General features: G+C 63.3%; 162 protein-coding genes, 20 tRNA genes, 1 rRNA gene and 2 pseudogenes. 35 read left to right on the forward strand and 150 right to left on the reverse strand.

Going from position 1 to position 179790, the window contains the following annotated elements:
• Positions 1–230: pseudogene (locus BMZ79_RS29835) on the reverse strand (IS110 family transposase); the annotation flags it as partial.
• A gap of 319 nt (positions 231–549) precedes the next feature.
• On the opposite strand from BMZ79_RS29835, the gene BMZ79_RS29840 reads away from it, so the two are divergent.
• Positions 550–1917, forward strand: coding sequence for an MFS transporter (locus tag BMZ79_RS29840; RefSeq protein WP_090647867.1), 1368 nt, complete (start codon positions 550–552; stop codon positions 1915–1917).
• Between the two features lie 140 nt (positions 1918–2057).
• On the opposite strand, the gene BMZ79_RS29845 is transcribed toward BMZ79_RS29840, so the two are convergent.
• The 6 genes from BMZ79_RS29845 to BMZ79_RS29870 all read right to left on the reverse strand — a co-directional run bounded on the left by BMZ79_RS29845 (position 2058) and on the right by BMZ79_RS29870 (position 11826).
• A complete protein-coding gene (locus BMZ79_RS29845; protein ID WP_090647869.1) occupies positions 2058–2588 on the reverse strand; it encodes a hypothetical protein in 531 nt (176 codons plus the stop codon).
• Positions 2589–2784: 196 nt separating this feature from the next.
• Entirely contained in the window at positions 2785–4194 is a 1410-nt protein-coding gene (locus tag BMZ79_RS29850; RefSeq protein WP_177222421.1) for an AraC family transcriptional regulator, read from the reverse strand.
• A 110-nt stretch (positions 4195–4304) separates the two neighbouring features.
• Positions 4305–6107 (reverse strand): cache domain-containing sensor histidine kinase, encoded by a 1803-nt coding sequence (locus BMZ79_RS29855; RefSeq protein WP_090647875.1) that lies wholly within the window; start codon positions 6105–6107, stop codon positions 4305–4307.
• A complete protein-coding gene (locus BMZ79_RS29860; protein WP_256253237.1) occupies positions 6100–7761 on the reverse strand; it encodes a response regulator in 1662 nt (553 codons plus the stop codon). The genes BMZ79_RS29855 and BMZ79_RS29860 overlap by 8 nt, the downstream gene beginning before the upstream one ends.
• Before the next feature lie 396 nt (positions 7762–8157).
• Positions 8158–8850, reverse strand: coding sequence for an ankyrin repeat domain-containing protein (locus BMZ79_RS29865; RefSeq protein ID WP_090647877.1), 693 nt, complete (start codon positions 8848–8850; stop codon positions 8158–8160).
• 234 nt (positions 8851–9084) lie between these two features.
• A complete protein-coding gene (locus BMZ79_RS29870) occupies positions 9085–11826 on the reverse strand; it encodes a glycoside hydrolase family 2 protein (protein ID WP_090647880.1) in 2742 nt (913 codons plus the stop codon).
• Positions 11827–11983: 157 nt separating this feature from the next.
• Here BMZ79_RS29870 and BMZ79_RS29875 point away from each other — a divergent pair, with 157 nt between their 5' ends.
• A complete protein-coding gene (locus BMZ79_RS29875; RefSeq protein ID WP_090647884.1) occupies positions 11984–12916 on the forward strand; it encodes an ArsR/SmtB family transcription factor in 933 nt (310 codons plus the stop codon).
• A gap of 408 nt (positions 12917–13324) precedes the next feature.
• Here the strand turns inward: BMZ79_RS29875 and BMZ79_RS29880 are convergent, their stop codons facing one another.
• Together BMZ79_RS29880 and BMZ79_RS29885 are read right to left on the reverse strand one after the other, a co-directional pair.
• Entirely contained in the window at positions 13325–15064 is a 1740-nt protein-coding gene (locus BMZ79_RS29880; protein WP_090647886.1) for a SulP family inorganic anion transporter, read from the reverse strand.
• A 163-nt stretch (positions 15065–15227) separates the two neighbouring features.
• Entirely contained in the window at positions 15228–15554 is a 327-nt protein-coding gene (locus BMZ79_RS29885) for an ArsR/SmtB family transcription factor (protein ID WP_090647888.1), read from the reverse strand.
• 289 nt (positions 15555–15843) lie between these two features.
• Here BMZ79_RS29885 and BMZ79_RS29890 point away from each other — a divergent pair, with 289 nt between their 5' ends.
• From BMZ79_RS29890 to BMZ79_RS29900, 3 genes are read left to right on the forward strand one after another with little or no spacing between them, the layout of a single operon-like run.
• Positions 15844–16173 carry a PadR family transcriptional regulator gene (locus BMZ79_RS29890; protein ID WP_090647891.1) on the forward strand — a complete coding sequence of 110 codons (330 nt, stop codon included), beginning with the start codon at positions 15844–15846 and terminating at the stop codon, positions 16171–16173.
• Entirely contained in the window at positions 16170–16445 is a 276-nt protein-coding gene (locus BMZ79_RS29895) for a permease prefix domain 1-containing protein (RefSeq protein WP_090647894.1), read from the forward strand. The genes BMZ79_RS29890 and BMZ79_RS29895 overlap by 4 nt, the downstream gene beginning before the upstream one ends.
• A 41-nt stretch (positions 16446–16486) precedes the next feature.
• Positions 16487–16879 carry a VanZ family protein gene (locus BMZ79_RS29900; protein ID WP_256253238.1) on the forward strand — a complete coding sequence of 131 codons (393 nt, stop codon included), beginning with the start codon at positions 16487–16489 and terminating at the stop codon, positions 16877–16879.
• Positions 16880–16988: 109 nt separating this feature from the next.
• Here BMZ79_RS29900 and BMZ79_RS29905 read toward each other — a convergent pair whose 3' ends face one another.
• From BMZ79_RS29905 to BMZ79_RS29915, 3 genes are all read right to left on the reverse strand, one after another.
• Entirely contained in the window at positions 16989–17204 is a 216-nt protein-coding gene (locus tag BMZ79_RS29905) for a hypothetical protein (RefSeq protein WP_090647899.1), read from the reverse strand.
• Between the two features lie 102 nt (positions 17205–17306).
• Positions 17307–18080 (reverse strand): phytanoyl-CoA dioxygenase family protein, encoded by a 774-nt coding sequence (locus tag BMZ79_RS29910; protein WP_090647902.1) that lies wholly within the window; start codon positions 18078–18080, stop codon positions 17307–17309.
• Between the two features lie 271 nt (positions 18081–18351).
• Positions 18352–19119, reverse strand: coding sequence for a DODA-type extradiol aromatic ring-opening family dioxygenase (locus BMZ79_RS29915; protein ID WP_090648248.1), 768 nt, complete (start codon positions 19117–19119; stop codon positions 18352–18354).
• A gap of 213 nt (positions 19120–19332) precedes the next feature.
• Here BMZ79_RS29915 and BMZ79_RS29920 point away from each other — a divergent pair, with 213 nt between their 5' ends.
• Positions 19333–19689: a winged helix-turn-helix transcriptional regulator gene (locus BMZ79_RS29920; protein ID WP_090647904.1), complete on the forward strand. Its 357-nt coding sequence runs from the start codon at positions 19333–19335 to the stop codon at positions 19687–19689.
• A gap of 154 nt (positions 19690–19843) precedes the next feature.
• Here BMZ79_RS29920 and BMZ79_RS29925 read toward each other — a convergent pair whose 3' ends face one another.
• The 3 genes from BMZ79_RS29925 to BMZ79_RS33990 form a co-directional block, all read right to left on the reverse strand.
• On the reverse strand, positions 19844–20953 hold the full coding sequence (locus BMZ79_RS29925; protein WP_090647907.1) for an acyltransferase domain-containing protein: 1110 nt from the start codon (positions 20951–20953) through the stop codon (positions 19844–19846).
• 185 nt (positions 20954–21138) lie between these two features.
• Positions 21139–21852, reverse strand: a complete 714-nt coding sequence (gene yidC / locus BMZ79_RS29930) for a membrane protein insertase YidC (protein WP_090647910.1) — start codon at positions 21850–21852, stop codon at positions 21139–21141.
• Positions 21786–22145, reverse strand: coding sequence for a hypothetical protein (locus BMZ79_RS33990; protein ID WP_143089170.1), 360 nt, complete (start codon positions 22143–22145; stop codon positions 21786–21788). The genes yidC and BMZ79_RS33990 overlap by 67 nt, the downstream gene beginning before the upstream one ends.
• A 211-nt stretch (positions 22146–22356) precedes the next feature.
• Between BMZ79_RS33990 and BMZ79_RS29935 the strand changes: the two genes are divergently transcribed.
• Positions 22357–23514: a copper amine oxidase N-terminal domain-containing protein gene (locus BMZ79_RS29935; RefSeq protein ID WP_177222423.1), complete on the forward strand. Its 1158-nt coding sequence runs from the start codon at positions 22357–22359 to the stop codon at positions 23512–23514.
• On the opposite strand, the gene BMZ79_RS29940 is transcribed toward BMZ79_RS29935, so the two are convergent.
• The 7 genes from BMZ79_RS29940 to BMZ79_RS29970 form a co-directional block, all read right to left on the reverse strand.
• Positions 23469–24194 (reverse strand): hypothetical protein, encoded by a 726-nt coding sequence (locus tag BMZ79_RS29940; protein ID WP_090647915.1) that lies wholly within the window; start codon positions 24192–24194, stop codon positions 23469–23471. The genes BMZ79_RS29935 and BMZ79_RS29940 overlap by 46 nt on opposite strands.
• A 269-nt stretch (positions 24195–24463) precedes the next feature.
• Positions 24464–25210: a class I SAM-dependent methyltransferase gene (locus tag BMZ79_RS29945; RefSeq protein ID WP_090648250.1), complete on the reverse strand. Its 747-nt coding sequence runs from the start codon at positions 25208–25210 to the stop codon at positions 24464–24466.
• A 283-nt stretch (positions 25211–25493) separates the two neighbouring features.
• Positions 25494–25940, reverse strand: coding sequence for a GNAT family N-acetyltransferase (locus BMZ79_RS29950; protein WP_090647918.1), 447 nt, complete (start codon positions 25938–25940; stop codon positions 25494–25496).
• Between the two features lie 62 nt (positions 25941–26002).
• A complete protein-coding gene (locus BMZ79_RS29955) occupies positions 26003–27469 on the reverse strand; it encodes a hypothetical protein (RefSeq protein ID WP_218154838.1) in 1467 nt (488 codons plus the stop codon).
• A gap of 248 nt (positions 27470–27717) precedes the next feature.
• The gene (locus BMZ79_RS29960) at positions 27718–29034 is read right to left on the reverse strand and encodes a glycoside hydrolase family 140 protein (protein ID WP_177222424.1); all 1317 of its coding nucleotides are present in this window, start codon (positions 29032–29034) and stop codon (positions 27718–27720) included.
• A gap of 326 nt (positions 29035–29360) precedes the next feature.
• Entirely contained in the window at positions 29361–30383 is a 1023-nt protein-coding gene (locus tag BMZ79_RS29965; RefSeq protein ID WP_090647922.1) for a Gfo/Idh/MocA family protein, read from the reverse strand.
• A 1-nt stretch (position 30384) separates the two neighbouring features.
• Positions 30385–31230: a sugar phosphate isomerase/epimerase family protein gene (locus BMZ79_RS29970; RefSeq protein ID WP_090648255.1), complete on the reverse strand. Its 846-nt coding sequence runs from the start codon at positions 31228–31230 to the stop codon at positions 30385–30387.
• Positions 31231–31392: 162 nt separating this feature from the next.
• On the opposite strand from BMZ79_RS29970, the gene BMZ79_RS29975 reads away from it, so the two are divergent.
• Positions 31393–32292 carry a helix-turn-helix domain-containing protein gene (locus BMZ79_RS29975; RefSeq protein WP_090647924.1) on the forward strand — a complete coding sequence of 300 codons (900 nt, stop codon included), beginning with the start codon at positions 31393–31395 and terminating at the stop codon, positions 32290–32292.
• 281 nt (positions 32293–32573) lie between these two features.
• Here the strand turns inward: BMZ79_RS29975 and BMZ79_RS29980 are convergent, their stop codons facing one another.
• Positions 32574–34463: a heparinase II/III domain-containing protein gene (locus tag BMZ79_RS29980; RefSeq protein ID WP_090647927.1), complete on the reverse strand. Its 1890-nt coding sequence runs from the start codon at positions 34461–34463 to the stop codon at positions 32574–32576.
• Positions 34464–34481: 18 nt separating this feature from the next.
• The gene (locus tag BMZ79_RS29985; RefSeq protein ID WP_090647930.1) at positions 34482–34994 is read right to left on the reverse strand and encodes a GNAT family N-acetyltransferase; all 513 of its coding nucleotides are present in this window, start codon (positions 34992–34994) and stop codon (positions 34482–34484) included.
• Between the two features lie 426 nt (positions 34995–35420).
• Between BMZ79_RS29985 and BMZ79_RS29990 the strand changes: the two genes are divergently transcribed.
• A complete protein-coding gene (locus BMZ79_RS29990; protein WP_090647933.1) occupies positions 35421–36518 on the forward strand; it encodes a hypothetical protein in 1098 nt (365 codons plus the stop codon).
• A gap of 220 nt (positions 36519–36738) precedes the next feature.
• Here the strand turns inward: BMZ79_RS29990 and BMZ79_RS29995 are convergent, their stop codons facing one another.
• On the reverse strand, positions 36739–37530 hold the full coding sequence (locus BMZ79_RS29995; protein ID WP_090647936.1) for an AraC family transcriptional regulator: 792 nt from the start codon (positions 37528–37530) through the stop codon (positions 36739–36741).
• Positions 37531–37827: 297 nt separating this feature from the next.
• On the opposite strand from BMZ79_RS29995, the gene BMZ79_RS30000 reads away from it, so the two are divergent.
• Positions 37828–39597, forward strand: coding sequence for a glycoside hydrolase family 36 protein (locus tag BMZ79_RS30000; protein ID WP_090647938.1), 1770 nt, complete (start codon positions 37828–37830; stop codon positions 39595–39597).
• Positions 39598–40017: 420 nt separating this feature from the next.
• A complete protein-coding gene (locus BMZ79_RS30005) occupies positions 40018–41070 on the forward strand; it encodes a hypothetical protein (protein WP_090647941.1) in 1053 nt (350 codons plus the stop codon).
• Positions 41071–41222: 152 nt separating this feature from the next.
• Here BMZ79_RS30005 and BMZ79_RS30010 read toward each other — a convergent pair whose 3' ends face one another.
• From BMZ79_RS30010 to BMZ79_RS30040, 7 genes are all read right to left on the reverse strand, one after another.
• Positions 41223–42821: a response regulator transcription factor gene (locus BMZ79_RS30010; RefSeq protein WP_090647943.1), complete on the reverse strand. Its 1599-nt coding sequence runs from the start codon at positions 42819–42821 to the stop codon at positions 41223–41225.
• The gene (locus tag BMZ79_RS30015) at positions 42822–44717 is read right to left on the reverse strand and encodes a cache domain-containing sensor histidine kinase (protein ID WP_256253239.1); all 1896 of its coding nucleotides are present in this window, start codon (positions 44715–44717) and stop codon (positions 42822–42824) included.
• A 203-nt stretch (positions 44718–44920) separates the two neighbouring features.
• Complete coding sequence (locus BMZ79_RS30020) at positions 44921–46630, reverse strand: type 2 periplasmic-binding domain-containing protein (protein ID WP_256253240.1); 1710 nt, start codon at positions 46628–46630, stop codon at positions 44921–44923.
• 153 nt (positions 46631–46783) lie between these two features.
• Positions 46784–47680, reverse strand: coding sequence for a carbohydrate ABC transporter permease (locus BMZ79_RS30025; protein ID WP_090647947.1), 897 nt, complete (start codon positions 47678–47680; stop codon positions 46784–46786).
• Positions 47681–47683: 3 nt separating this feature from the next.
• On the reverse strand, positions 47684–48577 hold the full coding sequence (locus BMZ79_RS30030) for an ABC transporter permease (protein WP_090647950.1): 894 nt from the start codon (positions 48575–48577) through the stop codon (positions 47684–47686).
• A gap of 381 nt (positions 48578–48958) precedes the next feature.
• A complete protein-coding gene (locus BMZ79_RS30035; protein WP_090647952.1) occupies positions 48959–49210 on the reverse strand; it encodes a hypothetical protein in 252 nt (83 codons plus the stop codon).
• A gap of 67 nt (positions 49211–49277) precedes the next feature.
• Positions 49278–49934 (reverse strand): M48 family metallopeptidase, encoded by a 657-nt coding sequence (locus BMZ79_RS30040; RefSeq protein ID WP_090648260.1) that lies wholly within the window; start codon positions 49932–49934, stop codon positions 49278–49280.
• 206 nt (positions 49935–50140) lie between these two features.
• Between BMZ79_RS30040 and BMZ79_RS30045 the strand changes: the two genes are divergently transcribed.
• Positions 50141–50536, forward strand: coding sequence for a VOC family protein (locus BMZ79_RS30045; RefSeq protein ID WP_090647955.1), 396 nt, complete (start codon positions 50141–50143; stop codon positions 50534–50536).
• A 94-nt stretch (positions 50537–50630) separates the two neighbouring features.
• Here the strand turns inward: BMZ79_RS30045 and BMZ79_RS30050 are convergent, their stop codons facing one another.
• Positions 50631–51398 carry a pirin family protein gene (locus tag BMZ79_RS30050; protein ID WP_090647957.1) on the reverse strand — a complete coding sequence of 256 codons (768 nt, stop codon included), beginning with the start codon at positions 51396–51398 and terminating at the stop codon, positions 50631–50633.
• A 281-nt stretch (positions 51399–51679) separates the two neighbouring features.
• On the opposite strand from BMZ79_RS30050, the gene BMZ79_RS30055 reads away from it, so the two are divergent.
• Positions 51680–51886 (forward strand): hypothetical protein, encoded by a 207-nt coding sequence (locus BMZ79_RS30055; RefSeq protein WP_090647959.1) that lies wholly within the window; start codon positions 51680–51682, stop codon positions 51884–51886.
• Between the two features lie 129 nt (positions 51887–52015).
• On the opposite strand, the gene BMZ79_RS30060 is transcribed toward BMZ79_RS30055, so the two are convergent.
• From BMZ79_RS30060 to BMZ79_RS30080, 5 genes are all read right to left on the reverse strand, one after another.
• On the reverse strand, positions 52016–53077 hold the full coding sequence (locus BMZ79_RS30060; RefSeq protein WP_090647960.1) for a BtaManbiosPhlase: 1062 nt from the start codon (positions 53075–53077) through the stop codon (positions 52016–52018).
• A 126-nt stretch (positions 53078–53203) separates the two neighbouring features.
• The gene (locus BMZ79_RS30065; protein WP_090647963.1) at positions 53204–54145 is read right to left on the reverse strand and encodes an MTP-1 family protein; all 942 of its coding nucleotides are present in this window, start codon (positions 54143–54145) and stop codon (positions 53204–53206) included.
• Between the two features lie 28 nt (positions 54146–54173).
• Complete coding sequence (locus BMZ79_RS30070; protein ID WP_090647965.1) at positions 54174–55013, reverse strand: carbohydrate ABC transporter permease; 840 nt, start codon at positions 55011–55013, stop codon at positions 54174–54176.
• Positions 55000–55875 (reverse strand): carbohydrate ABC transporter permease, encoded by an 876-nt coding sequence (locus BMZ79_RS30075; RefSeq protein WP_090647968.1) that lies wholly within the window; start codon positions 55873–55875, stop codon positions 55000–55002. Before BMZ79_RS30075 ends, BMZ79_RS30070 begins: the two co-directional genes overlap by 14 nt.
• Positions 55876–55888: 13 nt before the next feature.
• Positions 55889–57244, reverse strand: coding sequence for an ABC transporter substrate-binding protein (locus BMZ79_RS30080; protein ID WP_090647970.1), 1356 nt, complete (start codon positions 57242–57244; stop codon positions 55889–55891).
• A 323-nt stretch (positions 57245–57567) separates the two neighbouring features.
• Here BMZ79_RS30080 and BMZ79_RS30085 point away from each other — a divergent pair, with 323 nt between their 5' ends.
• The gene (locus tag BMZ79_RS30085; RefSeq protein ID WP_090647972.1) at positions 57568–58599 is read left to right on the forward strand and encodes a LacI family DNA-binding transcriptional regulator; all 1032 of its coding nucleotides are present in this window, start codon (positions 57568–57570) and stop codon (positions 58597–58599) included.
• Between the two features lie 183 nt (positions 58600–58782).
• Here the strand turns inward: BMZ79_RS30085 and BMZ79_RS30090 are convergent, their stop codons facing one another.
• The 12 genes from BMZ79_RS30090 to BMZ79_RS30145 form a co-directional block, all read right to left on the reverse strand.
• Positions 58783–59652, reverse strand: coding sequence for a sugar phosphate isomerase/epimerase family protein (locus BMZ79_RS30090; protein WP_090647975.1), 870 nt, complete (start codon positions 59650–59652; stop codon positions 58783–58785).
• Between the two features lie 181 nt (positions 59653–59833).
• Positions 59834–60727 carry a hypothetical protein gene (locus tag BMZ79_RS30095; RefSeq protein WP_090647978.1) on the reverse strand — a complete coding sequence of 298 codons (894 nt, stop codon included), beginning with the start codon at positions 60725–60727 and terminating at the stop codon, positions 59834–59836.
• Between the two features lie 72 nt (positions 60728–60799).
• On the reverse strand, positions 60800–61108 hold the full coding sequence (locus BMZ79_RS30100) for a nucleoside-triphosphatase (protein ID WP_090647980.1): 309 nt from the start codon (positions 61106–61108) through the stop codon (positions 60800–60802).
• A 165-nt stretch (positions 61109–61273) separates the two neighbouring features.
• Positions 61274–62260: an ABC transporter permease gene (locus tag BMZ79_RS30105; protein ID WP_090647983.1), complete on the reverse strand. Its 987-nt coding sequence runs from the start codon at positions 62258–62260 to the stop codon at positions 61274–61276.
• Positions 62257–63789, reverse strand: a complete 1533-nt coding sequence (locus tag BMZ79_RS30110) for a sugar ABC transporter ATP-binding protein (RefSeq protein ID WP_256253241.1) — start codon at positions 63787–63789, stop codon at positions 62257–62259. Before BMZ79_RS30110 ends, BMZ79_RS30105 begins: the two co-directional genes overlap by 4 nt.
• Positions 63790–64064: 275 nt before the next feature.
• Entirely contained in the window at positions 64065–65192 is a 1128-nt protein-coding gene (locus BMZ79_RS30115) for a sugar ABC transporter substrate-binding protein (RefSeq protein WP_090647989.1), read from the reverse strand.
• Positions 65193–65361: 169 nt separating this feature from the next.
• Positions 65362–65991, reverse strand: a complete 630-nt coding sequence (locus tag BMZ79_RS30120; RefSeq protein ID WP_256253242.1) for a M15 family metallopeptidase — start codon at positions 65989–65991, stop codon at positions 65362–65364.
• A 140-nt stretch (positions 65992–66131) separates the two neighbouring features.
• A complete protein-coding gene (locus BMZ79_RS30125; protein ID WP_090647994.1) occupies positions 66132–67028 on the reverse strand; it encodes a putative RNA methyltransferase in 897 nt (298 codons plus the stop codon).
• Positions 67029–67409: 381 nt separating this feature from the next.
• Positions 67410–68741, reverse strand: a complete 1332-nt coding sequence (locus BMZ79_RS30130) for an MFS transporter (protein ID WP_090647996.1) — start codon at positions 68739–68741, stop codon at positions 67410–67412.
• A gap of 307 nt (positions 68742–69048) precedes the next feature.
• Positions 69049–70536: a hypothetical protein gene (locus tag BMZ79_RS30135; RefSeq protein ID WP_090647999.1), complete on the reverse strand. Its 1488-nt coding sequence runs from the start codon at positions 70534–70536 to the stop codon at positions 69049–69051.
• Positions 70537–70691: 155 nt separating this feature from the next.
• Positions 70692–71849 (reverse strand): glycoside hydrolase family 172 protein, encoded by a 1158-nt coding sequence (locus BMZ79_RS30140; RefSeq protein ID WP_090648001.1) that lies wholly within the window; start codon positions 71847–71849, stop codon positions 70692–70694.
• 412 nt (positions 71850–72261) lie between these two features.
• Positions 72262–72999, reverse strand: a complete 738-nt coding sequence (locus BMZ79_RS30145; RefSeq protein ID WP_090648004.1) for a ThuA domain-containing protein — start codon at positions 72997–72999, stop codon at positions 72262–72264.
• Positions 73000–73177: 178 nt separating this feature from the next.
• Between BMZ79_RS30145 and BMZ79_RS30150 the strand changes: the two genes are divergently transcribed.
• Positions 73178–74101: an AraC family transcriptional regulator gene (locus tag BMZ79_RS30150; protein WP_090648006.1), complete on the forward strand. Its 924-nt coding sequence runs from the start codon at positions 73178–73180 to the stop codon at positions 74099–74101.
• A gap of 6 nt (positions 74102–74107) precedes the next feature.
• Here BMZ79_RS30150 and BMZ79_RS30155 read toward each other — a convergent pair whose 3' ends face one another.
• Both BMZ79_RS30155 and BMZ79_RS30160 read right to left on the reverse strand, forming a co-directional pair.
• Complete coding sequence (locus BMZ79_RS30155; protein ID WP_090648009.1) at positions 74108–74974, reverse strand: hypothetical protein; 867 nt, start codon at positions 74972–74974, stop codon at positions 74108–74110.
• 230 nt (positions 74975–75204) lie between these two features.
• A complete protein-coding gene (locus BMZ79_RS30160) occupies positions 75205–76158 on the reverse strand; it encodes a glycoside hydrolase family protein (protein WP_090648012.1) in 954 nt (317 codons plus the stop codon).
• Positions 76159–76404: 246 nt separating this feature from the next.
• Here BMZ79_RS30160 and BMZ79_RS30165 point away from each other — a divergent pair, with 246 nt between their 5' ends.
• Positions 76405–77301, forward strand: coding sequence for a helix-turn-helix transcriptional regulator (locus tag BMZ79_RS30165; protein WP_090648014.1), 897 nt, complete (start codon positions 76405–76407; stop codon positions 77299–77301).
• Between the two features lie 84 nt (positions 77302–77385).
• Positions 77386–77745 carry a hypothetical protein gene (locus BMZ79_RS30170; RefSeq protein ID WP_090648016.1) on the forward strand — a complete coding sequence of 120 codons (360 nt, stop codon included), beginning with the start codon at positions 77386–77388 and terminating at the stop codon, positions 77743–77745.
• A gap of 113 nt (positions 77746–77858) precedes the next feature.
• Here the strand turns inward: BMZ79_RS30170 and BMZ79_RS30175 are convergent, their stop codons facing one another.
• A complete protein-coding gene (locus BMZ79_RS30175) occupies positions 77859–78299 on the reverse strand; it encodes a GNAT family N-acetyltransferase (RefSeq protein WP_177222425.1) in 441 nt (146 codons plus the stop codon).
• A gap of 166 nt (positions 78300–78465) precedes the next feature.
• On the opposite strand from BMZ79_RS30175, the gene BMZ79_RS30180 reads away from it, so the two are divergent.
• Positions 78466–78945: a DinB family protein gene (locus tag BMZ79_RS30180; protein ID WP_090648020.1), complete on the forward strand. Its 480-nt coding sequence runs from the start codon at positions 78466–78468 to the stop codon at positions 78943–78945.
• A 144-nt stretch (positions 78946–79089) separates the two neighbouring features.
• On the opposite strand, the gene BMZ79_RS30185 is transcribed toward BMZ79_RS30180, so the two are convergent.
• The 14 genes from BMZ79_RS30185 to BMZ79_RS30250 form a co-directional block, all read right to left on the reverse strand.
• The gene (locus tag BMZ79_RS30185; protein ID WP_090648023.1) at positions 79090–79629 is read right to left on the reverse strand and encodes a hypothetical protein; all 540 of its coding nucleotides are present in this window, start codon (positions 79627–79629) and stop codon (positions 79090–79092) included.
• Between the two features lie 132 nt (positions 79630–79761).
• On the reverse strand, positions 79762–80199 hold the full coding sequence (locus tag BMZ79_RS30190; protein WP_090648026.1) for an NUDIX domain-containing protein: 438 nt from the start codon (positions 80197–80199) through the stop codon (positions 79762–79764).
• A gap of 144 nt (positions 80200–80343) precedes the next feature.
• Positions 80344–80775 (reverse strand): NUDIX hydrolase, encoded by a 432-nt coding sequence (locus BMZ79_RS30195; RefSeq protein ID WP_090648028.1) that lies wholly within the window; start codon positions 80773–80775, stop codon positions 80344–80346.
• Positions 80772–81188 carry a hypothetical protein gene (locus tag BMZ79_RS30200; protein ID WP_090648031.1) on the reverse strand — a complete coding sequence of 139 codons (417 nt, stop codon included), beginning with the start codon at positions 81186–81188 and terminating at the stop codon, positions 80772–80774. Before BMZ79_RS30200 ends, BMZ79_RS30195 begins: the two co-directional genes overlap by 4 nt.
• Positions 81189–81247: 59 nt before the next feature.
• Positions 81248–81835, reverse strand: a complete 588-nt coding sequence (locus BMZ79_RS30205; protein WP_090648034.1) for a metallophosphoesterase family protein — start codon at positions 81833–81835, stop codon at positions 81248–81250.
• Positions 81836–81903: 68 nt separating this feature from the next.
• Positions 81904–82149 (reverse strand): hypothetical protein, encoded by a 246-nt coding sequence (locus tag BMZ79_RS30210; RefSeq protein ID WP_090648037.1) that lies wholly within the window; start codon positions 82147–82149, stop codon positions 81904–81906.
• 39 nt (positions 82150–82188) lie between these two features.
• A complete protein-coding gene (locus tag BMZ79_RS30215; RefSeq protein WP_090648039.1) occupies positions 82189–82554 on the reverse strand; it encodes a cupin domain-containing protein in 366 nt (121 codons plus the stop codon).
• A gap of 197 nt (positions 82555–82751) precedes the next feature.
• Entirely contained in the window at positions 82752–83096 is a 345-nt protein-coding gene (locus tag BMZ79_RS30220; protein ID WP_371263821.1) for a hypothetical protein, read from the reverse strand.
• 438 nt (positions 83097–83534) lie between these two features.
• The gene (locus tag BMZ79_RS30225; RefSeq protein ID WP_090648044.1) at positions 83535–85385 is read right to left on the reverse strand and encodes a glycoside hydrolase family 127 protein; all 1851 of its coding nucleotides are present in this window, start codon (positions 85383–85385) and stop codon (positions 83535–83537) included.
• Between the two features lie 68 nt (positions 85386–85453).
• The gene (locus tag BMZ79_RS30230; RefSeq protein WP_090648046.1) at positions 85454–86284 is read right to left on the reverse strand and encodes a carbohydrate ABC transporter permease; all 831 of its coding nucleotides are present in this window, start codon (positions 86282–86284) and stop codon (positions 85454–85456) included.
• Positions 86281–87231 (reverse strand): carbohydrate ABC transporter permease, encoded by a 951-nt coding sequence (locus BMZ79_RS30235; RefSeq protein WP_090648047.1) that lies wholly within the window; start codon positions 87229–87231, stop codon positions 86281–86283. Before BMZ79_RS30235 ends, BMZ79_RS30230 begins: the two co-directional genes overlap by 4 nt.
• Positions 87232–87433: 202 nt before the next feature.
• Positions 87434–88897, reverse strand: coding sequence for an ABC transporter substrate-binding protein (locus BMZ79_RS30240; protein WP_090648050.1), 1464 nt, complete (start codon positions 88895–88897; stop codon positions 87434–87436).
• Between the two features lie 114 nt (positions 88898–89011).
• Entirely contained in the window at positions 89012–90790 is a 1779-nt protein-coding gene (locus BMZ79_RS30245) for a sensor histidine kinase (RefSeq protein WP_090648052.1), read from the reverse strand.
• On the reverse strand, positions 90787–92442 hold the full coding sequence (locus BMZ79_RS30250; RefSeq protein ID WP_090648055.1) for a response regulator: 1656 nt from the start codon (positions 92440–92442) through the stop codon (positions 90787–90789). The genes BMZ79_RS30245 and BMZ79_RS30250 overlap by 4 nt, the downstream gene beginning before the upstream one ends.
• 342 nt (positions 92443–92784) lie before the next feature.
• Here BMZ79_RS30250 and BMZ79_RS30255 point away from each other — a divergent pair, with 342 nt between their 5' ends.
• A complete protein-coding gene (locus tag BMZ79_RS30255; RefSeq protein WP_371263823.1) occupies positions 92785–93918 on the forward strand; it encodes a serine hydrolase domain-containing protein in 1134 nt (377 codons plus the stop codon).
• A gap of 124 nt (positions 93919–94042) precedes the next feature.
• Here BMZ79_RS30255 and BMZ79_RS30260 read toward each other — a convergent pair whose 3' ends face one another.
• The 8 genes from BMZ79_RS30260 to BMZ79_RS30295 all read right to left on the reverse strand — a co-directional run bounded on the left by BMZ79_RS30260 (position 94043) and on the right by BMZ79_RS30295 (position 104733).
• Positions 94043–95863, reverse strand: a complete 1821-nt coding sequence (locus BMZ79_RS30260; RefSeq protein ID WP_177222426.1) for a stalk domain-containing protein — start codon at positions 95861–95863, stop codon at positions 94043–94045.
• A 209-nt stretch (positions 95864–96072) separates the two neighbouring features.
• Positions 96073–97650, reverse strand: a complete 1578-nt coding sequence (locus BMZ79_RS30265; RefSeq protein WP_090648063.1) for an MGH1-like glycoside hydrolase domain-containing protein — start codon at positions 97648–97650, stop codon at positions 96073–96075.
• Positions 97637–99391, reverse strand: coding sequence for an MGH1-like glycoside hydrolase domain-containing protein (locus BMZ79_RS30270; RefSeq protein ID WP_177222427.1), 1755 nt, complete (start codon positions 99389–99391; stop codon positions 97637–97639). The genes BMZ79_RS30265 and BMZ79_RS30270 overlap by 14 nt, the downstream gene beginning before the upstream one ends.
• Before the next feature lie 25 nt (positions 99392–99416).
• The gene (locus BMZ79_RS30275; RefSeq protein WP_177222428.1) at positions 99417–100235 is read right to left on the reverse strand and encodes an MBL fold metallo-hydrolase; all 819 of its coding nucleotides are present in this window, start codon (positions 100233–100235) and stop codon (positions 99417–99419) included.
• Between the two features lie 21 nt (positions 100236–100256).
• Positions 100257–101036: an MBL fold metallo-hydrolase gene (locus tag BMZ79_RS30280; RefSeq protein WP_090648071.1), complete on the reverse strand. Its 780-nt coding sequence runs from the start codon at positions 101034–101036 to the stop codon at positions 100257–100259.
• A 23-nt stretch (positions 101037–101059) separates the two neighbouring features.
• Positions 101060–101944 carry a carbohydrate ABC transporter permease gene (locus BMZ79_RS30285; protein WP_090648074.1) on the reverse strand — a complete coding sequence of 295 codons (885 nt, stop codon included), beginning with the start codon at positions 101942–101944 and terminating at the stop codon, positions 101060–101062.
• 20 nt (positions 101945–101964) lie between these two features.
• Positions 101965–102864, reverse strand: a complete 900-nt coding sequence (locus tag BMZ79_RS30290) for an ABC transporter permease (RefSeq protein ID WP_256253243.1) — start codon at positions 102862–102864, stop codon at positions 101965–101967.
• Positions 102865–102951: 87 nt separating this feature from the next.
• A complete protein-coding gene (locus tag BMZ79_RS30295; RefSeq protein ID WP_090648077.1) occupies positions 102952–104733 on the reverse strand; it encodes an extracellular solute-binding protein in 1782 nt (593 codons plus the stop codon).
• A gap of 365 nt (positions 104734–105098) precedes the next feature.
• Here BMZ79_RS30295 and BMZ79_RS30300 point away from each other — a divergent pair, with 365 nt between their 5' ends.
• Positions 105099–105872 (forward strand): DeoR/GlpR family DNA-binding transcription regulator, encoded by a 774-nt coding sequence (locus BMZ79_RS30300; protein ID WP_090648080.1) that lies wholly within the window; start codon positions 105099–105101, stop codon positions 105870–105872.
• A 175-nt stretch (positions 105873–106047) separates the two neighbouring features.
• Here the strand turns inward: BMZ79_RS30300 and BMZ79_RS30305 are convergent, their stop codons facing one another.
• Entirely contained in the window at positions 106048–106395 is a 348-nt protein-coding gene (locus BMZ79_RS30305; RefSeq protein ID WP_090648082.1) for an S-layer homology domain-containing protein, read from the reverse strand.
• A gap of 483 nt (positions 106396–106878) precedes the next feature.
• On the opposite strand from BMZ79_RS30305, the gene BMZ79_RS34590 reads away from it, so the two are divergent.
• From BMZ79_RS34590 to sdaAA, 3 genes and pseudogenes are all read left to right on the forward strand, one after another.
• Entirely contained in the window at positions 106879–107052 is a 174-nt protein-coding gene (locus BMZ79_RS34590) for a hypothetical protein (protein WP_177222429.1), read from the forward strand.
• A 173-nt stretch (positions 107053–107225) separates the two neighbouring features.
• The gene (sdaAB, locus tag BMZ79_RS30315) at positions 107226–107903 is read left to right on the forward strand and encodes an L-serine ammonia-lyase, iron-sulfur-dependent subunit beta (protein ID WP_090648085.1); all 678 of its coding nucleotides are present in this window, start codon (positions 107226–107228) and stop codon (positions 107901–107903) included.
• 732 nt (positions 107904–108635) lie between these two features.
• Positions 108636–109256, forward strand: a pseudogene (gene sdaAA / locus BMZ79_RS35735) (L-serine ammonia-lyase, iron-sulfur-dependent, subunit alpha); the annotation flags it as partial.
• A 267-nt stretch (positions 109257–109523) separates the two neighbouring features.
• On the opposite strand, the gene BMZ79_RS30325 reads toward sdaAA, so the two are convergent.
• Complete coding sequence (locus tag BMZ79_RS30325; RefSeq protein WP_090648091.1) at positions 109524–110543, reverse strand: glycoside hydrolase family protein; 1020 nt, start codon at positions 110541–110543, stop codon at positions 109524–109526.
• Between the two features lie 194 nt (positions 110544–110737).
• On the opposite strand from BMZ79_RS30325, the gene BMZ79_RS30330 reads away from it, so the two are divergent.
• Entirely contained in the window at positions 110738–111523 is a 786-nt protein-coding gene (locus BMZ79_RS30330; protein ID WP_090648093.1) for an SDR family oxidoreductase, read from the forward strand.
• Positions 111524–111850: 327 nt separating this feature from the next.
• Here BMZ79_RS30330 and BMZ79_RS35740 read toward each other — a convergent pair whose 3' ends face one another.
• The gene (locus BMZ79_RS35740) at positions 111851–112666 is read right to left on the reverse strand and encodes a helix-turn-helix transcriptional regulator (RefSeq protein ID WP_090648097.1); all 816 of its coding nucleotides are present in this window, start codon (positions 112664–112666) and stop codon (positions 111851–111853) included.
• 401 nt (positions 112667–113067) lie between these two features.
• Between BMZ79_RS35740 and BMZ79_RS35745 the strand changes: the two genes are divergently transcribed.
• Positions 113068–113364 carry a hypothetical protein gene (locus BMZ79_RS35745; RefSeq protein ID WP_371263822.1) on the forward strand — a complete coding sequence of 99 codons (297 nt, stop codon included), beginning with the start codon at positions 113068–113070 and terminating at the stop codon, positions 113362–113364.
• 352 nt (positions 113365–113716) lie between these two features.
• Here the strand turns inward: BMZ79_RS35745 and BMZ79_RS30350 are convergent, their stop codons facing one another.
• On the reverse strand, positions 113717–114337 hold the full coding sequence (locus tag BMZ79_RS30350; RefSeq protein ID WP_090648105.1) for a hypothetical protein: 621 nt from the start codon (positions 114335–114337) through the stop codon (positions 113717–113719).
• 219 nt (positions 114338–114556) lie between these two features.
• On the opposite strand from BMZ79_RS30350, the gene BMZ79_RS30355 reads away from it, so the two are divergent.
• Positions 114557–115882, forward strand: coding sequence for a nucleotide sugar dehydrogenase (locus BMZ79_RS30355; RefSeq protein ID WP_090648107.1), 1326 nt, complete (start codon positions 114557–114559; stop codon positions 115880–115882).
• Between the two features lie 101 nt (positions 115883–115983).
• On the opposite strand, the gene BMZ79_RS30360 is transcribed toward BMZ79_RS30355, so the two are convergent.
• On the reverse strand, positions 115984–116748 hold the full coding sequence (locus BMZ79_RS30360; protein ID WP_177222430.1) for a GT-D fold domain-containing glycosyltransferase: 765 nt from the start codon (positions 116746–116748) through the stop codon (positions 115984–115986).
• Between the two features lie 442 nt (positions 116749–117190).
• Between BMZ79_RS30360 and BMZ79_RS30365 the strand changes: the two genes are divergently transcribed.
• Positions 117191–118057, forward strand: coding sequence for an AraC family transcriptional regulator (locus BMZ79_RS30365; RefSeq protein WP_177222431.1), 867 nt, complete (start codon positions 117191–117193; stop codon positions 118055–118057).
• Positions 118058–118222: 165 nt separating this feature from the next.
• On the opposite strand, the gene BMZ79_RS30370 is transcribed toward BMZ79_RS30365, so the two are convergent.
• The 5 genes from BMZ79_RS30370 to hxlA all read right to left on the reverse strand — a co-directional run bounded on the left by BMZ79_RS30370 (position 118223) and on the right by hxlA (position 121128).
• On the reverse strand, positions 118223–118756 hold the full coding sequence (locus tag BMZ79_RS30370) for a hypothetical protein (RefSeq protein WP_090648113.1): 534 nt from the start codon (positions 118754–118756) through the stop codon (positions 118223–118225).
• A 66-nt stretch (positions 118757–118822) separates the two neighbouring features.
• Positions 118823–119053, reverse strand: a complete 231-nt coding sequence (locus BMZ79_RS30375; protein ID WP_090648115.1) for a hypothetical protein — start codon at positions 119051–119053, stop codon at positions 118823–118825.
• Positions 119054–119083: 30 nt separating this feature from the next.
• Positions 119084–119674 (reverse strand): glutathione peroxidase, encoded by a 591-nt coding sequence (locus tag BMZ79_RS30380; RefSeq protein ID WP_090648118.1) that lies wholly within the window; start codon positions 119672–119674, stop codon positions 119084–119086.
• Positions 119675–119938: 264 nt separating this feature from the next.
• Positions 119939–120490, reverse strand: coding sequence for a 6-phospho-3-hexuloisomerase (hxlB, locus tag BMZ79_RS30385; RefSeq protein WP_090648120.1), 552 nt, complete (start codon positions 120488–120490; stop codon positions 119939–119941).
• Between the two features lie 5 nt (positions 120491–120495).
• The gene (hxlA, locus tag BMZ79_RS30390) at positions 120496–121128 is read right to left on the reverse strand and encodes a 3-hexulose-6-phosphate synthase (RefSeq protein WP_090648123.1); all 633 of its coding nucleotides are present in this window, start codon (positions 121126–121128) and stop codon (positions 120496–120498) included.
• A 160-nt stretch (positions 121129–121288) separates the two neighbouring features.
• On the opposite strand from hxlA, the gene BMZ79_RS30395 reads away from it, so the two are divergent.
• On the forward strand, positions 121289–121657 hold the full coding sequence (locus tag BMZ79_RS30395) for a transcriptional activator HxlR (RefSeq protein ID WP_090648126.1): 369 nt from the start codon (positions 121289–121291) through the stop codon (positions 121655–121657).
• A 373-nt stretch (positions 121658–122030) separates the two neighbouring features.
• Here BMZ79_RS30395 and BMZ79_RS30405 read toward each other — a convergent pair whose 3' ends face one another.
• The 3 genes from BMZ79_RS30405 to BMZ79_RS30415 all read right to left on the reverse strand — a co-directional run bounded on the left by BMZ79_RS30405 (position 122031) and on the right by BMZ79_RS30415 (position 125304).
• Complete coding sequence (locus BMZ79_RS30405; RefSeq protein ID WP_090648131.1) at positions 122031–122987, reverse strand: phosphotransferase family protein; 957 nt, start codon at positions 122985–122987, stop codon at positions 122031–122033.
• Between the two features lie 47 nt (positions 122988–123034).
• Entirely contained in the window at positions 123035–124285 is a 1251-nt protein-coding gene (locus BMZ79_RS30410) for an MFS transporter (RefSeq protein WP_090648134.1), read from the reverse strand.
• 197 nt (positions 124286–124482) lie between these two features.
• Complete coding sequence (locus BMZ79_RS30415; RefSeq protein ID WP_090648136.1) at positions 124483–125304, reverse strand: ChbG/HpnK family deacetylase; 822 nt, start codon at positions 125302–125304, stop codon at positions 124483–124485.
• A 293-nt stretch (positions 125305–125597) separates the two neighbouring features.
• Here BMZ79_RS30415 and BMZ79_RS30420 point away from each other — a divergent pair, with 293 nt between their 5' ends.
• Positions 125598–125780, forward strand: a complete 183-nt coding sequence (locus BMZ79_RS30420) for a hypothetical protein (protein WP_090648139.1) — start codon at positions 125598–125600, stop codon at positions 125778–125780.
• A 286-nt stretch (positions 125781–126066) separates the two neighbouring features.
• On the opposite strand, the gene BMZ79_RS30425 is transcribed toward BMZ79_RS30420, so the two are convergent.
• From BMZ79_RS30425 to BMZ79_RS30450, 6 genes are all read right to left on the reverse strand, one after another.
• The gene (locus BMZ79_RS30425; protein WP_090648142.1) at positions 126067–127071 is read right to left on the reverse strand and encodes a type I glyceraldehyde-3-phosphate dehydrogenase; all 1005 of its coding nucleotides are present in this window, start codon (positions 127069–127071) and stop codon (positions 126067–126069) included.
• 97 nt (positions 127072–127168) lie between these two features.
• Complete coding sequence (locus BMZ79_RS30430; RefSeq protein WP_090648144.1) at positions 127169–128017, reverse strand: sugar phosphate isomerase/epimerase family protein; 849 nt, start codon at positions 128015–128017, stop codon at positions 127169–127171.
• Positions 128014–129867 (reverse strand): glycoside hydrolase family protein, encoded by a 1854-nt coding sequence (locus BMZ79_RS30435; protein WP_090648147.1) that lies wholly within the window; start codon positions 129865–129867, stop codon positions 128014–128016. Before BMZ79_RS30435 ends, BMZ79_RS30430 begins: the two co-directional genes overlap by 4 nt.
• A gap of 413 nt (positions 129868–130280) precedes the next feature.
• Positions 130281–131222 (reverse strand): methylenetetrahydrofolate reductase, encoded by a 942-nt coding sequence (locus BMZ79_RS30440; protein WP_090648150.1) that lies wholly within the window; start codon positions 131220–131222, stop codon positions 130281–130283.
• Positions 131223–131455: 233 nt separating this feature from the next.
• On the reverse strand, positions 131456–132208 hold the full coding sequence (gene tatC / locus BMZ79_RS30445) for a twin-arginine translocase subunit TatC (RefSeq protein WP_090648152.1): 753 nt from the start codon (positions 132206–132208) through the stop codon (positions 131456–131458).
• Positions 132205–132435, reverse strand: a complete 231-nt coding sequence (locus tag BMZ79_RS30450; protein ID WP_177222432.1) for a MerR family transcriptional regulator — start codon at positions 132433–132435, stop codon at positions 132205–132207. Before BMZ79_RS30450 ends, tatC begins: the two co-directional genes overlap by 4 nt.
• 389 nt (positions 132436–132824) lie before the next feature.
• On the opposite strand from BMZ79_RS30450, the gene BMZ79_RS30455 reads away from it, so the two are divergent.
• From BMZ79_RS30455 to BMZ79_RS30465, 3 genes are all read left to right on the forward strand, one after another.
• Positions 132825–134432, forward strand: coding sequence for a flavin monoamine oxidase family protein (locus BMZ79_RS30455; RefSeq protein WP_090648157.1), 1608 nt, complete (start codon positions 132825–132827; stop codon positions 134430–134432).
• 13 nt (positions 134433–134445) lie between these two features.
• Positions 134446–135003 carry a RidA family protein gene (locus BMZ79_RS30460; RefSeq protein WP_090648159.1) on the forward strand — a complete coding sequence of 186 codons (558 nt, stop codon included), beginning with the start codon at positions 134446–134448 and terminating at the stop codon, positions 135001–135003.
• Positions 135004–135084: 81 nt separating this feature from the next.
• On the forward strand, positions 135085–135282 hold the full coding sequence (locus BMZ79_RS30465) for a twin-arginine translocase TatA/TatE family subunit (RefSeq protein ID WP_090648162.1): 198 nt from the start codon (positions 135085–135087) through the stop codon (positions 135280–135282).
• Positions 135283–135601: 319 nt separating this feature from the next.
• Here BMZ79_RS30465 and BMZ79_RS30470 read toward each other — a convergent pair whose 3' ends face one another.
• The 5 genes from BMZ79_RS30470 to BMZ79_RS30490 form a co-directional block, all read right to left on the reverse strand.
• Complete coding sequence (locus tag BMZ79_RS30470; protein WP_090648164.1) at positions 135602–136663, reverse strand: Gfo/Idh/MocA family protein; 1062 nt, start codon at positions 136661–136663, stop codon at positions 135602–135604.
• Positions 136660–137421 (reverse strand): ThuA domain-containing protein, encoded by a 762-nt coding sequence (locus BMZ79_RS30475; protein WP_090648166.1) that lies wholly within the window; start codon positions 137419–137421, stop codon positions 136660–136662. The genes BMZ79_RS30470 and BMZ79_RS30475 overlap by 4 nt, the downstream gene beginning before the upstream one ends.
• A gap of 169 nt (positions 137422–137590) precedes the next feature.
• Positions 137591–139240: an extracellular solute-binding protein gene (locus BMZ79_RS30480; protein ID WP_090648168.1), complete on the reverse strand. Its 1650-nt coding sequence runs from the start codon at positions 139238–139240 to the stop codon at positions 137591–137593.
• An 84-nt stretch (positions 139241–139324) separates the two neighbouring features.
• Complete coding sequence (locus tag BMZ79_RS30485) at positions 139325–140239, reverse strand: carbohydrate ABC transporter permease (RefSeq protein WP_090648171.1); 915 nt, start codon at positions 140237–140239, stop codon at positions 139325–139327.
• 22 nt (positions 140240–140261) lie between these two features.
• Positions 140262–141194, reverse strand: a complete 933-nt coding sequence (locus BMZ79_RS30490; RefSeq protein ID WP_090648173.1) for an ABC transporter permease — start codon at positions 141192–141194, stop codon at positions 140262–140264.
• A gap of 324 nt (positions 141195–141518) precedes the next feature.
• Here BMZ79_RS30490 and BMZ79_RS30495 point away from each other — a divergent pair, with 324 nt between their 5' ends.
• Together BMZ79_RS30495 and BMZ79_RS30500 are read left to right on the forward strand one after the other, a co-directional pair.
• On the forward strand, positions 141519–143357 hold the full coding sequence (locus tag BMZ79_RS30495; protein ID WP_090648175.1) for a sensor histidine kinase: 1839 nt from the start codon (positions 141519–141521) through the stop codon (positions 143355–143357).
• A gap of 4 nt (positions 143358–143361) precedes the next feature.
• Positions 143362–144969, forward strand: a complete 1608-nt coding sequence (locus BMZ79_RS30500; protein WP_090648177.1) for a response regulator — start codon at positions 143362–143364, stop codon at positions 144967–144969.
• A gap of 59 nt (positions 144970–145028) precedes the next feature.
• Here BMZ79_RS30500 and BMZ79_RS30505 read toward each other — a convergent pair whose 3' ends face one another.
• Together BMZ79_RS30505 and BMZ79_RS30510 are read right to left on the reverse strand one after the other, a co-directional pair.
• Positions 145029–145967 (reverse strand): phosphotransferase family protein, encoded by a 939-nt coding sequence (locus BMZ79_RS30505; RefSeq protein WP_090648178.1) that lies wholly within the window; start codon positions 145965–145967, stop codon positions 145029–145031.
• Positions 145968–146101: 134 nt separating this feature from the next.
• Entirely contained in the window at positions 146102–147028 is a 927-nt protein-coding gene (locus BMZ79_RS30510; RefSeq protein WP_371263824.1) for a phosphotransferase enzyme family protein, read from the reverse strand.
• Positions 147029–147377: 349 nt separating this feature from the next.
• Here BMZ79_RS30510 and BMZ79_RS30515 point away from each other — a divergent pair, with 349 nt between their 5' ends.
• Positions 147378–148373 (forward strand): ribose-phosphate diphosphokinase, encoded by a 996-nt coding sequence (locus BMZ79_RS30515; protein ID WP_090648183.1) that lies wholly within the window; start codon positions 147378–147380, stop codon positions 148371–148373.
• Between the two features lie 209 nt (positions 148374–148582).
• On the opposite strand, the gene iolB is transcribed toward BMZ79_RS30515, so the two are convergent.
• The 49 genes from iolB to BMZ79_RS30745 form a co-directional block, all read right to left on the reverse strand.
• Positions 148583–149401, reverse strand: coding sequence for a 5-deoxy-glucuronate isomerase (gene iolB / locus BMZ79_RS30520; protein WP_090648186.1), 819 nt, complete (start codon positions 149399–149401; stop codon positions 148583–148585).
• 106 nt (positions 149402–149507) lie between these two features.
• Positions 149508–150968 carry a CoA-acylating methylmalonate-semialdehyde dehydrogenase gene (locus BMZ79_RS30525; protein WP_090648190.1) on the reverse strand — a complete coding sequence of 487 codons (1461 nt, stop codon included), beginning with the start codon at positions 150966–150968 and terminating at the stop codon, positions 149508–149510.
• Positions 150969–150989: 21 nt separating this feature from the next.
• Positions 150990–151988, reverse strand: coding sequence for a 5-dehydro-2-deoxygluconokinase (gene iolC, locus BMZ79_RS30530; RefSeq protein ID WP_090648192.1), 999 nt, complete (start codon positions 151986–151988; stop codon positions 150990–150992).
• Positions 151989–152030: 42 nt separating this feature from the next.
• Positions 152031–153896 (reverse strand): 3D-(3,5/4)-trihydroxycyclohexane-1,2-dione acylhydrolase (decyclizing), encoded by a 1866-nt coding sequence (iolD, locus tag BMZ79_RS30535; protein ID WP_090648195.1) that lies wholly within the window; start codon positions 153894–153896, stop codon positions 152031–152033.
• A complete protein-coding gene (locus BMZ79_RS30540) occupies positions 153893–157123 on the reverse strand; it encodes an alpha-mannosidase (protein ID WP_090648197.1) in 3231 nt (1076 codons plus the stop codon). The genes iolD and BMZ79_RS30540 overlap by 4 nt, the downstream gene beginning before the upstream one ends.
• Positions 157124–157168: 45 nt before the next feature.
• A complete protein-coding gene (locus tag BMZ79_RS30545) occupies positions 157169–157921 on the reverse strand; it encodes a sugar phosphate isomerase/epimerase family protein (RefSeq protein ID WP_256253249.1) in 753 nt (250 codons plus the stop codon).
• On the reverse strand, positions 157918–158859 hold the full coding sequence (locus BMZ79_RS30550; protein WP_090648200.1) for an aldo/keto reductase: 942 nt from the start codon (positions 158857–158859) through the stop codon (positions 157918–157920). Before BMZ79_RS30550 ends, BMZ79_RS30545 begins: the two co-directional genes overlap by 4 nt.
• A gap of 208 nt (positions 158860–159067) precedes the next feature.
• A complete protein-coding gene (locus BMZ79_RS30555; protein WP_090648202.1) occupies positions 159068–160027 on the reverse strand; it encodes a carbohydrate kinase family protein in 960 nt (319 codons plus the stop codon).
• A 43-nt stretch (positions 160028–160070) separates the two neighbouring features.
• Positions 160071–161081 carry a LacI family DNA-binding transcriptional regulator gene (locus BMZ79_RS30560; RefSeq protein WP_090648204.1) on the reverse strand — a complete coding sequence of 337 codons (1011 nt, stop codon included), beginning with the start codon at positions 161079–161081 and terminating at the stop codon, positions 160071–160073.
• Positions 161082–161129: 48 nt separating this feature from the next.
• Positions 161130–161957, reverse strand: coding sequence for a carbohydrate ABC transporter permease (locus BMZ79_RS30565; protein ID WP_090648206.1), 828 nt, complete (start codon positions 161955–161957; stop codon positions 161130–161132).
• Positions 161958–161975: 18 nt separating this feature from the next.
• On the reverse strand, positions 161976–162752 hold the full coding sequence (locus BMZ79_RS30570; RefSeq protein ID WP_256253250.1) for a carbohydrate ABC transporter permease: 777 nt from the start codon (positions 162750–162752) through the stop codon (positions 161976–161978).
• 213 nt (positions 162753–162965) lie between these two features.
• Positions 162966–164264 carry an ABC transporter substrate-binding protein gene (locus BMZ79_RS30575; RefSeq protein ID WP_090648211.1) on the reverse strand — a complete coding sequence of 433 codons (1299 nt, stop codon included), beginning with the start codon at positions 164262–164264 and terminating at the stop codon, positions 162966–162968.
• 513 nt (positions 164265–164777) lie between these two features.
• Entirely contained in the window at positions 164778–165347 is a 570-nt protein-coding gene (locus BMZ79_RS30580; protein WP_090648214.1) for a GNAT family N-acetyltransferase, read from the reverse strand.
• A gap of 52 nt (positions 165348–165399) precedes the next feature.
• The gene (locus BMZ79_RS30585; RefSeq protein ID WP_090648216.1) at positions 165400–165984 is read right to left on the reverse strand and encodes a TetR/AcrR family transcriptional regulator; all 585 of its coding nucleotides are present in this window, start codon (positions 165982–165984) and stop codon (positions 165400–165402) included.
• Between the two features lies 1 nt (position 165985).
• Positions 165986–166855, reverse strand: coding sequence for an alpha/beta fold hydrolase (locus BMZ79_RS30590; RefSeq protein ID WP_090648219.1), 870 nt, complete (start codon positions 166853–166855; stop codon positions 165986–165988).
• Between the two features lie 178 nt (positions 166856–167033).
• The gene (locus tag BMZ79_RS35425; protein ID WP_256253251.1) at positions 167034–167471 is read right to left on the reverse strand and encodes a glycoside hydrolase family 88 protein; all 438 of its coding nucleotides are present in this window, start codon (positions 167469–167471) and stop codon (positions 167034–167036) included.
• Positions 167446–167709, reverse strand: a complete 264-nt coding sequence (locus BMZ79_RS35430; RefSeq protein ID WP_256253252.1) for a glycoside hydrolase family 88 protein — start codon at positions 167707–167709, stop codon at positions 167446–167448. The genes BMZ79_RS35425 and BMZ79_RS35430 overlap by 26 nt, the downstream gene beginning before the upstream one ends.
• A gap of 48 nt (positions 167710–167757) precedes the next feature.
• The gene (locus BMZ79_RS35435) at positions 167758–168105 is read right to left on the reverse strand and encodes a hypothetical protein (protein WP_256253253.1); all 348 of its coding nucleotides are present in this window, start codon (positions 168103–168105) and stop codon (positions 167758–167760) included.
• A 21-nt stretch (positions 168106–168126) separates the two neighbouring features.
• Complete coding sequence (locus BMZ79_RS33995; RefSeq protein ID WP_177222433.1) at positions 168127–168417, reverse strand: helix-turn-helix domain-containing protein; 291 nt, start codon at positions 168415–168417, stop codon at positions 168127–168129.
• Between the two features lie 35 nt (positions 168418–168452).
• Positions 168453–168791: a hypothetical protein gene (locus BMZ79_RS34595; RefSeq protein WP_177222434.1), complete on the reverse strand. Its 339-nt coding sequence runs from the start codon at positions 168789–168791 to the stop codon at positions 168453–168455.
• 584 nt (positions 168792–169375) lie between these two features.
• Entirely contained in the window at positions 169376–169849 is a 474-nt protein-coding gene (locus BMZ79_RS30605; protein ID WP_143089173.1) for a hypothetical protein, read from the reverse strand.
• Positions 169850–169863: 14 nt separating this feature from the next.
• Positions 169864–170835, reverse strand: coding sequence for an ABC transporter ATP-binding protein (locus BMZ79_RS30610; RefSeq protein WP_090648228.1), 972 nt, complete (start codon positions 170833–170835; stop codon positions 169864–169866).
• On the reverse strand, positions 170828–171814 hold the full coding sequence (locus tag BMZ79_RS30615; protein ID WP_090648230.1) for an ABC transporter ATP-binding protein: 987 nt from the start codon (positions 171812–171814) through the stop codon (positions 170828–170830). Before BMZ79_RS30615 ends, BMZ79_RS30610 begins: the two co-directional genes overlap by 8 nt.
• A gap of 12 nt (positions 171815–171826) precedes the next feature.
• Positions 171827–172759 carry an oligopeptide ABC transporter permease gene (gene opp4C, locus BMZ79_RS30620; RefSeq protein ID WP_090648233.1) on the reverse strand — a complete coding sequence of 311 codons (933 nt, stop codon included), beginning with the start codon at positions 172757–172759 and terminating at the stop codon, positions 171827–171829.
• A gap of 12 nt (positions 172760–172771) precedes the next feature.
• Positions 172772–173725: an ABC transporter permease gene (locus BMZ79_RS30625; RefSeq protein ID WP_090648235.1), complete on the reverse strand. Its 954-nt coding sequence runs from the start codon at positions 173723–173725 to the stop codon at positions 172772–172774.
• A gap of 73 nt (positions 173726–173798) precedes the next feature.
• Positions 173799–175562, reverse strand: coding sequence for an ABC transporter substrate-binding protein (locus BMZ79_RS30630; protein ID WP_090648238.1), 1764 nt, complete (start codon positions 175560–175562; stop codon positions 173799–173801).
• A gap of 340 nt (positions 175563–175902) precedes the next feature.
• Positions 175903–176811, reverse strand: coding sequence for an ArsR/SmtB family transcription factor (locus BMZ79_RS30635; protein ID WP_090648240.1), 909 nt, complete (start codon positions 176809–176811; stop codon positions 175903–175905).
• Positions 176812–176978: 167 nt separating this feature from the next.
• Positions 176979–177260, reverse strand: a complete 282-nt coding sequence (locus BMZ79_RS30640; protein ID WP_177222435.1) for a LexA family protein — start codon at positions 177258–177260, stop codon at positions 176979–176981.
• Between the two features lie 201 nt (positions 177261–177461).
• Positions 177462–177532: transfer RNA gene (locus BMZ79_RS30645), tRNA-Gly, on the reverse strand.
• 15 nt (positions 177533–177547) lie between these two features.
• Positions 177548–177624: transfer RNA gene (locus BMZ79_RS30650), tRNA-Pro, on the reverse strand.
• Positions 177625–177628: 4 nt separating this feature from the next.
• Positions 177629–177705 (reverse strand) — tRNA-Arg (locus BMZ79_RS30655).
• Between the two features lie 12 nt (positions 177706–177717).
• A tRNA-Cys gene (locus tag BMZ79_RS30660) sits at positions 177718–177791 on the reverse strand.
• A 10-nt stretch (positions 177792–177801) separates the two neighbouring features.
• Positions 177802–177876, reverse strand: a tRNA-Gly gene (locus BMZ79_RS30665).
• A gap of 3 nt (positions 177877–177879) precedes the next feature.
• A tRNA-Leu gene (locus BMZ79_RS30670) sits at positions 177880–177966 on the reverse strand.
• Positions 177967–177978: 12 nt separating this feature from the next.
• A tRNA-Leu gene (locus BMZ79_RS30675) sits at positions 177979–178064 on the reverse strand.
• Positions 178065–178077: 13 nt separating this feature from the next.
• Positions 178078–178150: transfer RNA gene (locus BMZ79_RS30680), tRNA-Lys, on the reverse strand.
• Positions 178151–178157: 7 nt separating this feature from the next.
• Positions 178158–178232 (reverse strand) — tRNA-Gln (locus BMZ79_RS30685).
• 6 nt (positions 178233–178238) lie between these two features.
• Positions 178239–178323 (reverse strand) — tRNA-Tyr (locus tag BMZ79_RS30690).
• 7 nt (positions 178324–178330) lie between these two features.
• Positions 178331–178406: transfer RNA gene (locus tag BMZ79_RS30695), tRNA-Thr, on the reverse strand.
• 19 nt (positions 178407–178425) lie between these two features.
• Positions 178426–178501 (reverse strand) — tRNA-Phe (locus BMZ79_RS30700).
• Positions 178502–178569: 68 nt separating this feature from the next.
• A tRNA-Asp gene (locus tag BMZ79_RS30705) sits at positions 178570–178646 on the reverse strand.
• Between the two features lie 38 nt (positions 178647–178684).
• Positions 178685–178761: transfer RNA gene (locus BMZ79_RS30710), tRNA-Met, on the reverse strand.
• A gap of 27 nt (positions 178762–178788) precedes the next feature.
• Positions 178789–178864, reverse strand: a tRNA-Val gene (locus BMZ79_RS30715).
• 6 nt (positions 178865–178870) lie between these two features.
• Positions 178871–178945: transfer RNA gene (locus BMZ79_RS30720), tRNA-Glu, on the reverse strand.
• 61 nt (positions 178946–179006) lie between these two features.
• A tRNA-Ser gene (locus tag BMZ79_RS30725) sits at positions 179007–179097 on the reverse strand.
• 5 nt (positions 179098–179102) lie between these two features.
• A tRNA-Asn gene (locus BMZ79_RS30730) sits at positions 179103–179178 on the reverse strand.
• A gap of 13 nt (positions 179179–179191) precedes the next feature.
• A tRNA-Ala gene (locus BMZ79_RS30735) sits at positions 179192–179267 on the reverse strand.
• A 10-nt stretch (positions 179268–179277) separates the two neighbouring features.
• Positions 179278–179354: transfer RNA gene (locus tag BMZ79_RS30740), tRNA-Ile, on the reverse strand.
• Positions 179355–179468: 114 nt separating this feature from the next.
• A 23S ribosomal RNA gene (locus BMZ79_RS30745) occupies positions 179469–179790 on the reverse strand; the annotation flags it as partial.

The raw sequence follows: 179790 nt of genomic DNA on the forward strand, positions 1-179790 counted from the left end.
TCCATGCCAACCATAACGTCTTGGAAACCTTGTTCCGCTATGATTTTTCGATACCAGCTTACAAACAACTCGAATCCTGCCTGGGTATTTTCAAACGCAATTGGCTTCCCGAACTCGACTCCGCGGTTGTCTTGTGCGCGAGCCACATGTTTGAATTTTGCGATGTATACACCGACGATTAAGGTAGAAGATGTGATTTGATTAATACGTTCATGTTGAGTAGAATTCATGATGTAGTCTCCTTGGTTTGTTTTTGGGATCCGTTCAGCCGGCCAGCGTCGTGGACCCCTTAACATCATACCAAGGAGTCTTTTTATTTCTCAAACCTCGTATTTCTTCATAATAGGAATGCTGCCCGTTACTTTAATAAGAACGGCAGCTGATCATCGTCGGCTGCCGTCATGTGATGATTCAGTTCATCAGAAGAATGATCCGTGATCCCTTTCCTCATTATAGTCATAAACTATCAACGAAATAATTTTTATATATTAGAACTATAAAAATTTGTGCTTTAGAATAAATTAACGATATTCAATTGGGGGTAGATGCATGAAGGTTTCTGCTGATAAAAGATTGGTACACAATGAATCTTATCTCTCCATCGTAATTGTAGCCGGAATTGGTATGTTTCTTACGACCTTAGACTCAGGAATACTTAACGTTGCTATCTCTTCCCTTGTTCAAGAGTTTCATTCTACTGTCACGACGGTAGCCTGGACCATTTCCCTTTATACGATTGTCATATGCAGTTGTATTGTTGTTTTTGGTAGGCTAAGTGACCGTTATGGACGTTTAAAAATCTACTCAATGGGATTAGCGTTATTTGCGCTTGCTTCGATGTTTTGTGCTTCTTCACAAACCGTAATGCAGCTAATTTTATTTCGAATTTTACAAGGGATAGGGGCTGCCATGCTTCAGGCAACTTCAGTTGCCCTCATAACAACCTTAGTATCCCCTAATAAAAAGGGTGAGGCATTAGGATCTCTAGCCGCATTCTTTGGTTTAGGGCATGTCCTCGGACCTGTGGCGGGTGGAATTATCTTATCGACTGTAGATTGGAAATGGCTTTTTTTAATTAATATCCCTATTTGTCTCTTTTGTTTATTGGCATGCCGATCTATCTTAAAAGGAAAAGGAGCACCAATAAGTAATCATCATCAGCCCTTAAATTTGTTTGGAGGTCTTTTGCTGTCAGCCTCCATTTTTTTTCTTGTGTATGGGTGCTCTCAACTAGGATCACTACATCCCGGTACATATATTTACATTCTGATTTTTGCCGTCCTAATGTTCATTTTTATTCAAAGAGAAAAAAAGGCAGTAAATCCCATAGTTCCCTTATCGTTATTTCGTAACAGGTTTTTCACAATTTCTCTCTATGCGATTTTTTCTTATGGAGGTGTTACACGCCTTTGTATGGTTGTCGTGCCCTACTATTTGGAAAAAGAACGTGGTTATGTCCCTTGGCAATCCGGCTTCGTGAATTTGTTGTTACCCTTAGGAATTGTTCTGACTTCTAATATAGCCGGCCGGCTGATGAGGAGTTGGGGTACGTTTCGATTAATGATAGTTGGACTTTGCTGTATGTTAATTCCGCTACTGATTTTTGCTTTACGACTGAACTGGCACCTATCAATAGTTTGCTTCATGCTTTTTGTTTATGGTTTAGGCGCAGGGCTTTTCCAACCGTCAAACATAGCGGCTATAATGGAAGCCGTTGGATCAGCGCATCAAGCCACAATTGGCTCTGTCCAAAGATTGGTGCAGAACGTTGGAATTTCATTGTTCACGGCGGTAACAGCCGGATTCCTCCAATCCTCCACTCATAATGTATGGATAGGCTCACGTAATTCTATCTACTTGGCAGCTGCGGCAACTATCTTAGGTATTTTGGGTTTTATCGGGGTAAAACGAAAGTAAATAAAGCTCATGCTCGGCATATGTAAGCCCAGAATTTTGTAGACAACAGCAGCCGATGACCACCGGTTGCTATTGTCTTTTTTGAACTAAAGCGTCCCGTTAGTTCAATAAATGACACATTTTGCGGAAGTAGTCTCCAGTTAAAACTTATTGGTGTCCTTCAGGGTTATTTCAAGTGTGTCCCCATCAAGTTCTAATTTCACATGGTTGTCCCAATTCACAAATTCATCACATGTTATTGCTAATTTATTGTTAGACCAACCATGAAATTTAATTGTATCCATTTTTATCGGACTATTTACTGATATCTTATCTTCTAATGTTGATTTAATGATTTCGATATTATAGTAATCAGCTAAAATGAAATCACCTAAAGCGGTTACTGTTAGATTTTGATATTGTGGCTGGGATTCATATTCAACTAACTTTTTACTAACACTGTCAAGTCTATATAAATAATCCGAAGTTAGAACAAGTACGGAATTATACTTTTTTGATATAGAAACATCTCGTGGAAACCCTCTAAAGTTTCCACACCATTCGGTTAAATCATCGTTTATGAATTTAATCCAAGTCCAGTTTTGGGAATTCCAGTGGCTCGAAATATCATAAATCCTCTCCTTGCATTCTCCTGATTGTGGCTGATTTATTACCTCCGCTTTGATTATCATTATTTGTCCTCCATATTTATTCTACATCTACTTATAGATATTCAAATATCGTATTCAACTTTCCTGCCCAACGCTGGCCACGACGCTAACCAGCCCGTTAGCTTAATGCCCGCCTGCAGTCTACAACTTTATTTTAAATTTTCCAGTCTAATACTTTATTTTCACCGAACACTTGCGGCGGGTTGCGGCGCGCCCGCTAGTCCGCGGGCGCGCCGCTCCGGTACTCGCCGGGACTCGCGCCGACGACGGCCTTGAACAAGCGGCTGAAGTAGGCCTGATCGGCATAACCGACCTGCTTGCCGACTTGATACACCTTCATGTTCGTCTCGCGCAGCAGCGCCTTCGCCCGGTCGATGCGATACCGCGACAGATGCCACGTAAACGGGCGGCCCGTCTCCGCCGTGAACAGCGCGCTCAAGTAATTCGGCGTCAGCTCCAGCCGCTTGGCCAGCAGGTTCAGCGTCAAGCCGGGATCGGCATGGTCCGCTTCGATCATCAGCAGCGCGAGCCGGACGATCCGGCCGACGAAGCCGGCGTCGCGCCCCGGCGCCGGGAACAGCTCCGCCGCGTCCAGGCCGCTCAGGCTCTGCTTGTACAGGCCGCGAAGCTCTCCGGCTCCCCGGGCGATGCCCCCGATGCCGAGGCGGATGGCGACGCCGAGGTTCTTCTCGAGCAGCGATTTGCTGCGCGCCGCGTGCTCCTCGATCGGCGGCACGGCCAGCCGATCGGACAACAGCACCGCGGTCATCAGCTGCTCGCCGACGATGACGACGGCATTCCCGTGCGGGGCTAGCGCGTCCTCCAGCAGCACCTTCGCCCAGAACCGCTCCGGCTTCGTCCAGAAGCCGCGGTCCGGAATCATGACCGAGAACACGCCCGCCCAGCGAAACGGCGGCAGCGCGCGGCCGCCCGGTCCGCCGTCCCCCTCCGGCGCGCGGAGCAGCTCCTGCACGCGCTTCTCGAGCGCGTTGCGCTCGCGCAGCCGCTGCACGGCAGGCGCTTCCCCGCCGGAACGCTCGCCGGCCGGCCGCGCCGGATTCGCGTGCTCCGCTTGCCCATCGGCACCGCGGCCGTCGTGCCGGGCTTCCCCGGCATACTCGGCGAGCGCCAGCAGCATCTGCAGCGCCGCCGCGCGCTGGGCGAAGCCGTCGTCCGCCCCGCCTTCCCGCGCCTCGTCCGCGCGCGCCGCCAGAGCGTCGAAGTACGGGCGCAGCCTGCGCGCCGCGTCCGAGTCCGCGGCGAAGAGACGATTCCCAAGCCCCGCGAGGCGGCCGTGACAGACGGCGTCGTCGACGTCGAGATGCAGGCAGAAATACGTCATGGAAGGCGACGGACCGATCCGGCTCCGATGCGCGACGCCGGGCTGGATCAGCAGCAGATCGCCTTCGCGCTGCTCGTAATCGACCCCGTCCAGCGTCATGGTCTGCCGCCCCTCCAGCACGAGGTTCAGCTCGAACAGCGGGTGGTCGTGATCGGGATACGTCCAGCCCTCGCCGACCGTCCGCCCGTGCGTGCCGTACAGCTGCGCCGAGAACCGAAAGTCCGGCAGCGCGTGCTGCCGCAGATTGTAGCGCCTTCCGGCGCCGGCGTCGGATATCCAGGACATGCGCGTTTCGCCTCCTTTTGCTTTCCGAGTTGCGTCGTTCTTTCCTTTAAGGTGCTCTACATACGGTGCGCCAAGCCGAGCTCGCGGATCGGCGCCTCCTCCGTGCCGCCTCATTTCGCCGGCCGCAGCTCCCCTTCCTTCAGGATCGGGTGCCGCAGCAGGATGCGCGTTCCTTCCGGAGACGTCTCGATGCGCAGCTTGCTGCCGTCGCCGAAGTACAGCTTCAGCCGATCGTTCACGTTGCGCAAGCCGACGCCCCGGGCGCCCTCGGCCGACCTGCCGTTCGGATCGGCGTTCTGCCCCAGCTTCTCGATGACGTCGGCGGGGATGCCGCCGCCGTTGTCGACGAGATCGACGACGAGCTCCTCGCCTTCGCGGCGGGCGCTAAGCAAAATTTTGCCCTGCTCGAAATTGTCCCGGATACTGTGCTGGATCGCGTTCTCGACGAGCGGCTGCAGCAGCAGGCGAAGGAACGGCACGTCCTTCAGTTCGGCGTCGACCGAGTACAGGATGCGGATCGTCCGGCCCATGCGCGCCTGCTCGATCTGCACGTACGCTTTCACCTGCTCGATCTCGCGCCCCAGCGTCGTGATCTCCTTGCCCTGGTTCAGGCTGAGCCGCAGCAGGTTGCCGAGGGCGGAGACCATCTCGCTGATCTCGCTCCGGCCGTGGTTTTCCGCCTTCCAGCGAATCGACTCCAGCGTGTTGTACAAGAAGTGCGGGTTGATCTGATGGCTCAGCACCTGGAACTCCAGCTCTTTCTTCTGCCGCTCCGCCCGCGACGCTTCCTCGATGAGCCCTTCGATCCGGCGGATCAAGCTGCCGTAGCCCCGGTACAGCCAGCCGACCTCGTCCTGCCGCGCCGACGCCGGGATGAGCTGATGCAGGTTGCCCGCCTCCAGCCGCCGCATGTACCGGACGAGCCGGGCGATCGGCTGGGTGAAGTACGCGGTGATGTACAGCACGACGCCGATGCAGCAGAGCAGGTAGATGACGAGGAAAATGACGAGCAGCCGGTTGATCTCCGCGATCGTGCCCGTCAGCTCCTTCAGCGGCGTCAGGCTGGCGATCGCCCACGGATAGCTGTCCATCCGCACGTACGTCGCGAAGTACTGGATGCCGTCGATCATGACGGTCTCCGAGCCCTGCGCGCCGCCCCCGTCGCCCTGCCCGATGAACCGCTGCGCCGGAAACGGGCTGCCCGTCCATTCGTTCGCACGGGAATCGTACAGCACCGTTCCCTTCTCGTCGAGCAGCAGCACCTTTTGGCCGGACATGCTCCCGGACGGCGAGAAGAACCGCTTCAGCTGGTCCTCGGACAGGTCGGTGGCGATGATGCCGCGCGGCACTTGGTCGTACAGTCCGGAAAACCGCTTGATATACGTCAGCAGCGGCCGCTCGAAATTGCCCTTCTCCGGCATCGACAGCCGCCACGTCGGGCTGACCGTATTGAGCGAGCGGCGAAACCACGGCTCGTCCTGCACCCGGTCCGGCTCTCCGATCGTGCTCATGTAATCCTTGTATTTCGCCGGGTCGATCGGGTAGACGTGGATGCGGAACGCGTCGATGGACGACGTCTTCTGGTAGATGAGGCTGACCAGATTGAGCGTGAACGCGTCCTCGGTCGCGGCGTTCGCCGGCGCCGGGGCGCTCAGCAGCGCCTGCAGCTGCTTGTTGCCGATCAGGCCGTTCACCTGGTCGTTGAGGTTTTCCAGGTAGCTCTCGAAATTGCCCCGCGACTGCTGCAGGTAGTTGATCGAGGCGTTCATGTTGGCGTCCGATATGCCTTCGATCGCCTTGATGTGCGCGTAGTACGCGAACAATAAAAAAGGGACGATAATGATCATGAAGAAGATCAATATCATCCGGTTGCGAAACGACGACGCGAGGCGCAGGGACACCGGGCTAGTCATGGCCCGCGATCCCCTGCAGCCTGCGGTATTCCTTCGGCGTGTGGCCCGTCTGCTTCTTGAATAGCTTCGCGAAATGAACCGGATCCTTGTAGCCCACCTGCGAGGACACCTCGTATACCTTGAACTGCACCGATTCCAGCATCCGCTTCGCCCTCTCCATTCGCAGGTCCGTCAAGTATTCGAGAAACGTCTTGCCCGTTTCTTTTTTGAACAGCTTGCTCATCCACACCGGCGTCACGTGCACCTCTTCCGCCACGTGCTGCAGCGTCAGGCCTTCGGCGTACCGGTCGCGGATGAACCGCTCCGCCGCCTGGATGATCTGGCCCGGGGACACGCTCTGGGTCCGGAAGCCCGCGGCGATCGTCAGCAGCGCCTGCTCCACCTGGTCCTTCAGCGATTCCAGCGTATCGAACTGCTCCAACCGCTCCCAGACGGCCATCGGATTGCGCTCCCACGTCCGGTCCGCCCAGCCGTGCTGCCATGCTTTCTTGAACAGATCGAGCAGCCACTCGAAGATCCGCTGCTGGATGTCCCGGATCTGCGTGAACGACCAGCCCTGCACCATGTCCACGAACAGCTCCATCGCCGTCCGGATCTCCTCGTCCGTGCCGTAGCGGATCAAGTCGAGCACCTCCGCCGGCTGCCGGAGGGACAGGTTGTCCTGCTCCGCCTCGCTCTCCCAGCCGAGCCCGGTAAGCAGGCGGTTGCCGCCGTAGACGGCTTTCTGCTCCAGGATTTCCTCCGTCTCCGTGTACATCGCGTTCAGGTCGCTGGCGTGGCCGATCGTGCAGCCGAGCGCCGCGCTGACGTTCGCCTTCACGTACTTGTTGATGCGCCGGATGCACAGCTGGCCCAGCTCCTTATACTGCTCGAGCCGCTGCGCCTCCGGGCAGTCGAGCAGCAGCACCCAGCGGTGTTTGCCGTCCTCGTAGAGCACCGAACGGTAGGCGCAGTCCTCCTCCAGCGTCTGGCGCACGACGTTGCCCATGCCGAAGAGGATCAGGTTCCGCTCCTCCCGGCGCTCCACCGCCTTCAGGTCGTCCGCTTCGAGCAGCAGCAGCGCGAGGCGCTCGTCCATGAGCCAATCCAGCTCGAGCGTCCGCAGCCGGTGCGCGATGCGCGTCTCCCTGTAGGCGTTGTATTTGGTTTCGACCAGCTCGCGCAGCACCTCCTCGCGCATCTTCGGCAGCGCGCTCTGCACGTGCGACTGCAGCAGCATCTCGTTGTCGCGGTCGCGCTTCTCCTTCTGCAGCTGGTCGATCATCCGCGACAGAATCGCGCCCAGATCCGCCGTGTTGATCGGCTTCAGCAAATAATCCATCGCGCCCAGCTTCATCGCGCTGCGGACCATCTCGAAATCGTCGTAGCCGCTGATCACGATCGCCTTCCAGCCGCCCGCCCGCTCGGCGCCGTAGCGCTCGATCAGCTCCAGCCCGGACATGCGCTTCATCCGGATGTCGGTCAGGATCAAGTCGGGCTGCCGGGTCCGGGCCAGCTCCAGCGCGGAGTCGCCGTCCTCGGCCGTAATCGCTTCCGTAATCCCGTACGCGTCCCACGGAAAATTGCGGCGCAGCCCCTCGCGGATCTCCCATTCGTCGTCAACGATCAGCACCAGCATCGCGCTCCCGCCTTCCCCGTTCTTTTCCCCGATCATATAACGGGCGCGGCCCGCGGTACAAGGAGGGAATCTTGGCTTTCACTGGGGGAATCCCAGCCGATTTCAGCCCGGTACTCCCTAGTATAGGAGAGATCGGCAGGACCGCCAAGCGCCTAAGGCGAGAATGGTTGGAGCCAAATGATGCCAGTCTGGGCGGCGAGGAATAGGCGCGGATCCGGTGCGTTACAATCGGCGAAGTTACGCCGGCGGCGCGCATGTACGGGACGTGGTACGGTACATGTGGCGAAATCGCGGCCGCGGCGCGCATGTACGGGACGTGGTACGGTACATGCCTCCCGCCGCGAACCGCCGCCCCGGCCAAAAGCCGCCGCCATGCCGGTCCGCTTCCGCGAGCCGGCCCGACGCCAATGGCAGCCCGGACGCAGCCGGGCGCTACGTCGCCGTGAACAGGGTCAGCGCCTTCTTCCGGTTGTTCGCTTCGGCCAGCGCTTTCGGCGTGACGCCCGCCTTGTTGGCTTGCTCGGCATCGGCCCCGTGCCGGAGCAGCAGCTGAAGCAGCTCCGCCGGGTCCTTGCGCTTGACGGCGTGATGCAGCGCCGTGTTCCCCTCTTCGTCGGCCTCCTCGACGTCGGCGCCGTGCTTCAGCAGCCACTCGGCGATGGCGAACCGCTTCCACTTGTACGCGGCGAGAAAAACGCCGCCGTCGATCTCGGCGCCGTACCGGCGGAACAGCTCGGCCGCCTCGACGTCGTCGTTCCAGGCGATGGCGAACTGGCAGTTGCCGGGGTTCGCGCCCTCGGCCAGCAGGTAGCTTACCAGCGCGTTGTTGCGGCCGCGCGTGTAGGCATACCAAAGCGGCGTCGCGGGGAAGAAGCCGCATGGCGCGGACCCGGACGCGATGCGGTGCACGGCGTTGATGTCCATGCCGCTCCCGAGCAGCAGCTTCAGCAGGGGCAGGCCGTTCGCCGCCTTCCGCGGATCGCCCGACGCGTCGAGCCCGCATAAGTGATGCAGCGCGTTCTTGCCGTCCTCTTCCGACCAGGCGAGCCATTTCGGCTCTGCCCGCAGCAAATCGCGGACGGCGTCAAGGTCCGCGTTCCGCACCGCGCGAATGAATCGGTTCATCGGTCATCTCTCCCTCCGTGCGTGCCAAGCGGTACGCTAGCGTACCGCTTAACTTCCCCGCGGCCGGCCGAAATTCCTGCCGCCGGTCCGGCCCCTTCGCAGAACTCGCTCCTGCCGACTGTCGCGCGCGCGTACCGCCCCCATCCCCCAGCCGCCTACCCGAGCCGCGACGCGCGAACGCCAAAAAAACGGGGCAGCCGCAGCCGCCCCGTCCCGAATTTCCTTGATGCGCGATTAGTTCACGTTGACCAAAATATCGATCGGATACCGGCCGGCATTGCGCCCGTACAGCGCCAATCCGCCCTCGTCCGCTTCCACCGTCAGCTTGAACGCGCGGCTGCGGTCGAGCTTCGCGACGATGCCGCTCGGCAGCACGACCTTGCACAGGTAGCCGTAGGAGCCGGCTTCGTCCAGCTTGTTGTGGACTTCCTGGTACTGGTACGACAGCGCGCCCTGGCTGTCCGCCGGATTGTCCGGCAGCAGGAACGAAGCGACTTCTTCGCCGTCCACGAGCACGCGAATCCGCGATTCGTGGCGCTCGTCGTCCGTCATGTAGTACGTGTTGGCGTTGTACTCCACCGCCGCGTCCGCGCCGTGCATGAAGTCGATGCCGTGCGCCTTCTCCCGCGCGCCCTCGATGTTGCGCGCCAGCAGCCGCTTCGCGCTCGCCTCGAAGTAGAGGTCCGCGTGCCGCAGCAGCGGAAGCTCGCCCGCGTCCGGCAATCGCACGTCGTAGACGAAAGCGCCCGCCCGGCCGCCGTTCGTCTTGCCTTCCTGGATCGCGTTCCATTGGTACGCGAACGTCTGCTCCGCGAAACCCGTCACCGGCACGGCGACGAACCGGCCGTCCGCGTCGTACGACGGCGTTTGGCCGCCGCCGCGCACGTCGAACGTCACGAAGTTGCGCGTCACGACCGTGCCGTCCGCCGCGCGCAGCGTGAGCGCCAGCACCGCGAGCGCATCCTGCTTCGGCAGGTCGAACGCGATCGGCGCATGGATCGCCTTCACGCCGAAGCCGTTCCAATCCAGCTCGATGACGCCGCGGTCTCCCGTCACGCGGGTGCCCAGATTGTCGTGCCAGAGCTCCCAGCCGAGCAGCAGCTTCTGCCCGTGGTAGCGGTCCGAATAGCTGGATTTCAGCAGCGGCACCGACAGGCGCGTTCCGGCCTGCGCCGTCTGGCAAGGCGGCGCGTCGATGACGATGAAGTCCGGCGCGTGCAGGTCCGCCAGCGTCATGCCCGGCACGAAGCCCTCGTAGCCGAAGAATTTCTCGCCTCCATCCAGGCGGTAATACCCGTTGAACTCGTTGGTCACGTCGCGCAGCTCGGTGAAGACGAACCCGCACATTTTGTCGTGGCGGCGGAACTCGTTCATCATGTAGCGGTAGTGCCAGGCGAGGTCGCTGTCGCCGGCGCCGCTGACGAAGCCCCAGACGTTGCCGCATTCGCTGTTCAGCAGCGGCGCGTCGGACTGGACGTTGCCCCCGGCATAGTTGAACGCAGAGCCCGGATACGTCTTCTCGACGACCTCCGTCACGTGCGCCCGCACCTGCTCGTAGCCGTTAATGTAGAAATGCCACGTGTTGATGTCCGATTCCACTTTGTCGTAGTTGCACGGCGAATTGTCTTCGACGAGGCGCGTCGGATCGACGCTCTTCGCCCAGCGGTACATCGCGCGCACCCATTCCTGCGTCTCCGGCAGGTACGTCGCGACGGCTTGGTCGCCCGCCTGGCCCGTCAGCGCGAGCGTCTCGGCGTCCGTGCGCAAGCCCCACGTCTCGTTGAACATGATCCACGAGAAAATCGACGGGTGATTGAAGTCGCGGTCGATGATCTCCTTCGCCTCGCGCTCGTACGCCGCGCGGGTCGGCTCGTCGGGATTGCCCCAGAAGCACGGCATATCCTCCATGATCAGCATGCCGAGCTTATCCGCCCAGTACAGCTTGCGCGGCTCCTCCGGCTTGATGTGAATCCGCACGAAGTTCAGGCCGAGGCGCTTCGCCAAATAAATCTCGTCGCGCATCTCGTCGTCCGTCGGGTACGTGAAGAAGCCCGTCTCGTGGAACGATTGGTCCAGCGTGCCGTTCAAGTACACCGGCTTGCCGTTCAGCGTCACCCAGCGGTAATTGCGGTCGCCGAACAGCGCCGTGCCGACCTCGCGAATGCCGAAATACGTCGCCACGGCATCCGTGCCCCCGTCGCCGGCCGCGAGCTTGATCTCGCCCTCGTAGAGGTACGGGGTCTCCGGGCTCCACAGCTGCGGGTCCTCCACTTGGAACGACACGCCGACCAAATTGCCGCCCGGCGCGAGCGACACGTTCTCCGCGTGGCAGACCGCGCCGTCGCCGAAGTTGAACTGCAGCGAAGCCTCGCCGGCTTTGCTCGCCGCGATAACCAGGTTCGCTTGCACGGTGCCGTCGATCTTCGTGACGAACTTCGCCTGCTGCACGTAAGCCTGCGGGCGCGCCTCCAGCCAGACCGGCTGCCAGATGCCGCGAATCTCCCCGTAGCCCTGCTTGCCGCGCGTCTGCGACTTCCGGTCGTAATCCTCCGCGCGCACCATGATCGTGTTCGGCGCGTCCGTTTGCCAAGCCGCCGTCACGTCGAATTCGAATTCGCCGTAGCCGCCGGAGTGGGAGCCGGCGTGCGTGCCGTTCACCCAGACGTCGCAGCGGTAGTCGACCGCGCCGAAGCGCAGGAACACCAGCGAGCCGGCCGCTTCCGGCGTCCAGCTGACTTCGCGCTTGTACCAGCCGATGCCGCGCTCGTCGCGGCCGATGCCGGACAGCGGGCTGGCCCACGAGAAGGGCACGACGATCTCGGCGTCGAACTCCGCGGAACCGCTCTCATTTTCGGTCTCGAGACGGAACGACCAGACGCCGTTCAGGTTCAGCCAATCCCGGCGCTGCCAGTCCGGACGCGGGTATTCGGGGCGGGGCACGGAGGCCGCCGACGTTTGCACTGCTTGAGCTGCCATGAGGGGAGCACAACCTTTCGGATCAAAGTAGGTTACTTCTAGCACCGATTCTAGCACTGGTATATAATTTAATCAATATGTATTATGCTTTTACAATATAACAGTTTTCGAGTACACTGATCGTATCCGAATCGACCGATGAAAGGCTGGCGTCACCATGAGTTTTGAATCCAGGCAAGACCTGCTGCGTTTCCCCTCCTCCCGGATCGTCGACGTGGCCAAAGCGCTGTCCGGCGACGTGCGCGTGCGCATCTTGGAAGCGCTCGGCGAGAAGCCGATGAGCATCAGCCAGCTGGCCGAGGCGCTCGGCGTCGCGCAGCCGACGATCTCCATCAACGTGCAAATTCTCGAGAGCGTGGAACTCGTCTCTTCGGCGCTCGGCGCGAACCGGGAAAAGATCTGCTCCGCCACCTGCCGGTCCATCCAGCTCGATCTTCCGGTGAAGCTCGGCGAAGGGCTGCACCGCACGGAGGAGCTGCACATGCCGATCGGCATGTTCTCGCACTGCTCCGTCCAGCCGACCTGCGGCATCGTGACGAAGGAATGCGTGCACGTCGGCTCCGTGGACGATCCGCGCTCCTTCTACATGCCGGAACGTTTCGAAGCGTCGCTGCTCTGGTTCTCCGGCGCCGGCTACGTGGAATATTATTTCGCCAACCCGATGCCGCCGGGCGTGACGATCGACGAGCTCGGCTTCAGCGCGGAGCTTTGCGCCGAGGCGTCCTCCTTCCAGATGGACTGGCCCTCCGACATCTCGCTTTACATCAACGATATCCTTGTCGGCACCTATACCAGTCCCGGCGATCTCGGCGACCGCAAAGGCAAGCTGACCCCGGACAAGTGGCGCAGCGGCACGGAGTACGGCCAGCTGACGGAATGGCGCGTGACCGGGGAAGGCAGCCGCGTGAACGGCGCCGCCTCGTCGCCGGCGACCGTCGACGCGCTCGGGCTGCAATACAACAAGCCCATCCGCGTGCGGCTCGAGGTCGTCGAAGACGCCGTCAATTGCCGCGGCTTGAACCTGTTCGGCTCGGACTTCGGCGACCACCGGCAGGACTTGGTGCTGTCGTTCATCCGCTACGCGGAGTAAAGACGGAGCGAGGCGGGGGAAGCCGAGGGACAAGCCGTACGAACCTCACGAGCCGTGCAAACGTACGAGCCGCATGAATCTATGCGCAATACGCACGGCACGCGCGATTCAAACCCGAATAAGCGCGAGACCGCCATGCAGCGGTCTCGCGCTTATTCGTCGTGAGCGGGGCATGGCCTTACGGCAGGGGGCGCCGCCGCAGGAAAATCCCGGTTCGCCCATGGCGATCCGCCTTTGGTCCGGCGCGGCGGAAGGCGGCGAAGGACCAATGTCCCGTTGTGGACAACTTTCGCTGTGGATATGTGCATCGCATTCCGATCTACGTGGAATTCCTCCGCTTCCGCTTGTGCGCAATGGGGATAACCCTGTGCATAAATCGGGGGCTGGGAGGCTGGGAAAGCAGGCAGCTTAGCCTTCGATCTCGCCCGCGGCGCCAGCTCCGGCCGCTGCAGCCGAATCAGGCCGCGCGGCCGGCCGTTCTCCGGACCGGCCGCGCAGGCTATCCGCCCGAAGCGGCCGCGAGCGCGCGTACGCGTATGCCTCGTCCGCGCGCGCGAACCGGTGGCCGGGAGCCACGAGCCGCTCCCACTCGGGCTTGGCAAGCGCCCGAAACGGCTGCGGCCGGAGCCCGGCGATCAGCACGGTGCCGCCGCGCCGCGCGAACGGTTCCAGCGCGGCGGCCAAGCAAGCCTCTCCCGTCGCGTCGATGTACGGGACCCGTTCCGCGTCCAAGATCAGCACGTCCCTCCCGGCGTCGGCCTCGTCCCGGAGCATCCGCTCCAGCCGGTGCGCCGTGGCGAAGAACAGCGCGCCTTCCACCGCGAACGCGCCGATGCGCCCGCCATGCGTATCCGGGCTTGCCGCCGCCGTCGTTCCTTCCCTTCCTTGCGGCTCCGGAAGCAGCCGCACGACCGTCAGCGCGCCGCCCATCCGCAGGATGAAAATCAAGCCGGACAACAGCAGGCCCGCTTCGACCGCGGTCGTCAGGTCCGTCAAGACCGTCAGCAGGAACGTCGCGGCCGGCACCAGCGCCTCGAGCCCTCCCGTCTTCAGCAGGCGGGCGAACGCGCGGCGCTCGCTCATGTTCCAGGCGACGACCATCAGAATCGGCGCCATGGCGGCCAGCGGAATGGCGGAGGCGTACGGGGCGAGCAGGAACAGCACGAGCAGCACCACGATGCCGTGAATCACGCCGGATAACCGCGAAACCGCGCCGCTCTTGATGTTCGTGGCCGTCCTCGCGATCGCGCCCGTCGCGGGGATGCCCCCGAACAGCGGCGCGGCCATGTTCGCGATGCCCTGGCCGATCAGCTCGCGGTTGCTGTCATGGCGGGTGCCCGCCATGCCGTCGGCGACCACGGCCGACAGCAGCGACTCGATGCCCCCGAGCAGCGCGATGACCAGCGCTGGGCGAATCAATTCGACGATGCGCTCGAGCGACAACGCCGGCCAATGGATCGCGGGCAGGCTGTTCGGTACGGCGCCGTACGCGGAGCCGATCGTGGCGACATGGCCCGGGTAGAACAGCGAAGCGGCGGCCGTGGCGGCAAGCAGGCCCGCCAGCGAGCCGGGCATGCCGGGCAGCAGCTTCGGCGCGAGCAGGATGAACGCCAGGGAGATCCCCGCCGTCAGCAGGCCGTAGCCGCTCGCGTCCCCGAGGTGCAGCGCCAGCTCCTTCATGTTGGGGAGGAACGCTTCGTGCTTCTTCAGGTCCTGCAGGCCGAGGAAATTGCCGATTTGCCCGGCGAAGATCGTCACGGCGATGCCGGCCGTGAAGCCGACCGTGACCGGCCGCGGGATGAACGCGATCCACTTGCCCAGCCTGAGCAGGCCCATGAGGAGCAGCAGCACGCCTGCCAGGAAGCCCGCCACCAGCAGATTCTCGTAGCCGTACTGCAGCACGATCGCGAACAGCACCGGCACGAACGCGCCCGTCGGGCCGCCGATTTGAAACCTCGAGCCCCCGAACAGCGACACGCAAATCCCGGCGACGATGACGGTGAACAAGCCGTATTCCGGCTTGACGCCCGAGGCGATGGCGAACGCCATGCCGAGCGGAATCGCGACGATGCCGACGATCAAGCCGGCCGTCGCGTCCTGCCGCAGCGAACGCATGCCGTAGTTTCGGAATCCGTCGCCAAGCTTCATGGACAACATCTCTTTTCTTTTGAATATTTGATTATTTGAATATATAGAAAATGATACGCCCGTTTTTCGCCCGCTGTCAACCGCGCTTATGTCCGCCGTCCTTTCCCCGGAACAACAAAAAAAGGCTCGACGGTACGGCGGCCGTTTTGCCCTTTTGCGATGGCTATTGGTTTTTGATGTTCTCGAGCAGCGATATCGCGTTGATTAAGTGGTTGTCGAAGATTTGCCGCGCGACCTTCAGCAGGTCCTTGATCAACGGATCCCGCAGCGCGTAGATGACGGACGTGCCGTCCTTCGTCCCGACGACGACGTTCTTGCTCCGGAGCACCGCGAGCTGCTGCGAGACCGCCGAGCCTTCGCTTCCGAGCAGCGCCTGAAGCTCGTTGACGGTCCGGTCGCCCTCCGACAGCACCTCGAGAATCCGGATCCGCAGCGGATGCGCGAGCGCCTTGAAAAAATCGGCCTTGAACTGCTGGACTTCCTGAATCATGGCGCCTCCCCTGCACGTTGACATTAAGATTAGCCCCTATCATATCATATTTGCCGCCCAAACGCGCATCCGAGTGTGGATAACCTCGCCTGTGGATATGTTTACGGGCGTGCCGATCGCATGGCAATCAGGCGCTTGGATGTTGTGCATGTTGGGGATAACGTTGTGCATAAGTCCGAAAACGGGACATTCGGCGGCAGCCATGCCCCGTTATGCGCCAGGGACTTCCTTCCAAATATATCTTGTATAGCGACATACATCGGTATACAATATCGCTGAGGTGAACGCCGTGGACAAGGAGCTCTTGAAAGGCAGCATCGACATCCTCCTGCTGTCCGTCATCGGGAGGCAGGATACGTACGGCTACGACATCGTCCAGCAGCTGCGGGCGCTTAGCCGGGATTCGTACCGAATGAGCCAAGGCACGCTGTATCCCGCGCTCAAACGACTGGAGCAAAAAGGGCTGCTCCGCTCGTACTGGTCCGACAACGCGGAAGGCGGCCGCCGGAAGTTCTACGCGCTGACGGACGCGGGCCGCGCCGAGCTGGCGGAGAAGCTGCAAGCCTGGGATCAGGTGCATGCCTTGATTCAATCGTGCAGAAAGGCGGGTTTCGCATGAATCCATTTCACGAGTATTTGGACCGGATGCTGAAGGGCGTCCGCGCTTCGGAAGAAGCGAAACGGGAGCTGTACGACGAATTGCTGGACCATCTGCAGCAGCTGCGGGCGGAATACGCGGCGCAGGGCTTGGCCGACGAGCATGCGGTGCGGCTGGCCGTCGCCGATTTCGGCGATTCCGGCCGGCTAGGCGGGCTGTTGAACACGGCGATGTCCCCGTATCGCAAATGGTTCCGGGCAAGCGCGTGGGTCGCCTTGAGGTTTATGCGCTGAAGGTAATCCAAATCTTATTCCTCAATTGGTCCAGGTTCAGCATGCGGAGAACGTCGTTCGAGATGCCCGGCTATTACCCGCATGCCAACTTGACCCCATTCGTCAGCATTCGCAATTACGCCACGAATTACAGCCATTACAACTTCGATATTTGGTTCTTCAATCTCTTCGGGAACGTGCTGCTGTTCGTGCCGCTCGGCTTCCTGCTGCCGATTCTGTTCCGGAGAGTACGGCGTTTGTCCGCCATGCTTACCCTATCGCTCATATGCAGTCTCGCGATCGAGCTTGCCCAGCTGGCGACCCGACTGGGCCAGTTCGACGTCGACGACCTTCTGCTGAACGCGCTCGGCGGCTTGATCGGTTTCGCCGCCTGGTTCGCGGCGTCGAGGTCCGCGCGATGGATCGCCAATAAATATCGTCCGGCCTCGGCCTGAGCCGGTCAACCGCGGCAGCAAAAGGCTCCGACCGTTACGGCCCGGAGCCTTCAATGGCCGCGAAGCAGCATCGGCTTCCAAGCTTTCCCTTCACCTTAGCAGCGTCAAGCTATAACGTCCATCGCAAGCCCGCATCTTTGATGAAGACTCCCGTCCCCGCCTCGCTCGCCTGCCGTAGAGACTCAACCTTCTCGTCCGTCTGGTCGTCACCCTGATTCCGGCTGACGCCAAGCCCGTACTTCATGCCGATCAGCGTCCACGCGATCGCAACTGCCACAAGAACCGCCACGATTATCCCCATGATCTTCAGCTCCCGGTTCACCATTGTCAACCGCCCCCTTTAATCCCTCAGACGGTAGAAACTGGATAAGGGTTGCACCGGATTCACCGACGAAGGCCTGGATCGTTCGCGCGCCGGCGGGCGGGATTACGCGCGGGTCCCCGTGCTTTGCTCGACTTCCTCCTGCGTCACGAAGCCCGCGTACGCGCCGCGGCCGTCCCTGGCAATGATCGGCCCGTTCAGAAATTCGCTGCCGGTCTCCGGATTGTACGATCCGACGACGGAATACTGAATGACGTAGCCTTTGCGCGTCGTCTGGCTTCGGTTCGGCGTGCTGCGGTGGAAGAGCAGGGAATGGAACGCGACCATGCTGCCCTTCTTCAGCTCGACCGGAATGCCCGGGTCGTCGCCCTGGTAGCAGACATAGCCGATGTCCGAGTGCACGTGCTCGACGAAGCCCTGCTTGTGCGATCCCGGCTGGACGTAAATGCAGCCGTTCTCGATCGTCGCGTCCTCGAGCGCGAGCCAGCACGTCACGTAATGCACCGGCTCGGTCGGCACGTAGCCGTTGTCCTGATGCCACGGGAAATCCCGCTTCGCTTCCGGCCGCTTGTACACGGACTGGTCCCAATACAAGCGCGTGTCCGGCCCGAGCAGCGTCGTCGTGATCGCCGCGAACCGCTCGTCCGCGATGAACCGCTGAATGTCGGGATGGCGGTAGTTCAGATGGCTCGTAAAATTGATCTCGTTGGCGGCGCTGATGAAATCCCGCCCCTTCTGCAAGCGGCGCGCGGATTCCTCGTCCAGCCGGTCGATATGCCCGCGAATCGCGTCGATCTCGTCCTCGCCGAACAGATGCTCGAACACGATGTACCCTTGTTCCTCGTACTGCTTCAGTTGCGCTTGGGTCAGCTTCGGCATGCGTCATCGCTCCCCATGGCTTGGTGAACCGGCCGGGCGGCGCAGCCCGCAACGAAGGGCGGCCGCCGGCCGGTTGTAATCGCTTGCTTTCATTGTCCGCGATGCGCGCGTCCCGCTCAATGGCTTATCTCCGCCGGTTCGTTGTACGTTTTCCACTTTTTCCGGCGGTCGCGGCGCCGCCGCCGCGGGAAATGACCAAAAAGCCGGCCCCTCCCCTCGGCAGGGAAGAGGCCGGCTTTCGGCCGAGCGCTTATCGCATGCGGCGCGAGCGTCACATCTCGAGGCACAGCAGCGAGAAGGTGCCCATCTGAAAGCCCTCGAACAGGACGCGCGGCGCCGTCTTGCCCGAAGCGCTGCCGTACGCGAGCAGCAGCGGGACGAAATGCTCCGGCCGCGGCACGGCGCGAAGCGCGTGCGGCGCCAAGCGCTCGTAGTCCGCGAGCGCCTCGGCATCCCGATTCGTCACCTTGTCGGCGATCCACGCGTCGAACTCGACGGCCCACGGCTCCGCGTGCTCCTGCTTCCATTTGATCTCGCCGAAATTATGCACCGTCGTTCCGCTGCCGATGACGAGGATGTCTTCCTCGCCGAGGCCGCGCAGCGCCTCGCCGATCGCGAGCTGCCGCGCCGCCGGCAGAAACGGCTGAACGGATATCGTCACGACCGGGATGTCCGCGTCCGGATACATGTGGCGCAGGAACACCCACGCGCCGTGGTCCAGGCCGCGGCTCGCGTCCCGCCGCGTCTCGATCCCGTGCCGGGCGAAGCGCGCCTCCACCTCCGCCGCGACGTCCGGCGAACCCGGCGCGGGATACGTCAGGCGGTACAGCTCATCCGGGAAGCCGCCGAAATCGTAGATCGTCGGCAGCGGCCCCGCGGCGAACGACACCGTCGCGACCCGCGTCTCCCAATGCGCGCTGAAGAGCACGATCGCCCGGGGCTTCCAGCGTTTGCCCGTCTGTTTGAGAAAAGCGGTGTACGCGGATTGCTCCACGGCCATCATCGGCGAACCGTGGCATATGAACAGGGAAGGCAGCAAGGCGTTCATCTCCTTTACGCCCGTTCCGCGGGGCTTCGGCATTCCCGACACCGGCCGCGAGCGCGCCCGTCATGGGGCGAGCCGCCTCCCGCGGCGGTCCCTTGTGCGCAGATGGGCTTTAGGGTTATAATACGACAATAGACTTACTTTTAGTAAATAGACACGTTCGCGTGCCCTAGTATCCTTCGGGAAACCGGCAAGGAGGATTTCGACTTGGACGAATGCAAAGCAAACACGGCGCTCGACATTCTGATCGGCAAATGGAAGCCAATCATCCTCTATCATCTCGGCAGGGGCGGCACGATGCGGTTCAGCGAGCTGCAGAAGAGCATTCCGGAAATCACGAAAAAAATGCTGACCTCGCAGCTCCGCGAGCTCGAATACCATGACATCGTACACCGCGAGATCTACATGCAAATCCCCCCGAAGGTCGAATACTCCATCACCGAGTACGGCCAGACGCTGTTTCCGATCATCAGTCTCATGCACGATTGGGGCGAGAAGCATGTCGTCCATCTGGAAGAAAAGTACAGCGATAACGGCGACGCGCTGCAGGAAAACGCGAACTAAAACGGCGAAAGGCCGCGGTCCGGACGAAAACGGACGGCGGCTTTTTTTTGCGCGCGGGGGCGAGCCCGCCGCATCGACGGCGCGCGGCACGTAGCCCGCGAAATCTCCATCTTCGACCAGTGTTCCCCGATCGCCGCCGCGTTACGCGCGAGCGCTATGCCAATCGAAACCCGCCCGCATTATGGATCCGTCCGCCCGCGGCGAGATGATCGCGCACGATGCGCTGCAGGGACGTCTCGGCCTTCGCGCTCGGCAGGTCGGCAAGCGTCGTGCCGTAGCCGAACACCCGCTCCAGCGCCTGCGATTCGTTCGACAGCACCGGCAGCAGATGATAGTCGCGCTGGAACCGGACAATGTTGGACGACTCCGGCAGCAGCGTCCGGAACGCCGGCGCGAGCAGCCACGAATCGCAGACGAACGCGCGGTACGGGTTGCCCGGGAAATGCGCCGCCGCGAAGGCGGCCGCGCGCGCGTACGAGTCTCGGCACGCTTCGGGGGAGAGCCGCTCGCCTTCGGGAACGTGCACGTTCAGCACGGGATCGCCCTTCTGCAGCGCAAGCTCCCATTCGTCGGCGCCGAGCCGGACCGTCTTGCGGTCCGCCGAGCCGAGCGCGGAGACCGGATGTCCCTCATAATGCGCGCCGTCGAACGCATACGCGGATTCCCAGCCGCCCGCGGCGTCGAAGAGGCCGCACGTGCCGTCGAGCTGTCCGTCGCTCCGGTAGCGCACGCCGCCTTCGGACAGCACGGCGACGTCGCCCGTTGTCCGGTGGCGGAACGCGTTGACGGGGAACGGACTGGCCACGAAATGGAACTGCAGCCGCCCCAGCCGGAACAGTTCCCCGCGCAGATGCTGATGCAGCCAGCCGAGCTCGCTCAGCCCCCGGCGCCCGTGACGGCGCAGATGCGCGCGCATCCAAATGACGAGGTCGTGCACCGTGTCGACGAGCACCTCTTGCGGCAGCCCGCGCGCCGCATAGCGTTCCGCGAGCAGCGGAATCGCGCCCGCGTAGACGACCGCCGCCAGCAGCGCGCCGTCCGCGCCGTAAGCGAGCAGTTCCCGGTTCACGTCGTCCGGCGGCCGATTCGCATCCTCGAACAGCTCCCGTCGGAAACGCACCGCCGCTTCCGCCAGCTCGCCGTCCCCGCGGACCGCCTCCGCCGCTTCGCTCAGCGCGTCCGCGATATCCGCCGGAAACCGCGCCGCCTCGCAAATCGCCGCCAGCTCCCCCGGCGCCAAAAAATCCCTGCTTGCGCTTGCCATTTCTGCCTCTCCCCTTATCGGCTCGGGAACCATTCCTTCGGCCCGCGGCCCGAATCCTCATCTCTTGTCCCACTATAGCAAGCGCGGCGAAGCGCCGGCAAGCCGTACCGGCAATAACGAAAAAAGCCTTCGCCCCGAAAGGGGCGAAGGCTTCGATGCCGCGGAGCGAGGGCGCCGGCGGCTCCTTACGCCGTGCCGACCGCGGCGCCGGCGGCCTCCTGCGGGTACAGCCGCCTGGAGATCAGCGTCTGCGCGATCATGACCAGGCCGCCGACGCTCCAATAGAGCGGCAGCGCGGCAGGCGCCGTGAACGAGAACACCCCCATCATGACCGGGGACAGGTACAGGAGCAGGCCCATGCCCTTCGCGCCGTTCATCGGCGGCTGAGCGGCCTGCTGCAAGCGCGCCTGCAGCAGATAGACGCCCGCGGCCACGAACGGCAGAATCGGATCCGGGCTTCCGAGCTGGAACCACAGGAACGTATGATGCGCCAGCTCGGGATTCGAGCGGATCGCGAAGTAGAGGCCGGACAGGATCGGAATTTGCAGCAGCATCGGCAGGCAGCCGGCGTTCAGCGGGTTGTAGCCGTGCTTGGCGTAGACCGCCATCGTTTCTTCGGTTTGCTTGCGCTGCTTGTCGGGAGCGGCGCTTTTGGCGTATTTGCGCTTGACGGCCTCGAGCTCCGGCTGCATGGCGGCCAGCTTCCGCCGCATGCCCTGCTGCCGCTTGTACTGGTTGATCATGAACGGCATGAGCGCCAGCCGGACCAGGATGGTGATCGCGACGAGCGCGAGGCCGAAGCTGCCGTCGAACCAGCCCGCGAAATGGTCGATCAGCCAAGTGAAGGGCGAGACGAAATAATCATGGAATACCGCGATTTGCGCGTACGTGTTAGACATCTAGAAAATCCTCCCTGTTGATGGTTTGCGTCGGTCGTCATCAACAGGGTCGTGCACGGGGATGAATCATCGTCGGGCGCTTCCTTGCGTTTCGTCAGCCGGATATGCCGCAGGCTCTGAACCGGCGCATCGACGTCCGTCAGCTTGAACAGCGCCGGACCGCCCGCCGTCTCGCGGAACGCCGTCCAGCCCTTCGCCGCCGAGGCCGGCACCGCGAACAGGCACAGATACGCCAGCGATACGAGCGTGCAGATGGAGATCGCGTACAGCAGCGCGTCATGAAGCTCGAACAATGAGGATCACCCCCTTCGGTGCAATGCGTGTTCGTCCATTGTAGTCCCATTCGCTCCGAGCGGCATCGGTCGCGAGACGGACGTCGCCGCGTCGCCGGGACGCAAGATTTGGAAGCCGGCGCAACTTCTGGCGGCCAAGCTTCGTCCTTCTTCATAACAATCTCCTCTACCCCCTGTCTTTTCCCCAAATTTCTGAAAGGCGATGATTCGATTGAAACGAAAATGGCTCGCGTCGGCGGCGCTCGCCGCGTCGCTGCTGGCGCCCGCGGCCGCCGTTCAAGCCGGAACGCCCGCGTACGCAAGGCTCTCCTGGGACGGCGGCGGCGATTCGCTCGGCACCGCGATCATGAAGAACGGCACGGTATACGTGCCCGCGAATACGCTCGAATCGGCCGGCATGACCGTGCAGTGGGACAAGTCGCGCCAGCGCGCCGATTATGCCGGCTACGGCAGAAGCCTCGCCGTGCGGATCGGCGGCACCTCCGCCGTGCTGGACGGCGATCCGGTCCGGGACATGCCGGCGCCGTTTCTGTACCAGGGCCAGCTGTACTTGAGCGGACGGTTCGTCGTCGAGGCGCTCGAAGGCGATTCCGTCGCCTGGGACGCGAAGACCCGCGTGTTCAGCGCCAAGCACCTGCATACGTACGCGGGCTTCGGCCAGACGTACGGCGGCCGCACGTACAGCGTCGTCAAGCGCACGGGCGAATTGTTCGCAAGCACCGGCAAGAACGGCGCGCAGGTGAAGCTGGCCGACCTCGGCTCCCGGCTGTACGACGGGGTGTCGATGGAGTTTCAGCCGACCGAAGGCGGCCTGCTGCTGCTGACGATCACCGACAACTACGGCGAACCGCATCTTAACGATCACCGGTTCGCGCTCCTTCTGAAGAACGGCGCCGTCATCCGCCAAGCGGACGTCCATTATTGGCAGCGATTCGAGACGAACGCCGCCGCTTACGGCGATCATCTGCTGCTCACGGACGGGCAGACGCTCCGGGTGATCCGGGACGGCACCGGCGCAGTCGAGCAGACGATCGATCTCGTCAAGCTCGGCGGCGAGGAAGGGCCTTACTTCGTCGAAGGCGCCGCGGACGATTACCTGCTGATCCGTCCGAACGCTTCCGGTCTCCTGACGCTCGTCGACCGCACCACCGGCGCGAGCGTCAAGCTGTACAAGCAGCTGCTCGACGCCGAAGGTCAGGCCTACGCGACGGAGAACGACGTGCCTTATCATGGCGACGAGCTTCATTTCGTGAAACGCGAAGGCGATACGCTCTACTTCGAGGACGACAGTCCCATCGCGAAGGACAGCGGCCGCCTGCTGCCTTACAAGCTCCCGGTTCCGGCCGAAGGCGGCACGGCCGGCCCTTGACCGGCATCCGCCGCGCCCCCGTTCTCCGGAACGGGGGCGTTTTTTCCCTCGCCCGCCCTTTCCGCCGCGTCCGCCGTTTCCTTCTTCCGCCACACGTTGCGGTAGAGGCCGGTCACCGTCAGCGTGACGGTGCCGGTCTCCTGCAGCGACACGCCGCCGGCCTCGTACGCGTCTGCCGGGAACACGTAGAACGCGAATTCGTCGCCGTCCTTCTCGTTAAGCCCGCCGATGGCGAAGACGGAGCTCTCGTAGTTCTGCCCGTTATAGGCCGCCGTCATGGAAGCCGTCATGTCCGACGAGAAGGCATGCCCGCCCATGGTGCGGTGCCGCGACCCGGAGACGAGATCGGCGCCGTCCGGCGAATACGTGCCGTGCGAGCGAAGGCCGATCCGGTACCCGCCGGTCATGGCGCTGCCGCTATTGTCGACCCAGCCGACGTCGATGAGGTACGAACCGTCGTCGTACAGGACTTTGCCGATATTGCCGCCCAAGTCGGCCAAATCGATATCGACGGAGTAGCTGCCGGGAACCGGGTAGCCGCCCGTATCCGTGAACGAATCCGTGTCGTTGACGATGCGGGCCATGCCTCCCTGCCACGCGCCGATCCTCGGCTGCGCATAGCGGTAACCGGCCAGGATGGCGACGCACAGGACGGCCGCGGCAATCGCTCTGGTTTTCATGCTTGTCCCCCCGATCAAGTTCTTGTTCGCACCTAGTTCCGGTTCGCGCCGGACCGATGCCGGCCGTTCAGGCAACCCGCGGAGCCGATGATAACCCGTTAATCCGTCTTACGATGAAAACGGCGATCGGTTCCCCCAGCCGGGCTGGAAAAAGGGAATTTCGGCCGCGGCGTTCGGCGCAAAGCAAAAGGAGCCGCGGTAAGCGGCTCCTTTTGCTTCGTATTCGGCGCCCAGGTCGGGCAGCCCGGTTGACGCGCTCCGGGCGCGCGTTACGTCCGCGCGACGATCAGCATGCGCTCCGCGTTCGTCCGGATGCCCTTCCCGGTCCGATGCTCCTCGGCGAAGCGCGCCAGCACTTCAAAGTCCTCGTCCCGCTCGCCGAAGTCCGGAATGATCGGCGCGTGCTTCAGCAGGAACATCAAATCCTCCGCCGACCGATAGTATTCCGCCGCGTCATACCGGAACGACCGCACGTCGGCGAAGCCGGCGGCGCGCAGCTCACGGACGCAGCGCCGCAGCAGCGTGCCGGGCGGCGCCTCCTGCCAGCCGCGGCCGAACGCCGCAACGAGGTTGCGTTTGTTCCCTTCGCCGACCTGCTGCGTGACGAAGACGCCGCCCGGCTTCAGCACCCTGGCGACCTCGCCCGCGTGAAACGGCGCATGCCGGCAGCAGACGACGTCGAAGCCGCCGTCCGGAAAAGCCAGCCGCTCCGCGTCCATCCGCAGGAAGCGGACGTTCCGCCGCCCGCTGAGTTCCGCGTTCCGCTTCGCCGTCTCGATCATGCCGGCCGCCCGGTCGATGCCGACCAGCTCCCGCGCGTCATCCGCGAGCGCGAGCAGCGCTTCGCCGCCGCCCGTGCCGATGTCGAGCAGCGCGTCCTCCGGCCCGCATCGGGCGCGCACCTCCTCCGCGTACTGCCATGCTTCGCCTTCCGCGACCGCCCGCACGGCGCTGAAATTCCAGCCGTTCCGCGCGCCTGTCCGTTCATAAAAGGACCGGTCGTCCTTGTTCGTCATCGTGTCATTCCTCCCGTATTCGGCGAGAAGCGCCATCCCGCCCCGCCTCGTTCGTCATCGCATGCCGCCCGGCGGGCAGAGTCCCCCCCTTGGCAGCCGGTACGCGTCTCAGCCCGGCCCGGCTAGCAGCTGCTTCGAACAATGCGGTGCGCCAACCCCTTCGCCTCCATCCGGTGGAATCTACCTGTTATTGTAAATGGCCGCAAGCAGCCCCGGCAATCCCCGAACGCGCCGCGCCGGCGCTGCTGCGGCATGCAAAAAGGCGCCGCATCGGCGCGGCGCCTTAATCCTCTTCGTCTTCGTCTTCCGTCTCGCCGGCTTCGTACGTGCACCGGAACCGTTCCGTACCGGGGTATTTCTCGCCGAGACTCACTACCGTGAAGCGGCTGCTTCGGTAGAAGTCGGCGGCGTCCTCGTCGGTCTCCGCCACGAGCGCCGTCGGCTTTTCCAATTCCAGCAGCTCCAGGATCATCCCTCTGCCGTAGCCCTTGTACCGCTCTTCGGGCGTCACCGCGATATGATCGATCTCGACCGCGCCGCCGTCGATCCGGTGGTAGCCGATGAGGCCGATGACGTCGCCCTCCGATTCGTAACCGAGCAGCGCGTGCCCGGAGCCGTCCTTATAGAGCTCGACCGCCCGCCGGAGATGCTCCGGATCGGGAAACACCGACCATTCCAGCAGCTCCCGGATGGCCGCTTCGTTCAGCCGCGATGCGATGTTCACTAACATGCGTAAGACCGCCTTTGCTTGGTTTCTCTGGGCCATTATAGCATAATCGCCCGTCCCTTCGCTTACTTGGCGGCCGGCCGCTTGATCCCGTCGATGACCCACGCGCCGTCCGAGCGCGCGAGATGGAATTCGAGCCGGTACGTACGCCCGTCGTCCTTGGCATAAGCCACGTTCGCGATCGCGTCCGTCTTGCCGTCGCCCTGCATCTGAACGTCGAACAGGTCCTCCGCGAGCCCGGCCGAGCCGCTGAACGCCTCCAGCCAAACACCGCCGACGAGCTCCGTCTGCGCCCTCGAGCAGGCCGGGCACAACGCCTTCAGCCGCCGGTCCGCCTCGGGGGCATCTTCGAAAGCGGCCAGCGCCCGCAAGGACAAATACTGCGTCACGGCGCTCTCGGCATCCGCCGGGTAGTCCGGGAGCGCCACGATCGTGCCCGTGCGCACGAAAGCGCCCCGCTGAAGGGAGTACGTGCGCGTTACGTCGTAGAACAGCACGTCGTAGCTGGTCCGGTGCTGCACGTAGCCGTCGTAATCGCCGTTCTGGTCCGCGTCGATCAGCGCGTCCTCGCCGACGCCGGTCGGGGAGGCGCTGCTCACGAGCCGGATCGGCTTTTTGCCCGGAAGGGCGATCAATTCGAAGCCTTCCAGCGAGACGCCGTTCGTCAGCTTGGTCTCCACGACGGGCGATTTCCGGTCCGACAGCCGCACGAGCTCGATCTCGTAGACGCCGTAGCCGGTGCCTTCCGCCAGATTGCTTCCGAGCTGCGCGACGCCGCGTTCCCCCCGCTTGAGCACGTAGATATCGCTATACAACCCGTCTCCGTCCCGGGTATTCTTCACCCCCAGCACCGCTTCCGATTCGCCGTCCCCGTTCAGGTCCGTCTCCACGAAGAAGCCGATCTCGCTCCCGTCCGGCAGCGGATGGCGGTCCGCCATGAAGTCGAGGTACGCCCGCGGCACCTTCGGCCCGGCCTGCGGCGCGTCCGCCAACGCTTCGGGGTAGTCGACGCCGTTGACCTTCACCCCGGTCACCGTCTTCGCGGCCGCGTCGCAGACGACCTCGACCGTCACGCCGTCCTGCCCGTTCACGAGCTTGAAGTCCCCATACCCGTTCGCATGGGCAAGCTCCCGCAGCAGGCGCCATAGCGAAGCATGGTCCGCCAGGTCCTTCTCGCCGGGATAGCTGACGTAAAAGGCCGGGTAGATCGCGTCCCGCGTCAGCTCGACCTTGGTGACGAAGAACGGCGCGTCCTGCAGGATCGCCTTGGCCGGATGATTCCAGCCGGCGATGTCGGTAATCGTCCGCGTCCCGTCGGCCGAGGCGGCGCCGGCCGTGCCGATCCCTTCGGCCGGGTCGGACGCCGGGCCGTCCGCGCCGGCGAGCGGAGTCGAGCGGGCATCGGCATCCCCGGAGCCCGCATCTCCCGTTCCGGTCGCCGTATCGATCGGCGGCTTCGCGCCGGCGCTCGGCGTCCCGGCGCCGGGCTCGTTCGCGCCGCTGCAAGCGGCGAGCATCAGGTGGGCAGCCATCAGACCTAGCAGCGGTACAAGCCGCCATCGCAATGTTCGCATAGATTCCCCCGGCGCCTTTTTGCCTAATTATACCACGTGCCGGCGAAGCCCCGCGGCCTTTCGGGCCTGCGCGCGCAAAAAAATTCCGAGGCGCCGGCCTCGGAACGTTCTTCATGATAGCCCGGCAAGGCGGGAAATTAGCGGGATGCTTCCTTGCCGCGCCGCGACTGACTGCGGCACCGGTCCGCGCTAGACGGAATTCCGCGCTAGACGGCGTCCAGCACGAGCACCCAATCGCGGCCCCTTCCCGCCTGCGGCGGCAGAAACGTCGTTTCGCCCGCGTTCGGGAACCGGCCGATCGCCGTCGTTTCGCCCGTGCGCGGATCGAACCAGGAGGCGTCGACCTCCTCGCCGGCGATCCGGCCCATTGCCGCGCGCAGCGCGAGACCGTTCGGAGAATACAGGAACGCGTGCCGCTCGCCCCTCGCCGCGACCGCATAATTGGCGCCTTCTTCGTTGGCGGCGAGCAAGCTTTGGTCCGGCACCCGTTCCAGCATCGGGCGGGACTCCGCAAGCGTGCGCACATGCCGCATCTGCGCCGCGCCGGGACGCAGGATCGCCTGCTTCCACGTCATGATGAACGTGCTCGTCGGCTCCGTATTCAGCGACCAGACGCAATGGTGCCCGTACGTGATGCCGAGGCCGCCGGCCAGCACGCCGTAATACGCGGCCTTGCGCACGTCCGCCTCGTCGAAATAGCCGTTAACGGGATTGAAGCCCCGGGGATGGTCTTCGTAGCAGGGCTCCGCCTCGAGCGTCGGCTTGACCGGCGTCCGCGCGTAGTCGGCCGCCACGAGCATGTGGTTGGATTGCTCGCCGAGGCCATGGCTGGATTGAATCATGTTGAAGTCGAGCCACGGCTCGTCATGCACGTGGCGGGAGGAAGAGCGTCCGCCCATCGGATGGAACGTCCGGAGATGGCGGCCGCCGTCGCCTTCCGCGAGCCCTTCGGCCATGGCGTTCACGATCTCGAAATGGCGCCGCTGCGTCAGCGCCCGATCCCCGCCGAGCACCCAGATCACGTTCGACCGGTCGCGGCAGCGCTCGCCGAGCCACCGTCCGTACGTCCGTGCGTTGTCCGGCGCGAAGATGTCCGGTCCCTCGCCCCAGGCGATATGGTACTTATCCCCCCAGGTCGGCAGCAGCGCGATATACAGGCCGAGCTCCGCCGCCTTGTCCACGACGTAATCGACATGATCCCAATACGAATAGCCGCCCGGTTCCGCGGCCGTATCGGGCGCCGACGGATCGAATGCGCCGTCCGCCGAGCGCAGCAGCGGCACCCTGCCGTACGCGTTGGGCTTCGTCAAGCCCCCGAACTCCGCGAGGCCGACGGCCTGAATGACCGTATAGCCCCGTTCCGCGCGATTGCGCAAATAATGGTCCGCCTCCTCGCGCGTGGACCGGTGGAACAGCTCCCACGCCGTATCGCCGAGCCAGAAGAACGGCTCGCCGTCCTCCGTCACGAGATAACGCCGGTTCTCGCTCACCTTCAAGCCTGGCATAGCCGCGTTCGTCGACATTCGCTTCACCTCCGCGCATTCAAAATGGTTCAGCCCCGCATAAGCCCGTTTCACTTCGCAATATAGCACGGCGGGTAAGCGCCGTCTATTCTAAATATACGCGTTGTATACAATCAATTCGCGATTTGTTGGCTGGCGCAAAAAAAGCCCCAGCGTCTGGAACGCTCGGGCTTCGATCGGTATGTCTTCACCCACGGCGGCACCGCCGTCAGCATGGCTTCGCAGGCGTACGCCCGCTTCCATCGCTTTCCGTCCAGCCGCTTCGCAAGCCGCTTTCCGCGCCGGCGCCCGATCAGCCCTTGCCGGCCCTGCAGCTCGGATCCGCGTCAGTTCGCCGCGTTGACGGTCCGCGTCCGCGGCGCCACGAGCTCGCCGCCGAGCTCCGCCGAGCGCTGCTCCGCTTCGATGATCGCCATCGTGTCCAGCGTCGCTTCAGGCGGACAGACGGAGACCGGCTGCCCGGACGCCACGGCGTCCAGGAAGTAGCGGATCTCGCGATAGTAGCCCGCGTCCTCCGGCAGCTCCGCCTTGAAGCCGGGCTCGCCGACGGGATGCACGGACACTTCGTCGTTCGCGAACACGATGCTCGCGCCCTCCAGGTTCACCCGGTACGTCATCGCGAACTTGATGTCGCCTTCCAGCGTCCAGTCCGCCTGCGCGTTCAGCACCATGCCCTCCGGATAATAGTAGTTCGTCGAGACGACGTCGTACCCGCCCTTCGGCGCGACGACCCGGCCCGACGTCGATACCTTCGCCGGCAGGCCGAACAGCCAATTGACGATGTCCGTGTCGTGGACGTGCATGTCGAGCAGGCAGCCGCCGCTGTTCTCGCCGTTCAAGTACCACGGCAGCGGATAACCCGACCCGCGGAAGAAGTAGCCGGCTCTCACGTTGCCGTAGCGTCCGTCCGCGACGCAGGCTTTCAAATATTCATAGGCCGGCCAGAAGCGCAGGCACTGCCCGATCATCAGCGTCCGGCCGGAAGCGGCGGCCGCCTCCGCCATCCGGAGCGCCTGTTCCGACGTGCGGGCCATCGGCTTCTCGCAGAGCACGTGATAGCCCTGTTCCAGCAGCGAGCAGGCCAGCTCCGCGTGGAACGGCGTCGGCACCGTGATGTCGACGACGTCCAGCGTCTCGCCGCGCAGCATCGCCTCGACCGAATCGTACAGCGCGTACGCGGCCAGCCGGTCGTTCTTCAGCTCCGCGATCTTCAGGTCGCAGATCGCCGCCAGCTCGACGGGATAGCCCTCCCGCGCCAGCCGTTCGTACACGTCCAGATGGACGCCGCCCATCGAACCGATGCCGATCAGGCCGACCCTCAGCGTCCGGTTGTCGTTCGCGTTCGTCATCTTAGCCCCGTCTCCCTTCCAAAATGCGGTCCATCGCCAGCGACGTGTTGTAGACCATTTGATACGGATCGTGCTTGTACGTCCCCATCTCGGCGATGAGGTAGCCGTCGTAGCCGACGGCCTCGAGGGCGTTCATGACGGCCGGGAAATCGACGTCCCCCGCCAGCAGGTCGACGAAGCCGTGCAGCCCGCCCGCCTCCAGCCGGTAATCCTTCACGTGCACCTTCTTGATGCGCTTGCCGAGGATGCGGACCCACTGCTCCGGGTACCCCGTCGCCAGCACGTTCCCGACGTCGAAATACGCCCCGACGTACGGCGAATTGACCGCGTCGATGAAGCCCCGCAGCTCGAGCGGCGAGAGCAGGAACTTGTTCCAGACGTTCTCGAGGCCGATGTTGACGCCGGCGGCGCGCGCGTCGTCCGCCAGCCGCGAAATCGCGTCCAGCGCGCGGTCGTACGCGTATTCGTAATCGACGACCTCGAAGTCCGGGATGAACGCCACGCCGACGGCGCCCGGCACGACGAGTATCGTGTCCACGCCGAACGCGGCGGCCAGCTCCAGCTGCTTGCGGCAAATGTCCATCGCCCGGGCGCGGACGGCTGCCGATTCGCTTGTCATGCCGTTGCTCCAATACAGTCCCGTGGCCAGGCCGCAAATTTCCACGCCGGCCGCCTCCGCCTGCGCCGCGATGGCGCGCGCGTCCTTCTCCGTCGCCTGCAGCCCGAGCTCGCCCGACTCGTCGAGCGTCAGCTCGATGCCGTCGTAGCCCGCCCGCTTGGCGATGCCGAGACAATCCGCGATCGGCGTCCCGCCCGGGAACGACCATTTGTTGATCCCTTTTTTCACCGTGGCTCCTCCTTCGGCTTGCTTGCCGTTTTGCATCATTCCGTCATGCGTATTTTCATTATAGCGGGCGGAACGTATAATGAATTTGGACGATAGAGGCATTAGTTGGACGATTCCGGTTCGTTTCTTTCAAGGCTTTTCAAGAAAGGGGCCAGGCCCGCGATGACGGAAGAACCGCTCTACCCGCTGCGCCGGACGGCCGCGTTCCGCGAGTGGAGCCCGAGCATTCATTACGCGAAATACCAGGTGCTCCAGCCGGCCGCGCTGGAGTGGCGGCGCCTGTACGACTATGAGCTGCTGTACGTGTACGAGGGCGAAGCCGCGACCGAGATGAACGGCCGGCGCCACGCCGTCCGGACGGGCCAGCTGGTGTTCCTGCCCGCGGGCGTCCGGCACCGGAACGCGGTCGTCGCGCCGAACACGCGGCTGCTCGGCATTCACTTCGATTTCTTCGACGAGCTGGCGGTCCTCTCCGACGCGGACTTGGTGGTGAACGAGGAGACGGCGGACGCGGCGAAATTTTGCCGGGAGGCGCACGCGGAGCCGTTCGCGCCGCTGTCGGCGTTCGCGGTCTTGACGCCGCCGCCGGCCTGCGTCGGGCTTATGGAGGCGATCGTCGAGGAGTTCTCGGCCCGGCCGCTCGGCTACGAGCTGGCCTGCAAGTCGCTCATGCTCGGCGTGCTGTCGCGGCTGCTCCGGCTGCAGTACGCCGAGCCCCTGTCCGGCGCGACGATCCACGTCGCGCGCATCCGGGAGCTGATAGCCGAGATCGAACGACGGCCGGCCGAGCGGTGGAGCAATCCGCAGCTCGCGGAACGGCTCGCGATGAACGAGGACCATATGGCCAAGCTGTTCAAGGGCGTCGCCGGCCAGGCGCCGGGCGAGTTCGTGCGCGCCGCCCGCCACCGCGAAGCGCGCCGGCTGCTGCGGGAATCCGACCTGACGGCCGAGCGGATCGGGGAGCTCGTCGGCTACGCGGACCTGCATTATTTCAGCCGCGTCTTCCGCAAGCTCGAAGGCGTGTCGCCGCGGGCGTACCGGAAGCTGTCGCGGGTGCTATAAGGCACGGCGAACGACGTCGTACGACGACGGCGTACGACGGCAATGCATGACAATGGCGAACGACGGACAGGGACGCGCCGACGGCGATTGACGACGGCGAACGACGGCAGCGCTCGTCGACGGCGAACGTCGGCAGCGCTCGTCGACGAACGGAGACCACGACGGCGCAAGACGAAGCGACCCTCCTCGGCGGGGAAGGTCTCGTTTGCGCGACACGTTCTGGCGGCATGTTTCGGCTTTACGATAAGACACCCCCGGCTCAGGCGAGCCGGGGGTTTCGTTTACGGCAGCGACTTCTGGCAGCGGCTGATACGGATGACGCTTTCGCCGGTTTCGGCGGGCGCCCGCAGCGTCAACCGAATCCGGTACAGCTGCTCGCCCCACGCCTCCCGCATCGCGGCGTCCTCCAGCGGCACGCGCTCCGCTTCGCCGGCGTACCGTTCGCCGTCATACGCGATCCGGATCCGGTTCCCGCGCTCGTCCTCCAGCACGAAGCTTCCGCCGCCCTCGCGCCGGGGAAGGCGAGGCGTCATCAGATGAAGCGCGATGCCGGCCGACGGCTGCCGCAGACGATACGCGTCCCGGATTTCCACGTACGGCGACCCGCCGCGGACAAGCGCGCACGTCCGCCTCCAGCCGACGATGCCGGCCGCGTCCGGGTAGGCGCCCGCAAGCTCCATCGCGATCGAAGCCGCCTCGTCATCCCGCTCGCAACGGACGTCGCCGGCCCGATACGCTCTTCCGTTCATCTGCTGAACGCCGTTCGCCAGCGGCACGTTGTGGTAGGCGGACTGCACGGCCCATTGGTCATAACGCTCGGCGAAAAACGATTTGGACGTATACGTCAAGACGCCGGGATCCACAAGCATCGGCGAGCCGTCGCAATAGACGATGAAGTGCCCGATATCGTTGTGGTTGTGGCTTTCGTCGTTATGTCCGCCCTTGGCGGCCAGATAGAGCCCTTCGGAGGATCCTTCCCGTTCCCGCGCCGCCATCCATTGAATGCCGTCCAGCCAAGCGTCCCGGACGCAAGGCGATTCGCCCGCGTACCGCTCGACCTCCGCGTAATGCAGAATCGCCGGCAGGAGGCGGAATAGGTTCGCGAACTCCGGCCGGGTCGCCTCCGCCCCCCGCATCCGCTGCGCTCGCGCGCCCAATTCGGCAAGCCGGGCGTCGCCGGTCCGACGCCCGTAGCGGTAGACCAGCTCCGCGGGAATCGCCACCCGGGGCGGACTGTCCGCGGCGTTGACGTAATACGCCTCGTCGATGAAGACCTTGTACAGGAAGGCGCCCATGCGCCTGATCAGCGGCTCCTCGCAGCCGTCGATCGCCCCCTCCGAGGCGCCGTGCAGCAATTCCAGGCAATCGAACAACGCCCCCGCGGCGTACAGCCAATATTTCGGCCCTTCCTCGCAGCCGCCGTCGGGATGCAGCCGTTCGAGGTAGCGGTCCAAGCTCCGCAGCGCCTTGGCGACCGCCGTTTCCCGCCGCGCGGGGTCCGCTTCCAGCAGCAGGACGGCCGCCAAGCAGTTGGAATGGCACCACGGGTTCCAATTGTTCAGCATCCGCTCATCGTGAAAGCCCATCCACCAAAAATCGTCCCGCTCCAAGTACGGGTCCAGGATCCGCTTCTTGACCTCCAGCTCGATGCGCTCGCCGATCATCCGGCTCGTTTCGTCCAAGACGGGCCTCAGCAGGTACAGCGTCCAGGCGAGCAGCGCCGCCGTCTCGGCCGCGAAGAGCTCGATCACGGGATCCGATACGTCCGGGAGCAGCTCCTGCCGTTTCATCATGTAGCCGTGCGCGGGAATCCCCCAGAACGTCTCTTCGCAGATGGACCAGATGCCATTGACGATCTCGTCGGCGAAGCGGCCCCGGTGTTCGATGCATTCCGCGATGACGAGCTCGGCCAGCGCATGCCTGCGCTCCCAGGATGCCCGGTCGTAGCGTTCGCGGTCCCCCGTCCGGCCGTAGGCCATGTACGCCGCGGCCGGCAGCGGCGCCCACCCTTCATGGAGCCGGCGCTCCCCTTTGCGCAGCCAAAAGGACTTCAGCGTCTCCGGGAGCGCCTCCCACGACTCCCGGTCCCCGATCGCGGGAAACGGCTTGTACCGGTCCTTCGGCAGCAGCAGCTTCCCAAGGTCTTCATTCGCATAGTGCTTCGCAAGCATCGCACGTCCTCCTTGTTCTCAGCCGCCGAAAGCATACGCCATCAGCACTTCGTGCGCGTACGTCCCGTCGTCCAGCTTCAGCGCGTTCCGCTCCAGCCCGTACGCGGCGAAGCCGAGCGACTCGTACAGCCGCTTCGCGGGCGCGTTCGCATCCACCACCGCCAGCTGCGCCAGCTCCAGTCCGGGCAATTCGCCGGCGCGGCGCAGCAGCTCCGCCATCAGCCCGCGGCCGATGCCGCGTCCCTGTGCCGCCGGATCGACGTACATCCCCCAGATCATGCCTTTATGGCGCATCTTCCGCGAAGTTTCCCGGCGAAAGCCGACGATCCCCGCGAGCTCGCCCGCTTCCGTGAACGCGCCCAGGATGAATTGGCCCGGATCCTCTTTGAACCGCGCCCGCACGTCCGCGAACGGCGTATCCTTCGCTTCCTCGTAGGCCGAGCCGAACGCCAGCGGATACCGCCGCAGCGCTTCGAGCCGCAAGCGCCAAAAGCTCGCCGCGTCCTCGACCGTCAGTCTTCTAATGTCCATCTCCCGATTCTCCTTCCTTTCCGAACCCGGACCGGCCGCGCGCTTGGGCGCGAAACCGGCGGGCCGGCGCGGCCGGACGGCGCCGGCGCGGCGCGATCGCCGCCGCGACGTCCCGTTCGGCGTTTCTTACCCTTTCGCCGGCCGCCGCCGATTCCCTCCCGCGCGGTTCGCCGCCGGCCGCCCAGCCATGCGCCTCGAGGCGGACAAAACGGCAATCGGCGTGCTCCGCGCCCGATCTTGTGGTAGAATCTTATGGTAAACCATAGGGAATTCCCGCGAGCCTTGGCGGCGACCGGCAGGATTTTTTCCACAACTGTCGAATACTGTCGTGATACCCAATCAATTCATAGGGGACAGAACCAGCAAGTTACTGCATAATGAGAAGGGTGCCAGACTATTTTTGACATGAAAAAGGGAGCACGTACCATGATCGTACATTACACAAAAGATATCGCCAGCGCCCTCGGCATTTTGAGCTCCGGCGAGCTTCAAATGACGCGACTCGGCGGCTTGGACGAATCGAACGACGCTTTGCGCCACTTGAACGACTTCAACCGCCTGCACTATACGCAGGATCTGATCGCCACCTTCAAGCAAGCGCTGAAACTGATGAACCAGACGCCGAACCTCGACCAGAAGCAATTCTTCACGCATACGTTCATGGCGGCGCAGCTCCGGAAGCTCGCGTACCAGAACGGCGTCTCGCTCGGCGGCTCCCTCGGCCGGCTCCTGAGCCAGAACAGCTTCATGGCCCGTTTCAGCGACGAGGAAGCGAGCGCTTTCGCCGATCCGTCGCGCGGGGAGATCGCCTTCGAATTCGAGGGCAATCCGCTGACGGCGCCGCGCGGCTTCCAGCTGCTGTTCAATAAAGTGCACTACACCGACTCCGAGAAACTGAAGAAGCTCGAGGCGGACAGCGGCGACGACATGGCGCAGTTCATGGACGGCGTCGCGCAGGAGAACGACTCCACGTTCGCGGACATCCTGGCCGCGTACATCGAGAAGCTGGAGAAGCAGCAGCTTAGCTACACCGGCATCATTCACGATCTGCTCGCCGCCCTGATGGAAGAGAACCGCGAGGGCGAGGGCGACTATACGCCGCTCGACCTGTACACGCTCGACGAGACGGTGCAGACGGTCAAATTCATCCACGACTTCATCGTCGAGGACTATACGACCAAGTTCCGCACGGAGACCGGCCAGAAGCCGCCGACCAAGCTCGAGATCAAGCAAATTCTGAAGCAGAACCCGGACATGATCCAGACGACCTGGATCGACATCCGCAGCGCCCTGATCGCGGACGACGCGTCCGAAGGAGAGCGCGAGGTGCGCGCGATCCTGCTGCCGCAGAACAAGAAGCAGTTCAACCAGCAGAAGAAATTCATTCCGGCCGGCTTCGAAGCGGACAAGCTCCGCCGGATCGTCATTTCCGCGAACGCCGCGCACAAAGACGAATGGAAATCGAAGCTCGAAGACGCGCTGTTCACGAACAAAATCGCGAACGTCGAGGTCGTCGCCCTGTAGGACGCGGCGCCGCCGAACGCGCGAAGAAGCGGCTTTCCCGTTGCGGGAATAGCCGCTTTTTGGCATAAACGCGGCCGCGATCGCGCATGCTACGCGTGATCCGGCTTTCCGCGCCCCGGGCGGGACCGGCCGTCAGGGCGGCGCCATCCTGGCCGGTCGGCCCGGGATTCCCGGTCCGGGCCGACCGCCGCTTCGTCCGCGCTTGCCGCGCCCCGAGCGCTTAAGGCCGGTTGCGGTACGCGGTCGGCGACATGCCCTGCAGCCGCGCGAACACCTTGCCGAAGTACGCCGCGTCCCCGAACCCGGCGCTGCTCGCGATGATCCGCACGGGCAGGCTCGTCCGGCTGAGCAGCAGCCGCGCCTTCTCCATCCGGTACCGCAGCAGGAATTCGTACGGCGCCGCGCCGGTCCGCGCATGGAACAGCTTCGTGAAATACGCGCGGTCCAGGCCGACGTGCCGGGCGATGAGCGAGATCGTCAGCTTGCTCTGGTAATGCTGCTCGATGAACTTCACCGCGCGGGCGACGTACGCCTCGCTTCCTTCCTGCCGGCGCGCCGGCGCCCGCGCTTCCCGGCGCTCCGCCAGGAAGGTGCCGAACAGCTGCAGCAGCAGCCCGGCCGCCGCCTCGGGCGCCGGCTGCGCGGCGGTCGGCGACTGCGGGCTGAATCCCGCCGCCCGCAGCAGCTCCGGAGCGAGCTTCCCGCCGATGCCGACCCAATAATACGTCCACGGCTCCGTCTCGCTCGCCCGGTACGACGCCGGCCGGTTCGGGAACATGCAGAAGCAGTCGCCCGCCTGCAGCGCGTACTCGCAGCCGTCGGTCTTGAACGTCCCCTTCCCCGATACGACGAAATGGATCAAGTAATGGTCGCGCATCGTCGGACCGTATTGATGGCCCGGCTGGCAGCGCTCGCGCCCGCAATAATAGAGCCGTGCGTCCAGCTCCAGCCGCCCCGTCATGAAATGCTCCTCAAACCGCTTGTCCGGCGGCGCCTCTTCGCTGCGCGGCATCAGGCCCCTCCCCTCTCATCGCGCCGATCGTCTCCCGTCGAGCAACCATAGCCGTCACATCGAACACCGCCTTGCGCGTTGCATCGAACGACAATTGCACGTTGCATAGAGCCACTCCCTGCGCGTCGCTCCAATCTTGGCAGCACACAAATCAACCCGTTTGCAACCCCGGCATTCGGCCGATAACTCCATTTAAGACACAAACGAACGAATTTGCAACACATTTCGCACCTGTATGCCGCCCCCTCTCCGGCGCTATAGTTAAAGCAATGAAAGGACGAGGAGAGGATACCCCCTATGCATACCTTAACGGCAGGCTTGTACGAATACCGGCTGGACAGCGAGGCTTCCCCGTTCCGCGCCAGCCTGCGGATCGAACGCGAAGATGATGGCATCGACATCGTCCGTCTGCTGATCGAAGCCGACGAACCGCAGGTCCCGCCCCCCTTTGCGCTCTCGTGGCATGTCCCGATCATCGACGCGCAGGGCATGTGGCATCCCACGGCCAATTTCAACAAAGGCCTGCGGGCCGACTGGGCGCAGCCCTTCGATTCGAAATCGACGTATTCCGCGCCCGTCGTCAGCCTCTACGCCGCTTCGGGCCGCAACCGGATGACGTTCGCGTTCTCCGACGCGCTGAACGCGATCAAATTCGACGCGGGCGTCAACGAGGAAACGGCCCGGTTCCGCTGCCTCGTCGCCTTGTTCGACACGCCGACGACGCCGCTGTCCCGCTACGAGGCCGAGCTGCGCGTCGACGCCCGGGACGTTCCGTATTACGAGGCGCTCGCCGGCGTCAGCCGCTGGTGGGAGACATATCCGGCCTATGCGCCCGCGCCGGTGCCGGCGGCGGCGCTCGAGCCGATGTATTCGACTTGGTACAGCTTCCATCAGCAGCTGACGCCGGAGGGGATCGAACGCCAGTGCGAGCTGTCCCGCGCGATCGGCTGCGATTCCGTCATCGTCGACGACGGCTGGCAAACGGCGGACAACGCCCGCGGCTACGCGTACTGCGGCGACTGGAACGCCTGCGCGGAGAAGATCCCCGACATGAAGGCGCACGTCGCCCGCGTCCACGCGCTCGGCATGCGTTACCTGCTCTGGTACTCCGTGCCGTTCGTCGGCATTCGCAGCGGGGTATGGAACCGCTTCGCGCACAAGCTGCTGGATTACATCGAACGCCTGAATACGGGCGTGCTCGATCCGCGCTACCCGGAGGTGCGGGAATATTTGATCGGCACGTACGAGCGCGCGCTGCTCGAATGGGACCTCGACGGGTTCAAGCTCGATTTCGTCGACGTGTTCCGCCAGCCGGCCGCCGAGCGCGGGGACGCCGACCCGGGCCGCGACATGGACTCCGTGGCGCAAGCCGTCGACGTCCTGCTAAGCGGCGTCATCGACCGGCTGCGCGCGATCAAGCCGGACGTCATGATCGAGTTCCGCCAAGCTTACATCAGCCCGCTCATGCGCAAATACGGCAACATGTTCCGCGCCGGGGACGTGCCGAACGACGCGCTGCAAAACCGCGCGCACACGATCGACGTCCGGCTGCTCTGCGGCCATACGGCCGCGCACTCGGACATGATCATGTGGCATCCGGACGAGCCGGCGGAATCCGCGGCGCTGCAGCTGCTCAACATCCTGTTCGCCGTGCCGCAAATCTCGGTCCGGCTGGACGCGCTGCCGCGGCGGCACCGGGACATGGTCGCCTTCTGGCTCCGGTTCTGGCGCGAGCACCGGGACACGCTCATGGGCGGAGATCTGGCGCCGCATCATCCCGAGCTCAACTATCCGCTCGTGACGGCGCGCGGCGCGCGCGAGTTCATCGCCGCCGCCTACCACGACACGGTCGTCGGGCTGCCCGGCGGACGGGCTGAAACGATTATCCTCGTCAACGGCACGCGCGGCGGACGCTTGGTCGCGGAAGCGGCGGAGGAGATCGGCCCGCGTTCCGTCCGCGTCCTGGATTGCTGCGGCGTGGAAATCGATACGTACGCGCTGGACGGGCTGAAGGGGCTCCGGGCGTTCGACGTGCCCGCTTCGGGCCTCGTCATCCTGCAAGCGTAAGGCGCCGAAGCCGCGGCGGGACGCCGATTGCGAGCGCAATGATTGACCGCATGAACGATTCGCAGCCCTAACCGTTAACCGCGCAAAGGCTGCCCGGCGCGAGCGCCGCATGTATGCGCCTGAACGGCTCCTGCTCCGACGACCTTAGCCCGAATAGCCCGAAGTCGCCGGCGATCCGCCGCCTTGCGCGAATGCTCGGCCGGCCGTGCGGTCCCCATGCGCAAGAATCCCGAAGCCGGATCGTACGAACCGGTCAAGTCCCTTACAGCGGACAGCGAAATACGCCTTATGCAAAATGCTGTTTCCGGCAGCCTGCCGGGGGCAGCTTTTTCGATTTCGGGCGCAGCCGGCTCGCGATGGCAAGACAATAATCTGCTATACTAAAAATATACATTTTTAATTATAAAAGGGAGGCTGCCCATGGAACACCATAAAGAGGCGAATCATTTATCCGATATTCGTATGTTATTGGAGGGAATGAAAGGACATAATTTTGGATTGCCGGATTGCATAACGTTTATTTTGGAACGCCTAGGGGCGCATGAAGAGCTTGATTTTTGGACGATTGCCGCGATTACCGGCGATACCGTCGCGCAGGTTTACAATCATCATTCGACTACCGGCTGTGATTATTGCGTGTCGGGGTATTTGGCGGGGCCCGAACATATCGCGCATGTATTCGACGCGCTCGGTTATCGCCATGAATACGTTAAAGCCGGGCAGATCATCGCCGATCGGAGTGTTTATCTGCGGAGAATAGTAGCATCCATCAACAAGGGCGTCCCGATTCTCGTCAAATCCAATCTTAACGATATCCCGGCATGGGAATCCGACGCGGGGACGTACATGCTGATTGTCGGATACGAAAACGGCGGAAAAACGTTGAAATTGCTATTACATGACACCGTTACCATCGACTATGAAATGAATGATGGGAATACGTTGGATTTGATTTTCGTCGGCGACAAACAACGCGAGGTTTCGCTTCAGGAAATCTATCTGAAGGTCATGAAGAACATGCCGCATTGGCTAACCCTGCCGGAACGAGACGGGATGTTTTTTGGCGCTGCGGCGTACCGTGAATGGGCCGACGACATTGAAGCCGGTCGATTCGAGGATGAAAGCCTTGGATTATGGGAGAACTACGGCGTTTATGTCTGTAACCTTGCCACGAGCGGAGGCGAGCCTACCTACATCTTCGGAAAGCTCGCGGAGATCGATCCCGCCTATTCGGAGTGGGGGCTTTTAGGCCAAAAAATACAAGAGCTGCTGCCCGCCGAAACGCCGTCGGGCGGAAAAAGCCGATTGTGGATTAAATTGGAAGAGTTGGGCGGCGGGATGAATATGAACGATGTTAAAGCTACGATGCGCGATAAAGAAAAACGTTCCAAAGTCGCCGCCGCTCTCCGCGATTACGCGAAACGGCTCGATCAAGCGCTTGAATTATTGGAAGAAGCCTTGCGTCGATTATAAGTAACGGTGCGCGTTGTTTGCATGTGGCTGGAAAGCGGCGGTAGTTGCGGCAAGAGAAGCGCGCCGCCACCGCTTGCTGCATTGCCGCTCCTGAACGTACGCCGTTTGAGGTAAAGGCTACGCTCGGCCGTCATTCGCTCGCGGCCGGCCGGTCAATGATAATCCCGGTACTCCTGCGGCGTGCAGCCGACCAGCTTCTTGAACAAGTACGTGAAATACGCGGACGTCTGGATGCCGACCCGGTCCGCCACCTCGTACACCTTGATGCCGGGGTCCTTCAGCAGCTCGCGCGCCCGCTGGATGCGGGTTTCCTGGACGAACTCGGAAATCGTCTTGCCCATCTCGCGCTTGAACAGGACGCTGAGGTAGCTCGCGTTCAGGCTGAACGCCTCCGCCAGCTGCTTGACCGTCCAGTTCTCCTGCAGCCGCTCCTCGATGAAGTCCGCGACCCGCCGGACGAGGTTATGCTGCTGGTTCTGGCGCTCCTTCTTCTCGACCGTCATGTACCGGTCCACGTAATCGACCAGCAGCAGAATGATCTGCCCCGTGCTGCCGCAGTCGAGCATCCGCCGCCACATGAGGATGTTCATCTCGCCGTCCGCGTCGTCCTTCCACTTCAGGTTCCGGATCAGCTCGCTTAGGAAGCTCATGCCGAACGCCTGAACGTACGAGAAGGACGCCGGCTCCTGGGCCAGCAGCGCGTCGAGGATCCGGTTCATATACGCCCCGACCTTGCCGGAGTCTCCCGATTCCATCAGCTTCAGGATCGTCGGCATGAATTCCTCGCGGAGCCGGAAATCCCGGAATTCGCTGCGGTCCGCGTAATCGTGCCGGACGATCTGCCCGTCCGCGACGAGCCGCGCCTTCGCCATCATGAACTTGATCTCCTTGTAATGCAGCGGCACGTCCTCCCACCGGCTGCCCGCCCGGCCGCAGCCGACGGTCGCCGTGGCGCCGTACTGCTCGAGCAGCATGCCCTGGACGAACGGCAGCCGCTTCTCGGTCCGCGCCCGTGCCTCCGGCGTCTGCCCGAAGAGCAGGACGGCGATCTCGTCCGGCGTGAGCTGCGCGAGGAACATCGGCTCGGCGCCGTCGCCCGACAAGCCGACCTCGACCGTCTGCTTGAAGCCGCTCGCGAGCAGGATCCGGTCCTTCGCGTCCTTGCCCGACGACAGAAAGTGATCCAGCCCGAACACGACGAGCTGGAAGCCGCGCGCGACGTCCGGCAGCGCCATGAGGCCGTTCCAGGAGGCGAGCATCTCGTCCGTCTGCGGAATTTCCGCGATCAGGTCGTTCACGAACCGCTCCTTCACGAGCTTCAGGCTCTCGGACACCTTCTTCTCCAGCTCGCTCGTCTGGTCGACGAGGCTGCGCATCTTCTCGAGCGTCTCGCGGAAGCCCGCGAGCCGGCCCGACACCTCGTCCATCTTCAGCGGCTTGAGCACGTACGCCTGCGCGCCGACGTGGATCGCGTCCTGGACGAACTCGAATTCGTTGTAGCCGCTGATCATCAGCACCTGCAGATGCGGATGCAGCCGCTTCGCCTCCGCCACCAGCTCGATGCCGTTCATGCCGGGCATCGAGACGTCGGAGATGAGCACGTCGAAGGCCGACGCGCGCATCGCGTCCAGCGCCTCCTCGGCCGATTCCATCGTCGCCGGCTTGTCGTACCCGAGCCCCCGCCAATCGACGTAGCGGACCAAGCCTTGGATGTTGGACGGCTCGTCGTCCACGATAAGCACCTTGAGCATCTATGCTTCCCTCCTGATCGCCGGCTCTTCGGCGCTGGCCGGGAACGAGACGGACGCGTGCGTCCACGCGCCCGCCTCGCTCTCGATCGTCAGCGCCGCTCCGCTGCCGAAGTACAGCGCGAGCCGTTCTTTGATGTTGGGCGTGCCGAACCCGCCGCCCTTGCCGACATGGGCGCCCCGCTCGATTTCCCGGAGCACGGACGCGGGAATGCCTTGGCCGTTGTCGAAGACGGACATCCGGATCGTCTCCCCGTCCCGGACGACCGCGATGCGGATGACGGCGTCCGGCCGCCGCGTGATCGCGCCGTGCAGGTAGCAGTTCTCCACGATCGGCTGCAGGACGGTCTTGATCGTGTAGCAGTCCAGCGCCTCGTCGTCGATGTCCCATTCGACGCGCACCTTGTCCGGATACCGGAACTGGCAGATGTCCAGATACGCCCGCACGTGCTCGAGCTCGTCCCGGATGCGGATGACGCCGATCCGGTTATTCAGCGTAATCCGATAGAACGTCGTCAGCGCGTCGATGATCCGGATCTGCTCCTGATCGTCCGCGTCCATCGCGCGCCAGCGCAGCAGGCCGAGGGAATTGTAGATGAAGTGCGGATTGATCTGCGCCTGCAGCGCCTTGAACGCCTGCTCCTTCTCCGCGAGGCTCGATTTCGTGATGTCCTCGACCAGCTTGCCGAGCCGCTCGGACATGAAGTTGAAGCGGTTCTCGAGCTCGCCGAGCTCGTCGTTCTCGCTATAGCGGACCGCCGCTTCGAATTCCCCGCGCGACAGGTCGCCCATGCGCGTCCCGAGCTTGCGGATCCGCCGGACGATGTTGCGGACGATCGTCGTCATCAAGGATAGCGACAGCAGCAGGAAGAACGTGATGATGCCGACGATCAGAATGAGGATCATCCGGTTCTGGTTGTCGAGATGCTTCGTGCGCATGAGCGCCACGAGCGTCCAATGCGAGGACAGCGGCTGAGTCATGAGCATGTCCTTCGTGCCGGTCAAGTCGAGCGTGCCGGCGTCCGGCCCCGTGTTGGACGAAGACGAGGCCGCACCCGGCGCTTCGAGCGCATCGGACCCGGCGGCCGCGCCAAGCCCTTCGAGCGCATCGGAGCCTGCGGCCGATCCGGCCGCCCCGGCCGCCGGCCAATCCTTCATGTGCAAGCGCTTGCCGATTTCCGCGCGGTTCGTCGCCGCCAGGATGCGCCGGTTGTCGTCCACGATATAGAGGCTGCCGTCGTTGAACGGATGGTCCAGGAGCTCGCCGAAGACGGCGTCGTAATTGAGCAAAACGTACACCATCCCGAGGAGCTCGCCCGAGTTGTCGATGATCTTGCGCGTCAGGACGCTCTGGTTCGGCTTGCCCGGCACGCTGCTCCAGAACAGCGGATTCGGCGAGCGCTTCGCCCGCTCGTACCAGGCCCGCTCGTCCATGCCGGCCAGCTGCCGCCCCGCTTCCGGCCGCCAGAGCAGCTGACCGTCCTCCACCAGCGTCCCGTTCGTATGATAGATGCGGAAATCCGCGATCCCGGGCAAATATTTGCTCGTGATCAGGAACGTCCGGTCCACGTAATTGACCGTGTCCACGTTCTCGGACATGTCCGCGTAGTCGCGCCCGAGCCGGGCGATGAGCTCGCCGTCGGTCGCCGTCCGGACCGCCAGCAGGTCATAGCTCTTCTTGCTGAAATCGACGATTTGCGCCGTCTGCTGCACCGCTTCCTCCGCCGTGCTCACGTAGCTGTGGTGAAAGCTGCGGATGACCAGATAGACGGCCCCGCTGCTCAGCACGAGCGTCGGCAGCAGCAGAATCAGCACGTAGAGCACGACGATCTTGCCGCGGAGGCTCAGGCTGCGGGTGAAGCCCAGTATCCATTTGTCGAGTCCCAATCGCAGTCGCAAGGCTCCCTCCCCTTTCTCCACGGAGTATAGCACACGTTCGCGCCGCGGTTAACCGGTGGCCTCCCCCTGCCGCGCGTCCCCGCCGCAATCGTGCCGAAAGGGAAGCCGTCTTCGCGACGGCTCCCCTTTCATGAAGCAAAATCCATGCTTATGCGGTTGTTGCCCCGCCGGCACCTTCAAGCCGGCGCCATGCGGCGCGGGCGTCAGCCCTTGGCCCCGGCCGTCTGCTCCTGCAGCGTCGCGTTCCACTCCTGCTTGAGCTCGCTCCAGTGGGCGCGCTTCTCGAGCGCGGACTGGAAATCGGACCACGCCGCTTCGAACGCCTTGTCGTCCTTGGCCATGAGCAGCTTCGCCTTGTACTCCTTGCGGACGTTCTCGAGCTCGGGCAAATATTTCTCCCACAGGCCGCCCGGCTTCGCCTTCACCATGTCGTACGGCTCCGCGACGCGGACGCCGCCCATCTTGCCGATCGCCTGCGTGAAGTCGATCGTCTTCTGCCGGCCCTTCGGCTCGGTCAGGGCGTAGTTCCACCACGGGTACCATTCGTTGCTGTAGGACGAGATGGCGTACAGAGCCGGGTTCGTGCTCGCGATCTTCGCCGCGTCGCCCGAATCGTGCAGCTTCTGGTAGTTCACGTCCGTGAATTTCCACAGACCGAGCGGCTTATCCACCCAATCCCAGAATACGCCGGCCGGCCCTTCGTTCGCGACTTGCTGCTGCTCCGGCTTCGGCGTCAGCATGTAGTCGACGAACTTCAGAATCGCGCCCAAGTTTTTCGTATTCTTGCTGATGTACAGGTCATTGCCCGGGTACGGGTTGACGATCTGGTTCGAGCCGATCTTGCCGACGCCCGGTACCTGAGGATACGGGATCGTGTCGATGTACCACGCCGGCTCCGTCGGTCCGTCCAGGATCTCCCAAATGTGCGCGTCCATGTTGAAGAATCCGCCGACGTTCATCGCGATGCGGCCGGACTTCGTTTTCTCCTTGTAGCGCTCCGCCTTGTCCGTGATCGCCTCGGCGTCGATCAGGCCTTCGCGGTACATCTTGTTCATCCATTGGTAGGCGGCCTTGTACTGCGGATTGTCATAGATGAATTCGTAGCTGCCGTCGTCCTTCTTCTCCACCGGGATGACGCCGCCGGCGGTCGCGGTCGACACGCCGAACGTGCTCAGGATGACGTTCTCGTCGTTCGCGTCCGAGAGGAAGCTGAGCGGGATGAGCGCCTTGCCCGACGCGTCCTTCTGCTTGGCCGCGGCGCGCAGGAAATTCTCGATGCCGTCGATCGTCTTCAGGTCGTCCATCGTCATGCCGGTCTTGTCGAGCACGTCCTTCCGCACGAACCAGCCCGCCGATGCCCAGCCCGGCCATGGATCGGACGGATTCTGGTCGAACCAGGTCGGGATCGACCAGATATGGCCGTCCTTGTCCTTCATCGCGTCCAGGTACAGCTTCGGAATGGATGCAAGGCCCGGGTACTTATCCGGCATGTCGAAGTACGGCTCGACCGGCATGATGCTGCCCGAGCGGATCATCGAGGAATTGACGATGTCGCTTCGGCCGAACAGAGCCGCGTCGTCGAAGCCGCCGGTGTTCAGCTTCAGGTTGAGCGCCGTCATGGCGTCGCCCTGCGTCGACTCCAGCTGGACGTCGATGCCCGGCTCGTGCTCCCGCCAATACTTCTGGACCATGCTGTCGTTGTTGATCGTCGCGGTCCAGCCGAGCCATAATTTGAACGCTTTGGAATCGCCCGCGTCCGGAGCCGCGCCCGCCGTCTGGTTCGCGTTCGCGCCGCCGTTCCGGCCGGCCGGCGCGTTGTCCGCCGCGTTGCCGCCGGCGTTGCCGCCGCTCGAGCACGCCGTCAGGCCGAGCACGAGCGCCGTCAGGGCGGCCGCCATACTCTTTCTTCCCATAAGCCTTGTCATGCGCTGCTTTCCCCTTTCTGTCTCTCCATTATATATGGTGTTTCCGTACACCCGCTCGAAATATGGATCGAATTACCAGCCTATACCGTTGATTCGAGCCGTCATGCTCGAGCCGCTATGCTCGAGCCGCTCCGCGGCCGCTTACCCTTTGACGGAACCGATCAGCACGCCCTTGACGAAATAACGCTGCAGGAACGGATAGACGCACAGGATCGGAATCGCGCTGACCATGACCGTCGCCATCTTGACGGACATGAGCGTCACGTTGGCGAGGCTCGAGCCCCGGGCGATCGCTTCCACGTTGTTGTTGGAGCCGAGCACCGCCGAGATGTCCTGCGCGGAGAGCAGCTGCTGCAGGAACGTCTGTACGGGGATCAAGCTCTGGTTCGAGACGAAGAACGCGCCGGCGAACCAGTCGTTCCAGTGCATGACGCCCGTGAACAGGCCGAGCGCCGCGAGCATCGGCTTCGAGAGCGGCAGCACGATCGACCAGAGCACCCGGAACGGATGCGCGCCGTCCATTTCGGCCGATTCGATCAGCGCCTCCGGGATCCCCTGGATGAACTTCAGCATGACGAACATGTTCCAGGCCGAGAACGCGCTCGGCACGATGTACACCCAGAACGAATTCAGGAGCGAGAGGTCGTGCAGCTGAATGTAGAACGGAATGAGGCCGCCGCTGAACAGCATCGTCACGAGCACGTAGCCGAGCAGCGTGCCCCGCAGCGGCAGGCTCCGGTAGGACAGGCCGAACGCCGCGAGCAGCGTGACGAGCAGGCCGACGACCGTGCCGGCGATCGTCCGGGCGATCGTGATCCAGTAGGCGTGCCGGATGATCTGGTTGCCGAGCACGATCCGGAAGTTGTCGAGCGTGAATTGGCGCGGCCACAGGTAGACGCCGCCCTTGGCCGCGTCGCTCCCCACGTTCAGGGAGATGGCCAGCATATACAGGAACGGATAGATGACCGAGAAGCACAGGAGTGACAGGAGCACCGCGATGACGAGCTGCCCCGCTTTGTCGCTTGCCGAACGTTTCATGCGTTACCAGAGCCCCTCCCCGTTGAATTTGCGCGACAGCTGATTCGTGACGAGCACGAGGATCAGGCTGATGACCGAGGAGAGCAGGCCGACGGCCGTGGCCATGCCGAAGTAGCCCTGCTGCAGCCCGCTTCGCAAAATGTACGTGTCGAGCACGTCCGCGACCGGCTGGTTGGCCGGGTTCATGAGCGGGTAAATCTGGTCCATGCCGACCGCGATCAGGCTCGGCATGCTGAGGATGAGCACGATGGCGATCGTGGGCATGATGCCGGGAAGCGTAATATGCCGGATCTGCGCAAGCCTGCCCGCGCCTTCGACCTTCGCCGCCTCGTACAGCTGCGGGTCGATCGTCGTGATCGCCGCGAGGTACAGGATCGTGTTCCAGCCGACTTCCTTCCAGAGACCGCTCGCCACGATGATCGGACGGAACCATTCCGTCGAGCCGAGGAAGAAGATCGGATCGGATCCGGTCTTGGCGACGAATTGGTTGACGAGGCCGCCGTCCAGCGTCAGCAGCGACTGCAGGATGTACGCGACGACGATCCAGGAGAAGAAGTGCGGGAGATAGCTGACGGACTGCACGAACCGCTTGAACCCGCTGTGCCGCACCTCGTTGATGAGCAGCGCGAGAATAATCGGCGCCGGGAAGCCGAAAATGAACTTCAGCAGCGCGATGATGATCGTGTTCTTGACGACGATCCAGAATTGGTCGTCCTTCAGGAACGAGAAATTTTCCAGCCCCACCCACGGGGCGTTCCAGATCGTGTAGCCGATGTGGAAATTTTTGAACGCGACTTGGATCCCGGCCATCGGGATGTAGCTGAACAGGAACAACAGCACGACGGCCGGCGCGATCATGACGTACTGGGCGCGGTATTTTGCCAGTCTTTCGAGCATGGGATCACCTCTGTACGCTCATTATACGGACAGGGCGAAGGCCGAGGTAGAACACAACGGTTGGATTTCTATCGCAATGATTAGCGATTTGGGCGGAGAACGAGGGGCGTTTTTGAAAACGTTTTTTCATGGAGGCTGGCAGCGGCGCGCAAACGAGGCGGCAACGGAAAAAGAGCCTCCGGAACGCGGGGTTCGCGGAAGGCTCTCGGGGGCTCGTCTTATTGAGGGATGGCGATGGGCTCGTCGAGCCGAAGGAAGGTCGACACCGTAAGCGCGAGCAGCAGGGCATGGACGACGAACCGCGGCATGTACAACAGCGGCCGCTTCTTCCGCACCCGTTTTCGAGGACGAAGCAGACGCCGAGCCTGCTCCCCCGTGCGTTTATTTCATTTTCAGATGAATGCCGTGCAGCAGCCGAATGATTTCGGCCATCCCCCGAAGAAACGCGCCCGCCGCCGCAAACGCGCAGAGCGACACGAAGGATCCGGTCGCCGCGTCTTTCCACCACGGCAAGACGAACAACAGCAACCCGATGCCGAACGCCGTCCATGCTGCGAAAATCAATAATGAAGCCACTCTATTTTCCTTCTTATCGCTGTAATCCATCTCGTACTGCTTGAGATCCGACTTCAAACCCGACACTCCTTATCGCTTCGTTCGTCATTAACCGGCCATGCACGGGCGCCGCTTGCCGCCAATATCAAAGCTCCATCGCATGCCCGTACCGGTCCAGGAACGCTTCCTTCTCCTTGTAATCCGGCATGATGCTCCCGACCCGCCTCCAGAACGACCGGTCGTGATTCATATGCAGCAGATGGCAGAGCTCGTGGATAATGACGTAATCGATCACCTCGACCGGCGCCATGGCCAGGCGGTAATTGAAGGTCAGCTGCTTATTCGAGCTGCAGCTTCCCCACTTGGTGATGGACTCCACGATCTCGATGGACTTCGGCGTTACCCGCAGCTGCTTCTGATACCCTTGAATCCGTTCCAGCACGACCTTCTTGCAACTGGCCATATAAAACTTCTTCAACCGCAGCCGGAGCTCTTCCTCGCTCAGACCCTCCGTATCGATCAGCTCGTTCAGCTTATAGTAGCGGCCGAGATGCAGAAATTTCCCTTGTTCGCCCTCGTATTCCCGCACCCGCGGCGCCGAACGCGCCCGTTCGATGGCGTCCAGCCGCGCCGCGAGCTGCGCGCCATGCTGCCTCACCGCCCGCGCGATCTCGTCTTCGCTTGCCCCGTTCGGGGCCTTCACCGTAACGAGGCCGTTCGGATCGACTCGGACGGCAAGCTTATTTCGCGCCCCGTAGGCCACGTGAACGTCAATGACGCGGTGCTCCAGTTCGATTTTCATGCTCGTCATCATTTCTTTCCGGGATAATGTCGCGCCGCGCGCGTGCTTCAATTTTAACGCGCGCCGCAGGGGGCGTCCAGCCGGGCAAGCCCGGATAAGCCGCGGAGAATCCGGCGACTTCGGGAATAGACCCGATCGGGCTTGCCCAAACTGGAGGCATTGGGGTATATAGAAGAAGAAGGAAGTCAAAAACGAGGAGGCTATTCATGGGAAAAGTCGTTCATTTCGAGGTGCATGTCGATGACATGGAGCGTGCCAAGAAGTTTTATGGCGATGTGTTTGGCTGGACGTTCGAAGATTGGAGCAGTTACGCCGGCATGCCCTACTTCGGAGCGGTGACGGGCGACGCCGAAGCGATGGGCATCAACGGCGCGTTGATGCAGCGCATGGGACCGCCGCCGGCGCCGGGACAGGCCGTGAACGGCTTCGCGTGCACGATGGGCGTCGGCGACTACGACGCGACGGAAGCGAAGATTCTGGCGCTCGGCGGCACGGTCGCGCTGCCGAAGTACGCCCTGCCCGGCATGGCGTGGCAAGGCTACTACATCGACACCGAGGGCAACATCATCGGCATTCACCAGCCGGACGAGAACGCGAAATAACTGTGCGGATGCAAAAGCCAAAAAGCTCGACCTATACGGGTCGGGCTTTTTGCTTCTCCGGGTTATTCCGGACATCGGTAAACAGTTCCCGCGATTATTTCCGGTACAGCGGATAGTCGACGCGCATCGGCAGTTCGATGACGACGAGCCGCAGCGGCGCGCCGCCCGTCGGCCGGACGACCGCGCGGCCGCCTTCGGGCGCGTCGATCACGCTGAAGTCCCTGCCGCGGAACGGCACCGTGCCGCCCTCCGTCTCCCAGGCGCCGTCGCCGCGGACCGCGAGCGCCGCCCACGAATAGCCGGCGGGAATGTCCTGCGCGAACGCCGCGCCCGGCTCGACCGCGACGTCCCACATCTTCGCGTCGGTCACGAGCCGGATCGGAGAGCCTTCTCCGAGCACGGTCTTCGCGCTGACGCCCGGCGCCGGCGACGCGGCGGGGAAATCCTCGTGCCGGTAATCGGCGTACGTCGGCTCCCGCAGCACCGCGGCGTTCAAATCCGGCTCGAGCCAGATCTGGAACGCTTCGGCGTCCGGTCCGATCGACCGTTCCCGGTGCGAGACGCCGGAGCCGGTCTGCATGACCTGCGCGCCCCCAGCGCCGACGATGCTCTCCGTGCCCAGCGTGTCGCCGTGGATCAATCTGCCGTGCAGAACGTACGACATGATCTCGAAGCCTTGATGCGGATGCAGCCCGACGCCGCCCTCCGTCTTCGTATATCCCCAGCCCCAATAGAACAGCGGCCCGACGCGGCGGACGACGGAATCCTGATGCGGGAAGCCGATCGGCTTCTGCACGACGATGCTGCCGCCGTCGAACAGCTCCTTGACCTGCTGCTCCGGCGGATAAATGCCGATTTTCATGCGTTCCTCATTCCTTTCCGTTCACGATTCGGAGGCTATCTCCGCTTCACTTAGCTCCTATTCATAGAAATCCTATACGTAGGATATATTTATCCTAACACTAGGATATCAGCCTGTCAATGAACGGATCGGAGCTTGCTAGCTTGCTTGATGGCTCGCTTGCCTGCTTGACCCGCAAGCGCCGCGCGCCAAAAAAAACGACAACATGCGAAACCGTCGCCGGCTTCCCCGTCGTTGATTAGAGTAGATCGCCCTCATGAACGGAAGGAGTTGAAGCATCCATGAAAATCCGCGCCGCGATTACGGCCGCGTTCGGTCTCGGCTTCGTGCTGTCGGCCTGCATGGCCGTCCATTGGCTCCGCGTCGACAAGGATCATCCCGCGATCAGCGGGCTGATGTGCCTCGCGATCATCTTCTTCGGGCTCGCGCTCGTGAACGGGCTGGCTTACCTCTCGATCCGGCTGCGCGGCCGGACGCATCGCACGTAGCGTCCGGCGTATCGCCCGGCGCCGCTTCGCGCAAAGAAAAACAGCCTTCCGGGAACGCGGCGCGTTTCCGAAAGGCTGTTTGAACTTCCGCCCGATGATTCGATGCGGGCGACGGGAACGCCGTGCCGCTTAGACCTCTTCCAAGCCGTCCAAAATCTCTTGCAGGCTCAGCTCGGCGCACGCCATCGACGTGTCCGCCGCGCCGTAGTACATCCGGACCCGGTCGCCGTCCACGAGGGCGCCGCAGGAGAAGACGACTCCGCCGAAGAAGCCGTTCGCTTCGTAGTCCGCATCCGGCTCCATGATCGGCTTCACCGAACGGGCGAGCACCTTCGACGGATCGTTGATGTCCAGCAGCACCGCGCCCATGCAGTAGCGATGGTCCTTCGTCGCGCCGTGGTACAGCTCCAGCCAGCCGCGCTCCGTGCGGAACGGCACCGCGCCGCCGCCGATGCGGCCGCTGTCCCACATGCCTTCGCGCAGGCCGATGAGATGCTTGTGGTTGCCCCAGTAGAGCAGGTTGTCCGACTCGGCGATCCACATCTCCGGACGGCCGCAGCTCTTCGTCGTCGGCCGGTGCAGCGCGTAATACTTGCCGTTGATCCGTTCCGGGAAGATCAGCACGTCCTTGTTGTCGGGGCCGAAAATCATCCCGTGATGCGTCGTCGTCACGAAATCCTTCGTCGAGACGAGCGACTCGCCGATGCCGACCGGCGACACCGCGGAGAAGTAGATGTAGTACGTATCCCCGATCTGCGTGATGCGCGGATCCTCGATGCCGAACGTCTCGAGCGACTGCGACGGATACACGAACGGCTTCTCGTCGATCGTGAAGGCATGGCCGTCCTTGCTGCGCGCGATGCGCAGGTACGACAGCGACGTCAAGTATTGGAAGGCCGGGGCGTTCTCCTTCAAGATAATGACGCGCGGGTCCGACAGGTCGTAGCGCTCGTCGTCCTTGCGGATCGGAACGAGATCGAGGCCCCCGGTCTCCACATTGTAGACCGGCGCCAGCACGACCTCGGGGTCGGGGCTGATCGGACGCTCGGCAATGCGAAGCAGCATGATGACTTCGCCGTTATACTCCGCGATGCCGGCGTTGAACGCGCCGATGACTTCGAAATCGTCCCGGTGCGGCTTCACGTCCGCCGGCGTGACCAGCGGATTTTGTTCATAGCGGTAAATATTCATGGCGTATAACTCCTCTGTATGGCTCTATTTATCGTAGACAGTACGGTTCTCTCGCTTAAAGAGCTTAAAGAAAGGTTAAGAGGGCCGAACGCGCGGCTCGGCCCGGCGCGGGCGCGCGGCCGCCCGTTAGCGGCCCCGGAACGGATCGTCGATGACGATCCGCTGCGCGTCCGCGTCGCTGATGCCCGCGTACAGCACGGCGCTGCCGTCCCCGCGGCGGACGAGCCCGCCGCTGAACACGACGTCCTGCAGATCCGGCCGCTTGGCCGGCCCCGGCAGGAACCGGCTGCGCTCGGCGATCAGCTTCATCGGCGCGAACGTCCGGTCGGCCGGGTCGAATTCGAATGCCATCGGATAATAATGGCGATCGCCCGCGTCGTCGAAGCAGGCCACGTGGCCCAGCACGCCGACGCGTCCGTCCTTCAGCAGATGCGCCTCGTTGGCGCCGCCCCATTCGCCCTCGGCGAACTGGCCTTCGAGCAGGGGCGCGTCGTCGATGACCGCGATCGACAAGTCGCTCAGGGCATTCACGCGCGTAAAGCCGATCTTGCCGCGTCCGCCCTTCTCGCCCTGCGGCCGGGTGAACACGCCGATCGCGCCGTCCGCGAGCTCGACGAGCCGCAGGTCCTTCATGCCGTCCGGCCCTCGGAAGAACGGCTTCAGGCTGCGGATGTCCGCGCCCCGGTAGAACACGGTGCGCCACATGAGCGCGCCTTCGTTCGCCGGATGCGGATAAATCTCCACGCCGCCGACGATAAGCTCCCCGCCGATCCGCGCATGGAACGGATCCTGCAGCGTCAATACCGGCGCGTCCGCGACCGGCAGCCACTCGCCGCCGCGCTCCGCGAAGAACACGACCTCGGAATGTTCGCTGTCGCGCGATTCCACGCGGCCCGGAATGACCGATACGCCCTGATCCTCGAACGGCGCCGCGATATTGTATACGTCCTTGCCGGCGAAGCCGCCGAAGCGGATCCGCTCCGCGCCTTCGGCCCGGGCGCCGGACGCCCGGTACGCCCCGACCAGTTCCCCGCACGCTTGCGGCTCTCCTCGAAATCCTGTTGTCATCGTTCTCTCTCCCCACTCCGCCTGGCGTTTATTTCAGGTTGAACTGCATGCCTTCTTTGAATTTCTTGCTGAAAATGATGAACATGATGATAATCGGCAGCGTCAGCACCGTCGACGCGGCGTACAGCGGACCCGGATAGGAGCCGTACGGGCCGAACATTTGCGACAGCAGGACGTTCAGCGTCAGCATGGAGTCGCTCTTGACCGCGATCATGTCCCACAGCAGCTCCGTCCACCGCTCCATGAGCAGGAACAGGAAGATGACGGTCGTGATCGACCTCGACATCGGCAGCATGATGCGGTACATGATTTTCAGATCGCTCGCGCCGTCCAGCCGGGCCGCTTCGATGAACACCTGCGGCACCGCCTTGAAGAAGTTCGTGTACATGAAGATCGCCCACAGGCTGACCGCCTTCGGCAGGATCAAGCCCAGGTACGTGTCGTACAAGCCGACGCGCTGGATGATCAGGAACGTCGGAATCAGCAGGATGATCGCCGGGAAAAACATATGGAACAGCACGAAATTGTCGATCGCCTTGCGGCCGAAGAAATTCAGCTTCGCCAGCGCGTAGGCGACCATGACGCCGAACAGCATCATAAGCACCGTCGAGCAGAGCGACACGATCACGCTGTTCATGAACGCGTGGAACCACGGGCGCGTGACGCCGGTTTCGCCGCCGTGCAGCAGCCAGTCGTACGACCGGGTCGTGAATTTCGTCGGAATGAGCGTCTTGTCGATTTGCGTCCAATCCGCGAACGAATTGAGCACCATGTACAGGTACGGATAAACCATGATGAGCAGAAGCACGATGGCGAGCGCGTAACGGACGGCCCGCCTTGCGCCGCTGTGCCGTTTAGACCCAACCATTGCGTTTCCCCCAAACTTCCAGTAATTTGCGGATCACGTAGATGGAAATGAACGTCGCGATCGAAGCCAGCAGCGCGACCGCCGAAGCGTAGCCGCTTTGCAGGTTCGAGAACGCCTGCTTGAAAATCTCCATCTGCCACGTGTTCGTGGCGTTGCCCGGTCCGCCGCCGGTCAACTGGTACACCTCGGTGAAGATCCCGAACGTCACGCCGAACGCCAGTATGAGCGTCGTGTAGAGCGACGGGTAGAGCAGCGGCAGCGTAATGCGCCAGAACCGCTGGCTGTCCTTGACGCCGTCGATGGCGGCCGCCTCGTACACTTCCTTGTCGATGCTCTCGAGGCCGGACGTGATGATGAGCGCGTAATAGCCCGTGAACTTCCACGCCAGGATGAGGCCGACGATCATAAGCGCCGTGAATGGCGTGCCGAGCCAGTCGATGTCGAGGCCGAGGCCCCGCAGCGCGGTATTGACCGGGCTCGTGTACGACAGCAGGCCCTTGACGATCAGCGCCGAGACGACGCCCGAGCTCAGGTACGGCAGGAAGAAGCCGATCAGGAACAAGCCCTTGAACCGCGACAAGCCGTGGACGAGCACGGCGACGCCGACGGCGAGCGCCGTCACGATCGGCACGAAGATGAGCATGAACCGGTACGTATTCCAGAACGCCGCGTGAACGCTAGGCGACCGGAGCGCATCCGTGAAGTTGCTGATGCCTTTGAAGTTGAATACCGGCTTGATCAGGTTCCAGTCCGTGAAGGAGAGGAAGAACGTCCAGATCAGCGGGATGAAGAAAAAGACGATGGAATAGATCAGATAAGGGCTGGTGAAGAGCCAGCCCAATCTGTTGTTTCGTTGGTCCATGATGGGATCCCCCTTATTTCAGGGCTTTCTCGAGCGCAGCCTTCATCGCTGCCCATCCTTCCGCAGGGGCGATTTCGCCTTTGACGACCTTGTTGAACGCTTCGGATCCGATGATCGTCTGCAGGTCGTTGTACTTGGCGTTGTCCATCGGCGGGATGGCGTTCGGCACGTTCTCCGCATAAGGCTTCAGCTGCGGGCTCGCGTCGAGAATCGGCTTGAAAGCTTCGTTCGTGGACAGGTCGTCGCGCGCCGGCGGGAGGTTCGTGTCCTTGAACCATTTCGCGTCGTTCGCGGCATCGCTATACACCCATTTCATGAAGCCGACCGCGGCTTCCTGCTGCGCTTTCGTCGCGGACGCGTAGACGACGAGGCCTTTCGTGTCGGCGAACGTTTTGCTTTGGGCCGGGTCGACGCCGTCCGGAACCGGCGGCATGCTCAGCGTGTACGTGTCGTTGTACTTCAGGTTCGGATACTTCTGCGCCCATGTCGTGAACGTCCAAGGGCCTACGTCCGTGAAGATGCCGACGCCGTTCTCGAACGGATCCGTCACCTGGCGAGCCAGGAGGCCCTTCTCCTTGCGGAGGTTATCGACGAAGGTCAGCACTTGCTCGCCGGCTTTCTGATCGCCCGTGAAGGAGCTGCCTTCAATGAACTTGTTGCCGTTCGACGCCGCGTCGTACAGCATGTAGAAGTCGAACCAGCGCTTCCAGGCCGTCGGATCCGCGAGGTCCGGTTTCGCCCACAGGTATTTCTTGTCGCCGTATTTGGCTTTCAGCTTCTTCGTCACTTCGAGCACTTCGCCGTACGTCTTCGGAGGCGCGTCATAGCCGAGCTCCTTCAGCGTATCGAGGCGCCAACCGAACAGCATCGCGTTGGAGTAGATCGGCAGCACGTATTGATGGCCGTCCGCGAACTTCCACGGCTCGATCGTCTTCGACATGTCGCGGCTCGCGATGACGTCGGAGAAGCCGGCGATCGTATCGAGCGGCACGAGCGCTTGGCTGTCCGCCAGCTGCGCCGCGAAGCCGCGGTTGATGTTCTCGGACATCGTCGGCGCGCTCTTCGCCGCGATCGCCGCTTGAATGCCCGCTTCGGACGTCGGCGATTCCTTCATCGCGCTGACGTTGATTTTTACTTTATCGTTGACCGCTTGGTAGGCTTTCGCCATCTCGGTCCAATAAGCTTGCTGCGTCGGGTTCGGCGCCGCCCAAAACTCGATCGTCGTGACCCCGCCCGCATTGGCGTTGTTGCCGGCTGTGTTGCCTGCCGTGTTGCCGCTGTTGTTCGTCGTACCTTGGCCCGTCGAGCAAGCCGACAGCAGTACGGCTGAAAGCGCAACCACCGATAGTGCCGAAGTTTTCTTTTTCATTTTACGTGCCCCTCCATGCTGTGATTGTAATGAAGATTAAACAAAATCATGCGATTTGTAACCTGACAAGCAACGTGAGAACGCTTTTATTATGCTCTTAGTCATCAACTTAGTCAAGTGACAAATTTTAATGTAACCGGTTAATAGATTTTGTGGTAATGTTAATAATGTAGATTGTAACGTTACAAAACATCGGCGGACGGCCCGTCCCCTACGTTTCGATCGCCGCTCCCCTTGACAATCCCTCGCGAAACTGGGAACAATGAAGATGAAACGGTCCATTCCGCGCCTTCGGAAACGGACCGGCAACGGAGGTTATTCGATTGAGAACGAAAGTGACGATGCAGGACGTGGCCGACAAGCTTAATCTGTCCAAAAATTCCGTTTCCCAAGCATTGACCGGCAAATCCGGCGTCAGCGAGGATACGCGGCGCCTGATCGTGCGGACGGCGGCCGAAATGGGCTATACGTACGCCAAGCGGCAGGCGGCCGAAGACGCTCCTTCGCGGACGGGTTCCAAACGTACCGTTGCCCTCATCGCCTCGGATTATGCCTTTTCCATGAAAAGTTTTTTCGGCGACATTTATTTGAGCATCGATAAAGAATTGAACCGCAGGGGCTACGGTCTCGTCATCCAATCCATCAGCCCGGAGCAGGCGGCTTCGCTCGCGCTCCCTTCCTTCCTGCAGGATCGTTCCGTCGACGGCGTGCTGATCCTCTCGCACATTACGACGCCGTACATTCAGGCCGTCCTGAACACCGGCATTCCCGCGGTGCTGATCGACCATCACCATCCCGCGCTGCAGGCGGATAGCATCCTGACCAACAACCGCTTCAGCGGGTATGAAGCGATTCGCCATCTGGCCGAGCTCGGCCACCGCGATATCGGCTTCATGGGCAACATCCGGCTGTCGCCGAGCTATTACGAGCGGCTCGAGGGCATGCGGCTCGCGGCGTTCGAACTCGGGCTCGAGCTGCGGGAGCCGTGGCTGATCACGGACGCCGCCGAGGACAGCGAGAGCGTGCGCGACCGGATCAAGGCGCTGCCCGCGCTGCCGACGGCCTGGTTCTGCATCAACGACGGCTTCGGCTTCATGGTCACCTCGGCGCTGCAGCAGCTGGGCATTCGGGTGCCGGAGGACGTCTCCATCGTCAGCTTCGACAATGGTTACTTGTCCCGGCTGGCGACGCCGCCGACGACGACGATGGACGTCAATCTCCCGCTCTACGCGGAATGCGCCGTCGAACGGCTGTTCAGCCGGATGGACGACCCGGAGCAGCCGATGACGGAGACGCTGCTGCCGACGTCGCTGCTCGTGCGGGCTTCGACCGGGCCGGCTCCGGCGAGCCGCTGAGCGGCTGCCGCTGGCGGATGCGGGGGTTGCCGCGACGGATGCGAAGGCTGCCGCGACGGATGCGGCGGCGGCCGGTTCTATCGTGCATGCCGACGGAACCAATGCGCTTGGCACGACAAAAAGGAGCGGTCCGCGATCATCCGAAGATGACCGCGGACCGCTCCTTTGTTTGCGAGCCGCCGTTTATTTGAAATACGTCGCGAGATGCGCCGCCGCTTTCACGATGCCTTCGCGCTCCTTCTCGATCGAGCCCCAGAAGCGGTGGTCTTCCAGCTCGATGCTGACCGCGCCGGAGTAGCCGAGCCGGTCCAGACGAACGGCGACCTTGCGCCATTCGACGTCGCCATGGCCCGGAATCGTGTAGCGCCACGAGCCTTCGGAGAAGCCGTACTTCTCGCCGAACGTCGATTGCAGCACGCCGCACTCGTACAGCTCGTCATGCAGGATTTCCGTGTCCTTGCCATGCACGTGGTTGACGCGCTCGCCGAACTCCTGCAGCGCCCGGATGTAGTCGATGCCGAGGCGCACGAGGTGCGACGGGTCGTAGTTCAGGCCGAAATGCTTCGACGGAATCGCTTCGAACATCGCCCGCCACATCTCCGGCGTGCAGCCGAGCGTCGCGTAATGCGGCGCCGGTCCCGGCCAACCCTCGATGGCGATGTAGATGCCCTGCTGCTCCGCGTGGCGCACGATCTCGGGGAACGTCTCCTTCCAGATCGCGAAGCCTTCCTTGCGCGGCAGCGTATGGTCTTCCGGCACGAGGCACATGAACAGGACGCGTCCGCCCAGCGCGGCGATATCCGACATTTCCTTCTTCGCCGCTTCCACCGCGTCCGCGCGGGTCGCTTCGTTGCGGCTCAGCAGCTTGGCCGTATGCTTGGCGTCGACGGAGCCGATGCCGAGTCCGTTCGCTTCCAGCGCCGACTTCCACTCCGGCGTCAGCCGCGGGAGGTCCAGCACCTCCAACCCGGCGCCGGCCGCCCATTTCGCCGTATTTTCAATTCCTTCCGCGCCGATTTTCGGCGGAATTCGCATCCCAAGTTTGACATTCATGCCGTAACTTCCTCCTCGAAAATAATGAAGTGTCGTAGCGTGCGATTCGATGCGTGCTTGCATACCTTCGATGACACCTCGATTATAAAATATTTTCGGGTCGAAATTGGGCTTTGGCGGAATCTTGCAGGTTGCGAAAAAACGACAAAGTGCTTAGAAGCGCGATGCCGCCTGGGACGGGCTAGGCAAGCGCGTCCCACATCTTTTTGAAAGCGTTGTCGCCGATTTGGAAGAAAACCCGCGCATTGCCGTATTTGACATACCCGTCACGGAACAGGCGAAGGCGGACGACGGTATGGTCCTCCAGCGCGAGGAGCAGGAACCGCTGGTCCGGACTCTCGTAGATGCCCTGCTTATAGAGCTTGTCGTGGTCGACGGGCTTCGCTTCGTTCAAGGCTGCGACGAACGCGTCCAGCGGACCGTCGTCGTTCAGCGGCTGGAACTCGTCTTTTCCGTAGTCCCAGCTGTCGCGTCTCTCCCACCGGGCGGACGCCACGCTTCCCTCGAGCTTGAGCGAGCCGAACAGATCGCTGCCGCGCGTCACGGTAAACCCGTTCAGGCATTCGTACAGCTCCGCCCATACCTCCCCATCCCGCTCTTCGAAGGCCATCAGTCTGAAGCCGGGATCGTAACCGTGCACGGCATAAATATCCGCCGCCCCGATCGAGGACGCGAATTCCGCGGAAAATTCGTCCTGGCTGCTCCATTCGTCGATGGTGCCGATCGTCCTCCCGATCTTCTCGCCGAGCAGCGCCTTCGCGCTCTGCGGATCGATCGACGTATCCGTCTGCGTATAGATTCTGCCTTGGTACACGAACAGGCCGATCATGTCCGCCGCGGCGTTCGAGGATTCGGGCAGCTCGAGCTTCGGCAGAAGCACGCCGCCCTCGGCCGGCTGGCGGACGTTCCGGCCTTCCGGCCTCGCTGCGGTTGGCGCGCCCGCCGCGCCGGAGCTCGCCGGCGCGCCCGCCGCGCCGGAGCTCGCCGGCGCGCCCGCCTCAGGCTCTGTCCCGCAGCCGGCCGTCATTAGAATCGCCGACGCCAAAATCGCAACGGTCGCGAACCGCGCTTTCATCGTATCGCCCCCTTATCCGCTAGACGAGGTATACCAGCCGCAGAGTTGCACGCATTAAACCGATCTTGTCAATCACGGTGATGCGTTTCGCGCGGAAGGAGTCCCTGACGGCTGAGAGCGCCAGCGACTCGAACGCCGCGCGTCGATGCCGTACCGTCCGATCCGCAGCGGACCGTCGATGTTCGCGCTGGCGACGTTCCGCGCTTCTCCGTCCATCGTGACGCCTCGGAAGCCGGTGCGGTCGCGTTCGTCGCGGACTTCCTCGGTATAGAATCCGCCGCAACGCTTAGGCCCAAGACGCCGTGCGATCGCTTGGACCGCGGTGCTTTTGCCCGAGCGCGGCTTGCCCGTCGATAGGATCATCATCGGCTGTGCCGTCATGACGTGCCTCCTCTCGGATGATTGAGTCTCGCGGCGGCCGCGTCGTCTCCGCGTTGGGTCCGCGACCTTTTTGTCTCCTATCCAGCATGCCGCAATTTTATAACGGAAGACAGCACGAAAAAACAGCTCGGACCGTCAGGTCCCGGGCTGTTTGTCGCGGAAGCATCAATTCTTCTTGCGGGTCAGGTGGATGAACGTCACCGCGAGCGCCAGCACGAGCACCGCGCCTTTGATGATGTCGGTCGTGTAGTATTCCACGTTCAGCATCGTCATGCCGTTGACCAGCACGCCGATCAGGACCGCGCCGAAGAACGTGCCGATGATGTTCGGACGCCCCGCGCCGAAGACGGAGTAGCCGACGAACACCGCCGCGACGGCTTCCATGAGCATCGGCGAGCCGGCGTCGACCTGGCCGTTGCCGACGCGGGCCGCGAACAGGATGCCGCCGATGGCCGCGAGCACGCCGGACGCGACGTACGCGTACGTGCGGACGCGCTTCACCCGCAGGCCGGACAGGCGCGCCGCTTCTTCGTTGCCGCCCATCATGATCATTTGCCGGCCGAGCCGCGTGTATTTGAAGAACAGATGCGCCGCGACGACCGCGATGATCATCAGCACGACGGGGAATGGCACGCCGAGCAGCTTGCCTTGGCCGATCCACAGAAATTCCTTCGTCATGACGCCCGGCGCCTTCGTGCCGTCCTGCATCTGCATGTTGCTGTAGATGGAGTAGCCCTTGGTGTATGTCTTGTGCACGCCGCTGACGATGTACATGACGGCCAGCGTGGCGAGCAGGTCCGGGATCCGGATTTTGACGATCAGGAACGCGTTGATGAGGCCGACGATCGCGCCGAAGAGGAGCGGAATGACGATGACGAGCACCAGCGGCAGCTGGAACCAGACCATCAGCGTCGCCGACAGCACGGTCGCGAGCGAGACCGTCGAACCGACGGACAGGTCGAAGCCGTCGACCGTGAGCGAGATCGTCACGCCGATCGCGACGAACGTCACGATGGAGATGGAACGCAAAATATCCGCCAGGTTGTTGTACGTGAAGAAGTATTCATTATAAAGCGAAAAGAACAGCAGGACGACGCCGATGAAAATGATCGCCCCGTACTTGAACGAAAACTGCAGCAGCCGATTGTTCACGCCAAATCCTCCTTACCCGCACTCGCATAATAGAGCAAATCTTCCTGCGTCGCTTCGCCGCGCCCGAACTCGCGCACGATCTCGCCGTCGCACAGGACGAGAATCCGGTCCGCCAGCCCCAGCGCTTCGGCGAATTCGCAGGTCAAATACAAGATGCCTTTGCCTTGCTGCGCCAGCTCCCCGATGATCCGGAAAATGTCGCGCTTCGCGCCGACGTCGACGCCCTTGGTCGGTTCGTCGAACACGAACACGCTCGCGTCCGTGCTCGTCCACTTGCCGATCGCGACTTTCTGCTGGTTGCCGCCGCTCAGGAACGCCGTCGCGATGTCGGGGCTGGACGCCTTGATGCCGAGCCGCGCGATGGCGCCGTCGGCGTGGCGCTTCTCCTTCGCGCCGGAGATAAAGCCGAGCCGGCTGAGCGAGCGCAGGATCGGAAGGCTGAGGTTGTGCAGCACGGATTCCCGGACGAGAATGCCCTCCTTGCGCCGTTCCTCCGGCACGAGCACGATCCCCGCCGCCACGCCGTCCGCCGGCGAGCGGGGCGCGACGCGCTTGCCGCCGACCGCGATGGTGCCCTTCTCCGCGACGTCCGCGCCGAAGAGCAGGCGGGACAGCTCCGTCTTGCCGGCGCCGACGAGCCCGACGACGGCGACGATCTCGCCGCTGCGCACGGTCAGGTCGACGCCGCGCACGCGCCGGCCCGCCGCGAGCCCGCGGGTCTCGAGCAGCGGCGCGCCGATCGTCGCCTCGAGCTTCGGATACTCCTCCTCGAAGCTCTTGCCGAGCATCGCGCGGATGACGTAGCCGGCGTTCGTCGCGTCCGCGGACTCGTTCATGACGACGGCGCCGTCGCGCATGACCGTGATCCGGTCGCTGACCCGGAACACCTCCGGCAGCCGGTGGGAGATGAAGACGATGCCGATGCCCGCCGCCTTCAGCCCGTCCATGAGGCCGAACAGCCGCTCCGCCTCCTCCATGCTGAGCGGGGCCGTCGGCTCGTCGAGAATGACGAATTTGGCTTCCTGGGCGAACAGCCGCGCGATCAGCACGAGCTGCTTCTCGGCCAGCGTCAGCTCGGACACGCTGCGATGCACGTCGATCCGCAGGCCGAGCTTCGCGAGCACCTGCGCCGCCTCGTCGTTGAGCTTGCCCCACGAGATCCACTTGCTGCCCCCGGAGGCGGCCAACCGGTCAAGCATAATGTTCTCCGCGACGCTCAGATGCTGCACGAGCGACGTGTCGACCTCCTGGTAGACGCAGTGGATGCCGCTCTTCTTCGCGTCCGCCGGCGACCGCACGGCCAGCGTCTCGCCGTCGATTCCGATCGTGCCTTCGTCGCCCTCGTAGGCGCCGGATAAGATTTTCATCAGCGTGCTCTTGCCCGCGCCGTTCGCGCCGAGGAGCGCGTGCACCTCGCCGCCGCGCAGCTCGAAATCGACGTTCTTCAGCGCCGCCACGCCCGCGAACGATTTGCCGATCCCGCTCATTCGCAGCACCCGCGCCGTCCGTACTGGCTGTCCAGAAACCATCCTCATTCTCCTTTCGCGCTTCGCTGGAATCATAGCTTATGTGAAAGTCCGTCCCTGCGGTCGGCATGGGTCCAGGCGATTGGTTTGCGTTCACTGTCGGAGACAGGCATGCAGCATTCGCCGGCATCGGAAGCATAAGCTACGTTGCTGCGACTCCATGCCGGCCTCCGGTCACTCTTTCACTACATTAACTCATAACCCGCTAACGCTTTTAGACTCGTAAACGCAGGAAACGGCGCGGATTCCCCGCGCCGTGCCTGCTTGCAATTTCGTGCTTACTTGCCGACGGCTTGCTCCAGCTCTTTGAGGTAGTCCGTGTTGCCTTGGTCGCTTTTGCCCCAGCCTTGCACGTATTCGCCGAGATCGGCGGTCGTGACTTTCTTGTCCGTCGGCAGCGCGTCGCGGCTGACGAACACCGGCTCGATTTGAACCGTCGCGTCCGTTTTGTCGCCGTGCAGCTTCTGGTACAGGTAGCGCACTTGCACTTGGCCGATCGAGGACGGGTCGGCGCCGGCTGCCGCTACCCACGGGCTGGCCGGATCTTGGATCAGCGCCAAGTCTTCGTCGCTCATATCGATGCCGTATACTTTGATTTCCGTGCGGCCCGCTTGCTTGATCGCGTTCGTGACGCCTTTCGCGAATTCGTCCCAAGCCGCCCATACCGCCGTGATGCTGCCCTTTTCCGGGTACTGCTTCAGGATCGCTTCCATGCGCGTTTGCGCGTCGAGCTGCGGTTGGTTCGCGTCGCCGAATTGCGCGACTTCTTTAATGTCCGGGTACTTCTTCAGGAAGCTCGCGTACGTGATTTGACGGCTTTCCATCGGCGGGAAGCCCGCGACCCATACTTTGACGATGTTGCCCTTGCCGCCGGCGTCCTTCGCCAGCGCTTCGAGCGACTTGTCCGCGAGCATCTGGTCGTTTTGCGCCAGGCTCGTGACGCCGTCCACCGATAGGCCCGAGTCGAACGCGACGACCGGAATGCCGGCCGCGACCGCTTTGTTGACGCCGTTGGTCAGCGCGTCCGCGTTGCCGTGGTCGAGCAGGATGCCGTCGTACTTCTGGTTGATGGCCGTGTCGAGGTTCGATACCATTTTATTGAGGTCGTTGTCGGAAGCCAGTACCGTCACCTTGCCGCCGTACTTCTCGACCTGCTTCGTCACGCCGTCGACGTATTGCGCCGAGAACGTGCCTTGGTTGAATTGCATGATGAGTGCGATTTTCTTGCCTTTCAGCGAATCGGCGCCGGTGCCCCCGGATGCCGCGTTCCCCGAATTCGCCGGAGCGTTGCCGCCGGCGTTGGCCGCGTCGTTCGCGTTGTTCGACTTGCTGCCGCAAGCGGACAGCACGAGGACGAACGCGAGCAGAAGTGCGAGCGCGAGGCCCGCGCGTTTCTTGACGATCATGATAGAACTGCCTCCCTATTCTTCATCTCTCTAAAGCTATGAAACTTACTATAAACGGTAATATCCTAGCATGTCAATCGGAAATAAGAAAGACATATTTTGGTATTTCCAATGATGCCCGTTCCGCACGAAAACCGCCCCGTCACGGGCGGCTTCCTCCGATGTCCCCTTATGGTTTCGCATCGTCCGGCGGGTACTTGCCCCGCTTCAGTTCGTCGATCGAATAGCCGAAATCCATCTGCAAATGAGGGTAATCCTTGAAGCTCTCCCAGTCGCCGCCCCAGGCGAAGCCGAGCGACTTCGCGACGGCGACGACCTCCAGCCAGTCGGCCTTGCCGTTCTTGTTGCCGTCGTAGTCCATATCCCACACGACGTTCCCTTGCGGGGTGCGCAGCGCGAAATCGATCGCGAGGCCGTAATTATGGTAAGACGTGCCGCCCTTGGCGTTCGTGACGATCCGCCCCTTCGCGGTCCGCCCCTGCTCGTAAAGGACGTCCTGCTCCAGCTTGCTGCGGAAACCGTCGGTAATCAATATCGTGATGCCCGCCTGCGACGTCCGCTTGATCAGGTCCATCATCTTGGCGGCGACGACGGGATGCAGCGACGCGCCCGGCGGCAGCGGCTCGCCCGGCACGGCGTCCGTCCGCGGCAAAAGCCGGTCCTTGAGCGGGGAATTGAGAATGAACAAGCCCGCCAGCGAAACCAGCATGAGCGGCAACAGCCACGACCGTTTCTTCTCTCTCCTCAGCCCCGGCCTCGCCGGAACCGGGACGTTCCAACCCGGCATGCGAATGCTCACTTCCTTCGAAGCTTCCTGCGTGACTGTGCTAGATGGCTATTTTACTAGTCTACCCTATTCTATCGAAATTTTACGTGTCGAAAAAGAGAAAAAGCATCAAATTATGTCGTTTTTCCAACAATGTGCCGCGTTAAATTTTGCTAGGAACGCCCTGGCTCCCAAGGAGCGCCGCCTCGGCCGATCAACAGGTCGACGTCGACGGTGATCTCGGCCGCGTCCCTCGCCCCGAACGCCTCGGCCCGCCCCCGGTTCGCGGACCAGGCGAGCGGCGTCATCCGCGACAAGTCGCGGAGTTCCGCTTGCCGCAGGAGCATCGTGTGCCGGACGCGCACGACGTCAAGGAGCCGAACCCGCCGATCGAACCGCGCGATCGTCGCGTCGCTCGCGTACGGTTCCCGCTCCCGGCCGCCGAAGAGGGCTTCGCGGAGCTCCCGCAGATACCCGGCGCGGGGAACGGCTTTCAACAATAGCCCGCCGGGAGCCAGCAGCCTTCCGAACTCGCGGTAATTGGCCGGCGACAGGATGTTAAGGAGGACGCCGAACGTCCCGTCCCGAAACGGCAGGTTCGCCAAGTCGCCCACGAGCCAGATCGGTCCCTCGTACGCGGCGGCGGCCAGCTGGACCGCGTCCTTCGCGAGATCGACGCCGACCGCGGCGGCGGCCGCATCGCCGCGCCGCCGCAAGAGCATCGCGAGATGCGAGCCCTCCCCGCAGCCGATGTCCGCGATCGCCGCCGGACCGCCGGCGCCAGTCCCGTAGGCCGCGATGGCCTCCGCCAGCTGCTCGTGCAGGGGCGCATAAAGCCCGCTCTCCGTTATGATGCGGCGCCGCGCCTCGAACAGTTCCTTCGTATAGCCGCCCGCTTGGGCGTGCGGCGCGAGATTGAGGTACCCTTGTTTGGCGAAATCGAACGTATGCCGGTTCTCGCAAACCAGGCTGCTCGCGTCAAGCACCGCCATGCGCCCGCCGCACAGCGGGCACCGGAAATCCGCCTCGCGCGCTTGAACGCGGCGGACGCTTTGCATTTTTTTGGTCATCGTCACTCTTCCTTTCGCGAACGCAAAAAAAACCGCAGGCCATATGCCTGCGGTTCAGCGGAAAAGGGAAGCGGACTTCCCGTTGCTCGCGCAACGGAGAAGCCTTGGCCGACGCCCGATCAATCTCCTGGATTACCGGAAATGGGCAGACGGATCCCGTTACCTCCGTTCAGACAAACAGAGCCTTTGAATGGCTGGCATTACGCCTTCAAAGTCGGGATACGCAGTCTGACGTAGTGCTGCATCTCCGGCAATCCTCCTTCCTTGTGTCACGTATACGTTCGACTATACTTCCGATCGTCCGGCCTGTCAAAGCCAAGATAGGCCGGAACGGCCGGAGCCGTCCCTTCGGACCGCCGTCCGGCGGCGCGTCCTGCCCGCTTACGCCGGCTTCTTGACCGCCTCGCCGGCTTGGCCGCGCTGCGCGAACGGCGGGATGAAAGCGATCAAGCTCAAGATGAGGCCGAACAGGAACAGCCGGTGGATGCCGTCGTAGAACTGGTCCGTCTTCGTCACGAACGCCCCCATGACCGTCACGCCGACGGCCGTGCCGATGTTGCGCGCGAACATTTGGAGCGAGGTCGAGATGCCCTTCTGATGCGCCTCCACCAGCTGCTGCGAGCCGATGATGGAGACCGTGGACAGCAGGCCGTAGGCCAAGCCGTACACCGTCATGGCCAGGAAGACGTAGCCCAGCGTCGTGCCCGCCTTGAACGCGAGCAGCAGCAGCGCCGAGACGACGAGCAGCGCGTTGCCCGCGATCAGCAGCCGCTTGTAGCCGAAGCGCAGCACCCATTTGCCCGCCGGCACCGACACGGCCATCCAGCCGAACGCCACGAACAGCAGCGCGATGCCGCTGGTCAGCAGCGAATGGCCTTGGTTCTGCACGAACAGCGGCACGAAGCTCGAGGCGCCGAACAGCGCCATGTACGAGAGCAGCGAGCCTGCCAGCATCCACGACACGGGCTTGTTGCGCAGCAGCGACAACGGCACGATCGGCGACGCGTGCCGGCGCTCGTAGACGAAGAACGCCGCGAGCAGCACGGCGCCGCCGGCCGCGTACCACGCGAGGCCGCGCTCGACGATCGTCGTCGCGAGCAGCAGCGAGACGCCGCCCGAGAAGAGCAGCGCGCCCAGCACGTCGATCTGCGCCTTCTTCGGCACGTACACTTCCTTGTACGGCAGCAGGGTCAGGAACGATACGAGGCAGATCGGCAGGTTGACGTAGAAGATCCAGTGCCAGCTCAAATATTCCGTGAACACCGAACCGAGCAGCGGCGCGAGCACCGCCGACAGCCCCCACATCGCGGTGAAGAACGCCTGGATCTTGCCGCGCTGCTCGACCGGGAACAGATCCCCGGCGAGGATGGCCGGGAACGGCAGCATGAAGCCGGCGCCGATGCCCTGCACGGCGCGGAAGACGACGAGCTGGACCATCGTCTGCGAGAAGCCGCACAAGAGCGAGCCGCCGAGGAACAGCAGGATGCCCGCGGCGAAAATCCGTTTGCGCCCGTACAGGTCGGACAGCCGGCCCGCGAGCGGGGACAGCACGGTGGAGGCGATCATGTAGGCGGTGAATACCCACGCGTACAGCTTCGTCCCGCCCAAGTCCTTGACGATGACGGGAATGGTCGTATTGATGATCGTCGAATCCATGGATGCCACGAGCATGGCCAGGACGATGCTGACCATGACGACGATGCGGTTGTTCATAAGCGCGATTTCCTCCGATCCCTCTTGGCGTGCGTGAACAGCTATGTCTGTAATTGTATAGGAGTACGACTTGGTTGACCAGCGAAAGCGGCGCAGGACGGAAGGCTGTACGGGGGTAGAACATTAGCCGGGCTAGGTGCCGCCTACGAATCAAGCGCAGCAAAAAAGACGACCGGCGGATGCCGGCCGTCTCGTCAGGTTGCCGAAGGGGCTTCCGGAATTACGCCGGCCTGCTCCAAACTGCGAATGCCGAAGTACGGGGTTCCTTTGTACGTCATCATCATGATTCCCGTGCCGTTCTCCGGGCTCATCGCGAGAAGGAGGACTGGCTTCTCCAGCCTTCCGGAAACACCGCATGCAGCAGCATCCGGGAAGGGGCTGCATCCAGCATGAGGTAGTAATCGTTCGGCAGCGCGGGAACGCTGCCGTCCTTGCCGGCCACGAGCGATATGCCGTGAATCCGCTTCAGCAGGTCCTCCGACAGCCAGCCGTCGCTTAAGAGCGGCGGCGGCATTTCGCCTTGTTTTACGGCGTTAACGTAGCTCGGATCGTCCTCGTTCTTATAGCCTCTGTAGCTTTTGTCCGATCCCGCCGGAGGCGCAGCGTTCGGCTTGGTCTCGACCATGATTTGCGCGTACGCCGTCATTTCGGCCCCGGAAGGCGCGAGCTTCGAGCTCTCCACTTTAACCAGGTAAAATCCGGGGCCGCCCTCGAGCGGAATTTCGCTTTCGAACGCCCGGTCCCGAATCGCGATCTGCTTACCGGGCAAATAGCCGTAGGTCAAGGTCCCGGCCGCCCGGTCCACGTATTGAAAGAACCGGATGTCGATTCTAAGCCTATTCTCGGCATCATCCGCTGCAGTTCCCGCAATTCGTAGCTTCACGCCGTCGAGCGCGGTCAAATAGCCGTGCAGCGGCGCCTCGAGTTTCAAATACCGCTGCCCCGCTTCCGTCAGCGGAACCGGCGTCGTGCCGGAAGGCACGGTACGGATCGCCGCGAACTCGACCGTCTCCCCGGAAGCCGCGGACAATCGGACCCGGTTGAGCCCCGGGCTCAGCTTCACGGTAAACCCCACCCGATCGTATAGCTCGCCGGCCTGCGCGAACCCTAAAGGCATTACGGCCCCGGCCACGCTTGACCAACTGCCTTCGGCCGAAGCAATCTGCAGATTCGGCAATCCCATGTTCCGCCCATTGAGAATGCTCAGCGACACGTACTCCTGATCGGTCGCTTGACCAAGCGTCAGCAGTCGAATCGTATTCGCATTCCATTGCCAGGTCATCGTTCCTTTCCCCAGCACTGCCGAAATACCAAGCCACGCGAGCGGCTTAACCGGTATGTACGTTAAGCCGTCTTTGACGAACGGAGCCGGAATCTTTTCGGCCGAGAACGGCGTGCCATCAGCGGTGAATAGCTGCTCCTTCCCCGGACGAAAGACAAGCTCCTCGCGAACGGACGTGACCTGCGGCTTCATGACGATGTGCGCTTCCCGCTTCTCCGCATCCCACTTAATGGAAGAAGCGGTTCCGCTTGTTCCCAGCAGCCGCAGCGGAATGAAGACCCTGCCGTCCTTGACGACCGACTTGCTCGGCGCGACCGCTTGTCCATCCAACGTCGCCTTGGCCCCCTGCACGTCGAATACCATCTGGTGCCCGATCCGATGCGTCTGCGCGACATCCTGAAACGAAGTTACGTCTCCGGCGCCGGAGGCCGCAGCGCCGATTCCGGCAAACGCGCCAAGCCCGAGGCTTACTGCCGCAATCGCCGAAACGATCCTGCTTGCGATTCTTCTCACTGTTAATCTCCTTCCTTGCCCATGAGCGGTTGAATGCGAGACCTTCCACTTAGACGCTGGACAGGAAGAAAGGTTTCTTAATACATCCATTTTATCCAAATTTTATAGTTATTTTGAAAACGCCGAACCCGTCTTGCCCTGCGCCCCGCTCGCGCTCAGAACGTCCGGTAAAACCGCCTCGCGCTTTCCTTCTCGGCGAGCGGCAGGCGCAGCGCGACCGGCAGCATCTCCGGGAACGCCTTGTGCGGCTCGCGCTGGTACCAGTACGCGACGGACGAATAGTCGTTGGACTGGGCATTGCCGTGACCGTGCTCGATGCTGAAGCGAAGCGAGCTGCGGAAGATGATCGGATCGACGATATGGAAGCGGTACTGCGTCATTTTGCCGGAATATTCGAGGAACGGGATCGTGTTGCTTTCCCGCCAGGCGTCGCCGTTCTCGCGAATCGGCGCGTACAGCGACAGTCCATGGTAAGGCGCGTAGTACTGCCCCGACGGATACCCCCACGCCGCGCAAAAGTAATCCTCCGTCCCCGTGCCGTGCAGCCGCGGCGGCCACGGCTCCCCGTCGATGAAGAACATGTCGTCCCCTTCGCCGGGCCAACTGAATCCCGGCACGGGATTGATATGGTCGATGCTGAGGTTGCAGCCGACGTAATGGCCTTCGCCCTCGGCGTCCAGCAGCACGTAGTTGTCGTCGCCCGTCAGGTTCTTGATCTCGCACACCTTGACGTCGGCATACGTGGCCTGGTCCTGGGCGTCCTGCCCGGCTTTGAGCCGCTCGAGGTCCGACGTTCCCTTGGTGGGGTTCTCCCGCCGCCACGACGCATGGAAGTAGAAGCCGTCCTCCGGCACCGGCTGCTTCACGTAGTCCACGTAATAGTACAGCACGAGGTCGTGCTCGCATTCGTTCACCAGCTCGATCCGCGCGTTCCGGCGGAACGGCATCTCGAAGAAGCAGTTCATCGCGGCCTTGTTCTCCACGACGCCTTGGGTCGTGATCATGTTCAGCGGCATGGACACGTAATGGCTGGCCACGCCGTGCCCGACGCCGAAGAAATCGCCGACGGGCGCGTCCACGCTCGGCTCGCGTTCGTCGTCCCAATACATGCGCAGCAGCGCTTTGCGGAACGCGTACTTGTCCCGGGCTCCGATGGTCATCCAGATATGCTTGACGATGCCGGGGCCTTCAAGGTCCGCGATGACCGCCGCCGCGCCCGCCGTAATCTCAAGGCAATCCCGGTTGCCGCCGGTCCGGTCCCAGCTGGACGCGCGGTGGGAGGTGCCTTCTTTGCGCAGATAGAGTTGCTGCATATCGTCGATCGCTCCGTTTCGTCTCTAGCCTGTGATTCCCCCGAGGGTGTAGTTCCGACTTTCGCTTTCGACTTTCGCTTTCTCCTTTCGGTTTCTACTCCGACTTCCGACTTTCGCTTTCGACTACGGACTTCCAGCCTTCAGCTCGCATACGCAAGCATGGAAACGCTGACATCTCTCGATCGTTGTTATTATTTCAAATGGTTGGCGGAGGGTCAATCCCTCTTCCGGCCTGTCCCTCTCGAGCCGGTTGCGGCCGGGTCGCTTCGCTCCGCCGATTCCGACCGATGCTCGACCATTCCGCCGCATGCGCGCCGGAACGCGAACAAGCTTCAAGCGGGTTCGCTTGAAGCTTGTCGTTGATTCGCTGACCTCGAGAGGCCCGGAGCTCCGGGCACGGCGTCCCCGCCGCTTACCGCGCGCCCTTGATCGGCTCGAGCGGCGTCTTGGCGTGGCCGTACTTCGGATAGTCGCGGCCCGCCGGCGCGGCCCATTGGACGGCGTTGTCGATGACCTTGCGCACTTGCGGGTTATGGTACGTCGGGTACGTCTCGTGGCCCGGGCGGAAATAGAAGACCTTGCCGGAACCGCGCGTGTAGCAGCAGCCGCTGCGGAATACTTCGCCGCCCTCGAACCAGCTCACCATGACCAGCTCGTCCGGCTGCGGGATATCGAAGTGCTCGCCGTACATTTCCTCGGCCGGCAGCTCGATGTACTCGCCGATGCCCGCCGCGATCGGATGCGCCGGATTGACGACCCAGATGCGCTCCTTCTCGTCCGCTTCGCGCCATTTCAGGTCGCAGGACGTGCCCATCAGCTTGCGGAAGATTTTCGAGAAATGGCCGGAGTGCAGCACGATCAGCCCCATGCCGTGCAGCACGCGCTTGTACACGCGCTCGACGATCTCGTCGCTCACTTCGTGATGCGCCAGATGGCCCCACCAGATCAGCACGTCGGTGCCGTTCAGCACTTCTTCCGTCAGGCCGTGCTCCGGCTCGTCCAGCGTCGCGAAGCGCACTTCGCCCTGCACGTTCAGCCCTTCGGCAATCGCGGCGTGCATGCCTTGCGGATAGATTTCGGCGGCTTTCGCGTTCGTCTTCTCGTGGCGGAATTCATTCCAAATCGTGACATTGATCGCTTGGTTCGTCATCGTCGTTTCGTTCCTCCTGTAAGGGGATTCAAGTTTGCTTTTATTATAAGGAACGAGGCGCTTCGGATCGATTGCAGATCGGGCGAAGTTTTTACGGTATCCTGTCTTTCCGCCCGCAAGCCGGCCGATTCGTGCTACACTGGCGTTACGCCATGATGTCCGGAAAAGGAGCGCCGCCATGACCGCCGAAATCCATCACGAGCACGTCGCCTACCAGAACCCCTTCCTCGCCATCAAGATTTGGCGGATCGACTCGGACCCGGAGCGCGACCGGGCCTACCGCCGGGACAAGGACGGCCAGCGGAAGGTGCCGTTCCCCGCGTGGAACTACCACGACGAAATCGAATTCCTGCTGATTCTCCGCGGGGAGATGACCGCCTACTACGGCGAGGAGCAGCTGCCGCTGCGCCGGGGCGACGTCGCCCTGTTCGGCTCGGCCGAGCCCCATACGACGCTGCAGGCGAACGACGCGCCGCTCAGCTATCTCGTGTTCCAGCTGAACCTGCGCAAGTACTGGGATCAGAGCACGATGAACAACATGATGCATTTCGCGGAGATCATCCGGCCGCTCAGCGCGCTCAACTATATCTTCCGGGAGAACCGCGCCGCCCGCGCGCAGGTCGCCTCCCTCATCCGCGGCATTTACAAGGAGATGAACGACCCGCAGATCGGCTGCGAGCTCGCGGTCTCGGCCATGATCAAGACGATTCTCCTCATGCTGCTGCGAAGCGACGGCCGCAAGCGGCTCCACTACCACGACCACCTGCTGTACGAACGGCTTCGCCCGGCGCTGCACCACGTCGAGGAGCATCTGCACGAGAAGCTGTCCGTGGAGACGGTCAGCGGGCTGCTCAGCATGAGCGGCACCCATTTCATGAAATCGTTCAAAAAGGCGCTCGGCATGACGTTCACCGAATTCGTCGTCTTCAAGCGCATCAAGCGCGCGGAGCAGCTGCTCCTGACGCGCGACATCAGCATCGCGGACGCGGCGGCGGCCGTCGGCATGTCCAACCTCGGGCATTTCTACCGGCAATTCAACCGGCTGAACGACTGCTCGCCGAAGCAGTTCCGGGACCGGCTGCGGATGGAGCAGCGCGAGTGACTTTGCTTACCGTTCTTGTTGCCGTTTCCCATATAATGCGTCTAAGCACCATACGGAGAAATGCATCCAAACGATCATTAAGATTCCGATCGGCACGACATAACCTTCCCGGAAGACTAAAAGATGACCTCTGTAACCCAAATATATCAAGGTACCTAACAAAGTTACGGTTACGATTCTCCAAACCCAATGTTTTCTAAAGTATCCCCAGAGGACAAGGATATAGCTGGCCATCGTAAAGATTTGGTATAGCCCATAACGGCTTATTCTCGGGTGGTTCGGGAACAGCGATGTCGTAAACCGCATATACCCGAACAAATCGAGCACGCCCCAAATGAGTAGTATCGTACAGATCGGGAACATGCCCAGTATAAGGTAGCCCTTAAAGTATAACGAACGGACACCCCGAACCAGATGCGCATGCATCCATTTCGAAATGGCGAAAAAAAGCAACAGCGCTAGGAATGTCATCCACGTTTTCCACCAATGATGACGATAAATATCCAAATGCACGAATAGCACTTCTACCATCGCGTAAATAAAGGCGACAACCACGTGCCAGTAATATCGTTTTCGGCGAATAATCAATAGCAGCGCAGACGATGCCACTCCAAATTGCGAGAACAGATTCCCCGCTAACGAATCATTGAAGGGATCGAGTTTTGGATTTTGGATAATTCGGGGGCAATACACATACGCGTTCAAAAAAATCATGATAAAGGTTTCAAAATACAACGGAAGCCCCACAAGCGATAAATAGAAAGCAAAGGTACGGAAGCGATTCTCCGACCGATACAGCGCGTATACGACTTGAATTAAGGTTGCCAGGCCCAACAATACGTACCAAAAGGTATGCGACCAGAATGCGTTCATAACATTTTCCTTTTAAAATAATAATAGGAGCAATCCTATCTTTGCCCGTTCGGGCAGCGTTATTCATTTTTTGGCGCCAACCGTGACGCGGATGTTCAATATGCTGACACCGCCTCCATGTTTCATGCCATGACCAAGAGATTCGATCCGCGGCCAACCCGCCGCACCCGCGCAAGCCAAAAAGCGACTCCCGTACGGGGGTCGCTTTTGTTTGCGGCTATCGCGCCGCGCTACGCCTTCGCAATCGTCGCCATGCAGATCTGCGACGAAATGTCCCAGCTGTACTTGCCGCGGCTGCCTTCGTACAGGATGGCGAAGAAGGCCTCCGTCTCGATTAGCGCCGGGAACCAGATCGCGCCTCCGTCCTCCTGCCCCATCGCGCCGCAGCCGAAGATCGGATTGCCGGGATGCCGCTCCCAGCGCAGCAGGTCCGTCGAGCGCGCAAGGCCGAAGAAATCCGGCTCGTCCACCAGGTACGAGCTGCCGCCGTACATCAGGTAATACGCGTCGCCGTCCTGCGTCAGCTGCGCCGTCACGATCGACAAGGCGTCCCAGCTCCCCGGCTCGCCCGCGAAGATCGGGCGGTCGGACACCGGCTCGAACCGGATTCCGTCCTGCGAACGCGACAGGTACAGCTGGTACCCGTTCTCTTCCAGCAGCTGGTAGATCATGTAGACATAGCCGTCCTTGACGATGACCGCCGGCGCACGGCCCTCCATGATATTGCCGGCCTTCTCGAAGCGCACGCCGTCCTCGCTGACGGCCAGTCCGACGCAGTCCGGTCCCGAACCGATCGCGGAGTAGTAGACGAACACTTTGCCGCCGAACACGGCCGCCGACGGATCGAGCACGTCTTTATCGTCGAATTCGCCCGGGGCGCCGACGTCCACGATCGGCTCGCCGCCGTTCAGGTCGCGCAGCCCGATGTTGTCGCGGGTCACGCTCGCGATCTCGGCGACGCCGAGCCGGTCGTGCCGCTTGCCGTCGGTAGCCGGCTGGATGCCGTTGCCGCGGTAGTACAGCAGCTGCCGGCCGCCGAATTCGATGACGTCGGGGTTCGCGACCCAGACGCTCCGCCACGTCTCGCCGCTCGCCGGAATGACGGGGTTGTGAGGGGAATGGTGCCAGGACAGGCAGTTTTGCCGGTAATCGCCGCTGAATAATTGCCACAGCTTCTTGCTCATCGCATGTAACGCCTCCTCTTGTAACCTTCACTATAGGCCGGGGCGGCGAGCGGAACAAGGACGAATCGGAACGAAAGCTTGGATATTCGAAACCGAAGCGTGCCGCTTGCGCGTTCCTTTTCGATGCCGATCCATCCGCCTTTGACAAGGATCGCAGGCAGCATTAAGATGAAAGCCGAATGACGGGTTTCGCGAACCGATTTGCACTTTCGAAACCCGAGACGACGAAGAACCGGAGGATGCTTCATGCCGTTAAACGAGCTGTTCGCGCATATCCCGCCGCTCCCGCATTTCCTGACCGCCGGCCGGGACGTCTTCCAGCCCGGCGACCGGCACGTGGAGCGTCAGGCGATCGGCGTGTTCGACCTGATCGTCGTGTCGCGCGGCGCGCTGCATCTGGGCGAGGCGGGCGCCGACGTGCGGGTCGGAGCCGGACAGGCGGTCATCCTGCGGCCGGATCGGCATCACTATCCGACGGGGCCGTGCGAGGAGGAAACGCATTTCTATTGGCTGCATTTTCAAATTCTCGCGCCATGGACGGAATGGAGCGGCGACGCCGGCGCCGTCCCGCCCGCCCCGCAGCGAAGCGCGGAGCTCGGCTACCCCGGCGACTTCGGGCACCAGTACGAGCTGCGGCTGCCGCGTTACCTGACGCTGCCCGAGCCGCCGGACGTCTACGCCGACATCGAAGGCTTGCTCGCGCTGAGCGCCCGGTCGGATCTGGCCGGAGGCTGGCAGCAGCAGACGCTCTTCCACGGCTTGCTGCAGCGCCTCTGCGGCGACGCCCGGCAGCGGCGCGCGGATTCCGCCGCGGTCCGGCTGGCCGAGCGCGCGGCCGCCTGGCTGAAGGCGAACTATCGCGAGCCCGTCACGAACGCGCGGCTGCGGGAGGCGCTTCACTACCATCCGATCTACGTCGCGCGCTGCATGCGCGCCGTCTTCGGCCGCACGCCGAACGAGTACGTAAACGACGTCCGGCAGGAGCAAGCGAAGCTGTTCCTGCTGACGACGGACAAGGCCGTCGCCGACATCGCGGCGGCCGTCGGCTTCGACGATCCGGCGTACTTCGCCCGCCGGTTCGCCGCGGCCGCCGGCGTCAGCCCGTCGGGCTACCGCAAGCGGTTCGAGGCGCGGGAGAGATGAGCGGCGGACCGAAGGCCGTCACGCGGGCGTCGCCAAGACGCGCAGCGCCCAGAACGGCAAACGGATGGCCGTTTCCGGTTAAAGATGACGACGAACCGGCCGTCGCCGCGGCTGACCGCGCTCGCGCTGCGCGCGGACGGCGCGGCAGGCCCGGTCGCGTACCCGGCCGCCGAGCCGGTCGCGTTCACCGGCCGCTGGGCCGTCATCGCGCAGGACGACCGCGCCGTCTCCGACTCCGGCGAGGCGGCCTGCGTCCCGTTCGCCGCCGGCGAGCTGCGGCTGGACCGTCCGTTCGCCCGCGTGCGCGTCTTTGCCGCGGCGGGCGGCCGGCTGAAGCCGGTACGCGCCATCGCCGCGGGCGACCCGCCCGAAGGCAAGCTCGTCGTGACGGAGGCCGACCTGGCGACGGTGGCCGGGTTCGTGATCGAAACGGACGCCGGGTGACGCGCTTCGCCACGCATAGCAAAAGGCTGGCACCCCGCGGTTCCAGCCTTCTTTCGTTCGCCCCCCGTCCGAATGCGCGCCGTGCGCGCCTGCCCGCCCTCGGCATGTTCGCCTCAACGGTACATCTGCACGAACCACATCCGGAATCCGTGCTTCTCGTAGAACCCGACCATCCGCTGCCACTGCTTGCTCGCGGAATACACGACGGCGCGGCGGACTCCGTTCTCCTCCGACGCTTGCAGCAGGCGATCGACGAGCCCGTGGCCGGCGTTCATGCTCCGGTGCTCCGGAAGCACGTACACTTCGTCGACTTCCAGATACGCTTCGCCCTGTTCGATCACCGCCAAGCCTTCGCTCTCGCGCACGCTGCCGATGATATACCCTACGATGGCCGAATCGAGCGCCGCCACCCAGAAATAGTCCCCCAAGTAACCGCGCAGCACGGCTTCCGTCGTCACCGCCAGGCCATGCGTAAGGCCCTCCGAAACCCAACGCTCGGATAGCCCCTCCACGCTCTTCAGATCCTGCTCGGTCGCTCTTCTGATCGTCGCCATTCGCATCCCCCCGTCCTGCTTCGCAATCGTTCGCGTCCTAAATGGTGCGGCACCTTTATCAATTGCCGCTTGGAAGCGGAGGCGCAATCTTGCCCGTTACCGACCGGCCGCCCCGTTCCTATGCTACAATAAATGGAAACCGGCCCGTTGACAAGGAGGAGACCCCATGCAAACGCAAACGCTGATCGATGAATACGCCCGCGGCTACGACCTGCTGCGGGAGGCCGTGAACGGCTTGACCGAAGAGGAGCTGCGTTTCAAACCGGCGCCCGACCGGTGGAGCATTCACGAGATTCTGATTCACGTGACGGATTCGGAGGTCTCGTCGACGTCGCGGATGCGCAAAGTGCTGGCGGAGGACGAGCCGATGCTGGCGTCCTTCGACCAAGAAGCATGGACGGCGCGATTAAGGTACGGCCTGATGGACCGCGAGGAGCAGCTGGAGCTGTTCCGCTTGCTGCGCAGCGGCATGAAGACGCTGATGGAGCAGCTGACGCCCGAAGAATGGCGGCGGGTCGGCGTCTACCCCGATCAGGCGCGGTTCACGTTCGAGGAGCTGCTCGGCTACCGCGTGCGGCATGTTCGCGGCCACCTCGACCAGATCGAACGGGTGCGGGACGCTTACCGGCAGACCCGCGGCACGTAAGCCGGTCATCCGGCCGCGGCGCGGTGCCGGGTGCCGGCATTCTCTTCTCCGTCGCTCCACGCCAAAACGGCTTCTCGCGCTAAGGCGATAAGCCGTTTTTTGCTTCGCCGCCGGCGCGTTCGTCCGTTCCATGCGCTGCGCGCTTCAGCTCGAAACCTCTTCTGATCCCTCGTCCGTCCGTTCAATGTTCCCAAGCATCGCAAACCCGTGCCCTTCCGGCCCGACCGCCTGCCGGGCCTCGAGCGCGACGTTGCCCGTATACAGCGCCGCGCCATCCACGCGCTCCGCATGTAGGAACCGCGCCGACCCGGGCGCGGCGGCGCTGTTCCGGACGACCGCGCCGCGGCCGTCGCGCAGCACGATCGCCGCGCCTTCGTCCGGCCGCGGCTGCCGTCCGCGGAAGCCCTCGATCGTCACGTCCGCGAACCATTCGATCCCGAGGCCGCTCCGGCAGTAGGCCGGCATGACGCCCGCCCATTCGAGCTCGAAGCCGCGGATGCGGAGCCCCTTCACGTGCTTCGCGTACAAAGCGGGGCACGTACGTTCGGCGGCAATTTCGACTGCCGGCCGGCGCTGGACCAGGAGCTGAACGTCTTCGCGCACGGCGTTCGTATCGAGCGTCTTGCCGTCCCCCGCCGCGCCGTATTCCCCTACGTCGTACATCGCCTGGTTCGTTGCCGTCATGTCGCGTCCCCTCTCCTCATCCATGCCTGGTCAAGCCTATTGTAAGCACGGCCGCCCGAAAAGTATTTGGCATGGAACGGTGAAGCGGTGTCCAAAATCAGGGTTAACCGGACGTTTCATTGACTGCCGGAACTAGGACTCATCCAGCCACTTTCGTGGGCCGATAACGTGAAACAACTCCTCCCGGCTTGCCGCCAGCGCGTCTTGAATGCGCCGGTACGTAAAGTCGCTCATCGGCCGGGGCAGCGCGTCCGGCGCGAAATACCCGCATGCCAGGATTTCCGGCGAAGCGGGCTCCGGCGCCCGATCGGTCCGATTCGACGCGAGGAACGCGAAATGGTGCATATCGTACCGAGGATCGTAATACACGCCGGTCAGCGCGCCGACCGCGGCGTCGAGCCCCGTTTCCTCCAACGTTTCCCGGCTTGCCGTCTCCCGCGCCGATTCGCCGGTCTCCGATTTGCCGCCCGGCAGATCCCAATTCAACATGCCGTAGCTGTGCTTGACGAGCAAGACGCGGCCGGCCGTATCCGCGATGATCGCCGCCGCCCCCATGTTTTTGTTTCCCATGCGCTACTCCCCCTCCGTTCCAAGATATCCCTATAACGCAAAAAAGCCGCCGATGGTTTCCGTCAGGGCGGCTTCGTGCGGGGCCGGATTAGCGGCCCTTTGCTATGTACGCTATTGCTTGCCTTCGTTCCGGCGTACGCGACTTTACCAGCCCAAGCTCTCGAACCACATCGCCCCGTGGTCCTTCTCGACCGCCGTGCGGATGTAGCCGATCATGTCGCCCGGCAGCTCGCGCAGGGAGAACCACGCCAGCTCCTCGCATTTGTGCGGCTCCATGTTCGCGATCTCGCCGCTCCATGCGCGGACCCGCAAGTAAAAATCGATCCATTCCGAGCTGACGTTCTTGCGGTGAATGACGCCGACGACGTCCAGATCCTCGGGCCGGATCGTCACGCCGGCCTCTTCCTTCGCCTCGCGGATCGCCGCGGCCTTCACTTCCTCGTTGCCGTCGATGCGCCCCGCGACGACGCTCCACTTGCCGTCCTCGAAGCCGGTGTTGATCCGTTTCAGCAGCAGGACGCGGTCGCCGCGATAGAACAGCAGATGGACCGCGCCGTAAAAAATCGGTTGTCTCACGCTTGCCCTCCAAGCCGGTCGATGTCCGCGATGATCGCGTCGATGTCCGCGGCGATGCCGCCCTCGAACGCCTGCGGCACGTTGATCACGAGCAGGCCGCCGAAGACCTGCTCCCAATTGCCGCCCGCTTCCGCGATGCGCGCCTTCGCGGCGCTCAGCTCCGCCGAGCGGCTGACCCGCCGGCTCAGCAGCCAAGAGCGCCGGACAAGCTCCGACTTCCGGAGCGTTTCGATGTAATAATACACGTCGCCGATCCGACGGACCCGGATTCGGTCGCCGAACGAAACGCGCTCGCTGAAGATCGGATTCTCTTCGATCGTCAACGTATCCGGGTCGATCATGGACACGTCGAGCACTTCGATCTCGCGGCCGTCCTCGTCGAAGCATAGCTGCAGTTGACGGATTTGTTTCATCGGGTTCACCCGCTTTGCCAATGGTTTTTCAATTCGGTCCCTACATTGTAACGGATTCGTCACAGCGTCACAATGCTATGGCCGAACGCGTTCACGATTCGGGTGTCCCGGTACTGGCGGACTCTCGGATGGCGCCCGTAATTCAAATGCTGGTGGCCGTGCAGGAATAGCCGGGGCCGATGCCGGTCCATGAGGTCGACGAAGCATTGGAATCCTCGGTGACACGGGTCCTCGCCATCGCCCAGCTGGTAAGCCGGCGCATGCGCGACGACGATGTCGACGCCTTTGCCGCGCCATAGTCCCGGACGGAGCTTCGCGATGCGCCACCTCATCTGCCGCTCGGTGTACTGGTGGTCGCCCGGACTGTAGCGATGGCTGCCGCCAAGCCCCAAGATCCGCAGCCCGCGGTAGCGGACGAGCCGGCCGTCGATGCATTCGCAGCCCTCGGGCGGGTGCGTTTTGTACGTCGCGTCGTGGTTGCCGTGCACATAGAAGAGCGGAACCGGCAGCATGCTTACCAGGAACGACAAGTATGCCGCCTTCAAGTCGCCGCAGGAGATGATAAGGTCGATATCCTTGAACCGCTCCGGATCGAAATGATCCCAAATATACGCCGACTCTTCGTCGGAGACGATAAACAGCTTCATGCGCGCACCCTCCGGGAACGATCTTCGCGGGGATAAAGGCGCTGCCGCAGGCCGATAAGGCCGCGGCTCTACCCTTTCTTCGCCACGCTGGTCGTTATGTAAACCACCAAGCTAATCACCATGGCCACGAACCCGAGGCCGCCCAGCAGCATGCAGGCCAATACCGGCAGCATGCCGTTGTGCGTAGGGTAAAAGGCCATCATTTCTTCCTCGGCCTGCTTCATATGGATGACAAAGCCCGCGATGCCGCTGACGACCCAGAGGATTCCGCCCAGAATGGCACCGGCCAACGCGCGCTTTTGAAGCTTGTTCATCGGGAGCGCTCCTCTCGCCGGATATGGACTAACCGCGAATCAATCGTTTAACCACGGAATCTCGGTCATCAGCGGCTCCACTTGCTCGCTCTCGATGACGACGGCCGTCATCCCGTGCTCCGTGCCCGATTCATGCGCTTCGCCGGCCTCCCAGTAAGCGGCCTGACCGGCCTTGATTTGGTACGAGATGCCTTCTTTGCCCGTCACCCAGCCCTGCCCGTTCAGCACCACGAACAACTGGTTGGTCGTCGCCTCGTGCCGGCCGACGTTCCCGCCGGGCTCGAGATGGATGCAGCCGATATGCGTCGGCTTGTCGTGCTTGATAATCCGGGAGATGGACGCCCCTTTGCTGTCGAATGGCGTGATGCTTTTGCCGCCGGCTTTGCCGAATGCGTAAATTTTCAAGCGAACATCTCCTTAGGTAGGGTTGAGGTTAACCCAGGATGTTTCTTGAGCCTGTTTAAGCTGTTTAGTTCGCGTTCATCCGCTAGAAACAATAGCTTCCACTGGCAAATAAAAAAATCGAGCCATGCTCGCTGAAAAGAAACAACGATATGGGCCATCCCACAAAGCCTATAGTGCGTATATCGTCTTTCATAACGCTAATCTTTCACCGGGTTAAAAGGGGCAGTATCGCGTTCTTTTCCGACACCGAAGAACGATTCTCCAAAGTCGCCTGGTTCCAAATCGGTAAAAGTCGCCATCGGTTTTATCGGCCCTTCCGTAATGTTGTAGCGAACCTTCTCCAGAACCGATATATTTAATGCCAAATAGGAACCGATTATATCCCCCTCGACCTCCAAGATATAGCAGATGATTCGATTGTATCCGAATTTCGACTCGCTCAGCACATAGCCGGTTTCGATAATTTCCCGATCGAAATACGACGATAGATCGACCCGCCCTTTTTCCGTAATCCGAGAAAGCGCTTCCTGATGCGCCGGCAACGTATTTTTGCCATATCGCGTCTCGGAGCTAAATCTATCAATCGTCCAACCAAACCGGCTAATGTAGCGGACATGGGGGGGTTATCATGTTCCGCAAACGTTTCGTTTGACTTGCAGCCGGAAACCGTCAGCAAAATCGCCAATCCTAGCCATATCGCGATAAACCCATTCCGAATATCGGCTTCCCCCTTGCAGCGGTCCGATAAACCGGGACCGTCAACGAATGGTCGCATGCTGATGCCTCTTATATGAATGTCATGATTCCCATTTTACGGAAGCGCCCTCTTATTGTCGATTAAGTTTTCCTTAACGTTATCGAGCTTACCGCTCGTAGAACAGCGCAAAGAGGCCAACCATCGAATGGTTGGCCTCGTTAATCCTTATCTTTATTCTTCCCTATCGCCTAGCGAGCCAGAACGCCCCGCGGTTTCGCCTAACTCAAAACCGGTACAGCCGCCCGTCCTCCGCCTCGCGGACCCACACCTGCATGAACCCCGCCTCGCGGTTGTCCCACGCGTAGTACGGGACGAGCTCGCACGGCTCGCCATCGGCCGTGCGGCCCTGCAGCACGGTCACGCCGCCGAGCAGCTCCGCGCGGTGCTGCACCGCGAACGGCGCGTGCGCGCCGAGCGCGAAGCCGTCGTAGCGCAGCCCGGCGTTGCCGGCTTGCTCGACGCAGTACACGACCGGGCCGCGCTGCAGCGCGATGCGGCCCCGGTCCGCCTCCGCTTCCGGCCGGGCGCGGACGACCTCGACGGGCATGTCGAGCGTCAGCTCGATCGTGTCGCCCGGCGCCCAGCGGCGCTTCAGGACCAGGTAGCCCTTCGCCGTCAGCGCCTCCGCGCCGTCGACCCGCGCGCCCTGCGCCGACGCCCGGTAGCCCCGGCACCAGCCCGGCACGCGCAGCCGGATCGCGAACTCGCCCGACGCCTCTTGCTCCGGCGTCACCGTGAGCACGACGCGCCCGTCCCACGGATACGCCGTGGACTGCGCGATCCGCACCGTGCCGGCGCCGCCGCCGAGCTCGACGGCCGATTCGCCGTTGGCGTACTGGTTGACGGCGAGGCCGTCCTCCGTCGCCGCGTACAGGTACTGCCCGATCGCCGGCAGGAACCGGGCGAGATTCGTCGGGCAGCACGACGTGTGGAACCATGCCACCCGGTGGTGCTCGCCCTTCGAGGCCAGCGGATTGACGTAGAAGAACCGGTCGCCGGACAGCGAGATGCCGGAGAGCGCCCCGTTGAACAGCTCGCGCTCGACGAGGTCCGCGTATTTCCCGTCGCCGTGGAGCAGGTTCATGCGGTGGTTCCAGAACGCCATCGCGATGGCGGCGCAGGTCTCGCAGTACGCCGACTCGTTCGGCAGATCGTAGTCGTGGGTGAACCCTTCGTTGTGCACGGACGGTCCGATGCCGCCGGTCACGTACAGATTGCGCTCCACCGTATGCGCCCATACCCGGTCGAGCGCCGCCAGATAGGCGGGATCGCCCGACGCGAGCACGACGTCGGCCATCGCCGTGTACAGGTACATCGCGCGGACCGCGTGCCCCTTGACCTCGCGGATGTCCCGGACCGGCACGTCGTCCTGGCAGTACGCCGGACCCCATTCCGGCTTATCCCAGATCGCGCCGACGCCGTGCCCGTGGCCGCGCTCCTCGAGCAGCCAGAGCGCCAGCTTCCAGTACCGCTCCTCGCCGGTCGCGCCGAACAGCTTCACGAGCGCCAGCTCGATCTCCTCGTGCCCCTCGGCCCAATGGCGCTTGCCGGGACCGAACACGGCGTCGTAATGGTCCGCCATCCGGCACGCGACGTCCAGCAGCCGGCGCTTGCCCGTTGCCTGGAAGTACGCGACCGCGGCTTCGATCAGATGGCCGCCGTTGTACATTTCGTGCTTCTCCATGTCGGTCCACTTCCGATCCGGCGCTTCCAGCGTATAATACGTGGACAGGTAGCCGTCCGGCTCCTGCGCGGCCTCGATCAGCCCGGCGATGCGGTCGATCTCCGCTTCCAGCGCCGGATCCCGCTCCGTCATGAGCGCGTACGCGGCGCCTTCCAGCACCTTGTACACGTCGGAATCGTTGTAGTACATCCCTTCGAACTTGCCCTCCGCCAAGCCACCGGCCAGCGCGAAATTGCGGATGCGGTTCGTCTCCTCGCACTTGCGCAGGCAGACGTCGATCGTCACGTTCTTCAGCACCTCGAGGCGCGGACGCCAGAATGCATCGTCGATGCGCACGCTGGAGAACGGCACGCCCCGCCAGCCCCGGACCGGTTGTTGCACCGTTGTCATGCTTGCAGCCTCCTTTATCGTCGTCGTTCCGTGTTCGTTTAACCTCGTTTATCCTCGTTTAACCCCGTTTATCCTTTCAACCCGGTAAGCGTAATTCCTTCCAGGAAATACCGCTGCCCGACCAAAAACACGACGACGCACGGCAGCACGACGGCCGCCGAGGCCGCCATCAGCAAATCCCACTGCGCGGTATAGCTGCCCTGGAACATTTGCAGGCCGAGCGCGAGCGTGAACCGGCTGTCGCTCTTCAGATAGATGAGCGGGCCCATGAAGTCGTTCCACGAGCCGAGGAACGTGAACAGCGCGACGACGATGACCGCCGAACGGCTGAGCGGCAGCAGAATGCGCCAGTAGATCTGAAAATAGCTCGCCCCGTCCACGAACGCCGCCTCGTCGAAATCCTGCGGTATCGTCAGATAGAACTGCCGCAGCAGGAAGATGTTGAAGATGCCCCCGCCGAAGTACGCCGGCACGATGAGCGGGTAGAACGTATCGTAGAAGCCGATCTCCTTCCAGCCGATGAAGCTCGGAATGAGCGTTACCGCGCCCGGCAGCATCATCGCGGACATGAGCACCGCGAATACCGCGTCCCGCCCCTTCCAGCGGATGCGCGAGAAGCCGAACGCGGCGACGGTGCTCGAGACGACCGTGCCCAGCAGGACGCCGGCCACGATGACCAAGGTGTTGACGAAGAACGTGCCGAACGGAACGACCGTCAGCGCTTCCTTGAAGTTCTCGAAGTGGAACGGCTTCGGAATCCACTGGGGCGGCATGACGAAGATTTGGGACAGATCCATCACGGAGCTGCGCAGCAGCCAGACGAACGGCACGATGAACAGTATGGAGACGATGAGCAGGGCGGCGTAGCCTGCGGCGAGCTTCAGCCTGGACTCTCTCATGCGCGGTCCCCCTCGTAGTGCACCCAGGATTTGGACGTCTTGAAGACGATGAACGTGAAGATCAGAATGATGACGAACAGCACCCACGCGAGCGCCGACGCGTAGCCCATCTCCGTGTCGCGGAACGCCGTCCGCCACAGGTAGAAGACGAAGAACAGGCTCTTGTTGTTCGGTCCGCCCTGGGTCAGGATGTACGCCTCGCTGAACACCTGGAAGGAGCCGATGATCGTCATGATCGTGTTGAAGAAGATCGTCGGCGTCACCATCGGAATCGTGATATGGCGCAGCTTGTGGTACCAGCCGCCGCCGTCGACGTCGATCGCTTCGTAATATTGCTTCGGAATGCCGGACAAGCCCGACAGGAAAATAATGACGGTGCCGCCGATGCCCCACAGCGTCGTCAGCACGATGGACGGAATGACGCTGCGCTCCCCGAAGAGCCAGCTGCTCGTCGGCAGATGCAGCCATTCCAGCGCCGTGTTGATCAGGCCGAGGTCCGGGTTCAGCAGCCACAGCCAAATCATCGAGGAGGCGACCGCCGGCACGATGCTCGGCAGGTAGATGATCGTCCGGAACACGGACCGCCCCTTGACGTTCATATTCAGCAGAAGCGCCAGGGCGAACGAGAGGAGGATGACCGCCGGCACGCGCAGCACCACGAAATAAAACGTCGTGCCGAGCGACTGGTAGAACAGGTCGTCCCCGCCCGAGAACAGCTTCGCGTAATTGTCGAATCCAATGAAGGACGTATGGTCCTTGAAGACGTTGTAGTCCGTCAAGCTGAGATAGAAGCTTGCGACCATCGGACCGAGGGTGAAAATCAGAAAACCGAGTATGGCCGGCGCCGTGAACAAGAGCCCGTAAAACAGCGCCTTGCGCTCTCTCGCGGTGCTCCGCTTCCGCGTCGCGGCCCGGGCCTGCTGCCCGCCTTGCGCCGAAATCTCCATGCGTTATGCCTCCTGTCTAGGGAAAGGGACAGCCCTCCGGTCCGGAACGGCTGTCCCCCGCTCGCCGCGATCCGCCTCCGCGGACGGGCTGCTTCACGTACTTCGGCTAGCTTGCTTTACTTGCTCCAGCTAACCCGCTTCGCTTGCTTCATCCAACCTGCTTCGCGTACTTCAACCAACTGCTTCACAAACCTCATTCAACCTACTTCACGTCCCGGCGGCCCTGCACCTGCTCCTGCGCCTTCGCGGCGACCGCGTCCAGCGCGTCCTTGGCCGACTGCTTGCCCAGCCATACCTTGTCGAGCGCGGGATTGATGACGTCCATGATTTTGTTGAAGTTCTTGACGTACGCCGTCGGCGTCGCGTGGCTGTGGCTCAGCAGCATGTCGATGACCGCGCCCTTGTAGCCGGACGGGCGGGACGGCAGGTTCTGCGTCCACTTGTTCAGCTTGCCCGCGTCCGTGTACCAATCCTTATGCGACGGCATCCACGTGCCGGCCGTCAGCATGTCGAGCGACGCGTCCGGATCGATCAGCGCCTTCAGCAGCTCCCACGATTCCTCCGGATGCTTGGTCGACTTGAAGATGGAGAACATGCCCGCGACGACCGTCGTGACCGGCTCCTTCATGACCGGCAGCGCGCCGACGTTGTAGTTGAACTTGGACTGCGCGAGTCCCGTCGTCGCCCATTGCCCGTCGAACGCCATGGCGACCTTCTTGGTCTGGAGCGCCACGTTCGTGCCCGGAATGTTCTTCGCCTGCAGCGGCGACGGGGCGACGTGGTACACGTTGATCAGGTCGGCCAGCTTCTGGAGCGCTTCCACGGCTTCCGGCTGGTTCAGGCCGAGCGTCTTGCCGTCGGCCGAGAGGAAATCCCCGCCGTTGGAATAGATGAAGTTGCTGTAGAGGCCCCACCAGGTCGGCAGGTTGATGCCGAACTGCTTGATGTTCTTCGGATCGAAGCCCGTCTCGGTCGCATTGCGGCCCTTGTTGTCGATCGTCAGCCGCTTGGCGACGTCCACGAATTGGTCCCACGTCCACGCTTCCGACGGATCGGCCGGCGGCGGCTCGATGCCGGCGTCCTTGAACACGTCCTCGTTGTAGTACAGCACGAACGTTTCCGGACCCGGGCCGATGCCGATCACGTTGCCGGGCTCCGCCGAATACGTGATGTTCGGCACGAGCGCGTCCATGTTGAGCTCCGTGTCTTTATCCATATAATCCTGCAAGTTCAGGAACTTGCCTTGTTCCGCGAGCGGGAACGCGATCGTGGCGGATTCCATCATGGCCACGTCCGGCTCGTCGTTGCCGGCGACCATCGTCGTCAGCTTCGTGTCGTAGTCCGCGCTGATCGCTTGGAAGTCGACCTTGATGTTCGGCTTGGCTTTCTCGATCCGGGCGATGGCGACCTTGTAGGCCGCGATCTCGTCCGGGGAACCCCAAGCGGTGAGGCGAAGCGTGATTGGTTCGCCGCTGCCGGCGTTCGCCGAGCCCGCGCCGGCGTCTTCGCCCGCGCCGCCTCCGCTATTGCCGCCGTTGCCGCTATTGGATTGGGCGGCGCCGTTGTTCGAGCCGGCGTCCGACTTGGTGCAGCCGGTCAGTACGGCCGTAACCGCGAGAATCAGTACCAGAAGCAGGGAAACGAGCTTCCCTCGATTGCTTGACATAGTGCGAGCCCCTCTCTGATTGCGTCCTCATTGGCTCATAGCTGCAGTCTATGATAGTTCCATTGTAAGAGACGGACAGCGCTTTCAAAACCCGAGCATTCCTAGAATGGTGGACTAATATTGGGTGTTGCGCGGCAGCTGGATGCGTACGCGCGTTCCTTCGCCCGGCGCGGATTCGATGCGGATGCCGTAGTCGTCCCCGTAAGCCATCTTGATGCGCGAGATCGTGTTCTTGATGCCGACGGACGCCGATTCCTCGTACAGGATCGCGTCGATGCCCGCCTTGGAGATGCCCCGCCCGTTGTCGCGGATCTCGAAATACCGGCTCCCGCCTTCGGCCCAGCCGCGGATCCCGATCCGGCCGCCCGCCTCCAAGCCGCTGAAGCCGTGGAGGATGGCGTTCTCCACGAACGGCTGGAACAGCAGCCGCGGCAGCTCCTCCTCGTAGAGCGCCGGCTCGATGTCGTACGTCACGCCGAACTTCCCCTCGAACCGGACCGACATGATGTAGAAGTAGTTCCGCATCCACTCCAGCTCTTCCGCCAGCCGAACGGCGCCCCACTCCTTCCGGGACGTGTAGTGCAGCATGTTGGACAGGCAGACGAGCATCTTGCTCAACTCCTTCTGGCCGTGCTCGATGGCCGTCCAGTTCATGATGTTGAGCGTGTTGTACAGAAAATGCGGGTTCATCTGCATGTTGAGCGCCTGGATCTCCGCTTCCTTCTCCTTCAGCTTGATTTCGTAGTTCTCCTTGACGAGCATCGCGATGCGGTCGTTCATCCAGTTGAACCGCTGCGACAGCAGCCCGAACTCGTCGTTGCGCTTCACCTCGACGCGGGTCTGGAAATCCCCTTCCCCCACGGAACGCATCGCGCTCATCAGCCGCTTGATCGGCCCCGTGATCCGGCCCAGGATGAAGTACGCGAAGAAGAGCGCCACGGCGGTCAGCGCCAGCGCGCCGACGATCGTCGAGGTGCGGATGACCGGCACGAGGCTGCTCACGAGCGCGGACTGCGGCGTCACGACGATGGACATCCAGCCCGTTACCTCCGAGCGGGCGAAGCAGACGATCTGATGCTTCCCGTTCAGCTTGATCCGCTCGGTGCCGCTCCCCTTCGCCCGGAACGCCTCGATCCACGCCGGCGCGTACTTCTTGGTCACCTGCGACCCGTCGCTCGACGCCACGACGACGTCGTTCGGGTCGAGCACCATGTAGCTGGAGCCGGCGGGAATGCTCTGCTCGAACAGCTCGTCCATTACGGTCGACTTGTAGCTGATCGTCAGCACCGGCCGCTCGACGCCCGGCTTCAGCTTGACGAGGGTGCTGTCCTCGAGGTGGGAGAAATTCAGCAGCCGGGTCGCCGAGAACAGGTAGCGGAAGTCGATGGAGCCGTCCTTCAGCCACGGCTGATTGAACATGCGGGTGAAATCGTACGTCGGGTACCAGACCATTTTCCCGCCCGCGCGCAGGGCTTCCTTGTAGATCCGCGACTGCGTCGGATCGCCCTGCGGCAGCGAGAGGGACAGGCCGAAGCTGTAGTACGAGGTCCACAGCTGCACGGCGTACACGTCCTCGTTCTGGGAGAAATATTTGCTCAAGATCGCGGAGATCTGCCGGTCGGCCGCCACGAGCTCCTCCTCCTTCGAAGGATGGAGCGTGTTGAAAATCTCGTACAAGTCCTTGTCCACGAACAGCGACCGGCTGTTCTGGTCGGCCATGCCGAGCTTCGTGTCGATGACGTCGTTGTTCTTCTTGACGACGGCGTACACGTTCTTCTGCGCCTGCTCCGTGACGACGTTCAGGCTCGTCCGGTAGAAAAGCGTGCTCAGCACGAGCAGCGGCAGGGCGATGAGCGTCAGGTAGCTGAGGACGAGCCGCGTCCGGAACGTCATGGCGTCTCCCCGCCTTCGTTCGCCCGCGGCGCCGCGTGCTTATAGGCTTCCGGCGACAGCCCGACCTGCCGCTTGAACATCCGCGTGAAATATTTCGTATCGCGGTAGCCGCATTGCTCCGCGATCTCGTAGATGCGCAGCTGCCCCGCCAGCAGCAGCTCCTTGGCGCGGCGAATGCGCGCGTCCGTTACGTGCTCCGAGAACGAGCGCCCCGTGCGGGCCTTCAGGAGCGTACTGAAATACGACGCGTTGAAATGAAACCGCTCCGCCGCGGCCTCCAGCGTCAGATCCTCGGCGAAGCGCTCCTGGATCCAGCCGAGGCATTGGTCGACGATCAGCTCGCTGCGGCCCTGCTTCCGCTCGTGCAGCGACTTGTGCACCTCGCGGAGGCTGCCCAGCAGCAGCGCGATCAGCGCCTCGGCGCTGCGGCAGGCCGGCACGTCCGACACGGCCGTCTCGGTGACAACGCTTCCAACGCGCGTATCGATAATGTCGCGGGTCCGGCTCTTGAGCTTCATCAAGGTCAAGGCCGCGTAATCCTTCATGAGCCTCGGCTCGCACCGGCCGCCGGCCGCGAGCTCGCGGAACGCTTCCGCGCACAGCGCCTCGGCCGCCGCCGGCTCCGGCTCCTGGAGCGCCTCGAAGAGCTGCTCCCCGTCGAGCCGGAAGACCGGCTTCGCCGGCGGCAGCACGTCGTCGGCGTCGACGGCGCCCCGCCATTCGGCGTGGAACGCGTACGCAAGCGCCTGCTGCGCCCGGCGGTAGAGCCCCGGCGCGGCGGCCGCGGCGTCCCCGCGCGGCGGCCCGGCGTCCGGCGGCTCCGGCGGCAGCGCCGCGATCCCGTGCGCGAGCGCGCCGCGCGGGCGCCACGCCTCGGCGACGGCGAGCAGCGCGCCGCGCAGCGCCCGCCGCGCCTCGGGCGCCGGCCGCGCGAGGCGCAGCGCCGTGACGAGCCGCGCGCCCGGCGCCGGCTCCGTCTGCAGCGCGAACGCGCATGCGTCGCCGAACGCCGACGCGGCGAGCGCCAGCCGCTCGGCCAACTCCTCGAGCGGCGGCGGCTCCGGCGCGGCGGCCCCGTCCGCCTCCGCGCCGTCCCCGCGGACGGCCTCCGTCAGCACGAGGACGTTCGCCGCTTGCAGCGCCGGCCACTCCGCGAGCCCCGCGCCTTCGTCCGGCGGCAGCTCGCCGGCCAGCCAGCGGTGCAGCTGCCGGCTGCGATAGGCGGGCGACGCCTCGCGCAGCCGCTGCCGCAGCGCGTCCGACGACGCCTGTGCCTCCCGCTCCGCCGCGAGCTGCGCTTCCAGCCGCTCCAGCAGCGCCTCGACCTTCTCCGCGTCCACCGGCTTCAGCAGGTAATCGTACGCGCCGTGGCGCAGCGCGGTCTGGGCGTACGCGAACAGGTCGTACGCCGACACCATGACGACCTTCGTCGCAATGTCCTCCTCCTCCAGCCGCCGCAGGAAGGCAAGCCCGTCCATGTTCGGCATCTGGATGTCGCTCAGCACCACGTCGGGGCGCGCGTCCCGCACGGCGGCGAGCGCCGCCTCCCCGTCCTTGGCCGTCGCGACGTCCGCGTCCGGCCGCATCGCCCGCAGCATGGCGGCCATTCCTCTCAGATGCCGCGGTTCATCGTCCACGATGAGAATGTTCATCCCGTTCTTCCTTCCCTTCTTCGGCCAATCGATTTCTTTCTACAGTACTACGTTGCGGAGGCCTTGGGTAGAGGAACGCGGGCATTCCTTTAACTGGGTTAATCATCCTGCGCCTCGCGATCCCGCGTGTCCGCGCTCCGCGTCTTTGCCGGGAGGCGCGCCGGACGCGCCGGCCGCCGACCGCTCATTTTCCTTAGGCAAGAAGGCGGTTTCAGGAGGAGATTACCAGCTGCTCCTCGAATCCTTATAACGTTGACCTGGGGAGTTGCGAAGCGGCGATGTAGATGGAAATTCAGGATTCCGTATTCAAACTCGTTATGGAGGTGTTTGCAAGTGAGCCACATGCAACGATTGACTCCGCTGATCAAGAGCTTCATGGAGAAAGGCGGACCGGCCGGGTGCGCCTGCACCGTCGTGCGGCGCGGAGAAGTGCTATACCGGGAGAGCTTCGGATATGCGGATGCGGAGCAAGGCATAAGCATTCGGCCGGATACCATTTACCGGATTTATTCGATGACCAAAGTGGTGACCTGCGCGGCCGCGCTCATGCTGTACGAGAAGGGACTTTACCTGCTGAACGACCCGCTGGACGAATACTTGCCGGAATTCAAAAATCCGCAGGTGTACCGGCAAGACGGATCCGTCTCTCCCGCGGCGGCTCCGATCCGGGTCAAGGACTTGTTCACGATGTCGTCCGGGCTTACGTACGGCGGCGACGGCACGGAAACCGAAAGGCAAACCCGCAAAATCTTCGAGCAGGACGTCACCGGTCTGGAACCGCGGGCCATCTCCAAAGCGTTGGCGGGCATTCCGCTCGCTTTCGATCCCGGCACGCGCTGGCAATACGGGACGAGCCACGATGTCTTGGCCGCCTTGGTCGAAGTATTGTCCGGCCAACGGTTCGGAGCGTTTCTGCAGAACGAGATCTTCGAACCGCTAGGAATGACGGATACCTCGTTCCGGATCGAGGACGAGAAGCGGCACCGCCTGTGCGTGATGTACGATCGCTCCGAAGACGGGACGCTGACGCCCAATACGCGCATGGACGCCGCTTATCAGCCGGGCAGCCGCCATGAAAGCGGGGGCGGCGGGCTTCTGTCGACGATCGGCGATTACGGCCGGTTCGCGCAGGCGCTGGCGAGAGGGGGCGAACTGGACGGGGTTCGGCTTCTCAGCCCCCGGACCCTTCAATTGATGGCGACCAACCATTTAAATCCGCGGCAGCTCGAAGACTTCGATTGGTCGCAGATGAGCGGGTACGGCTACGGGTTAGGGGTGCGCGTCATGATCAATCGGGCGGCCGGCGGCAGCAACGGTCCGATCGGCGAATACGGCTGGGCCGGATTGGCCGGTTCGTGGGTCTTGATCGATCCCGCGGAGGAGCTGTCCGTCGTGTACATGCAGCAGATGCTCCCGAGCCTCGAGCCTTATATCGTCAACCGGCTGCGGGCGGTCGTTTACGGGGCGCTCGCGTAGCGCGCACGGACTTGCCCGTATGGAATGCAAAAAAGCCTCCGTTTCCGCGTTTCGCGGAAACGGAGGCTTCTTGCCGTACGGCGCATGCGGCGCGCGCCGCGTCAATGGGATACGCTTCCGGGGTTCACGCCCCGTCTCCTGCCAGCTCGGCCAACTCCGCCAGCAACGCTTGATACGGCTTGGATGCCGCGAGCGTCTTCGTATACTGCCCCCAGTCCTCCATCGAAAGTTCCCCCAGGATGACCTTGATCTGCGTTTCCTTCAGCTCGGCGTTCAATTCCGCGTACTTGCCCGTGCTCCACAGCCCGGAGAAGGCGGGAACGACGGCATCCGCGTAAGAGGTCTTTTGCCATTCCTTGACCGCCGTCTCGTAGGCGCCCCGCGTTCGTTCGGGCACGGACTTCAGCGCGTCGCTGTTCAAGAGGTCCGGCTCGCCGAACAGACTGCGAAGCGCCGCGCGGTCGGTTTGACCGAATCCCTCGATGCCGTCCCACGCTCCCGACTCGTTCATCGCCAGCCCGCCGTCCAGCCATCGCAAAATCGTCTTCGGCGCCACGCGCGACATGCGCGTGACGATGTAGGTGTCCGTTACTTCCGTATTCCACGGCGCGATAGGGACGCCGAGCGAATCGGCCTTAAGGCCCGACAAGGGAATCCATTGCGCCTTGTCGCCCGTCAGCGCCGCCGCGTCGCGCAAGCTTAAAGCCGCGAGGCCGGATCGGCTGCCGCGGATGCGGTCGGCGGCTTGTTCCGGCGTCTGGGCGGCGAATTCCTTGTCGATCAGCCCTTCCCGATAAGCGCGCGCAAGCCAGTTCAGCGCCTCGGTCTCCCCGGCGCCGAGCGCATGATCGACGACGCGGCCATTCTGAACGGCGAAGCGCTCGGGGCTGCCCGTGAACGCCTGCTCGACCCAGGCGAACGATCCGAGACCGGCCGCGGTCGTATAACCGGTCATCCCGTACGTATCGTTCTTGCCGTTGCCGTCGGGATCCTTGTGGGCGAACTGCCGCAGGGCGGCATACACCTCCTCCATCGTCTTCGGCCGGGCTAAGCCGAGCCGGTCCAGCCAATCCTGCCTGATCGCCGGAAACGGCGCGTCGTGAGGATCGCGCGGCCGCGCGATGCCATAGATCCGACCGTCGATCGTTCGGCCTCCCGCCGCTTCGGCGGCCAGCGCCTTCAAGCGCGGGAACGCGTTCAGATCCTCCGTGAGATCCATCGCGAAGCTCCGGAGCAGCTCGTCGGAATACTGGTAGTTATTTTGCAGCAGCATGATCGAGCCCGTATCGCCGGCGGCGACCATAATGTTGGTCCTCTCCCGGTAATAGTCGGGTTGAACCAAATTCAGATTCACGTCGATTCCCATGCGCGACTTGAAATAGCCGATCAGATTCGCCGGCTGTTCGGTTACGCGGTTATCCGCCCGGGTCGTCAGACTGATCTTCGGGAGCGCCGCCGGGTCTTTGACATAGGCATAGCGGTTCGCGGCGTCCCACGCGACCGTCAGGCCGGCCGCCTCGGCCGTGAATCGAAGCGGCACCCACAGGATTCCTTCGCCGATATAAGGGGCTGCCGGCAGCTGCACGGTCTTGTCCCCGAGCTTCGCTTCCCGCCGGCCGGCCTGAAGGAGAAGCGCCGGCTTGCCCGGACGCTCGGCCGTCAGCGAACCGCCGGCCGCGTCCCAGGCGATGCGGTAACCGATCGCCTCCAGCAGCCTGCGGCCCGAAACCATGATCGTCCCGTTCGCGTCCCGGGACTGCAGCGTGGAGGAATAATCCAGGAAGAGCACGTTCGCGGCCATGGCCGATTGGCTCGCTTCGCTCGTCTCCTGCTTGATCAAGGCCGCATTCGGCGCGGCGGACTCCGCGGCGGCGGGGCAGGCGGCGGTCAGCCCGCCGAGCGAGGCGGAAGCGAGGGTGGCGACGATCGCTTTTCGATAATTCACAACAGCCATCCTTCCATAATAGGGAATGTTATGTAGACGCTTGCAGGACTTGAAAAGTTTCGCTCCCCCCTTGCAGCGGTACGCCGAAGAGGCCGCCGGGACGAGCCCGGCGGCCTGCTTGCTTTTGTTACATCGCACGAAAGGTTAACCGCCTAAAAGGCGGATGGCGTTAACTTCCGAAGGGGCGAACGGAACCGGCAGGACGGCGCTTAAGGCGCGATGCGGATCGTCTCCTCGCCGCCCGCCCACCGGAGCGCGAGCGTAACCGGCACGCTGGCGCGCACGGTAATCGCCGGCTTCTCCTCGGCCGACCGCCGCGCTTGGCACGACAGCTCGAGCACGCCCTCGGGCCCGAACGGGTACCGGTCGACGCCGTGCGCCTCGAGCAGGCGCACGTCCCAGACGAGCCGTCCCTCGGCGGCGCCGGCGCGCAGGCCGAACACGTACTCGAGCAGCACCGCGATCGGCGCGAGCCCGCTCCAGCCGACGAAGTCCGGCTTCGCCGGCACGCCCTGCGCGATCGACTCCGGCGCGTAGTTTTCCCAGATCGTGCCCGTCCGCCGGAGCACGTCCGCGACATGGCCGACGTGGCCGCGCGCGATCTCGTGCGCCAGCGCGTCGCGGCCGTGGCCGCTCAAGCCGCGCAGCACCATGTAGTTCGTCGGCATCCAGACGCCGCCGCGCCAATAATCCCCTTGCGGCTGGTAGTTCGGATCGTCGGCGGACAGCGACGGAATCCGGTGCGGCCGGTTGAACTCGGCCGGATTCTCCAGATGCGCCACGAAGCGGGCGAGCCGCGCGTTCGGCACGGCGCCGGCGATGAGCGCCCAGTAGGCGCCGATCGACTTCATGCCGAGCCGCCCGCCGTCCGGCTTCAGATCGTGATAGAACGCGGTCTCCTCGTCCCACAGCTTCTCGTCGGCGAAGCGGGCGAGCCGCTCCGACTCCGCCGCGAAATCGCGCGCGTCCTCCACGCGGCCGAGCAGGCCGGCCATGAGCAGCACGAGCCGCGCCGACAGCAGCTGCTGCAGGCACGCGTCCACCCAGACGAGGTGGCCGTGGTAGAACTCGTCGGCCTGGTACGGCAGCTCCGCCGGCATCCGCGGCTGGTTGTCCATGCCGGCGCCCCAGCCGGAGGACCAATACCCGCCGTCCGGCCACGTCCGGTACGCCCGCAGCCAGCGGTGGTACGCCGCGAGCACGGGGAAGACGCGCGCGAGCCGGTCCAGATCGCCGGAGGCCTGGTAATATTCCCATTCCGCCCAGGCCAGCACGTTCGGCCCGGTGCTCGCGGGATCGTGCCGGTGAAACCGGTCGGCACCGTCGCCCGTGCCGATCTGGCGGCAGATGAAGCCGTCGGGATGCTGCTTGGCGTACAGGTTGTCGAGCGTGCGCTGGAAGGCGAACGCGCGGCGGCCGTACTTCGCGAACATCATGATGAAGCAGGAATCCCACATGAACAGGCAGTCGTTGAACGCCGTATCGATATAATTGGCGGGAAAGCCGCTGCCTTCGGCGGGCGCGCGGAGGTTGCCGAACGCCAGCTCCCACGCCTTCCAGTAGCTCGCGATCTCCGCCTCGTGGCCGTCCCACCTCGGCGACGGCAGCCGGTCCCGCGCGCCGCCGAACGCCGGAAGCGCGGCGGCGTCGGCCGCCATGCCCCGGAATGCGTTCTCCCGCACGAGCGGATTCGGCACGTACGTGCTGTAGTAGCGGTCCTTCCGCACGGTCTGGAACTCCCGTTCCTCGACCTTCGGGCGAATGCCCGGCGCGTTATTCGCCGTCATGGCCGCCTCCCGTCTCCGCGCTTGCCGCCGACTCGGACTCCGCGGCCGGTCCGGCATCCGACTCGCGCGCAGCTCTCGCAGCCGCCCCGGCCTCTGCCGAAGCTTCGGTCCCGACAGCCGATCCGGCTTCCGCCGCCGCGTTCCCGCCGGCGCCGCCCTCCGGCGCGAGCGCGATCGTCTCCTCGCCGCCGTCCCAGCGCACGATCAGCGTCAGCGCGACGTTCGACCGCGCCTCGATCCGCGGCCGCTCCGTCCGCGAGCCGCGGGCGGCGCACGCCAGGTCGAGCACGCCTTCGGCGCCGAACGGATACCGCGCCACGCCGTGCGCCTCCAGCAGCCGCACGTCCCACGCGAGCCGCGAAGCCGGCGCGTCCGGCCGCAGCCCGAAGCGGTACTCGAACAGCACGGCGATCGGCGCGAGGCCGCCCCAGCCGACGAAGTCCGGCTTCGCCGGCTTGCCGGGCGCGGCCTGCTCGGGCGCGTAATTTTCCCAGATCGTGCCCGTCGCGGCGTACACGTCCGTCACCTGATCCAGGTGATTGGCCGCGATCTCTTCCGCGAGCGCTTCGAAGCCGGCCGCGCGCAGCCCGCCCAGCACCATGTAATTCGTCGGCATCCAGACGGCGCCGACCCAATAGTCCCCCTCCGGCCGGTACGCGGGATGATCCGCCGACAAGGACGGCACCCGGTGCGGCCGGTTGAACGCGCCCGGATCGGACAGATGCGAGACGAACCGCTCCATCCGGCGCGCCGGCACGATATCGGCCAGCAGCGCCCAGTACGCCCCGATGTTCTTGACGCCGGTCAGCGTCCCGTCCGGGAGCATGTCGTAATAGAACGCCGTCTCCTCGTCCCACAGCCGGTCGTTGATAAGCGCCGTCAGCTTCTCGGCTTCTTCGGCCACGTCCGCGACCTCCGCCTCCCGGCCGAGCACGCCGGCCATGGCGACCAGCAGCTTCGCGGCATAGACCTGGAAGATGCAGCTGTCGCACCAGACCAGATGGCCGTGGAAGAAATAATCCTTGTCTTTGTCCGCGTTGTCCGGAATGCGCGGCAAATTGTCCGCGGCGCCCGACCAGCCGTTGGCCCAATACGTGCCGTCCGGCCACGTCCGGTACGCCTTCAGCCAGCGGTGGTACGCGACGAGCGCCGGGAATACGTTCGCCAGGCGCTCCGTATCCGACGACATCCGGAAGTATTCCCATTCGGTCCACGGCATCAGGTTCGGCCCCGTGCTCGACGGATCGAAGCGGTGGAACACGTCGGTGCCGTCCGTTTGGCGGATCTGCCGGCAGATGAAGCCGTCCGGATGCTGCTTGGCGTAGAAATTGTCCAGCGTCCGCTGGAAATCGAACGCCCGGCGCCCGTACATCCCGTACAGCAGGATGAAGCTGCTGTCGTACATGAACAGATCGTTGTTGAACGCCGTGTCGATGTAGTTCGCGGGGAAGCCGTTGCGCGCGTTCGCCTTGCGCAGATGGCCGAAAGCCAGCTCCCACGCCTTCCAGTAGAGGCCGAGCTCGGTCTCTCGCCCTTCCCAATGCGGGCGGGGCAGCAGCTCCGCCGCTTCCGCGTAGGACGGCAGCGCCCGCTCCTCCGGCGGCATCCCTAGGAAGCCGTTCTCCCGGACGAGTCCGCTCTTCACGTACATGTCGTAATAGCTCATCGGCGCGCGGCGGAAAGAGTCCTTCCGCGCGGGCAGCGCTTGGTCCGCGGCTGCCGGTTCGTGCCCGTTCGTCATGCGCTCGCTCTCCTTCCTTCGTGCCCTAGAGCACGTACGTTTGTCCGTCCGCGGGCCATTCGACCTCGCCCCGGAAGACGACCTTCGCGGCCGCGACGCAGGATTCCGCCCGGCTCGACAGGGCATGCACGAGCAGCAGCTTCGGGACGCCGGCCGCCTCCGCGATCCGCCCCGCGTCGATCGCGCCCGCATGCATGTACGCGTTGTTCGCCGGGTCCGCGGCGACCGGTCCGAGCGCCGATTCGTGCACGAGCAGGGCGCTGCCCCGCGCATGCTCGGCGATCGGCGGGTGGTAGGCCGTATCGCCCGTGAACGTGAACGTTTTGCCCGAACGCCGGTCCATGAACCGGTAGCACAGCCCCTGCACGGGATGGACCGTGGCGCATGTCTCGAGCCGGAACGCCGCTTCCTCGTAGCCGTCTCCCGGCAGGAGCGGAATGAGCGTCGGCACGTCGTCCTTCCCGTAGTACCGTTCCGGGTGCAGGAAGCTGACGGCCCGCTTGACGATCAGCTCCAGATCCTCCGCCGGCCCGACGATCTTGAGCTCCCGCAGCGGCTTGCCGCGCATCAGCCAGTAATAGAGCAGCGACGGCAGCGCCATGTAATGGTCATGGTGAAAATGCGTAAAAAACACGTACTCCAGCTCCAACGGCTCGATGCCGCGGTTCCGCAAATTCGCGACCGCCGTCCAGCCGGTATCGACCAGATAGCGGCCGTTGATCAGGAACGTCGGCGATTCGCCGCCGGCCTCCGGAATGGCGCCCGACGTGCCCAGAAACGTAATCGTCGTGCGGTGCTCCCCCGGCTGCTCCTGCGCCGCCTGATCCTTCGCGCGTTGTTCCATCGTCATGCTCCTCCTCCGTTCTTAGATCGCGAGCCGCATCAGATCGTGCGCGACCTGAACGTCGCCCGCGTGCCCGGCCGAGACGATCCGCTTCAGTTCGTCCGCCCGCAGGTCCCACTCGTGGTGAATGTGCGTGATCAGCAGGTTCGCGATGCCCTGCTCCTTCACGAAAGCGTTCAGCTTCTCCGGATGGATGTGGCCGAACTCGTGGATGACGAGGTCCGCGTCCGGCAGCGCGCGGACGATGTCGCCGGACGACAGCACGTCGCCGCTCACGACGATTTTTTTGCCGTCGAGATGCAGCACCATGCCGTAGGCGATCGGCGCGATCTCATGGCCGTGGCGCTCGTCGATCTTGCGCCAGTTCTCGTTATTCAAGTGCATCGTCTGGAAGAATTCGATCCGCAGGCCGTCCCGCTCGAACACGAACGACTCGTCGTATTCGTGCGACTCCAGCTGGAACGGGTAGATGTCCTGCGGGATGATGAACATCCGCTGCAGCTGGCCGACCTTGCGGACCGTGCCCGCCGGGCCGTAGATCGGGAGCGTCTCCGGCTTGTAGGTCAACTGCAAATCCTGGATCAGCATCGGCAGGCCGCTCGCGTGGTCGGGATGCCAGTGGGTCAGGAAGACGGCGTCGATCGTTTTGGGGTCCTCCCCCATTTTCTTCAGCAGCATGCTCGCGGGGCAGCCGCAATCGATCAAGTACAGGCGGCCGTTGCGCTTGATGGCCATGCTGCAGTGGTGGCGGTTCGCCGTCGATACGCCGGCGCTCGTGCCGAGAAACAAGAGTTCGGTCATGTGTACACCTCATCGGAATGTCGTTATTCTTTCACGCTGCCGAGCACGATGCCGTGCACGAAATACTTCTGGAGAAACGGGTAGACGATCAGAATCGGGAACGTGGCGACGAAGATCTGCGCCGCGGCGTTCGTCCGGTCGGACACGAGCTTCAGCATGTCGATGTCCTGCGGCGTCAGGAACCGCATGTCGCGCTGGATGACGACGGTCTGCAGGAAGCTCTGCAGCGGATAATGGGACGGGTCGTTCATGTAGATCAGGCCGTCGAACCAGCTGTTCCAATGCGACACCACGCAGAAGAGCGTCAGCGTCGCGAGCGCGGGCACCGACAGCGGCAGGTAGATCCGGCGCAGGATCACGAACGGGTTGGCCCCGTCGATCATCGCGGATTCCTCCAGCTCCTTCGGCAGCCCGCGGAAGAAGTTGAGCAGCAGCACCACGTTGTAGACGGGCACCGCCGCCGGGATGACGAGCGACCAGATGGAATCCATCATGCCGGTCGTCTTCACCGTCATATAGAGCGGAATAAGGCCGCCGCTGAACAGCATCGTCAGGACGAAGAACCAGACGTAGGCCGTGCGCAATCGGAATTGCCCGGCTTCCTTCGAGAGCGGATACGCCGCGAGCACCGTGAGAAGCATGTTGAAGGACGTGCCGAGCAGCACCCGCTTGACCGAGACGACGAAGGAGGAGAGAAACTCCTGCTTGCCGAGCACGTTCTCGTAGGACGCGAGCGTGAAATCGACCGGCCATAGGCTCACCGCCCCCGCCGCGGCCGCCGAGGACGAGCTGAACGAGAGGGCGAGGATATGGACGAACGGGAAGATGCACAGCAAGGACAACGCCGCGAGAAACGCGTAATTGAAGACGATGAACGTCTTGCGGCTCCAAGACAGTCGGTAGACCACGGGCCTGCCTCCCTTTGCGATTAAAAGATCCGATAGTTGGCATACCGGTAAGCCAGCGCGTACGAGAGCGAGATGAAGAGGAACGACACGACGGACTTGAACAGGCCGATGGCCGTCGCCACGCCGTACTGGTACTGCTCGAGGCCGAGCCGGTACACCAGCGTGTCGATGATATCCCCGCTTTCGTACACTTGCGAATTATAGAGATTGAACACCTGGTCGAAGCCGGCGTTCAGAATTTGCCCGAGACTGAGCGTGGAGAGCAGAACGATGATCGGGACGATGCCCGGCAGCGTCACGTTCAGCGTCTGCTTCCACCGGCCCGCCCCGTCGATCTCCGCCGCCTCGTACAGCGCCGGATTGATGCCGGTCAGCGCCGCCAGGTAGACGATCGTGCCGAAGCCGAATTCCTTCCAGACGTCGGTGGCGACGAGGACGAACGGGAACCAGCGGTTGTCGCCCAGGAAGAAGACCGGCTCGATGCCGAACGACTTCAGCACCTGGTTGACGAGGCCGGAAGACGGCGACAGGATGTCGAGCAGGATGCCGCCGAGAATGATCCAGGATAAGAAATGAGGCAGGTAAATCAGCGTTTGGAACACGCGCTTGAACGCGATTTTGCGGAGCTCGTTCAGGAGCAGCGCCGTGGTAAGCGGCGCGATCAACCCGCAGACCATCTTCATGAACGCGATGAACACGGTATTGTACAGCACCCGGTACGTATCGGGCAGCGACAGGACGAAGTCGAAATTAGCCAGGCCGACCCATTTGGAATCGATTATGCCCTTCGCCGGCACGTATTTCTCGAACGCGATCGCCATGCCGGCCATCGGGCCGTAGCAGTAGATCAGCACGAGCGCGACGGCGGGCAGCAGCATCGCGTGGAAGTACCATTCGCGGGCCCATCTTTTGCCGAACACAGACGCACCTCCAAGAATGAAACGAAGGGAAAACGAGACGGTTTCCCTTCGCTCCTCGTTATTCGGTTTGGCAAGCCGGCAAGCCGCTTACTTGGCCTGCTTCGCGTACCAGTCGTTGACTTCCTGCGTCATCTGCTCGCCCCCGAGCGAGCTCCACTCGCCGACGAACTTGTCGAAGTCGCCGATCGGCGCTTTGCCGGTGATGATCTTCGTGTACAGCTCCTGCTCCTTCTGGTCGAGGACGGACTTCTTCGACGCCATCGTCGGCGTCGGCGCCCCGGCGAAGGAATCGAACCAGAAGCGGTTGCTCGTCAGGTACTGGTTCATGATGTCGAGCGAGCCGTGCGGTTTGGCCACCATCCAGCTGCTCCAGTTGCCGGCGTTGCCGCCCCAGTACGCTTCGACGTCCTTGTAGTACGCCGAGCCGACGACGCTGTCCGCCACCATCGACGGATCCTTCGCCTCGACCGCCTTCGGCAGCTGGCCGCCCGCCCTGGCCTGGGCGTCCTGCGACATGACGATGATCGGGTTCAGCTTCCAGTACGCGTCGCTCGTCTTGCCTTTGTGGAACCGCTCCGTCTCCGGCGTCGGGAACACGGTGTCGACGTCGATGAACTTGTTCAGCAGCTTGATGGCCGCTTCGGGGTGCTTGCTTTCCTTCGAGACGACGTAGTAGCCGTTGACGCCCGTGCCGACGATGATATTGCCCGAGTTCATGCCGATCTGCGTCATGGCCGGCTGGTCGTCCACGGACGGGATCGGGTACACTTCCCATTCCTGCGTGACCTTGTTGTCCTTCACGACGGCGCTCGGCAGCGGCCAGCTCGTCGTCCAGAATTGGCCGAACGCGAGGCCCGCCTGGTCGTTCGCGACCAATTCGTTCTCCTTCGTATGGTCCTTCGTGAAGAACTCCGGATCGATCTCGCCCGCCTTGTACATCTCCTGCAGCGCCTGCAGCGCCGTCTTCATCTCCGGCTGGATGCTGCCGTAGACGAGCTTGCCGGAGGCGTCCTTCACCCATGCGCCCGGATAAGCGTGGTAGCCGTTGAACAGGCCCGCGAAGCTGAACGCCTGGTTGTAGATTTCCTTCTGCGCGATGATGCCGTACGAGTCGTTCTTGCCGTTGCCGTCCGGATCGTTCTTCGTGAATCCTTCGATGACCTGAAGCAGATTGTCCATCGTGGTCGGCTCCGGCAGGTTCAGCTTCGTCAGCCAGTCTTTCCGGACGAACAGGAATTGCGCGGAGTTGTACGGGCTGTCCGTGACCGGAATGGCCATCAGCTTGCCGTCGAACTTGGCGGCGTTCAGCTCGGCGCCGCCGTCCGCCGTCATGAACTTCTTCGTGTTCTCGGACGCGTACCGGTCGTAGACGTCCGTCAGGTCGTACACCAGGTCGTTCTCGACGAGCTGCTGCAGCTGCGTCGCGTTGACTTTCATGAGGTCCGGCAGATCGCCGGAAGCGACCGTCAGGTTCACCTTGTCGTCGTACTGCTTGGAATCGACGATCCACTTGTTCTTGATGTTGATGCCGAGCTCCTCGGCGTAGGCGTCGTACACGCTGTTCTTGTCGTAGCTCTGCCCTTCGTCGAACTTCAGGTTGGGGTCGGATTGGCCGACGATCGTGAAATCGATCGGCGTCTCGTATTTGCCCGCGTTGACGGCCGGCGCTTCGTTCGCCGCGTTCGCCGGGGCGTCGGACGCCGCTTCGTTCGTCGCGCCGTTCGCCGCCGTTTGATGGTTTGCCCCGTTGGCTTCGCTGCCGTTGCCGCCGTTGTTGCCGGAGTCGTCGGACGCGGAGCATGCCGACAGGACCAATGCGCTTGCCATGCAGAAGATGGCCAGCTTGTTCGCGTTCTTCTTGCTTACCATTTCGTACTTCCCCCTCGAAGGCGTTTGAATGCCGGTTCGGATGCGAACCGTACTGCTGGAAACGAGCGACTGGACAAGTGCGTTGGTGTTCTCGCTCTTAACGATAGACAACTTCCGATCATCCGTCAATCGATTTCGATCAAAAAAATGATCATTAACAATCACTTAATATGGTTTGTGATTGAATCGAGTCTTAACTTCTAAAAATTGGACAGCGGAAATGATACGAGTCAATCGAACGCGCACAAATTATCATTTTCAATCATTTTGGTTGATTTTGATGATCAAAATGATATATTTATATGTACAAGTTGTAAAATTGGTCGCAAACGATCAAATCCGATTCATATACGGGAGCGCGCCGAATGAAAAAAAGACATCTCGAAATCATCGACATCCTGAAGCAAAAGCCATACATGACCATCGAGGACCTGTGCCGCGCGCTGGACGTGTCGCCCGCGACGATGCGGCGCGATCTGACGCAGCTCGAAGAATCCGGCGACATCCTGCGGATCAACGGCGGCGCGATGATCAAGCCGCAAGCCGGCGGCGGAACGCAGCCGGACGGCCGCGGGAAGGCCGATCCGTACGAGGACGAGAAGCTCCGCATCGCGCAAGCCGCGGCCTCGCTCGTGAAGGAAGGCGATACGGTCTTCGTGGACGCCGGCTCGACGAACCAGCATATCGCCGACCGGCTGGCCGGCAAGACGAACGTTACCATCATCACGAACAGCCTCGAGATCGCCTACCGGCTGAATCCGGTCAAAGAGAAGCAGAACCTGTCCGTCATCATCTGCGGCGGCGCGCTCGGCGAGGCGAATCCCGACAGCATCGTCGGGCCCGTCGCCGAGAAAATGATCTCCATGTTCCGCGCCAACCTCGCCTTCATCGGGACCTCGGCGATCGACATCCGGCAAGGCATCACGGACGCCTACCTGGCGTCGGCCCGGATCAAGGAGAACATGATCGAGAACGCCAACAAGGTGTACCTCGTGACCGACCGCAGCAAATTCGGCGTCATCAATACCGCGTTCGTCTGCCCGATCGAGCAGATCGACCATGTCATTACCGATCTGGAGGCGCCGGCGGAAGACATCCGGTATTTGCAAAACCGAGGCATTGCCGTCACGCTCGTGTAGGCCCGGCCCCCGATCCCCCGCAACCGCGCGAAGCTCCGCGCGGTTGCGGGGGATTTTTTTGCGCCGCCGCGCCCGGTCGAGCGGGCGGGACGGCGGGGCGAGCCGGCTGTGCCGCGATGCGTCGCGGCCGCGGGACGGCGAACCGGCGGCGCCGCTTGCCCGCGGCCGCGAGCCGTCAGGCGGCCGGGCGCAGCAGCCGCAGCAGGCGCAGGAGCGCCTCCGCGGTTTCGGCGCGCGTCGCCTGCGCCTCCGGCGCGAAGCATCCGCCGCCGACGCCGGTCATAAGGCCGCTCGCGACGGCTTTGTCCACGTCGGCGACAGCCCGGCGCGACACGGCGCCCGCGTCGGCAAGCGGCGCCGCTTCGCCCGCGGCCAAGTCCTTGCCGCCGGCATAGGCGTACGCCCGGACGAGCATCGCCGCCATCTCCTCGCGCGAGATCGCGTCGTTCGGCGCGAACGCGTCGTCCGTCCGGCCCTTGATCAGGCCGGCCCCGTAAGCCGCGGCGATGCCGCCGGCGTTCATCCTCCTTGATAGAGACGAGAGTCACACGCGTCTCTTCCAGTATCGTTTCTTGTCGTCCGTGATTGGTTTGATCATTTACGATCAACTTCACTTCCGCCGATTATGTATTATAATCATTTAATCGGGTGCATTCTATCGTTTTTTGCTAAAATTGCGTTTACGTTTTGTAAAAATGATTTAATTCAATCAACTTTCTTGATCAGGAATGAAAGCCCCTGCGGCGCCGGCCGCGCAAACGAAAAAAGCCGCCGGGTCACGGCAGCCTTTCAAGAAGAGCTTGATAAGGGACGGATGCGTAGTTGATGAGGGAACGGAATGCGTGGTTGATGAGAGACGGATGCGTAGTTGATAAGGGACGAATTCGTAGTTGATGAGAGACGGATGCGCGCCGCTTTCGGATCGGCGCGCGGCAATGGTTCGGCCCGGGTCCACGCATGCCGTGTTCGGCTGCCGGCTTTCGGCAGCGGCGGGGCTCAGGCTTTCATGAGCTCCTTCTTGCAAAATTCCACGACGGCGTGGCCGGGCAGCTGGACGGACGCCCAGGAATTTTTCGATTGGAATCCGTGCGCATCCAAGGTCGCGATCATGGTCTCCGCCTCGGCGTCCGGGATCCGGAGCTCCAGCGACAGCGTATTTTCGATGATTTTCGTGAAGTGATCGGCAGCGGTAATGATCGTTCTTCATCCTTCCAAGACATGGTTTCGGCGTAACGTTCCCCTGGCCTGCCTCTTTTATGCGCCTGGAACCAACCCGCCCCGCGCCGTGCATATTCCGCCGCCGTTTCCGCACACTAACCTTTTCCAATCCATTCTGATCCGGGAGCGTGCGGCATGCGGTTCAAAGACGTCTTTTCCATTATCGGTCCCCCCATGATCGGTCCGTCCAGCTCGCATACGGCCGGCGCGGCGCGCATCGGACGGGCGGCCCGCCAGCTGTTCGGCCGGCTGCCGGCCCGCGCGGAGGTGCTCTTCTACGGCTCGTTCGCCGCCACGTACGAAGGACACGGCACCTACAGCGCCATCGTCGGCGGGCTGCTGGACATGGCGACCGACGACGTCCGGCTGCCGGACTCGCTCGCGATCGCCGGGCAGGCGGGCATGCGCGTCGGCGTGGACGCGGGCAAAGGACTGTTCGTCCACCCCAACACCGCCGAGCTGCGGCTGTTCGGCCGCGGCGAAGACGAGGAGCCGGCGTTCACGCTCGTCGGCACGTCGATCGGCGGCGGCAACATCGAGATCGTGAACGTCGACGGCTTCAAAACGAGCATGACCGGCCATTACCCGACGCTCGTCGTCCGCAATGCCGACGCCCCCGGCATGATCGCCATCGTGGCGCGGCTGCTGCAGCTGCACGGGATCAACATCGGCACGATGACCGTCGACCGCAAGAGCCGCAGCGGCGAAGCGATGATGGCGCTGGAGACCGACGAGGATTTCCCGCCGACGCTGCGGGAGGAGCTCGCCGCCTATCCCGAAATCCATCGGGTCGACTTCGTGCATCTGACGTAAGGAAGGGACGATCATCTCGCGCAAGGAGGAACGAACGCCATGCAATTTCGAACGCTGCGCGAGCTCGCCGAGCAGGCGGAGGCGCGCGGACTGTCCATCGGGCGGTACATGCTGGAGGAGCAAACCGCGGAAACCGGGAGGCCGCCCGAAGACGAATTCGCCCGGATGGCGGCGTATTACGGCATCATGAAGGAGGCCGTCCGGCGCGGCCTGACGCAGGACACGACCTCGCGCAGCGGGCTGACCGGCCGCGATGCCCAGCGGGTCATGGCGTACCGCGCCGAGGGCGCGCCGCCGCGGGCGATGCGGGGAGCGGACGGCGCGGCGGAGGCGCCGGGCGGGACGGCGGAACCGGGGATGCCGGGAGCGGCGGATATGCCGGGAGCGGCGGAAGTACCGGGGGCGGTGGCGCGTAGGCCGGGCATCGTCCGGGACGCAGCACCCGGAGGCGCGCAGGCGCCGGGTCCGGAGGAATTCCCGGACATGCCGTCCGCCCCGGCGGCGCGCAGGCCGGACGCCGTTCGGGACGTAGCATCCGGCGGCGCGCAGGCGCCGGGTCCGGCCGAAAGGCCGGCCGCGCCGTTCGTTCCGGCGGCGGCGCGGCCGGCGCCGGATGCCGGGCCGCCGCCCGCGGCGGCGCTGGAGCTGGAAGCGACGGCCGAGCTCGGCGCGGCGGAGCAGCCGCCGGCCGAGGACGCCGATGCGAAGCAGCCGGCAGGCGGGCATACGCTGCTCGGCGACGAAGCGAGCCTCGCCATGAGCTACGCGCTCGCCGTCTCCGAGGTGAACGCCTCCATGGGCCGCATCGTCGCGACGCCGACCGCCGGCTCCTGCGGCATCATTCCCGGCGTGTTCGTCAGCTGCCAGGAACGGTTCGGCTGGAGCGACGAGACGATGACGTACGGCTTGTTCGCCGCGGGCGCCATCGGCTACGTCATCGCCAACAACTCGTTCGTCTCGGGCGCCGAAGGCGGCTGCCAAGCCGAGGTCGGCTCCGCGATCGGCATGGCCGCCGGCGCGCTGGCGGACGTGCGCGGCGCGAAGCCTTCGCAAGCCGTTCACGCGGTCGGCCTCGCGCTCAAAAACTCCCTCGGCCTCGTCTGCGACCCCGTCGGCGGCCTGGTGGAGGTGCCCTGCATCGTGCGCAACGGCTTCGGCGCCGTCACCGCGCTGGCCGCCGCGGACATGGCGCTCGCCGGCGTGCGCAGCGTCATCCCCTCCGACGAAGTCGTGCAGGTCATGCTCGAGGTCGGCACGGCGATGCCGGACGCGCTTCGCGAAACCGCCCGCGGCGGACTCGCGCAGACGCCGACGGGAAAGCGGATCATGGAGGAGTTGAGCAAGAAGAAATGATCGTCGGCGCCGCTAGTCGAACGCGGCTAAACAGGCATGGCCCGAAGCCGGGCCACGCCTGTTCGACGTTGAAAGCCGGTTGCGCCCGGCGAGCCGGGAATGCCGGATCGTTCGCCTTTGCGGGACACGTACGGTTCTGTGGCCGGCTTGGGCGCGCACCGCTCAAGCGCCGTTCCCAGAACGTTCCGACGCGGTGCTCCCGCTGCGCGTCCGGGGAACTACGCCGCGCGCGCTGGCCGCGGAGCCCGTTCCGACCCGCCTTCCCTGCTAGCCCTGCGCGATCGGCCGCGACGTCGCGAGGCCGATCGTCCGGAACTCGCTGCCGAAATTCACCGTCGGGTCGCCCTCGCGGTGCGGCCGGCACGCGCAATAGAAGTGATACAACACGCCGTCGTGCAGGAGAACGGAAGGCTTATGGGCATGAATCTCGTCGAGCGCTCCCTCGCTTCCGTGGCGGAGGATCGGCTCCCGGGCCTTCGTCCAAACGGTCAAATCGTCCGAAAACGCGATCCCTTCCTGCGCATGCCGCCCGTCGAAGCCGAAGAAGAACATGACCCAGCGGTTTCCGTCCCGCACCACGAACGGATCGCTGACGAACCGCGAATCCCACCGGTGCCCGGTCACCCGAAGCACCGGATTGGCGGCGGGCCGCGTCCAGTCCGTCAGGTTTTTGGAGACGGCGTACCCGGTCTGCTCGATCCACGGCTCGCCTTCCGCGGCGCGGTTTTTCGCGTTGTAGAACAGGTAGAACGTCCCTTCGTGCTCCACCAGGCTTTCCTTGTACAAGCCGCCGCGCTCCCATTCGGCGCCGTCCTCCGGCACGAGAACCGGCTCCGGCAGGCGGTTCCAGCGCAGCAGCGATTCGTCCTCCGTCCACGCGAGCCCGATGCGCCCCGGTCCGGCCTCGTAGCCGTCCTCCGGGTAGGTGTGGTAGACGAGCCAGTAGCGGCCGTCCCATTTTTTCAGCTTGGCCGGGCCTTCGAGGCCGTTCTCGCGCAGCAGCCAGCAGCCCGCCGTGTTGCGGCTGTCCCAGCCGTTGCCCTCGCCGCGCTTCAACATCACGCCGTAATGCGTCCAGTCCGTCAAATTATCGCTGGCCGCCAGCGCCGTCTGGTACCCGGTGCCGTTGAAGCCGACGTGCATCATGAAGAACCGGCCCCCATGCTCGAACACGAACGGGCAGTCCACCGCCAGCTCGTCGTACGCCCCCGGCACGCCGGAGCCCGTCAGCACCGGACGATCCCATTTATACGGCGTTAAATACCGGTCGATTCCTTCGTTCGTCATGTTAACGTTTCGCCCCCTTAACGTGGTTGTGCCGCTTCCCCATACATTCGGCAAGAGCGCTTACAACCCTTCTTTTGCATGCTTCCCCTGCTCCGTGGCATCGCCGTTCCCGTCCACCGGCTCGACAAAGGGGGTTCAACTATTGCATGCTAGAGGTAACGATTGGCTAGACCCATACCAAGGAGGTAGTATCGATGGATTTGGCATTGAAAGGACGGACGGTCGTCGTGACGGCGGCCAGCAAAGGGTTGGGCAAGGCGTCCGCGCTGCGGCTGTCGCAGGAAGGCGCGAACGTCGTCATCTGCGGACGGCACGCGGAGACGATCGAGCGGGCGGCGGCCGAGATCCGGTCGGCTTCCGGCGGCGAAGTGCTGGCCGTGCGCGCCGACGTGTCCTCGGCGGCGGACGTCGAAGCGCTGATCGCGGCGGCGGCGGCGCGCTTCGGCCGGATCGACGGGCTCGTGTGCAACGCCGGCGGCCCGCCGCCCGGACCGTTCGAGGCGATTACGGACGAGCAGTGGGAAACGGCATTCCAAACGAACCTGATGAGCGTCGTCCGGCTGATCCGTCTCGCGCTGCCGCATCTGCCGGCGGAGGGCGGCCGGATCGTCTACGTCTCTTCGACGGCGATCCGGCAGCCGATCCCGGGTCTCGTGCTCAGCAACTCGCTGCGGCTCGGCGTGCAGGGCTTGATCAAAACGCTCGCCGACGAGCTGGCGCCCCGCGGCATTCTCGTCAACACGGTCGCGCCGGGCCGCATCGCGACGGACCGCGTCCGCTCGCTGGACGAGTCCCGCGCCTCCGCCGAAGGCGTCTCCTACGAGGACCGGCGCGCGGCGTCCGAGCGGGAAATCCCCGTCGGCCGCTACGGCGAGCCGGACGAGTTCGCCCGCTACGTCGCGTTTCTGGCCTCGCCGGCGAACAGCTACGTCACCGGCCAGAGCCTCATGGTCGACGGCGGGCTCGTGCGCGGCGTGTAATCGGGACGGCAGGCGCGCGCATCGCGTCGCGCGGCCCGGCGGCGCGCTGGGCAACAATTGAACAAAAAAGCCAAGAAATCCTCCGATTTCTTGGCTTTTTTCATGCACCTCGCTTGTTCGCGGACATAGGATCCGCTATAGGGTCCAATTCGGGCGATTTGGCCAACGAAGCGGACATACGTTCCGCTATTGGCCGCTGTGCCCGTTTTTTCCCGCCTCCGCGGGCCAATAACGGCTCCTGTGGCCGCGAAACCTCCAAAAAGCGCGATATGGCCGAAATAGCGGCTCTCCTGTCCGCCAATCACGGCCGTATCGCTGCGGCAGACGCTACCCGCGGTGCTCCAGCAGTCCCAACTGCTCCGCCCGGTTCAGCGCCTGCGTCCGCGAGGAGACGCCGAGCTTGCCGTACACGCGGGACAGGTACACCTTCACCGTCCCGAGGGACAGCGCCAGCTCGCCGGCGATCTCCTGGTTCGACGCCCCGCGGCGAACCAGGTCCATGAGCGCGAGCTCGCTCTCGAGCAGCGGCTCGACCAGCCCGGCCGGCTTCGCCTCCGCGGGAGCCGCCGCCGGGAACGCCGCCAGCAGCTCCGCCGCGGCCAAGCCCTCGTCCGCGAAGCTCCGGACGTAGCCGTTCGCTTCGCCGACCGCCAGCGCCTCCCGCAGGGCGGCGAACGCGTCCGCCCGCCGGCCCCGCCCGTGCTCGGCCAGCGCCAGCAGCAGCGCGAGCTCCGCGAGGCTCGAGAGCAGCCCCTCGCGCTCGGCCTGCGGCTTCAGCCACGCCAGCAGCCGGATCACGGCCGAGTATTTCCGCTGCCGCAGCAGCAGCCGCGCCAGCGTCGCGTATTCGTACTCGCGGTTGAAGGCCGGCTTGTCCTTCTCCGACAAGCCGAGCGGCGCAATCGCCTTCTTGGCGTCCGCCGGCCGGTCCTCCGCCAGATAGACCCGCGCCTTGGCCGCGCAGGCCGGACAGCCACTGCGGCTCCTCGTGCGTCTCCGCCGCTTCCATGGCGAGGTCGATCGCCTCGTGCGCCAGCTGCGGCTGCCGGTCCGCGAGCAGCAGGCGCGCCCGCGTAATCGCCAGCGGCACGTACAGGCCCGGAAGGCCGGTCCGCCGCGCGGCCGCTTCGAGTCCGCGGGCATACGCCCGGCTGTCCTCCAGCCGGTTCCATTCGTAATACCCTTCGGCCAGCGACTGCCGCACGTAGAGGCCGATGAACGTCTCCTGCCAGCCGTGCGTCTCCAGCACGCGCAGAAACCCGAGCCCGACCGCTTCGGTATGCGGATTCAGCAGCCCCTTCAGCCCCAGCGTCGTCCGCCGCACGAGCGGCTCCGTCAGATTATAGTTCACGTCGTAGAAAATCCGGCTGTCCGGCAGCATGTCGGCCGACGCCCCCTCCGCGAACGTCTGCCACCGCTCGAACCGGCCGCCGAAGAAAATAACGTTCGACTCCACGAACAGCATCCCGCTCCGAACGGCCCGGCGTTCCGTTTCGTCCCCGATGCCGGCGAGCTGGCCCTCGGCAAGGTCCGCCTGCCCGGTAATGGCCAGGATGAGCGCGTACAGCAGCCGCATGTCCGCCGGCCACGGCGCATCCGCCGGCAGGCTGCCGAACCAGCGCAGCAGCGCGGCCAGCTCGCCCTGCCGGAACACCGGCGCGACGTGCCGCTCGAGCAGCGCGCGCGTCAGCGCGAAGTCCCCCGCCGCGATCGCGTGGTCGATCGCTTCGCCGAGCAGGCCGAGCCCGGCGCAGCTCCCGCTCGCCTTCCGGTTCGCCAGCAGCCAGCCCGCCGGATCGTCCCGCTTCAGCAACCCCCGGAGAAAGGTCGCGAACAGCTGATGGTACCGGAACCATTCGCCCCGTTCGCCGAGCGGAATGAGGAAGAGCTGCAGCGCGTTCAACCTGGCCAGCATCTCGCGCCCGTCCGGCCGTCCCGTCACCGCGTTCGCGGCTTCGGCGTTCATCCGGTCCAGCACCGACGTCGCGAGCAGGAACGCGCGGATGTCCGCGGGCAGATGGCCGAACGCCTCTTCGAACAGAAATTCCGCGACGTTCCGGTTACGCCCCTGAAAATCCGCGATGAATTTCTCCCGCGTCCGCAGCGAGATAAACGCGAGCTGCAGCCCGGCGATCCAGCCTTCCGTCCGGTCCAAGAGCCGGTCCAGCTGCCGCCCCGACAGCGGCACGTCCGTCATGCCCGCGCCGTACGCCTCGAGCTCGTCCATCGTGAACCGCAGCTCCGGCACCGACACGTTCGCGCGTTCCTGCCGCGCCGTCCATTTCCCCGCCGGAAAGGCAGCTCGGCGCGGCTCGCGATCAGCACATGCGCATGCGTCGGCAAATAGTCGAGCAGATAGGTCAAGCTGCGATGGATCTCGTCGTTCGCGATCGCGTGATAATCGTCGAGCACGAGCGTGACGGGCGTTGCGACGGCGAACAGCTCGTGGATCAGGCAGTCGAGGAAGGTCGCCGCCGACACGCTCGGCAGCGCCTTGGCAAGCGGGATGCTCCGCGGCAGCGAGCCTTCCGGCAGGGCCTCATCCGGCGCGTGGACGGCGTAGCGCCAGAAGCGCCCCGGGTCGTTGTCCAGCTCGTCAAGCGACAGCCAGGCGGCGGGATGCCCCAGGCCGCGCGTCCAGGCGGCGAGCAGCGTCGTCTTGCCGTAGCCCGCCGGCGCGCATACGGCCGTCAGCCGTCCCGCCAGCCCCGCGTCCAACAGGCGGTGCAGCCGTTCCCGCTGCACGGCGCCGTCCTTCGCGCGGGGCGCGCGCATCTTCGTTTTCAGCAGCGTCCGGTCGATTAATGTGCTCATGGTACCTCCGTCGTTTCAGCAGCAAGCAGGCCGTTTTCCATCCATTTTCCCGCAAGCCAAAAAACAACAAGATTCCGCCGCATTCGCCTCTCCGCCGGCTCTGGCGGCGCGCGCAAAAATAGATTCCCGGCACCCGGCACGGGCCTCTCACGTCTGCCGCGCCCTTTTAATATTTTAATAGAGAACGGCAAGTTCGTCCGTCAAGGAGGGAAGTCCAGCATGAGCAAGGAGATTCATACGCACCCGGCGGGATACGCGGCAGGGAAGGTCGCCGTCGTCGGCCTCGGCTTCGTCGGCCTGCCGCTGGCGGTCGCGTTCGCGCGGCAGGGATTCGACGTCGTCGGCATCGATACGGACCAACGGAAAATCGGCGCGATTCGCGCGGGAAAAAGCTACATCCGGGACATCGCGGACGATGAGCTCGGACAGGCGGCGGGCAGCGGGAAACTGGCGGCCGCGACGGATTATGACGAAGCGTCTTCGGCCGGCGCGGTCATCGTCTGCGTCCCTACCCCGTTATCTCCCGACAATGCCCCGGACCTCGGCTTTTTGACCGACGCCGCGAGCCGGCTCGCCCCCGTGCTCCGGCCGGGCCAACTGATCGTCATCGAAAGCTCCACCTACCCCGGCACGACGAACGACGTCGTCCGGCCGATATTGGAACGAAGCGGCCTTCGGGTCGGCACCGATTTCTTCCTGGCTTATTCGCCGGAGCGCGTGGATCCGGGCAACGACGCCTATCCGCTCCACGCCGTGCCCAAAGTGATCAGCGGCGCCACCGCGCGCTGCCTCGAGCGGCTCCGCGACTTGTACGGCCACGTCTTCGAGCGGCTCGTGGCCGTATCCTCGATGGAAGTCGCGGAGACCGCGAAGCTGCTCGAGAACGCGTACCGGCTGGTCAACATCTCGTTCATTAACGAATTCGCGCAGCTCTGCGACGCGCTGAACCTCAACGTCTGGGACGTCATTCGGGCGGCGGCCACGAAGCCGTACGGGTTCAGCCCGTTTTACCCCGGTCCCGGCATCGGCGGGCACTGCATCCCGGTCGATCCGCTCTACTTGCAATGGAAGGCGGCGCAGGCCGGAACGGAGAGCCGGTTCATCGCGCTGTCGCAGGCGGTGAACGACGCGATGCCGGCTTACATTGTCGGGCGGGTGCAGGCGCACCTGCCCGCGGGCAAGCCGTTATCCGGCGCGCGCGTCCTCGTCTACGGGGTCACTTACAAGCGGGACGTGCCCGACGTCCGGGAATCCCCGTCGCTCGCGATCATCGAAGCGCTGCGCCAGGGCGGCGCGGACGTCCGCTACCACGACCCGTACGTCCCGTCGCTGCGCCTCGCGGACGATACGACGATGAACGGCGTGCCCGTCACGGCGGAGGAGCTCGCGGCCGCGGACTGCGTGCTGATCCTGGTCGATCACGCCGCGCTGCCGGAGGCGCTCATCGCCGGGCACGCCCGGTTCGTGTTCGACACGCGCAGCCGGATCCGCGCCGTGCGGGCAGGCGCGAAGCTCGTGACGCTGGGCGACGGCACGCCGACCTGATCCGGCCGCAAGCCAGGCGCGGAGGCGCCGCGCTTTCGCCGCTCCCGCATCGGGAAGGTCTAACGGAATTCGTCTCTTGCCCTATCATCGTACTAGCTCTTCTACCGACCCTGCTTGCGGTTCCGTCCTCGCTTCCGATTCTTGCTTCGTCTCCGTCCGCGCCGGCTTCCCTGCATCTTCTTCGGCGCCTTGCCGAAATCGACGGCGACCTTGCCGGTCGCGTCCGCGATGCGCGGGGCCAGCAGGACGGCGCTGATGCCGCACGAGATCAGAGCGATGTCGAAGCGGCTCCTCAGCGCCCTCACCCGCCTCATGGTCCGTCCCAGCTGCCGGTAATGGGAGAACGGAATCGTCGCGGTCACCCGCAGCCGGTACGGCTTTCGCTCCAACTGCGCCTTGACTTCACCCGGTTCGGCGGTGACGACGAGGATGCGCTTGCCCCGGAGGATGCGCCGGAAGCGTGCCTTGCGGACCGCGATCCGATTGAAACAGGCGTGGCAGGTCACCTGCGGCGCTAACCCGAAGTGCAGGAAGACTTGGTTCGTCAACGGCCGCTTCAAATACGCGGGCGCGTTGATCATGCGGTCGCCGGGCGGCAAAACGCCGACGATGTCGGCGCGGCGAATGGCGTCCGCCACCTGATCCCTCAGCTTCAGGCTCGGGAACGGGATGCCTTTCCGGCCTTTCTTGGCCTGGATCGCCCACTGCTCCCGCATGACCCGGCGCTGCATCCATACGGAAGACTGGGCCAGCACGATATTTTCGCCGTCTCCGACCCGAACCAGGGACAGCGGCCGCTTGTTCTTGAGCGCGCGCGCGATGCGGGACAACGTCTGGTCGATCGTCAAACGAACGCCTATGGCCATGGCACTCCCTCTTTTCCGTTGCGTTGCGGCCCGATTGGCCGGCCACCTCAGTATACGTGGGCCGCCGCCGCTCCGGATGGGTCATCGTCCAGCCCGGAAGGAAAAATGTTCGCCGCCGTATGGTGGTAGCGAATCGCTTGGACGCCTATAAACAAACCCCGACCGACGCCTGCATGCCGGGCCGTCCCCGGGGTTTGTTTATTTGGCTGCGCGAAGCGGCGCCGCTTGTCTCCATCCCGCATCCGGTATAAGATGATACCAATCCGCGTTTCGGGCAAACGCGACTTTTATGCAGGGGAAACCCGACGCTTTTGTGGGAGGTACCCGCTTAGTGGTTGCGGTTGATACAGAGTTCAGGCCGGTCATGCAGGTCATGAACGGCATTCATTGGGCACGGCTTTTATGCGCAGGAACGCGACTTCAGGATAGGAGGTTCGGGACGATGGCGATTACGCGCCCGATTAGGCAGATGCTCGGCAAGGACTTGTTCGATCCCGCGCTTCCGATCTTCGTCAACCGCGCCGTCGAGACGTTTCAGCTGACGGAGCACCGGCACGATTTTCTGGAGATCAGCTACGTCGGCGAAGGGGCGGGCACGCACCATGTCGGCGCGGAGACGTTCCCGGTGGCGCACGGGGATATTTTCTTCCTGCCGGTCGGCATCTCGCACGTCTTCCGGCCTTCGACCGCCGCGCCCAAGCATCCGCTCGTCGTCTACAATTGCGTCATCGCGCCGGAAGCCGCGCGCCGGCTCGCCGAAGCGGTGCCCGGCGGAGAGGCGCTGCTGCCGCTCCTGGCGTCCGGCGGCTGCCGCCGGTTTCGGGACCCGTACGGCGAGTTTTACCGGCTCATTCAGCGGCTGCATTACGAATACTTGACCGACCAGCCCGGCCGGGAGGCGTCGCTTCACCAAGGCGTGCTCGCGCTGCTGCTCTGCCTGTTCCGGCTGGACGCCCGCCAAGGCGGCGAATCCGAGACCGCCGTCGCGTCGACGCGCTTCGAGACGGTCCTCGAGACGATCCACGGCCGCTTCGACCAGGAACTGACGGCCCGGGAGCTCGCCGCCATCGCCGGCATCGGGGAGCGCCAGTTCCACCGGCTGTTCGCGAAGCAGGCCGGCATGCCGCTCAAGGCGTATCACCAGAACGTCCGCATCCGGGAAGCCTGCCGGCTGCTGCGCACGACGGACCGCAAGATCAGCGACATCGCCGCGGCCGTCGGCTATCAGGACATCGCGTACTTCAACGCGCTGTTCAAGCGCAAGAACGGCCTGTCGCCGCGGGCGTACCGCAAAGGCGAGCCGGGCTGACGGCGCTCGGGGGCGGCGCTTGCCCGGCTCCGAGGCAGCGGCGCGGATGGTTGGCTCGCTGCCGCACGTCCGCGCGGTCCGGCTTCAGCCCGCCCGCGCTGCAAACCGCGCGGCCGCGGCCCCATTACACGCGAAAGCCTCCCCGGGATCCCGGGGAGGCTTTTTTTACGTCGCGGCCAGCCGCGGCGGCTCGCTTGCCGCGTCATCCTTGACGGCGCTGCGGCCTTCGGCGGCTTGCCGCTCCAAGATCCGCTTCGCCACCCGATAGCAGTCCTCGACGTGCTTGTTGCCGACGTATTTCATCGCGCCGTAGCTGAGGGCGCCGGCCACGGCCGTGCCGACGAGGGGCACGAATTTCGTTGCCCCCTTCGCCGCGTAGCGGGCCGCCGCCTTCTTCACCAGCGCGAAAATCAGCCTGCGCGTGACGGCATGGCCGATCAAATGGCTGCCGACCGCGGTAATGATGCCGTACGCGGCGGCCTTGCGCTGGGCGTCCAGCTCGGCCAGCTGCGTCTCCGCCAGGCCGAACCGTTCGTTGATCTCGGGAATGAGGCGCATCAGCATGCCGACGTCGGCCACCACGTCCGTGCCCGGAATCGGTACCATCGCCGCCGTGCCCGACAGCATCGCCTTCCTCGTCACCAGCTTTTTGCAGGAGTTGCGTATGCGCTCCAGCTCCTTCATCGATTGCGGCAGCATGGCAAGTCCACCCTTTCGTGCGAAAGTTTCCGCCGTCCTCCGGCGTCGCCCGGGATTCGGCCGAAGTCAAATCCCCGTACGATACTTACGTTCGCTGGAGGAGTCGCGTTTCATGCGTTCCTTGTCCGCCTCGTCCCGCTGCTCAATGGTCTGATCCTCGACCGGAATCGGATCGACCGTGCGCTCGCTGGCGAACTTGTCCAACAGGCTCTCCTTCTCCGTCGGCACGCCCTCCGGATTGTCGCGCTTGCCCTGCCGCGCGGGCCGGCTGTCGGCGCTGCGTTCAAATGGGTTCATCCCGCTCACCCCGTTTCGTAGATTGTAGCTCTACTTACCCGTTTCCCCATCCGCGTCAAACATGTCCCGCCGCCGCGCGAGCAGCGATTCGACGGCCGGCGCCAGCGTCTCCGGCTCCTCGGGCGTCTCGAACCGGCCCGCGACCTCCCCGGCCCGCCCGATCAGAAACTTCGTGAAGTTCCACTTGATGCCGTCGCCGGCATACAGCCCGGGATGCTTCGTCCGCAGAAAATCCCGCATCCGCCGCCCGTTCTCGGCCGTCGTATCGAACCCTTGAAACGGCGCTTGTCCGGTCAGATAGACGAACAGCGGGTGTGCCGCTTCGCCGACGGCGTCGGCCTTGGCGGCCAGCGGGAACGTCGCGCCGAACGCGCCTTCGCAATATACCCGGATCGCCTCGCCGTCCTCCGGTTCTTTCGCGTTAAACTGATTGCATGGAATCCCCAGCAGCTCGAAGCCCTGCCCGCGGTAAGCGTCGTAGAGCCGCTGCAGGCCCGCGAACTGCCTGGCGTAGCCGCACCGGCTCGCCGTGTTGACGATCAGCAGCACCTTTCCCCGGTAAGCCGACATCGCGATCGGCTCGCCGTCCATGCCTGGAACTTCATACTCGTAGATCGACATGCCTGCCATCCTCCTCGGTTCCGTCCGGAATGTGAATCCATCATACGGCGGGGACCGCGGGCGGTCCAATATTTAGCCGGAATAGGGGTTATAGGAGGTGGCAATAGGAGGTGGCAATAGAACACGACAATAGAAGGCGGCGATAGAACGCGACAATAGAAGGCGGCGATAGAAGGCAGCGAGGCGCCGCGGCTCGGACGAGGCGCGCAGCCAAAAAAACCGCATGTCCCCCGGGGACATGCGGCCGATTCGCATCTGCCGTCGCTATTCCAAATTCGCGTGCCTGGCTTTCATGGCGTCCTCCGTGATTTCCAGCCGTTCCATGAGCCGCAGAACCAGCGCGTCGAGATACATCAGCAGCGCTTGTTCGAACAGCGAGCCCATCGGCTGGACGGACGGCGCTTCGCGCTCCGCGTTCGTCGCGCCGGGGATGCGCACGACCTCGTCGGCGGACCGGCCGATGCGCGAGGCCGCACTCGCCGTGACGAGCGCGACCGCGGCGCCGAGCCGCTTCGCCTGTTCCGCCATCGCGGCCAGGCTGCCCGTCCCGCCGGAGCCGGAGCCGATGACGAGCACGTCGTCCGCGCGAAGACCCGGCGTCGCCGTGTCGCCGACGACGTGCGCGTTCAGGCCGAGGTGCACGAGCCGCATGGCGAACGCGCGCATCATGAGCCCGGAGCGCCCCGCTCCGGCGACGAATACGCGCCGCGCCCCGAGCAGCAGCGCCGCGAAGCTTTCCGTGCGCTCCTCCGCGATCCCGTTCAAGGCTTCGGTCAATTCCACCAGCATGTCCGCGGCGTAGGGCTTCTTTGTCATAGCGGCTACCGCGACGCGATGAGCTCGCGGATCTCCGAGGCTGCCGCGCGGCAGTCTTCATGTCCGGTAATGCCGCCGCCCACGATGATGAGATCCGGCTCCGCCGCGATGACCTCCGGCAGCGTGCTCAGCTTGATGCCCCCGGCGATGGCCACCTTCGCGTGCTTGACGACGCGCTTGATCGTCCGCAGGTCCTCGAACGAATTTTGGCCCACGGCCTGCAGATCGTAACCCGTATGGACGCAGATATAGTCGACGCCCAGCGCGTCGATCTCTTTCGCCCGGCCTTCGATGTCCCGGACGTTGATCATGTCGACCATGATCTGCTTGTTCGTTTTGCGCGCTTCGGTTACGGCGCCCGCGATGGTTCGGTCGTTCGACGCGCCGAGCACGGTGATGATGTCCGCTCCGGCCTCCGACGCTTTCATGACCTCGTAGTCGCCCGCGTCCATGATTTTCAGGTCCGCCAGCACCGTCAGCGCCGGGAACGCGTCCTTGATCGCTTTGACCGCCCGCAATCCCTCGTTGATCACGACGGGCGTGCCGATTTCCACGATATCGATAAACGGTTCGACTTCCTTCACCAGGGCTTTCGCGCCTTGAATGTCGACCAGGTCCAGCGCCAATTGCAATTTCACGCGTCATCCGCTCCTCTCCGTATGGCAAGCTCCCGCTTGCTCGAAGCTAGTATAGTCCCAGGGATCGCCGGATGGATAGTACGCACTTTCTTCTCACCTAGTGCCTAAAAGTATACGATGGGCTATAATAACGGCTAAGAGAATCGGAGGTGTCGCGACCATGGGTCATCTATGCGAGAAAACGTTCAACTGCGAGAAAGAGCTGACGCTGTCCGTCATCGGCGGCAAATGGAAGATGCTCATCCTCTGGCATCTGGGCAAGGAAGGCACCAAACGGTTCGGCGAGCTGAAGGCGCTGATCCCCGACATCACGCAGCGCATGCTGGTCAGCCAGCTCCGGGAGCTCGAGGACGACCTCATCGTGCGCCGCACGGTCTATCCCGTCGTGCCGCCGAAGGTGGAGTACGCCTTGACGGAGCTCGGCGCGAGCCTGATGCCGATCCTTGAGGCGATGTACAGCTGGGGCAAGAATTACATGGAAACCGTCGCGAAAGACAAAGTCGCGATCAAAGGCGAGTATACGCTGTAACGCGGGTTCTTTCGCTTCTTTCGGGAAGCGGAGTACCGTACTTCGTACCGCACATGAGCTGCTAGCCGGCGGATTCGCCCAATGTACCGTACCAGTTACTGTACATTGGGCGTGAGCGTCCGAAATTGCGGCATGTACCGTACCTCGTACCGCACATTCGCCGTCTGGCGGCGAAATCGCCGCATGTACCGTACCTCGTACCGCGCATCGGCCATCTTCCGGCGAAATCGCCGCATGCACCGTACCTCGCACCTTGCGTCCCCGACCGACCACACGCAAAAAAGCCGCCCTGCCGGCTGCCTTTTCACCATCTCGATCATACGCCGGATAAACGTTCCGCAGCCGAACGATTCACCCCGCAAAATAATCGGCATCACGCCTTCAACGCCAAATCGGCGACCTGCTTCGCGAAAGCCGCGTACGAGGCGGTCAGCTCCGGCCGACGGTCCAGCGCCCACCGGAGCTTGTCGCATGCGCGCAGCAAAAGCAGCGGCATAAGGTCGGGAAGCGCTTCTTCCCGGTGGCCGTATCCTGCCAGGAAGGCGTCGTACGCCTCCTGGTCCGGCTCCCCGCCCTGCAGCCGGCTCTGCAGGAGCTGCATCAAGTCCCCGTGCGGCACGACGGTCACTTCCGCGCTGCCCCAATCCAGCAAGGCCACCCGGCCGGACGGGTCGACCATCGCGTTCTTCAGCGAGAGATCGCCGTGCGCCAGGCCGAACCGAAACGCCGTGCGCTTCAAGCGCTCGAACAGGCCGCGCGCGGCCGCCGACGCCGCCGGGGTCAGGACGCCCAACGCCAGCAGCGGATCGCGCTCGGTCAGGCTGTCGATGTTGTACTGCACGTACCCCGCCCAGCTGCCGTCCGAGCCCGGATGCGGCGGCGACCGAAATTCGCCCGCGGCGGGGTCCTCCAGCTGCTCCCCGTACCCCTTCACGGGAATCGCGTGAATACGCGCGGCATATTCGCCAAGCTGCCTCCAGATGGCGCTCTTCGGTCCCGCCGCATCCACCCCGTCCTGCCCCGCCAAGAAGGATTGCAGCATGTACGCACGCTCGCCGGCGACGCCGACCGCCAACACCTCAGGTCCCGGGATGCCGGCGGCCGCCGCCCGTTCGATGCACCATTGCTCCTTGCGATAATCGGCGAGCGCAGCCGCTTCGTTCATTCGCGCCACGACCTTGCGGGATGCCGTCTCAACGACGTACACCTGATTGACCATGCCCTTCCCGACGATCGGGTACGAGGCGCGCACCCGTTCCCCCAGCAAGCCGGCCGCGATCTCTTCGGCCTGCAGCGCCGCGGCATCCTTCTCCGAAGTCTCCCTTTCCATCCTCACGATCCCTCCTTAAGCCGTCATGTCCCGGCAGGCTCTTCCGCTCACGCCACCTCGCGCCGGCGGCGCAGCATCGCGTACAGCACCGCGCAGCAGGCCGCGCACAGCAGCGCCATGAGCGCGATGAACACGTAGCCCGCCTGCAGGCCGATCAGCTGGCCCGGGGCGGAGCCCGTTTCGCCGCCGTCGAACAGCCCGCGGACGAACTCGATCAGGTACCCGATGAACAGGTTGCCGACGACGCTCGCGACGCCCATCAGGGTGACCGTAAACGTGATGGCCGTGTCCGTTCCTTTCGGATACCGCTTCGCGATCATCGCCATCACCGTCGGATAGATCGGCGCGATGCCCGCGCCCGCCACCGCGAAGAGGAACGCGCCCGGCTCGCCGATGACAATCGCCGCCAGGCTGCACAGCCCGGAGAACGCCGCGAACAGCATGACCGACAGCGTATAGCCGATCCGGTCGGTCACCGGCCCGAGGAAGAGCCGCGCCAGCGTGAAGAACAGGAAGAAGAGCGACAGCATGCCCGACGCGTCCCCGGGGCTCCAGCCGTACGCCTTCTCCAGGAAATTGACCAGCCAGCTGCCGACCGCGAGCTCGGACACGACGCCGAACGAGAGGATCGCGACGATCAGCCAGGCGACGGGGTCGCGCAGCAGCGCGCGGTACGACGCCGCCTGCGCGTCCGATTCGTGCGATTCCTCCTCCGGGAACTTGCCCCACAGCGACGGGATAATCGGCAGGACGGCCAGCGACAGCATGATCAGGTACATGCCCCGCCACCCCAGCTCGCCGCCGCCGGGCACGTGCCAGCCCATCATGGAGGCGGCGATCAGCGGCGCGACGATGGAGCTGAGCCCGTAGAAGAAATGCGCCAAATTCATCATCATGCCCGTGTTGCGGGTGAAGATCCGGGCGGCCATGATCGCGAGCCCGATCTCCAGCATGCCGTTGCCGATGTACATGAGAAAATAAGAGGCCGACAGGAAGCCGTAGCCCTTCGCCGCATGCATGAGCACGCCGGCGATCGTCATGGACGCGAAGGCCGCGATGCCCGTCCACTTGATGCCGATCCGCCGCGACAGGGCCGACGTGAAGCTGCAGGCGACGAGGTAGCCGAGCGAGTTGAGCGCGAGCAGCAGCCCGAGCTGCCCTTCGTCCAAGCTGAAATCCGCCTGCATGCGGGGAATGGCGGGTCCCTTGATGTTTTCGGAGAAGCCGAACACCAGGAAGCCGCCGAAGACGACGATTAATAAAAGCGCGTGGTTAAGCGTAAACCGGATTTTTCGCATCGCTGTCTGCCTCGTTCGCTAAGAATTCGGGCTCCGCGGTCGCCCGCGGAGCCCTCTTCATCTTCCATGCATTCCCCAAATTTGTCAATCGCTGCGATCGCGGCGGGACTTGGCGTTCCGCCCGCGCCGCGTCCGCGAACAAGACCGTGCCGGGCTCGCCGCGGCGCCCCCCGCCGCCAGCCCGTTCGAGCCGGGCGTCACGCGTCCAGCGGCTCCGCCTCGTCGTACCGGATCGGCGTCACGCCGAGCCGCTCGCAGCAGGCGAGCACGTCCGGGCGCGTGAACTGGAGCCGCTCGCCGATGCGGTCCGACACGACCCGCGCGGACGGATAATCCGCCGAGCCCATCCGCCGCATGTCCGGCTCGTCGTAGCCGGGATGGCCGACGACGAGATATTGCCCCGGCGCCGCCTGCTCCAGCCGGGCGACGAGCTCGGCCGCGGGGTCCCGAGGCGCTCCGTCCCCGCCCGGCGCGCGGCCGTCCTCCGCCGGGCCGTCCTCCGGCAGCGGACGGCCGTACCGGCGATAATTGCGGAGGCCTTCGCGCTCGCACCAGCGGTCGAACGGCTCCGCAACTGCCGGCAGCGCCCATTCGAACACCATGTGCGTATCCGCGTAGCCAATGGCGAAGCCGAGGCCTCGCAGCCGGTCGAGCTGGGCCTGAAGCTCCGCCATGACCTCCGCGATTGCCGGCGGCCGCTCCAGGAACGCCCGCGGCGCGCGCGTGAAATAAACCCCGCCGGGCTCCAGCAGCGACGGTACCCGGTCCGGCGGAGCCGCCGGCCCCCAGCGGACGTCGCGCCATTCCGCGTTCAGCGTCGCGTGCACGCCGAAGCAGACGTCCTTGCGGCCTGCCAGCAGCTCCGCCGCGTGGCCGATCGTCGGCCCGACGGCCATGAGCGAGACGTTGCGGACGATGCCGCGCTCGATCGTCTCCAGTATGGCCCGGTCCGCCGTCCGGGCGCTGCCGGCGTCGTCCGCCCGCGTGATCAAGCGGATGTTCTGCGATGCTCGGTTCATCCTTCGTTCCTCCTTGGCCGCGGAGGCGCCGGCGTTCCCTTTTCCCCCTGTCGGCCGTTCGTGATAGTCCCATTATACAAACGCCGGGCGGCCGCCGGGAGGGAAAATCGTCCGAAGCTCGCGAAATTCCGGACGCCGGCCGGCGCGCCGCGGGCGGGCGAACGCCGCTCCCAGGCACCCGTACGGACATGACGAATGGGACGTGGCAGGTGCCTACCCGACAAATGCCCAAGCACTTTCCCGGCGGATGACATACGCTAAACCATACCAAAACCCAGGAGGTGCATTGATTCATGTCCGGATTCGTCGGAGGTGCCCATAATCATATCGGAATCATTCTGGTTCTGTTCATTCTGCTTGTCATCATCATTGCAGGTGCGTGCGCAGGTATCGGCGGCGTTGGAACTGGCTGCGGCTACCCAGGCTACGGCCCGGTCGCTGGCGTAGCTGCCGCGCCGTACGGCAAAGGCTATTAATGTCCGATCGCCGGCGGCCGCATATCCGCAGCCGGCCGGGCGGAGAAACTAAGCTTCGCGAAAGGCCCATCCCCGGATGGGCCTTTCGTCCGTTTCGAGGCCGTCGCGCCGATTCTCTTGTTGTCATTTCCCCAGATGGCCAAGCGCCGAGCGCAGCAAAAAACCGCTCCGTCAAGGAGCGGTTTTTTTGTCGTATAGCCGATAAGCGCGTTGCGCCGCCGCCGAACCGGCAGCGGCGATCGAACGGACCGGGACGCCGGTACCGGAAGGCTTCCGCCCTCGCGGCTTAGCGGTCCGCCGCGGCCAGATGCGCCGCGACTTCCGCGAGGCGCGTCGCGAAGCCCCACTCGTTGTCGTACCAAGCGGCGACGGACAGCAGCTCGCCTTCCACGTGCGTGAGCGGCAGGTCGATGATCGACGTGTGCGGATCGCCGACGATGCGCGACGACGCCCATTGGCCTTCCAGCACGTCCAGCACGCCCTTCAGGTCGCCTTCCCGGGAAGCGCGGCGGAACATGTCGTTCACTTCCTGCACCGTGCACTTCTTCTCCGTGATCAGGTTCAGCTCGGCGATGCTGCCCGTGCGGGTCGGGATGCGGTACGCCTTGCCCGTGATCTGCAGGTCCGGCCAAATGAACTTGAGCGCCTTGGCCGCGCCGGACGAGGACGGAATGATGTTCTCGGCGGCCGCCCACGAGTCGCGGCGGTCCCGCATCGGCTGGTCCGTCAGCGACTGCGTGTTCGTATACGAATGGACCGTGGAGAACAGTCCGAATTTGATGCCGTAGTTTTCTTTGACGAGCTTGACGACGGCGGCCAGGGCGTTGGTCGTGCAGCTGGCCATGCTGATGATTTTGTGCTTCTCGGGATCGAAGCTGTCCAGGTTGATGCCCTTCAGCAGAACGGCGTCGCAATCGTCGAGCGATTTGCTCGGCCCGCTGATGAGCACGCGTTTCGCGCCGCGGTCGAGATGCACCTGCGCCACGGAACGGACGACGGCTCTGCCCGTGCAGTCGACGACCAGGTCGACGCCGAGCTCTTTCCAGTTCGGCACTTCCTGCGAAGCGTTGATGTAACGGATCTCGCGCCCGCCGATGATCATCGCGCCCTCTTGGGAAGCGACGTCTTCATGCCAGCGCTTGTAGTTGGAATCTACCTCGAACAGAGCCGCCAGCGTGTCCTCGTCCTTGATGTCCGATACCGAAACCGGTACGAAAAGCTTGTCCTGCAGCGCCACCTTAAGCAGCGTTCTGCCGATGCGGCCGAAGCCGAAAATCGCGATATTGCCCATCTTTCTCTACCTCCAAGCTGTAATGGTAACCGACGCGTATAGTGTACGATACTTTCGGGGGCGAGTCCAATCGGACGGAGGTCCCGGCGCCGCCGGCTCAGCTAAGTTTTTGTAAATGCGCCAAGCCGGCCGCCGCCTCGCGCTCCTCCAGCCCGTGCATGACGACCGGCCCGTCGAAGCCGGCCGTCCGCAGCAGCCGGAAGTACGAGGCGAAGTCGAGGTCGCCCCGGCCGACCGCCGCGAACGGCGACCCGGCGCCATCAACCGCGGTTCGGACGTCCATGGCGCGGACGTCCTTGGCGTGAGCCAGCGCGATGTCGCCGCCGAGCAGTTCCGCCGCCTCCTCGAGGATGCCGTCCCAGCTCGCGCGCGCGCGGCCGACGACGAGGTTCGCGGCGTCGAACACGATCCGCAGCCGAGGCGAGCCCATCGCGTCCAGCACCCGGCGCGCGGCGCGGGCGTCGTTCGCCACGTTCGCGGCTTCCGGCTCGAGCGCGAGCGCGACGCCGCGGCGCTCGGCGACGTCGAGCGCCCGCTCCATGCACGCGAGCAGGTCGCGCCACGCCGCGGCGCTGCCGTTGTCCCGATGCGGCGCCCACATGTCGTCCGGGTTCCGGCTGCCCGAACCGATCGTGACGATCCCGATGCCCATCGCGGCGCACATCGCGGCGAGATGGTCCAGCCGGCGCAAGCCTTCCGCCCGCGCGGCGGGATCGGGATGCGCCATGTTGAACGTCCCCGAGACGGCCTCGAGCCGGATGCCCCGGACGTCCGCTTCCCGCTTCACCGCGGCGGCGACGTCGGCGTCGGCCCGCTCCGGCATCGACGCCATGCCCGCGCAGGCCATGTTGAACTGCGCGCTCGCGAAGCCGTGCGCCCGGACGGCGTCCAGCACGCCGGCGAGCGAATCGCGCCGGAACGTCTTGGCGAAGATGCCGATTCTCATCGATGCGCGCTCCCGAGCGGCCGGACGGCGACCCCGGAGAACGCCGCTTCGCCGAACTGCGCGAACAGCCGCAGATGGCCGGTCCCCCCGCCGGTGCGGGCGATCAGCGTCCGGTCGCCTCCGATGCAGAGGTCGATCCAGCCGCGCTTCACGACGGCCTCGACGGCGAACGTGCCCGCCAGACCGTCCACCGCGTAGATCGACGACGCTTCGTCCTCCTGCAGCGAGCGCGCCCGGATGCGGTGCACGCCGGCTTTGCGCGCGGAGGGCTCGATGCGGACGTCGAAGCCTTCCGCGAAATCCGCCGACCCCGACACGGAGAAGCCCGCGTACATCGGGAGATGCCGGGCGGTTACGTCGAACGTCAGCACGTACTCTTCCGGAACCGCGCCGAGATCCCGCGAGACGAAGCCGTTCGGGTTCGTCAGGACGTTGTCGCCGAAGTCGAGGGGCTCGCCCGCCGCCTCCCGCAGCTCCGGCACGAACGCGAAGCCCAAGGTGCCGTCCTCCCGCTGCGTCAGCTCGCGGAAGACGAGCTCGCCGGCATAGCGGTCCGGCGAGGACAGGAAGCCCGCGGCGATGCGGCGTCCCCCCGGGAACGGCGCGGTCTTCGGCACGCGCCACTGCACGCAGTCGAACGCGTCCGCCTCCGGCCGCAGCCACGGCCCTTCCAAGCTGCGCGCGTACCGGTAACGGGCCAAGCCGTCGTTGCTGAAAATCAAGTAATGCCAGCCGTTCCATTCGAAGCAGTCGGCGCATTCCGGCTCGTCGTGGTAACCGGGCATGAGGAACGGGGCGGTCTCCTCCCAATCGGTCAGGTTGTCCGAAACGAGATGCGCGAGGCAGCCCTCCGGCCGGCTGTCGCCGGCGAGACTGGTCGTAACCAGCATATGGTAGCGTCCCCCGCCGTCCTCGAACACATGCGGATCGCGGACGGAAGCGAGCGTATAGCGGTCCGGCAGCGCAATGCGCGCATCGGTCTTCTCGAAACGGACGCCGTCCGCGCTCACCGCGTACGTCAAGCGGGCGGGAGAGCCGTCGACCGCGCGCACGGCGTAGAAGGCGTAGTACGTCCCGTCCTTCCGAAACACCGAGCCGGTGCAGATCGAGCCTTCGTCTTCCTCGGTGATGCCGACCGCGATCGGGTGATGCGTCCACGCGCGAAAATCCTTCGTCGACACTTGCCCCCACTGGTGCGCGCCCAGCCCCCACTTGCTGCCGTGGCCGCGGCGGTCGTACAGGTAGTACAGCCGGAACGTCTCGCCGTCGAAGAACGGCATGCAGTCGCCGACGCCCGTGTTGAAGCCCTGCGGCCGCCAATAGTGGAGCGTATCCGGTTCCGCGCCCAAGTAGCGGACGGCCAGCGCCTCGCCGGCCGGCTCCGGCGCGACCGCCTCCCGCCACAGCGACAGTCCGGCGCCGACGCCTGCGCGTACGGACGCCCCGTCGAAATCGACCGTCCCCATCGGCCAGTCCTCGTCCGCGAGCACGCCGTCCACGTACAGCCGCGCCGCATGTCCCGCGTACTGCAGCAGGATCGCGTGCGCGCCGTCCCCGATCCGCGCCAGCGGAATCGTAAGCGCGATCGGCGCCTCCCGCGCGTCCGTGCGCACCTCGGCGACGAGCCGCGCTTCGCCCGCGGCGTCCACGCCGTCCGGGCCGTCGGCATAAATGCGCACGGCGGCGCCGGCGCCGGCCGGTTCGATGGCCGCCAGCACGCCCTGCGGCCGGCCCTCCGTCTCGAGGCCGAGCGAAAATTGCCGCGCGCGGCCCCAGTCGAGCCGCCGCGGCGGCTCGCTGCCGACGAGCGTCAGCTCGGGCGGCTGCTGCGATTGCTTGATCACGTTCATGGTGACGAACACTCCGTTTCATCGGTTAATGGACGCGTCCTTCGGCATCCGGCCGGCCTCGCGTCTGCTTTGCTTTGCCCTGCGCCCGCCTGCTGCCAGATTGCCGCCTGCGCGGCGCCGCTTATCGCGCCTGCCGCAAGCCGCCATCCTGCCGGCTTCGCGCCGCGGCGCGCTCCGTTTAGCATTCGGCGCGGAGCCGTCCCTTCCTGCCCGCGAAGGCGTTTTCCTTCTTCCGCCCCATGCCGAAGAGGCCGCCGCCCGCGAAGGGACGGCAGCCTGCAAGCATTCGAACGCGCGGACGGACGGAGAAGCCTTTACGAACGGGGTAGAAGCGCAGCCGGACCGCTTGCGCCCCGTACAGCGCGCCTTCCCCGCCCGGCGCGGCCGCGTCGGGGCAACGGCCGGAGCCCCTCTTATCTCGCGAGCGCCGACGGCATTTTCGCCCGGATCATCGCCTGGATGTCCCGGACGAGCTGGATGGACGCGTCGATCTCCACTTTCCGCGTCGAGACGCTCTCCACGCTGCAGCCGAGCGGCATGCCCTTCTCGAGGCCGAAATCGAAAATCTCCTCGAAAATACCGTGCAGCAGCGTCACGGACTTGTCGAGCACGTCGTGCGAATGGTTCAGCTCGTTTTCCAGCCATTTCGGGATGCTGATGCCGAGCCATTTCATGAACGCCAGCGTCTTGGCGGAGCCGCACGGCGCCAGGTTGATCAGGATCGGCGCCATCTCGAGCTCCTGCTCTTGGCAGTAGTAGTAATAGTCCGAGAGGAAATTCTTCGTCGCTTCCACGTTGTACGTCGCCTGCGAGACGAAGAAGCCGCAGCCGCTCCGGACCTTGCTCGCGATGCGCAGATGCTCGTCGTTCTTCTTCAGGTGCCGCTCCGGAATGACGACGCCGCCGAAGGTCAGGTTCGGATTGAGCGTCCGGCTCATGTCGTAGGCGTCCGGCAGCCGAAGCGTCACTTCCTGCCGGCTCGACGACGCGCCCACGAACACGGCGAACCGGTCCTCGTCCGGATCCGCCTGCAGCCACCGCGCCAATTGCGCCTCCGAATCTTGGCCCACGCAGCGGTAAATGATTTTCGGCACGTCGACCCCGCTTAAATACGTCTCGCTGTACGCCGTGGGATCGATCGTCTTCAAGTAGGGAAACGGCCGGTCCGCCTCGATCCGGTCGCTCTCCTCCTGCACGTCGTACAGAATCAAGCCGTCGATGCCGAGGCCCTTCAGCCGCTCGGCCTGCTTGCGCGCGATCTCGGCGATCTTGTCCGGCTCGTGCGATTCCTTCGGCGGCGTCATGCCGTAGGTGACGATGCCGGGCGCTTTCCGGGCGATTTTATCTCTGAGCATGTGCTTCACATCCTTGATCGGTCGTTGTTCTCGCGCTGTTCGATAGTCTATTCGGCTCTCGCAATCTATGAAACCGGCGGTACGTCTACCTTCATTATTTCTTCGCGGATGCTTCCTATTCCTACGCCGGCGCGAAATTTCCGGAAATTGGCCGGGCCGGCGGCGGTTGCGGGAACGCGAAAAAACCGCTCTTTCGAGCGGTTCGGGAGCTTGCCGGCGGGGCGCGCGCCAGCCTAAGCGCCGGGAGCTTCGGCCAGCGCCGCGCCGCGCCGCCTGCCGTAGACGGCGCGCGAGAGCAGCACGCTGATCTCGTACAGCAGCACGAGCGGCACGAACACCATCAGGTGGGAAATCAGCTCCGGCGGGGAGATAAGGCTCGCGACGACGACGAGGATCAGGTACGCGTAACGCCGCATTTTATGGAGCGCCTTCGGGGTCAGGACGCCGATCTTCGTCAGGAACATGACGACGACGGGCAGCTCGAAGGCGATCGCGAGCGGGATGACGATGTTGAACATGAAGCCGAAATACTGCGCCACGCCGTACGTCTCGACGAGTTCCATGCTGCGCGTGATCCGCGACGTGAACGCGTAGCTCATCGGGAACACGACGAGGTAGCCGAAGGCGATCCCGATCAGGAAGCAGAGCGCGCTGTAGGGCACGTAGCGCAGCGCCGCCGCGCGTTCCGCGGGATGCAGCCCTTTCTTCACGAAGCCCCACAGCTGGTACAGGATGAACGGCAGCGACACCAGCAGCGCGAACGCCAGCGCGATCGTCATGTACATGCGGATGCCGTCCCAGGGCGAGAACACGTTCCACGTCATCTTCGAGCCCGGCGGCACGCTCTTCAGATAGCGGAGCACCTTCGGGGATACGTACAGGCCGCCGCCGAGCGACAGCAGGACGACGGCGAGAATCCGCCAGATGCGGGTCCGCAGCTCGGACAGATGGCCGAGGATCGACATCGTTTCTTCGCTGATCTTCATTCGCCGCACGCCCTTCCGCCCTTGCGCAGCTCGAACGTGTGGAAGCCGTCCCGGAGCTTGCTGTTGATTTCCTTCAGCCGTTCCACGTCGTCGAAGGAATACTTGCGCGCGCCGCCCTTCGTCCGGACGGGAAACACCAGCTGCCGTTCCTCGTAATACCGGATTTGCCTTTCCGTCAAGCCGGTCAAGCCGCACACGATCCCGATGCTCATTACCTTGTCCTGCATCTCCAACGCCTCCCCTAAACGCGTGTAGTAGTCGGACGCCGGGCGAGTGACCCGGGCAAGAGGGATGTTAGAAAACCTTACAATTCCCTTCTTGGCACGAATGATAACAGCAGCCTCATCTGAATTCAATGGGACTGAATGCCCGGTAGAAGATGGCGAAATGTCGATTTCGGACGCACCGGATCGGCAGAGTTGGCGTTTTTTACGTTCATTTCCGTACATTTGTTGGGAATTTCTGCCTAGTTGTTCGCCATTGATCGAATATATTTATTGGATATATAAATTTTATTTATGTCAGACTTTCTCACAAAATATTGGCTTTGCCGAAAAAATCCGTGTTACAGTGCTCGCAGAACGAACCGACGATCCCCCCAAAAGGAGCTGAACGCATGGAAACGAAAGAGACCCCGAACGAAGTCTCGCGCAGGCAATTTCTGACCACGGTGGGCAAGATCGGCGGCGCCGCCGCCGTATTCAGCGTCATGGGCACGATGGGCCTTCTCACGCCCCAGACGATGAAGGCGGCGGAGTATACGCCTCCTTCCGGCTGGGATCTGAAGGGCACGGGCCGCTCCGGCAAAAAGATCGTCATTCTCGGCGCGGGCCTCGCCGGCTTGACGGCCGCCTACGAGCTCGGCAAAGCCGGCTACGACTGCACGATCCTCGAGGCCCGCGCCCGGACCGGCGGCCGCAACTGGTCGGTGCGGCGCGGCACGACCGTCGCCGAGGTCGGCGGACAGAAGCAGGTCGCGCGCTTCGACGACGGCCATTACCTGAACGCCGGCTGCATGCGCATCCCGCAATTCCACGCCACGATGGAATACTGCCGGGAGTTCGGCATCCAGATGGAACCGTTCAACAACGTGAACGAGAGCGCCTATTACTACAACGACAACGTCCCGAGCTCCCTTACGAACACGCCCGTCCGCAAGCGCGCGGCGAAGGCCGACGCCAAAGGCTACATCAGCGAGCTGCTGGCCAAGGCGATCAACCAGCCGGGGCTCGATCTGCCGGTGACGGCGGAGGAGAAGGACAAGATCGTCGCCTACCTCCGTTCCGAAGGCAATCTGGACGCGGATCTCTTCTATAAGGGCTCCTCGCGCGGCGGCTACAAGGACGAACCGGGCTCGCGCCTCGACGCCGGCGTCGTCCGCGACCCGTTCGACATGAAGGCGATCATCAACTCCGGCTTCGCGAGCTATTTCAGCAGCGAATACGAGTACGACCAGCAGATGATGATGTTCCACCCCGTCGGCGGCATCGACGCGATTCCGAAGGCGTTCGAGAAGCGGCTGGGCAACCGGATCAAGCATAACGCGGAGGTCACCGAGTTCAAGCACGTCGGCGACAAGGTGCAGGTGTCGTACGTCGACCTGCTGAGCGGCGAAGCCAAGCAGCTCGAAGGGGATTACTGCATTTGCACGATCCCGCTGTCCGTGCTGAAGACGATCAAGCACGACCTCTCGGCGGAGATGACGAAGGCGATCAACAACACCTCTTACGCGAACGCCGGCAAAATCGGCATTCAGTTCAAGCGCCGCTTCTGGGAAGAGGACGACCTCATCTTCGGCGGCAACACGCTGACGAACATGGATATCTCGTCCATCTACTACCCGCCGACGAACTATTTCGCGAAGAAGGGCGTGCTGCTCGGCTATTACGCGTTCGGCGCCAAAGCGGACAAAATCGGCGCCCTCTCCTTCAAGGACCGCGAGGCGCTCGCGCTGGCCCAGGGCTACAAGATTCACCCGCAATACTACAGCGAATTCGAAGCGTCGTTCTCCGTCAACTGGAAGACGATCAAGTACAACATGGGCAGCTGGGTCTCGTACTCGGCGGACGACCGCAAGACGAATTATCCCGTGCTGTGCCGGCCCGACCGCCGCGTCTACCTCGCCGGCGAGCACATCAGCTACATCACGGCCTGGATGGCGGGCGCGATCGAATCCGCCCGTTCGGTCGTCACCGATATTCACGAACGCGTCATGAAAGAATAGGAGGAGCCCGTCCATGCCCATGAACCTGAAAATGAAAGTCGCCGCCGGCGCCGTCATCCTCTCGTGCCTGGCCGCGACCGCGAGCGTGTACGCCGCGATTACGCCGAACAAGTATCCGCTCGCCCCGATTCACGAAGCGGAATTTTACGGCAGCCCCTCCTCGTCCATCGCCAGCGCCGTCGCCATGCCGGGCGACCTCGCCACGTTCGAGACGAGCGGCACGACGCCTTCCGTCATCAACAAAGACGGCAAGACGGTCTACGAGCGGTACGGCGACACGGAGACGCAGGGCGCCAGCGTGCTGAAGAACATCGAGAAGCAGCTGAAGGAGCAAGGGCTGTCCCTGAAGGACGTGACGTACCTCCGCGTCTACATCGCCCCGGACGCCGCGAAGGGCGGCAAGTTCGACTTCGACGGCTGGTTCGCCGCGTACGCGAAGTACTTCAACACCAAAGACAATCCGACGAAGACCGCCCGCTCCACCGTCGGCGTCGCCGGCCTCGTCAACGCCGATTGGCTGATCGAGATCGAAGCGGTCGCCGCGTATCCCAGCAATCATAACCAAGATTAATCGCGTGAATCCTTAGCGCCGTGCGGCCCCCGTTCCATGCGGCCGGGCCGCGGCGACTACCCCCGAACGGAGAGGATAGCCATGCTGCAAAACGTCGGTTTCCCCGGTTTGATGATGATTCTGGTCGTCGTGCTCATTATTTTCGGGCCTTCCAAGCTGCCCGAGCTCGGCCGCGCGGTCGGCCGCACGCTGCACGAGTTCAAGTCGTCCGCCAAGGAGCTCGTCTCGGATTCGAAGGACGACGCGGCGGACAGCAAGCCGTCGCAAGCGAACAGTTAAGGCCGCGCAAGCGAGTAGTTAAAGGCGCGTAAGCGAGAGCAAAGTTAAACGTTCCGGCTCCCCCGCGAACGCAAGAAAGGATCGTCCCCCCGACTGACGGCGGGACGATCCTTTTTCATGCGAAACGTTAACGGGATGAATCGCACCGCGGCCCGGGCGTCGGTTACGCTTCGAGCTTGCCCGGTTTGACGGCTTGTTCTCGCGCGGATCGGACGTCGCCGCCCGTCAATCCCCGGGCAGGCGATGCTCCTTTTTGTTAACGCAAAAAACCATCCCGACGACCGTCGGAATGGCTTGCGCATCCTGCTATTTCATGCCTTTAATCGCTCGCGCCCACGCTCACCGCGCGTTTCTCCGCGTCCGAACGGATGACCGCGTCCAGCACCTCCTGGTTGCGGTAGCCGTCCATGAAGTCCGGCAGGCCGTCCGTCGGGACCCCGTCCAGCATGGCGAGGAAGTCGCCGTACTGCGTCGTTTTGCAGCGCTCCGGCACGTCGAGGACCGCCCTTGCGAGCTGGCCCGGCGCTTCTTCGCGGATCCAGATCAGCCGGTCGGGATCGAGCGTCGACGCGTGCAGCGTGCCGGCATCGCCATAGACGGATACTTCGTGCTGGTTGCCCGAGCCGATCGCGTTGCGCGACGATTGGAAGACGCCGACGGCTCCGCCCGCCATGCGCGCCTGGAAGCTGACGAAGTCGTCGACTTCGATGCGGACCATGCCGCCGGTCGCGGGATCCGGACGCTCGGGGATGAACGTCCGCAGCTGCGCCGACAGCTCGGCGAACTCGCCGAACAGGAAGCGCGCCAGGTCGATCATATGCGAGCCGAGATCGCCGAGCGTGCCGGTGCCGGTAATGTCCTTGTTGAACCGCCAGATGTACGGCGCGTTGTTCGGCGCCGCTCCCCAGCCCTGCAAGTACTGGATCGAGAAGCTGCGCACCTCGCCGAGCTTCCCGTCCCGCAGCAGCTCCCGCGCGTAACGGAACGCCGGCGTGTACCGGTAGCTGAAGCCGATCATGCCCGCGACCGGCTGCCGCTCGTACTGCGCGAGCAGCGGCGCCGCCTCCTCGAAGACGCGGGTGAACGGCTTCTCGCCCAGAAACGGCTTCCCTGCTTCGAGGCACGCCTGCATGATGGCGGCATGAATATGGTTCGGCGTCACGGAGACGACCGCGTCGACGTCCGGGTCGGCGATCAGCCGCGCGAAGTCCGCGTACCGCTTCTCCGCCGGCAGGCCGAGCCGGTCGCCGACGGCCGCCAGCGCCGATTCGTTCACGTCGCTCGCCGCGACCACGCGGAAGCGGCCTTCGGCGGCGAGCCAGCGAATATGCGACTGCACCATGCCGCCGAGTCCGATCAAGCCGATTCGGTGCCTGTTCATTCGGCTTTCCCTCCCTTGCCCGTCTTCGCGCCGATCGCCTCGAGCGGCCGCGCGTTGCCGTAGACCGGCCGTTCCCGATCGACCGGCCGCGCCCAGTTGGCCGCGTTCGCGATGACGCGCTGCACGTCCGGATGCCAATACGTCGGGTACGTCTCGTGCCCCGGCCGGAAATAAAACACCTTGCCGCTGCCCCGCTCGTACGCGCAGCCGCTGCGGAACGCTTCCCCGCCCTCGAACCAGCTCGCGAACACGAGCTCGTCCGGCGCCGGGATGTCGAAGTGCTCGCCGTACATTCCCTCCCGCTCCAGCTCGATATATTCCCCGATGCCCGCGGCGATCGGATGGCCCGGCGCGACGACCCAGAGGCGCTCCTTCTCGTCGGCTTCGCGCCACTTCAAGGCGCAGCTCGTGCCCATGAGCGCCCGGAAGATTTTCGAGTAATGCCCCGAATGAAGCACGATGAGCCCCATGCCGTCCAGAACGCGGCGCTGCACCTTCGCCACGATGTCGTCGCGCACCTCCCCGTGCGCCAGATGCCCCCACCAGATCAGCACGTCCGTTCCGTTCAGCGCGTCGTCCGTCAGCCCGTGCTCGGGCTCGTCGAGCGTCGCCGTTCGCACCGCCATGCCCGCTTCCGTCAGGAAGCCCGCGATCGCCGAATGAATGCCGTCCGGGTAAATCTCGCGCACCCGCGGGTTCTGCCGCTCGTGACGGTTCTCGTTCCACACGGTGACCCGCAATGCCGTTGTTCTGCTCATGCCCGTTCTCCTCCCCGTCTCCCCTGCTGTCGCCGTTCCAACCCTGCCGCCTCGCCGTCCGCCCCCGGGCCCGCAGCCGAGCCCGGTCCATAGCCGGAACGCGGCCCCGCGGCGAACCGCGAGGCCGCGCGGGGCCGCGGACGAACCGGCGGCCGGTCCGATTGCCGGCTTACTTCACGTCCTGATAGCGCGCATAGGCGTCGTTATAAATCTTGACGAGCTTCTCGAGCCCCATGTCGTTCAGCTTCTTGACGTAGCCGTCCCACTCTTCCGCGATGCCGCCCTTCGTGATCCACTTCGCCCGCGTGCTGGCGATGTAGCTGTCGATGTCGGTCGTAAGCGTCGGCAGGTCCGCGTACTCCTCGGCCGTGTACATGACGTCCGGGAACGGCTCCGTCACGTATTCCTTGCCCAGGTTGTCGAGCTGCAGCTTCAGGCCGTCGCCGCTCGACGGATCGAGCTTGATGTTCTTCTCGAACGACGGGCTCGCGTATTTCGGGCCGAAGTCCCGCAGGGAGCCGTCCCAATACCAGGCGTCCGCGCTCGTGCCGTCCGGCGGATCCATGAGCGTGTACGTGCCGTCGTCGTTCTTCGCGATGGTCGTGCCGATCGCGCCCCAGAAGTTCTGGATGCTCGCTTCGCCGGTATAGAACTCGTCGGCCCAGCGGGCGGCGACGTCCGGATATTTGCACGTCGTCGTGATCAGCATCTCGTTGCGGCGGAAGCTCATGCCGTTCGGCTCGCCGAGCTGGTACTTGTTGCCGTCCGGGCCGGCGATCGGCGCGATCGTCTCGTACTGCTTGCTCCACTGGCCGAATACGGCGTCCGGCGTCCACTGGTACGAGAAGCCGACCAGCGCGGCGTCGGGATTTTGGCGCTTCGCCGTCAGCATCGTGCTGTCCTGCGTGAACGTCTCTTTGTCGATGAGGCCCTCGGCATACAGCTTATGCGCCCACTCCAAGCCCGCCTTGTACGCGTCCGACGTCGGGAAATACTCCGTCTTGCCGTCCTTGACGAGCATATGGTTGCCCCGCAGGTCCGTGATGCCGAACGGCGCGAGGACGTTCATGTCGAGGTCTCCCGAGTCGCTGTACGGAATTTCGTCCGCCTTGCCGTTGCCGTTCGGATCCTGCTCCTTGAACGCCTTCAGCACGTTGTACAGCTCGTCGATCGTCGCCGGCGCCTTCAGCCCGAGCTTGTCGAGCCAATCCTTGTTGATGACCGGCTGCACGGACGACACCGGACGCGACGGCAGCCGCGCGGGCAGCGAGTAGATCTTGCCGTCCGGGAACGTGCTGAGCTTCTTCAGTTCCGGCGACTCCTGGATGGCCGCCTTCAGGTTCGGCATATCCTTCTCGATGTACTCGTCAAGCGGACGGAAAATCCCGAGGTTGTTCACGATGTCCGAATTCCCGAACGCGAGGTCGCCGATGACGACGTCCGGCAGCTTGCCGCTCGCCAGCATGACGGATTTCTGATCGCCCCAGTCGTTCGAGGAGACGACCTGCCAATTGATCTTGACGTTCGTGCGCTTCTCCAGGTCCTGCAGCCAGGCGTTCTTCGTGAACGTGTCGCCCATGTTGCCCCAGCGAATCGTCAGCACGTTGAGCGTGACCGGCTCGTCGACGATCGGCATCCCTTCCTGATGGAAGTTGCCGTCGCCGGTCTTCGCGTTCGTGCCGCCGTTCGCCGCCGGCGCGTTCGTATGCTTGCCGTCGTTATTGCCGCTGCAGCCCGCGAGCACGGTCGTGCCGAGCACGGCGGCCAGGGTCAGGCCGGACAGCATGCGGAATGCGGATCGTTTCGATGCGTTTGCCATGCGTAAACTCCCCCTATGAATGAATCGATGAATGGCGTTCGTCTTTCTTGCCCTGCTTACGGTCGTTGCCCAAGGGCGGCGCCGCTACTCCTTCACCGCGCCGATCATCACCCCCTTGTTGAAATACTTCTGCACGAACGGGTAGACGCACATGATCGGAAGCGTGGAGACGATGATGACGGAGTAGCGGAGCAGATTGGCCAGGCGCAGCGCGATTTGCGCCGCTTCCCCGGTGCCGAGGGCGGTCTGCATCTGGTTCGTGATCAGGATGTCCCGGAGAATCAGCTGCAGCGGGAACAGGTTCTTGTTCTGCAAATAGATCAGCGCGTTGAAGTACGCGTTCCACTGCCCCACCGCGAACCAGAGCGCGAGCACGGAGACGACCGCCTTCGATAGCGGCAGCACGATCAGGACGTAGAACCGCAGGTTGCCGCAGCCGTCGAGCTGCGCCGCTTCCCACAATTCCGCCGGGATGCTCGTGCGGAAGAACGTCCGCGCCACGATGATGTCGAACACGGCGACCGAGAACGGCAGCACCATGACGAGGAACGTATCGTACAGGTGGAAGTCCCGGATCGTCAGAAACGTCGGAATGAGCCCGCCGTTGAAGAACATCGTAAAGATGAAGAACAGCGAAATCGCTTTGCGCCCCGCGAGATCCCGCCGCGAGAGCGCGTAGCCGGCCGACACGTTGACGGTCAGGCCGATCGCGGTGCCGACGACCGTATAGAGGATCGTGTTGCGGTAACCGATCCAGATATTGGCGTGCTTGAGCAGCTCCTTGTAGCCGTCGAGCGTGAAGCCGCTCGGCAGCAGCCACACCTTCCCGTTCCCGACCGCGGACGGGTCGCTGAACGAGGCGATGACGATGAAGTACAGCGGATATACCACAATCAATAGCACGACGGCGGCCCAAATGTACAGCAGCGTCTCCAGCAGCCGATCGCCGGAGCGCGCCGGTTTGGGCGGAAGCACGGTCGGTTTCGTTGCCGCTTCCATGATGTCCTCTCCTCCCTCCCGTTTACCAGAGACTGTGCTCGGAATATTTTCTGGACACCCAGTTGACCAGGATCAGCAGCGCGAAGTTGATGACCGTGTTGAACAGGTTGATCGCCGCCGAGAAGCTGTACTGGGAGCTGATGAGCCCGATCTTGTACACGTAGGTCGAGATGACCTCGCTGCCGGAGATGTTCAGGTTGTTCTGCATGAGGTACGCCTTCTCGAAGCCGACGCCGAGCAGGCCGCCGACCCGCAGGATGAGCAGCGTCACCGCCGTCGGGACCAGCATCGGGATGTCGATGTAGCGGATCTTGTGCCACCGGCTCGCGCCGTCGACCGTCGCCGCCTCGTACAGGCTCGGATCGACCGACGACAGCGCCGCGATGTAGATGATGCTGTCCCAGCCCGTGTGCTGCCAGACGTCGGACCACACGTAGACGCTGCTGAACAGCCCGCCGGAGCCCATCAGGTTCGGCGCCTCGGCCCCGAACAGCCGGCAGATGCTGCCGATCGGCCCGCTGCCCGGCGAGAGCAGGATGAGCATCAGGCCGACGACGACGACGGTCGAAATGAAGTGCGGCATGTACGTGACCGTCTGGAAGAGCCGCTTGAACCGGCCCGCGCGCAGCTGGTTGACGCCGAGCGCGAACAGAATCGGGATCGGGAACGTCGCGAAGCTGTACAGGCTGATGACGAGCGTGTTTTTGATCGTGATCGGGAATTGATAGGAATGGAAATATTTCTCGAAATACTTGAACCCCGCCCACGGGCTGCCCATGATGCCGGACACGGGATTGAAATCCTTGAAGGCGATGATGACGCCGTACATCGGCTTATACGTGAAGCACAGCAGCAGCGCGGCGGCCGGCAGCAGCAGCAGGTATAACCCCCGGTTCCGGCCGATCCGCGCGAACGTCCGCTGCAGCTTGTTGCCGCCCGATTGCGTGTTGATCAATGCTCGAAGCCCCCTTTTGCCCGATGAACGAGCGCGTGCGCCGTTCGGTGTGCCCTCAGTATACGAGAGCACGCCCGGCGGCAGGCGGACCTCCTTCGCGCGTTATTCGGACTTTTCGGGGGCGGCGCAAGGCGATCCGGACCGATCCGGGCCTCCCGGCGGCCGGGGGACGGCGGAAACCGGACTTTTTGGCGTCACTTTCCGGACATTCGGCGGTTTGGGACCCGTTCCCGGCTTGTTTTTTCGCGGGCCGGCATTATAATAATCAGACAGCGAAAGCGATTTCGGCGGCCGGCGCCGGCAGAGAGGGGACTTGCGGGGCAGATGGCACGTCATACGGAGCGCAAGCTGCATCCGATCCAGCACTACGTCCGAATCATCCTGATCATCTCGTTCTCCGCGCTGATCCTGGATTTCATCATCAGCTTCGCGTCGATCGCGATCGTCAAGCAGCAGTCGGCCCGGGATTTGCGGGACACGTCCTACCTGTACATCAACCGGATTAACGCCGACTTCGCCTACATCAACCACTTCATGGGCTGGACGCTCGCCAACGACGAGAACGTCAAGGTGATGAACGCGCACGCCCCGGACGAACCCGAATTCCGGAAGGCGAACAAGACGCTGTACCGGCGCTTCGTCGAGGTGCAGAAGGGCTACGGCGAGCAGTACAATTTCTTCCTCTACTTCGACAAGAAGGATTACTTGCAGAACTGCGCCCCCATGGGCATGACGTACAAGGAATACCAAGCGCTGCAGAAGCAGGTCGGCCTCTATATCAAAGACAAGGTGTACTACGAGAAGCTGTATTCGTGGTGGTCGACCGTCCAGCTGGCGGGCAAATCCTTCATTCTCAACATCGTCCCGTACCATGACGGCTACCTGATCTGCCTGATCTCGGCGGACGACCTGATCCGCCCGCTGCGCGAGACGAACCTCGGCGAGAACGGCTACGCGTCGCTGATCAGCGAGGACGGCAGCCGCGTCACGAGCCCGATCTCGAACAAGGGCAAGCTGCTGGACCCGAGTCCCGCGCGCGCCGCCCTGCTCGACCTGGTCCAGCCGAAGACGACGGTGAACGGCGCCTTCACGAACGCGTCCTTCTACGTGCAGCTCGTCATCCAGTTCGGAGCGTTCGAGAAAATCATGATCGCCCAGCTGCTCATCGTGCTGCTGGCCGTCATCATCGCCGCGAGCCTGTGCTTCATCCTGCTCTACTTCAAGCACAAGGTGCTGCAGCCGATCAAGAGCTTCTCCTACAACCTCGCCTTCTGGACCGGCGACGGCGAACCGATCGACGTGCAGAGCAGCAAGATGGCGGAGCTCGAGAAGGCGAACCGGCAGTTCCGGAACCTCGTGAAGCAGATCAAGGCATACAAGATCGACATCTACGAGCGCGAGCTCGAGAAACAGCGCATCCAGCTGGATTACATGAAGCTGCAGATCAAGCCGCATTTCTTCCTGAACTGCCTCACGACGATCCACAGCATGGCGCAGATGGGCATGGACGAGGAGATTCAGCAGATGGCGCTGTCGACGTCGGCGTATTTCCGGTACATCTTCCGGGAAGGCCGGGATTTCGTGCGGCTCGCGGACGAGCTCGAGCATGTGCGGATCTATCTCGAAATTCAGCGCAGCCGCTACCGCGACTCCTTCGTCTACCGGATCTCGCTGGCCGAGGACGCGCGGGACGCGCGGATTCCGCCGCTCGTGCTGCAGACGTTCGTCGAGAACGCCGTCAAATACGCGGTGTCGCGCGAGCACGATACGGCGATTACGATCGAGGTCGAACGCCGCGGCCGCGAGGAAGCGGAGGGCGGCGGCGTCACCGTGATCCGCATCGCGGACACCGGCCCCGGCTTCGCGCCGGACGTCCTGGCGAAGCTGCGGCGCGGCGAGCCGCTGGACCAATCGGGCGGGACGCGGATCGGCATCATGAACACCGTGCAGCGGCTGGCCCAGCTGTACGGCGAAGGGGCGTCCGTCCGCTTCGGCGGCGCGGACGGCGGCGGCGCCCTCGTCGTGCTGGCGCTGCCGGAGCCGCCGGAAGCGGCGGATACGGCGACAACGGGGACGGCGAAAGGGACAGGAGCGGCGAGGACAACGACGGAAACGGCGAACGGAGCAATCGGAACGGGGAATTCATCGGGAAAAGGAGCGTGACGAGATGAACGTGCTGCTCGTGGACGACGATTATTTCGTCGTGACCGCGCTGGAGACGAAGATCGACTGGGCGTCGCTGGGCATCGGGACGGTCCATACCGCCCATAACGTCGCCCAGGCGCGCGACCTCTTGAGGCGCTATGACATTCACATCCTCGTCTCCGACATCGAGATGCCGCAGGGCAGCGGCCTCGAGCTGCTGGCCTGGATCCGCGAGGAACGGTACGACGTGCAGGCGATCTTCCTGACCAACTACGCGGATTTCAACTACGCGCAGAAGGCGATCGAGCTGCGGAGCTTCGAGTACTTCCTGAAGCCGATCCAGTTCGACAAGCTGATGCTCATCCTCCGCAAGGCCGTCGAGCGGGCGAAGGAGCAGCAGCGCGACGCGCTTGCGATCGAGGAAGGCCGTTACTGGCAGCGGAACCAGGCGAAGATGCTGGAGCATTTCTGGCGGAAGCTCGTCAGCGGCAGCGCCTCCTCCCCGCTCCGGCCCGCCGAGCTCGCCGACGCCGTCGAAGAGCAGCATCTCGGCTACGCGCTCGACGATACCGTGCAGCCCGTGCTGCTGCGCCTCTTCCCCGAGGACGGCACCATGGGGCGGGAGGAGAAGCACCTGTTCGACTTCGCCCTGCAGAACGTCCTCCACGAGCTGTTCCGGCACCCGGCGTTCGCCGTCGAGACGGCGCTGGAACACAAGACGCATCAATGGATCGCCGTCTTGAGGTGGCACCGGCCGCCCGACGCCGGGGCGCTCGAGGCGCCGTGCGCGGCGTTCGTCGAGCAGGCGAGGCGCGCGCTCAAGAGCGACGCCTGCTGCCTCGTCGGCCGCGCCGGCCGGCTGGGCGGCGCGAGCGCGATCCTGCGGGAGCTGCTGCAGGCGAACGACGAGCTCGTGAAGCGCCGCAACCGGGTCTTCTTCGCGGACGCGGGCCGCGGGCCGGCCGAGGACTGCTACCTCCCGCCGGACCTGGCGCGGCTGGAGGCGCGGCTGGATCAGGGCAAGCCCGCCGAATTCCTGGCGGAGACGTCGCGGTACTTGGACGAACAAGCGCGGCAGCCCGGATTCACGACGCCCGTGCTCAATCTGTTCCGGCTCGACATGATGCAGCTCGTCTACGCCTTCCTCAAGTCGAAGGGCATCCAGGCGCATCAGCTGTATGCCGGCCGGGCGAACGAACGGCTGCTCGCCCAGTCGCTGCACTCCGTCGAGGACATGGAAGCCTACCTGCGCGCCCTGGTCGGCACCGCCATGGATTACCGCCGGTTCGCGGAGCAGCCGACGTCCGTCGCGGACGAGATCAAGCAGTACATTCGCGCGCATTACGGCGAGGACCTGACCCGCAATAGCCTCGCCGACGTCGTCTTTCTCCACCCGGACTACCTGGCCCGCCTGTTCAAGAAGGAGACCGGCGTCTCGCTCGGCGCGTACATCATCGAAGCGCGCATCGCGGCCGCGAAGCAGCTGCTCCGTTCGACCGGCCTGTCGGTGTTCGACGTGGCGAAGAAGGTCGGCTACGCCAACTACTCGTACTTCGCGAAGGTGTTCAAGCAGGAGGCCGGCGTGTCGCCGAACGAGTATAAGCTGGGGGAAAACGCGGGGCGGGCATGATCGTTCGTAACGCGAAAGAGGTCAACCGGGGAGCCGGTCGACCTCTTTCGCGCGATCCGCTAATCCATCGCAATGCCGACTGCTTGTTTCGCGAACGCGGCATAGGGTTGAACCAGATCGGGCCTGCGATTGATCGCCCATCTGAGGTTGTCGAAAGCCCTTAACAGCAGATATTGCCCGATGCCGGCAAGGTCTTCTCCGCCGAGGCCGTATCCGTCCAGAAACGCTTCGAATTCCTCGGCCGTCGCGCTTTCCTCCAGCCCCAGCATCCGATAATGCATCAATTGAGCGATCGTTGCGTGCGGTACCGCGCTGACTTTCGCGTTCCAATCCAGCAATAGGACTTGGCCGGCCGGATTGACCATCGTATTCTTCAAAGAGAGATCGCCATGGTTCAAGCCGAAGCGCAACGGTTCCCGCTTTAGAGCTTCAAACCGTTCTTGTATGCGCCGCGATTCCGCCGGCGTAATGACCCCAAGCTCAATCAAGCGGTCGTCCTCGGTCAGACTATGGATATTATGCTGCACATACCCTAGCCAACTGCCGTCCGATCCCGCGTGAGGCGGCGACCGAAACTCGCCATGTACCGGATCGGCCAGATTCTCCCCATAGCCTTTCACCGGAATCGAATGAATGCGTCTGGCATATTCCCCCAATTTTCTCCAAATCGCGGACCGGGGTACGCTACTTTCTGCCCCGTTGTCTCCCTCGATAAAGGCTTGAATCATATAAGCGGCGCCATCGGCGATGCCGACGGACAAGACCTCGGGCCCCGGAACGCCGGCCGCGGCCGCTTGCCCGATGCACCATTTCTCTTTGACAAAGCCCGGATAGGCAGCTTCGTCGTTCATGCGGACGACAACCTTGCGGTTCTCCGTTTCGGCTGCGCACACCTGATTCATGCTGCCTTTGCCCGTAATCGGATAGGCAGTCGTTACGGGTTCCCGGAGGAAATCGCCGGCAATTCGCGCGGCTTGTTCGACTATAGCGTCTTTCATGGTTGCCGTCTCTCCTCTCGCCTTGCGTCGAATCGTCGGGATTAACGATGTTTCTCCCGTTAAAAGTTCACGAGGATAAGGACGCCCATGAACCTATATAGTTGCGCTGCACGGCCCGTTCGCTTCCTGTTCGTTCAGACGTTTATCGTAATACGTTCCCAGTACATAACTAAACCCGCGTTCATTTTTTGGTCTCCGCGAATGACTCTTTTTAAATGTCTGTTTGCCGACTCCAAAGAACGAATCTGTTGAAGAACGGGGATTAGTTCCCTTTCAATGCGCGATAAGGCATTTATCGATTGGTATCCTTCGATGAACCATGATGACATGACCGCCTCATACTCCTCGCTTTGCTGCAAAGAAAGCAGAAAAGTAGATAAATCATAGACCCTCGGCGCCCAACGGCAGCACTCGAAATCAATAATGCCGGATACATGTTCTCCGCGCGTCAACAGATTGGCAGGCGCGAAATCGCCATGACAAGGCAGACGAGGCAGCAAAGCGTATGGCTCTTGGTTCAAAAACGCTTCGGCATCTTTCATGCGCTGCAGCAGGCTTTCAACGCGATCCCATAATCCCGGGTACGCTGATAGCGTTTGTTCATTTATGATTTTTCTGAGTTCTTCAACTTGTATCGTCTCATTGCCGAATGTCTCGGTTAAGGGCTTCCACGGCAATTTACCCCTAAACCCATCAACAGCGAGGTGATAGTTAGCGAGGGCTCTGCCCGCGTCACGTATCAGATTTTCGTTATTGCTATCGAATTCCGGGTCGGCGTCAAGGTAAGGGAATAGGCTAAAATCCGTCCCGTTCGGCAGTCTGGCAAGGCCAAGCATCGGAACGATCAGATTGTTTTTTTCCGCCGCCCATTTCAACATCGTGTGTTCCGCCTTCAGTTCGTCTGCCTTGCTGGAGTATTGGGAAACTCTAATTCTATACCTGCCTAGACTGGTCGTAAGCAAGTAATTATCGTTAGTGTATCCGCTAGACATTTTTATAAGTGTTTTCGGTGTTCCGAAAGGAAATTCTATTGACCCAAAATCGTTTAGCGTTAACGCCATTGCTTCCACCGGTAAAACCACCCTTTACGTTAAACGGCCCCATAGCTCGACAGTAAGCCATCCGTCGAAGTCTGGCGTTTGTATCCTTCACAGAAAACAGGCAGGAAGACACCAACGCGGTTTTCCTATTCGACGTTGCGTTCCCGTATTCCTTGCTGTCGAGATAGGCGTCCATTCCCGCGGCATGCGTTGAAAGGGAAATTGTGGTAGATTAAGGAGAGAAGAAACGCAGCAGCCGGCCGCAGCCGCACGGACGGATGGTTCACTTTTGAACAGAACGAGTAACGGGAAGAGGACGGACGCGACTTGCAATCGGAGTCAAGCAACCATCGACAAAGGACGGTGCGACATGGAAAACGCCGGGATCAAAATTTTTGCGGGGAGCTCCGGGATCGCCTTCGCGCGGAAAATCTGCGATTATCTGGAAGTCGAGCTCGGCCGGTCCGAGACGATCACCTTCTCCGAAGGCAACACGTTCGTGCGGATCGGCGAAACGGTCCGCGACAAGGACGTCTATCTCGTCCAATCGATCGGCTTGAATCCGAACAACGAATTCGTCGAGATTCTGTTCTGGGTCGATGCGTTCAAGCGGGCGAGCGCGCACTCCGTGACGGTGATCATGCCGTATTTCAGCTATGCCAAGGGCGACAAGAAGGACGAGCCCCGCGTGTCCATCCGCGCGCGCGTCTGCGCGGAATCCATCGAGCTGGCGGGAGCGGACCGCATCGTGGCCATGGATTTGCACAGCCACCAGATTCAAGGCTTCTTCAAGAAGCCCGTGGACCATCTCTTCGCCCTGCCCGTGCTGTGCGAGGTCATCATGCGGATGCGGCTGGACGATTTCGTCGTCGTCTCGCCGGACGCCGGGTTCGCGAAGCAAGCGCGGAAGTACGCGAATTACCTCGGCACCACGATGGCGATCGGGGACAAGACCCGCAAGGACCACAAGGAACGGGCCGAAATCATGGACATCATCGGCGACGTCCAAGGCAAGACGGCGGTCATCGTCGACGACTTCTCGCTGACGGGCGGCTCGATCGTGGAATTGTCGAAATGCCTGGTCGAGCGGGGAGCCAAGCGCATCATGGCGTGCTTGTCCCATGCGGTCTTGAACGAAGCGGCCGTCCGCAAGATCGAAGCGAGCGCGATCGAGCGGCTGATCGTGACGGATTCCGTGGAGAATCCGCATCTCGCCCATTCCGCCAAAATCCAGTGCATCTCCGTGGCGCCGCTGTTCGGCGAAGCCATCCGCCGCATTCACCGGAAGGAATCGGTGAGCCCGCTGTTCGAGCGCGTGCCGAGCAAAGTCGTCGCGTGCTCCACGGACGCGTTCCCGATCGACTAGCGCGGCGAAGCGAGTCATTCGCGACGTTAACGATGTAGACCTTTAAACGGCGACAGCCCCGGACGCGATGATTCGGTCCGGGGCTGTCGCCGCTTGCGTATTCGGTTCGCTCGGCGGACGGTACTGCGTAGCGTGCTCTGCTTTACCGTGCTCTGCTTTACCGTGCTCTTGATTCCGAGCTCTTCCCACCGTGCCTCGCGCGTCGGGTCTTACTTCCCGGCCGGCTTCGGCATCAGCCACGCATGGTCGGGATCGTTATGGAACTTCCACGTCCGCACCGGTCCGGCCATGACGTTCAAGTAGTACGCGTCGTAGCCGGGAGGCGCCGCTACCGGGTGATAGCCACGCGGCACGAGAACGGCCTCGCCGTGCTTCACGGCCAGCGTCTCGTCCAGCGAGCGGTCGTCCGTGTACACCCGCTGCACCGCGAAGCCTTGCTCCGGCTGCACCTCGTAGTAGTACGTCTCCTCGAGCAGCGATTCCTCGGGCAGATGATTCCGGTCGTGCTTGTGCGGCGGGTAGCTGGACCAGTGGCCGCCGGGCGTGAACACTTCCACGACGAGCAGGCCGTCCGCCGCCTCGGATTCCGGCAAAATGTTATGGATGAGCCGTTCCGTGCTGCCTTGTCCGCGCACTTCGACGCCCACCTGCTCCGGCCCGATGAGCCGGGCCGGATGCGTGCCCTTGCCGGGCGCCCAGCAGACGGCGAGCCGCAGCCCGGTCACTGCCGCGACCTCGAACCGGTCGCCGCTTGGCACGTAGACGGCGTACGGCGGGATTTTCTCGAAGACGTTCATCCGTTTCCCGATATTCGTCCACGCCTGCTCCGCCGTCGCGACGTCCGCACGGCCCGCGAGCAGCACGACGCACGCCTCGCGCTCCCCGGTCGGGACGCTCAGCCGCGCCCCTTCTTCCAGTTGGTACACCTCGAAGCCGACGTACGTCCACCCCGCCGTCTCCGGCGTGATGCGCAGCACGCTGCCGTCCGCGTCCGGCGTCCGGTTCGGTCTGACGATCAATTCGCTCATGATGCGCTCCTCTCAGGCGAGGCCGGGACCGCCGCAAGCGCCGGCCGCGGCCGCGGCATCGCTGCCGGCAGGCCGCGCGGCGGCGCCTCGCGTCCCGGCTCGGCGGCTACCAGCGCGCCGTCACCATTTTTTTCCGCGTGTAGAACTCCACGCCGTCTTGTCCGTTCGCGTGCAGATCGCCGTAGAACGACTTCTTCCAGCCCGAGAACGGGAAGAACGCCATCGGCGCGGGCACGCCCAGGTTGATGCCGAGCATGCCGGCGTCGATCGTCTCGCGGAAGCGGCGCACGTGGCTGCCGTTCTGCGTGAACAGGCACGCGCCGTTCGCGAAGTCCGACCGGTTCGCGAGCGCGATCGCCTCGTCCAGGGTCGCGACGCGCACGATGGACAGAACCGGCGCGAAAATCTCGTCCTGCCAAATCTTCATCTCGCTCGTCACGTGATCGAAGATCGTCGGTCCGACGAAGTACCCGTCGCCCGCGGCCGCCGCGTCCGCGCGGCCGTCCCGGCGCAGCACCGCGCCGTCCCGCTCGCCCGACTCGATGTACCCGAGCGTGCGGTCCTTGTGCGGGCCGCGGATGACCGGGCCGAGGAAGACGCCTTCGTCCATGCCATTGCCGATCGTGATCTTGTCCGCCGCCTCGACCAGCTTCGCGATGAGCGGCTCGGCCGCGTCGCCGACGGCGACGACGACGGAGCACGCCATGCAGCGCTCGCCCGCGGACCCGAAGGCCGCGCCGACGATCTGCGTCACCGCCGCGTCCAGGTCCGCGTCCGGCATGACGATGGAATGGTTCTTCGCGCCGGCGAGCGCTTGGACGCGCTTGCCGTGCGCCGACGCCGTCTTATAGACGTATTCGGCCACCGGCTGGGAGCCGACGAACGAGATCGCCTTGACGTCCGGATGCTCCAGCAGTCCGTTCACGACGTCGTGCGCGCCGTGGACGACGTTCAGCACGCCGCCCGGCAGGCCCGCTTCGCGGAACAGCTCCGCGAGCCGGTTCGCGAGCATCGGCGTCCGTTCGGACGGCTTCAGCACGAACGTATTGCCGCAGGCGATGGCGAGCGGGAACATCCAGCACGGCACCATCATCGGGAAGTTGAACGGCGTGATGCCGCCGACGACGCCGACCGGGTAACGGTACATGCCGGATTCCAGGTTCGTCGCGATGTCCGGCAGCTGGCGGCCCATCATGAGCGACGGCGCGCCCGCGGCGAACTCGACGCATTCGATCCCGCGCAGCACTTCGCCGTGCGCTTCGGTGTAGCTCTTGCCGTTCTCCAGCGTGACGATGCGGGCCAGCTCCTCCCAGTGATCGACGAGCAGCTGCTGGTATTTGAACAGGATGCGCGCGCGGCGCGGAACCGGCGTCTTGCTCCAGGGTTCGAAAGCGGCCTGCGCGGCGCGCACGGCGCCGTCCAGCTCGTCCTTGGACGAGAGCGGCGTATAGGCGATGATCTCGCCGGTGGCCGGATTATAGACCGGCTCGGAGCTGCCGGAGACGGAGGCGGTCCACTCGCCGCCGATGAAGTTGTTCAGAAGGGCCGGTGCGTTCGCGTGGGACATACGGGTGATCTCCTTTCGGAATTACGCGTGTTGGGAAGCCAGGATGTAAGCGTCGACTTGCTCGGCGGTCGGCATGGCGTCGGAGCAGCTGTGGCTCGAGATGACGATGGAGGCCGCCGCGCTGCCGTAGGCCATGCTGCGGTCGACGCTCCAGCCCTGCATCAGGCCGTGCAGGAAGCCGGCCGCGTACGAATCGCCGGCGCCGAACGTCTTGACGACCTTCGCCGGGAAAATCGCGCCCCGGTGCGAGCCGCCGTCCTTGCCGTAGGCGATGGAGCCGTCCTTGCCGTGCTTGATGACGACGAGCTCGGCGCGGCAGCCGAACCACTGCGCCGCCGTGACGGCATCGCTGCGTTCGGCGTTGCCGTCGAAGCGCTCGAGCATGTCGAACTCCTCGCGGGTGCCGATGATGATATCGCTCTTCTCCGCCGCCAGGTGGTAGTAGATCGCCGTCTCTTCGGGCGACGTCCACGTATACGGACGATAATCGATGTCGAAGACGACCTTCGTGCCGTGCTTGCGGGCATAGCGGATCGCGAGCAGCACCGCTTCGCGCGATGGGCTCTTGGCGAGCGCCGTGCCGGAGACGAGCAGTACCCGGCTCTCCGCGATCAGCGCTTCGTCCACTTCGGCGGGGGCGAGCAGCAGGTCGGCGGCGTTGTCGCGGTACATGAGGATGCTGCAGTCTTCCGGGCTCTTGATCTCCGTGAACGCGAGCCCCGTCACGGCGCCCGTCCGGTCCGTCGTCACGCCGGACGCGTCGATGCCGTTGTCGCGCAGATAGCCCAGGATGAACCGGCCCATCTGGTCGTCCGCGATCTTGCCGATGAAGGCCGTGCGGTGGCCGAGGCGGGCCATGCCGATGCAGATGTTGGCGGGCGAACCGCCGACGTACTTGGTAAAGGTCATCGTCTCTTCCATCGGACGGTTGATTTCGTTGGCGTTCAGGTCGATGCACAGCCGGCCGATCGCGACGAAGTCGCGCGGGCGGCCGGCGGGAAACGCAAGGGTGTTATCCATCATGCAGCCCTCCTTGATGTCGATTGGAAACGGGAAGCGCGCTCAGTACGGACGCGCGGCGGTCAGCGCCGTCTGCATCCGGCCGTGCGCGGCGACGACCTTGTCGCTCGCGGACACCTCCGGCACGCCGACGTGCCACCACGATTCGTACCCGTCCGTGTTCGTGCCCGGCAGCACCTTGATCTCGATCAGCACCGGGCCTTCCTCTTCCTTGGCGCGGCGAAGCGCGTCGACCAGCTCTTCCGCGGTATGCGCCGTATACGCGGCCGCGCCCAGGCTGCGGGCATGCATCGCGAAATCGATCGGCATGTACGCGCCGTTCAGGCGGCCCGTCGTTTTGGAGCGGAAGCGGAATTCGTTGCCGAAGCCGTCGCTGCCGTGCCCGCGCTGCAAATTATGAATGCACTGGAAGCCGTGGTTGTCGAGCAGCAGCACCGTCAGCTTCACGCCTTCCTGGATCGCCGTCACGAGCTCCGAATGGAGCATGAGGTAGCTGCCGTCGCCGACGAAGGCGTAGACGTCCCGCTCCGGCTCGGCCAGCGCCGCGCCGAACGCGCCGCTCACCTCGTAGCCCATGCACGAGAAGCCGTATTCCATGTGGTACGTCTTCGGTTCGGTGGTCCGCCAGACGCGGTGCAGGTCGCCGGGCAGGCTGCCGGCCGCGCAGACGACGACGTCCGACGGGCCGACGAAGCCGTTGATGACGCCGAGCGCGCGCGTCTGCGTCAAGCCGTCCTCGCGCTCGAGCGCGTAGAGGCGGTCGACCTCGCGGTCCCACTCCGCCTTCAGCGCGGCGATCTCGCCTTCGGCGTAGCCGCTGCCGTACCCGCGCGCCGCCAGCTCGGCCCGCAGCGCGGCGAGGCCCGTCCGCGCGTCGGCGGTCACGGCGACGCCTTCGAGCTTGACCGCGTCGAACGCGCTGACGTTGAGATTGACGAACGCGACGTCCGGCCGGCGGAACGCCGACTTGGACGCGGTCGTGAAGTCCGAGAAGCGCGTGCCGACGCCGATGACGACGTCCGCTTCGGCCGCGATCCGGTTCGCCGCCAGCGTGCCGGTCGTGCCGACGCCGCCGAGGGCGAGCGGGTGGTTCCACGGCATCGCGCTCTTGCCGGCCTGCGTCTCCGCGACCGGGATGCCGAACGCTTCCGCGAACCGCCGCAGATCATCCGCGGCTTCGGCGTAGAGGACGCCGCCGCCCGCGACGATCAAGGGCCGGCGCTTGCCGGCGATCGCCTCGGCCGCGCGGCGCGCCGCGTCCGGCGCGGCCGGACGGCGGTCGGCGTAGTGGACCCGCCGGGCGAAGAACGCGGCCGGGTAATCGTACGCCTCGGTCTGCACGTCCTGCGGCAGCGCCAAGGTCACGGCGCCGGTCTCCGCCGGATCGGTCAGGACGCGCATCGCCTGCAGCAGCGACGCCATCAGCTGCTCCGGCCGGACGATCCGGTCCCAATACTTGCTGACCGGCTTGAACGCGTCGGTCGCGGCGACCGTATAGTCGCCCTGCACTTCCAGCTGCTGCAGCACGGGGTCCGGCTGGCGGCCGGCGAAATTGTCGCCCGGCAGCAGCAGCACGGGAATGCGGTTGACCGTCGCCGTCGCGGCCGCCGTCGCCATGTTGAGCGCGCCGGGGCCGATCGACGACGTGCAGGCGTAGATCTGCCGCCGGTTCTTCTGCTTGGCGTACGCCGCGGCGGCGTGCACCATGCCCTGCTCGTTCTTGCCTTGGATGAATTCGAGCTCGCCGGTCATCCGTTCGAGCGCCTCGCCGAGGCCCGTCACGTTGCCGTGCCCGAAGATGCCCATCACGCCGCGGACGAATTTGATTTCCTCCCCGTCCACGGACAGGTATTGATTGTCCAGAAACTTCACCAGCGCCTGGGCCATGGTCAAGCGGATCGTGCTCATGCGCGTTCGCCTCCGTTCGTCGAATTTCCCGAGCCCGCCGTGCCCGGCGGGCTCGGCTCCAGCTCGATCAGGAACGTCTTGATCTCGTACGGCTTCAGCTCGAAGCCGGCCGCGGCGCGATCCCGCGCGCCGCCGGCCTCTTCGCCGCCGAGCGGCCGCTCCATCAGGTCGCACTCCGCCATCGAGCGGATGCGCAGATCGCTGCGCAGCTCCGTCTGCGTGCGGATGCCCGCGTACTCGTGGACGCGCAGCACGATCCGCTCGCCGTCCTCCGCCTTCTTGACCGCGTCCACCATCACGTTCGGCGCGGACAGCGCGAACAGCGAGAGCGCGCCCTGCGCCGGCGCGCCCGGAGCAGCGGTCAGCGGATTGTTCAGCGACCACGCTTCCCGCACGGTGCCGCCCGCGTACCAATCGCCTTCATGCGGCAGCAGCGCGTACGTGAAGACGTGCTCGCCGAGGTCCGCGTTCGAATCCGGATGGATCGCGGACTTCAGCAGCGACAGGCGCATGACGTTGTCCTTGATGTCGTAGCCGTACTTGCAGTCGTTCAGCAGGCTGACGCCGTAGCCGCGTTCGGACAGGTCGGCCCACTGATGCCCGACCGTCTCGAACCGGGCGTAGTCCCAGCTCGTGTTCCAATGCGTCGGCCGCTTGACGTTGCCGAACTGAATGTCGTACGTCGCCTCCGTCGCGCGCACCGCGACCGGGAAGGCGACCTTCAGCAGCTGCTGGCGCTCCCGCCAATCGATCTCCGTGCGGAAATCGATTCGCCGGCTGTCCGCGTAGACGGTCAGCTTCTGGATCACCGCCGAGTCCGCGTACCGCCACGCGAACGCGACGGTCGCCGCGAGCGGGCCGGCTTCGACGAGCTCGACCGAGACCAAGTCCGCGATCTCGCGCATTTTCGCTTGGTAGTAGATGTCGATGTCCCACGCGTCGAAATGCATCGGCTTGTCCTCGAACACCTGCAGCACGTTGCCGCGCGCGCCCTCCGCGAGCACGTCCCGGCGATAGTCCAGATCGTAAATCCGCGTCAGCTGGCCGGCTTCGTTCCAGACCAGCTCGTAGTGCGGCGTCCTCAGCGCGCGGCCGTCCAGCGCGAAAGGCGCGTCCGCCGGCGCGAACGCGTCCGCCCAAGCTTCGCCGGCCGCGTGATGCAGCGCCGTCACGCCGAGCGGAGGCACCGCCGGCGATTCCACGAGCCAGCGGCCGTCCGCGAGCTGCGCTCGCAGCGGCCGTCCGTCGGCGTCGCTCCACGCGCTTCCCGCCGGCGCGGCCGCCGCGTCCAGCGCGATCGCGTCGCGCCGCTCCCACGGCGAGCCGTTCATCACGGTCAGCGCGCCCGCTTCCGCCTGGCCGCCGTCGCCGCCGGCGACGGCCGACGCCGCGTCCCGCCACGCTTCGTCCGCGATGGCCTGCGCCCGCGCGTACTCCTCTCGGCTGTCCGCGTACACCTCGGCGATCGACGAGCCGGGAATGATATCATGGAACTGATTGCGCAGAATAATCGTCCAGCCTTCGTTCAGCTCGCGCTGCGCGTACCCGCTCCAATCGCGGCGCTGCGCGGCGGCGAGCGCGCTCAGCCACTCCGTTTCGCGGTACAGCAGCTCCAGCTTGCGGTTCATCCGTTTGTTGTACGCCTGGCTCGTATACGTGCCGCGGTGGTATTCCAGGTACAGCTCGCCGTCCCATGTGTGCACGTAGCGGTCGGTGGACGCGAACGACGCCTGCAGCCGCTTGAAATAGTCGTCGGCGCGCCCCGTCTTGACGTTCGGCAGGCCGGGCATCGCGTCCAGCCGGCGCCGCAGCTCCAGCATCTCGCGGTTCACCCCGCCGCCGCCGTCCCCGTAGCCGTAGGACAGCAGGAGCTCCTGATTGACTTCCTTGTCGCGGTATCCGTCCCAGATGCCTTTGACGGTCTCCGGCGTGACGAAACCGTTGTACGTGTAGAAGAACGCGTTCGCCTCTTCCCAGTCGTCCGGCGTCGTGATGAAATGCGTCAGCACCTCGGAGCCGTCGATGCCCCGCCACTTGAACGTGTCGTGCGGCATCCGGTTGAACTGGTTCCAGCTGATCTTCGTCGTCATGAACGTGTCGAAGCCGGATTTCTTCAGAATCTGCGGCAGCGCCCAGCTGTAGCCGAACACGTCCGGCAGCCACAAGTACGTGCTCTCCGCGCCGAACTCCTCCCGCATGAACCGCGTGCCGAACAGGAACTGCCGGACGAGCGACTCGCCCGACGTCAGGTTGCAGTCGGCCTCGAGCCACATGCCGCCGCCGATTTCCCAACGGCCTTCGCGGATCCGCTCGCGGATCTGCTCGTAGATGTCCGGGTAATCCTGCTTGAGGTACGCGTACAGCTGCGGCTGCGTCTGCAGGAACACGTAGTCCGGGAACCGCTCCATCAGGCGCAGCACCGTCGAGAACGAGCGGGCGCTCTTCTCGCGCGTATGCTTCAGCCGCCACAGCCAGGCGACGTCGATATGCGTGTGGCCGATGCAGGTGACCGTCACCGGGGAACGCTTCTCGAGCGCGCCCAGCTCCCCGTTCAGCAGCTCGCGGGCTTCATGGACGGAGGCGTAGTACGATTCCGAGCCCGGCCGGGACCAGTCGATGCGCAGCAGCGCGCGGTCGAGCGCCTTCACGAGCGCCGCCCGGTCGGGATGCGAATCGTCCAGCTCCTTGATCGTGCCGAGCACGGCTTGTCCCGTGTAATAAAGATCGTCGACGGCTTCGTCGAGCCAGCACAGCTCCGCGCGCTTCACGGTATGCTTCATGTCGCGCGGCCGGCCGCCGCCCTCGAGCCCCGTCCACAGCCGGATGTCCGCGCGGCCCGTCCGGCCCGCGGCGTCCGCCGGCAGGAACACTTCCTGATGGTTCGAGTCGACGCCTTGATACGGCGCGCCGTTCCAATAGAGCAGCGATTCGAAGCCGTCGTTGTTGCCGCCGCCGGTCTCGCCGAAGTCGAACCGGCCGAGCACGGTCCGGCCGGCCCATTCCGCCGGCACCTCGATCTCGCGCGAGAGCCAGACGTAGCGGTCGCGTCCCTGCCACGTATCGCCGATTCGCAGCTCGAACGCCGCGCCGGACGCGGGCGGACGGGCGCCGTTCGCGCCCGCCTCGTCTTCGATCGCGGCAAACCTATTCAAAGGCCGGGCGTCGCGGTAGCGGGTCTCGCTCATCTCGCGCAGCCGGGCCGCCAGTTTCGATTCCGTAAATAGCATGGGGTTCCTCTCCTTCGCGCGCCCGCGTCAGCCGCGGCCGCCGTCTTAGAGCGTCTCTTCCAGCTTGCGCAAATACTCGAGGCTCTGCGCCAGGCTGTCCAGCGGGCTGCCCGGGCAGTAGTCCTGCTCGACCGCGAACCATTCGACGCCGCTTGCGAGTCCCCAGCGGAGAATCGGCGCGAAGTCGATGACGCCGGAGCCGATCTCGGCGAAATACTGCCGGTCGTCGTTCGTCATGTCCTTCAGATGCAGGATCGGCATCCGTTGCGCGTACTTGCCGATATACGACAGCGGGTCCAGGCCCGCTTTCTTGACCCAATACGTATCGATCTCGGCGTGCACCGCCGGATCCTCCAGCAAATAATCGAGCGCGAACTTGCCGTCCATCATCGTGTGGAATTCGAAATCATGGTTATGGTAGCCGACCCGGAATTCCGTGCCCTTCACCCGCTCCGCCACGGCCAGCAGGTCGTGCTTGACGCTGGCGTAGCCTTCGGGGTTCTGCAGGCCGTCGGGCAGCGAGTGGCAGATGAAATCCTTCGTGCCGAACAAGCGCGCTTCTTCCAGCACGTTGTCCAGATCGTCCCGCATGCGCGGCAGGCCGACGTGCATGCCGGCGGTCTTCAGGCCGAGCTCCTTCGCGATCGCCGCGACGTCGCGGGCCGGATTGCCGTGCAGGCCGTCGATCTGGACGGCCGCCCAGCCCATCTTGGCAAGCTCCCGCAGCAAGCCTTCAAAGTCCTTCTTCGCTTCGTTCCGTACCGTATATAATTGCGCCGCCAGTTTGTTCCGAATCATTCCGCGATCGCCTCCCTTTTCAAATCCAGCCATTCCACTTCCGCCGGCGTCAGCTTCAATCGCATCGCCTCGATCGACGAATACAGCTCCTCCGGCTTGCGCGGCCCGATGATCGCGCACGTCGCGAACGGCTGATGCAGCACGTACGACAGCGCGAGCTGGATCGGCGTGACGCCCTTCTCCGCGGCGAGCCGCACGGCGCGGTTATACCGTTCCCAGTTGCCTTCGTTATAATAAACGCGCACCATCTCTTCGTTGGAGGTATCCTCCGGCGTGAAGTGCCCGGAGAAGAAGCCGCCGGCCTGCGCCGACCACGACAGGAGCGGCATGCCGTTCGCCGCGTGCCACGCGATCGTCGCCTCGTCCGCCGAGACGACGCCCGGCCAGCGCGGCGCCTGGGGCTTCGCCAGGCTCAGGTTCGTGCTGCTGAACGCGAAGCCGGTCAAGCCGTGCGCGGCCGCGTAGTCGTTCGCTTCCTGGATCCGCTCGTGCGTCCAGTTCGACGCGCCGAACGCGCCGATCCGTCCCGCTTCCGCGTGCGCGTGCAGCTCCTCGATGATCGGGCCGACCTCGACCGCCGGATCGTCGCGGTGCAGCGCGTACAGCTCGACATGATCCGTGCCGAGCCGCTCCAGGCTCTCGGTCAGGTCCTGGCGGATCGCCGCCGGATTGACCCGCGGGCCCGGGCTGCCGTCGTCGTGATGGGCGCCCTTCGTCAGGATGGCGACCTTCTCGCGCAGGTTCTCCTCCGCGAGCCATTGGCCGAGCAGCTTCTCGCGTCCCCGGTATTGGTGAGCCGTATCGAACGTGGCGCCGCCGGCCTCCGCGTACGCGCGCAGCATCGCCCGTTCGTTGTCGTCGAGCGACCGCAGGTCGCCGGTGCCGAGGATAAGCCGGGAGACCGGTTTGTCCACGCCTTGAATCCGCATCGTATGCATGGTGCATCCTCCTTAGAGCGTATAAGTGCAGGGAATGTGCAGCCTGGCTGCCACATGGACTTCGGGACTTCAAATCTTGTCTTCCTGTTCCAACAGTCTGGTATCGATTTCAGACCAAGCGCTCGCGGCGTCTCGCGCCAAGCCGCCCCCGTTCGAATCCGTCCTCACGTTCACGCCTGGCGCGCTTTGCGCCTATTCCTCCGCCGCCTTACTGCGAGATGGCCTTGGGCAGCGTCCGCCCGGCTTCGTGGCGCTCCAGGAACTCCCGCAAGCCGTCCATATTCGCCGTTCCCGTGCTTCCGCCGTACGCGCCGACGGACATCGCGCCGCAGGCGTTGCCGTACTTCAGCGACGTCTCGACGTCCAGCCCGCGAAGGAAGCCGTACAGGTAGCCGGCGTTGAACGAATCGCCCGCGCCCGTCGTGTCGACCGCCTCGACCTTGAACGCCGGATGGCGCGTCAGCACGCCGTCCTTCATGGCGACGGCGCCTTCGGCGCCCAGCTTGACGACGATATGCTTGCCGTAATCCGCCATATGCCGCAGGCCGTCCTCGATGCGCACGCGGCGGGTGTAATGCAGCGCCTCGGTCTCGTTCATCAGGAAGACGTCGATATGCCGCATGAGCTCGAAGATCCCTTCGTACCATTCCCCGGAGTCGTCCCAGCCGACGTCGCAGGAGAGCGTGACGCCCTTCTCCTTCAATTGCTGCACGACCGCGAGGAACGTCGCGTGGTTCTCCCGGCCGCGGTAGCCCGTCAGATGGACGTGCCGGCCTTGGGCGATCCGGTCGAGCTCAAGCCGCTCCAGCGCCAGCTCCTGGTTCGAGCCCGCGTACGACAGGAACGAACGGTCCGTGTCCGGATTGAACGCGATCGAAATGCCCGTCCGATGGACCTTGCTTGTCTCTATGAGGCTGGTATCGATACCATATTGAGCGAATTGCTCCCGGATGAAGCTGCCGTTGCTGTCCGCGCCGAGGACGCCGCTGAACGCCACGCCGAGACCGAGCTTGGCAAGGGACAGCGCGAACAAAGCCGCCCCTCCGCCGACGTGCATCAGCATGTTGTCCACGAATACTTCCTGCCCGGGCTGCGGCACCTGGCTCTGGCCCACCACCACCAAATCTATGTTGACATCGCCGACGACGACCGCATCGAATTTCTTCACGTCTCTCTCCCTCTCCCGCTACGATGTAAAAAGTGCTATCCGTCTATTCGTTCCGCCTGCAGCTGTCGCGCACGACGAGCTCGTGCCGCAGGATGACGTCCCCTTTCCGCGCCTTCTCCGGCTCCGCGATCATGTCGATCAGCACGTTGACCGTGACCGTGCCCATCTCCCGGATGGGCTGCTCCATCGACGTCAGGCGCGGCCGCACCAGCTCCGTCAGCTGGCTGCCGTCGAAGCCGACGATCGAGACGTCGGCCGGCACCGCCAGCCCCCGGTCGCGCACGGCGTTCATCGCGCCGACGGCCATGTCGTCGCTGACCGCGAACACGGCCGTCGGGCGGACCTCGACGTCCAGCAGCTCCTGGATGAGCTCGTACCCGCTCTGCGTCTTGTAGTCGCCGAACCGCACGTAGTCGTCGACGAGCGGGATGTCGCAGTCCGCGAGCGCCCGGCAGTAGCCGATGTAGCGGTTCTGCCCAGACGTCACGTCCCGCATGTCGCCGCCGATGAAGCCGATCCGCTCATGCCCGAGCCCGATCAGGTACCGGGTCGCGTCGTACGCCGCCGCGAAGTCGTCGATGATGACCGAGGCGAACGGCTGGTCCGTCGGCTTGACGCTCGAGAAAATGATCGGGATGCCCAGCTTGCCGATCATCTCGCGAATGTCGTCGTTTAGCTTTTCGTGCATGATGATGATGCCGTCGACGCGCATTTCTTTGAAGACGTTTAAGTATTTCAGCTCTTTGTCCGTATCCTCGATGATGTTGCACACCAGAAGGTTGTAATCGTTCAGGCTGGCCGTTTGCTCGATGTTGCTCAGGATGGTGGAGTAGAAGCTCGACGTCACGTCCGGCACGATCACGCCGATCAGGTTCGTCTTCTTCCGTACGAGGCTTCTGGCGATATGGCTGGGCGTGTAGCCCAATTCGTCGATGGCCCGTTTGACCCGTTCTTTGAGGTCGTCTTTCACGTATTTCTCGCCGTTCAGCACCCGCGATACGGTCGTCACGGATACGCCCGCCTTCTTCGCCACATCCTTGATTTTCGGCGCCATGCGCTACCAAGCCTCCAATTCGTTCGTCATCCCATGCGCCGCGGCGCCTCAGCTCTTGACCGCGCCCTCCATGATGCCGGCGATGAATTGACGGCTGACGACAAGGAAGACGACGATGAGCGGCAGGGTCGCCATGAGCGTACCTGTCATGACCATGGAATAATCTGCGGTATGAACTGATTTTAACTGCTGGAGCGCAATCATTAAAGTGAATTTGGACGTATCCGTCAAAACGATCAGCGGCCAGAGGTAATCTTCCCAGACGCCCATGAACGTCGTGATCGCGAGAAACGCGAGCGCCGGCCGCAAAATCGGGAGCGCGATGCGCCAGTACTGGCCGAACTTGCTGCAGCCGTCGATGCGCGCGGATTCCAGCAGCTCGTTATGGATGGCGAGCGCGTACTGGCGGATCCAGAAGATCCCGAAGGCGGAAGCGATGCCCGGCACGATCAGCGCCTTGTAGCTACCGACCCAGCCGAACGTCTTGATGATGATGAATTGGGGCACGAGCAGCATCTGGCCCGGGATCATCATCGTGGCGATCATGACGTAGAAGAGCCACTGGGAGCCCGGGAACTTGAACTTGGCGAACGTAAACCCCGTTAACGAGTTGAAGAACAGCTGCAGCGTCGTGCTGAGGAGCGCGATGAGCACCGTGTTGAACAGGGCGCGGTAGAAATTCATGTTGTCCAGCACGTGCTGGAAGTTGGTCGCGAAGTATCCGCCGAACGTCAGCTTCGGAGGGAACGCGAAGATGGCGCTCGTCTGGTTCGTCGACATCACGACGAGCCAATAAAACGGGAAGATCGACACCAGCACGCCGATGATCAGCACGGTGTGCAGCAGAATCTTTTTGGTCAGGATTGCCTTGCCCATCTGGCTTTCACCTCGTTATCAATCGTCGTTTTTGTTGAAGACCTTCCAGTTGATGAGCGACAGGATGCCGATGATGACGAACAGCACCCACGACACGGCGGCCGCGTACCCGTAATTCTGGAACGTGAAGCCTTCGCGGAACATGTACAGCACCACGGTGTCCGTGCCCGGATACGGGGACTGCGTGCCCGCGAGCACCTGCGGCTCGGTGAAGATCTGGAAGCCGCCGATCGTCGACATCATGACGGAGAAGAGGATGATCGGCTTCAGCATCGGCAGCGTGATCCGCAGGAACGTCTGAACCGTCGACGCGCCGTCGAGCTCGGCCGCCTCGTACAGATCCTTCGGGATCCGCTGCAGGCCGGACAGATAGATGATGGCGTTGTAGCCCATGTACCGCCAGCAGATCATCGCCGCGATGACGACGCGGGAAGCGAACGGCGTGTTGAACCATTCGATGCGGGACAGCCCGATCTTCTCGAGCAGGAAGTTGATCAGTCCGTACTGGTTGCCGAACAGGGACTGGAATATGATAACGACAGCGACCATGGCCGTAATATTCGGTAGGAAGTAAGCGATGCGATAGAAGCCCTTGAACCGCACGATGGACATATTGATGAGAAACGCGACGATCAGCGCGCAGATGAGCTGCGGCGCGTTGCCCATGATCCAGAGGGCGATGTTGTTAACGAGCGCGCTCCAGAACGTCGGATCCGTGAACAGGTACGTGAAGTTGTCGAAGCCGACGTACTTCATCTCCCCGATGCCGTCCCATTTATGGCCGGCCAAATACACGGAGTAAAAAATCGGAAAAACGGAAAAGATCAGGAACAGGATATAAAATGGAGAAATGAACAGATACAACGCTCTGCTCTTGTAGATTTCTTTCAAAAGGCCTCCCATGCTATTCCTCCGTTACTTGGCTGGCGCGGGGAAGGCCTGTCGCCCTTCCCCGCTCCATCCGTTATGAATGCCAAGCTTGGCTGCCGTCCAGGAAGCCGCTTCGGCTTAGTGGGACAGCTGTTTCTTGATTTTGTCCTGCGCGTCCTGCCACGACTTCTCGGGATCGCGCTTCTTGTCGACCGCGACGAGCGCGTCGGTGATGGCCGTGCTCGCCACCATGTCGCGGGAGTCGGTATGCGCGACTTTGACGTCCTTCGCGGCGTCCGCGAACACGGGGCTCAGGTCTTGACCGCCGAAGAAATCGTTCTTGTTGACCATGTCCGGGCTGCTGTAGATCTCCGGCGTGGACGGGTAGTTGCCGAATTCCTTGTACGCCGTCACCAGGTTTTCCGGGCTGACGAGGAATTGGATGACTTCATACGCTTCCTTCGGATGCTTGGTCGAGCTCAGCGCGCCGAAGAACGAACCGCCTTGGTTGCCGACGCTGCCCGGCGGATGCGCGATGTTCCATTTGCCCTTCGTGTCCGGAGCGGCGCTCATCAGGTCGCCGACGGCCCAGGAAGCGCCCGTGAACATGGCGATCTTGCCGTTGTTGATCGCGGCGTTCTGCTCGGAGCCGTTGGAGTACGGGAACGTGAGGCCTTGCTGGTACGCCTTGACCGCCAGATCGTACGCCGCCTTGACGTGCGCCTGGTCGCCGATGTAGTTGCCTTGCTCGTCGAAGTACGACTTGTCGCTTTGGCCCATGACCGTGTTGTAGACGTCGGCGATGTTGCCCGTCGTCGCGCCGGTCGCGTCCTTGATCTTCTTCAGCAGGGCCAGGTAATCGTCCCACGTCTTCACTTGGCTGCTGACCGCGTCCGGCGTGTTCGGCACGCCCGCTTTCTCCAGCAGGTCGGTGCGGTAGTAAAGCACGACCGGCGCCACGTCGATCGGCAGGCCGATCAGGTACTTGTCGTCCGGCGTCGCGGCCATTTTCCATTTCCAGTCGAGGTACTTGGATTGGATGTCCTTCGCGCCTTGGTCGTAGAGGTTCACGAATTTATCTTTATACGCCAGCATCGAGGATACCCAGCTGTCCATCGCCACGATGTCCGGGGCGTCGCCTCCGCCGACGAGCGTCGCTTTCAATTTGGTGAAGTAATCGTCGCCGGACGGCAGCTTCTCCGCCTGCAGGTCGATGTTCGGAAACTTCGCTTTGGCCGCCTCGATCGTGGAATCGGATATCGCGCCGTTCCAGTACCACAGCTTCAGCGGGATTTTGCTGCCGGATGAAGCGCTTTCGCCTTGATTGCCGTTATTGGATGCCGTATTCGAATTCGAACCGTTCTGGCCGCAAGCCGTCAGGACAAGCAGCACGCACGCCAGCAAGATGGCGGTCAAACCAAAGGACTTTCTTTTCATGGATTCGTTCCCCCAATTTTAAAAGAATGTAGTGCATTCACATAGGATGTCTGCATTCCGCTTCCTTCAAATCTTTCCTCAATCGGACCTTCCTATTCACCTGCCGGCGCGTTCTCCCGTCCAACCACCGCCCTCCAGTAATGATTCGGAACACGATATTCTGGTACCGATACCAGATCGTGAACAAAAAATATGGAATCGGTACCATGTTGTAGGCCGTTTTACTCTGGTATCGCTTCCATAACGTCGTGAACTTAGTATAATCGTATCCTTTTGTTTTGACAATCCCTTTTTTTCGTGTCGAAACGTCCCGGATGGACGCGGAACGTCCCGATTGCGGGCGGAACTTGAAAACGCAGCGATTTCCGGCGGCTTTCGCGTCTCGCGCGTCCGTACCGTTGACGGGCAGGCGCGCGGTCGGGGAACCGGCCGCGCCGCAGCTTGTCGGCGACGGGCGAACCGGACGGCGACGGTCATGCCCTGTTGGCGACGGGCGAACTGGGCCGGCGAGCGTTATCCCCCGCCGATCGGCGCGTCGCCGTGCAGCGCCGCCCATTCGCGCGCGAGCAGCCCCATCGCGATCAGGTCGTACCGCCGTCCGCCGCGCAGGACGGCCTCGCGCAGCCGCCCCTCTACCGCGAAGCCGGCCTTCTCGTAGACGCGAATGGCCGCTTCGTTATAAGCGATCACCTCGAGGCTGATCCGTTCCAGGTTCAGCTCGAGGAACGCGTAGCGCAGCAGCATGGCGACGGCGTCCTTGCCGTAGCCCTTGCCGCGGTCCTCGGCATCGCCGATGCCGACGGCCAGCCGCGACGACCGGTTGTTCCACTCGATGCCGTGCAGCGCCGCGAAGCCGACGAGCCGGTCGTCCTCGAGCGTCCGTAGTATGAATTCGATCGTGTTCTTGCCGTTCTCGGCTTGCTCGAAGAACGACGCCGTCTGCGGCACCGCGTATTCCGTGTCCACGTTCCGCAAGTAGTCGTAGCTCTCGGTAAACCGCGACAGCTCCGCCGCGTCGTCCGGCTGCGCCGCCGCGAAGCGCAGCAGCTCGCCGCGGAACAAATCGCGAAAGCGATGATCCATCTCGTTCCCTCTCCTTCCGGTCCGGCTTCCGCAGCCGGCCGCTTCGTTCATTTCATCTCTGCTCGACAAATCTCAACAGCCAGTCCGTTCGGGGCGTCGAATATCCGTTGCCCACTACCATCACGCCGGAAAGGACGGTGAGGAAGCCTGCGATCAATTCCTCCGGATCGCCGTCCGCGATTTCCCCTCTTTGCTGGCCTTCCTCGAACAAGGGCAATAAACGCTTGACATAGATATCCATCGGGTGTTCCCGAATAAGCCGGCCGACCTCTTCGGGAACCTCTTCGAAATTCCGAGCCCGATGGAGCAGCATGAAATATGGCGCTCCGCTCGCGTCAAGCATCCCTTCCGTCAGGAGTCTGATTTTTTCGATCGGCGACCCCGTCAACCGAATCAAATCGTCCATTTCCTTCAACGACGTTTCGACCGCTTCCCGGACCAGGGCGATGAAAAGCTCTTCCTTTGTTTTGAAATAATGGTAAAACAGCCCGTGGCTCACGCCGGCTTCCGCGGTAATCATGCTGATCTTCGTACCCGGAAGCCCGCGCTGGGCAAACACTTTGACCGCGGCCGACGTAAGCTGCCGTTTGCGTTCTTCGTAAATGCGTTGAAGCTGCTCTTCCTTTAAGCGCGGCATATCATCGGACTCCTTCGGGAATTAGGAAAAAGTTGGCGAGCAGGCACGCGATCCGGTCAGGTCCGCCTTCGTTCTCCGGTCCGAAATGGTCCAGGCCGTTCACGGTTTCCAGCTTGGACCGGTTAATCGCGCCGGTTAACGCCGTCATCGCTTCTTTCGTGGTATCCGGGCTCTTGTCCCCTTGAATCACCAACACGTCCGCTTGGGTATCGCCATAATTCAGGCATGAGGAAGAGAGCCGCCGAACCTCGCGGTGCTCCTGCAAATTTTGCGGAAGCAGCCGAGCGATTTTACGCCAATGCTCTCCGCGCACCATGAGCCTCAAGATGAGTTTTGCATACCAATAGGGCAGCCGGGTCAGAGGGGTCTGACCCATCCCTCTCACGAAATGCGCAAACGCTCCGCGCCGGTCATTCCTAAGCAGCGCCTGCTCGTAGAGGCGCATCCAAGCATCGTCCATCGGGCGGAGCAGCACGCCGGGTTCATATAGACCTACTTTGGCAATGGACGGATCCATGCTGGCCAGTTCCAGCGAGACAAGCCCTCCATAGCTGTGTCCGATCAAATAGTCGGCGCCCGTCGCTTCCCTGACGGCCTGAACGTCCTCGCACTCTTTATCCATAGCATACTCCGGGCCTTGGGGACCGCTCAAGCCCCTGCCTCTGCGATCCATGAGGTGAACGGTAAAGGAGCGGGAAAGCGCGATCGCCAGGCGGGTATAATCGTTGGAATCCCTTAATGCGCCATGGACAAGCAGGATTCCGGGGCCATCGCCAATCGATTGATACCCAATTCGCGTCCGATCCGTCGATAAAACCTCGCCGTGCCGAAATAAACCCTTTTTACTGGAAATATTCACTGAGGTTTTCATTTATGATCACGCCTCCATTATTTGATTGACTCAATCAGTCAATTAAATAATAAGACGGAAACCATCGTTTGTCAATGGTTTCCATCCCCGATTTCTTCCTCTGCCGATCTTGCCGTTGCGTCCCCCGGTCCGATTCCCGGGGAAAGCGCAGGACCGGCCGCAGGCCGTGCGCGTCAAGTCACGGCTTCAGCGCCTCCGCCAGCAGCAGCGTCAAGCCTTGGCCGTACAGCGTCGGGAAGCGCGGCACTTCGCCGTAGGCGTCGATGCTCGCGAGCATCGGCGTGTCCCCGGATACGCCCGCGACGGCGCCGTCCGCGCGGATCTGCGCGGCGACGGCGGGCACGGCCTTCGCCGCGGCGCCGGCCAGCGACGCCGGGACGAGGCCCATGCGGGCCGCCTTGATCAGTCCGCAGGCGATGCCGGCCGAGCCGGACGTCTCGGCGTAGAAATCCGCGCGGTCGAGCACGGTCGGCCACAGGCCGTCCGGCAGCTGCCGCGCCGCGAGCGCCTCGGCGAGCCGGTGGTAGCGCTCCTTGATCTCGCCGAGCGGCCCGGCCGCGCCGCCTCCCGCGCCCGCCGCCGCGTCACGATCATCGGCACGCCGACGGCGTTCCACGCGTTCGCCCGGTTCCATTTCGCCGCGGACATCCAGTCCCCGACGCGCAGTTCCAGCCGTGGTACAGCAGGCCGGTCTCGTCGTCCTGCAGGGCGCGCAGGTGGAGCAGCGTCTGCTCCAGTGCCTCTTCCGCGAGCCGCGGGTCCCCGGCCATGCGCGCGGTCCGCGCCAGGAACAGCACCGCCATGAAGACGGTGTCCGCCCAGATCCGCTCCGCGAACGAGGCTTGCTCCGTCACGGTATGCTCGTACGCGCCGGTGCGCTTGCGCGGCGCCTCCTCGCTCAGCTAGCGGGCAACCTCCCGGCTTCGCTCCGCGTAGAACGCGTCGCCCGTCGCGGCATACAGCCCCGGGAACACCGCGAACGGCGCGATCGTGTTCACGACCTTCGCCGCCTCGAACCGCCCGAGATTGCGGGCCGTCCACGCTTCGACCTCGCGCCGGACCTCCGCGCCCTCGGAAGCCGTCTCCCCGTATTCCCACGCCGCGACGATGCCGACGCCCGAATTCCAATCCCACCGTTCGACGTTCATCGCCCAGTCGGTCCACGCGTGGTCCCCCCAGCCGTCCGGCTTGCTGCGCATCATGTACCCGTACACGCCGCGGGCCGCTTGCTCCAACATCATCCGATCCATCCGCATCCCCTCCGTCTTCGTTCACGCGCGCCGATTGCGGTACTCGGTCGGCGTTACGCCGTACTGCTTCTTGAACGCCTCGCGAAAATAATCCTGGTCCGTATAGCCGATTCGGTCGCAGATCTTGTAGATTCTGGCGGACGGATCCCGCGGCAGCCGGGCCGCCTCCTCCATGCGCAGCCGGATGACGGCGTGGTTGATCGTCGCGCCGGTCACGTCCTTGACGAGCGCGTTTACGTACTTGTCGCTCAGGCCGACCGCGGCGGCCACGTCCGGCAGCGCCAAATCCTTGCGCAGGTAGTTGTCCCGCACGTAGCGCAGCGCCTGCTCGGCCAGCCTCCGCTTCTTCAGGTCGCCGGACCGCCCGGGAGCGTCCGGCGCGTCCGCGGCGAGCGCCGCGTCCGAGAGCGGCGGCGTGCCGACGACGGCGTCCGCCGCGCTTGACGCGCGCGCCGCGTCCCGGGCGCTCCCCGCCTGCGCGGCGTCCGGATTTCCGCCTTGTTCACGGTGTCGATCTGCTTCATCGCGTAGCGGGAGAATTGGTTCGCCATCAAGTAGACGAACGGTACCGAGACGAGCAGGAACAGCAGACTGAGCCCCAAAAAGATTCGGATGTACAATTGCCTGGGAAAATACCGGTTAAGCCCCGCGATCGCGCGCAACCTCCGCATCATGGGTTGTCCCATGTCTGTCGAGCCCCTGACTGAATGGAAATTCGCCCTCGCTTCTCTCTTGCAATCGCTTACGAAAATCGGTTCGCCGATCGCGCCCGGGCCGAAAAGTCCTTGTTCTCTCTATCGTCCGGACCGGCGCGGCCTTGCGGCAGCTCGGTTATGTTTATTGTTACGAACAATTTCATGTTCGTTTATAACATGATTATACATGAGCTTGATTGTTCAAGTCCTAAAATATTTGCGCCGCGAGATGCGCGCCAGCGTTCGCGTTTCTCGCGGCGGCAGGCGCAGGAGCTGCTCGGTCGCGCAGCTCGCGGCCGGACCGCGGCGGCTCGCGGCCGGACCGCGAACTACCGCCGGGTCGCGGTATCTCACGGCCCGCTCGCGGCAGCTCGCTATCGGACCGCATCCTTCTACCAGCCCGCTAACTTACAGCCGGGTTTCGGCGGCTCGCTATCGGACCGCGTCGGCTTGCTGCCCCTTTACCGCCCCGCCAGCCCACCTCTGGCGCCTCACCGCCTGCGCGCAGCGCAAAAGAGGCTGCGGCAGTCCGCCTCTCGGCAAACTGCTGCAGCCTCTTGTCCTTGCTTCCACGGCTATGGCATCATCGCGATCGCGATCTCGACCATTCGCTCCGCATCCGGCACTGCGTCCTCGCCGGCTTCAACGGCCAGCGCTTCGGCATCCGCGGCCTCCGCCGGGATGAACGCCCAATACGCCGGCACCATGCTCCGCAGCAGCGCCAGCTCGGAGCCCGTCAGCCGAAGCCCCTCGATCCGTTCGCCCGTGAAGCGGTAATCCGTCTCCTCGCGCTTGCGGAACTTGATCGCGAGCAGGCTCATGAGACCCCCGACCGTGAGGAAGGAGAACCGATAGCCCCCCCGTACCGCCGCTTCCACGTTCGCCCAATGCTCCGCGGCATACGTCAGCAGCCGTTCCCACGTCGGCTCGGGATCGATCCGCGCCGCAAGCTCGTCCTTGCTGCCGTGCCAGAGCAGCGCCAGCGTCTCGTCCGCCGAGTATCCGCGCGAGAGGATCCGCTCCAGCTGCAGCGCATACAGCTGGGGCATGATGACGCGGCCGCTCATACGAGATGGCAGGCAACCTTATGGCCGCTGCCCACCTCCCGGAATTGCGGCACTTCCTCGCGGCAGCGGGGAACCGCGAACGGGCAGCGCGTGTGGAACTTGCAGCCGGACGGCGGGTTCGCCGGATTCGGCAGCTCGCCGCTCAGCACGATCCGCTCGCGCTTCAGCTTCGGAATCGGCACCGGCACCGCCGACAGCAGCGCCTTCGTGTACGGATGAAGCGGGTTGCGGAACAGCTCGTCGCGCGAAGCCGTCTCCATCATCGATCCGAGGTACATGACGCCGATATGCGAGCACAGATGCTCGACGACGCTGAGGTCGTGGGAGATGAATAGGTACGTCAGCCCCTGCTTCTGCTGCATGCCGCGGAACAAATTGATGATCTGCGCTTGAATCGACACGTCGAGCGCGGAGACCGGCTCGTCGGCGATGATCAGGTCCGGATTCAGCACGAGCGCCCGGGCGATGCCGATCCGCTGCCGCTGGCCGCCGGAGAATTCGTGCGGAAACCGGTCGTAATGGTACGACGACAGCCCGCAGGCGGTCAGCACGTCCAGGACGCGTTCCCGAACCTCGGCCGGCGACGCCAGGCCGTGGTCGAGCAGCGCTTCGCCGATGGCGTCGCCGATCCGCACGCGCGGATTGAGCGAGCTGTACGGATCCTGGAAGATCAACTGCATCTTCGGCCGCAGGCGGCGCAGCTCGTCCGGCGGCAGATCGAACAAGTCGATGCCGTCGAACCGCACTTCGCCGTCCGTCTTGTCGTTCAAGCGCAGAATCGTGCGGCCGACCGTGCTTTTGCCGCTGCCCGATTCCCCGACGAGGCCGAATGTTTCGCCCTTGTTGATGGTAAAGCTAATGTCGTCGACTGCCTTGACTTGCCCGACCGTCCGGCCGAGCAGACCGGCCTTGATCGGAAAATATTTCTTCAGTCCGCTCACTTCAAGCAGCGCTTGCGCCTCAGCCATGCGCCATCGCCTCCTTCTCGTACAGCCAGCAAGCGACATGCTGGCCATTGCCGACGTCCTTCAGCGCGGGCTGCTTCGTCCGGCAAATCTCCATGCAGTGCGCGCACCGGTCGTGAAAATAGCAGGACGGCGTCAGCTCGAGCGGGTTCGGCACCTGGCCCGGAATGGAATACAGCTCTTCCTGGCGCTGATTGATGATCGGCTTGGACTTCAGCAGCCCTTGCGTGTACGGATGCTGCGGATTTTCGAACAGGGCCACGACCTCGCCCTCCTCCACGACTTTGCCGGCATACATGACCACGACGTAATCCGCCATTTCGGCCACGACGCCGAGGTCGTGCGTGATGAGCAGGATCGACATGCCCGATTCTTCCTTGAACCGGCGCAGCATGTCCAGGATTTGCGCCTGGATCGTCACGTCGAGCGCCGTCGTCGGTTCGTCGGCGATGAGCAGCTTCGGCTCGCACGAGATGGCGATGGCGATCATGATGCGCTGCAGCATGCCGCCGCTCAGCTCGTGCGGATACGAATCCGCGATCTGCTCCGCGCGGGAGATCCCGACCTCGCCGATCAGCTCGATCGCCCGCTTGCGCGCCGCCTTTTTGCTCATTTTCCGGTGGGTCATGAGCGGCTCCATCAGCTGCTCGCCGATCTTCAGCACCGGATTCAGCGACGTCATCGGCTCTTGGAAAATCATCGCGATCTCGTTGCCGCGAATGGCGCGCAGCTCGCTGCGGCTCAGCTTAAGCAGATCTTCGCCGTCAAAGCCGATGCGGCCGCCGGCGACCCGGCCGGCCGGGCCTTCGACGAGGCCCATGACAGACATCGCCGTGATGCTCTTGCCGCTGCCCGACTCGCCCACGATGCAGACGATTTCGCCGGGGCGGACCCGCAGGCTGACGTCGTCCACGGCGCGGACGACGCCCTCTTCGGTATGGAAATGCGTGCTGAGACGCTCGATTTCAAGTACGTTGTTCATGCTCGCGTGCACCTACCTTTTTTGCTTGGGATCCAGCACGTCGCGCAGCCCGTCGCCGAAGATGTTGATGGCGATGACGGTCGCGAAGATCGAGAATCCCGGCGGAATCCAGAGCCACGGATGGTCTTGAAAATCGATCATGTTGTTCGCCGCGTCGATCATGTTGCCCCACGTCGGCGTCGGCGCCATGACGCCGAGCCCGAAATAGCTCAGCACCGATTCGCTCAGGATAGCGCCGCCGATATTAAGCGTGGCGATGACGATGATCAAGGGCACCAGATTGGGCAGCAGATGATTGAACAGCTTCCGGCGGTCGCGCAGTCCGAGGACCACGGTCGCCTGCATATATTCCCGTTCCCGCAGACTGAGCATTTGGCCGCGAATCATCCGCGCGAGCCCCGGCCAGCCGACGATGCTCAGCATCAGCATGACGATGTACATCCGGTAATCCGTCGGCACCTTCCATTCCGACAGCAGCGCGCCGAAAATGAACAGCAGCGGCAAGCTCGGAATCGTGAGGAGCAGGTCGGCGAGCCGCATGATGAGCTGATCGGCGACGCCGCGGTAATAGCCGGCGATGACGCCGAGCAGCGTGCCGACGAACACCGACAGCACCATCGACGCCAGGCCGACGGTCAGCGAGATGCGGCCCGCCTGCAGCACGCGCGTCAGCACGTCGCGGCCGAGGGCGTCGGTGCCGAGCCAATGCTTCAGGCTCGGCGCCTTGTTCATGAACGCCATGTTGATTTTGTTATCCGTGTACGGCGAGAACAGCGGGCCGATGAAGCAGGCCAGGAACATGAACGCCACGACGGCGAGCCCGAGCATGGCCAGCTTGTTCTTGCGCAGCCGCCGCAGCGACTGCCGCCACAGCGAAGCGTGCGCGGTACTGCGCGCGGGCGCGGCCTTCGCCGTTCCCGCGCCTTCTGCGTGAATCGTTGACATCCTCGTGCCCTCCTACAACCGGACCCGCGGATCGGCGACGCGGTACAAAATGTCCGAAATGAACGTGCCGATGACGGTCAGTATGGCGATAAACAGCGTGAATCCCATCAGCAGCGGGTAATCCCGCAGCGTGAAGGACTGCATATAGAGCTGGCCGATGCCCGGCCAGTTGAAAATTTTCTCGATAATCAGCGAACCGCCGAACAGCCCGGGAAGCTCGAAGCCGACCAGCGTGATGGCCGGCAGCAGGGCGTTGCGCAGCGCGTGCGTGAACAGCACCTTGCGTTCCTTGAGCCCTTTGGCGCGGGCCGTCCGGATATAGTCCTGCTTAATGACCTCGATCATGTTGCTGCGGAAGTACCGCGTCAGCGAACCGACGCCGAGCAGCGTCATGACCATGACCGGCAAGGTCATGTGATGAATGACCTCTTTGACGTACGCCATGCCCGTCGCGTTGCTCCCCGTCGTCAGCATCCCGCCCGGCGGCAGCCATTTCCAGTCGACGGCCAAAATCTTGATCAGGAAGAGGCCGATAAAGAACGACGGGATCGACATCGCCGCGAAGAGCCCCAGCATCACGATCGTGTCAAACCACGAATACTGCTTGTACGCCGCGACGACGCCGACGACGACCGCGATCAGCCACGTCAGGAACGTCGAGACGACCGCGAGCAGGAACGAGTTCCAGATGTACTGGTTGAACAGCGTGAGCACCGGCTTCTGCTGCGCCAGCGAGTAACCGAAGTCGCCGTGGAAGGCGTTTTTCATCCAGAGCAAGTACCGCTCGATCACCGGCTTGTTCAGGCCATAGATCTCGCGCAGCTCCGCTTTGCGTTCCGGCGTCAGCTTGATGTTGCCCGTAATGAAGTCGCCCGGCGTCAAGGCGTAGAGGCAGAAGATCAAGAAGGAAGCCGCGAACAAAATGATGACCATGTATAAGATCCGCTTCGTAATGTACGTGCTCATAGTCGACTCCTTAACCTGCGATTCCCCGCCCGGTCGCCGGGCAGGGAATCGCGTTTCGTCGTTTCGTCTTGCGTTATTGGCCCAGCGTCCAGTTCGGCAGGCTCGGAGCCAGTCCGTTGAACGGGCTGACGCTCAGGTTTTGAATGCGGCCGTTATAGGCGTACACGCTCTTCTTGTAGCTCGTGAAGATGATCGGCAGCTCGTCGTTCAAGTATTGGAACAGCTCTTTGTATACGGCTTTGCGCTCGTCGATGTTCGAGGTCGCCAAACCTTTATCGTACAGCTCCTTGAACTTCGCGTCGTTGTAGCCCGGAATTTCGCCGTCGACGAATTGCAGCAGGCCGTCCGACGGATCCGTCAGGAGCGACGTCGAGAACGATGCGAGATCGTAGTCGCCGCCTTCGACCTTGGAGACGAGGGCGTTGAAGTCCGCGAAGACCTCCGGCTCGAATTTGATGCCGAGCGCTTCGTAATCCTGCTTCGCGACGGCGATGAAGATATCCGAGGCCGGGCTCTTGGAGCCCAGGTAATGGATCGTCAGCGCTTTGCCGTCCTTCTCGCGGATGCCGCCCGCGCCGACCTTCCAGCCCGCTTGGTCGAGCAGCTCCTTCGCTTTGTCCGGATCGTACTTGTACGGGTTGATGCCGTCTTCCGTGTATGCCCAGGACACCGGAGGCGCCGGAATGTTGGCGATTTGGCCCGCGCCTTGGTTCGCGTCCACGTAGATGCTTTGGCGGTCGAGGCCGTACGTCAGCGCTTGACGGACCAGCTTATCCTGCAGCGCCGGGTGCTGAAGGTTCAGCTGGATGTAGCCGTAGTTGCTCGGCGTGTACGGCAGGATGTTCACGAAGCCGAGCGCCTTCAGCTTGTCGAGGTTTTCCTTCGTGGCGGTGAACGACGCGTAGTCGACTTCGCCCGTCTCCAGGTACTGCCATGTGTCGCCTTCGGACGTTTTATAGATGAAGTGCTCCGTTTTCGGTTTGCCGGCAAAATAGTTCTCGTTCGCGACCATCCGTACTTCCTGGCCCGGAATGAACTTCTCCAGCTTGTACGGACCGTTGCCGAGCGGGCTGCCGCTAAGCTTCTTCATGTAGCCCAAATCGCCTTGCTTGTAATCCTTGCCGTAGTAGGCCTTGGACAGAACGTCCGAGCCAAGCATAGTCAACGCGCTGGCGTTCGGCTTGTCGAGCGTGACGGAGATCGTCTGCGGATCGATGACCTTGATGCCCGAGACGCTCGTCGCCTTGCCGGCTTTATAATCTTCGCCGCCCTTCACGTGCAGCGTGTTTACTTGGGAGTCGCCGTCGTACGACTTGTCATACAGGATCGTCCACGTGAACGCGACGTCGTCTGCGGTCAGCGGCGAACCGTCGCTGAACTTCAGATCCTTGCGCAGGTGGTACGTGTAGGTCAGGTTGTCCGCGGACACGTCCCATTTCTCCGCCAAGCCCGGTACCGGAAGACCTTTGTCGTCCACGGTCACGAGCGATGTGTAAAGCAGCGACGATACGTTGCCGTCGTAACCGCTCTGCTGGAAGTACGGCGTGAACGCGCCGCTCGGATCGGTCAAGCCGACAATGATCGTGTCCGTGCGGCTCTTCGCCGTATCCGGAAGCTTGGACATGTCGGACGCTTGAATCGTGCCCGTGGCGTCGCCTGCCGCATCCGGCGCGGCCGTGTTGGACGAATTGCCCGCTGCGGCTTGGTTGGCGCTGTTGGCGCCGCCGTTCGCGGTGCCGGCATTGCTGCCGTTGTTATTGCCGTTATTGCCGCATGCGGCCAGCAAAATGGCGCTCGCGAGAATAGCGGTGGATAGCGTAAGGATTCTTTTCTTCATGACGACCTCCTGAAAATAAGAGCTATTTATGAGTGCCGATTAATTCCGATTAAATCACTCAGCATTGTTGTTGGTTTTTATTATAGGTACGTTTTGCGGTTCTGTAAATAGAGAACTGAAAAATAATTCTTTCCATAAAGAAAACATGCAAAGTTCGCCAAATCCGAGACGCGTTTCCCTTAGCAGGAAAGCACAAAAAAACCACTCCCACACCGTTCCGGCACGATGCGAAAATGGTTTCCTCTCGACAGTTCAGGTTCGGCACTCGCGCGGGAGCCGTACAAGGTGCCAAAGACTTGCGTATGTTCTTTTCGATGATTCCGGGAAGTCCGCCCGCTCTTTACCCTTGCTCGATGTAGTCCATGATTTTGCGATGGATCTGGGCGATCGCGCTGGTCCGCAGGCTGTACGCGGTCAGCGTCTCGCCCTCGAAATGCGCCGTCAGCATGCCGGCATGGCGCAGCTTCGTCACATGGTCGTGCGTAATGCCCTTCGACAGCTCCAGATGGCGCACGATCTCGATGAACGACCGCGGCCCCTGATGCAGAAACCGCAAGATTTTAAGCCGGCTCTTCTCCGCCACGCTCCGGATCATGCGATATTCGTGCGGCGAGAGGAAGTCCTCGTCGTCCACGTAGACTCTGGCGGCATAATGGCAGATCGTCACATGACCGAAATGGCTAATGACGTTAAACGGCTGAAAGTGATACTGCGGCATGAGCACGACCTGCTCCAGCCCCTCCAGCGGTTCGAAAAACAGCCCGTTCGCCGTTTCGTCGATGAATGCGGCCGGCTCCGCCGAAGGAAGCGCTTGCTTGCGACGGCGCGCCTCATCCCGCAGCCGCTCAATAATCGTCCCGTCGAGGTGTCGAAAATAATGCTCGTCCCACAGCTCGAACAGCTTCGCGGTCCGGTCGCGGAACGCCGCCATGTTGGCGGGGAACTGGTTGGCATAGGGCGACATCAATTCATACAGGTCCCCGGCCGTCATGCCTCTGAGCCATACCGCGAATTCCGCGGTAGTCTCACTCGGACTCAGGTACACGAGCAGATACGTCAGCTTCCAAGCCGCGTCGATGTCGGTAGCGTCCAGCAGCTCTGCCAGCTCCGGTGACAGACGGCCGCCGACCTCCTTCGGCCATGAAGACGACAGATCGAGTTTTTTATGCGATTTCCGGCAAATATAAGCATGCAAGCTGCCAATCGCTTCGTATAGCGGTTTGAATCGGATGTCCAGACGGTATGGCATGGCCGCACGCCCCTCTCTGCCCTATATTATAGCGCGCGTTATGCGATCTGTCCCACTTCGAATTTATCCGTGCCCCGCCATTCCCGGCTATTCGCACGCATAGCCCCGATAAGGGAAGCCCATGGAAGCCATCGACAGGCTTGTAACGGTCTTTATCTTCAATGCCGTTAAGGAGCGCGGTATATGTATTCGGCGCGTTCTTCGGCCAGACGTTCGAGGTACGCGGACTTGACGAACTCGGACCGCAGCACGCGAAGCGATCGGGTCTCGCCCGGCTCCCAGTGCAGGATCCCTTCCTGCCGCAGCCGCAGCAAATGCGGTTCGAGGGTGGCGAAGCTCCGCAAGCCGACGAAATTGCGCACCTCGTCCACGGTTGGCGGGAACCCGTGCTTGGCGCTGAAATTCAGGATCGAATAGGCGATTTCCAAACATTTTCTGGATAAGCTCATTATCGACGCTCCTTCCCATAGGAACATATGTTCTTATTTTAGTCCGAAGCATCATGAATTTCAAGCGCTATTTCAGCCGAGGAAGCTGCCAATTTCTGATGCTCGCTCCGCCAAAGCCGCGTTTATCCCATTCGAAACTGCCATCTATACAAAAAACCTCTTATCAAGGAGATAAAAGGCTTCTTCGCGTCATATAAGGAAAGCGGGTGATGGGAATCGAACCCACGCCATCAGCTTGGGAAGCTGAAGTTCTACCATTGAACTACACCCGCAATGGAAAAAAAAGATGGTCGGGATGACACGATTCGAACATGCGACCCCCTGGTCCCAAACCAGGTGCTCTACCAAGCTGAGCTACATCCCGTAAATGGCGTGCCCTAAGAGATTCGAACTCCTGACCTTTTGATTCGTAGTCAAACGCTCTATCCAGCTGAGCTAAGGGCACAAAAACATGGTGTGGAGGCGCCACCCAGATTCGAACTGGGGGTCAAGCTTTTGCAGAGCTATGCCTTACCACTTGGCTATGGCGCCAAAAAAGAAATGGAGCGGAAGACGGGAATCGAACCCGCGACCCTCGCCTTGGCAAGGCGATGCTCTACCGCTGAGCCACTTCCGCGGATGGTGCGGTCAAGAGGACTTGAACCTCCACGGCTGTTACACCACTAGAACCTGAATCTAGCGCGTCTGCCAATTCCGCCATGACCGCATGTGAAAATAATGGTGCGGTTGAAGGGACTCGAACCCTTACGCCCGGTGGGCACTACCCCCTCAAGATAGCGTGTCTGCCAATTCCACCACAACCGCGTATTCAAGAAAGTGAGCCATGTAGGACTCGAACCTACGACACCCTGATTAAAAGTCAGGTGCTCTACCAACTGAGCTAATGGCTCATGCAAATGGCTGGGGATCTAGGATTCGAACCTAGGCATGACGGAGTCAAAGTCCGTTGCCTTACCGCTTGGCTAATCCCCAATGAAATGGTGGAGGATGATGGATTCGAACCACCGAACCTGGAAGGAAGAGATTTACAGTCTCCCGCGTTTGGCCACTTCGCTAATCCTCCAAAAAAATGGTGCCGACGAGAGGACTTGAACCCCCAACCTACTGATTACAAGTCAGTTGCTCTACCAGTTGAGCTACACCGGCTGATGATGCTTGTCTTTCATGGTGGCTCGGGACGGAATCGAACCGCCGACACGAGGATTTTCAGTCCTCTGCTCTACCAACTGAGCTACCGAGCCAAGCTATTCCCGATCTGAGCTGCCCTTCGGCCGAATGCCCGAAGACAACACGCGATGCAGAGTGAAAATGGCGGAGCCGACGGGATTCGAACCCGCGGTCTCCTGCGTGACAGGCAGGCATGTTAGGCCTCTACACCACGGCTCCGCGTTGGAAACAATGCCCGGCATCATGCCGAACGTAATTGGTTGCGGGGGCAGGATTTGAACCTGCGGCCTTCGGGTTATGAGCCCGACGAGCTACCGAGCTGCTCCACCCCGCGTCATTAAAAAGCGTTGCTATTCGTTTATGGTGGAGGCTGAGGGGATCGAACCCCCGACCCTCTGCTTGTAAGGCAGATGCTCTCCCAGCTGAGCTAAGCCTCCGAATAATGGTGACCCGTAGGGGACTCGAACCCCTGTTACCTCCGTGAAAGGGAGGTGTCTTAACCACTTGACCAACGGGCCTTATGAATAGTATTGCCCGATATGTAATCGGAAAGACGCCGCCTCGCCCCGGGGGGAAGCGTGGCGGAGAGCGAGGGATTCGAACCCTCGATACGCGGTTAACGTATACACGATTTCCAATCGTGCTCCTTCGACCACTCGGACAGCTCTCCACGGATGGCTCCCCGAACAGGACTCGAACCTGTAACAACTCGATTAACAGTCGAGTGCTCTACCAACTGAGCTATCAGGGAATAGATCGCATCATGGTGGAGCCAAGCGGGATCGAACCGCTGACCTCCTGCTTGCAAGGCAGGCGCTCTCCCAGCTGAGCTATGGCCCCGTAAAGGGAATGGTTGGCCTTAGTGGACTCGAACCACCGACCTCACCCTTATCAGGGGTGCGCTCTAACCAGCTGAGCTAAAGGCCAATAAAAAACCCACTCAGAAGTGGGTGTATCTTCAGTTGAAGAAAGAAACACCTTGAAAACTGGATACGATGATATGCAATTCAACATCAGCTGGTCGTCTCTGGAACGAGACATTAGGATAAGCCCTCGACCGATTAGTATTCGTCAGCTCCACGCATTGCTGCGCTTCCACCTCGAACCTATCTACCTCGTCGTCTTCAAGGGGTCTTACTAAATTGGGAAATCTCATCTTGAGGGGGGCTTCACGCTTAGATGCTTTCAGCGCTTATCCCGTCCGCACTTGGCTACCCAGCGGTGCTCCTGGCGGAACAACTGGTACACCAGCGGTGCGTCCATCCCGGTCCTCTCGTACTAAGGACAGCTCCTCTCAAATTTCCTGCGCCCACGACAGATAGGGACCGAACTGTCTCACGACGTTCTGAACCCAGCTCGCGTA

It is taken from the genome of Paenibacillus sp. UNC496MF, assembly GCF_900113915.1.
Lineage (GTDB): Bacteria > Bacillota > Bacilli > Paenibacillales > Paenibacillaceae > Paenibacillus_Z > Paenibacillus_Z artemisiicola.

Excerpts from the sequence above, each read along its gene's own strand:
- BMZ79_RS30505 (WP_090648178.1), bottom strand. The coding sequence starts at position 145,967 with ATGAAAGACGCTATAGTCGAACAAGCCGCGCGAATTGCCGGCGATTTC.
- BMZ79_RS30000 (WP_090647938.1), top strand. The coding sequence starts at position 37,828 with ATGCATACCTTAACGGCAGGCTTGTACGAATACCGGCTGGACAGCGAG.
- BMZ79_RS35435 (WP_256253253.1), bottom strand. The coding sequence starts at position 168,105 with ATGGATCGGATGATGTTGGAGCAAGCGGCCCGCGGCGTGTACGGGTAC.
- BMZ79_RS30525 (WP_090648190.1), bottom strand. The coding sequence starts at position 150,968 with ATGTCCCACGCGAACGCACCGGCCCTTCTGAACAACTTCATCGGCGGC.
- BMZ79_RS30160 (WP_090648012.1), bottom strand. The coding sequence starts at position 76,158 with ATGAGCAAGAAGCTGTGGCAATTATTCAGCGGCGATTACCGGCAAAAC.
- BMZ79_RS30275 (WP_177222428.1), bottom strand. The coding sequence starts at position 100,235 with ATGGAACAACGCGCGAAGGATCAGGCGGCGCAGGAGCAGCCGGGGGAG.
- BMZ79_RS30020 (WP_256253240.1), bottom strand. The coding sequence starts at position 46,630 with ATGGGAAGAAAGAGTATGGCGGCCGCCCTGACGGCGCTCGTGCTCGGC.
- BMZ79_RS30330 (WP_090648093.1), top strand. The coding sequence starts at position 110,738 with ATGGATTTGGCATTGAAAGGACGGACGGTCGTCGTGACGGCGGCCAGC.
- BMZ79_RS30200 (WP_090648031.1), bottom strand. The coding sequence starts at position 81,188 with ATGAAACAAATCCGTCAACTGCAGCTATGCTTCGACGAGGACGGCCGC.
- BMZ79_RS30545 (WP_256253249.1), bottom strand. The coding sequence starts at position 157,921 with ATGATTCGGAACAAACTGGCGGCGCAATTATATACGGTACGGAACGAA.
- BMZ79_RS30130 (WP_090647996.1), bottom strand. The coding sequence starts at position 68,741 with ATGAACAACCGCATCGTCGTCATGGTCAGCATCGTCCTGGCCATGCTC.
- BMZ79_RS29850 (WP_177222421.1), bottom strand. The coding sequence starts at position 4,194 with ATGTCCTGGATATCCGACGCCGGCGCCGGAAGGCGCTACAATCTGCGG.
- BMZ79_RS30440 (WP_090648150.1), bottom strand. The coding sequence starts at position 131,222 with ATGCTCAGAGATAAAATCGCCCGGAAAGCGCCCGGCATCGTCACCTAC.
- BMZ79_RS30615 (WP_090648230.1), bottom strand. The coding sequence starts at position 171,814 with ATGAACAACGTACTTGAAATCGAGCGTCTCAGCACGCATTTCCATACC.
- BMZ79_RS30010 (WP_090647943.1), bottom strand. The coding sequence starts at position 42,821 with ATGCTCAAGGTGCTTATCGTGGACGACGAGCCGTCCAACATCCAAGGC.
- BMZ79_RS30055 (WP_090647959.1), top strand. The coding sequence starts at position 51,680 with ATGAAAATCCGCGCCGCGATTACGGCCGCGTTCGGTCTCGGCTTCGTG.
- BMZ79_RS30585 (WP_090648216.1), bottom strand. The coding sequence starts at position 165,984 with ATGCCGCGCTTAAAGGAAGAGCAGCTTCAACGCATTTACGAAGAACGC.
- BMZ79_RS29940 (WP_090647915.1), bottom strand. The coding sequence starts at position 24,194 with ATGAAAACCAGAGCGATTGCCGCGGCCGTCCTGTGCGTCGCCATCCTG.
- BMZ79_RS29880 (WP_090647886.1), bottom strand. The coding sequence starts at position 15,064 with ATGAAGCTTGGCGACGGATTCCGAAACTACGGCATGCGTTCGCTGCGG.
- BMZ79_RS30510 (WP_371263824.1), bottom strand. The coding sequence starts at position 147,028 with ATGGCGTTAACGCTAAACGATTTTGGGTCAATAGAATTTCCTTTCGGA.
- sdaAB (WP_090648085.1), top strand. The coding sequence starts at position 107,226 with ATGCGGTTCAAAGACGTCTTTTCCATTATCGGTCCCCCCATGATCGGT.
- BMZ79_RS30090 (WP_090647975.1), bottom strand. The coding sequence starts at position 59,652 with ATGAATGTCAAACTTGGGATGCGAATTCCGCCGAAAATCGGCGCGGAA.
- BMZ79_RS30365 (WP_177222431.1), top strand. The coding sequence starts at position 117,191 with ATGGCGATTACGCGCCCGATTAGGCAGATGCTCGGCAAGGACTTGTTC.
- BMZ79_RS29900 (WP_256253238.1), top strand. The coding sequence starts at position 16,487 with ATGCGGAGAACGTCGTTCGAGATGCCCGGCTATTACCCGCATGCCAAC.
- BMZ79_RS30515 (WP_090648183.1), top strand. The coding sequence starts at position 147,378 with ATGGAAAACGCCGGGATCAAAATTTTTGCGGGGAGCTCCGGGATCGCC.
- BMZ79_RS30295 (WP_090648077.1), bottom strand. The coding sequence starts at position 104,733 with ATGGTAAGCAAGAAGAACGCGAACAAGCTGGCCATCTTCTGCATGGCA.
- BMZ79_RS30355 (WP_090648107.1), top strand. The coding sequence starts at position 114,557 with ATGAGCAAGGAGATTCATACGCACCCGGCGGGATACGCGGCAGGGAAG.
- BMZ79_RS30025 (WP_090647947.1), bottom strand. The coding sequence starts at position 47,680 with ATGAAACGTTCGGCAAGCGACAAAGCGGGGCAGCTCGTCATCGCGGTG.
- BMZ79_RS30350 (WP_090648105.1), bottom strand. The coding sequence starts at position 114,337 with ATGAGCACATTAATCGACCGGACGCTGCTGAAAACGAAGATGCGCGCG.
- BMZ79_RS29910 (WP_090647902.1), bottom strand. The coding sequence starts at position 18,080 with ATGCCGAAGCTGACCCAAGCGCAACTGAAGCAGTACGAGGAACAAGGG.
- BMZ79_RS30075 (WP_090647968.1), bottom strand. The coding sequence starts at position 55,875 with ATGGACCAACGAAACAACAGATTGGGCTGGCTCTTCACCAGCCCTTAT.
- BMZ79_RS30380 (WP_090648118.1), bottom strand. The coding sequence starts at position 119,674 with ATGTCGATCTACGAGTATGAAGTTCCAGGCATGGACGGCGAGCCGATC.
- BMZ79_RS30480 (WP_090648168.1), bottom strand. The coding sequence starts at position 139,240 with ATGGCAAACGCATCGAAACGATCCGCATTCCGCATGCTGTCCGGCCTG.
- BMZ79_RS29965 (WP_090647922.1), bottom strand. The coding sequence starts at position 30,383 with ATGACGAACGCGAACGACAACCGGACGCTGAGGGTCGGCCTGATCGGC.
- BMZ79_RS30005 (WP_090647941.1), top strand. The coding sequence starts at position 40,018 with ATGGAACACCATAAAGAGGCGAATCATTTATCCGATATTCGTATGTTA.
- BMZ79_RS30065 (WP_090647963.1), bottom strand. The coding sequence starts at position 54,145 with ATGACAACAGGATTTCGAGGAGAGCCGCAAGCGTGCGGGGAACTGGTC.
- BMZ79_RS30240 (WP_090648050.1), bottom strand. The coding sequence starts at position 88,897 with ATGTCAAGCAATCGAGGGAAGCTCGTTTCCCTGCTTCTGGTACTGATT.
- BMZ79_RS30605 (WP_143089173.1), bottom strand. The coding sequence starts at position 169,849 with ATGCCCCAGCTGTATGCGCTGCAGCTGGAGCGGATCCTCTCGCGCGGA.
- BMZ79_RS35740 (WP_090648097.1), bottom strand. The coding sequence starts at position 112,666 with ATGCCCGCGGACTCGAAGCGGCCGCGCGGCGGACCGGCCTTCCGGGCC.
- BMZ79_RS30590 (WP_090648219.1), bottom strand. The coding sequence starts at position 166,855 with ATGAAAACCTCAGTGAATATTTCCAGTAAAAAGGGTTTATTTCGGCAC.
- BMZ79_RS30495 (WP_090648175.1), top strand. The coding sequence starts at position 141,519 with ATGGCACGTCATACGGAGCGCAAGCTGCATCCGATCCAGCACTACGTC.
- BMZ79_RS30235 (WP_090648047.1), bottom strand. The coding sequence starts at position 87,231 with ATGGAGATTTCGGCGCAAGGCGGGCAGCAGGCCCGGGCCGCGACGCGG.
- BMZ79_RS30100 (WP_090647980.1), bottom strand. The coding sequence starts at position 61,108 with ATGACGGCACAGCCGATGATGATCCTATCGACGGGCAAGCCGCGCTCG.
- BMZ79_RS30560 (WP_090648204.1), bottom strand. The coding sequence starts at position 161,081 with ATGGCGCCGAAAATCAAGGATGTGGCGAAGAAGGCGGGCGTATCCGTG.
- BMZ79_RS30300 (WP_090648080.1), top strand. The coding sequence starts at position 105,099 with ATGAAAAAAAGACATCTCGAAATCATCGACATCCTGAAGCAAAAGCCA.
- BMZ79_RS29960 (WP_177222424.1), bottom strand. The coding sequence starts at position 29,034 with ATGTCGACGAACGCGGCTATGCCAGGCTTGAAGGTGAGCGAGAACCGG.
- BMZ79_RS29950 (WP_090647918.1), bottom strand. The coding sequence starts at position 25,940 with ATGTTAGTGAACATCGCATCGCGGCTGAACGAAGCGGCCATCCGGGAG.
- BMZ79_RS30640 (WP_177222435.1), bottom strand. The coding sequence starts at position 177,260 with ATGAGCTTATCCAGAAAATGTTTGGAAATCGCCTATTCGATCCTGAAT.
- BMZ79_RS35745 (WP_371263822.1), top strand. The coding sequence starts at position 113,068 with ATGGCCAGGATGAGCGCGTACAGCAGCCGCATGTCCGCCGGCCACGGC.
- BMZ79_RS30265 (WP_090648063.1), bottom strand. The coding sequence starts at position 97,650 with ATGACGGCGAATAACGCGCCGGGCATTCGCCCGAAGGTCGAGGAACGG.
- yidC (WP_090647910.1), bottom strand. The coding sequence starts at position 21,852 with ATGTCTAACACGTACGCGCAAATCGCGGTATTCCATGATTATTTCGTC.
- iolD (WP_090648195.1), bottom strand. The coding sequence starts at position 153,896 with ATGAGCACGATCCGCTTGACCATGGCCCAGGCGCTGGTGAAGTTTCTG.
- BMZ79_RS30170 (WP_090648016.1), top strand. The coding sequence starts at position 77,386 with ATGACGACGAACCGGCCGTCGCCGCGGCTGACCGCGCTCGCGCTGCGC.
- BMZ79_RS30550 (WP_090648200.1), bottom strand. The coding sequence starts at position 158,859 with ATGCATACGATGCGGATTCAAGGCGTGGACAAACCGGTCTCCCGGCTT.
- BMZ79_RS30500 (WP_090648177.1), top strand. The coding sequence starts at position 143,362 with ATGAACGTGCTGCTCGTGGACGACGATTATTTCGTCGTGACCGCGCTG.
- BMZ79_RS30415 (WP_090648136.1), bottom strand. The coding sequence starts at position 125,304 with ATGAACCGAGCATCGCAGAACATCCGCTTGATCACGCGGGCGGACGAC.
- BMZ79_RS30540 (WP_090648197.1), bottom strand. The coding sequence starts at position 157,123 with ATGCTATTTACGGAATCGAAACTGGCGGCCCGGCTGCGCGAGATGAGC.
- BMZ79_RS30255 (WP_371263823.1), top strand. The coding sequence starts at position 92,785 with ATGCAACGATTGACTCCGCTGATCAAGAGCTTCATGGAGAAAGGCGGA.
- BMZ79_RS30270 (WP_177222427.1), bottom strand. The coding sequence starts at position 99,391 with ATGACGAACGGGCACGAACCGGCAGCCGCGGACCAAGCGCTGCCCGCG.
- BMZ79_RS30030 (WP_090647950.1), bottom strand. The coding sequence starts at position 48,577 with ATGCTCGAAAGACTGGCAAAATACCGCGCCCAGTACGTCATGATCGCG.
- BMZ79_RS29975 (WP_090647924.1), top strand. The coding sequence starts at position 31,393 with ATGACGGAAGAACCGCTCTACCCGCTGCGCCGGACGGCCGCGTTCCGC.
- BMZ79_RS30190 (WP_090648026.1), bottom strand. The coding sequence starts at position 80,199 with ATGGGAAACAAAAACATGGGGGCGGCGGCGATCATCGCGGATACGGCC.
- BMZ79_RS30455 (WP_090648157.1), top strand. The coding sequence starts at position 132,825 with ATGGAAACGAAAGAGACCCCGAACGAAGTCTCGCGCAGGCAATTTCTG.
- BMZ79_RS30230 (WP_090648046.1), bottom strand. The coding sequence starts at position 86,284 with ATGAGAGAGTCCAGGCTGAAGCTCGCCGCAGGCTACGCCGCCCTGCTC.
- BMZ79_RS30180 (WP_090648020.1), top strand. The coding sequence starts at position 78,466 with ATGCAAACGCAAACGCTGATCGATGAATACGCCCGCGGCTACGACCTG.
- BMZ79_RS30435 (WP_090648147.1), bottom strand. The coding sequence starts at position 129,867 with ATGAACGTGATCAAGCAATCGCAGCAGCCGCCCGAGCTGACGCTCGTC.
- BMZ79_RS34595 (WP_177222434.1), bottom strand. The coding sequence starts at position 168,791 with ATGGGACAACCCATGATGCGGAGGTTGCGCGCGATCGCGGGGCTTAAC.
- BMZ79_RS30110 (WP_256253241.1), bottom strand. The coding sequence starts at position 63,789 with ATGGTTTCTGGACAGCCAGTACGGACGGCGCGGGTGCTGCGAATGAGC.
- BMZ79_RS29985 (WP_090647930.1), bottom strand. The coding sequence starts at position 34,994 with ATGGACATTAGAAGACTGACGGTCGAGGACGCGGCGAGCTTTTGGCGC.
- iolC (WP_090648192.1), bottom strand. The coding sequence starts at position 151,988 with ATGGATAACACCCTTGCGTTTCCCGCCGGCCGCCCGCGCGACTTCGTC.
- BMZ79_RS30465 (WP_090648162.1), top strand. The coding sequence starts at position 135,085 with ATGCTGCAAAACGTCGGTTTCCCCGGTTTGATGATGATTCTGGTCGTC.
- BMZ79_RS34590 (WP_177222429.1), top strand. The coding sequence starts at position 106,879 with ATGAGCTCCTTCTTGCAAAATTCCACGACGGCGTGGCCGGGCAGCTGG.
- BMZ79_RS30405 (WP_090648131.1), bottom strand. The coding sequence starts at position 122,987 with ATGGAAAGGGAGACTTCGGAGAAGGATGCCGCGGCGCTGCAGGCCGAA.
- BMZ79_RS29870 (WP_090647880.1), bottom strand. The coding sequence starts at position 11,826 with ATGGCAGCTCAAGCAGTGCAAACGTCGGCGGCCTCCGTGCCCCGCCCC.
- BMZ79_RS30225 (WP_090648044.1), bottom strand. The coding sequence starts at position 85,385 with ATGACAACGGTGCAACAACCGGTCCGGGGCTGGCGGGGCGTGCCGTTC.
- iolB (WP_090648186.1), bottom strand. The coding sequence starts at position 149,401 with ATGAGCGAATTGATCGTCAGACCGAACCGGACGCCGGACGCGGACGGC.
- BMZ79_RS29860 (WP_256253237.1), bottom strand. The coding sequence starts at position 7,761 with ATGATCGGGGAAAAGAACGGGGAAGGCGGGAGCGCGATGCTGGTGCTG.
- BMZ79_RS30305 (WP_090648082.1), bottom strand. The coding sequence starts at position 106,395 with ATGAACGCCGGCGGCATCGCCGCGGCTTACGGGGCCGGCCTGATCAAG.
- BMZ79_RS30095 (WP_090647978.1), bottom strand. The coding sequence starts at position 60,727 with ATGAAAGCGCGGTTCGCGACCGTTGCGATTTTGGCGTCGGCGATTCTA.
- hxlB (WP_090648120.1), bottom strand. The coding sequence starts at position 120,490 with ATGACAAAGAAGCCCTACGCCGCGGACATGCTGGTGGAATTGACCGAA.
- BMZ79_RS29855 (WP_090647875.1), bottom strand. The coding sequence starts at position 6,107 with ATGACTAGCCCGGTGTCCCTGCGCCTCGCGTCGTCGTTTCGCAACCGG.
- BMZ79_RS30045 (WP_090647955.1), top strand. The coding sequence starts at position 50,141 with ATGGGAAAAGTCGTTCATTTCGAGGTGCATGTCGATGACATGGAGCGT.
- BMZ79_RS30450 (WP_177222432.1), bottom strand. The coding sequence starts at position 132,435 with ATGCAGGACAAGGTAATGAGCATCGGGATCGTGTGCGGCTTGACCGGC.
- BMZ79_RS29840 (WP_090647867.1), top strand. The coding sequence starts at position 550 with ATGAAGGTTTCTGCTGATAAAAGATTGGTACACAATGAATCTTATCTC.
- BMZ79_RS30410 (WP_090648134.1), bottom strand. The coding sequence starts at position 124,285 with ATGCGAAAAATCCGGTTTACGCTTAACCACGCGCTTTTATTAATCGTC.
- BMZ79_RS30610 (WP_090648228.1), bottom strand. The coding sequence starts at position 170,835 with ATGGCTGAGGCGCAAGCGCTGCTTGAAGTGAGCGGACTGAAGAAATAT.
- BMZ79_RS30115 (WP_090647989.1), bottom strand. The coding sequence starts at position 65,192 with ATGATCGTCAAGAAACGCGCGGGCCTCGCGCTCGCACTTCTGCTCGCG.
- BMZ79_RS30395 (WP_090648126.1), top strand. The coding sequence starts at position 121,289 with ATGGGTCATCTATGCGAGAAAACGTTCAACTGCGAGAAAGAGCTGACG.
- BMZ79_RS30080 (WP_090647970.1), bottom strand. The coding sequence starts at position 57,244 with ATGAAAAAGAAAACTTCGGCACTATCGGTGGTTGCGCTTTCAGCCGTA.
- BMZ79_RS30050 (WP_090647957.1), bottom strand. The coding sequence starts at position 51,398 with ATGAAAATCGGCATTTATCCGCCGGAGCAGCAGGTCAAGGAGCTGTTC.
- BMZ79_RS30070 (WP_090647965.1), bottom strand. The coding sequence starts at position 55,013 with ATGGTTGGGTCTAAACGGCACAGCGGCGCAAGGCGGGCCGTCCGTTAC.
- BMZ79_RS29955 (WP_218154838.1), bottom strand. The coding sequence starts at position 27,469 with ATGGCTGCCCACCTGATGCTCGCCGCTTGCAGCGGCGCGAACGAGCCC.
- BMZ79_RS30470 (WP_090648164.1), bottom strand. The coding sequence starts at position 136,663 with ATGAACAGGCACCGAATCGGCTTGATCGGACTCGGCGGCATGGTGCAG.
- BMZ79_RS30635 (WP_090648240.1), bottom strand. The coding sequence starts at position 176,811 with ATGCCATACCGTCTGGACATCCGATTCAAACCGCTATACGAAGCGATT.
- BMZ79_RS29905 (WP_090647899.1), bottom strand. The coding sequence starts at position 17,204 with ATGGTGAACCGGGAGCTGAAGATCATGGGGATAATCGTGGCGGTTCTT.
- BMZ79_RS30630 (WP_090648238.1), bottom strand. The coding sequence starts at position 175,562 with ATGAAGAAAAGAATCCTTACGCTATCCACCGCTATTCTCGCGAGCGCC.
- BMZ79_RS30370 (WP_090648113.1), bottom strand. The coding sequence starts at position 118,756 with ATGCTGCCGCAATCGATGAAGGAGCTGGAGCGCATACGCAACTCCTGC.
- BMZ79_RS30360 (WP_177222430.1), bottom strand. The coding sequence starts at position 116,748 with ATGGCCATAGGCGTTCGTTTGACGATCGACCAGACGTTGTCCCGCATC.
- BMZ79_RS29895 (WP_090647894.1), top strand. The coding sequence starts at position 16,170 with ATGAATCCATTTCACGAGTATTTGGACCGGATGCTGAAGGGCGTCCGC.
- BMZ79_RS29865 (WP_090647877.1), bottom strand. The coding sequence starts at position 8,850 with ATGAACCGATTCATTCGCGCGGTGCGGAACGCGGACCTTGACGCCGTC.
- BMZ79_RS29845 (WP_090647869.1), bottom strand. The coding sequence starts at position 2,588 with ATGATAATCAAAGCGGAGGTAATAAATCAGCCACAATCAGGAGAATGC.
- BMZ79_RS30280 (WP_090648071.1), bottom strand. The coding sequence starts at position 101,036 with ATGACCGAACTCTTGTTTCTCGGCACGAGCGCCGGCGTATCGACGGCG.
- BMZ79_RS30205 (WP_090648034.1), bottom strand. The coding sequence starts at position 81,835 with ATGAAGCTGTTTATCGTCTCCGACGAAGAGTCGGCGTATATTTGGGAT.
- BMZ79_RS29885 (WP_090647888.1), bottom strand. The coding sequence starts at position 15,554 with ATGATTCAGGAAGTCCAGCAGTTCAAGGCCGATTTTTTCAAGGCGCTC.
- BMZ79_RS30150 (WP_090648006.1), top strand. The coding sequence starts at position 73,178 with ATGACCGCCGAAATCCATCACGAGCACGTCGCCTACCAGAACCCCTTC.
- BMZ79_RS30155 (WP_090648009.1), bottom strand. The coding sequence starts at position 74,974 with ATGAACGCATTCTGGTCGCATACCTTTTGGTACGTATTGTTGGGCCTG.
- BMZ79_RS30185 (WP_090648023.1), bottom strand. The coding sequence starts at position 79,629 with ATGACGGCAACGAACCAGGCGATGTACGACGTAGGGGAATACGGCGCG.
- BMZ79_RS30375 (WP_090648115.1), bottom strand. The coding sequence starts at position 119,053 with ATGAACCCATTTGAACGCAGCGCCGACAGCCGGCCCGCGCGGCAGGGC.
- BMZ79_RS30430 (WP_090648144.1), bottom strand. The coding sequence starts at position 128,017 with ATGAGAATCGGCATCTTCGCCAAGACGTTCCGGCGCGATTCGCTCGCC.
- BMZ79_RS30040 (WP_090648260.1), bottom strand. The coding sequence starts at position 49,934 with ATGAAAATCGAACTGGAGCACCGCGTCATTGACGTTCACGTGGCCTAC.
- BMZ79_RS30175 (WP_177222425.1), bottom strand. The coding sequence starts at position 78,299 with ATGGCGACGATCAGAAGAGCGACCGAGCAGGATCTGAAGAGCGTGGAG.
- BMZ79_RS30325 (WP_090648091.1), bottom strand. The coding sequence starts at position 110,543 with ATGACGAACGAAGGAATCGACCGGTATTTAACGCCGTATAAATGGGAT.
- BMZ79_RS30420 (WP_090648139.1), top strand. The coding sequence starts at position 125,598 with ATGTCCGGATTCGTCGGAGGTGCCCATAATCATATCGGAATCATTCTG.
- BMZ79_RS30145 (WP_090648004.1), bottom strand. The coding sequence starts at position 72,999 with ATGACGAACCAAGCGATCAATGTCACGATTTGGAATGAATTCCGCCAC.
- BMZ79_RS30565 (WP_090648206.1), bottom strand. The coding sequence starts at position 161,957 with ATGGGCAAGGCAATCCTGACCAAAAAGATTCTGCTGCACACCGTGCTG.
- BMZ79_RS30245 (WP_090648052.1), bottom strand. The coding sequence starts at position 90,790 with ATGACGTTCCGGACGCGGCTCGTCCTCAGCTACCTGACGCTCATCGCC.
- BMZ79_RS30060 (WP_090647960.1), bottom strand. The coding sequence starts at position 53,077 with ATGAATATTTACCGCTATGAACAAAATCCGCTGGTCACGCCGGCGGAC.
- BMZ79_RS30460 (WP_090648159.1), top strand. The coding sequence starts at position 134,446 with ATGCCCATGAACCTGAAAATGAAAGTCGCCGCCGGCGCCGTCATCCTC.
- BMZ79_RS30140 (WP_090648001.1), bottom strand. The coding sequence starts at position 71,849 with ATGCAGCAACTCTATCTGCGCAAAGAAGGCACCTCCCACCGCGCGTCC.
- BMZ79_RS30210 (WP_090648037.1), bottom strand. The coding sequence starts at position 82,149 with ATGAACAAGCTTCAAAAGCGCGCGTTGGCCGGTGCCATTCTGGGCGGA.
- BMZ79_RS30475 (WP_090648166.1), bottom strand. The coding sequence starts at position 137,421 with ATGAGCAGAACAACGGCATTGCGGGTCACCGTGTGGAACGAGAACCGT.
- BMZ79_RS29945 (WP_090648250.1), bottom strand. The coding sequence starts at position 25,210 with ATGACGAACAAGGACGACCGGTCCTTTTATGAACGGACAGGCGCGCGG.
- BMZ79_RS30625 (WP_090648235.1), bottom strand. The coding sequence starts at position 173,725 with ATGAGCACGTACATTACGAAGCGGATCTTATACATGGTCATCATTTTG.
- BMZ79_RS30425 (WP_090648142.1), bottom strand. The coding sequence starts at position 127,071 with ATGGGCAATATCGCGATTTTCGGCTTCGGCCGCATCGGCAGAACGCTG.
- BMZ79_RS29925 (WP_090647907.1), bottom strand. The coding sequence starts at position 20,953 with ATGGCAAGCGCAAGCAGGGATTTTTTGGCGCCGGGGGAGCTGGCGGCG.
- BMZ79_RS29995 (WP_090647936.1), bottom strand. The coding sequence starts at position 37,530 with ATGCCGCGCAGCGAAGAGGCGCCGCCGGACAAGCGGTTTGAGGAGCAT.
- BMZ79_RS29990 (WP_090647933.1), top strand. The coding sequence starts at position 35,421 with ATGATCGTACATTACACAAAAGATATCGCCAGCGCCCTCGGCATTTTG.
- BMZ79_RS29980 (WP_090647927.1), bottom strand. The coding sequence starts at position 34,463 with ATGCTTGCGAAGCACTATGCGAATGAAGACCTTGGGAAGCTGCTGCTG.
- BMZ79_RS30580 (WP_090648214.1), bottom strand. The coding sequence starts at position 165,347 with ATGGATCATCGCTTTCGCGATTTGTTCCGCGGCGAGCTGCTGCGCTTC.
- BMZ79_RS30575 (WP_090648211.1), bottom strand. The coding sequence starts at position 164,264 with ATGAAAAGAAAGTCCTTTGGTTTGACCGCCATCTTGCTGGCGTGCGTG.
- BMZ79_RS30485 (WP_090648171.1), bottom strand. The coding sequence starts at position 140,239 with ATGGAAGCGGCAACGAAACCGACCGTGCTTCCGCCCAAACCGGCGCGC.
- BMZ79_RS30125 (WP_090647994.1), bottom strand. The coding sequence starts at position 67,028 with ATGACCAAAAAAATGCAAAGCGTCCGCCGCGTTCAAGCGCGCGAGGCG.
- BMZ79_RS30165 (WP_090648014.1), top strand. The coding sequence starts at position 76,405 with ATGCCGTTAAACGAGCTGTTCGCGCATATCCCGCCGCTCCCGCATTTC.
- BMZ79_RS30250 (WP_090648055.1), bottom strand. The coding sequence starts at position 92,442 with ATGAACATTCTCATCGTGGACGATGAACCGCGGCATCTGAGAGGAATG.
- BMZ79_RS29875 (WP_090647884.1), top strand. The coding sequence starts at position 11,984 with ATGAGTTTTGAATCCAGGCAAGACCTGCTGCGTTTCCCCTCCTCCCGG.
- opp4C (WP_090648233.1), bottom strand. The coding sequence starts at position 172,759 with ATGTCAACGATTCACGCAGAAGGCGCGGGAACGGCGAAGGCCGCGCCC.
- tatC (WP_090648152.1), bottom strand. The coding sequence starts at position 132,208 with ATGAAGATCAGCGAAGAAACGATGTCGATCCTCGGCCATCTGTCCGAG.